This is a genomic window from Bacillus rugosus (assembly GCF_023238245.1).
Classification (GTDB): domain Bacteria; phylum Bacillota; class Bacilli; order Bacillales; family Bacillaceae; genus Bacillus; species Bacillus rugosus.
This window is the reverse complement of record NZ_CP096590.1, coordinates 3,859,899-4,090,584: the sequence shown is the minus strand read 5'-3', so window position 1 is coordinate 4,090,584 and position 230,686 is coordinate 3,859,899. Positions and strand designations below refer to the sequence as shown.

Sequence of the window (230,686 nt, the reverse complement as noted above, 5' to 3'; positions counted from 1 at the left end):
GGATCTTCCTGAAAAGGACGTCTTCAGAACGCTTTATCGCTGTACTTAATGAACACATCTTAACTGAACTCGAAAATTCGAAGTTTTCGATTCTTGATGAGGTGCGGGAAAAAACCTCATTTGACGGTGTAGCGCTGACGTTAAGCGTCGGTGTCGGGGCCTCAGTCTCCTCGCTGAAAGAACTTGGCGATTTGGCGCAATCCAGCTTGGACTTAGCGCTGGGGCGCGGGGGAGACCAAGTAGCGATTAAGCTGCCGAACGGCAAGGTAAAGTTTTACGGCGGTAAAACAAACCCGATGGAGAAACGAACAAGGGTGCGGGCCCGCGTTATTTCTCATGCCTTAAAGGAAATCGTCTCTGAAAGCAGCAATGTGATTATCATGGGGCATAAATTTCCCGACATGGATTCTATCGGCGCGGCGATCGGGATTTTAAAGGTAGCTCAGGCAAATAACAAAGATGGTTTTATCGTCATTGATCCAAATCAAATCGGATCAAGTGTGCAGCGTTTGATTGAGGAAATCAAAAAATATGAAGAGCTGTGGTCAAGATTTATTACGCCTGAAGAAGCGATGGAAATCTCCAATGATGACACGCTGCTTGTAATTGTTGATACACATAAGCCGTCACTTGTTATGGAGGAACGACTCGTCAATAAAATTGAACATATTGTGGTCATCGACCATCACCGCAGGGGTGAGGAGTTTATCAGAGACCCGTTGCTCGTTTATATGGAGCCGTACGCTTCTTCGACAGCGGAATTGGTGACAGAGCTGCTTGAATATCAGCCGAAGCGCTTAAAAATCAATATGATTGAAGCAACAGCCTTATTAGCTGGTATAATAGTGGATACAAAGAGCTTTTCTCTCCGTACTGGCTCGCGGACTTTTGATGCGGCTTCTTATTTAAGGGCAAAAGGCGCCGATACGGTGCTTGTGCAGAAGTTCCTGAAAGAAACCGTTGATTCCTATATTAAACGGGCGAAGCTGATCCAGCATACGGCCCTCTATAAAGAGAACATTGCAATCGCTTCTCTTCCTGAAAATGAAGAGGAATACTTCGACCAAGTGCTGATTGCACAGGCGGCCGATTCGCTGCTGTCGATGAGTGAGGTTGAGGCTTCATTTGCGGTGGCGAGACGGGATGAACAAACCGTTTGTATCAGTGCGAGGTCGCTTGGCGAAGTCAATGTTCAGATCATCATGGAGGCGCTGGAAGGCGGAGGGCATTTAACAAATGCGGCGACTCAGTTGTCCGGCATCTCAGTTTCTGAAGCGCTGGAACGGCTGAAGCACGCCATAGATGAGTATTTTGAGGGAGGCGTACAGAGATGAAGGTTATTTTCTTACAAGATGTAAAAGGAAAAGGAAAAAAAGGCGAAGTCAAAAACGTAGCAGACGGTTATGCGCATAACTTTCTGATTAAAAAAGGCCTCGCGGTTGAAGCGAACGCGTCAAACATCAGCGCGTTAAACGGACAAAAGCAGAAAGAGAAAAAAGAAGCCATTGCCGAGCTTGAGCAGGCAAAGAGCTTAAAAGAGACATTAGAAAAACTGACTGTTGAGCTCAGCGCGAAATCAGGTGAAGGCGGCCGTTTATTTGGTTCTGTGACAAGCAAGCAAATTACTGAACAGCTCCAAAAAGACCATAAGATTAAAGTAGATAAGCGGAAGCTTGACCTGCCGGATGGCATCCGTGCGTTAGGATATACAAACGTGCCTGTGAAACTGCATCCTGAAGTGCAGGCTGTGTTAAAGGTACATGTGAAAGAAGAAGTTTAATAGAAAAGAGGCTTGGGTTGCTCCAAGCCTCTCAGCGTGTCGAGAAACCCTCGCATTCGTTGTCAGTCCTGCGCGTTGGTGCTCACGAATTGCTACATTCGCTGTGCCCCAATGTTCGTTCTACCTAGACTTCAAGGGTTTTCAATCACGCTGAAAAAAGATGACAAAATCCTAAATAAAACCGTTTTAGGATTTTGTCTACAAACTTAGGCTTGGATAACTCCAAGCCTCTTTTTTATTCCACGAGATAAAGAGTTTGCTGGCTTTCTCGGCCAGGTCCTCCTTTCATGCCTTGCTGGCTGCTGTTTGTGCTGCTGGAGGAAGTGCTGTACTCGTCAGATGATATCTCTTTTCCGTTTTTCTTAATCCAGGAAACAAGCTCGCTGTTGCCTGAGTTATTTCCTGATAGAAGGAAGTACTTCACTTTGCCTTCTTTGACCAGATTTTTCAGTTCTGACACAGTCAGAATTGGATCTGTGCCGTTAAATCCGCCCATTGCCATAACAGATTCATTTTCATTAATAATGTATGGTGCAGCCGTTACGGTTGTCAAAGTAGCAAATAGATACTCCTCGCCGGTTTGATGCTTCCTCAGATAAGACAGGAGTCCGGTGTCGACCTCAGAGGAGAACATGCTCCCGCCGTTTGCTGAGCTTTTGAGCTGCGGACCGGATTCAGGAAGAACGCTGTTGCCTCCGTAAAGAAGCGGCGTTGCTGACCAGTAGACCGGTGCGAGCAGCAGAACGCATAAACTGATGATGGTCAGTTGTTTGCTGAACGGGTGACTGCGTTTAAGCAGCAGAAGCGCAAGGGTGATGCCGAGTCCTAAGAGTCCCAGTACATACATCCATACACTGCCGATTTGGCTTGTATAAGCGCTTAGAATATAAACCTGGAATGCAGCTGTGATCAGAACGGCTGCCGGCAGCAGGAAGCTGGCCCAGTCTTTATTGTTTGTGTATAAGCGGTACATCGTATACCATCCGATACCAGAAAGTGCGGCAATCGGCGGTGCCAGCATAATCAAGTAATACTGGTGGAAGAATCCTGCGACACTGAAAAAACTAGCGACAGGAACGAGCCAAGCCGCCCAGAATATTGTTTCTTTCATTTCAGCTGCCTGCCCGCGGCGATCACGGTACCAGCTGACGATTCCGCTCAGCAATCCGATCAATGCGAATGGAAGCATCCAGCTGATTTGGCCGGAAAGTGCCGATTGGAAGAGACGAAGCGGTCCTGCATCGCCGGTGCCGAACATATTCATACTTTTTCCGCCACCACCGCCGGGCCCGCCGTTTCCATGCCCATTACCGCCTGTTGGAGGTGTGCCGATGCCTCCATTGGAGGTGCCGTTTTGTCCGCTAGGCGGCTGAGGCGCCTGTGAATTGTTTCCGAATGATTGATTGCCGTTTTGATTGGAGGTACTTCCGTCAGGATTGCTGGTTCCATCCTGAGAGGAAGATGATCCGTTGCCGTTTATCGGTTGCATGGTGCTATTACTCTGCATGTTCCCGCCGCCAGCGGCATTCAAATCACCCCTTGCAAGGCCAGTGGTTTGTCCAAGCAGCCGCTCTGTGCCGTTGTAGCCGAAGGCCAGCTCTAACACTGAGTTGGTCTGGCTGCTTCCTACATAAGGCCGGCTGGAGGATGAGGTTGAATCCACCACAACCGCCCATGAGAGCGAAAGGCCTGTCAGAAGGACGAGAGACAGAAACAGAGACCCGATTTTCTTCTTCAGAGAAACCCGGGATGCAATCAGGTAGAATAACACAAATGCAGGCAATACCATAAACGCTTGCATCATTTTCATATTAAAAGCGAGCCCAATCAGAGCAAATGCCGTCAGCAGCCAAACCAGTTTGCCTTGTTTAACCGCCCGAAGCAGGCAAGCTGAACCGAGCAATAAGGTAAAGACAAGCATGCTGTCAATATTGTTTGTCCGGCTGACGGCTACTGCGATAGGCGTCAGTGCCATGACAAGTGCGGCAATGCGGGCCGCTCCAATTCCAAAGGTCGGTTTGATCATTCTGTAGAGAAGGAATACAGATCCAACTCCAGCAAGAGCCTGAGGAATGATCACACTCCACGTGTGAACGCCGAAAATCAGTGCGAAAATCGTTTGAATCCATAACACAACAGGCGGCTTATCCACTGTTACAAATCCGGAAGGGTCAAATGACGCATAGAAGAAATTGTGGAAGCTTTGCGTCATGCTTTTTACAGCCGCCAAATAGTATTGGTTCGCTGTGTCATCCTGCCAAATGTTATACGCATTCAAAAAAGCCGCTGCAAGCAAAATAAGAATAAGGACTACGTCGAATACTTTGGTTTTCATCGTTTTTCACCTCTTATGGTTTCTAATTGTAAAAAACAAATATGAAAAACTTATGAATAAACCATAAATATTCAAAGAATTCATAGAAAAAAGCGGAGATAGCTCCCCCGCTTTTACGCTGAATTTCTTTGTTTTTCTGTTTGAAGAATGTATTGATCCCGTCCGGCTCCCGATCCGGCTGCTCCCATTACGACCAGGGCAGCAATGAGAAGCACAATCGGCATTGTCCATGAATGTGTCTGGTCAAAGAGATAGCCGACAAAAATTGGACCGACGGCTGCAAGCAGATAGCCAAATGACTGAGACATGCCTGACAGCGCAGCCGCCTGCTGGGCATTTTCACTGCGGAGACCAATCAAAGTGAGCGCCAGACTAATACTGGAGCCTTGTCCGATACCGATAATCACCATCCAAATGGCGAGTGTTGTGTGGCTGCCGCCTGCTAATAATCCGCATAGACCGATCAGATAGACTGCGGTCAGTGCCGCAACGATACCGCGCTGGTGTTTCACACGGTCAGCTAAAACCGGTGTCAGAAAGGTGGAAGGCAGACTCGCAAATTGCATGAGTGACACCATCCATCCGGCTGTTGACGTATCAATTCCATGTGAACGGAGAATTTCAGGAAACCAGGTGATACTGCTGTAAAATAAAAATGATTGCAGACCCATAAAGATGGTGACAAACCATGCTATTTTGGAAGTCCAAATCGGACTGGTTTGAAGCTTCACCGCCTTGTTTGCTGTATCCCTGTGGCGCAGCTGAGGTATCCAGATCATCAATGCAAGGAAAGCCAGCCCGCCCCATAAGAGAAAGGCCTGCTTCCATCCGCCCCCCATTTGTGCTGCCAGAGGTACGCTGACACCTGATGCTAAGGCAGCGAATATATTCATTGATGTCGTATACAGACTGATCATGATTCCTGATTTTTCAGGGTATTTATGTTTGATTAAGCTTGGCAAAAGAACGTTCCCGATTGCAATTCCGACTCCGATGAGTGCCGTTCCGAAAAACAAAGCGGCAGTATAGCCGGTAGAACGAATCAAAACGCCGATAAACAGTATCAGGAGACCAAGCCATAAGGTTCGCTCATTTCCGAGGCGCTGTCCGAGCTTAGGCGCAATCGGAGAAAGAACTGCAAATGAAAGCAGCGGCAGTGCGGTCAAAAACCCGACTGCCCCATTGGACATGTGCAGCTCTGCCCGGATAGAGCTGACGACCGGACCGACTGAAGTAATCGCGGGCCGTAAGTTAAACGCGATAAAGATAATGCCGGCGATCAGCCAAAACGATTGGATTTTTTTATTCTGTGGATGTGGCAAAGCAGTTACTCCTTCTTTCTAACATATACTAAATATAATTCCGTAAGATGAAAGCAAGTATGCGAACGAATGCTATGATTGTTTTTCTTCTTTCTGCAATTCAGCCATTTTGGCAAGCAGTATATGCTGAGGCATATGCATGATCTGTTCTAGCGGCAGGTTCAAGGACTCTGCAAGCTTTTGGGCAGTTTCAGCAGAAATTTGCAAAGGTCTCACAAAAGATCCCTCCTCTCTTCTGTCCATTGTACAAGAATCAGGTGTGAAACGTAAGAAGATGTCACAAAGGAATGGAGCAATCTGTTAATGCCCGTTATAAAAGAGGGAAGGAGGGTTCTTATGCACGCACCGTTGTCATTATTAAAACAAATGCTGACTGAGCATCAGAAAGAAACTGAGAAAGCTGTCACCTTTGAAGAATATATAGCTATGAGGCGGAAGCTTCAGGAGCTGATGGGGAAATTTGCTTCGTTCGAAGAATGGGATTTGTATCAAAAAGCGGCGGATCTGATGATGCATACAGGCTTCCAATGGATGAAATAAGCTGATCCACGAAAAAACCCCCGCTGCAGCGAAGGGTTTCATTCGTTAAAATGAGTATTCTTCTTCCACATGTTTAAACTGGTCATAAATCACAAGCTTTGCTGGACTGTTTTCTTTTGCCACCTGTTTGGCTTTTTCAATTGCGGCGTCTTTAGATGTATACAAAGCTGTCGGCGCCACATTCTCCACCTTAATAAACCAGCCGTCCGCATCAACATTGGGTGTAACCGAATATTTTTTCATTTCTTTCATTCCTCCCTCAAGTTTTATTGCATTTTTCCCGCCTAGTTACTGTCCGAAACGATCCAATCGGCTAGCTGAAAAAAATAGGAAACAGAGAATTTTTCTATTTTTTTTCTGTAGAAATGGTAGAATGGAGTTTGGAGATTTTTTAATGAGAGGACGGTGCTTAGCATGACAGACCTTCTAAATGATCGGCTTCCCCCGCAAAATATAGAAGCCGAACAAGCCGTGTTAGGCGCTATTTTTTTACAGCCGTCTGCTTTAACACTGGCTTCAGAAGTATTGATTCCAGATGATTTCTATAGAATGTCCCACCAAAAAATCTATAATGCGATGCTGGTGCTCGGTGACCGAGGTGAACCGGTTGATCTGGTGACGGTAACGTCAGAGCTTGCGAATACAGACCTGCTGGAAGAAGTGGGTGGCATTTCTTATCTGACAGATATCGCAAACTCGGTGCCGACAGCGGCTAACATAGAATATTACGCGAAAATCGTTGAGGAAAAATCAATTCTTCGCCGATTAATCAGAACAGCGACAACCATCGCTCAAGACGGGTATACCCGTGAGGATGAGGTCGAGGATTTACTCAGTGAAGCGGAAAAAACGATTATGGAAGTGGCGCAGCGCAAAAACACGAGTGCCTTCCAAAATATTAAGGACGTCCTTGTCCAAACATATGACAATATCGAACAGCTTCACAATCGAAAAGGCGATATTACGGGAATTCCGACAGGGTTTACTGAGCTTGACCGGATGACTGCCGGGTTCCAGCGCAACGACTTGATCATTGTGGCTGCCCGTCCGTCAGTGGGGAAAACGGCCTTTGCCCTAAACATCGCACAAAACGTGGCGACCAAGACCGACGAAAGCGTAGCCATTTTCAGTCTTGAGATGGGTGCAGAGCAGCTCGTTATGCGTATGCTCTGTGCCGAAGGAAACATCAATGCGCAAAATCTTCGTACCGGTAACCTGACGGAAGAGGATTGGGGCAAGCTGACGATGGCGATGGGAAGCCTTTCGAACAGCGGGATTTACATCGATGATACTCCGGGTATCCGCGTGAGTGAAATCCGGGCCAAGTGCCGCCGCTTGAAGCAGGAAAGCGGACTCGGAATGATTTTGATTGACTACTTGCAATTGATTCAGGGAAGCGGACGTTCAAAGGATAACCGTCAGCAGGAAGTATCTGAAATTTCCCGTGAACTGAAGTCGATTGCCAGGGAGCTGCAAGTCCCTGTAATCGCGCTTTCTCAGCTTTCCCGGGGCGTTGAGCAGCGTCAGGATAAACGTCCGATGATGTCTGATATCCGGGAATCAGGAAGTATCGAGCAGGACGCGGATATTGTCGCGTTCCTTTATCGTGATGACTACTATGACAAAGAAACCGAGAATAAAAATATTATTGAAATCATTATTGCCAAACAGCGTAACGGCCCGGTAGGAACCGTGTCTCTTGCGTTCGTAAAAGAATACAACAAATTCGTCAACCTGGAACGGCGTTTTGATGACGCAGGTGTTCCGCCTGGCGCATAAACCCCAAGAGCTGATCTTGGGGTTTTTTCATTCGAAAGATGGAAGAAATACCGTTCGCTCAGCGGATGTAGATTTGAAAGCGTTTTAATAAAATGGTGAAAAAAGGAGATGGTAACATGGGAAACCCTTTTTCATATTTTCACGCAGCACAGATCCGGATTGCGCGGCCTACGGGCCAGCTTGATGAGATCATTCGTTTTTACGAAGAGGGACTGGGCTTGAAACGAATTGCAGAATTTTCGCAGCATAACGGGTATGACGGTGTCATGTTCGGCCTCCCTTATGCCGATTATCATTTGGAATTCACCCAGTATGAGGGGGAAAGCAATGCTCCCGTTCCCCATCCCGACAGCCTCCTCGTTTTTTATGTACCGAACGCAGATGAACTGACAGCAATCACTTCAAGGCTAAAATACATGGGCTATCAAGAGGTTGAATCAGAGAACCCGTACTGGAGCCATGGAGGCGTGACGATAGAGGATCCGGACGGCTGGCGAGTCGTTTTTATGAATACAAATGGGATATCAGGTAAGTAACTCTTTTTCGTGCTAAAGTATGAAAGTTTCACGAGCTTTTTTGGACAATGCGGTGAGAAAACGCTTATAAATTGAATGAAAGCGAACGAATATAGATTTTCAATAATTTAATGTTCGGATTTACAATTGACTTTCTGTTTCTTCACTGATAAACTTGATTTGTTTGAATAGAATCGTTTTGAAAGGTTAACGGAGGTGCACGGACATGTCTTCAGTAGTTGTAGTAGGTACGCAATGGGGCGATGAAGGAAAAGGTAAAATTACAGATTTCCTTTCAGAAAATGCAGAAGTGATCGCCCGTTATCAAGGCGGAAATAACGCAGGGCATACAATCAAGTTTGACGGAGTCACATACAAGCTTCACTTAATTCCGTCTGGAATTTTCTATAAGGATAAAACGTGTGTGATCGGAAACGGAATGGTTGTAGATCCGAAAGCATTAGTCACAGAGCTTGCGTATCTTCATGATCGCAACGTTAGTACAGACAACCTGAGAATCAGCAACAGAGCTCACGTCATTCTGCCGTATCATTTGAAATTGGATGAAGTGGAAGAAGAGCGAAAAGGGGCTAATAAGATCGGCACAACGAAAAAAGGAATCGGCCCTGCTTACATGGACAAAGCAGCCCGCATCGGAATTCGCATCGCGGATCTGTTAGACCGTGACGCGTTTGCGGAGAAGCTTGAACGCAATCTTGAAGAAAAAAACCGTCTGCTTGAGAAAATGTACGAGACAGATGGGTTTAAAATTGAGGATATCTTAGACGAATATTATGAATACGGCCAGCAGATTAAAAAATATGTCTGCGATACATCTGTTGTCTTAAATGATGCTCTTGATGAAGGGCGCCGTGTATTGTTTGAAGGCGCGCAAGGGGTTATGCTCGATATCGACCAAGGAACATACCCGTTTGTTACATCATCTAACCCGGTTGCCGGCGGTGTCACGATCGGTTCCGGTGTCGGCCCGACCAAAATTCAGCACGTTGTCGGTGTATCAAAAGCATATACGACTCGTGTCGGCGACGGTCCTTTCCCGACTGAGCTGAAAGATGAAATCGGCGATCAAATCCGTGAAGTCGGCCGCGAGTATGGAACAACAACAGGCCGTCCGCGCCGTGTCGGCTGGTTTGACAGCGTCGTTGTCCGCCACGCCCGCCGTGTGAGCGGAATTACAGATCTTTCTTTGAACTCAATTGACGTTTTAACAGGAATTGAAACGCTGAAAATCTGTGTAGCATACCGCTACAAAGGCGAAATCATTGAAGAATTCCCAGCAAGCCTTAAAGCACTTGCTGAGTGTGAGCCGGTATATGAAGAAATGCCGGGATGGACTGAGGATATTACAGGTGCGAAAAGCTTAAGCGAGCTTCCTGAAAACGCGCGTCACTACCTTGAGCGCGTGTCTCAGCTGACAGGCATTCCGCTTTCTATTTTCTCTGTCGGCCCAGACCGTTCACAGACAAATGTCCTTCGCAGCGTGTACCGTGCGAACTAAATAGATTTTGCTAACAAGCCCCTAATATGGGGCTTGTTTTTTGTTTGAAAGCCGCATATAAGTTGGTCTGAGAAAAAAATATGAAAAAAAACCAAAAAAGTTATTGCCACTTCTATTTGTTCGTGATATTATAAATCTCGTTGTTACGGAAACTGCTTCAATAGAGTACAAGATAGAACTTGATCCAAGTCGTTTGCTCTATGGAAATTCCGACATCTTAAGAGCCATTAGCTCAGTTGGTAGAGCATCTGACTTTTAATCAGAGGGTCGAAGGTTCGAGTCCTTCATGGCTCACCATTTCGTGAAGGCCCGTTGGTCAAGCGGTTAAGACACCGCCCTTTCACGGCGGTAACACGGGTTCGAATCCCGTACGGGTCATTGATTTACTTTAGCGTTATTGCTAAATTCCTTATTTGTCTGCGAGGGTTGACACGACAGCTCTCGCGGCAAATTACTGTAAGGTCCGGTAGTTCAGTTGGTTAGAATGCCTGCCTGTCACGCAGGAGGTCGCGGGTTCGAGTCCCGTCCGGACCGCCATTTTACTTTACTTAGTAGAGAAAAATAAAACATTTGGCTCGGTAGCTCAGTTGGTAGAGCAACGGACTGAAAATCCGTGTGTCGGCGGTTCGATTCCGTCCCGAGCCACTTACCAAACGCATCTGCAATCGTAGGTGCGTTTTTTCTTTTAGGAAAAAGGCAAACATGAGGAGTGTTATAATAGAAGAAAAAGGGAGAACCGGCCCTGGGGCCGGCTCAAAGAAGAAGACGTCATTGATAAAGACGCACTCCGGTGAGGGGAGGTTTCAGTAAAGTTATCTATTTTAAAAAAAGTTGACCAGCATGACAAAAGATAAACAATTGGCGGATAAAGGTGAAACATGTGTTTTTTTCTAAACCTTTATTTTTTTTATCTTTTGACCTTAAACCGTTATAATAGACAAGGACCCATTGTTTACATGGGCCATAATTGATGAAATGAATGTTATATAGATGAAATGAAGTTATTCGGCAGGAGGAAAATCAAAATGATGGATAAAAAGATCCTTGTAGTAGATGATGAAAAACCGATTGCAGATATATTGGAATTTAACTTAAGAAAAGAAGGCTATGAAGTGCACTGTGCCCACGACGGGAACGAAGCCGTTGAAATGGTAGAAGAGCTTCAGCCTGATTTAATTCTTTTAGATATTATGCTTCCTAATAAAGACGGCGTTGAAGTATGCCGCGAAGTCAGAAAGAAGCACGATATGCCAATCATTATGCTGACCGCTAAGGATTCAGAAATTGACAAGGTTATTGGGCTTGAAATTGGTGCTGATGACTATGTCACAAAACCATTTAGCACACGCGAGCTCCTGGCACGTGTAAAGGCCAACCTGCGCCGCCAGCTGACAACAGCGCCTGCGGAGGAAGAGCCGTCCTCTAATGAGATTCATATCGGCTCTCTCGTCATCTTCCCTGACGCGTACGTCGTATCAAAACGAGATGAAACAATCGAATTGACTCATCGTGAGTTCGAACTGCTTCATTATTTAGCAAAACATATCGGACAAGTGATGACCCGTGAACATTTGCTTCAAACCGTTTGGGGCTATGATTACTTCGGCGATGTCAGAACGGTTGACGTAACGGTCCGCCGGCTTCGTGAAAAAATCGAAGACAACCCGAGCCATCCAAATTGGATTGTCACACGCCGCGGCGTAGGTTATTACTTGAGAAACCCAGAACAGGACTAATGCCCTTATGAATAAGGTTGGTTTTTTTCGGTCGATCCAATTTAAGATTACCTTGATTTATGTGCTTTTGATTATCATTGCAATGCAAATCATTGGTGTGTATTTTGTCAATCAGGTAGAGAAGTCGCTGATCAGTTCCTATGAACAATCGCTGAATCAGCGAATCGACAACCTTTCTTACTATATTGAACAAGAATATAAAAGCGATAACGACAGTACCGTCATCAAGGATGACGTCAGCCGTATTTTGAATGACTTCACGAAAAGTGATGAGGTCCGGGAAATTAGTTTTGTAGATAAAAGCTATGAAGTGGTTGGTTCTTCAAAGCCGTATGGTGAGGAAGTAGCAGGGAAACAAACGACCGATCTGATCTTTAAAAGAATTTTTTCTACTAAACAATCTTATTTAAGAAAGTACTATGACCCGAAAAGCAAAATCAGAGTTCTCATTTCCGCGAAGCCTGTCATGACTGAAAACCAAGAGGTTGTCGGCGCGATCTATGTTGTCGCGAGCATGGAAGAGGTCTTTAACCAAATGAAGACTATCAACACGATACTGGCTTCCGGCACAGGTTTGGCGCTTGTTTTGACGGCGCTTCTCGGTATTTTTCTGGCAAGAACCATTACCCATCCGCTTTCGGATATGAGAAAGCAGGCGATGGAGCTTGCGAAAGGGAATTTCTCGAGGAAGGTTAAAAAGTACGGGCATGATGAAATTGGGCAGCTCGCCACCACGTTTAATCACTTAACGAGAGAGCTTGAAGATGCCCAGGCGATGACAGAAGGAGAGCGCAGAAAGCTTGCTTCTGTTATTGCCTATATGACAGACGGCGTTATCGCTACAAATCGAAACGGAGCGATTATTCTCTTAAACAGCCCGGCGCTGGAGCTATTGAACGTTTCACGTGAAACAGCCTTAGAAATGCCGATTACGAGCTTGCTGGGGATTCAAGAGAATTATACGTTTGAAGATTTAGTCGAGCAGCAGGATTCTATGCTGCTTGAAATTGAGCGGGATGATGAATTAACGGTGCTTCGCGTGAATTTCTCTGTGATCCAAAGGGAACATGGCAAAATCGATGGTTTAATCGCTGTCATTTACGATGTAACCGAGCAAGAGAAAATGGATCAGGAACGCAGAGAGTTCGTTGCGAATGTTTCACACGAGCTGCGGACGCCGCTCACGACAATGCGCAGTTATTTAGAGGCATTAGCGGAAGGTGCGTGGGAAAATAAAGAAATTGCCCCGCGTTTCTTAATGGTGACGCAAAATGAAACAGAGCGTATGATCCGGCTTGTTAATGATCTGCTTCAGCTCTCGAAATTTGACAGCAAGGATTATCAATTTAACCGGGAATGGATTCAGATTGTCCGGTTTATGTCGCTTATTATTGACCGTTTTGAAATGACAAAAGAACAGCATGTGGAATTTATCCGAAATCTGCCGGACAGAGATCTGTACGTCGAGATTGACCAGGATAAAATTACACAGGTGCTCGATAATATTATTTCTAACGCTTTAAAATACTCACCGGAAGGCGGTCATGTCACATTCACGATTGATGTAAATGAAGAGGAAGAACTTCTTTATATCAGTGTCAAGGATGAAGGGATCGGAATTCCGAAAAAAGATGTCGAAAAGGTCTTTGACCGCTTCTACAGGGTTGATAAAGCGAGAACGAGAAAGCTCGGCGGCACCGGTCTGGGATTGGCGATTGCCAGGGAAATGGTTCAGGCGCACGGCGGAGATATTTGGGCGGACAGCGTAGAAGGAAAAGGCACGACGATTACATTTACTCTTCCATATAAAGAGGAGCAAGAGGATGATTGGGATGAAGCGTGAAAATATAAAAACGATATTACTTACGGTACTCGTCATCATCAGTCTTGTGTTTACGTGGGGGATATGGACGTTCCAGCCAAACTTTTCTGAAGGCTCATCATCAACAGAGTCTACTGTGCGTGAGAAACATAAAATCGAAAAAAACACCCAAAAGCTGTCTGAAACGGTAAGGCCGAGGGACATGTTTATCCATGATGACGGCGCTCATTACAGAGTCGATAATGAAGCCTATGAAGAAGTCTGGTCTGACTTGCCGCATTGGGATGTAAAAGGAATCAAAGATATTTCTGATCAGTATGACAAAGTTGGATTCAAGAGCTGGTTTTATGGAATAGGCGGTTTTGAAGCGAAGCTTGACTTGCAATTCAACGACACAATTCCGATTGATATTTTCCAAACGCTGTTTAAATGGTCCAATCAGTCATTTGAATACAGTTCGTTTGATCATATTCTGATCCCGTTCAACGAAACGAAAGCGAATAAAAAGATCTATTTGGTGTCTTACAGCAAGCAGCTCATTCTGGAAGTGACCGTTGAATCGGCAAACTACCGGAACATTATGAATGACTTGAACAGCAGGAAATCAAGCATGCCGGCGTTCAGTTTGTTCTCCATTGGTTCAAAGAAAGAGTTCCTGCTGCCGAACAAAACGCTTACGATGGACAAGAAAGAATTTGTCACAGAATCAATTAAAACAAATACCTTTAAGCAGGCCTTGTTCAGCGACCCGAGCATTGTAAGGGAAGATTCAAATTACAACAACAGAAATGTGCTGACAGATGGCATCAGCCGTTTAGATGTGAATCTAAGCCAGCGCCAAGTGCAATTCCAGCAGCGCAATTTGGTGCAGAGTACATCTTATCAAACAGGTGAATTAATCAAAAAGAGCCACAAATACCTTGAGGATACGGGAAGCTGGACGGATCACTATCAATTTTTCAATATCAATGACAGCCAGCAGTTGAGCTTCTATATCTTTATGGATCAGATGCCGGTCATTAACAGCACCGTTAAACCGTTCGGAGCGACATCAGCAATTACGTTGCAGTGGGCGAACGATGATATTCTCAGCTATAAGCGGCCGAATTACAGTCTCGGAACGAATCCGATCAAAACAAGTGAGACAGAGCTGATGAGCGGCAGCGAAGTGAAGATGCTGCTTTCTAAACAAACCAAATATGATACGGACAAAATTGACCAGATCTTCCTTGCTTATCAATTGGTATCAACATCAACCAATGATGACCCTCTAGTTGAATTGGAACCGGTTTGGGCAATGAAAATCAATGGAAAAATTGTGCCGATTACAAAGGACTTATTGACGAAGGAGGGGGCAAACAGTGGAGTGGAATAAGACAAAATCAATCTTCATCGTTGCCTTCCTCATTTTAGATATTTTCTTAGGCTATCAGTTTTTTCAAAAATGGCAGGCTACCAGCAAAGAATATGAAGTCATTAAAAATGATGTCGAACATGACATGAAGGCTGACCATATCACGTACGAAGGCCTGAATAAGGAAGCAACAGAAGGCTACCGGATCACAGCAAATCAAAAGGCCTTTACTAAGGAGGAAATTGAGGCGCTTAAGGATCAAAAGCCTTTAATGGACATGCCTAGTGATGATCATAAAGTAACAAGCCTGAAAATGAAGTTTACGAATCCGATCGCCCTATCAAAGAAAAATATTGAGGACGATGCACAGGCACTTGTTTCTTCAAAAATCCAAGATGGTGAAAAATATAATTTTTGGAAGGTTGATAAATCGAAGAAAGAAATTATTTTCTTCCAAACGTATGAAGGCCATTATATTTACCAGAAGACGGACAATTCCTCTAATATGATCGGGCAAGTGGTGTTGCACTTAAACGCTAAAAATGAGGTTGAGTCGTACGACCAGACAACGCTTGAGACCTTCAAGCAAATTCAGAAAGAAAGCTTGATCACTGAAATGGATGCGGTTGAGCTATTGTACTATCAAAATCAATTAAAAGAATACAGCACTGTGAAGAGCTGTAAATTCGGCTACGTAGCACAATATCCGCTGACAAGTACGCAGGTGCTGGCGCCGGTATGGAGAATTACGGTCGAGTACGATAAAAAAGTGAACGGCGAGAAAAAGACAGTACAAGAGTATTTCACTGTAAATGCTTTGGAGAGTACGATTTTAGATACAGATCAATGAAAATAATGGAGTGAGACAAACATGAGCTTGCAATTTAGCGTACTTGCGAGCGGGAGTACGGGAAATGCGTTTTATCTCGAAACAGAGGATCACGCATTTTTGGTGGACGCCGGTTTGAGCGGGAAAGCCATGGATGGGCTAATGGCGCAAATTGGGCGTAAGCTGGATGATGTAGACGGCATTTTTGTGACGCATGAGCATAGTGACCATATTAAGGGCCTCGGCGTAGTCGCCAGAAAGTACAAGCTTCCGATCTATGCGAATGAGAAGACTTGGAAAGCGATGGAGAACCAGATCGGCAAAATAGACACCGATCAAAAGTTTGTCTTTCCGATGGAGACGGTGAAGTCGTTTGGCGGACTTGATGTCGAATCGTTTGGCGTCTCCCACGACGCGGCGGAACCGATGTTTTATGTATTCCATTATAACGGCCGAAAGCTCGCATTAATGACAGATACGGGATACGTCAGCGACCGGATGAAAGGGATTATCCGCTCAGCGAATGTGTTTGTGTTTGAAAGCAACCACGATGTCGGCATGCTGCAAATGGGAAGATACCCATGGAGCATTAAGCGGCGGATTTTAAGTGACGTCGGGCACGTTTCAAATGAAGATGCTGCCTTGGCGATGACTGATGTCATTGGCGACGAGACGTCACGTATTTACCTGGCGCATTTGAGTCAGGATAACAATATGAAGGAGCTGGCGAGAATGTCTGTGCAGCAGACATTGGCTACTAAAGGATTTGTGACGGGTGAGACATTTGATTTGTATGACACCGATCCGAAGAAGGCGACTCCGCTTTGCGCTGTATAATTTTTCTATGTAAATCATGACTATTATAGGAGCTTCTAACCCACAATATAACCATATTAACGTTCTTGGAAAGGATGGAATATGGTGGATTACGATCGTGAGGAAGAACATACTACTCCTGAACAGCCAAAGAGAAGCAAAAAAGGATATTTTCTTTCCAGTCTGATTGGCGTGATTGTCGGTGCCATATTAATGGCGTTTCTCATGCCGTACTTTTCAAATGAAGGGTTAGATACGGGTGCCTTAGATCAGCAGCAGAACAACAATAGCCGGGAATCAATCAGGACGGTGAATGTCAGTGTCAACAATGCAGTCACCAAGATTGTCAGCAATGTGTCGCCTGCCGTTGTCGGTGTTGTGAACATCCAAAAATCAGATATTTGGGGAGAGAGCGGCGAGGCTGGGAGCGGCTCTGGCGTGATCTATAAGAAAAATGACAACTCCGCTTATGTCGTGACCAACCATCATGTCATCGAGGGCGCTTCCCAAATTGAAATCAGCCTAAAAGACGGCTCACGTGTATCAGCTGAACTTGTCGGCAGCGACCAGCTGATGGACCTTGCTGTTTTACGGGTGAAAAGCGACAAGATCAAAGCTGTCGCTGACTTCGGAAACTCAGATAAAGTCAAATCTGGTGAGCCGGTTATCGCAATCGGAAACCCATTAGGCCTTGAGTTTGCAGGCTCTGTCACACAGGGCGTCATCTCAGGTACAGAGAGGGCAATTCCTGTGGATTCAAACGATGACGGGCAGCCTGACTGGAACGCAGAAGTCCTGCAAACAGATGCGGCCATTAACCCTGGGAACAGCGGAGGCGCTTTGTTAAATATGGATGGGAAAGTCATTGGCATCAATTCAATGAAAATTGCTGAATCGGCGGTTGAAGGGATTGGTCTGTCGATTCCGTCTAAGCTTGTGATCCCTGTGATAGAGGATTTAGAGAAATACGGCAAAGTCAAACGCCCGTTCCTTGGCATTGAGATGAAATCGCTTAGCGACATCGCAAGCTATCATTGGGATGAAACATTGAAGCTTCCTAAGAATGTCACCAATGGAGCGGTTGTGATGGGGGTAGATGCCTTCTCACCTGCCGGAAAAGCAGGGCTGAAGGAACTGGATGTCATTACGGAGTTTGACGGATACAAAGTAAATGATATTGTTGATCTGCGAAAGCGGCTGTATCAGAAAAAAGTCGGTGACCGGGTGAAGGTAAAGTTTTACCGGGGCGGAAAAGAAAAATCCGTTGACATTAAGCTGTCCTCCGCAGACCAATTAGGAAGTTAATAAAAACAGTCTGGCACCGTTGCCAGTCTGTTTTTTTATGCAAAAAAACTGAACGAGGGTCACGCCCGTTCAGTTGAAAAAGGATATATCGAATTTGAAGAAAAATACAAGATGGGTGTTACACGTGAAACAGCAGGCAATGCCTGTTAGCTGCAAATCCTTCCATTTTCAGCATTGACTTTAATGGTTTGTTCCGTGTGGTTGCTGGCTGTAATTTTAATGACGTACACATAGATGCCGTTTTCTTTCTTCAATGCAGAAGATTTGACTGTACCTTTGCATTTGTTCAGTGCAATGCTTTGTGCTTTTGCTTTTGTGACTGTTGCTTGTTTGTTGTCAACGTGATGCTTGACGACTTTTCCGCTGCTGCAGTTGATGTTGAAGGTGTGAACTTTTCCGTCTTCGCCGAGCACCTTAATAACATAGACGTAAACATCGTTTACTTTCTTCATTTGAGCTGATTGAACTGCGCCGTTGCAGTTGTGTAATGCAATCGTTTTCGCTTTAGAAAGTGTAATAGAAGTCTGCTGCTTTGTTTGGACTTTAGCAGTGTCCTCTTTATGCAGAACAGCCGCGTGTGCGGAAGATAAAGAACTGATTGAGATGACGGCGCCTAAGGCAGCTGCAGATAATATTTTTACATTCATTAGTATTCCTCCTTAGTGAGATGATGTAAAAAGAACTGAACGCGGGTCACACACGTTCAGTTTAAAAGAGTATTTAGAAAAAGGTAGACATGAACTTAGAACTTCGTGTTAAAACAAGACTGGTGTTACACGTTGAATCGGGCAGTTGTTTCACTGCTGGCAAGTATCAATTTTTTATTTGCAAATGCTTCCGTTTTCAGCGTTCACTTTCACTGTTTGCTCAGTGTGGTTTTGGGCAGTGATTTTAATGACGTAAACGTATTTACCGTTTTCTTTCTTCAATGCAGAAGATTTCACTGTGCCTTTGCATTTGTTTAGCGCGATTTTATGCGCTTTTGTTTTCGTAATGGCTGCGTTTTTCTTTTGCACTTCTTGTTTTAAGATTTTACCGCTGTCACAGTTGACATGGATTGTGTGAGTGCTGCCATCTTCGCCCAGCACTTTTACAACGTAGATGTAAACGCCGTTTTCTTTCTTCAGTTCAGAAGATTGAACTGCGCCTTTGTATTTGTTCAGTGCAATGTGATGCGCTTTTGTTTTTGAAATATGTGCTTGTTTCTTTTGCTCGTGTTTTGCGACTTTGCCGTTTTCTCCATTGATATGGAACGTGTGAAGGCTGCCGTCTTCACCCATTACTTTCACGACATAAACGTAAACACCGTTTTCTTTCTTCAGCTCAGATGATTGAACCGCACCTTTGCAGTTTTTCAAAGCAATAGAATGAGCTTTTGATTTGCTAATATAGCTTTGTTTCTTTTGAACGTCATGTTTCACAACTTTTCCGCTGTCGCAGTTGACGTTCATCGTATGCTGTTTTCCGTCCTCACCGAGAACTTTGACAACATAAACGTAAGTGCCGTTCACTTTCTTCATTTGGGCTGATTGAACAGTACCCTTGCATTTGTTCAAAGCAACTTGTTTTGCTTTTGCTATTGTGATGGAAGCCTGCTGCTTCGTCTCGACCTTCGCTGATGTGTCATCCTTTTGAATGACAGCGGCATGGGCAGAAGTTAAAGAACTGATTGAGAGAATCGTTCCCAGCGCGGCTCCTGATAAAACTTTGGTGATATTCATATGATGTTCCTCCTTTGATTTCATTGTTGGCTGAACCAACTAAGGCTATTGTATAGGCCGAAGCTGAAAATCAAATGAGGGCTTGCTGAAAACTTGCTGAATTCAGCTGATTTTTAGGGAGGATTCAGTTGGTTTTCAGATAAAAACGAATAATAGGAGGGGAAGGGAAAAAACTAATCAGAGGTTTATGCCAACTAAGGAGAGAGCACAGCATGAATAGGATGAAAGGCATCAAGATTTTGCTCGTTGACGATGAACCGGCTATATTAGATTTTTTGACAATGGGTCTTGAAAATGAAGGCTTTGAGGTTCAGACAGCGGATGACGGAATGACAGCGATGAACATCGCAAAGACATTTCAGCCGCATGTGGCCATCCTGGATGTGATGATGCCCGGAATGGATGGGCTGGAAGTATCGAAAATGATGAAAAAAACCGGCCATACCGCCGTTATTATGCTCACGGCAAAGGATGAGGTGGGGGTCCGGGTAAAAGCGCTGACAGAGGGCGCTGATGACTATATGATCAAACCGTTCAGCTTTGAAGAGCTGCTGGCGCGTATCTATGCAAGAATTCGGGATCACTTCCCTAACCTGTTCGAAGAAGTCACGCTCGGCCCGTTTCGGATTGATGACCGGCGCAGAGAAATCCGTTATCAGGAAGAAGTGCTGAAGCTTTCGGCAACGGAATACGAGCTGCTGAAATTGTTGGTGCTGAATCATGGCCTTGTGCTCAGTAAAGCAAGGATTCTGGATAAAGTATGGGGCTATGACTTTTACGGGGAAGAAAATATTGTCGAAGTGTACATCCGTTCCTTGCGGGAAAAATTGAATGACAAAAAGCATGAAGTGATCCGTACTGTACGGGGCGCGGGCTATCGGATGGATATTGAATGAAAAAACGATTCAAAACGCTGCGTTTTCAGCTTTTATTCCGCTCGTTATGCATACTCGTTCTTCTATTGGTTTTTGTCGGCGCCATGCAATATGTGTTTGGAAAACGCCTCTTATATGAAAACCGAGCTGTCAGCATTCAGAGTTATATCAACTCGACGGAGCCGACCATATGGAAAAACATTGAAAGATACAAAAGCAATCCCGACAGCCCGGACAAGTCAGATGGTGCTGTCCGTCCCGCCTTTATTTATCCAGGTGTGACAATTGTTTTTATTGATAAAAAAACAAAAGCCAGCACGGTATTGTCGACGGACCCATATGCGGGAGCACCGCCAACATTTAAAAAAAGTGTATATGATGAGGCGTTGAAAGATACGATGGCCTTGCATTACAGAATCACGAAAAATGAAGCAGGCGAGGAAGCGCTGGTTGTGTTTCAGGCTATTAATATTGATGGAAAAGAAGCAGGCGTGATCCAAATGAGCACTTTAACCGCACCGCTGAAGGACGTGCTGCTTCGGCAAATCAGCATTTACTCCACGCTCTCGCTTGTTGCGCTCCTGCTCGGGCTTTTTACATTCTTGCCCGTGGTCCGGCATACGCTTAAACCGTTATCACAAATGGTACATATGATGGGGCATATCAATGCGGGAAATTTAAATAAAAGGCTTCCTGTTTATCGAAAACAAATGGAAATCGATGCGCTTGCCATTTCGTTTAATCGCATGCTGGAGCGGATTGAAACGTCATTCAAAGCAGAAAAAGAAGCGAAGGAGCGCATCCGGCAATTTGTATCAGATGCTTCGCATGAGCTGAGAACGCCTTTAACGTCCATACATGGCTTTATCGAAGTGCTGCTGCGGGGCGCCGCGCTTCAGCCGGAGCAGAGAGATAGGGCGCTGAATAGTATGTATGAAGAATCGAAGAGAGCCACCCGGCTGATAGAGGATCTGCTGTTTCTTGCAAAAATCGATCGGGTGCCGAGCTTTGAAATGAAGATAGGTGATCTAGATTCGCTCATAAGGGAAATGGAGCTGCAGCTCAGTCTGCTTGCGAAGGAAAGAAAACTGCAGCTGCTGCTTGATGATCACGCTGAAACGGTGTATGACAGGGATAAAATGAAACAGGTCATTCTGAATTTGGTTTACAACGCAGTACAGTACACAGATGAGAAAACCGGTGCCATCACCATCTCGCTGCAAAAAGACAATGACGGCGTCATGCTAATGATAGCGGACAACGGCACAGGTATCGCGCCGGAGCATTTGCCGCATTTATTTGACCGGTTTTACAGGGCAGACCCATCCCGCTCCCGAAAATATGGAGGGTCGGGACTGGGGCTTGCCATTACGAAATCGATTATCGACAGCCATAATGGGACGATTGAAGTAAAAAGTGAAATCGGCAGAGGCACCGTTTTTCTGATCAGGCTTCCTGCGCCGGAATAGGGCTGTTACTCGGCAGGCGGGTGAGAAAATTTCTTCAGCCTGTATTGGAGGCTTTGTCTGCTGATGCCAAGTTCCTGAGCAGCTTGTGAGATGTTATGGCCGTGTTTTCTTAACACATTTTCAATCACATATTTTTCGAAGCTCTCCATTTTTTCTTTTAAGTCCGCCGCCGGCTGGTGTCGTGGTGTTTCAGGCTCTGGGATGTCTGCCGGCTTGATTTTCATGCGGTATTGATAGGGCAGATGGGATGCCGTAATCGTTTGCTCGTCCGTCATGAAATTCATGGCGCCTTCGATCATATGCTCAAGCTCACGAATATTTCCCGGCCAGTCATAAGATAGGAAAAATTGCTTCACGTCTTCGCTGATATGTTCGACATTCATTTGAAACAGGTGGTTGTTTTTCTGGATGAACTCCGACGCGAGAAGCAAAATGTCTTCTTTTCGTTCTCGAAGCGGCGGGATAATCAGCGTCACAACGCTCAGCCTGTAATACAAGTCCTTCCGCATCCGTTCGCCCGCAATCGCATCAATCGGGTCTTCATTCATCGTGGCAATAATACGCACGTCAATCGGCGTATCCTTAGTCGAACCGATACGCCTGATTTTCCGTTCCTGAAGGGCGCGCAGCAGCTTTGCCTGAAGGCTGAGGTTCAGCGAGTTGATTTCATCTAACAGCAGCGTGCCGCCATGGGCTTGTTCAAACAGGCCGGGCTGGTCTACAGCGCCGGTAAACGCACCTTTCTTTGTTCCAAACAAAATGCTTTCCACAAGGCTGTCTGGCAGCGCTGCACAGTTTTGCGAAATAAACGGTCCGCCTGAACGGTCGCTGCCGTTATGGATACTTTGCGCGAACAGCTCCTTTCCCGTGCCGGTTTCGCCTGCGAGAAGGACAGATGACGACGTGCGCGTTGCCCGCTTGGCATTTTCGATGACGTCTTGAATGGCCGGGCTGGTGCCGAGAATGCTGTCAAACGTATAGGTTGTGCTGCCTTTTTTGTTCATATTCTCCCTGATCAGCCGTTCAAGCTTAGTCACATCCTTGGCAATTTCGACTGCGCCCCTGATCTTGCCGTCCTTGACGATGGGATATGTATGATTGATCGTTGTGATTTCCTGGCCTTTATTATTGAAATAGCTCTGTTTGACGTTTTTAATCGTTTTGCCTTCCTGAAGGGCCTGTACAAGTGTGCTGTCCTGCTGCTTTGAAAACATAAACACATCCATCAGATTTTTATTCATGACATCATGCTTCTCCATATCTTCAATCTGCATCATTTTATTGTTATAAACGATCGTGTTTCCGTGCTCGTCTACCACGTGCAGGCCAACATCGATTTCATCCAAAATGCTCTGAAAAACCAATGTGAGGAATTCGCTGTCTTTGACCACTGTATGAACCTCCCTCAATTATTTTCTTAATATTGCTTCTATTTTATAAAAGAATGTAGAGGATATGCAAAAGAATTTTGCACTTGCTGAAATTTTTGCTCGAAATATCTGAATGTTTTTGCACCTTGTCCACGAAATTTGTAGAAAACACACGAAATCTTGATTTGGCACAGAACTTGCATTTATATAAAGGGAAAGCAGGATAACATGTTGAAACAGAAAACAAGGGGGAATTCAAATATGCCAGCTTTATCTAAATCCAAAGAAATTATTGATCAGACGTCTCATTATGGAGCAAACAATTACCACCCGCTCCCAATTGTCATTTCTGAAGCGCTGGGTGCTTGGGTAAAGGACCCGGAAGGCAATGAATATATGGATATGCTGAGTGCTTATTCTGCGGTAAACCAGGGTCATAGACACCCGAAAATTATTCAGGCATTGAAGGATCAAGCTGATAAAATCACCCTCACATCACGCGCATTTCACAACGATCAGCTTGGGCCATTTTATGAAAAAACAGCTAAGCTGACAGGCAAAGAGATGATTTTGCCGATGAATACAGGAGCTGAAGCGGTTGAATCTGCGGTGAAAGCGGCGAGACGCTGGGCTTATGAAGTGAAGGGCGTAGCCGACAATCAAGCGGAAATTATCGCATGTGTCGGAAACTTCCACGGCCGGACGATGCTGGCGGTGTCTCTTTCTTCTGAAGAGGAATATAAAAGAGGATTCGGCCCGATGCTTCCGGGAATCAAATTAATTCCATACGGAGATGCGGAAGCGCTTCGTCAGGCCATTACGCCGAATACAGCGGCATTCTTGTTCGAACCGATTCAAGGCGAAGCGGGCATTGTCATTCCGCCTGAAGGGTTTTTGCAGGAAGCAGCGGCGATTTGTAAGGAAGAGAATGTCTTGTTTATTGCGGATGAAATTCAGACGGGACTTGGACGTACAGGCAAGACGTTTGCTTGTGACTGGGACGGCATTGTTCCGGATATGTACATCTTGGGCAAAGCGCTTGGCGGCGGTGTGTTCCCGATCTCCTGCATTGCGGCGGACCGCGAGATCTTAGGCGTGTTTAACCCCGGCTCACACGGCTCCACATTTGGCGGAAACCCGCTTGCCTGTGCAGTGTCTATCGCCTCATTGGAAGTGCTGGAGGATGAAAAGCTGGCGGATCGTTCTCTTGAGCTTGGCGAATACTTTAAAAGCGAGCTTGAGAGCATTGACAACCCTGTCATTAAAGAAGTCCGCGGCAGAGGGCTGTTTATTGGTGTGGAATTGACGGAAGCCGCACGCCCTTATTGTGAGCGTTTGAAGGAAGAAGGGCTTCTATGCAAGGAAACGCATGATACAGTGATTCGTTTTGCACCGCCATTAATCATATCCAAAAAGGATTTGGATTGGGCGATAGAAAAAATTAAGCACGTGCTGCAAAACGCATAAATCCGCACCATGGCGGGATATTCACTTCGCTTGTATAAATTTACAACAGAAAAATCAGCACTCCCTATTTGCTCAGCTACAGTATTTTAGTATAATGTATCTTTATGAGAAGAAGTGAATTTTATATTAAATAGATAGAGACTCTTTGGACAGCAAACTGGGATACGCACCATGTAGATGTTCCAGCTTAGATCCAATACAAGTTGCTGAAGGGGTGCAGAATGTGAATACAAACCAAGATAACGGAAATCAGCTCCAGCGGACAATGAAATCACGCCACTTGTTCATGATTTCATTGGGCGGAGTGATCGGAACCGGTTTCTTCCTTGGAACCGGGTTTACCATAAACCAGGCGGGACCGCTCGGCGCGGTTCTGTCCTATTTAGTGGGCGGCTTTATCATGTTTTTGACCATGCTTTGCTTAGGGGAGCTGGCGGTCGCCTTTCCTGTGTCGGGGTCCTTCCAGACCTATGCGACAAAATTTATCAGCCCGGCCTTCGGGTTTGCGTTCGGCTGGCTGTACTGGCTCGGCTGGGCGGTTACATGCGCCATTGAATTTTTATCAGCGGGACAGCTGATGCAGCGCTGGTTTCCGCATGTGGAGGTCTGGATTTGGTGTCTGGTATTTGCAGCACTGATGTTTTTACTAAATGCGATAACCGCGAAAGCCTTTGCAGAATCTGAATTTTGGTTTTCCGGGATTAAAATCTTGATTATCCTTTTATTTATTATTCTCGGCGGAGCTGCCATGTTTGGCCTGATTGACCTGAAAGGCGGAGAGCAGGCGCCGTTTCTGACACATTTTTATGAAGACGGGTTATTTCCGAACGGCATAAAGGCAATGCTGATTACGATGATTACCGTGAACTTTGCGTTTCAGGGAACTGAGCTGATCGGGGTTGCAGCGGGAGAAAGTGAAGACCCTGAAAAAACAATTCCGCGGTCGATCAGACAGACAGTATGGAGAACGCTTGTCTTCTTTGTTCTTTCCATCGTTGTCATTGCCGGCATGATTCCGTGGAAGCAGGCTGGAGTCGTGGAAAGTCCGTTTGTTGTCGTATTTGAGCAAATCGGAATCCCGTATGCAGCTGATATCATGAACTTTGTTATATTGATTGCGCTGTTATCTGTTGCGAACTCAGGTTTATACGCATCGACACGTATCCTGTACGCGATGGCGAATGAAGGACAGGCCTTCAAAGCGCTGGGAAAAACAAATCAACGCGGTGTGCCGATGTACTCGTTAATCGTAACGATGGCTGTTGCCTGCCTGTCACTTCTGACAAAATTTGCGCAGGCTGAAACCGTATATATGGTGCTATTATCATTGGCGGGCATGAGCGCACAGGTCGGCTGGATTACGATTTCGCTTTCCCAAATCATGTTTAGACGCAAATATATCCGTGAAGGCGGCAAGATAGAAGATTTAAAATTCAAAACACCGCTATATCCGGTGCTGCCGATTCTCGGCCTGACGTTAAATACGGTCGTTCTTATCAGCCTTGCATTTGATCCGGAGCAGCGTATTGCGCTGTATTGCGGCATACCATTTATGGTCATTTGCTACATCATTTATCATGTCGTCATTAAAAAACGCCAGCAGGCAAATCGTCAGCTAGAGCTTTAAAAACATTGTCCGCAAGTCATCTTTGTTATAACCCGCATAGGACATTATCTTATATGTTGAGGTGGAATCACAGATGGATAAAACGATTTCGGTTATTGGAATGCCAATGGATTTAGGACAAGCACGACGCGGAGTGGACATGGGCCCGAGTGCCATCCGGTACGCCCATCTGATCGAAAGGCTGTCAGACATGGGGTATACGGTTGAAGATCTCGGTGACATTCCGATCAACCGCGAAAAGATCAACAATGACGAGGAACTGAAGAACCTGAATTCAGTTTTGGCAGGAAATGAAAAACTCGCTCAAAAGGTCAACAAAGTCATCGAAGAGAAAAAATTCCCGCTTGTCCTGGGAGGCGACCACAGTATTGCGATCGGTACGCTGGCAGGCACAGCAAAGCATTACGATAATCTCGGCGTCATCTGGTATGACGCGCACGGCGACTTGAATACACTTGAAACATCACCATCAGGCAATATTCACGGCATGCCGCTTGCTGTCAGCCTCGGCATCGGCCACGAGTCACTGGTTAAGCTTGAAGGCTACGCGCCTAAAATCAAACCGGAAAACGTCGTCATCATCGGCGCCCGGTCACTTGATGAAGGGGAGCGCAAGTATATTAAGGAAAGCGGCATGAAGGTGTACACGATGCACGAAATCGACCGTCTCGGCATGACAAAGGTAATTGAAGAAACCCTTGATTATTTATCAGCATGTGACGGCGTCCATCTCAGCCTTGATCTGGACGGACTTGATCCGAACGACGCACCGGGTGTCGGAACCCCTGTCGTCGGCGGCATTAGCTACCGGGAGAGCCATCTGGCTATGGAAATGCTGTATGACGCAGGCATCATCACCTCAGCTGAATTCGTTGAGGTCAACCCGATTCTTGATCACGAAAACAAGACTGGCCAAACAGCAGTAGAGCTCGTAGAATCCCTGCTAGGGAAGAAATTGCTGTAATAAGAAAACCCCCGCACCCGCGGGGGTTTCAGCGTGTCGACAAACCCTTGCATTCGTTGTCAGGCCTGCGCGTTGGTGCTCACGAATTCCAAACATTCGCTGCGCTCCAATGCTCGTCCTTCCTAGACTTCAAGGGTTTTCAATCACGCTGAAAATATGAAAGAATCCTAAAACTACAAACCGTTTTAGGATTCTTTCGTTAAATTGAACCCCCGCATCCCGCGGGGGTTTTTCATTTATCCAATCATTTTCTCAGCGACTTTCATCTCCTGTGAATGGGTTTGATGGTCCGCAATAAACCAACCTGATAAAATCACTGCTGCAACGCCTGCACCAATCAGAAATGTTTTCATTTATATAACCTCCGTTCGTTTGATGAGTTCTTCAATTTGTAATGCCTCATAAAAAAAGTGGGCAGCTTCTTTGTAAAGCTCAAGCTCCCTATACCGTTCGCCAGCCAAAATGGAAAGTTCTCTTACACTGTCATACTCTTTCTTGGACACCAAATCATCCATATGTTGTTTGCATAAGTGAAACGTTTCCGCATGACCTCCTTCTGCATAAATAGCATATAAAATGTCTATTTTTGCCTCACATATTCTATTCGGCTCTGCATTCAATTTTTCCTTCGTTTCTTGGTAATAAGATAAGGCCTGATCTATCTTTTTGAGCTTAAACAGCTCTCGAATCAGCAAGTAAACAGAATGAGAGTAATAGGAGGAGCATGCGTATTCTTCGTTTTGTAAGGCCTCTTCTAATTTGGAGACCGCCTCTTCTGACTTGCCGCTTTGCGCATGAAGAAGTCCGAAGTTATGCAAAAGCTGGGCTTCAAAAAAATGATCCTCTAATTCTCTCGTGATCCGAATCGCTTCGTCCAAATACGTTTCGGCTTCTTCAAACTGTCCCATCTCGGTAAAGTTGCCTGACATGGTGATCAGCGCCGAGGCCAGTTTCTTTTTATAGTCTGTCTCTTCCCTGAACGTTTTGACCGCTTGGCGTGTATGATTGAGAGACACAATATTTTGTCCCAGTTTATAATAGAGCTTACCGACCTTCAGGTGAAATTCGGCTTTTTCAATCGGGTCGGGAATGTTGCCGAGATACTGCTCGGCCTCTTTGTACAGTCCAATGGCAATATCGTAATTATTTTTATAGGCCTCATACATGCCTTCAAACAGAAAAAAGTAATATTTCAGCAGGTCTGACGTAGCATTCATATGAGCAGGCTCTTCATGCTGAAAACCCTGTCCTCTCGCCTCATGAAGCAAAACCTTATGGCGCAGTTCCAATAAGGAGAAGTAGGCCAGCACCTCCTGATCCTCTTCCATGTCATCCAATAAAGGCTTTACTTCTTCAAAACAACGGGCGGACTCTTCAACTTCATGTTTCTTGATCGCAAGGTACCAATCGTTGAGCATGTTAGCGATTTCTGCGGGTGCAATTTTATTCATTTGAAACTCCTTTCTCTAGTGACTTATCAATCTCAGTTGCTTATTCTGATAGTAACACCTCTTTCTATTTTATGTAAAATCCTCTAGTCAATATGTTGAAGGAGAGATGATATGACAATCATGCTGACCCCTATGCAGACAGAAGAATTTCGGTCTTATCTTACGTACACAGCAAAGCATTACGCGGAAGAAAAGGTAAAGGCGGGGACATGGCTGCCTGAAGATGCACAGCTTTTGTCTAGGCAGACCTTTTCAAATTTGCTTCCGAAAGGGCTGGAAACACCACATCATCATTTATGGAGCCTTGAGCTAAATGAAAAGGAAATCGTTGGCTGGCTCTGGATACATGCTGAACCGGAGCATCCGCAGCAGGAAGCGTTTATTTACGATTTCGGGTTGTATGAACCGTACCGGGGCAAGGGTTATGCAAAGCAAGCATTAATAACTTTAGAACAGACCGCACGAAGCATGGGAATTCGGAAGCTTTCTCTCCATGTATTTGCCCATAATCAGACGGCGCGAAAGCTATATGAGCGGACCGGATTTCAAGAGACGGACGTGGTGATGAGTAAGAAGCTTTAGGGCCTGGTAAAGGCCTTTTTTATGGACAGCCTTCTGTAAATAATTTCTAAAAATTCTGTAAATGGACTAGTTCTCTTCCATATTTTCCTAATATAATAGAGGAGAGGGAATATACTTTTCCTACATTTAAATGAAAAGAGGAGATGTAATGAGAATGAAGAAAAGGGTATCAATATTTATGGTGGCGCTTACAATGTGCTGCGGCCTGTTTGTTTCTCCCGCCAAAGCCGTAAAGACCACAAATTATGCTGAAGAAATAGCCGCACTGCAGCCAGGTACAACAGCAGAGGAAATCATGAAGTCCGCCAGCCAGATTGCCAAACAGCAGCACGTAAAGCAAGAAGTCATTCTGAAACAGTTCTATGAGGAAATCACTGCTGATAAAGCAGAAGGCGACAGGCTCGCCAAGGAAAGCGGCATGTCTATCATGGGCGGCTCGTCCGGCACGAAAAAACTCCCGACAAGCGCGAAAGGGAATATCTATTACACCAACTCCTACACAGCCTACTACAATCACGGCCACGTCGGCATGTACTCCGCCGCTGACAAAATTGTTGAATCTGTCCCGAGCGACGGCGTCAGGCAGATCGCTTACAATGCCAGAGACGTGGAAAACAACTCCATCGTGCAAACAGTCAGCGTAACTTCATCTCAAAAAACATCTGCTGCCGACTGGGCGGTATCAAGAGTCGGAGACCCATACTCATTTAACTTCGTCAATAACAGAAATACCGGCCATGACGGTGCCAAAAACTGTTCAAAGCTCCTATGGTCTGCATTTTTGCTGAAAGCAGGCATTGATATAGACGGCAATGGAGGCTTAGGCGTATACCCGCGTGACATCACAAGCTCTTCCTACACAACAACCATCATGACCATTTATTAAGGAGAAGGAAATGAAAAAGTGGATGATCACCATTGCCATGCTGATTCTCGCAGGAATCGCACTATTTGTCTTCGTTTCTCCTCTCAAAAGCCATAAAGCCGTGAGTCAGCAGGATCTCCGAGACGCCGATTTTCTGGATGACAAAGAAGTCCTGCTGTATCTCTCAACCTCTGCGGATCAAGACGCATTTGGCGGCGGGAAAAGCTACGCCCTGTTTATCAGCCAGGACGGGTCGCTGTCTTCCTTTAAGATGAAGGGCCTTGAGCTGGGCTCAGCCAAGGTTCACGGCGACAGTGTGATGCTGGAGGACAAAAACACGATTTACACGATCAAAAACGGCCTGCGCTCCCATAAAAGAACCTACCAGCACACCGGAGACAGCGCGGGCTTTCTGCAAAACACGGACGGTTTTTATACCTTATACAACTCCGGCTACGACAAAAAGAGAGACGGATACCGCTCAGAGCTGTACCGCCAGATGGACGGAGAGTGGAAAAAAGACGTCATCCCATACTACATTCGGGCCTCCGGTTTTCATAACGGTGCCATTTACGCACTCGTTCCGACAGCTGACGAAAAAGGCTATCAGCTCCTTCAGATTCAAGTAGATCAAAGGAAGCTCACTTATCACAAGATAACGGAATGGCAGTACCGGGAAGGAGCCTCAGTCGAATCCCAGCTTGCCATGGACGACCAAGCTGTTTTTGTTATGGTTCGCGGCCAAAAAGCCCGCAATCTTTATCAAATGGTCAAGATCAACAAAAAAAGCGGCAAAGTAGAGCTGCACGACATCGCCGAATACAAAAACGACGAACAAACGATATACAGCTCCATGCCCTTCAGCTTTAAAAACAGCTTTTTCCCTTATGACGGGTACCTGTATTTCATTGACGGCTTCGGAAAGGTATACAAAATCAATGCCAAGACAGGAAAAACAAGCATCGCCTTCACCCTTTCACCAGAAAAAATGAAAGCCGATTTCAAAGAAATCACCCGAAAAGGCAGCAATCTCTATTTCTTCACATACACGTACAAACAGCCCGCATACATTGAACAATACAGCCTGAAAACCGGGAAGAAAGTGAAGGAAAAAGAGATCAGGAAGGTAAAGGAGATTGTGACGCCGAAGAGTCATTTGAAGCTGTATGATTTTGAGGTGATGAAGGAGTTTTAAGGCTGAAGGAGGTTAGTATGGGAGCCATCGCTGTGTTATTTATCGTTTTTGGCTTTCCGATCATTGCAGGTGTATTTGGTATAGCGGGTTATTTTTTATTTAAGAGATTTTGGGTGGCGCCTCTGATTGTCCTTATCGCGAGTTTGATATTGTTATTTACGTTAGCTTCCGGTAATAGTTCATTCATGTTTTGGGTTGTGCTCTATACTGCAATTGCGTTAGTAACCAGTGTTGTCACATTATTTCTCAGGAAATTTTTTAATTGATCTCTAATTATGAAGAGACTGGTGTGAAGTCTCTTTTTTTTGTTGAACCGAAGTTTGCAGAGGATTTTGGGTATGGTTTAGAAACGAATCTAAAGGAGGAGTTACATGCAGACCAAACGGGTTATTCTTCTGGCAGTTATGATCTGCCTGGTTTCGGCTATTACTGTGTTCTTGTTAAATGGATGTAAAGTCGACTTCTTAGACATCGGCGGAACCATTATTGGCTGCTTTCTTGTCATATTTGTTGTTGTAAGAATACAGAAAAAACAGTCGTGAAAAAGGGAAAGAGTCATGCCGAACCGAAGTCATGATCAAGGACGCAAAGTCCAAACACATGCATGGGAGGAATGACGTTGACAGGAAACAAAGCGGTTGTGTACAAAGGCAATGGGACTGTAGCGGTGGAGGATATCGGTTATCCGGAGTTAATCTTGAAGGACGGGCCCGGCGTTCCGAAGGCGAATGTGAATCGAAAATGTGAGCATGGGGTTATTCTCAAAGTCATTACAACTAACATTTGTGGAAGCGACCAGCATATGGTCAGAGGCCGCACAACAGCGCCTGAAGGCTTGGTGCTTGGACATGAAATTACGGGAGAAGTCATTGAAACGGGGCGGGACGTAGAATTTATCAAAAAAGGCGATATCGTATCCGTTCCTTTCAATATTGCCTGCGGACGCTGTGTGATGTGCAAAACGCAGAAAACGCATGTGTGCCTGAATGTCAATCCGGACCGGCCGGGATCGGCTTACGGCTACGTCGATATGGGCGGCTGGGTCGGCGGACAGTCGGAATACGTCATGGTGCCGTACGCTGATTTTCAGCTTTTGGTATTCCCTGATAAAGAACAGGCGTTAGAAAAGATTCTCGATTTGACCATGCTGTCCGATATTTTTCCGACCGGCTTCCACGGGGCATACACAGCGGGCGTGCAAACAGGTTCTACCGTTTATATCGCAGGAGCGGGGCCTGTCGGCTTAGCAGCTGCACACTCCGCCCAGCTCCTCGGTGCTTCGACGGTGATTGTCGGCGATCTGAACGAAGACAGACTGGCACAGGCGAGAAGCTTCGGCTGTGAAACGGTCAACGTGCAAAAACACGACCGCCTCGGCGAGCAAATTGAACAAATACTAGGTGAACCAACCGTTGATGCCGCAGTGGACTGTGTCGGCTTTGAAGCATCCGGACACGGCAATCAAGGAGAAGCGCCTGCCGCCGTGCTGAACTCAATCATGGACGTCACCCAGGTCGGAGGCAGCCTTGGCATTCCAGGCTTATACGTGACCGAAGATCCCGGCGCAAAGGATGCGGACGCCAAAACAGGCTCACTAAAAATCCGCTTCGGTCTCGGCTGGGCCAAAGCCCACACCTTCGTCACCGGACAAACACCCGCCATGACATACAACCGCAATTTGATGAAAGCGATCCTGAGCGGCAGAGCGCAGATCGCAAAAGCCGTCAATGCCACCGTTATTTCTCTGGACGACGCGCCAAAAGGCTACAGCGACTTCGACAAAGGCGCAGCCAAAAAATTCGTCATCGACCCGCATGGGACATTGAAGTAAAAGAAAAAGCCGGACGTTCTCAGAACGCCGGCTTTATTGCTGGTAATCCGTTTCTTCAAAGCGATCTCCTGTTTCGTCTTGAACAATTAAATCCCCTTCAATTTTGTCCAGTCCAATCAAAATAAAAGGGTTTTTCTCATTTGCCGTAGGAGCAGGTTTTCGCTCCACAGTTACAATCGTTTCTTTAGATGAGAATTTGACGTCCGACACTTCAAGCTTCTTATCTTTCTCGCTGCTTCCGAGAGACACGACGACCATTTTTTTGCCTTCTGATATGGTGAAGACTTGATATCCTTTCACGTCATCATGCATTTGGAGATAATTAGCGTATATTTCTAAGTCTGGACTGCCTTCACCGATTCGATCCTTCTCCAACACCCAATAAGACGGCTGACACCCAGCAAGCAGCAGCATGATCACAAAAAGCCAAATCCATCTAAAGCGCAAATACAGACCTCCCCACACATGTGTTACATCCAAACTAACACACGTGCGAAATAGAGTCATCAACAGCTTGTTTGTCGAATTGTGGATAAAACTCAGCCCGAAGCACTACTAACATGTGAATAAATAGGTTATATTGAGAAGAGAACAATTGTAAAAATGGAAGAAAACATCGGAGGATTTGAACATGAAACAAGCGTATTATTCCTGTGAAGAACACATCGAAACGGTACTGGATATGTACATAGACGACCACGAGCTGCCGCCCGAAATCAGAAAAATCGAACATACTAACAGTTTATCCACAACCTGTGAATTATGTGGGGACCCCGCAGTATATATAGTGGGGAACGAATGATCTTACACAAAATACAGAAAAGATATCCACAATTGTGGACAACATATATGAATAACTTGTTTTTAAAGTGGGGATGACCTGTGAATATCAATATTGTGACAATCGGAAAACTAAAAGAAAAATACCTCAAGCAAGGCATTGAAGAATATACCAAACGACTTTCGGCCTACGCAAAAATCGACATCATCGAACTCCCGGACGAAAAAGCGCCGGAAAACCTAAGCGACCAGGACATGAAAATCATAAAAGACAAAGAAGGCGACCGCATCCTAGCAAAAATCAGCCCCGACGCCCACGTGATTGCTCTCGCCATCGAAGGAAAAATGAAAACATCCGAAGAACTAGCCGATACAATAGATAAGCTGGCTACTTATGGAAAAAGCAAAGTCACCTTCGTCATTGGCGGATCACTCGGATTGAGTGACGCAGTGATGAAGCGAGCGGATGACAAGCTGTCGTTTTCAAAAATGACGTTTCCTCATCAGTTGATGCGGTTGATTTTGGTAGAGCAGATTTATCGGGCTTTTCGGATTAATCGTGGGGAGCCGTATCATAAGTAAATGAGGTTTTTGGGGAAAAGAATTTATTTGCTAATAGGAACAGAATAATGACGTAAAAAGAACCCTCCCAATTCGACTTTGAAAATCAAAAGAGAAGGCAACGTAGGAGTTTGTCAAAGAATATTAATATTAAAGAAAGGAGAGGAAAGCATGGTGAAAGAAGGATATAGAGGTGTAGAGTACTACAAAGGGCCAGATTTGGCAAAAGGATATATGCTAGATAAGGCTAAAGAAGTTTATGAAGAGTTGGCGATTGGGCATGTAATAGAGAATATCAATGAAGCTATAGAATTATATAATATCATCAAGTATGTTAAGGACGATACGTTTCTATTATATCTTGGTGAAGATAAAGAGGAATGGATTAAAGAAAAAAGTAGTATAGCTAACTCGTTAGTAGGTAAATATATTAATCAGCATTCAGACATCTTAGCCGAATATGAAGAGGTAGATTTCAGATATAAGGAATATTTTTGGGAAATAGTAGAAAAAAGAAAGTTGAGTGATATTACAGAAAGCAGATTTAAGATGTTTCTTGATGAACTTGATGTATTTGCATGGCAAATATTTAAGCTACATAAACTTGTGATGAAATATGATGTGGAATTAAGAGAATACATGCTTAATAATTCAGAAGGTAGTACAAATTTACTTTTGGATAAATTTTTATTGAAAAATAGGAGCGAACGACAGGAATCTTATTTGCCACAATCATTAACTATAGAAGACAAGGAGCAGATTATTAGCACCTATCTAGATTTAGACAAGCCTAATTTAAATTACACCAGGCTTCTTAGTAATGTACAGAATACGAAAGAGTTTGCTTTGGATACTAGAGTTAAATTGAAAGCAAAAAGAGTAAGCGAGAGACTTGAGAGTGGACTCTTTAAAGATGGTAGTGGGATTGGAACGGATATAGTAGTTGAGTTCAAAGAAAATGTAGAGGGTACTGTGAAGCAGCATTACTCATTAAATAAAGTAGGAACAGAGGTTGATAAAGAATGGTTAGAATCTAATCTTGATAATCCAACATTATTGAACAACTTTATATACATATTCGAGTTCGTAAATAAAGATATGGTTTCTAAATTCCCATATAATGAAATATATGCAAGTGTCTTTGATAGATTTGGTTTTGCTCATGAAAAAGAATACAAGACCGGTACAGAGTTCTCAATAAGAGAATCTTTATCCTTAGCACAAATGCATCTATATTATTCATTCTTAAAGAGTAAAAACAAAGATTTAGAAGCAATAATTGAATGGTTCTTTAATGTTTATCTAAAAGAGGAATTCTATATTGAAGACTTCAACATTAAGCTACCGCCTATAGATAATCCAAATTTTGAAAAGTGCAAATCTATATTTCCAACTATTGAAAGTATAATCAAGAAGTATAAGTTTTATTTAGAGGATGGTTACATTGATGAAGAGCTTGTACAAATGGAAAGTAAGCCTTTGCTATTTTCTGAATGCCCAAGCATGACAAATAACAGATACGTGTATATAGCGCCAAATAATGATGAGGCTAGAATATTGAGAAATATTATGTTCTCTGACCAAAGTAACCTTACTTATTTCCCGAATTATGGTGATAGTCAATATAATACGCTTATTGAAAGGTTGGATACTGATAAGCTGTATTTACATGACATAGAGGATTATCAAAAATCGTCTTTAGATTGGCTTGTTGAAAATGATTATGTAACGGTAAACGACGATAATGAAGTAGTGTTGGTCAATAGGAATATAACACTTATATATTATTATATCCATATAAACGGTGTAGTCGTAACTAGTAAGCTATCTAATGCTCTAAAGAAAGAAGTTGATAAGTTATTAAATGAAAGAGCTTTAGTTTCCGAAAATACACTATTAACAAGGCAAGAATCCGATTATATAGATTACTATCTGAATAAAAGAAATTTTATCAATGGATATGACTTGAGGAACAAGTATTTACATGGTACATCTTCTGGGTATGAGAATGAAAATGAGCATTATGTGAATTATCTGCATGCTCTTAGATTATTAATAACGATTATGATAAAGATAAATGATGATCTTTGCACAGCGAAGGTTGTGGGTGATTAATATTAGGAAGAAACGAACCAGGCCCTTGTGGCAGGAGTAAAAATTGTAAGCATCAAGTTAAATTGGGTTCTTTTCAAAAGTAGTTGTTAATTCTTTCTAGGGATGTTCAGGGGAAAAAGAAGAAGTGGAGACCATGAATTAATTGATTCAGCTTCTCGACTAAATTTGGAATATAATTCTCATGAATTAACAAATCATTTTTGTGACAATTCATCTATCGTCAAACCGTCCTGAAGTTTCCTTCCCCTATTGTAGGGTGAGTTTGTCCAACGTTACTCTACCTATCCGAAAATATTCCCGTATTTTCCATTAAGAAGAAACAAGGCCATGATCCACTTGAACAATCGGAAATTTTTTATGGGAATCCAACTTTATCCAGAACGTTTTGTGTGTATCGAAGACAACGCAAGAGAACGAAACGATTGGAAAAAGAAATTCTAGTTGTAGCAACTTACTGCAGTTCTGTGATGGCTTCGAAAGTCTTGAGCAGAAGCATGTCCGATATCAGTAAAAGTATCCTATTAAATAAAAATCAATTAATAAAAACCTTATTTAGATATGTCACGGTAAACTTTATCATAAATAATTTGAATTATAAATGAGGTGATCTTTATTTCAATTGTTAATCGAATAGATGCTTTTAAAGCACTTATTAAAATAGGGAAAAGTTTAATAGATATAAATATACCCCCCACTACTTTAAGAGCATTTTATGGAGAAACATTATTAAATAAAGCAATTTTAAATGCAAATAGTTATATGAGTTTAATTCCTAAAGAAAAAAAAGATTTAAGATTTCTGGATGTAGGTACGCTTGTAAGTATCTCAAGAAATATTATAGAAACTCATAACGTATATAATTATTTGTGTGAAATAGGTATTAGTAGTTCAGAATTGTCTTTTAGAATGGAACTGTTGGCATATTACCAAAGTAAATGCACAGTTAACATTCTAAAGAAATTAGGTTTCGATGAACATGATTCGATGATGCAGCTACATAGTAATTTTGTAACCAATCCAGAGAATCTAAGTGCAGATTACCCAGAGTTTGATAGTTTAGATAAAACTACAAAGAGGCAAATTATAAGGGGTAAAAAACCTTATTTAAATTATCGCATTAAAAGAAAAATGAGTACTGTAAATGAGGATGTAGAGAAAGGTATATATAATTTATTTTCTAATAGTGTCCATTCCTTTCCTTTAGGTATGAGTAATTATGACCGTTTTAAAAGAAGTAACCATCTAGATAATAATCAACTTTTAATCATTTCTTTAGAGGTTAATATTATATATCTAGCTTCAATTATCAAGTCATATATAACACTTAGAAAAAGTTTGGGTAGAAAATTGAAACAACATGAAAAACTACTTGTCAGAAAGTTAGTCAGTGATGAGAACTTAAAAAAATGGTTAGAGAACCGAAAAAGAGAAGGTAAAAAGTTTAACATTTTCAATCTTAATAATTAAGGAATTCTCTATTCTATAAACTGAAGTAATTTGACTTTTTCTTTGGATATCTAGTATTTTACAATATTGAAGATTTGTTGTTAATAACATGTTTGTTCTTTTCACAGTTAATTGTAAATGAAATAATTAGGAAAAGGTAATCAACGTAGATTACCTTTTCCAATTATTTTCCTATTGGTGAATTCGCTTTGTAATTCATAATGGATTATTTCAACCAGTTGGTCAATAAAACTAATTACATCTGCAGTTTGAGTAGGATTGAGTTTCTCTTTTTCAAGATAAAATGATGGGTAGTCACTTTGATGGACTATTTGGTTACGCCTTTGAGCAATAAGGTTTAACTTCTTAGTAAGAGTTTTTTTTTCCATCCCCATTTTAATTGAAATAGTCTGCCACTTATGTGGTTCTGTCCAGATTAATGACAACCCTTCATTAATTTTTTCTGCAGTTTGATATGAATTAAAAGCCAATTTTTTAACTATGAATTGTTCAAATGCATGTGAAACAAGTGATGAATCTTCAATAATTGAAATCGGTATAGAGAAACTATTAAAACTATTGGTAGGAGTTATTTCTTTATTAAATGTTTTAATGAGTCCAATTTTTATTATATCATGTATATATTTATCTAAAGCTGAGACAGCTTGAGTCCATTGCCACCTTAGTAAGTCATCTAAAATCGATACATTAAAATGCTCATAAACAGTTGTCATCTGCTGTGTATCTTTGATTATTAATTTAAACTGATTAAGTGCTAAATTCATTTTACTGTCTTAATAATCGCGTTTGTTAATTTCTCAAAAATGGTATTTAGCTCTTTCTGTTTCTCTAACATCTGAGCCTTAACGGGACCGGTTGTTCCCATTTGTTCTTCACTCAATGCAAAAATTGGCACACCATGTTCATGAGATCTTTGATTTAAAGCACCAAACTCAGGAATCTGAGCTAAACAATACGAATCAATATAATTAGCTGTTTTAGCTTCTGTAATATCATATACCATATCAACAGGTTTTAAAATGGATAGGAAATTGTTTTCAATAAAATTCTGAATTTCAGTAATCTTATCATTATAAGCAGCTGCAGGTTTTTTATTACGTAAATTGAATCTTTGAATAATCTCACCAGCAAACTTAGGGCTTCTTTGTGGGAGTGGGTATGTTGCGCTAGAAAAAACAGGAGCATAGTTATTAGCCCATTGTCTCCATCTCGGTAAGATTTTACTCATTGTTTTTAAGGCCATTATAGAGAATGGATCCGGGTTTGTTGGAATTATAAATGCGTCCGAAGAAATAAAAAATGTTTGGTTTATAGCACTTAATCCAGGATTCATATCTATTAGCACATAGTCAATTGAATATTTGTCGACACAAAGCTTTATTAGTTCATAAAAAGAACCTGGTAAGTTTTGTAGAGTAGTAATTGCATTATTGCTATTTAGTGCCAAGCTTAAAGCTGGGTCATATTCTGACAAGTCCATGTGTCCTGGTATCAAGTAAAGATTTTGATTTTCTGAAGGTGAATAGCAGTCAATAGCTTTAATAGGTTGAGGTGCCCCTTCAAATGCAGGGCGAACAGCATCTTTTATATTATTATAGCTATGCTCTCCCATATAGTAATCTTCGAAATCCTCTTTTAAAAGTAAACCTGTAAGATTGCATTGTGGATCTCCATCTACTAATAAAACTTTATATCCTTTGTCCGCCAATTTCCAACCAATATTGTAAGTTGTAGTTGTTTTGCTTACACCACCTTTGTGGTTAAAAACAGATATGATTTTAAATTCATCCAATTTATGATTCAAAAAATTCCACCCTTTCTAGATAATAGATATATTTTATCATAATTTTAAAGAAGAGGTAAATGTATTAGTGAGTATTGAGAACTGTATTTTAGTTTGATTACAAGCAACCATAATAAAAATGAAGGAATTTAAAGATGTATATTCAGAACTTTTCTTCAGGTCTCAGCTCTTGTTTAATCCTTTCTGTGAATTCTCGTTTCTTCATAAAAAAATTTCTTCCTCTCCCGCTATCTTTTAACACTTTATGACCATTATGAAGTCCAGATCATTTGTTCAGCAGGGATTTACTTGAAATTTGATATTTTCTCATGATATCCTCTCAGAGAAGTCTTTCACGGCAGCTTGTTTCAGTTCCTGCAGCGTAGAACTTATAGTGTTTAGCGCATTCCGGGCTCTTAACGCCAGTATATTATGTCGTGCATCCATTTATTTTAAATGCCATATTCTAACCCCTTCACCGAAAATATCTCCCTGATCACATTCTGAAAGTATGTTTATTTTTTACTTATTTTGAGTGCCGTTTTCCAGACATAGAGAAACTCCCCAAGTAAAATAGAAATTTCATTCCATCGTCTACCTTAGGGGGAGCCTGTCATCTTCTCTGAACTCTAAATTTCCTCACTTCATATACCGATACTCCCGCAAACTCTCCAAAATCGCAACTTCCTGCAGCAGTTCCTCACCCACATTCGTTTCCTTCACTTTCTTACGCTCGAGCTCTTTGTCCACTAATCGCTTCACCGTTAAGACGTCGGTTCCGGTGCTTAGGACTTCTGCCTTGGAGTTGAAGTGTTTGTGGGCGACGAGCTGCATGCCGTAGGAGTTGTATAGCAGCGTGTAGCCGGCGATGCCTGTTGTGGATTGGTAGGCTTTGGAGAAGCCGCCGTCGATGACGATCATTTTTCCGTTTGCTTTGATTGGGTCTTCTCCTTCGATTTCTTTTACTGGTGTGTGGCCGTTGATGATATGGCCATGATCTGGATTGAGGCCGAATTCTGCCAGGATGTTTCGGCAGGTTGCCTCGTCTTCACGTAAATAGTAATACGGGTTTTTCTTCTCTTTATGCGTTTCCTTCTCTTTGATGAAATACCGCTCAAATGTTGTCATGGCGCGTTTTCCGAAGAGGGAGGAGTACTCGCCTGTCCATAAATACCAGGCCATATCTGTCGCCAGATCATCGGTTTCTTCGGGATGGGCAAACGCTTCCCGTAAGAACCGTTCAAATACATCGAGCAGCTCACGGCCCGCATAGGCTTTATCCTCAATCATCATCGTTTCCATATTGCCGTTTTCATCGACAGGAATACAGCCGTGAATTAACAGGTTGCCGTTATATTTTAAATAAAGGCTGCCTTTTTTCATCATAAAATTCATATGGCGGCCCAGTTTTTCGGAATGCTGGACAGAGAATAGCAGCTTGTCTATGACTTCTGCTTCTTCCTCTAATAGCTGATCTGGCTGTTCCGGATTGATTGTCGCAAAGCAGGTGTTTTCCAGCTGATATGTTTTTCCGTGCAGCGTGATTTCGTTTTTGTCATAATCTATTTTCTCTAATAACAGCCGTTCCTCCATATTAAAGTTCGGCCGTCTCTTGATAATCGGGCTCTCAAGCTTGAATTGGATCATGGCAATCGCTTGATGGATTTTTGTGATTTGCTTAATCTCTTCCTCCGGTCTGTTTTCGTCTGCTTTTGGGCGAAACGCTGGATTATCGTCATAATATTTTTCGGCCAGGTTCAGCAGCGGTCTCAGGTTGATGCCGTACACGTCTTCAATAATATCCAGGTTGTCATAGCGGGCACAGATGCGGATAATATTGGCCAGGCACACTTTGGAACCGGAATAGGCACCGATCCAAAGGACATCGTGATTTCCCCACTGAATATCGACAGAATGATAATTGATCAGTTCTTCCATAATTCTATCCGGCTGCGGTCCGCGGTCGTAAATATCGCCGACCACATGCAGATGGTCGACCACCAATCGCTGAACGCTGTAAGCAAGACCGGTGATCAGCTTATCGGCTTGGCCAAGCTCAATGATCTGATCAATGATTTCGGAGTAATATTGCTCCTTGTTGCCAGCTTGTTCTGTTTTGTATAGCAGCTCCTCCGTAATATAAGCAAACTGGGCTGGCAGTGCTTTGCGCAGTTTGGAGCGGGTATACTTGGAGGAACAATATGAAACGAGCTTAATCATTCGATTAATCGTTTCTTTATACCACTCGTTTAATGCTGGTTTCGCATCAAAGTCATGTTTGATTAACTTCAGTTTGTCTTCCGGATAATAGACCAATGCTGCTAATTCATCGATTTCTCTATCGTAAATGACACCGCTGAAGATGTCGCGTATCTTCTCTTTGACTCGTCCTGAACCATTACGCAGCACGTGCTGGAATGCCTGGTACTCCCCGTGCAAATCACTGACAAAATGCTCAGTGCCTTTTGGCAGGTTCAGTATCGCTTTCAAATTGATGATTTCTGTTACAACTTTTTCTTCACAATCGTATTTTTGTGCGAGTAGATCTAAGTACTTGCTTTCCAAAATCGTCCATCCCCTTTTTAGAATAAACCCCTATATATGAGCATGTGCATGATAAGGTGAATTTAAAAGTATGACATTATTTTTCATCATTAGACCTTTATATGATAGTACCGCATAACTGCTTTTAGAGACAATTGAAACGAGTGAATAAGGTAAAACACAAAAAACCAGATGTTTAATCTGGTTTTCTATAGCCGTTCGTTGTTTTTCTTTCACCATCTTTATAAATAGAAAGAAGATAATGAATACAATAAAGTAGTTCATTGGATTCTTAACGATGCTCATCTCCAGTGAAATCTGTAAGAGTATCCAGAGCATGAAGATGACTAGAATTGCAGGAATGATGATTTTGTACATGTCGACACCTTCCGTAGCGAAGCAGCCCTATAATAAAAAACTATTAGCCTGCACCACAAACTGCGACTGCTCATAATTATAAGAAATCTTCGAGTAATCAAACGGGACCCCATTCGTCAGGTGAAAAATACTCTCTATATACAGCTTCGGCTGTCCAGCCTCCAACTCCAAATACTCCGCTTCCTCCTCATTAAGCTGGCCCACGTGAAGAAACAAATCAGAAAAACCAATCTTCAATCCCAGTCCCTCCCGGATGTAATGGAAGATGGAGTGGGAGACGATTTCGTTGTTTAAATACGTCACGATGGATTTGTTGTAATAGGATTCTTCGTAGCATAGGGTTTGGCCGTTGATGTAGCGGACCCTTTTAACAAAGTAGATGTCCTCGTCAATTCCAATGTTCAGGTTTTCTGCCGCTTCCGGTGTCGGCTTTCTCACATCCAGTTCAATGACTTTTGAGGTGACGTTGAAATCCTCGAGATCTTTTTTAAATCCCTGATTCGACAGGAGGCTGATATAGCCTTTTCGTTTATGCTTTCTGACGAAGATGCCGCTTCCTCTGAGCTGAAAGATCGCGCCTTTTTGCTCTAATAGATCCAGGGACTTTGTGATTGTGCTTTTGCTGACTTCAAACTGGGCCATGAGGGTTTCTAGCACTGGCAGTTTGTCTCCCTGTTTGAGCTGGTGTTCTTCTATATATGTTTCAATTTCCGCTGCGATTTGCTGGTACTTTAACATACGCATTCCTCATTTATTCGTTTAGTTTCACTTGTCAAAATTATAGCATAAACCGCTTACAATAATAGTTAGTGTACAAATATTTTGTTTGAGTATTGATAAATTATACCGGTACAATTATAATGAAAGCGTAACCAAAACAAAGGGGTGGGTGAGAATGTCGGGGAAAGTGAGAGATTATGCAAGACTAGCAAAAGACATTTTGGAGGCCGTAGGCGGGGAAGAGAATGTGATTGGAGCTTCTCGCTGCGCAACCAGGCTTCGCTTGGTGCTGAAGCGGTCTAACCCTAAAGCGAAGGATATCGTAAAGTCGATGCCTGGCGTCATTACGGTTGTAGAGAACAGCGGTCAATTCCAGGTTGTCATTGGACAGCATGTAGGGGAAGTCTTCGAGGAATTTTCTAAGCTGGTCAATATTGATCTTTCCGGCGAACAGAGCGAGAATAAAGGAACGATGTTGAACCGGATTATTGCGACGATGTCAGCTGTGTTTGCGCCGTTTGTGTACATTCTGGCCGCTGCTGGTATTTTGCAAGGGGCATTAATTATCAATAACTTATTGTTTTCTGGTTTTGAGAAAACAGGAGTTTATCAGGTTTTCAGTTTCATATCTTGGGCGCCGTTTACGTTTTTGCCTATTTTTATCGCGATTACGGCATCAAAGCATTTTAAAACGAACACGTATATCGCTGTAGCGTGCTGTGCCGCGTTAGTCAGTCCGACATGGGCGGAGATGGCGGCTCAAATTGCAGACGGAAAGAGCATTTCTTTCTTAGGGATTGCTTTATCGCAAACGACATACACGTCTTCCGTGCTGCCGCCATTATTTTTAGTGTGGATTTTGTCTTATGTTGAACGATTCTTGAATAAGAGAATGAACGAAGTGGTCAGACCGTTGTTTGTTCCGTTTCTATGCATGGTGATCATGGTGCCGTTAACGATTGTTCTCATTGGCCCTGTGACAACATTAGGCGCAAATGGAATTGCAAACGGTTACAACTTCTTGGCGGAAAACGTGCCGGCTTTGGCTGGAGCGATCATCGGCGCATTCTGGCAGGTCATCGTCATCTTTGGTGTACATTGGGGCATCACACCTATGGTATTGGCGAACTATGATTTATACGGACGTGATTCATTCCAGGCGTATCAAACGATTGCAGTCATTGCGCAGGTTGGGGCCGTGCTTGGCGTCATTTTGAAAGCAAGAAACAAGGAAACGAGAAAAGTCAGCGTTTCGGCTGGGGTCACAGGACTGTTTGGCATTACAGAGCCGGCGATCTATGGTGTGACCTTGAGATTTAAGAAGCCGTTTATCTTTGGATGTATTTCCGGCGCGGTTGGCGCAGTCGCAGCAAGCTTTTTTAATCCGTATTACTTTGCCTACGCGGGCCTTCCGGGACCTCTGACAATCGTGAATGGCATCAATGAACAATTCCCTACATCCATCTGGGGCATTTTAGTCGGTGCTGCGATTGCGATTATTCTCCCTGTTGTGCTGATTCAGATCTTTGGCTACGGTGAAGATACTGCTGCACAGACGGAAAAGGGTAATCTTCAAGCGGAACAGGCAAATGAAGAGACAGTATATGCTCCATTTAGCGGCAAGGTCATCCCGCTTTCTAAGGTGCCTGATGAGGTATTCAGTTCAGGTGCAATGGGACAAGGTTTGGCAATTGAGCCATCTGATAACAAGCTCTATGCCCCATTTGACGGAACCGTCGTCATGGTCGCGCCTACAAAGCATGCGATCGGCCTTCGTTCAGCGACTGGCGTCGAATTGCTAGTGCACATCGGACTGGATACGGTGACATTAGACGGCACTCCTTTTTCCTTGAAGGTGAGAGATGGCGATACAGTCAAAAAAGGCGAAGTGCTTGTTGAATTTGATAAAGCTTTCATTGAAGAGAAAGGGTTAACAACGATTACGCCAGTCATCATCACGAATTCACATGCGTATCAGGAAATTCTCATCGAGGATCTTGAAGAAAGTACGTTGGAGCAAAAATTATTTACAGTCGTAAGCTGAGGAGGAATAAAACATGGGAAACATGCCGAAGGATTTTTTATGGGGCGGCGCTTTAGCAGCCCACCAATTTGAAGGCGGATGGAATCAAGGCGGTAAAGGGCCAAGTGTCGTCGATGTGATGACAGCGGGTGCACACGGCGTCCCGAGAAAAATCACGGATACCATTGAAGAGAACGAATTTTATCCGAACCATGAAGCCATTGATTTCTATCACCGATACAAGGAAGATATCGCATTGTTTGCAGAAATGGGATTAAAATGCTTGCGGACGTCTATCGGCTGGAGCCGGATTTTCCCGAAAGGCGATGAGGCAGAACCGAACGAAGCGGGCTTGCAGTTCTATGATGATGTGTTTGATGAATTGCTGAAGCATGGAATCGAGCCGGTCATTACGCTGTCTCACTTTGAAATGCCGCTGCACCTGGCAAGGGAATACGGCGGCTTTAGAAACCGGAAAGTCGTCGACTTCTTCGTCAATTTCGCAGAGGCTTGCTTCAACCGTTACAAAGATAAAGTGAAGTACTGGATGACATTTAATGAGATCAACAACCAAATGGATGTGAACAATCCGCTGTTCCTATGGACGAATTCAGGTGTTGTGGTCGGCGATAATGAAAACGCCAAGGAAGTGATGTACCAAACGGCGCACCATGAATTAGTGGCGAGCGCGTTAGCGGTGTCAAAAGGAAAAGATATCAACCCAGAGTTCCAAATTGGGGCCATGGTGTCACACGTGCCGATTTATCCTTTCTCCTCCAATCCTGAAGACGTCATGCTGGCTGAGGAAGAAATGAGACAGCGCTACTTCTTCCCGGATGTACAGGTTCGCGGTTACTACCCAAGCTACGCGTTGAAGGAATTTGAACGAGAAGGCTATCACATCATATTCGAAGACGGCGATGATGAGATTTTAAAAAACGGAACCGTTGATTACTTAGGCTTCAGCTATTACATGTCAACAACTGTGAAAAGCGATGTGGAAAATGATAATACGGGCGATATCGTCAACGGGGGATTGCCGAATGGTGTCGAAAATCCGTACATCACATCCAGTGATTGGGGCTGGGCGATTGATCCAACCGGACTGAGATATACGTTAAACCGTTTTTATGACCGCTACCAAATCCCGTTATTTATCGTTGAAAACGGCTTTGGCGCAATAGATACGCTGGAAGAAGACGGCACGATTCATGATCCGGAACGGATTCAATATTTAAAGTCACATATTGAAGCATTGGAAAAGGCGGTCACTTACGACGGTGTAGATTTAATCGGCTACACGCCATGGGGGATTATTGATATCGTCTCCTTTACAACAGGCGAAATGAAAAAACGCTACGGCATGATCTATGTAGATCGTGATAATGAAGGAAACGGTTCCATGAAACGATATAAAAAAGATTCATTTGAGTGGTACAAAAACGTCATTCGAACGAACGGCGAGGAATTATAAGCAGCTGGCCCGAATCGAGCATTTTACTGAAGTGCCTGGTTCGGGTTTTTTGGTGTGATGTGAACTGACATCCAGTGATGGGAATAGATTACTAGTGCTGATCGTTATGTTATGATTTCACCTGTAAGATCCTTTTTTGTATAATTTAATATTAGAATGGAAGAAAGGGAGAGAGTTTGTGAGTAAAAAGGGATGAAAGCGGGTGTTTGACAGAAATATTTAAGATCATGATAGAGTTCCCTAAGCAAATCTCCTGAAAAAATTAGGTGAGGAAGGGGTAACATCACATTGAAAAACATTTTAATAAGATCTGGCATATCACCATTTGATACATTCAATGCAGCTGAAATGATTGTTCGCAACTCCATTGGCGGCAACGTGGGAAACTTAGTATATGCCTACAGTGTGTTTCGTACGCTGATGACAGAAGGAACGACGATTACTCCAGATTATTATCGGATTCATCCGGCAGATGCTGAACAAATTAATAAAAAATATGATATGTATATTATTCCGCTGGCAGATGCATTCCGCGAGGATTTCGTGCCTTCTTTACGGAAATATACCCAATTAATTAAGAAACTAACCATTCCGGTTGTTGTGATCGGTGTTGGTTTGCGGGCTCCGTTTGAACCAAAATTAAATGAGGGTTTTCCTTTTGATCAAGATGTGAAGGCGTTTGTGAGTGCCGTGCTGGAGAGATCAAATATGATTGGTGTCCGCGGTGAGATTACAGCGAAATACCTTTCCAGATTAGGATTCCGTGAAGGCATTGACCATACGGTAATTGGCTGTCCATCTATGTATGCGTTTGGAAGAGAACTGAAGATTAGAGAAACCGATATCACACCAGATTCAATGGTGACGGTTAACTCATCAAGGCTGTCCCCTAAGCATGTACTGGACTTCATTACGAGAAGCATGAAAGAGTTCCCAAATCATTACTTTATCCCGCAATGGCGAAAAGAAATGATTCTGACGTATGCAGGTGCACCTGCGATAGCGAAGCCTGCCGTTAATTATCCGGTCAGCATGGAAGACCCAGCTTATCAGAATGATAGAGTCCGGTTCTTTTTAAATGTGCCGACTTGGCTGGATTTCCTGAGACAAGCTGATTTAAGCTTTGGCGCAAGGCTGCATGGTAATATTGCAGCGACAATTGCCGGAACACCGAGCCTGTTGCTTCCGAAAGATGCCAGAATGCGGGAATTAGCTGAGTACCATCAGTTAACACATGTCATGGCAAATGAAATAACAGAGCAAACAAAACTATCAGAATTAATTGAAACCCTTGATTTTCATCAGCCTGAGAAACGGCAAGCACAAAACTTTGACCATTTCATCAGCTTCCTGAATCAAAATGAGTTGGATCATATTTATAAAGAGAAAGCGATTCCTGATACCGTTCCTTTTGACGAAAAACTATCTAACACGAAGCTTCTTCCACCTGTCACTACAGTTAGCGGCTGCAGTTCCACAGAAACAGCGAAACGCTGGGAAGCACTTATGGCATTAGAAAATGCCAAAAAGGAAAAAACCATTAAAGATCTGAAGAAAAAGGTCAAAAAGTATCAGGGCACTTTAAATAGGAAATCAGTGCGGATCGCTTTAAAAACAGCAAATATGCTGAGTGTGAAGTGACCATTCACTAACATTACAACTATATTACAATTGTATAAAACATGCAATATTTTTGGAATAAAAAAGAAAGCCGCAATGCTGCCAATCTGGCAATATTGCGGCTTTCTTGTATTAGTTACGGATAAGGTAATCAAACGCGCCGAGAGCGGCAGTTGCACCTGATCCCATAGAAATAATGATTTGGTTGTATGCACTGTCTGTACAGTCACCCGCAGCGAATAAGCCTGGGACGCTTGTCGCGCCGTGTTTGTCGACGATGATTTCGCCGATGCGGTTGCGTTCAACCGTTCCTTCTAACCATTCTGTGTTTGGCACGAGACCGATTTGGACGAATACACCTTGGAGTTCAACGTGTTTTTCTTCGCCTGTTTCGCGGTCTACGTATGTGATGCCGTTTACGCTTTGATCGCCTGTGATTTCTTTCGTTTGTGCGTTCTTTACGACAGTGACGTTAGGCAGGCTGTAAAGACGTTTTTGCAGCACTTCGTCTGCTTTCAGATCCGGCGCGAACTCAAGCACAGTAACGTGTTTAACGATGCCTGCGAGATCGATCGCAGCCTCGATTCCAGAGTTTCCGCCGCCGATAACTGCTACGTCTTTGCCTTCAAACAACGGTCCATCACAGTGCGGGCAATATGCGACACCTTTGTTTTTGAACTCTTGTTCGCCAGGTACGTTGACATTGCGCCAGCGGGCACCTGTTGAAAGGATCACTGTTTTACTTTTCAGGACAGCGCCGTTTTCAAGTTCAAGTTCGAACAGATCTTTCTTCTCAAGGCGTTTTGCGCGCTGAAGGTTCATGACATCAATATCATATTCCTTCACGTGCTCTTCAAGACTTGCAGCAAGCTTCGGTCCTTCAGTCGCTTTGACGCTGATGAAGTTTTCGATGCTCATTGTGTCGAGAACCTGTCCGCCGAAGCGCTCAGCGACAACACCAGTGCGGATGCCTTTACGCGCAGTGTAGATAGCTGCACTTGCGCCAGCAGGTCCGCCTCCGACAACAAGAACGTCAAACGGCTCTTTGTCGGCAAACTCAGATGCATCTGCGCCGCTGCCCATTTTCGCAAGAATTTCTTCAAGCGTCATACGGCCGCTTCCGAAGGATTCGCCATTCAGGTAAACGGTCGGCACTGCCATGATGTTTTTGCTTTCAACTTCTGATTTGTATGCTGCACCGTCGATCATCGTGTGCGTAATGTTCGGGTTCAGCACGCTCATCATGTTTAAAGCTTGTACAACGTCAGGGCAGTTGTGGCATGTCAGGCTGATATAAGATTCAAAGTGGTATTCACCGCTGATCTTCTTCACCTGATCAATGACTTTTTGGTCTACCTTAGGCGGTCTGCCGCTCACTTGGAGCAGCGCCAAGACTAATGATGTAAATTCGTGGCCCAGAGGGATACCGGCGAATGTAACGCCAGTGTCTTCTCCGACACGATTGACACTGAAGCTTGGCGTTCTGTTTAATTCAGCTTTTTCAACTGAAATGTTAGATGACATGGAAGCCAGCTCATCTACAAGAGCCAGCATGTCCTTAGAAGTGTCATCTTCGCCTGCGCTAACTTTGAGAACAATGTCATTCTCAATTAGCTGCATGTATTGATTTAATTGTGCTTTGATATTTGCATCAAGTACCAATGGAATGCACTCCTTAGATTTTACCTACTAGATCAAGGCTAGGTGTAAGAGTTTCGCCGCCTTCTTCCCATTTAGCCGGGCAAACTTCACCTGGGTTTTGACGAACGTATTGTGCAGCTTTTACTTTGCTGATCAGGTTGCTTGCGTCACGGCCGATACCGCCTGCATTGATTTCTACAGTTTGGATGACGCCATCTGGATCGATGATGAATGTTCCGCGGTCAGCAAGACCAGATTCTTCGTCAAGAACATCGAAGTTGCGAGAGATCGTTTGAGAAGGGTCACCGATCATTGCGTAAGTGATTTTGCCGATTTTTTCAGAGCTGTCATGCCAGCCTTTGTGTACGAAGTGAGTATCTGTAGAGATAGAGTATACTTCAACACCTAATTCTTTAAGTGCAGCGTATTGGTTTTGAAGATCTTCAAGCTCAGTTGGGCATACGAAAGAGAAATCTGCTGGGTAGAAGCAGAATACGCTCCATTGGCCTTTCAGAGATTCGTTTGTTACATCGATGAATTCACCGTTTTTGAATGCTTTTGCTTCGAATGGAAGTACTTCTTTACCGATTAAAGACATAATGTATATTCCTCCTAAAAATGTATTAGAAAGCATATTCGCTTTCAATAATAATTCTAATTATATATGAATTATTAATTAATATATATTTTTTGTCAAGCCAAAACCCATGAATAACTTACTTTTTTTCGTCTTGTTTAAGGAGTGATAGGAAGGATTTAGGCATTTCTCTTGTAGCAGTTGAGAATATGAAAACGGCTTGATTCTCAATTAGACAAGGTTTTTCGTTACTTTTGTAAATCAGAATGTCAGTCCGTTTCAGGCATTTGAACATTTTATGACACAATGAGCAAGGGGCAGGGCGATGTATGTGAACGTATACCTTTAGTTCTCCCTCATATAAAAGTAAAAATAGAACGGAGCAACAAGCATGCTGATTTTTACTTTATTATCTTGGGGGTTGTTTCTAGCTATTATTGTATCACTGTTTATGATATTTAAAACATTACTTATGTCTCCTGTTGTTTGGGTGATTCTTTTATTGCTGGTTCTCTTTTTTAGAGGGAAGAAGAAATAATAGATAAAAAAACACGGTTCAGTTGAAACTGACCGTGTTTTTTTATGACTGTTACTCAGACCAATTCGTATGGAAAATGCCGTCCATATCTGTCCGTTCGTACGTATGGGCGCCGAAGTAATCACGCTGCGCCTGCAAGAGGTTCGCATTGGAACGTCCTGTGCGATAGCCGTCGTAATAAGAGAGCGCGGTGGTTAAGCATGGGAATGAGATTCCTGTGCTGATGCCCTCGCAAACGACTTTTCGCAGGCCTGTTTGATAGGCTTGAAGCTTATCTGTGAAATAAGGCGCGATCAGCAGGTTTGCCAGGTTTGGCTGTTCGCTGAATGCTTCGCTGATCACATTTAGGAAATCAGCGCGGATGATGCAGCCGCCTCGGAAAATCAAGGCGATGTCTTTTAGCGGCAGATTCCATCCGTAAAGCTCAGATGACATTTTGTATTGGGCAAAGCCTTGTGCATAGGCGCATACTTTACCCATATAAAGAGCCTGTCTGACGTATTCAATCCAAGTGTCTTTATCCAAGTGTTTTTCTTCGGCTTCTGGGCCTGCTAACACGTCTTGAGCTGCCATCCGTTCTTCTTTTAAGGATGACAAATAGCGGGCGAACAAGGACTCTGTGATGATTGTGGACGGGATGCCGTTATCAATCGCCTGCATGCTCGTCCATTTTCCGGTGCCTTTTTGGCCGGTTTTATCAAGGATGACATCAATCAAAGGCTGTCCTGTTTTTTCATCTTTTTTACGTAAAATCTCAGCTGTAATCTCTATTAAATAGCTTTTCAGCTCACCTTGGTTCCATGTTTCAAAAATAGATGCAATTTCATCTAGCGGCAGACGCAGCGTTTCTCTCAGAAACGTATACGCTTCTGCAATCAGCTGCATGTCGGCATACTCAATGCCGTTGTGCACCATTTTTGTAAAGTGCCCTGCCCCTTTTGGACCAATGTAGACACAGCACGGATCTTCTCCAACTTGAGCTGCAATTTTCGTCAGGATAGGAGCGGCTTTGTCATAGACGTCGCGATCTCCGCCGGGCATGATGGAAGGCCCTGTTAATGCGCCGACTTCACCGCCGGAAATGCCGACTCCCAGATAGCCGATGCCCTTTTCCTTCAGCTCGTCATATCTTCTTTGGGTGTCTTCATAGTGGGAGTTGCCTCCGTCCATGATGACGTCGCCTTCTTCAAGCAAAGGCATTAATGATTGGATGACGGAATCTACGGGTTTTCCCGCTGTGACCATCAGAAAGATTTTTCTTGGTTTCTCTAACGATTGAACAAAATCCTGAAGCTCGTAGTACGGGCTGAGAGATTGTCCATCCAGCTTTTGGACAAGCTGGTCCGTTAAATCTCTGGTGTAATTATAGACGGCGACGTTTTCACCTTTGTTTGCCATGTTTAAGGCGATATTGCTTCCCATTACGCCTAAGCCTATGACACCAATCGTATTGAACATGTGTTACAGCTCCTTCATCAATTTCATACAACTAAACTTAACAATAATATGAATCCCAGTCCAGCAACGGAAATAATCGTTTCCAACAATGTCCATGTGGCAAATGTTTCTTTCATGCTTAATCCGAAGTATTCCTTGAACATCCAGAAGCCGGCATCATTGACGTGTGAAGCGATGACACTTCCGGCGCCTGTTGCGAGCACGACTAATGCCAGGTTGACGTCAGAATGTCCCAATAACGGAATGACGAGCCCTGTTGTGCTTAGCGCGGCAACCGTGGCTGACCCTAGAGAAATACGCAGGATCGCCGCGATGAGCCATGCGAGGACGATTGGCGATAATGCCGTACCTTTGAATAAGTCTGCCACATAATCGCCGACACCGCCGTTGATCAGCACTTGTTTGAAGGCGCCGCCTCCCCCGATGATCAGAAGCATCATGCCGATTTGTGAAATGGCTGTTGAACAAGAGTCCATCACGGTTTTGATTGGAATGTTGCGTTTGATGCCCATTGTATAGACTGCGACTAATAACGAAATAATCATAGCAGTCGATGCGTTTCCAATCAATCGGATAAAAGCTAAAACGCCGTTATCCGCAAATCCGATTGTTTCTTGAAGCAGGTCGATAATCGTTGCGACTGACATGATGATAATTGGAAGCATTGCAGTAAAGACGCTGACTCCGAAGCCAGGTGTTTCCTCAAGCTTGAACGTTTTTTGCGTACCGAGTGATGCAATATTGCCGTTTTTCGCAAAAGATGCAGGAACGATTTTTTTCGCGAACTTTGTAAACAAAGGCCCTGCGATGAGCACTGTCGGAACAGCAACGATAAAGCCATACAGCAGCACTTCCCCAATGTTTGCACCGTACTCACCGGCAATCGCCGTAGGTCCCGGATGCGGCGGCAGGAAACCGTGCGTGACGGATAGCGCTGCGACCATCGGAATTCCGAGATATAAAATAGAAATCTTCAATTCTCTTGAAATCGCAAATACAATCGGGATTAATAGAACCAACCCTACTTCAAAAAATAACGCAATACCAATAATGAATGAGGCAATGACAACGGCCCATTGAATGTTTTTCTCACCGAATTTGTTGACGAGCGTCATCGCAATGCGCTGTGCCCCTCCTGAATCGGCGATCAGCTTGCCCAGCATCGCACCGAGTCCGAAGATGAGTGCGATGTGGCCAAGAGTTCCCCCTATTCCTTCCTCAATGGAGCTGACAACTTTATCGAACGGCATCCCGAGTGCCAATGCCACGCCGAACGACACGACCAGTAAGGAAATAAATGTGTTTAATTTTAAGCCCATAATCAAAAGTAGTAAAGCAAGGATCCCAAGTGCAACGATGATTAACGGCATGGTAATGCCCTCCCCTTCATGTCATGTACTAGTTGTGTGTGATTAAATCCCTCTGATAATTTGCGATTTGTGTATATTGATTTTCTAATGATCTTGATAGGTTAATGAAAATCGGCATTAATTTTCTGTATTCTTTGGCTGAGTCTTCGATCGGCGTGTGTCTGTGCGTGCTGCCGACCATGTCGGACACGGCATCGAATGAATCAATTTTTCCTGTTGCATACAGGCCTAAGATGCAGGCACCGAGACATGAGCTTTCATAGCTTTCCGGAACGACAACCTCTGATTCAAAGATATCCGACATCATTTGGCGCCAAACCTCTGACCTTGCAAATCCCCCTGTCGCCTGGATGCGGGTTACCGGTCCGTCCATGCATTCTGTTAACGCCAGGAACACCGTGTACAGGTTGTAAATGACGCCCTCTAATGCCGCCCGTATCATATGCTCTTTCTTATGCGACATGGTCAGGCCGAAAAATGAGCCGCGTACATCCGGATTCCACAACGGAGCGCGTTCTCCGGCGAGGTACGGGTGGAATAGCAGGCCGTCAGAACCAGGTCTGACGCGTTCGGCGATTTTTGTCAGCACGTCATATGGATCAATGCCCAGCCGTGTCGCTGTCTCGATTTCGGAAGAGGCAAACTCGTCTCTGATCCAGCGAAGGACGATGCCCCCATTGTTCACCGGACCGCCGATGACCCAATGCTTGTCCGTTAAGGCGTAGCAGAAAATTCTTCCCTTTTCATCGGTTTGCGGCTGGTCAATAATCGTGCGGATGGCACCGCTTGTCCCGATGGTGACGGCGATTTCGCCCTTTTTAATGGCGTTGACGCCGAGATTGGATAGCACGCCGTCGCTGGCGCCGATGACAAAAGGTGTTTCCGAATCAATTCCCATCTGTATCGCTAATTCCGGGTTGCAGTGTTGAAAGATCTCGGTTGTCGGCACAAGTTTTGATAAGTGATCAGGTGTGATGCCTGCGATGCGCAGTGCTTTCTCGTCCCAATCCAAGCTTTTCAGGTTCATCATGCCTGTCGCTGAAGCCAAGGAGTAATCGATTACATACTCATTGAACAGCTGTTTAAAAATGTACTCTTTGATGCCGATATATTTTTTCGCTTTGGAAGCGATTTCTTTTCGTTCACTCGTAATCCAGGCAATTTTGCTTAACGGTGACATCGGATGGATCGGTGTTCCTGTCCGTTTGTACACCTCATGCCCGTTCAATTCATCTTTGATCTTATGTGCCCAGCCTTCGCTCCGGTTGTCGGCCCATGTGATGCATGGCGTCAGCGGCTGGTCATTTTCGTCGATTGCGATGACGCTGTGCATGGCGCTGCTGAATGAAATGAATGAGATCTGTTTTTCCGGATGCTGTTTTGTAATTCTCGCTGTTGTTTGGATGACTGCCTGAAAAATCTCTTCCGGGTTTTGTTCAGCTGTTGAAATGTCCGGTGTATGGAGCGGGTAGCCGATGCTTTCTTTCTGTACCACGTCTCCGTTTTCACTGAACAACACAGCCTTTGTGCTTGTCGTGCCGATATCAATTCCTAACATATAACTAGTCATTGTTGTATTCAGCTCCTTTTGCCAGCATTTGTTGTGAGAGCCACAGGTCTTCTACCTTTTCTTGCACATCATCAAAGTTTTGGTGAAGAGACTGAATCATCAGCGCCCTATCCTTTGCTTTAATGGCCTGAATATAAAGCTCATGGTTATCTAAAATCCTTGTGAAGTCCTCGTATTTTTCTTGTAACCGTACCCGCATTGATAAAAGAATAAAGCTTTCCATTACGGGTTTTAGATTGTTCCAGATCATGTGAATGTATGAATGATCGATGGCTCGAATAATCGTTTCATGGAACAGCACGTCTTGAAATGAAAATTCGTCTGCATCCTCGTATTTGATGGAGACTTTCATCATTTCAAGTATTTTGCTGAGATCCTTGACTAAAGGCTCAATGTCGATTTTGACAAGCCGTTCAAAGACAAATGTTTCTAATAGTAAACGCACATCATAAATTTCTGCGATTTCCTTTTCAGTTAACCCAATAACTACCGCTCCCATTCGTTCTAAGCGGATGATTTTTTCGGATGCGAGTATTTTTAACGCTTCGCGAACCGGTGAACGGCTTACTGAAAACTCGGCGGCGATCGTATTTTCTGATAAAATGGTACCGCTTTCAATCATGCCTGAAATGATCCGCATTCTCAGCTCGTATGCGACACGAACACCGGTTGACGCTTTTGAGAGCCATTTTGCGGGATACAACAGGTCCTTGGAGTCTAGCATACACTCACCTTCCTCACTCAAGGAGTATACTTGTATACAAGTATGATAACGTGAATGTTTCATTTATGCAAACACTTTCATTTCTAATTTTTAATAAAATTTTTTCCATAATAGGTGGTATGTATTTCCAAACGGGATATGGTACATTGGAGATAGATAGGTGAAGTGAATCATGTTTTGAAAGAGGCGATTTAGTTGAAAATCATCATTGCACCTGATTCTTTTAAGGAAAGCTTATCAGCTCTGGACGCCGCTGATGCAATAGAAAGAGGTTTCAAATCAGTTTTTCCGGGTGCTGATTACAGGAAACTGCCGATGGCGGACGGCGGTGAAGGTACCGTTCAGTCTCTGGTTGATGCCACAAATGGATGGATCAAAGAGCAGGTTGTCACCGGGCCGCTGGGGGAACCGGTGAAAGCGTTTTTGGGCATGATGGGGGATGGGAAAACAGCTGTGATTGAAATGGCTGCCGCCTCAGGGCTGCATCTCGTGCCCGTTGACAAGCGAAATCCTTTGGTCACTACAACAAGAGGAACGGGAGAATTAATCACAGCGGCTCTTGATGCGGGTGCCGAGCATTTGATCATCGGGATCGGCGGAAGCGCCACGAATGACGGAGGAGCCGGGATGGTTCAAGCTTTGGGCGGAAGGCTTCTTGATGACTCAGGCCATGAGATCGGGTCCGGGGGCGGCGCGTTATCTCAGCTCGCCTCAATAGATGTAAGCGGACTTGATCCCAGATTGCTGAATGCCAAACTGGAGGTCGCCTGTGATGTGGATAATCCATTAACAGGGCCAAGAGGGGCTTCGGCTGTTTTCGGTCCGCAAAAAGGCGCGACGGCCGACATGGTGGGTGCACTGGATCAGCACTTGACCCATTTTGCAGATGTGGCAGAAAAAGCGCTCGGAGCAGCCTGCAGAGAAACAGCGGGTGCAGGCGCAGCGGGCGGTCTCGGGTGGAGTCTCCTGGCTTTTCTTCATGCTGATCTGAAAAGAGGCATTGATATTGTCCTTGAAGCGGTTGATTTTGAAGATGAAGTTCAGGATGCAGACCTTGTGATTACAGGTGAGGGGCGAATTGACAGTCAAACCATCTATGGCAAAACACCGATCGGCGTGGCCAAAGCGGCTAAATCATATGATGTGCCTGTCATTGGCATTGCTGGATCAATATCACGGGGCAGTGATGCCGTCTATCAACACGGAATCGATGCGCTTTTCAGCATCGTTCCCGGAGCCGTGCCTCTTGAAGACGCGATTGAACATGCCGCAGAATATATGGAAAGAACAGCTCGGGACATTGCGGCATCCATCAAACTGGCAAAAGCGATGTTTCTGATATAGCCTGTGCACATGCCAATGCATAGCCATCCTCCTTTTTGGGTAGAGACAGGTAACCACACAATGAGGCATTCATCCCAGAAGGAGGACGACGACATGACTGTACAAGAAATCAAAGGCAAAAAACTAGTAAAAGGCATTGCGCCAAATGTAGAGCCAGAAGCCCTGTTAAATGATAAACGAAAAGTATTTTTGTTTGGTTCCCCGAGTTACACAAACATTGGTGACCAAGCGATTGCGTATGCGGAAGAGAAATTTATAAAAAACCATTTTCCGTATTACGAATATATTGAGATTATGGATTATGCGACGGATGAGGGCATTGAACTGGTGAAGGAGATCATCCGTGAAGACGATATTGTCTGCTTTACAGGCGGAGGGAATTTAGGAAACCTTTATCTCGATATTGAGGAAGACAGAAGAAAGGTCTTCTCGGCGTTTAAAGACTACAAATCGATTTCTCTGCCGCAATCCGTTTATTTTGAAAATACAGAGCAAGGAAGTAAAGAAAAGAAGAAAACACAGGATGCGTACCATGAAAATCCTAATTTAACGATTGCTGCGCGTGAAACGCAGACGCTGGATGTTGTAAAAAAGACCTTCAACTCTAATGTGATTTTCACACCGGATATGGTGCTCTCCTTGGATATTGTGCCGAAAGAGCTTGAGCGGGACGGTGTTCTCTTTATTTTAAGAGCGGATAAGGAGAAAGTGACCGACGAAGATTTCATTTCACAGATGATGAAATGGGCAGAAAAAACAACCTATACGGAGCGTACTGATACGGTGCTGGATACGGTCGACACCATTGATTACGCCGATCGTGAAAAACACTTTATAGAGATGCTTGACCGCATCGGTTCAAGTAAATTGGTCATCACCGACCGCCTTCACGCGATGATTTTCTCGATTATCACCAAAACACCTTGCCTTGTCTTTGGAAACAGCTACGGCAAAGCTAAACATTCATACCGGGATTGGCTCGAAAGCTTAAACTTTATTGAATATACAGATCAAAATGATATTGAGGAACTGGAGCGTATGATTGACCGCCTGCTTCAAGCAGAACCCAATGACGTTGATTTATCAAAGGATTTTCAGCCGCTGGTTGATTTTTTCAAATCATAAAAGAAAAAGCAGACTGATGACAGTCTGCTTTTTTGTGTTAGTGATCGTTTTCCAAGCTTACAATTTCATCAATGATCCGTGCTTGCTCTTGCTCAGCCACTTCGTTTGAGATGATATCTTCCTTTGATAAGTTCTCAATCGCTTGGTATTGGGCGTATAAGGAATGTTTTTTTAAGATGATTTGCTGTTTGTTTTTGAGTTCCGGGTATGCTTCGAATAATTTGTTTGTTTGCTGATGCAGCTGGCTGACCTCTTCTTTGTACTGGTCTGTCAGTTCACTGGAGACAGCTTCATGTATAAGCAAATTGTGTTTGACTTGCTGGACTTCTTTAATGGCGGTTTCTAAGCGATGTCCTTTTGCGAGCAATTCCTCGTATTCCTGATTGCCTTCTTCTTTTTGATTCACGCCTAACCGTTCCAGCAGCGGCTTGATGGTGAGCCCCTGAACAACAAGGGAAAACAGAACGACACTGAAGGCGAAAACCAGAATGTCTTCACGCCCAGGGAAGTCTCTCGGCAGGCTCAGCACGAGTGCAATGGACAGAGAGCCCTTCAGCCCGCCCCAATTGATGGTATGCTTCCATGTAGACGGGAATTTCTTGATAAAGGCCAAACTGATGTAGACGGCGGCACTTCGGGCGATGAGCACAATTACAATCGCCATAATCGCCAAACCCCATTTGTCAGTCAGGTCAATTCTCGTGATCTCAAGTCCAACCATTAAAAAGACAAGGGAGTTCGCGAGCAAGGCGGCGACGTCCCAAAAGTTATTGATATTCAGCTTTGTCGTCGGACTCATGCCAATTTTTGCGCCATAATTTCCGAAAATAAGCGCGGCGACAACGACGGCGATTACCCCGGAGGCACCTGCCATTTCTGCCAAAAGGAATGAACTGTAAAACAGAATGATACTAAAAATAATTTCTAAAGGATAATCATCAAAATACTTGGTGAGCTGGGAAAAGACATATCCAAGAACGCCTCCGATGATAAGGCCGAGAGAAATGACTTTGACAAACTCCCACAAGCCTAAACCGGCGCCTTGGATACCAAGATCCAAATATGTCATCAAGTAAAAAGCGGAAATGTTGAACAGCACAACCGCCAGCCCGTCATTGAACAGGCTTTCTCCTTCAACGACGATCGAAAGCTTTTTCGGTGCGCCGACACTCTTGAAAATGGACAGCACACTGACAGGATCTGTCGCACTCATCAGCGCGGCAAAGACAAACGCTGCCGGAATGGCCAAATGCATAAGCCACATGGAAGAAAAGCCGACGATCAGAAACGAGATGAGCGTACCGCCGAAAGCAAGTGCCAGGACGGGCCGTTTGTTTTCTCTCAAGTGGGAAAAAGGAAGCTTCAGCGCTGCTTCTCCTAATAAAGCCGGCAAGAACAGCGTAATGATGACAAAGTTAAAGACTTCCCCCTCTGTAATAAAGTCTTTCAGAGGTTCGAAGAGCGGAATATGTACAAGGCCAATGATCGTTCCGACAATCACAAGCGCGATGGGATAAGGCTGCCTGCACTTTTTGGCAATCGCGGTGATTCCGGCTGCGATCATGACTAACAAAAAACCTAGTTCGAATATATGATGCAAGTCTAAGTGTTCCATTGAGACCTCCTTTTGTTAATCGTGCAACGAAGAATTACCCTTATTTTGTGATTTGTAATCATATCATATGTAAGTCAGCCCTTTGTCAGTCTGCAGAAAGCAAAAAAGCAGGCAATTAGCCGGCTTTTGGTGAGTTGTAGCTTGGAACGTACTCTTTATGTTATGTTATGCAGAATATTTTATAAGCCAATGGAATTCACTACACTCGACACATGAGAACGAACTTTATCAAATGAAAGATGGTCTTTTATTTTATCAGTGACACTGTCTATCGCTTTTCCTGACATATGATGGTCAAGAATTTCCCGTTTTGTCTTGATCGCCTGCTCTGCATCTGTAATGTGATCAAGGAGCGAAGACAAATTCTTACGGTCTTCCTGAAAAGCATAGCTTAGTTGTTTTTTCATTGAATTCATCAGTGCCAATTTTTGTTCTTGTCTTTTCTTCTCTTTGAACGCCGCCAATTGTTCTGGTGTCATTTCAGATGTATCTATATGGGCATTTGAAAAAAGCGAGGTGCTTGAATGCTGGCTCGTCACTCTTTGCATAAAACGGTCTGCATCTGTTGGTTTTTTATTCATAAAATCCATGTCTCTTTCTCTCCTTATGAAATCCCCATCCGGCTTGCTGCTGCCAGATCTGCATCATGGTAAGCATGTCCCATATGTCCAAGGTCATCTGCAATCATCTGAAGCAAGTGCTGCAAATGAAGCGCTGCATCTACAGCCTGATCATATTTTTCTTTTGAGTAAAAAAGGTGATGAGGTTTGTTCATTTTGATCTTGTTGATCAGATCATCGACATCAGAGATTGATAATTCATCATATGTGCCAAAACCAACCATTCGTGTATGCATGTTCCTGACATCTTCAATAGAATCCTTTACTTTGTCATCAATTCTTTCAATTTGGCGTATAATTCTAGACCATTCCGATTCAGCGATATGTCTTAACTGCGTGCTAGTATTCATCAATACATGCGACTTAATGAGGATCGAAACACCTGTATTGGCTTTCACATTGGTTGATTTCATTTGCTTAAGCATCGCTAATGCAAAGTCAGGATTGTTTTTTAACACATCATCAACAGTTTGGACAGAGCCATCTGAATTGAAGTTATATCGGTCCAGATTGTGACTTCCCATCAAGGCTTCGACAAATAGTGATACATCAAGAGATTGATTGTTGTAACGTTTAAACGCAAGGCCCAACATCTTTACTGCATCAGGAAGGCGATTATTTTGTACACCGTTCGGCAAAGCCTCGTCATACATCACTTTCACATTACCTATTTCAGCAGCATCCCGATTCAACAAAGATAATCCATCATTTAAATTAATATATTCTGTTAAACGGCTGCGGAAATCCCCTTTTAATGCTCGGGCTTTCACATCCTCAGGCAGGTTTTCATATATGTTAGGATTTTCGAAAGTAACGCCGCGTTTGATAAAGTCATTCATCACGACTGCATAGCTTGCATTAGAACCGCCTAATGAGTGACCGGTGACTTGAATGTCAGCATTTTTAAAGTCTTTATGTATTTTTTTTGCATATTGATCTGCCTGAATGGCTTGGTTCTCCGTCCCGTCATCGAATGGTTTTTTGCCAACCAAATAACTGGTATCCATATGGAGCCAATCCTGCAAAATCTCATTTGAATATTCAGGAACCCCTTGTGCGTAGTCATAGAAAGAGCCATCTTCATCTTCAGGAATGTTTATTCCCTTTTTCTCTACTTCTTTAATAAGCTGTTCCCGCTCATCACGATATTGTTTTATTGTATCTTGGAATTGGCCGGAGCCGATGGGTTCTGATCCGCGGTATGCGATGATGGCGTTTTGGATTTTTTCTGGGTGTTTGCCTTGATTAGAACGTTTATAATCTTCTTCAGTGACAAGCGTTAAAGCATTAAGTCCTTTTTTAGTTTTATTATAATCTACAACATACAAACTTTGACCATTGCTTACTTTTATTACTTCACCTATTTCATACTTGCTTATTTTGTAAGCGTTGTTGGAAAGCAAGTTGAAATCCTTATCAGATAATTTCAAAGAGTTATGATTTTGAGGCAAACTAATCACTCCTAAACTTTACATATCTAGTATAATAAAATAAAAAAGGATGAAATACCATGTTGTTTACCAAAAAAATACTGATTTGCGGGGTAATTGTATTAAGTATTGTAATAGGCATTTTGTATTTGAATCATAAGAACACTAATACAGTTGACCAATCATCGCAAAGGTCTGGGGGCAAGCAAAACGTGAACTTGGATGAAAAAAGCGAACAAGAAAAAGCTGAAGAGTACGTTGAAAAGATGAAGCCGAAAATAAAGGAAAAACTGAAAAAAGAGGATATTCATCATTTTATAAATGATATTAAGTTTAATGAGAAGGTAACAATCAGTCCAATGGGACTAATTGAAGTTACTGGTTACATCAATAATGAGCCGGAAAAGCTCTCATTTGATGCGTCTCTATATTATAAATCGAATGAAGTAGATTCAATTGGATATTCTCAAGAAGTGGGAGACCGTTTTACCGACTGGAGCAAATACAGCAAGAAAGAAAAAGAAGAATACATCAAAACCGCATACCCTGATAAAAAGGAACGAGAACAATATTTAAAAGACATAGGAGAATAAAAATAAACAGGCAAAACGCCTGTTTATTTTAGTGATCGGTTTACTTCCTCCTCTTCGCCATTCCCCAAGCCACCAGTCCGGCAACAACAGCCGCCGATACAATCGGGCGTTTCGTAGCGTTCGTGTAATAGCTTCTTGACCGCTTCCATCCTTTATTTGTGCCCCTGTCATGCATACCGTAGCCGGCTTCATAAAGCGCACTTTCTTCCCGCGGTTTGGACGGTCTTTCGGCGTGCTGGCTGAAGTACATGATTTTTTCCATCAGTCTGTCGGTCAGCCGGGGGAATAAAGCGCCCAGCATGGCGATGGCTTTTGCCTGTGAGCCGATGTACATATCACGTTTCGGGTGTTCGGCGGCAAACAGGATAGCTTCGGCGGCCGCTTCCGGCGGGTAGATCATGGAGCGGTAATGAGCCGGCTGTTTGTCTAGGTAGCTGCGCGCGTGTTCGTTGTATGGTGTGTCAATTCTGCCTGGATGAATGAGGGTAACCGAGACGGGTGCCTGTTCTTTTTCAAGCTCCATTCGGATGCTTTCCGTCCAGCCGTGAAGCGCAAATTTAGCTGAGGCGTATGTGGATTGAATGACGGTTCCCCTGTCTCCGAACAGGCTTCCTACATTGATAAGTGCGCCCGGAACGCCTCTGCTTGTGTAGTGTTTGACGGCCGCTCTTGTTCCGTAAACCGGTCCCCAGAAGTTTGTGTCAAACATGCGCTTCATGTCTTCGACGGTGACATCCATGGCGTGTCCGAAAATCGAGACAGCGGCATTATTGACCCATGTGTCAAAGCGGCCGAATGTGCTGATTGCGGTCTCTGCGATGCGGTTGACGTCTTCTTCTTTTCCGACATCTGCTTTCACCCATATGGCATCATGCCCTTTTTCCTTTAGTTCATCTGCGAGCTCCTTCAACGCGTCTTCATTTCGCGCTGCTGCCACGACCTTTGCGCCTTTTTCAGCAGCCATTCGTGCAGTGACAAGTCCAATTCCGCTTGAAGCGCCGGTAATGACGATCACTTGGTCCTTAAGTTGTTTCAGTTTAAGCTCCGTTTTCTTGCCCGGGTTCTGTTGTTCAAGCTTTTCTGTATTCGTGACTGAATAATCGTTTGTCATTGAGATCCCTCCCAGACGCTGTTTTTCTACATTTACCCCATCCGGAGAGTTCTTAGCCCTTTTGACAATCACAGGGTTCTTTTTTATATTATATAAGTCGCTCTACCATACCTAGGAGGGAATGTTTTAATGACTAGCAGAGGAGATTCACGTGAAAAAATCCTTCACACGGCGTCACGTCTGTTCCAGCTGCAAGGATATCACGCGACAGGTTTGAACCAGATTGTGAAAGAAAGCGGTGCTCCTAAGGGATCGCTTTATCACTTTTTTCCGAATGGCAAAGAAGAATTAGCAATTGAAGCGGTTACATATACAGGAAAGCTGATTGAACATCTGATACAGCAAAGCATGGATGAATCCTCTGATCCAATAGAAGCGATTCAGCAATTTATCAAGAAAACAGCCAGCCAGTTCGACAATACAGAAAGCATTCAAGGCATTCCCGTCGGTTTACTTGCGAGTGAGACAGCGTTAATCAGTGAACCGCTGCGGACGGTTTGCATGAAGGTGTTTAAAAGCTGGGAAGAGGTTTTTGCCCGAAAATTAATGGAAAATGGATGTGCAGAAGAAGAGGCACATCAGCTTGGAATGCTGATCAATTCGATGATTGAGGGCGGCATCATGCTTTCGTTAACGAATAAAGACAAAACGCCCCTTCTTCTCATTGCCGAAAAAATTCCAGTGCTTGTAAGAAAAAAAGGGTAGCATTTTGTTATCCTTTCTCCTACAATTATATAGAACGGTCTAGTCAGATACAATACATTATATAGACTGGTCTAAATTGGAGGAACGATAGATGAAAACATTATGTGAAAATTCATTGCCTAAAGAAAAAATGCCTTATTTGCTCCGCAGCGGAGAAGGTGAGCGCTATTTGTTCGGCAGACAGGTTGCCACGGTGATGGCGAATGGGAATAGCACCGGCGATCTGTTTGAAATCGTGCTGCTTGCCGGGGGAAAAGGAGATGCCTTTCCGCTTCATGTCCACAATGACACACATGAAGGGATTCTCGTTTTGGATGGGAAGCTTGAGCTGACACTTGACGGAGAACGCTATTTATTAGTATCAGGTGATTATGCGAACATTCCGGCCGGAACACCGCACAGCTACCGGATGCAGAGCCACAGAACAAGACTGGTGTCTTACACAATGAAAGGAAATATGGCGCATATGTACTCCGTTATTGGGAAGCCGTATGATCACGCAGAACATCCGCCGTACGCGAGTGACGAGGTGTCAAACGAGCGATTTGCAGAAGCTGCCGCTGTGGCGGACATTGCATTTCTGAATGAAGAAAAGCCTGCCGATGCAGCAAAACTAGCGGAACTTACAGAGCTGCCGGATGGAGCCGTTCCATACGTGCTTGAATCTGGAGAAGGAGACCGCCTATTGACGGGAGATCAGCTTCACCGCATTGTGGCAGCACAAAAAAATACAGACGGCCAGTTTATCGTCGTAGTATCGGACGGCCCTAAAGGCGACCGGATCGTTGATCACTACCATGAACACCATACAGAAACATTTTATTGCCTTGAAGGACAGATGACGATGTGGGCGGATGGCCAGGAAATTCGGCTGAACCCTGGGGATTTCCTGCATGTTCCTGCTCATACCGTTCACTCCTATCGTCTGGATTCTCATTATACAAAGATGGTGGGCGTATTGGTTCCAGGCTTATTTGAACCGTTTTTCCGGACGCTAGGTGAGCCGTATGAAGGCCACATCTTCCCAAATGAGCCTCAGGCCTTGCGCTTTGATCGCGTTTTGCAGAATATCGAAGCATTAGATTTAAAGGTGATGAAACCGTAAAGATGACAAGATTGTAAGGTTTCCATGCCTGCCTGACACCTAAATCGATGTTTCTGCGCTCCTTTTTTTCATACCCTTAAGGTACAGAAAAAAGGAGCGTGATGGATATGCCTTCATTACAGCCGACTTTGGCAAATGAGCGGATCGGCGTGCTTGATGTGCTAAGGGGAATGGCGATTTTCGGCATCTTGTTTGTCAATCTGGCACATTTCAGTTATCCGGATATGTATTTGTCTATGCTTGGAAAAGAGAACTTTTTTACAGAAAAGTGGTCTGAAGCAGATTTTGCAGCAGCAGCCATACTGAAATTCTTCATCCAAACAAAATGTATTTTATTGTTTTCCTTTTTATTTGGATTTGGCATGGTTGTCATGATGGAGAGAGCCGTAAACAAAGGGAAGCGGTTTGTTCCGTTATATGCGAGAAGGTTAGCGGCGCTCCTCTTGTTTGGAACGGTTCATGCTTTTTTGATTTGGGACGGGGATATTTTAACGGAATACGCCCTGCTCGGCTTTGTCCTGCTCTTATTTCGAAAAGCAAAGCCGAAAACACTGTTGATATGGGCGGTTTCTTTGTATCTTTTGTTTTGTATTCCGTTTATTTTGACCAGCTTTTATCAATCAAACGGACAGGAATGGGCACAAGCGGTAACTGAGCAGGCAAGGCAAGCGCTCCATGTTTACGGAAGCGGCAGCTTGAAGGATATTGCGGAACAGCGGATCCACGATCGTCTTGTTTACATGTCTTCGAATGGCATGCTTACGTATAACCCGCTCAACTTCTTCTTCGCATCCATTCCTTACTTCAGCATGTTTTTGCTGGGAGCTGCGGCGGCGAAGTCACGATATTTGCACGAACCTGGAAAGCATCGCAAAGGATTAAAACGAGTGTGGATGGCTGGGCTAGTCGTCGGCATCAGCGCCCAAGTGCTGTACAGTGTAACAGATAGGGAAGTCTTCTTGCTGGTTGGCGCGCCTTTCCTCATGTTTTTCTATGTCACAACGGTTGTCTATCTCTATCATAAAACAAGAGTGAAAACAGTGCTGCAATCTTTCTCCGCTGTTGGACGGATGGCATTTACCAATTATCTGATGCAGTCTATCGTGTGTACGTGGATATTTTATCATTACGGCTTGGGGTTGTACGGGAAAGTGTATCCTGCTGCCGGCGTGCTCATCACGATTGCTGTTTGTGCCGTTCAAATGGCCTTCAGCCACCTATGGCTTCGGGTCTTCCGGATGGGACCGTTTGAGTGGCTGTGGAGGAGTGCTACGTATTTGGCGTGGCAGCCTATTGTAAAGAAAACAAAAGTCTAGATGCCTATTGGCGTCTAGACTTTTTCTATTATTTATACACGACACGTGTCTTGCAAATGATGTCATGCAGGCCTTTTTTCTCTCCAAAGGCGATCATGATAAAACCGATATAAAAGATGATTCCAGATAAAATGTATGCAAAGTAACGGCCGATTCCCTGTCCAACAGAGACCCGTTCGCCTTGTTCATTGACCACTTTCAGGCCAAGAATTTTTTTGCCAAGTGTGCCCTGCATTTTAGAAGCCGTGAGCAGACCGTAATATAATACACTGATGACGAGCGTGATCAGCATGGTAGGCAAAAATGCAAGCGTCATGTATGTCACCATATACTCCTCTTGTGTCATGTAAGGGTCTGCTGCCACAGATCCAGCCACAAAAACAGTATTGATAATAAATAGAATAATATAACTAGGAACAGATACAATAATACCATCAATAAAATAAGCTAAAAAACGAATCCAAAATCCTGCCGGTTTTTCCATGTATTTTTCTCTCTCCTTTGAATTAATCTGGAATAGTATACTTTGAAAAAAAAGCATGTGCAATATGATATGGTGATAAAATCCTGATATGCCTGAAAAATGAGTCTTTTATCCTTATGTTTTTACTATATGAAACTACTAGTAGGTGATAAAAAAATGTCTTATACATTAAAAGAAATGATGGAGCATTGCCAAATGACCGAAGATGCCATCCGGTATTATGAGAAGATCGGCCTGATTCCGCCGGTTAAACGAAAGGCGAATGGGCATCGAGCGTTTAGTGAAAAAAGGCTTCTTTTTATCAGATGTCTGAAAAAAACGGGCATGTCTTTGGAGGAAATGAAGCCCTTTCTCAGCCTGCAAGAACAGACTGACAGATTAGATGACCATCAGCGTGTGCTGCTGAAAAACTATCAGGATAAGTTGAAACAGAAACAGAGTGAACTGCAAACAATTTGGGAGCTGATTGAAGAAAAGCTGGAGAGCGGAGATGGATTTGGGCCGCCGCATCAAAAAAATAAGTATTGACCTGGTGTCTACACCAGGTTTTAGCATAAAACACAACCCTGGCAGCAGGGAATTTCAAAGATAGGGGAGTGTTTTATACATGAAAAAGGTGAGGATTGGGAGCACCGGGCTGAACGCCTTTAACATTGGATTAGGCGCAGGGGTTGTCGGTAATGCGATGATGTATCCCAATGTTACGGAAGAGATGGGAAAAGATCTGATTCATGCTGCATTTGATGAAGGTATCAATTTTATTGATACAGCATACTTATATGGCTTGGGCAGGTCTGAGGAGCTGATCGGAGAGGCCGTTAAGCAACGCGGCAATCGGGAAAAAATGGTGATTTCGACGAAGGTTTCTCCTTCTCCCGAGTTTGTGAACGGAGCTGTGAAGACAGACATTCGACCGTCAGCGCTGCGCAAGGCTGCTGATGAAGCGCTTATTCGATTGCAAACCGATTATATTGATATTCTTTTTTTGCATTTTCCCGACAGCCGAACGCCATTAGGGGAAGCGGCGGATGCGCTGGCTCAGTTAAAGAGGGAAGGCAAAATTAGGGCTGTTGGCGCATCTAATCTAAACTTTCATCAGCTGCAGGAGTTTCATGCTGCAGGCCAGCTGGACGTATTTCAGACAGAGTATTCTTTGCTTGTACGGCATGCTGAAGAGGACATCCTGCCATACTGCAGAGAAAAGAGCATCTCTGTTATCCCGTTTTATCCTCTCGCTTCTGGATTGCTTGCCGGGCGTTACAAACCCGATGATGTTTTCACTGATGTATCAAGATCGAATCACCCGCTTTTTCAGCGTCAGGCATTTCTGGAGAACATTGAGAAAGTGGAGCAATTAAAGCTGTTTGCCGGACAAAAACAGGCGGAGCCGGCGCAAATTGCATTGGCTTGGCTGTTACACCAGCCGGGGATTGACTTGATTATTCCGGGTGCTACTCGGTCTGAGCAGCTGAGGGCTAATCTAAAAACAGCAGAAATTCATTTATCAGAAGATGACTTGAAACAAATGGATCAGATGTTTGGCTCATAACCATATCGCAGAGATATACCCAAATTGAAGAAAGGGGTATATCTTTTATTTTTTGATCGCTTTCCAGCTGTTTTTATTCTATGATAATAAAGGATAATTTTTCTATTTTAGGGGGTTCTGTTTATGTCTAGAAAAAACAGCGTGGCGATCGTAACAATCATTTCCGCGTTCCTTTTTTGTGCCATGATTGCTGCGGCTTCACTTTCGCCGCTGGCAGAAACGGGAGGGGCGGCCAATCAGTTTAACTCAGTCGGCATGTGGTCAGCTATCGGTATGATCCTTGTGTTGTATCTCATTCCTTTTCTCATTTACATGCTTGGAGTTGATGCAATGAGGTATGTAATGGCGGTACTTTGCGGCTTTGGTCTGGTGATCCATTTGTCTTCGGCGGGTTTTGTCTTGATGTTTAGTCTGTTCAGTGACCATCTGCTTTCTGAGGTGCTCCTTGTGATAGGGGTTTGTCTCGCTGCGGCTGCTGTAAACATCATTTGGTTTTTTGCAGCCTTTCGTTCAGCATCAAAAAAACCTGTTACAAGAAGTTTCAGAGTGTAGTGAAAAATAAAAGAGAACCTGCAAAATGATGCAGATTCTCTCCAATACGATTATTTAGCGGCTTGAATAAATACACCTTTCTCATGAGAGAACTCTTTAAATCCATATACCCCATGATAGGAACCAATTCCGCTTGTGTTGACGCCTCCAAATGGCAGGTTGACGTCACTGAAATGGACGACAACATCATTGATGGCGGCGTTGCCTGATGTCGTATGCTGAAGGACGTTGTCAATCAGGTCTTGGTTGTCGCTGAATACATAAAGCGCAAGCGGTTTATCGCGATCATTTACGTAATCGATGACCTCGTCGATGTCTTCATAGTTCATCATCGGCAGGATCGGTGCGAAGATTTCTTCCTGCATGATTTTCATGTCAGGCGTGACGTTTTTCAAAACAGTTGGCGAAATCGTGCGGTCGCTGGCATCAAACACGCCTCCGAATGCGACTTCCGCCCCTTTTTCGATGGCGTCATCGAACAGGTCTTTGACGCGGTTGAAGTTGCGGTCATTGACGATCTGCGTAAATTTGCTGCGGTCTGGGTTATGATCATCCTCCATAAATCCTGCGTTGACGATTGTTTGTAAAATGCCCGCGAACTTGTCCTGAACGTCTTCTTTAATGAACAGATAATCAGGTGCGATGCAGGTTTGGCCGGCATTTACAAATTTCCCGACGGCGATCTTTTTCGCTGCGTCCATGAGATCATATTCACTGTCAATGATCGTTGGGCTCTTGCCGCCAAGCTCAAGTGTGACAGATGCCAAATGTTTGGCCGCTGCTGTCATGACGATTTTTCCGACATTTGTGCTTCCAGTGAAGAAAATATGGTCAAACGGCTGATCCAGAAGCTCGGTTGCCACCTCAACCTCTCCTTCAAAAATCGCGACTTCTTTTTCGTCAAAAGCGTCTCGAATCACTTTAGCAGCAATGTTGCTTGTGTTCATCGTAAAATCGGACAGCTTTACAATCGCGCTGTTTCCGGCTGCGAGAGAAGCAGCAAGCGGCGCCATCGTCAGCATAAACGGATAGTTCCACGGACCGAGGATGAGCGTTACGCCTTTAGGTTCGTACATGAGAATTCCGTTTGCGTCAGGGCTTAAAGATGAACCTACTTCTTTAGGCGCCATCCATTGTTCCAGGTTGTTCATATTATCTCGAATCGCTTTTTTTGTTCCTTCGATTTCCGCTTTTTTGACCTCATGATACGGTTTGCGGACGTCTGCACGAATCGCTTCAATGATTTCTTCTTCATGGGCGATAACGGAATCTAAAAAGCGCTGAAGCTTCTCTCTTCGCTGTTCCGCTGTTGAGGCGCGCAGTGCTTTTTGCTGTTTTTTCTGAAGCTGAAAGACACGCTGAATGTCGTCTTTTACTTGCTGTTCCATTGTAAAATCCCCCTCATTTGCTTTCTTCTTTTCTCGGACCTATTATAAAGTGGTACCTTTTCTGTAAGAAAGACAACGGTGAACCATCTATACGTTACCGTACATATATCGAACATCTGTCTAATGATTGGGGGTGTCTTTTGTGCCGGAATCTGCTGAAGCTCAAGTGAAACAGGCGCTGCTGGCCTTATTGGAAGAAAGGGATATTCAACATATCACAATGAAAGAAATTGCTGAAAAGGCCAAAGTGAGCCGCGGGACGCTCTATCTTTATTATGAAGACAAGTTTTCCATTATTGAGGATGTAATAGAAGACATGAAGGAAGCGCTGGGCGAAGCGCTCTATGACGCCTTTAAGCACATGGACACACTCCATTTAAATAAAAAACGGCACACAGTGCATCCGACTCTGTCCTTTGTCCACGAGCATCGATCCTTTTTTGGCACGATGATGAACAGAGAACATTTTCATCGTTTTTTTAAGGATGTGTTTCAGCAGGATGTTTTGCTGGCTCCTGTCAATGTGAATCTGACGCCGATCGAACAGGAGATTTACGGACATTACCGGGCTTTGTACACGTACGCGATTACCCTGTATTGGCTGAATGAGGATGCAGACGCGTCTCCGGAAGCCATCAGCCAAAAGGTATGGGAGCTCGTTTCTCAAAAGCGGTTTTATTGGCTTTTTGGACAGGCTGCGTCAAAGGAGCGGCATGAGGACAAGCAAATCGACAGGCGTGTGGTTCGAACGAGAGAGGCGCTGCAGAAGGCTTTTCTGGACGTATTGGCAGAGAAAAAAGACTACGCGTCCATCACAATTTCAGACATTACCCGGAAAAGCAATATCCGCCGCGCGACCTTTTATGATCACTATGCCAGCAAAGAGGAATTGCTGCAAACCATGATTCAGCAATCATGTGAGGAGATCATAGATCACCTGACGATTGCCTCAAGTCCGAATGAGCTTTCCTTAGAGGAAGCGGAGGAAACACTCGCCAGCCTGCTTTCTGCTTTAGACCGCATGCCTGTTGTCCATTTGCTGAATCGAGATTGGGGTGTTCCTCATGTGATACCAGAGATGCTCAAAGCGCTGGAATCGTTTTACCTGCACCAGCAAGCTGATATTTCTGCGGAGAAAAAGCTTTATGCCTATTATGTATCCGCGATGGTTATCGGGCTGATTTTGTATCGGCTTGATGAAGGGAAGGCGCATGCGCCGGAAGTGCTGGCGAGGGAGTTTTTGCAGTTTTTGGATGTGAAGAAGTATAAGGTTGTATTGCTTTGAAGCGGCCCGGAGTGAAGAGCTAGGCTATGTTATGACATATCTTTTTTGTTTCGCTTTTCTTTCAAGATGAGATGCAAAAATAGGAGAGCGACAAGAAATTGGGCAATGTTCATCGTCCAAGGCATCCAGCTGGAGGTTGGTTCGAAAATCATATTATAGAGAAGATGAACTGTAAAGGAAAATGAAAAGAGTATAAATAATAGTTTATTTTGAGACTTAACAAGTGAACCTTTCTGTTTGTAGTACTGCTATTATAATAACAGAAATAGATTTAGTGGATGGTGTCTAACATGAAAAGAGGACGGCAGAGCGCCCTCTTTTTACGTTACTTCGTTTCTTCCTTCCACTTCTCATCAATCAGCATCTTCCCAGGCCATGTGTACGCCATGATGCCGCCGTCTGCGGTGATGTCTTCTCCTGTGACGTATGAGCTGTCATCAGATGCGAGGAACAGTGCCACTGTTGCCATTTCCTTCGGCTGGCCGAGGCGTCCGAGCGGCGTGACCCATTTGTTGGCTTCGCGGAATTTTTCGCCCTGTTCCTGTTCTTTGGTTCCTGCTAATTTGTCAATCAGCGGGGTTTCGATCGTTCCCGGAGAAATAGAATTGACGCGGATGCCGTTTCTTGTGTAATCGATCGCCATCGCTCTTGTCAGATTAGTAATACCGCCTTTTGCGGCATTGTAGCCAGAGCGGTCGAGGTCCGCGGCCCGGCCTGACATGGAGGAAGTATTGATGATGGAGCCTCCATTTTCGAGCATGAGCGGAATCAAGTATTTGCTGCAAAGGAATGTACCGCGCAGGTCGACGGCGATAATGCGGTCAAACAGGTCAACCGGATATTCGTGCACTTTTCCGCCTTCCTGATCAACCCCGGCGTTATTAAACAGAATATCTATCGTTCCGCAAGCATCCTTGATTTGATCAGCAAATGCTTTCACACTGTTTTCATCTGACACATCGAGGTGAAAGGCGTCCGCCTGTCCTCCGTTTTTTCTAATCTCTTCAACGGTTTCTTTCATTTGGTCTTCATCAATGTCTCCGATCACCACACGCGCACCCTCATTGGCAAAAACCTCTGCCGTCGCTTGTCCAATGCCTGTCGCGGCGCCTGTGATGACTGCGGTTTTGTTTTCAAGTCTTCCCATGGCACGAGTCCTCCTTTTTCTATTTGTCTTCCCGCTATGTGCAGAGGTAAACATGCGAGAAAAGAAATAACATATGTTAAGATGGACTAGAAATTTTTGGGGGGGGTGTGTATTTTGAAGGTACGGCATAAGAAGGAGCTCAAGTTTTATTGCTTCGTCACGATTCCGTCTGCGTTTGTTGTGCTGACAGTCATCTCTTTTTTATTGCGAGAGATTACGTTTCCGGTTACTGCAAGCGCATTTCTGAATGCTTCATGGCATAATCTACTGTTTCTGATACCGTTCGGGTTGTTTTTCTACCCGGTGCATATATGGATGAAGCGGGAGTTTGGCCGCTGGAATGATGCGGAAAAAAAGAGAGGGTGATGAATCCTCTCTTTTTTATCAGAATGACCTAGAAAAAATAGTGAAAACAAACCCAACTAATGTTAAATTTACATATATATGCATCTATCAATCTGATTGACAATTGTCACCGTATGTGATAAATAGATGCTGAAAAGGGTTTACATAACATAACAACATATCAAAAAGGGGCGATCTAGAGTGGCGAAAAAAGAGTTTAAAGCAGAGTCCAAACGACTGCTGGATATGATGATTAACTCCATTTATACCCAAAAAGAAATTTTCCTGCGTGAGTTAATCTCCAATTCCAGTGATGCGATTGACAAAATCTATTACAAAGCGCTGACGGACGATGCGCTTACATTTGATAAAGACAGTTACTACATAAAGGTTGCGGCTGACAAAGGTGCGAGAACATTAACGATCTCCGATACAGGAATCGGGATGACAAAGGACGAGCTTGAACAGCATCTCGGCACAATTGCGAAAAGCGGTTCCCTCGCGTTTAAAAAGGAAAACGAGCTGAAAGACGGACATGACATCATCGGGCAATTCGGTGTCGGTTTTTACGCAGCGTTTATGGTTGCCGATGTCGTGACTGTCATCAGTAAGGCGCTCGACAGCGAAGAGGCATATAAATGGGAGTCTGCGGGTGCAGACGGCTATACGATTGAGCCGTGTGAAAAGGATTCTGTCGGCACAGACATTATCCTGAAAATCAAAGAGAACACAGAAGATGACAGCTATGACGAGTTTTTAGAAGAATACCGTTTAAAAGCGATCATCAAAAAGTACTCCGACTTCATCCGCTACCCGATCAAAATGGATACAACCATTAATAAGCCGAAGGAAGGCAGCGAGAATGAATTTGAAGAGGTACAGGAAGAACAGACGGTCAACAGCATGGTGCCAATCTGGAGAAAAAACAAAAGCGAGCTGACAGATGAGGACTATGAAAAGTTCTATGCTGAAAAGCATTACGGGTTTGATAAACCGCTCACACATGTTCATATCAGTGTGGATGGTGCCGTTCGCTACAATGCGATTCTATTTATTCCTGAAAACATGCCGTTTGACTATTATTCCAAGGAATATGAGAAAGGCTTGGAGCTGTATTCCAATGGCGTGCTGATCATGAACAAATGCGCGGATCTGCTTCCGGACCACTTCAGCTTCGTGAAGGGGATGGTCGATTCTGAGGATCTATCACTGAACATTTCCAGAGAAATGCTCCAGCATGACCGCCAGCTGAAGCTGATCGCGAAAAATATCAGCAAGAAAATCAAAAGCGAGCTGCAAAGCCTGCTGAAAAAAGACCGAGAGAAATACGAGACGTTCTACAAGTCATTCGGCAGACAGTTGAAATTCGGCGTGTACAATGATTTTGGCGCGAATAAGGATCAATTGAAGGACCTCCTATTATTCTACTCTTCCAAAGAGAAAAAATTGGTCAGCTTAGACGAGTACGTATCCAGAATGCCTGAGGAGCAGAAATACATTTATTACGCGACCGGTGATTCATACGATCGCATTGAGAAACTGCCGCAAACAGAAATGGTAGCCGACAAAGGCTATGAAATTCTCTACTTTACCGAGGACATCGATGAGTTTGCGATTAAAATGCTGGCATCATATCAGGAAAAAGAGTTCAAATCCGTATCAAGCGGAGATCTTGGCATAGACACGGATGAGGATCAAAAGCAGTCCGAGGAAGAGGAAAGCAAGTACAAGGATCTGTTTGAGGAAATGAAAAACATTCTGTCAGATAAAGTGAAAAACGTCAGAATCTCAAAACGGCTCAAATCACATCCGGTCTGCCTTGCCGCTGACGGCGAAGTGACAATCGAGATGGAAAAAATCTTAAACGCGATGCCGGACAGCCAAAATGTAAAGGCGGATAAAGTGCTTGAAATCAACCCGAATCATGAGGTATTCCAAACACTGCAGGACGCATTTGAACAGGATAAAGGGAAGCTGAGCCTGTACACAAATCTTCTGTACAATCAGGCGCTTCTCATCGAAGGCTTGCCAATTCAAGACCCTGTTGAATTTACCAACAATATTTGCAAGGTTATGGTGTAATAGAAAAAAGGAATCGTCCCTTGGGACGATTCCTTTTTTTTATAATGTACGCTCATTCAGCACTTGGTTTTGGCTGCTTTTTTTCTTTTTAAACCGTCTTTTCAGGCTTGCTTCAATTTCCTCCAAGCTTTTCCCTTTGGTTTCAGGAACCATGTAGAGGGCGAAGAAAAATGAAAGCAGGCAGATTACTGAAAAAATTGTAAAGACCCATGCGATGCCCATTGCGCTGAGCATCAGCGGGAAGACAAGCGACACGATCAGGTTGGTTGCTGATAACACCAGAGTAGTAAAGCCTGTTGCGGCTCCGCGTACTTTGGATGGGAAGAGCTCAGGCATCAGAACCCATACAACTGGCCCCCATGTTGCCTGGTAAAATACGATATAGACGCCGAGGAAAACGACGGTCAGCCATGCTGTTGATGTAGAGAGCCCCAGTGTCAGGAGCACAGCTGCTAGTGCGGCCAAGCTCAGTGTAATGCCGACGCTTCCCCAAATTAGCAGTTTTTTGCGGCCGATGCGGTCAATTAAGATCATGGCAGTGATGCACATGATGACGTTGAGGACACCGATCCCCATTGTGCCGAGCGCAGAAGCAGACGTGCCGAGGCCGGCCTTTGTAAAAATGGTCGGCGCGTAGTAGATCACCGTGTTAATGCCGACAGCCTGCTGGAAAATGGCAAGACCGACGCCAATGAGAAGCATAGGACGAATCCATTTTGCTTTTAGCAAACCGAGTGTTGTTTCTTTTTTCCCAACTTCCGCTTCTTTCATATCTGCAAGTTCCTGCTCAATATTTTCTTGGTCATGAGTGATTTTCATAATGTCTTTCGCTTCATCTTCACGCCCGCGCTTTACGAGCCATCTTGGTGATTCAGGCATAAATGCGATTCCAATTAATAAGAGCACCGCAGGCACCGCAGCCAGCCCTACCATCCAGCGCCACGCTTCAAACGGCGTGAACAGATAGTTTACGATATATGCTAATAAAATACCGGTAACCACCATTAAGTTGTTCATCGTGCCGAGTGTCCCGCGGATTTTCGTCGGTGCCATTTCTGACAGGTACACGGGCACAAGTGCTGTTGAACCGCCGACGGCCAACCCGAGAATCACCCGAGATGCAATCAGCATGCCGACCGTTTGAGAAAACGCGCAAGCGAGCGCGCCGACAATGAAAATGATGGAAAGGACAAATACAACTTTTCTCCTGCCCCAACGGTCGGAGCATGTGCCGCTCAAAGCAGAACCGAAAATCGCACCAAGAAGCAGCATGCTGACAACCAATCCCTCTGTCAATGTGGTTAAAGGAATATCGTTGTTGATAAAAAGCAGCGCTCCAGAAATGACGCCCGTATCATAACCGTAAAGGAGCCCCCCTAAAGCGCCGAAAAAGTAGATCATATATTTCCTTGTGTTTGTCTTCACAAATGTTCCCCCTCAGTTGTTAGGCCAATGAGTATCTCTTATGTTTAACAAAGTTAATAGAGTAGTACCCTTTTCCTATCTCATTTGAAACATTTGTTTTGAAAAAAGGAAATGTTAAAGCCGAAACGCGGGGTGTTGGCGATTTTTGCGTAGGTGACAGATCCAATGAGTACGGGAAATACGAAGCAACTCCTAGAATAATCCCGGGGGAAAACATCATAAAAAACCTTACTCACGCGGAGTAAGGTTTTGATTAGGACATTCCCTCGTTGACGAAAACCAAGGCGGAGAACCCTTTTTTCTTATCAAATTGCAATTCTACAACTGTAACGTCTGGATTGAAGTTGTGGTATTCCTCTAAGAACTGAATAATGCCCTCTGAAATCTCGTCTGACATAAGCTGCTTGTGGTGCATGCCATATTTAGCTTCAGCGAAGAAACCTGTACGCTTGTTGTAAGACAGCTCTTTTACTTCAACATCCTCAGGGTACATATCTTCTTCATTAGAAATATACACACAAATCCCGTCTACAATTTCTTGCTCATTTAATACTAATTTCATTCCCTAAAAGCTCCTTCTGTACGTCTTCGGTGTTTTGAATGCGCGAATCAGTGCGATGACAATGAGTAAAATAATGATCAGAGCGATGACATCAACGATCCAAGCAATGGGCGAAGCGCCATACGAAACATAGCCTGGGCCCCCGACTGGATGGTAGGTGTAACCCCAAGGGTGCATCATGCTGATCATGAACATGCCCATTGTGAATCCGCTATAATATCCGAACCATCCTGATGGCGAGAATCCTGCATTGTAGTAATGATTGACTGAAACATAACGTCCGCCAACATAAGCTTTAGACGTTTTTCCGCTGTATGTCTTTCCGCTTACTTTTGAGGTGGCGCCAGAAAATGTGCCTGTCGATTTTTTAGCGCCTGATGAGCTCGATTTTTCCGAAGATTTCTTTTTCAGTGAGATCGATGATGATGAATCGTCAGACGTCTTAGAGTTTTTGCTTGACGAGCTTGATCCTGAACTATAGCTTGATTTTGGGCTGGATTTATAGCTTCCGCTGTATGATGAGCTTGAACTTCGGCTGCTGTAACTAGATGATGAGCGGCCGCTAAAACTTTTTGCATGAGAAACGGTTGATGGCAGCAGTACACCTAAAGCAACGGTTACTGCAACTAAAGCTTTTACATATGTGAGTTTCATTCTGTTTCCTCCATAGACCCGAAACGGCCCATTATTCTGAGCTGCAAATAAAAGTAGCTGTGCAGATTTTTTATACACATGAGTCTCTTATTTCTTGATGATACTAACGTTTCATATCTTGTTTTGCTTTTTCAATCACTTTCTTTCTGAGATAACTTACCTTTATTTTATTGGATTTATGGCTCTTTTTGTAAGTTTTTGCTCCAAAATCAGTAATTCACTGAAGCTATTACGATGTTTTCTCAACATGCAATCTTAGGAAGATAGAATAATGTTGCACAAATAAAAACAGCCTTCTCATTGGAGAAGGCTGTTTTCTACTTCTTATGAGAACAGCTTATCAATAAACGAAATATCCTCTTGAGAAAGCGTCACGTCAGCGGTTTTGATGTTATCAATTAACTGATCGGCGCGTTTTGCTCCAGGGATTAAAATATCAATTTCCGGTCTTGCCAAATACCAAGCCAATACGATGTGAGGGATGTCCACGTTGTGCTTTTCGGCAATCGGCGCAAGCTTGTTGACCTTTCTGATATTTTCTTTGAAACGCTCGCCCTTGAAGTTTTCCATTTCGTTTCGCAGGTCACCTTCAGGGAACGTTGTATCTTCTGTATACTTTCCTGCCAATAATCCTGATACGAGCGGGAAGTAAGGGATAAATGAAATATTATGCTCCTTCGTATAAGGGAAGAATGTATTTTCCGCATCTCGGTTTAACAGGTTGTATTCGCCTTGCAATACATCTACCAAGCCGTCTCTGTTTGCTTCTTTCAGTTGTTCTAAAGAGAAGTTGGATACACCGATGGAGCGGATTTTTCCGGCTTGCTTCATCTCATTCAGCGCGTTGACAGCTTCATCCTTAGGCGTTTGTTCGTCCGGGAAGTGAATGTAGAATAGATCGATATAATCCGTATTCAAACGCTTCAGGCTTTCATCAACTGATTTCTTAAGGAATTCTGGTGAATTATCAAAGACAAAGTCATTTCCTTGTTTTCTGTGCGCGGCTTTCGTCGCGATGACAACATCTTCACGATTGAATTCGCGCAGCACTTCGCCAATTAATTCTTCAGAACGGCCGATCCCATAAATATAAGCGGTATCTAACATTGTCACGCCATTACGGATCGCCTCGCGAACCAATTCTTTTCCGGTTTCTTCATTCAGGTTCGGGTAGAGGTTGTGTCCGCCGACAGCATTTGTTCCTAATCCGATAGGGAATACCTGCAAGTCTGATTTTCCGAGCGTAGCTTTTTTCATGATCTGCCTCCTAGAATAAAATGGATGAAAGACTCTCAACACTATTGTAACCGTTAGGCTAGATGAATGCCGATTTGGTGCTCATGGCAATACTGTGTGTACTCGTCATCTAATGGCTGGGATGTCACAATGCAATGCAGCCTGTCAAATGGCGCATACGTCAGTAGCGTTGATTTTCCGAATTTAGAATGGTCAGCCAATAAATACACTTCTTTTGCTTTTTCCGAAATCCTTTTTTTAATTTCGTACTCCAGCAGATCCGAATTGGTCAATCCGTGTGTCAGCGTCGTTCCGGTAGCGGACATAAAGGCTTTGTTGATATTGTACTTATCAAGCATAGCCGGATCGTCCATGCCGACAAAGGAGCGCGTTTTTCTTTTATAGTTGTTTCCGATAATGATTAAGTTGATATTCTTCAAAGCTGAAGCCGCATTGATAATGTCTAAACTGTTGGTTAAAATGGTGACATTTTTGGCCGGATCAAGCGTATCGAGAATAGACTTTGTTGTTGTTCCTGAATCAATGAAGATTAAATCATGATCTTCAATAAAACGGGAAGCATAATGGGCAATTTTTGTTTTTTCATCTTGGTGCTGAATGGTGCGATTCTCAAAAGGAACTAATGCGGTTTTCTCAATAGATGTTACGCCGCCGTATACTTTTTCAATCGCACCCTTTTCTGTTAGCTTGTTGATATCACGTCTGACTGTGTTTTTGGAGACATTGAACACCTGGCACAGCTCATCTAAGGAAACAGTGCCATGCGATAAAATGTACTCCTCCATTTCCTGAATCCGCATCAGTTTCATATAAATAAACTCCTTCTTGAATCTTTACCTAACATAAATATATAATAAAACCCAAGAGTTGATCAATAGTTGCTTAAAAAATGATAACATTGGTGTATATCTTTTGCAAGATTCGACGGACTTCTCGCTACTCTCTTAATAAGTTAAAAGATTAGTATAATAAAAATAATGAAAAAATTTAGTGTTTATGATTGACTTATGGGTATTATGCGATTAGAATATAACCAAGAAATGACCAAAAAGTAACCTGATGTGCATGAAATGGTTGCTTGTATCTAAAATTGCATCACCATTTATTTTTTTTGTTTTTTTGAAAGCGTTTAATTCTTGGCTTACTGAAACAGTGGATATTGATATGAATCTATCCTGAACCACCCATACAAGTGTATGTGTTTACTAATGAAGGAGGCAATAAGAATGGCAGAAATCAGAAAATTAAAAAACTATATCAACGGTGAATGGGTTGAAAGCAAAACAGATAAATATGAAGACGTTGTGAATCCGGCGACGAAAGAAGTACTGTGCCAAGTGCCGATTTCAACAAAAGAGGATATTGATTACGCTGCGCAAAAAGCGGCTGAGGCATTTACAACATGGTCAAAAGTGGCGGTTCCGCGCCGTGCCAGAATTCTATTTAACTTCCAGCAGCTGCTTTCTCAGCATAAAGAAGAACTTGCTCATCTGATTACCATTGAAAATGGAAAAAACACTAAAGAAGCTCTTGGAGAAGTGGGACGCGGAATTGAAAACGTAGAATTCGCAGCTGGAGCGCCTTCCCTGATGATGGGTGACTCACTTGCTTCCATCGCAACAGATGTTGAAGCGGCCAACTACCGCTACCCAATCGGAGTTGTCGGCGGAATCGCGCCATTCAACTTCCCGATGATGGTTCCTTGCTGGATGTTCCCGATGGCAATCGCTCTCGGCAACACATTTATTTTAAAACCATCTGAGCGTACACCGTTGTTAACAGAGAAATTGGTTGAGCTTTTTGAAAAAGCGGGCCTTCCGAAAGGGGTATTCAACGTCGTATACGGTGCGCATGACGTAGTGAACGGCATCCTTGAGCATCCTGAAATTAAAGCAATTTCATTCGTAGGCTCCAAGCCGGTCGGCGAATACGTCTACAAAAAAGGAAGCGAAAACTTAAAACGCGTTCAATCTCTGACTGGCGCGAAAAACCATACGATTGTCCTGAACGATGCGAATCTCGAAGACACAATCACAAACATTATTGGAGCAGCCTTCGGTTCTGCCGGTGAACGCTGCATGGCTTGTGCGGTGGTGACGGTTGAAGAAGGAATCGCTGATGAGTTTATGGCGAAGCTGCAGGAAAAAGTGGCTGATATTAAAATCGGTAACGGCCTTGATGACGGTGTGTTCTTAGGCCCGGTTATTCGCGAAGACAACAAGAAGCGCACGCTCAGCTATATTGAAAAAGGGCTGGAAGAAGGCGCAAGACTCGTATGTGACGGACGTGAAAATGTGTCTGACGACGGCTACTTTGTCGGCCCTACGATCTTTGACAATGTCACGACAGAGATGACGATCTGGAAAGATGAAATTTTTGCTCCGGTCTTGTCAGTCATCCGCGTGAAAAACCTGAAGGAAGCAATTGAAATTGCCAATAAGTCAGAGTTTGCGAACGGTGCTTGCCTGTTCACATCCAACTCAAATGCAATCCGCTACTTCCGTGAAAACATTGATGCGGGTATGCTCGGCATCAACCTGGGTGTACCGGCTCCGATGGCGTTCTTCCCATTCTCTGGCTGGAAGTCATCATTCTTTGGAACGCTGCATGCGAACGGAAAAGACAGCGTCGACTTCTATACACGTAAAAAAGTGGTTACGGCAAGATATCCGGCACCTGATTTCAACTAAACGACGAACAGCCGAACGGCGCCCATGTGCGCTGTTCGGACTCATTCTTACAATAGAAAGAGGAGGGCTTCACTATGAGTTATTTGTTGCGTAAGCCGCAGTCGAATGAAATATCTAATGGGGTTAAACTGGTGCACGAAGTAACGAAATCCAACTCTGATCTCACCTATGTAGAGTTTAAAGTGTTAGATCTCGCTTCCGGTTCCAGCTATGCAGAAGAATTGAAAAAACAAGAAATCTGTATTGTGGCGGTAACGGGAAACATTACAGTAACCGATCATGAGTCGACTTTTGAGAATATCGGCACGCGTGAAAGCGTATTCGAACGAAAACCGACAGACAGTGTCTATATTTCAAATGATCGTGCATTTGAGATCACAGCTGTCAGCGATGCAAGAGTGGCGCTTTGCTATTCTCCATCTGAAAAACAGCTTCCGACAAAGCTGATCAAAGCGGAAGACAATGGAATTGAGCATCGCGGGAAGTTTTCAAACAAACGTACTGTTCACAACATTCTTCCGGATTCAGACCCTTCAGCTAACAGCCTGTTAGTAGTTGAAGTCTATACAGACAGCGGAAACTGGTCCAGCTACCCGCCTCATAAACACGATCAAGACAACTTGCCGGAAGAATCTTTCTTAGAAGAAACGTACTACCATGAATTAGACCCGGGACAGGGCTTTGTGTTTCAGCGTGTATACACAGATGACCGCTCTATTGACGAGACAATGACTGTAGAAAATGAAAACGTTGTCATTGTTCCTGCTGGATACCACCCGGTAGGCGTTCCGGATGGATACACATCCTACTATTTAAATGTCATGGCAGGGCCGACGCGGAAATGGAAGTTTCATAATGACCCGGCGCATGAGTGGATTTTAGAACGCTAACAAGTGAGGAGTGGCTGTTTACGATGAAGTATACATTTAATGAAGAGAAGGCTTTTGATATTGTTGCCATCGGCCGGGCATGTATTGATCTGAACGCAGTCGAATACAACCGCCCAATGGAAGAAACAATGACATTTTCGAAATACGTCGGCGGTTCACCTGCAAATATCGCGATTGGCAGCGCGAAGCTTGGCTTAAAAGCGGGCTTCATCGGCAAAATTCCAGATGACCAGCATGGAAGATTCATAGAGTCCTATATGAGAAATACCGGCGTTGATACAACGCAGATGATTGTAGATCAAGATGGACACAAAGCTGGCCTTGCATTTACGGAAATTCTGAGCCCTGAAGAATGCAGCATCTTAATGTATCGAGATGATGTGGCGGATCTTTATCTTGAGCCTTCAGAGGTAAGCGAGGACTATATCGCAAATGCGAAAATGCTGCTTGTTTCCGGGACAGCACTTGCTAAAAGCCCATCAAGGGAAGCGGTGTTAAAAGCTGTTCAATACGCGAAAAAGCATCAGGTCAAAGTGGTGTTCGAACTGGATTACCGCCCGTATACGTGGCAGTCAGCGGATGAAACAGCCGTTTACTATTCTTTGGTCGCCGAGCAGTCTGATATCGTGATCGGCACACGCGATGAATTTGATGTGATGGAAAATCTCACAGGCGGAAGCAATGAAGAATCGGTCAATCATTTATTTAGCCATTCAGCCGACCTCGTTGTCATCAAACACGGCGTCGAAGGCTCTTACGCATACAGCAAATCTGGTGAGGTATACCGAGCGCAAGCGTACAAGACAAAAGTGCTGAAAACCTTTGGAGCCGGTGACTCCTATGCGTCAGCCTTTATCTATGGCCTTGTCAGCGGAAAAGACATCGAAACGGCATTGAAATACGGCAGCGCGTCAGCCTCCATTGTGGTGAGCAAGCACAGTTCGTCAGAAGCAATGCCGACTGCGGATGAAATCGTACAGCTTATTGAAGCACAGTCATAATTGAAAAAGATCGAGTAAAGGTGGGATCGTTTGTGGGTAGGAAAATTCGCTTAACAACAGCACAAGCGCTGATTAAATTCTTAAACCAGCAGTACATCCATGTAGATGGAAAGGAAGAGCCTTTCGTTGAAGGGATTTTCACGATTTTCGGTCATGGAAACGTATTAGGGATTGGCCAGGCGCTTGAGCAGGATGCAGGCCATTTGAAAGTCTATCAAGGGAAAAATGAACAAGGAATGGCGCATGCCGCAATGGCGTACAGCAAACAAATGCTGAGAAGAAAAATATATGCGGTCTCTACATCCGTCGGACCGGGAGCGGCTAACTTAGTGGCGGCAGCCGGCACTGCATTGGCAAACAATATCCCGGTTCTCTTGATTCCGGCAGATACATTTGCGACAAGACAGCCAGATCCCGTACTGCAGCAGATGGAGCAAGAATACAGTGCGGCGATTACAACAAACGATGCATTGAAACCTGTATCGAGATACTGGGACCGCATTACGCGTCCTGAGCAGCTTATGAGCAGTTTGCTGCGCGCGTTTGAAGTCATGACCGATCCGGCAAAAGCAGGTCCGGCAACGATTTGTATTTCTCAGGATGTCGAAGGAGAAGCATACGACTTTGATGAAAGTTTCTTCGTCAAACGGGTTCACTATATTGATCGCTTACAGCCGAGCGAGCGCGAGCTTCAAGGTGCGGCGGAGCTGATTAAAGCCAGCAAAAATCCTGTGATCCTCGTCGGCGGAGGCGCAAAATACTCCGGTGCGCGCGATGAATTGGTTGCCATTTCTGAAGCGTATCACATTCCGTTAGTTGAAACGCAGGCAGGAAAGTCGACAGTTGAAGCTGATTTTGCGAACAACCTCGGCGGAATGGGCATCACAGGTACACTTGCGGCAAATAAAGCGGCCCGCCAAGCTGATTTGATTATCGGTATCGGCACAAGATATACGGATTTTGCGACATCCTCTAAGACCGCTTTTGATTTTGATAAAGCGAAGTTTCTGAACATCAATGTCAGCCGAATGCAGGCGTATAAACTCGATGCGTTCCAAGTGGTAGCAGATGCGAAAGTGACGCTTGGCAAACTGCACGGCTTGCTTGAAGGCTATAAGAGTGAATTCGGTTCAACGATCAAGGAGCTGAAGGACGAATGGCTCGCTGAACGCGAACGCCTCAGCAAAGTGACGTTTAAACGGGAAGCATTTGATCCGGAAATCAAAAATCATTTCTCTCAAGAGGTTCTAAATGAATACGCTGACGCGTTGAATACTGAGCTTCCGCAAACAACGGCATTGCTGACAATCAACGAGACCATTCCTGAAGACAGCGTAATCATCTGTTCAGCAGGTTCCCTTCCAGGAGATTTGCAGCGTCTGTGGCATTCAAATGTTCCGAATACGTATCACCTGGAGTACGGGTATTCCTGCATGGGCTATGAAGTGTCCGGGACACTGGGTCTTAAACTGGCCCATCCTGACAGAGAAGTATATTCCATTGTCGGAGACGGCAGCTTCCTGATGCTTCACTCCGAGCTGATTACGGCGATTCAGTACAACAAGAAAATCAATGTGCTGCTCTTTGATAACTCTGGTTTTGGATGTATCAACAACTTACAAATGGATCACGGCAGCGGCAGCTACTATTGTGAGTTCCGCACAGATGACAATCAAATTTTAAATGTCGATTATGCAAAAGTTGCTGAGGGATACGGCGCGAAAACCTACCGTGCTAACACGATAGAAGAGTTAAAAGCGGCGTTAGAGGATGCGAAGAAACAAGACGTATCAACGTTAATTGAGATGAAGGTTCTGCCAAAAACAATGACGGACGGCTATGACAGCTGGTGGCATGTCGGCGTAGCAGAGGTATCTGAACAGGAGAGCGTTCAGAAGGCATACGAAGCAAAAGAAAAAATGCTGGAATCTGCGAAGCAGTATTAGAGGGGAGGCTCATAGATGGGCAAAGATAAAATCCTGTGGGGCATTGCTCCAATAGGGTGGCGGAATGATGATATTCCTGAAATCGGAGCGGGAAACACACTTCAGCATTTGTTGAGTGATATCGTTGTCGCACGTTTTCAAGGTACGGAAGTCGGGGGATTTTTCCCCGAACCGGCCATCCTGAACAAAGAGCTGAAACTTCGAAATTTAAGAATCGCGGGAAAATGGTTCAGCAGCTTTATCCTGCGTGACGGACTCGGTGAAGCGGCAAAGGCATTTACCCTGCATTGTGAGTATTTGCAACAAGTAAACGCGGATGTCGCAGTTGTCTCTGAACAAACACACAGTGTGCAAAGCTTGGAGAAAAATGTGTTCACAGAGAAGCCGCACTTTACGGATGATGAATGGGAACGGCTTTGCGAAGGATTGAATCACCTTGGCAAAATTGCTGATCAGCATGGCTTAAAGCTTGTGTATCATCACCATCTTGGCACTGGCGTCCAAACCGCGGAAGAAGTGGACCGCCTGATGGCTGGAACAGACCCCGCGCATGTACACCTCCTCTATGATACAGGGCATGCGTATATTTCTGACGGTGACTATATGGGAATGCTTGAGAAGCATATCGGCCGCATTAAGCATGTGCACTTTAAAGATGCCCGCCTGAATGTCATGGAACAATGCAGGCTTGGAGGGGAATCGTTTCGACAAGCATTTTTAAAAGGCATGTTCACGGTTCCCGGTGATGGATGCATTGATTTTAGAGAAGTATATCAGCTGCTGTTGAAGCATGATTATTCCGGATGGATTGTCGTTGAAGCTGAACAGGACCCTGATGTTGCAAACCCGCTTGAGTATGCATTGATCGCGAGAAACTATATTGATGAGCAGTTGTTGGATCTGGCTTAATGGGGACTGAATATATGGGCAATACCAATGGGGATTCGGCTTTCAATAAACGGACAATCGCGGCAGCATTGGCCAACTACATTGATGCCGGTTCAATTGTGGCGGGCTCTGCTGGTTTATCGTTATGGGTCAGTTACCTAAAGCTATCTGATACGCAAATCGGGCTGCTCGGCGCGCTAAGCGCAAATGCAATTTCTGCCGCTGTCGGAGCACTGCTTGGCGGGTATCTAGCTGATAAAGTCGGGCGGAAGGCTGTTTATACCAATAGCATGCTGGTTTATGCAATAGGGATTTGTTTGGTTCTGTTCGGGGTTAATTTCCCCATGTTGTTAAGCGGTTACATGATCATCGGTTTATCAGTAGGAGCTGACATTACCGCATCATGGACCATTATTGCAGAAAATGCACCAAAGAAAAATCGGGCCCGCCATTGCGGCGTGGCACAAGTCGCCTGGGCCGCGGGGGCAGTTGTTGTTCTGCTTCTCTCCGTACTGGTCGGAGATTTAGGAATCCTAGGTAATAAAATCGTTTTTGGCCATCTGCTTGTCATTGCGCTGATTACGTACATCCTGAGAATCAGGCTTCCGGAGTCAGACGCCTGGCAGCCAAAAAAACAGCCGGGAGATTCGCAGGCAGGGATGCCGGCCGTACTCAACAAAACATCGTATTTTGATTTGCTCAAGCCTATGTATCTAAAAAACATACTGTTTTTAATGGGCGTGTTTCTGGTTTGGAATTTAGCAGCTGGCGTAATGGGGTTCTTTATGCCATACATTTATCAGCAGGTCGGCGGTGTATCGGCCACTACGGCAAACCTTTTGCAAATGGGACTGTTTATCTTCACAGGATTGGGGGTCGCTCTGATCTTCATGCCCTTTGCCGACAAATATAGAAAAACCGTGTTTGGAATCGCCGCTTTTATGGCAGTGATCGGATGGACGCTGTTTCTGCTGCCGGTTGAAGGACTGCCGGTTCTGCTCCTGTTTATTGTCATGATCGGGATCAACAACGGAGCCGGGCAGCAAGCCAACTATCAGTTATGGGCCAGTGAAATCTTTCCTACGCAATATCGTGCTTCTGCACAAGGACTGATGTTTTTCCTCGTCCGTATTTCAATAGGGATTTGGAGTCTGTTTGTCCCAATGATTATTACGAATTTCGGCATTGGAACGATGGCTGCAATTCTCCTCGGATGTGTGACGGCCAGTATGATCATCGGGCTTCTCTTTGCGCCTAATACGTCTGGCAAGTCGCTTGAACAAATTCAAGAGGAACTCTACGGATCTCCTCAGAGCCAAGTAAAGCAAGGAACAGAAAGTAAAATCATGTAACCAACAGAAGGAGTGGCTGTCAATGAGTTTACGTATTGGCGTAATTGGAACTGGAGCAATCGGAAAAGAACATATTAACCGCATCACGAATAAGCTGTCCGGCGCAGAAATTGTCGCTGTAACGGATGTCAATCAAGAAGCCGCACAAAAGGTCGTTGAGCAATACCAATTAAACGCGACGGTTTATCCGAATGATGACAGCCTGCTTGCAGACGAAAATGTAGACGCTGTCTTAGTGACAAGCTGGGGACCTGCCCATGAATCGAGCGTGCTGAAAGCGATTAAAGCCCAGAAATATGTGTTCTGTGAAAAACCGCTCGCGACAACGGCTGAAGGATGCATGCGCATCGTCGAAGAGGAAATCAAAGTGGGCAAACGCCTAGTTCAAGTCGGCTTCATGCGCCGTTATGACAGCGGTTACGTACAGCTGAAGGAAGCACTCGATAATCATGTTATTGGCGAGCCGCTTATGATTCACTGCGCGCACCGCAACCCGACTGTGGGAGATAATTACACAACAGATATGGCTGTAGTCGACACGCTTGTTCATGAAATCGATGTGCTGCACTGGCTCGTCAATGATGACTACGAGTCTGTTCAAGTCATCTATCCGAAAAAATCGAAAAATGCGCTTCCGCATTTAAAAGATCCACAAATCGTATTGATTGAAACAAAAGGCGGCATTGTCATCAATGCTGAAATCTATGTGAACTGTAAATACGGCTATGACATTCAATGTGAAATCGTCGGAGAAGACGGGGTCATCAAACTTCCTGAACCATCAAGCATCAGCATGAGAAAAGAAGGCAAATTCAGCACAGATATTCTGATGGATTGGCAGAGACGCTTTGTGGCTGCGTATGACGTAGAAATTCAAGACTTCATTGATTCCATCCAGAAAAAAGGCGAAGTCAGCGGACCAACGGCATGGGACGGCTATATTGCCGCTGTTACGACTGACGCGTGTGTAAAAGCCCAGGAATCTGGACAAAAAGAAAAGGTTGAATTGAAGGAAAAACCGGAATTCTATCAATCGTTTACAACAGTTGAAAACTAAAAAATAGAGGAGTGAAATTATGAAATTAGCATTGGATCCTTCGATGTATCGTGATGATTTAACTTTGGAGGAAATGGTTTATAAAACAGCGGAGCTTGGCTATGAATATATTGAGCTATCGCCGCGCGAGGATTTTTGTCCATTCTATAAATATCCGAAAGTCGATTCAGCAAAAATCAAACAATTAAAGCGCCTATTAAAGGATACAGGTGTTAAGCTTTCATCCCTCCTTCCTCTTTACCACTGGGCGGGTCCTGATGAAGACCGCCGCCAGGCAGCGGTGCGCAACTGGAAAAGGGCGATCGAAATTGCGGTTGAACTTGAAGTGGATTTGATGAACAGTGAATTCAGCGGTTCAAAATATGATCCTTTAACAAGTGAAGAAAAATTTATCAAATCCATGGATGAGCTTCTCCCAGTCTTTGAAAAAGAAGGCATTAAACTCAACCTTCAAGCCCATCCATACGATTTTATCGAAACGCACAAAGGTGCGATGGATATGATCCGTGCGCTTGACAAGGATTGGATTAATCTTGTCTACTCAACTGCGCATACGTTCTTCTATGATGACGGCAAAGGCGACATCGAGACAATGTTTGACGAAGCCGGCGACCGCCTCACACACGTTTTATTTGCAGATACCTTTAATCATAAAGCGGCTCATGGCTTGCGCTACATCGTCAATCCGCCTGACGCGAAAGTAACCGTTCACCAGCATTTGGACATTGGCCAAGGTGAGGTTGATTTTGAAACGATTTTCAGAAAGTTGAGAGAGATGAAGTTCGACGGAATTGCGACGAATGCCGTTTTTGCTTGGGTCGACGAAAGAGCGGATGAATCAAGCCGATTTATGCTTCGGAAAATGAAAGAAGAATTAGGTCTGGCATAAGCTGAGCATGGAGTTCGGCGGGATATGGCGAATAGCCATCCTGCCGAACTCCCTTCATATCTAAAACGCAGATGGGGGAGTCTGACATGAAACTTTGCTTTAATGAAGCAACAACATTGGAAAACTCAAATCTTAAAAAGGATTTAGAACTATGCGAAAAGCACGGCTATGATTATATTGAAATCCGCACAATGGATAAGCTGCCGGAGTACTTAAAAGACCATTCTTTGGATGATCTTGCGGAATATTTTCAAACCCATCACATCAAGCCGCTTGCCTTAAATGCACTCGTATTCTTCAACAACCGTGATGAAAAGGGCCACAATGAGAACATCGCTGAATTTAAAGGCATGATGGAAACGTGCAAAACCCTCGGTGTGAAATATGTCGTGGCCGTCCCGCTTGTGACTGAGCAGAAGATTGTAAAAGAAGAGATCAAAAAGAGCAGTGTAGAGGTGCTGACTGAGCTTTCAGATATCGCGGAGCCGTACGGCGTAAAAATCGCACTTGAATTTGTCGGCCACCCGCAATGTACGGTCAATACGTTTGAACAGGCGTACGACATCGTAAACACAGTCGACCGGGACAATGTCGGGCTTGTCCTTGACAGTTTCCATTTCCATGCAATGGGTTCAAATATTGAAAGCTTAAAGCGGGCGGACGGAAAGAAAATTTTCATCTACCATATCGACGATACCGAAGATTTCCCAATCGGCTTTTTAACGGATGAGGATCGTGTATGGCCGGGCCAAGGGGCGATTGACTTAGATGCCCACTTATCAGCCCTTAAGGAAATCGGCTTCTCTGATGTTGTATCAGTTGAGCTCTTCCGGCCTGAATACTATAAGCTGAGTGCTGAGGAAGCCATTCAAACAGCGAAAAAAACAACGGTTGATGTCGTATCAAAATACTTCAACATGTAATGGATAAAGGAGGGGTGGACATGGCTTTTGTATCGATGAAAGAGCTTCTTGAAGATGCAAAGCGGGAGCAATACGCAATCGGCCAGTTTAATATCAATGGCCTGCAGTGGACGAAGGCGATTTTACAGGCTGCGGAAGAAGAACAGTCGCCTGTCATCGCGGCGGCTTCGGACCGGCTGATCGACTATTTGGGCGGATTCAAAACCGTAGCTGCGATGGTCAATGCGCTGATGGAAGAATTGTCAATCACCGTTCCCGTTGTCCTTCACCTTGATCACGGCAGCAGCGTGGAGCGCTGTAAACAAGCCATTGACGCAGGGTTTAGCTCGGTCATGATTGACGGATCACATTCACCGATTGATCAGAATATCGCCATGACGAAAGAGGTAGCAGACTATGCCAAGCTTCACGGTGTGTCAGTAGAGGCTGAAGTCGGTACGGTAGGCGGCATGGAGGACGGTCTTGTGGGCGGTGTAAAATACGCTGATCTTCATGAGTGCCAGCGTCTCGTGGAAGAAACCAATATTGATGCCCTGGCCGCTGCGCTCGGATCAGTTCATGGAAAGTATCAAGGTGAGCCTAAGCTCGGATTCAAAGAGATGGAGGAAATTGCTAAGACTACGAACATTCCCCTAGTTCTTCACGGTGCATCGGGAATTCCGGCTGATCAAATCGTAAGAACCATCCAGCTTGGCCACGCGAAGATCAACATCAATACAGAATGTATGGTGGCATGGGCAGAAAAAACGCGCGTCATGTTTGAAGAAAATCCTGACTTATATGAACCACGCGCTTATATGACGCCGGGAATTGACGCAGTAAAAGAAACAGTGAAAAGCAAAATGAGAGAATTCGGCTCAGCGGGAAAAGCCGCTAGACAGCAAGTCAGCTGAAGAAAAAGCACTCACGTCATCGTGAGTGCTTTTATCATGCCATTATTTTTGGTTTTCTTTCTCACGTTTCACCAGCATATCAGCAATCAAATCAACCTGTTTGCTGACGGAAATTGGATCGTACGGGTAGAATGTGTCAAAGTCGTTGATAAACACACGGTTATGTTTGACAGCGTCTAGGTTTTTCCAAATAGAGGATTCCTCCAGCTTATCGAGTGTTTTGCTTTCGCCCTTCGGATTGTAATCTGTAATGAACATATAGTCTGCGGCATACTCAGGAATGACCTCTTGAGAGAGCTGTTTCATCTCTCCTTTTTTGATGACATCTTGTTCAATTTTTTCAGGCGCTTTTAACCCAAGCGCATTGTATACAGCCTGGCCGCCGCGTCCGCCATTATCATTGAACACCCAGAATTCGCCCTTGTCCGTGTTTTCATAAATGCCGAAGGTTGCATCCTTGTCGATGACGCCGGCAATTTTCTTTTTGGCTGCTTCCGCTTTTTTGTTAAAGTCAGCCATAAATGATTTTGCTTCATCTTTCGCTCCGGCGATATCCCCGAACATGCTGACTGTGTCTTCTACGTTTTTCGCTGTGTTATAAGGAACGACAACAGTTGGAGCGATTTTCTTTAATTTATCTACATTCTCTTCATTCATGATAACAATTAAGTCGGGCTGCAGCTCCATCACTTTTTCCACGCTGATCGGATCACCGACATCCTTTACATCTTTCAGCTTTGATTTTAAAAACGGATTATCGAATGACCATGAGCCCGAGCCGACTACATTCGCCCCCACAGACAGCAATTCTCCAGCATAAAAATCAGTGACGATGCGTTTCGGATGTGCAGGAATTTTGACGTTCCCTTTTGTTGATTTGTATGTTCTCATTTCTGTCTTATCGGAAGCTGAATCACTTGAGCTTCCTTTCGAAGCTGTGCCGCTGCAAGCGCTGACAAACATAAGAAGCAGCACCAGCATGCCCACGAGCAATGTGTTCTTTTTCATCAAGAACCCCCCAATATGTATGTTGATTGATTAGTAATGATTATCATTATCAACTAATAATATAGCAAGAAACCTGTGCCCCGTCTATCACTATTTTAAGAGAACGTTTTTTTGTTTACAGGTGACGCGGTGTTCTTAATCTATTATTATAGGTAAATGGGAGGAGGAAAATATGGGAATTACTAAAAGAGGTGGCGCATGGGAGTTGCTGCATAGTTGGTGGATGCTGTTTATTTTCATGCCTTTTGCCATTGCCAGTTTTTTTGCCTTTTTATTTATTGGCATCAAGGTTAGAAATAGAAAGTGGATCATGTATGGAATCATTTATTTTTTCGTATTTGCGTTTGGTTTTGTGCTGCCGGATCTGCCCGGCGTTTTTATTGTGCTCCCGTTGTGGGCTGTGACGATAATTCATGGTTTTAAAGTGCGTCCGCTGTATCTGATTCAGCTGGATGTCTATAAAGATCATGTGGAGGCACGGGCTTTTGCAGAGGCAAGGAGTGAAGCCGAAAGCAGATTTCATGCTCCGAAACAGTCTATTCAAGATATACATATTCGAAAAGAACAGTAAGAAGCGGGTCTTTTATAAAGGCCCGCTTTCTCTTGTTGCGCAGAACCGATGAAAGCATTATGATGGGGGCATCAAAAAAGATGGCTCTGAAACGGCCTTATCCTTTTGGAGGATGGATTGCATGAATAAAATCATGATTGTCGAAGATAGTGAAGACATTCGGTCACTATTACAAAATTATTTAGAGAAGTACGGCTATGATACGGTGGTTACCACTGATTTTACGTCTGTATTGGATATGTTCTTGCGGGAAAAGCCTGATGTGGTGCTTCTTGATATCAATTTGCCGGCATATGACGGATTTTATTGGTGCCGGCAGATCCGCCAGCATTCGACCAGCCCGATCATCTTTATTTCTGCCAGAAGCGGCGAAATGGATCAAGTGATGGCAATTGAAAATGGCGGCGATGATTATATTGAAAAGCCGTTTTCTTATGACATTGTGCTCGCGAAAATCAAAAGCCAAATTCGCAGGGCGTATGGAGAGTATGCGGTGAAGCAGGGAGAAAGAATCGTGGAATTCGAGGGTGTGCAGCTGTATGTAGAGCGATTTGAACTGCGTTATCAAGAAGAAAAGTGCGAGCTGTCTAAGAAAGAGAGCAAGCTTCTTGAAGTGCTGTTGGAACGGGGAGAAAAGGTAACGGGAAGAGACCGGTTAATGGAAAAAACGTGGGATACTGATCTGTTCGTCGATGACAATACGCTGAATGTATATATCACCCGTTTGCGCAAAAAGCTTCGGGACTTAGAGGTTCCTTTTTCGATCGAATCTGTCCGCGGTGAAGGATATCAATTGAGGCCGCTGTCATGAAATTGTTTTTGCGGACTCATGTACTCTTAATATTGCTTTTTCTGATTCAAGGCATTTTTGTTTTTGCGTACTATTGGTTTGCGGGCCAGCGTTCTCTAGCCCATTTATTCTATATACTCGGCGTGCAGCTGCTGTTGTTAGCTGTGTATTTGATCTATCGCTGGTATCAAGACCGCGGTGTTTATCAGTGGCTCAGCTCCCATCAGGAGGATGCAGTCGTGCCTGATTTAGGCTCTTCTCTGTTTTGTGCTGAGCTTTATGAAAAACAGATGGAACTGAACCGCCTCTACAATCAAAAGCTTCACGAAACAGAAGCCAAGCTTGAAGACAGGGTGACCTATATGAACCAGTGGGTGCACCAAGTGAAAACGCCTCTTTCTGTCATTAATTTAATCATTCAGGAAGAGGATGAGCCTATTTTTGGGCAAATCAAAAAAGAAGTCCGGCAGATTGAATATGGACTGGAAACATTGCTGTATTCATCGAGGCTCGACCTGTTTGAGAGAGATTTCAAAATAGAAGCGGCTTCTTTAACCGACATTCTCCAAACCGTTATTCAAAGCTATAAACGGTACTTTATTGAGCATCGTGTATATCCGAAAACAAACATTCTCACTGACGCTACGATTTATACAGACCCAAAATGGCTGAAATTTGCGATCGGACAGGTCGTGACAAACGCAGTGAAGTATTCTGCGGGAGTGAGTGACCGGATTGAGCTGTCAATTTTTCAGCATGAGGATAAAACCGTGTTAGAAGTAAGAGATCATGGTGTGGGGATTCCCTCGCAGGATATAAAGCGTGTGTTTGATCCCTATTACACAGGTGAAAACGGCCGGCGTTTCCAAGAGTCAACAGGAATAGGGCTTCATCTGGTGAAAGAAATCACGGGAAAACTGAATCATGAAGTGGAGATCAGCTCTGCTTCGGGAAAGGGCACAGCGGTACAGTTTTTGTTTCTTACAAAAATGTAAGGAGCCATTAAGAAAACCGCATAGCACACTGTCATCCCTCTTGATAAGATTTGTTTATCAGCTTATCAGGAGGTTTTTTTTATGCTTTCCGCAAACACATGATAAGCCAATTTCTGATGAACAATACCAATAAGGAGGATTCTCATGGCAAATATGCTCGAGGTCAAACATATAAACAAAACCTACAAAGGACAAGTGTCCCAGCAGGCGTTAAAACAAATCTCTTTTTCAGTAGAGGAAGGGGAATTCACGGCTGTGATGGGGCCGTCGGGTTCCGGTAAAACAACGCTCTTAAATATCATTTCAACGATTGACCGTCCCGATTCCGGAGACGTCCTGATCAAAGGAGACAACCCTCACCAGCTGAAAAGAACAAAGCTGGCACAATTCAGGCGAAAACAGCTTGGTTTCGTGTTTCAGGACTTTAACCTGCTTGATACACTGACGCTTGGCGAAAATATCATGCTGCCGTTAACACTTGAAAAAGAATCTCCTTCAGTGATGGAAAGAAAGCTGCATGCCATCGCTGAAAAGCTCGGTATAGAGGACCTTTTACAAAAGCGCCCGTTTGAGGTTTCTGGCGGACAGCGCCAGCGGGCAGCCATTGCAAGAGCGGTGATTCATAAACCTTCTCTGATTCTGGCTGATGAACCGACGGGAAATCTCGATTCCAAAGCTTCAAAGGATGTTATGGAAACGATGCAAAGCCTGAACCAGAACGATCAGATTACTGCATTAATGGTTACCCATGATCCTGTGGCGGCAAGCTACTGCCAGCGTGTGATTTTTATTAAAGACGGAACACTGTTTAACGAAATTTACCGCGGAGATAACCGCCAAGTATTTTATGACCAAATCCTAGATGTACTTTCTATGCTGGGGGGAAACGCAAATGACCTTTCTTCAGTTCGCTTATAAAAATGTTACACGTAACAAACGGTCGTATTTGGCGTTCTTTTTGAGCAGTGCTTTTTCCGTATTGATTTTCTTTACCTTCGCTATGTTTATTTTTCATCCTGCTCTTACGGAAGGGTACTTGAATAACATTGCGAGAAAAGGCTTAACGGCAGCGGAGTGGATGATTTTTATCTTTTCAATTCTATTTGTTCTATATTCCGTTAACGCCTTTTTGAAATCCAGAAACAAAGAGTTTGGAATTCTGCTGATTCAGGGGATTACTCCCGCCCAGCTGCGAGTGCTGGTGACAGCTGAAAACATGATGATCGGCACCTTTTCGATTGTTGCCGGAATCATCGGCGGACTGATTTTTTCAAAAACATTTTTTACAATCGGCGTCTATATTTTAGAAATGGACGCTTTGCCGCTGTATATGCCTTGGAAGGCCCTGGGGATTACGATTTGCGGATTTTTGCTCTTATTTTTCCTTTTATCACAGTTTACGATCTTTTTTATTAAATCAAAAACCGTTATTTTACTGATTAAAGGCGCGGAAAACATGAAACCTGAGCCGAAGCCGTCTATCCTTCTGTCGATTTCTGGCGTGGCATGCCTTGTTATGGGATACGGAATGGTCGTAAAAGGCAATGTTCACTCTTATATGCCTTTTCTGATTTTGATCTTAACCATAGTTGGAACGTATTTTTTCTTCAGCCAGAGCAGCATTTGGATATTGAGGGCCGTGAAGAAGTGGAAGGGCTTTTACTTGCGCGGGAAAAATGTCATTTGGATTTCTGATTTAGTCTATCGCCTAAAAGATAATGCCCGACTGTTTTTTATCGTCAGTATTATTTCAGCAGTGGCTTTTACTGCTACAGGAGTGCTGGCCGTTTACAAATCAACTGTCGGGGCAATGGATTCAGCCTATGAAATGGAGTACTTATCATTTGAAGGCAATCTGAAAGAAAAACAACACCTGCATGATATTGAACATGAGCTGAAACAGAATCATTTCGCATTTACACGTTACGATATGTCAGTTTCATATGTGCGCTATAAGCGGGGAGATGAAGTGCCGCCTGTTATCTTAATGGATCAGGAAACATTTCAAAAGCACTTCAGCATGAGCATGAATGATCTGAAAAACGGGGAAAGCATCTATTTCCCAAGCACCTATGAAGTCAAGGATAAAACTGAATTTCCGAAACAATTAGATCTGCTGAACAAGAAAAATGAGCTGGCAAATCAGAAGCTCGAAGTGAAAGAAACAAAAAAACCGCTGATTTCTGTAAACAGCGTTCTTGTCGTAAATGAAACAACCTATAAAAAGCTTCATAAGCTTGGAGAAAGCACGAAGCTCATTGGTTACAAATTTAAGAATTGGAAAGACAGTTTAGGCATCAGCCAATCACTTACAAATAAATTGTATGGTGATTATTCTGACGTTCACTTTCAATTTGATGCGAAGGCCAGCACGCACTATATGACAGTGCAACTGCCAAGCTTAAGCTTATTTATTGGGCTTTTCATTGCCATTGTCTTCTTTACCGCGGCCGGAAGCTTTTTGTATTTCCGTTTGTTTACGGATTTAGAGGAAGATCAGAAGCGCTACCGTTCATTAGCGAAGATTGGATTTAGTGAAGAAGAAATGTCACAGAGCGTAACCATTCAATTAGCGATCTTGTTCTTCTTTCCCTTTGCGATGGCTGTTCTTCATACGGTTTTTGCCATTAGAGCTGGCGACTTTGTCAACGTAACCAAACCAGTGTTGCTGACAATCGGGGGATTTTTAGCTTTTCAGCTGCTGTTCTTCCTGATGGTGCGGTTTAGCTACTTGAAAAAAATAAAAAGCTTCTTAACGATGAAATAAGGGATGGTGAGTATGAAAAAAATTTTATCAATTATAGTGGGTGCAGGGGCTATCGCGGCCATTTGCGGCATTCTCTTCATTCATAACGAGATAACAGACAGAATCAATCCGCTAGTTCCCAGACAGGATCTGTATGTGCAGATTAATCGAGATGGCCAGCACCTTAAACCAGGCGGCACTGAATATACACTAGACGGATACAATCAGTCTGGTGAAAAGAGCGACGTCACATTCCTGGCCAGCGGTGATTTGCGAAAGAACGCCTATTTGAAAATCTACACAAAAGGCAAGTATGTAGAAACCTGGGAAGAAGTGCAATATAAAGATTTGCCAAAAGACGTTCAATCAACATTAAAACAATAAAGAGGAAAGCGGCATAGGGGGGAACTATGCCGCTTTTTTATGCTACTGCTGATAGGATTGCTGCTGGAATGGCGTGTTTTGGCCGAATGGAAGTGTAGACACATTCGTATTCATGACGCTGGATTGTCCAGTGAGTTCCTGCTGCATTTGGTTGCACATGTTGACAACCTGCTGGCATTTTTGAATTGCCATGTCGTGTCCGTGCAGTGCTTGTTGAATGGTATGTGCAGCCTGTTGTTCGTGGTTTAGAATCTGCTGCAGCATTTGGATGTTTTGCTGCTCTTGGTGAAGCATTTGGCGATATTGCTGGCTGCTTTGCTGTGTTTGCTGAATGAGCTGCTGAGCAGTTTGGCGAGCTTGGTTCAGCTGCTGCAAGCCGTGTTGTGTATTATGCATGAATGATCCCTCCATAATGATCAATTGACGTGAGTCGGTATTATCATGCAACCTGAATGAAAAGAAATTCTGCAAATGAGAAACTACAATTATTTTCCTTACCCCCCTCTATCTTTGAATGAAAACGATAAAGATTGTATACTTGTACAAACCCTTTTTATGTAAATGCTCCGCGTTAAAATCATAAGAAGTGCGGAAAACGAAACCCTGAAATCGGGAAAATCGTATTCCGCTTTTTTCTTTGCCTGCTTCAAAAACCGCCTTCGCCTGCAGTAAATGGGATATTCAGCCTGTTTTCTACTGTGCGGAGGCGCTGATTGAGCCGGTTTAAGCGGCGTGTATGGCGTTCAACAGCCTGGCTTAACTGATTAACCTGTTCGGCAATCCGTGCAATTTCCCGATTTTGACGGCGGTCTTCGTTTGTCAGACGGGTTAATTCTCTCGACTGCTGTTCATTTTGCCGTTCAAGTGCAGCGATTCTTCTTTCCAAGGCTGGCTGTCTGTCCATTTGGTATGGCTCGTATACATCCTGCTGCGGATAAGGATTGTATTCATATTGGCTATAGTAAGGTTCCTGCTGAGGCAGCTGCGGGCTGTAATACTGAAATGGATTCATGTAATCAATCTCCTTAAAAATAAAATGTGGGTGAATTCCTTATAACTTATGTAGTCATTGGCACAGTGCCACGGCACTCGCCCAAAAAGAGGAGGAAAGGATGGTGAACTCCTTGAGAAATAAATGCGGCATTTTGCTTTTAGCTGCTGTATGCATCATGTTATCGGGATGCCAACAGCAAAAAGAGGAAACGCCGTTTTATTACGGAACGTGGGGTGAGGGGATTACCCCGGGACCCATGGACGGCGTGAAATTTACAAGAGTCACCTTTACCAAAGACGAGGTGGCAGAGACGGAAGTGATTGAAGGAAGAGGAGAGGTCCAGCTGCCCAGTATGGCATACAAGGTGATTTCTCAAAGCACTGACGGGTCTATCTCAAAGCACTGACGGGTCTATCGAGATTCAGTATCTCGGTTCTTATTATCCGCTCAAAAGCACGCTGAGAAGAGGAGAAAACGGGACGCTGATTTGGGAGCAAAATGGGCAGACAAAAACGATGACGAGAATCAAATCAAAGACCGGCAAGGAGGAGAAAGATGAGAAATAAAAAAGCTGAAAGACTGGTGTTAACAGGACTTATTTTACATATCATTCAGTGGATATTTATATTATGGGCTTTTCTCAAGATCAAACATTTATTTAGTGACTATACGATCTATAATCCTAATGTCATCAGCGGATCCATGCAGTCTTTATCGTTTATACAAATGATGCGCGCGATGATGTACTCAGGGGCAATCGTGAATTATGTGTTGTTTTTTGCGCTTGTATTGCTTATTTATTGTGTAGTGCTTCATGCCATCTTGATTGTTCTGGAAATGGCGGCTTACATCATGATTAGGCGGAATCCTGCATCTTCATGGGTATTCTTTTTGACGGCAGCGGGTGTGAAGCTCGCCATCTTGAATATAGTCGGCATTCCTTTTTTAGCTGCCGGCTTCCTGCTGATGAAACAGGGCAAAGCAGAAAACGATGGGATGGAGACAGAAAGAAAGCGGAAACCGCGCACGCGTTTCCGAAGACAAGGCCGGCGTTTAAACAGAATCCGGAGAAAATCATCTCTTCCGGTTGAATATCGAAAAGAAAAAAAGATATGATGGGACTATAGCCTGAAAACGACACGAAGGAGATGCAGGATGTACAAACTAATTGCAATTGATATGGACGGAACACTTTTAAATGATCATCATGAAGTAACAGAGGAGGTCCGCGACGCACTTCACGCTGCTAAAGCGGAGGGCGTCAAAATTGTGCTTTGCACCGGCCGGCCGATCGGGGGTGTGCGGAGATACTTAGATGAACTGAATTTAGTTGAAGAAGGCGACTATGTCATCGCGTATAATGGAGCGCTTGTTCAAAATACCCATACAAACGAAGTGGTCACAGAGCTGTCTCTCGGTTATGATGATTTGACTTCATTATATGACCTGAGCGTAGAGCTGAAGACGCCGATGCATTTCTTTGACTCATCTAATTTGTATACGCCTAACCGGGATATTAGCGAATTTACTGTATACGAATCCTATGTGACACAAGTGCCGCTTCATTTCCGCAAGATCGACGAGGTGCCAAAAGATATCCTCATCCCGAAAGTGATGTTTATAGATAAACCGGAGAACTTAAGCCATGTCATTACATCGATTCCAAAAGACGTGAGAGACAAATATACAATGGTCAGAAGCGCGCCTTTCTTTTATGAAATTCTGCATCCGGAAGCCAGCAAGGGAAATGCCGTACGCCAGCTGGCACAGCTGCTTGGAATTGACCAGGCGGAAGTCATGAGCATAGGTGACAACGGAAACGACCTGACAATGATTGAATGGTCGGGCTGCGGCGTTGCCATGGCAAACGCCATCCCAGAAGTATTAGAAGCCGCAAACTTTCAAACACGCTCCAATAATGAACACGGTGTTGCGCATGCGATTCACGAACTTGTTTTGGCGAAATAATGAAATCCAGCCTCTTAGAAGGCTGGATTTTTTGTTATGGCGGCTGTCCTGTCTGTAATCACCATCAGCCCTTCTTGCAGATATAAAACGTCAGTGATTGATCATGATCTTCAGTGGCCTGTAGAAATAAAAAGAAAGCAATCACCATAAACATCAGCATCGTACATTTTTTTCTCATGAACGAATCTTCTTGTTCATTCTTTGTTTTGGGATGGATTCCTCGTTTTGAAGTAATGGTAATCTTTTGACGAATCTATTTGACTTTCGTTATGCTGATAAAACAAGTTGTTCACAAAATGTATAATTTTAGCCTGAATTGAAAGGGGACTGAATCAGATGTGCACAAGTCTTACATTGGAAACTGCTGACCGGAATCATTTATTAGCGAGGACAATGGATTTTGCATTTCAGTTGGGGACGGAGGTCATTCTCTATCCGCGCCGTTACAGCTGGAAGAGTGAAGCTGACGGAAAGGTGCATCAAACACAGTACGCGTTTATTGGTATGGGGAGAAAACTTGGAAATATATTATTTGCCGACGGTGTTAATGAAAGCGGTTTATCTTGTGCCGCGCTTTATTTTATGGGATGTGCGGAATACGAAAAAACGATACGGGGAGACGGCGTTCATATTGCCCCGCATGAGTTTGTAACTTGGGCGCTGTCAGCCTGTAAGTCTTTGGAAGACGTAAAGGAAAAGATCCGCTCTTTAACGATTGTGGAGAAGAAATTAGAGCTATTGGATACAGTTTTACCTTTACACTGGATATTGTCAGACCGGACGGGACGCAGCCTGACGATAGAACCGAGAGCAGACGGCATCAAAATCTATGACAATCAACCAGGTGTAATGACGAACAGCCCCGACTTTCTATGGCATGTGAGCAATCTTCGGCAATATATAGGAATAAGGCCGAAACAATTCGAGAGCAAGGAGATGGGCGGATTGATGCTGTCCGCTTTTGGCCAAGGCTCGGGCACTGTGGGTCTGCCAGGAGATTATACACCGCCTTCACGGTTTGTCAGAGCTGTTTTTCTGAAAGAACATCTAGAGCCGGCGGCAGATGAAACAAGAGGTGTATCAGCAGCTTTTCAGCTTTTGTCAAACATGGCAATACCCAAGGGTGCTGTGATAACGGAAGATGACGAAATTGATTATACGCAATATACTTCTGTGATGTGCAGCGACACGGGAAACTACTACTTTCACCACTACGATAATCGGCAAATCCAAAAAGTAAGTTTATTTCATGAAGACCTTGACTGTCTGGAGCCTAAAGTGTTTTCTGCTAAAGCAGAAGAAAATATTCTAGAGCTTAATTAAGAATCAATCAGCTGATTCCGGTATAAATCCGGGGCCAGCTGATTTTTTTTGTACAATGTCTCAGCTTCTGAATGATTGGCAAAATGGATTGTGCTAAATCTACAATGAGCGTATGGGCGGATGCGCAGATAAGGCCAAGCTGCATTTATATAAAAAACTTCGGATCAAAACTGAGTCTCAGCATCACGAGACTCAGTTTTTTTGCGAGCATACAGGTTGCACTAATGCCGATCCATCATGATCCCGCGAGATTTTTATCATTTCAAAAAGAGAAAAAATTGATCTTAACTCATTGACAAACGTCCGAGACAAAGGTACATTTTGATTTATTCATATTAAACTACTAGGAATATAGGAGTTTATTTTTCGGATTTTTCAGCCTAAAACATGATAAAAGGAGTAACGTCATGACAAGCAAAAAGAAACAAATCAAATTAGGGGTATTTTTAGCAGGTACAGGCCATCATGTCGCGTCTTGGCGGCATCCGGACGCCTCAGCGGATGCGAGCATGAATTTGGATTATTTTAAAGAGCTTGCGAAAACAGCGGAGCGGGGCAAGCTGGATATGCTGTTTTTAGCGGATAGCCTGTCAATTGACAGCAAATCACATCCAAATGTGTTAACAAGGTTTGAGCCATTTACTTTGCTCTCTGCTTTGGCGCAGGTAACATCAAGAATCGGATTGACAGCAACAGCTTCTACTACTTACAGCGAGCCGTTTCACATTGCCAGACAGTTTGCGTCATTGGATCATCTGTCTAACGGCCGTGCCGGATGGAACGTCGTCACTTCATCTATTGAATCAACAGCGCTGAATTTCAGCGGTGAAAAGCACCTTGAACACCATTTGCGCTATCAGCGGGCAGAGGAATTTGTCGGGGTTGTAAAAGGACTTTGGGATTCATGGGAAGAGGACGCGTTTATCCGTAATAAAGAGACTGGTGATTTCTTTGAGAAAGAAAAAATGCACGAGCTGAACCACAAAGGAGAGTATTTCTCGGTTCGCGGACCTCTGAACGTTTCAAGAACGCCGCAGGGCCAGCCGGTCATTATCCAGGCAGGATCATCAGGGGACGGAAAAGCACTGGCTGCCAGAACAGCAGAAGTGATCTTCACAGCGCAAAACCACCTGGAATCAGCTCAGGAATTTTATCAATCGATTAAAGAGCAGGCTGCGGAATTCGGGCGTGACCCAGAAAAAATTGCAATCATGCCGGGTATTTTCCCGATCATTGCTGATACCGAAGAAGCAGCACAGGCCAAGTACAAGGAGCTTCAGGATCTGATTATTCCGTCCGTCGGTCTGCAAATTCTCCAAAATTATTTAGGCGGAATCGATTTGTCGGCGTATCCGCTTGACGGGCCGCTGCCGAAGCTTGACGCGGATGCTTCCAATGCGGTGAAGAGCCGATTCAAGCTTGTTCAAGAAATGGCTGCACGAGACAATATGACGATTCGCGAGCTGTATCAATATGTTGCAGGCTCCAGAGGCCATCATATCTTCGTTGGCACGCCGGAGCAGCTTGCTGACAAGATGCAGGAATGGGTGGATAAGAAAGCGTGTGACGGGTTTAACATCATGCCTCCGCTTCTTCCAGAAGGAATTGAAGTGTTTGTTGATAAAGTGGTTCCGATTTTACAGGAGAGCGGTGTGTTCAGAAAAGAATATGAAGGCACAACATTGAGAGACCACTTCGGTTTAGAAAAGCCGGTAAACCGTTATGCAAAGTAAGGAGGAACGCTAGATGAAAGCACGATATCGCCTTGCAGTTGAACGTGATGCCGAACAGCTTCTCGAGCTGACATTGCGGGCTTATGAACCGATTCGAAAAATCGGTATTCATTTTGCCGCCGCTCATGCGGATCTGGATTTGGTGTTACGTAACATCCGAAACAACGCCTGCTATGTCATGGAAGAGGACGGACTGATCATTGCGACCATCTCCTTAAGGATGCCGTGGGGGCAGCAGCCGGGACCGTTTGGCGTTCCGCATATCTGGTGGTTCGCCGTGGACCCTGACACCGGTCAAAAAGGTATCGGAACAAAGCTGCTTCAATGGCTTGAGGAAACGATCCTCCGCGATACGTTAAAGGTTCCGTTTGTCTCGCTCGGAACAGCGGACAAGCATCCGTGGCTGATTGAGATGTACGAACGAAAAGGGTATGTCCGCGCAGGTGAACAAGACCTTGGCAAAGGGCATATGACAGTCTATATGAAAAAACAATTGCGAAATGACCTATAAAAGAGAAAAGGCGGGAAATCAAATGAAAATGAAAAAATGGACTGTGCTGTTAGTTGCTGCATTATTAGCGGTGCTCTCAGCTTGCGGTAATGGAAGCAGCAGTAAAGAGGATGACAATGTGCTTCATGTCGGCGCAACCGGACAAAGCTACCCGTTTGCTTATAAAGAAGACGGAAAGTTGACAGGTTTTGATGTGGAAGTGATGGAAGCGGTCGCTAAGAAAATTGACATGAAGCTGGACTGGAAGCTGCTTGAATTCAGCGGGCTGATGGGGGAGCTTCAAACAGGAAAGCTTGACACTATTTCCAACCAGGTAGCGGTGACTGATGAACGTAAGGAAACGTATCACTTTACTGAACCATACGCTTATGCAGGAACACAGATTGTCGTCAAAAAAGACAATAATGACATCAAGTCAGTAAACGATTTAAAAGGGAAGACAGTTGCTGCCGTTCTCGGTTCAAATCACGCAAAAAACCTTGAAAGCAAAGATCCTGATAAAAAAATCAATATCAAAACATACGAAACACAAGAAGGCACGCTGAAGGACGTCGCTTACGGCCGTGTAGACGCTTATGTCAACAGCCGAACTGTGCTGATGGCGCAAATTAAGAAAACCGGCTTGCCGTTAAAGCTTGCAGGAGATCCGATTGTTTACGAACAAGTTGCATTCCCATTTGCCAAGGATGACGCACACGACAAGCTCCGCAAAAAAGTCAATAAAGCACTTGGTGAATTGCGTAAAGACGGAACACTGAAAAAGCTTTCCGAAAAATATTTTAATGAAGATATCACAGTAGAACAGAAGCATTAAGAAACGGCGGTGAATCACCAGAATGAACACGATTGATTGGGAATTTATGATATCAGCATTCCCGACTTTAATTCAGGCCCTTCCGATCACCTTGTTTATGGCTGTAGCGGCTATGATTTTTGCCATTATCGGAGGACTTATTCTCGCACTCATCACAAAAAACAAAATTCCAGTGCTTCATCAGCTGTCAAAGCTGTATATATCCTTTTTCCGGGGCGTACCGACACTTGTGCAGCTGTTTTTAATCTACTACGGGCTGCCGCAGCTGTTTCCAGAAATGAGCAAAATGACAGCTCTCACAGCTGCCATCATCGGGTTAAGCTTAAAAAACGCTGCTTATTTGGCAGAAATCTTCCGGGCCGCCCTCAATTCTGTTGATGATGGGCAGCTGGAGGCGTGCCTGTCTGTCGGCATGACAAAGCTCCAGGCATACAGACGGATTATTCTGCCGCAGGCTGTTCGAAATGCGATACCGGCAACGGGCAATACATTTATCGGACTACTCAAAGAAACGTCACTGGCCTTTACGTTAGGGGTCATGGAGATGTTCGCCCAAGGGAAGATGTATGCATCAGGAAACCTCAAATATTTTGAGACGTACTTGGCGGTTGCAATTGTTTACTGGGTTCTTACCATTATCTACAGCATTTTGCAGGACTTGTTTGAACGCGCCATGAGCAAGCCATACCGGACTTAGAGGTGAAATCAGTTGATAACAGTAAAAAATATTCACAAAGCGTTTAAAGATCTCGTCGTACTCGACGGAATCGATCTAGAAGTGAAACGCGGAGAAGTAGTGGCGATCATCGGTCCGTCCGGTTCCGGAAAATCAACGCTTCTCCGGTGCTTGAATCTATTAGAGCGTCCGGATCAAGGCCTTATTGAAATCGGAGAAGCCAAGCTGAACGCGGAAAAGTTTACACGCAAAGAAGCACATCGGCTTCGCCAGCAAACGGCCATGGTCTTTCAAAACTACAATCTGTTTAAAAATAAAACGGCTCTGCAAAACATTACAGAAGCTTTAATCGTGGCTCAACACAAATCACGCGACGAAGCAAAACGTATTGGAATGGATATTCTGAAACAGGTCGGTCTAGAGCATAAGGCTGACAGCTATCCGATCACAATGTCCGGCGGCCAGCAGCAGCGAATCGGCATCGCGCGGGCACTTGCGGTCAATCCGCATGCAATTTTGCTGGATGAACCAACTTCAGCACTTGACCCTGAGCTCGTCGCAGGGGTGCTTCAGGTCATCAAGTCCATTGCGGAAAAACAAACAACGATGATCATCGTTACACACGAAATGGCGTTTGCAAAAGAGGTCGCTGATAAAGTGATCTTTATGGCGGATGGCCATATTATCGAGCAGGGAACGCCAGAAGAACTGTTTGACCATCCGAAAAATGAACGGACGAAAAGATTTATCAAGCAGGTGGGAGAGCCTGCAGAGCTTATATAAGAAAGGGGGAAGAACAATGGCCGACAAAACGTTTCATACCCGTTTAATCAATATGCGGCGTGATCTTCATGAACATCCTGAACTGTCATTTCAAGAGATTGAAACGACGAAAAAAATCCGCCGCTGGCTTGAGGAAGAGCATATCGAGATCCTTGACGTTCCTCAATTGGAAACAGGCGTGATTGCGGAAATCAAAGGGCAGGAAGACGGACCCGTGATCGCGATACGAGCGGACATTGATGCGCTCCCGATCCAAGAACAGACGGATCTGCCGTTTGCATCAAAGATTGACGGCACGATGCATGCGTGCGGACACGATTTTCATACTGCTTCCATTATCGGCACGGCCATTTTGCTGAATCAAAGAAGAGCCGATCTGCAAGGTACTGTCCGGTTTATCTTTCAGCCAGCTGAAGAAATAGCCGCAGGAGCAAGAAAGGTAATAGAGGCTGGCGTAATTGATGACGTTTCTGCCATTTTTGGCATGCATAATAAGCCGGATCTGCCTGTCGGGACCATAGGTGTAAAAGAAGGTCCTCTCATGGCAAGTGTTGACCGATTTGAGATTGTCGTCAAAGGGAAAGGCGGACACGCCGGCATCCCAAATAACAGTATTGATCCAATCGCTGCTGCCGGACAAATCGTCAGCGGCCTGCAATCTGTGGTCAGCCGCAACATCAGCTCACTGCAAAACGCGGTCGTCAGTATTACAAGAGTACAGGCGGGCACTTCATGGAACGTCATTCCAGACCAGGCTGAAATGGAGGGGACGGTTCGAACCTTTCAAAAAGAAGCGAGACGGGCTGTTCCGGAACATATGAAACGAGTGGCTGAAGGAATTGCCGCGGGCTATGGAGCACAAGCAGAATTCAAGTGGTTTCCTTATTTGCCTTCCGTTCAGAATGACGGCGCATTTTTAAAAGCGGCATCTGAAGCCGCGGAACGGCTTGGCTGCCAAACTGTTCATGCTGAGCAGTCTCCGGGTGGAGAAGACTTCGCTCTGTATCAAGAGAAGATCCCGGGATTTTTTGTGTGGATGGGAACGAACGGTACAGAGGAGTGGCATCATCCGGCCTTTACATTGGATGAAGAAGCCCTGACAGTTGCCTCTCAATACTTTGCTGAGCTGGCTGTTATTGTGCTGGAGACCATCAAATGAGCAGACAAGGGCTGACAGCAGGTCTTGCAGAGGCTGTGAGAACGTCGCAGCCTGAGCATTCAATTGCCGCGATGTGTGAAGCAAAAAAAGGATTACTCGATTTCACAGCCGCTTCATTCGCAGGAAGAAAAGATAAAGGCATTCAAAAGCTCCTCCGCCTCATAGAGGATGAAGGAGGCACGCCCCTTGTCCCTATTATCGGCCAAGGGAAAAAAGCCGCGCCATTACAATCTGCAATGATCAATGGATTTATCGCCCATGCATTGGATTTTGATGATGTCCATTCTGATGTAAGAGGGCATCCCAGTGCAGTCATCGTGCCAGCTCTTATGGCTTCTGCCGCTCGCGGACATGACGAGCGGCTTCTTGGCGCTTATATTGTCGGTGTTGAAGTGATGGCAAGGCTGGGCGAATCAATTGGGAGCCGCCACTATGAAAAGGGCTGGCATAATACAGGAACAATTGGCGCGATCGCTGCTGCCTGCGCCGCAGGCTACGCAGAGGAACTGACTCAAGAAGAACTGGAAAAAGCCATTGGTTTTGCAGCTACACAATCTGCCGGGATGAGGGTGCAATTTGGGACGGAAATGAAACCGCTGCACGCCGGTCTGGCAGCTCAGGCTGGCTTGCTAGCCGTTAAGCTGGCCCAATCAGAATTTGGCGGGTCCTGCACGGCACTTGATGGAGAAGCTGGTTTCTTCGGTCTGTACGGCGATTTGGAAAAAGCACAAAACACTTTGCTAAACCGTTGGGGCGCACCATGGAGAATCGTGAAGCCGGGTCTATGGTTTAAAATTTACCCATTTTGCTCTGCGGCACACCATGCCGCAGATGCGGTACGAAAACTTGTCTCTGAAGAAGCCATTTCTGCTGCAAATACCGAGCGGATTGAAGTGATTTTTCCGCCAGGCGGAGATGCTGCATTGACGGAAAGATCGCCGAAGACTGGGGAGGAAGGCCGTTTTAGCGTTGAATATGTTATTGCCCTTGCTTTGCACGGACATGAGCTGACCGCTGAGCATTTCAACAGCCAGCCAATCCCAAGCGGCATTCAAAAGACAATAGGGCATTTTCAGCGAGTATATGACAATGCCATTCAGCCGGCTCCTCATGCTGTTCCAAAAGGGCGTTTCACGATTGTCAGAGCCCATTTATCAGACGGCCGCATGTGCGAAGTACGTGTCGACTGTCCAAAAGGAGCTCCGGGCAATGAACTGTCTGAAAAAGACATAAAAGAAAAATTGACATTAACGGTTCCGCATGAAAAAGCGCGGCGCATCATAACAGCCGTTGAGATAGCCGATATAAAAGAATTTTTAGTGCATATTGAATAAGATTCAGCTCTATTAACCGATTTCAGATGATATGATAAAACCAATCATACGTTTGAAAAAGGAGAAACCATGACGGTGAATGACGCGGTTGTATTCATTTTGGCTGCCTTTTTACTATTGGGGGCAGCGGATTATTGTTTGGGAAACAGATGGGGGCTTGGCGAGCGGTTTGCCGAAGGCTTCAAGGCTATGGGTCCGCTGGCGCTGTCGATGATCGGAATTGTGTCGCTGGCACCCGTGCTGGCAGCAATCCTGATTCCCATTGTCTCTCCGGTTTACACAGCGATTGGCGCCGATCCCTCATCTTTTGCGAACACTATCTTGGCCATTGATATGGGAGGATATGCGCTCGCTGGAGAAATGGCGAAAGATCCACAGGCCGGACTGTTTTCATGGGTGTTTTTAGGAACGATGATGGGTCCGGCAATCGTCTTTACGATTCCCGTTGCTCTAGGCATCATCGAACAAGAGGATCACCCGTACTTTGCAAAAGGCATATTAATCGGACTGTGTACAGTGCCGATCGGGTGCTTCATCGGCGGATTATGCGCCGGCTTTGACATTATCATGATAGGTAAAAACCTCCTGATCCCGAGTCTTTTGTCTGCTGTGATCGCTTTTGGGTTATGGCGGTACACCGACACCATCATTCGGTTATTTCATCTCTTCGGGAAGGCTGTCAGTATGGTTGCGATTATCGGGCTCGCAGCTGTCTCTGTTGAGACGATGACCGGCATCGTGCTGATTCCAGGAATGGAGAATGCCGAAACGGGGATACAAACGACAGGGACCGTCGCCATTGCCTTGGCAGGGGCTTTTCCGATGACCGCCTTTATCACAAAAGCCTTTAAAAAGCCTCTTCAGGCACTGGGGAGCAGTTTTCATTTAGATCAGACAGCAACAGCAGGATTGGTGACTTCTCTGGCTCATCATATTCCAATGCTGGCTTCACTAAAAGATATGACGCCGAGAGGAAAGGTCATCAATGTCGCATTTGCAGTCAGCGGAGCCTTTGTACTCGGCAGCCATCTCGGTTTCGTGGCCGGAATGAAAAAAGAAATGGCGGCTGCCATGATCATTGGAAAATTAGCTGGTGGAATTACAGCTGCGGCAGTGGCTGCCTGGGTGACGCCCGCACAATCATCTGATCAGCAGAAACATGCCTCAGCCGGCTATAACTGAGGCAGAAGCTGTTTCAACTTTATCCAATCGGGAATGTAACAGTAAGGATTCTGTGAAAGAGGGTTGGACACATGGCCGTGAGAGACCAGTGCATGTCAAAAATCAAACAGGAAACCAAGCCTTGGGTCAAGCGATTTGGGAGGCTTGGTTATTTTGCATTCGGCGGCGTTTTTATCCTGCTCGGGATTTTAGCATGTATGACGGCAGCCGGGGCTGGCGGGGCGAAGGATTCGAGCGGGGCTCTCCTAACGTTATCGCGCATGCCATACGGATCATTCTTGCTTTTTTTCATTGGTGTCGGTCTCATCGGTTATGTGATCTGGATGGTGCTGAGTGCTATCAAGGATACGGAGGGCCACGGAACAAGCAGGCGCGGCCTGTCGCGGAGAACAGGAAACTTTTTCAGCGCCGTCGTTTACGCATCCATTGCTTGGAATGCCTTGCGTTTTGTATTTGGCCAAGGAGACGCCAGCACTTCAGAACAGACGTGGTCCGCTTATGTATTGGCGCAGCCGTTCGGCCAATGGCTCACAGGGCTTACAGGTGCGGGCTTTGTCCTATTTGCGATTGTTCAATTTGTGAAGGGTGTCCGGGCTGCATTTATGAAAGAATTCGATACGTCAAAAATGAACAAACAGATGATATGCATCGCGAAAAACACCGGGCGCGCAGGCAATATTGCCCGCGCCATTATTTTCTCAGCTATCGGCTATTTTCTCATCAAGACTGCCATGACCGCTGATCCCGACGACACAAGAGGCTTTGACGGCGCGCTCGCCGAGCTCGCGCAGCAGCCGCATGGCAAAATGATTCTGTCTATTTTGGCGTTCGGGCTGATCTTATATGGATTGTATGCTATTATGAAAGGCATTTATCAGCATATGACATGGGAGAAGTAAGCTCTGGACAGATCCGCATCCAGGGCGTTTTTCAGTTTCTCAGAAATCAGGTGGATGAAAGCGGGCGTCAGCCTGTATAATAAAAGCAATCGAAAGCAGTTTCATCATGAACTGATCCAAAGGGAGGTGCGGAATGGATCGGGAAAAACAGCAATTAAGCATAGAAGCGGCAAGGCTTTACTATCAGTCTGACTACAGTCAGCAGCAAATTGCTGAGCAGCTCAACATTTCAAGGCCGACCGTTTCCCGGCTGCTGCAATATGCAAAAGCAAAAGGGTTTGTCCAAATTCGCGTCATGGACCCTTTTGAAGATTTGGATGCGCTCGGTTCCATGCTTGAAGAGAAATACGGGCTTCTCGAGGCGCATGTTGTGTTTTCCCCGACACCCGATTATGCAGGAATTACACATGACCTAAGCCGCTATGGTGCAGAATATATGCATGAAACGGTGAAAGATGGCGACATTGTCGGTGTCAGCTGGGGAACCACCATGTATCAGATCGCGCAAAACATGCAGCCGAAGCAGGTAAGAGGCGTTGAGGTCGTCCAGCTGAAAGGCGGCATCAGCCATTCTCGGGTAAACACGTATTCCGCTGAAACGATTCAGCTGTTTGCAGAGGCATTTCAAACGATGCCGCGCTATCTCCCGCTTCCCGTCGTGTTTGATAATGCTGATGTGAAGAAAATGGTGGAGAAAGACCGTCATATTGAGCGGATCATCGAGATGGGCAAGCAGGCGAATATCGCTCTCTTCACGGTGGGAACTGTCCGTGACGAAGCGCTGTTGTTCCGGCTCGGATACTTTAGCGAAGAAGAGAAAGCCCTGCTGAAAAAACAGGCCGTCGGGGATATCTGTTCACGCTTTTTTGATGCGAAAGGAAATATTTGCAGCAGAGCCATCAATGACCGGACCATCGGCGTTGAGCTTGAAGACCTTAGGCTGAAGGAACGCTCGATTTTAGTGGCCGGCGGGAGCAGAAAAGTGTCCTCCATACACGGTGCATTAACCGGAAAATATGCCAACGTTTTGATCATTGACCAGCATACTGCAAGGGCGCTTGTTAATGATTTGTGACACGTGTAAACCGTTCGTTGAACAAAATTTCAATTACCAATTTACATATGTTCAAAAGTCGGTTATGCTAAAAAATATCTTAACAAAAAAGGAAGTGTGCGAAGGATGTCATTAGCTAACATAATTGATCATACAGCTTTGAAACCGCATACACAAAAAGCGGAGATTCTAACATTAATTCAAGAAGCAAAAACATACAAATTTGCTTCAGTATGTGTCAATCCGACATGGGTGGAGCTTGCTGCAAAAGAGCTTGAGGGAACTGGAGTTGACGTCTGTACGGTCATCGGCTTCCCGCTCGGTGCCAACACAACTGAAACAAAAGCGTTCGAAACAAAAGACGCGATTTCAAAAGGCGCCACTGAAGTGGACATGGTTATTAACATTGCGGCGTTGAAAGACAAAGAAGACGATATAGTTGAAGCGGATATCCGCGGTGTGGTGGAAGCTGCAGCCGGAAAAGCGCTTGTCAAAGTCATTATCGAAACGTGCCTTCTGACTGATGAAGAAAAAGAACGCGCGTGCCGTTTAGCGGTTTCTGCGGGAGCGGATTTCGTGAAAACATCAACAGGATTCTCTACAGGCGGCGCAACGAAGGAAGATATCGCCTTAATGCGCAAAACGGTAGGCCCTGATATCGGCGTGAAAGCATCCGGCGGCATCAGAACAAAAGAAGATGTAGATACAATGGTCGAGGCGGGAGCGAGCAGGATCGGCGCAAGCGCAGGTGTTTCCATTGTAAAAGGCGAAAACACATCCGGCGGAGACAACTATTAAGAAGCTGACGGAAGGCACATTGCTTTCCGTTACTCATTCTTTCTTTTCTGGGGAAGCAGTTATTGTAAGCGAATACAAATAAAGGAGAAACACATATGAAGTATTTGATTGGGATAATCGGTTTGATCGTGTTTTTAGGGCTTGCGTGGATCGCAAGCAGCGGGAAAAAAAGAATTAAGATCCGCCCAATTGTTGTTATGCTCATTTTGCAATTTATTCTCGGCTACATTCTCCTCAATACCGGGGTAGGGAATTTCCTCGTAGGAGGATTTGCAAAAGGATTCGGTTACCTGCTTAATTACGCGGCAGAAGGAATCAATTTTGTGTTTGGCGGTTTGGTGAATGCGGATCAAACGACATTCTTTATGAACGTTCTCTTGCCAATCGTGTTTATTTCCGCCTTGATCGGTATTTTGCAAAAGTGGAAAGTCCTCCCGTTTATTATTAGATATATCGGCCTTGCCCTCAGCAAGGTAAACGGTATGGGAAGACTGGAATCGTACAACGCAGTTGCTTCAGCTATTTTAGGGCAGTCAGAAGTATTTATCTCCTTGAAGAAAGAACTCGGTCTTTTAAATCAGCAGCGCTTGTACACGCTTTGCGCTTCTGCGATGTCAACCGTATCAATGTCAATCGTCGGCGCGTATATGACGATGCTGAAACCGGAATATGTCGTAACGGCACTAGTCTTGAACTTATTTGGCGGTTTCATCATCGCTTCAATTATTAATCCTTATGATGTGAAAAAAGAAGAGGATATGCTTCGTGTCGAAGAAGAAGAAAAACAATCCTTCTTCGAGGTACTCGGAGAATACATCCTTGACGGTTTCAAAGTAGCAGTTGTCGTGGCTGCGATGCTGATCGGATTTGTTGCGATTATTGCCCTAATTAACGGCATTTTTAATGCAGTATTCGGTATTTCCTTCCAAGGTATTCTTGGATATGTGTTTGCTCCATTCGCTTTTCTTGTGGGTATCCCATGGAACGAAGCAGTTAATGCGGGTAGCATTATGGCAACAAAAATGGTATCAAATGAATTTGTCGCCATGACGTCGCTAACGCAAAACGGCTTCCATTTCAGCGGCCGTACCACAGCGATCGTATCGGTATTCCTTGTGTCATTTGCGAACTTCTCTTCAATCGGAATCATTGCCGGTGCCGTAAAAGGACTGAATGAAAAGCAAGGAAATGTTGTCGCTCGTTTCGGCTTGAAACTATTATATGGTGCTACGCTTGTCAGCTTTTTATCAGCGGCAATTGTGGGCTTGATTTACTGAACTTAATCGAAAAGGATCGGTGACTATAATGAGAATGGTAGATATCATCATCAAAAAACAGAACGGAAAAGAACTCACCACAGAAGAAATTCAATTTTTCGTAAAAGGCTATACGGATGGAAGCATTCCTGATTATCAGGCAAGCGCGCTTGCCATGGCGATTTTCTTCCAGGATATGAGTGACCGTGAACGTGCGGACTTGACGATGGCTATGGTGAACTCCGGTGAAACGATTGATCTTTCTGCCATTGAAGGGATTAAAGTGGATAAACACTCCACCGGTGGCGTCGGCGACACGACAACACTCGTTCTCGCCCCGCTAGTTGCGGCTCTTGATGTGCCGGTTGCGAAAATGTCCGGCCGCGGCCTCGGCCATACGGGCGGAACGATTGATAAATTAGAGGCAATCGACGGTTTCCATGTGGAGCTGACGAAGGACGAATTTATTAAGCTTGTGAACCGCGACAAGGTCGCTGTCATCGGCCAAAGCGGCAATTTGACGCCGGCTGATAAAAAACTGTACGCGCTTCGTGATGTAACGGGAACGGTCAATTCCATCCCGCTGATCGCAAGCTCGATTATGAGCAAAAAAATCGCTGCCGGGGCGGACGCTATCGTACTTGACGTAAAAACGGGAGCGGGCGCCTTCATGAAAACGGAAGAAGACGCGGCTGAACTCGCCAAAGCGATGGTTCGCATCGGAAATAACGTCGGCCGCCAAACCATGGCTGTTATTTCTGATATGTCCCAGCCGCTCGGTTTTGCGATCGGAAATGCGCTTGAAGTCAAAGAAGCGATCGACACGCTCAAAGGTGAGGGACCTGAGGATCTTCATGAGCTTGTCTTAACGCTCGGCAGCCAAATGGTTGTGCTTGCGAAAAAAGCCGACACATTGGACGAAGCGAGAGCGAAGCTGGAAGAAGTCATGAAAAACGGCAAAGCGCTTGAGAAGTTCAAGGATTTCCTGAAAAACCAAGGCGGCGACAGCACGATTGTTGATGATCCTTCTAAGCTTCCGCAAGCCGCATATCAAATTGATGTGCCTGCCAAAGAAGCGGGTGTCGTCTCCGAAATCGTCGCAGACGAAATCGGCGTCGCAGCGATGCTGTTAGGTGCCGGACGCGCCACAAAAGAAGATGAAATTGACTTAGCCGTCGGCATCATGCTCCGCAAAAAGGTCGGCGACAAGGTAGAAAAAGACGAACCGCTTGTCACGCTTTACGCCAACCGCGAAAACGTCGATGAAGTCATCGCGAAAGTCTATGACAACATCCGCATCGCAGCGGAAGCGAAGGCGCCGAAGCTGATTCATACGTTAATTACAGAATAAAACAAAAGCACATCCCATCCTGAGTGGGGTGTGCTGTTTTGATTAAAGGATATGATCGATCTGATATTCTTCTTGGCTGATTTTTTTTGCTTTCTCAAACTTTCTTTTGAAATAGAAGATGAGATAGCAAAGGATGATACAAGGAATTCCGCAGAATAGAGCGATTCTTTGATTGGGATCAAAAGCAAGACCGATACAAGAAGCTGAACATAATAAAAGAGCGGCTATAGGCATAAGAGGATAAAGCGGCGTGCGAAATGTCAGGTCTTTTACATCCCCCCCTGTTTTAAGAAATCTTTTTCGAAACAAGAGTTGAGACAAGGCTATACTCATCCAGACAACGACTCCTGCAAATCCAGCAATCGCTACCATCACCACATATACAGTTCCGGGCGCCACGATACTGGAAACGAGAGATAAACATGATACGGCCATACTGATCATTAAGGCATTTAAGGGAATGCCTTTCGATGTGACTTTCTTAAAACGCGAGCTGATCATGTTTTCATTTGCTAACGACCACATCATACGGGTTGAAGCGTATAGGCCCGAGTTGGCGACGGACAGCAAGGCAGTTAATATGACGAAATTCATAATATCAGCGGCGTAAGGGATTCCGATCTCCGCAAATACGGCTACAAACGGGCTTTCAATCACGCCTGCTTCTTTCCACGAAATCAGCCCGGATAATATGAAGACAGCGCCAATGAAAAAAATGACTGTCCTCCATGCGACATTACGGATGGATCGCGGAATATCCTTTTGAGGATTTGCTGATTCTCCAGCTGTAACTCCGATTAACTCTGTTCCGGAAAAGGCGAAACTGACAGATATCATGGCAATAAAAACGGCGAGAAAGCCATTCGGAAACAACCCGCCATGATCTGTGAAGTTTGACAGCATAGGAGCATCTGCCGTCCCGTTTAAAGAGATCAAGCCAAACATGGCGGCTCCTCCTAAAATGATAAATAAAATGATCGTAACAATCTTCACGCTGGAAAACCAAAATTCTGTTTCCGCAAATAGCTTGACTGAAAACGCGTTGCATACGAAAAGAAGAGCTGCGAAAACCGCACTCCACATCCATACGCTGCTATCAGGAAACCAGCGCTGCATGAGAATGCCTGATGCGGTAAACTCAGAACCTACCGTCACCACCCAATTCACCCAGTACATGATGCCGACCATAAAACCGGTAGATGGCCCGATGAATGTGGTAGCGTATTTTTGAAAAGAGCCGGTCACCGGCATGGCAACCGACAATTCGCCGAGACATTGCATGACGAGGCACATCATCAACCCGCCGATTACATAAGCGAGTATCGTACCGCCGGGTCCGGCTTGATGTAGCGTATAGCCTGTACTGAGGAAAAGTCCTGTGCCTATGACGCCTCCCAAAGAAATCATAAATAGGTGCCTGCTTTTCATTGTGCGTTTTAGCTGTTGGCTGCTGTTCTCCTGAAGATTCACTGTCTCGCCCTCCTTTTAGCTGCCATTCATTAGGCAGATGAGTTTCTTATACCCAAAATACAACCTGCCAGAAGATCACTTGAATGGGGAGAGTTTCATTCCTTTTAATGCGTGTAACAGAACATGAGCTGCAGCTCTGCTTGTCATATCTCGAAAATCGAGGGTAGGATCGACTTCAACAATTTCAATCCCGGCAACATTGGGCTGTTGTGCGATGTACTTGACTGCTTCAAGCAATTCGTCTGTATAGAGGCCGCCCGGGCCAATCGCTGGACAGCCGGGTGCATGGGACTGGTCTAAGACATCCATATCAACTGAAATAAAAATGGAGTCTGTCCTTGTTTGAATGGCAGGCAAAATCTCTTTTATCGTCGGGACTAGTCCTTTTTTACGAATCATGCCCATCGTGTGAATGTTCACGTTATGTTTTTTCGCATATGTTTCATATGCCAGGCTGTTGCTGAATTCTCTGATACCCAGCTGGATCAAATGTTGACCTTCAATGATCTCTTCATCCAAAAGGCGGCGGAAGGGGGTGCCGTTTGTCGGCCCCCCGTCCTCCGTATTGCGAACATCGTGATGGGCATCAAATTGAATCACCGCTGTCGTTCCTTTTGTTTGTGCTATCGCTTTTATTGTGGAGTAGCTGATAGAGTTATCTCCCCCAAGTATGAGCGGCACCCAATCCGGATGGTCCGAAAGTAGAGCGTGCATGGTTTGGAAAATGTGATGATGTGACTTTACGATATCAGTGACATGAATATCGATATCCCCCAGATCATATAGAAGCTCTGATACGACATGCTCTCCAAGCTCAGCAGAATAGGCTGATGAATGTTTTAGAGCCTGACGTATTGTTCCGGGTGCAAAGGAAGCGCCTGAATGACTGATGGAGGATTTTGATAGGGGGACACCTATCAACGCCGCTCCCTTAATGTCCTGGCCGTCCCATGTTGCGATCAGGTCGCTCATTTTTGTGACATCCCGGTCTTTAAACGAAGATCCGGCCTCTCTGAGAAAAGGGTATTTATCCATGAATGGCTCCCTCCCTGTTGACTACAATGGTTCCGTTTTTCATGACTTGATGTACATGGTTGACGCCGTAGTGATACGGAATATACATATAATTCGAGGCTTGCCAAATGACAAGATCAGCTGCTCGGCCGGCTTTGAGCTGACCGGCTTCCTCTCCTTTTCCTATGGCGTATGCAGCATTGACTGTGACCGCATGCCATATTTCTTCCGCAGTCATTCTCAGATGGAGCGCGGCAATGGACATGATCAGCTGGATATTTTCAGTCGGCGAGCTGCCGGGATTAAAGTCCGTTGCCAAGCTGACACGTACACCTTCATCAATCATGTCTCTTGCCCTGGCGTATGTGCTTTTGCCAAGGTAAAATGTCGTGCCCGGCAAGAGGACGGCGATCGTTCCTGCCTCAGCCAATTTCTTTATGCCTTCGTCTGAGGCACCTACTAAATGGTCGGCTGAGACAGCCTTTAGTTCACCTGCTAATTCAGCTCCTCCAAGCGGATCGATTTCATCTGCGTGTATTTTTAATCCGAACCCCGCCTCAGCCGCTTTTCTTAAATAGCGGCGGGATTGACTGACGGTAAAAACGCCTGTTTCTGTAAAAATATCTGCAAAGCTGGCGAGCTCTTGCTCTTTTATTTCCGGCAACAGATAAAGCATTTGATCCAGAAATTCATCTGGGTTGTGTTGATATTCGGGAGGAATTGCATGGGCTCCCATAAACGTGGAGACAAGGTCAACAGGCTGGTGCTCATGCAGTTGTTTTGCGACACGCAATTGCTTCAGCTCTGTTTCTTTTTCCAAGCCATAGCCGCTTTTCACTTCAGCCGTGGTCGTGCCGTAGGACAGCATTCTTTGCAGATGAAAATGGCCTTTTTGCAGCAGCTCTTCCTCTGAAGCCGCCCTGGTGTGTTTGACAGTAGACAGAATCCCGCCGCCCTGCGCCAGAATATCTAAATATGAGACGCCCTGAAGCTTGAGATTCATCTCCTTTTCCCGAGATCCGCCAAATACAAGATGGGTGTGCGGATCGACGAGGCCCGGTGTTACAAGCCGTCCCGAACAGTCAATAATCTCCTCTGCCTCATAACCGGCTTCAGCCCCTTTTTTTCCAGTGAACACAATTTTTTGTTCATGGATGCCGACAACAGCGTCTTCGATCACATGAAGATCCTGCATGCTTTTGCCTGCGCGGGGGCCGCTGCTTTCCATCGTCAAAAGCTGACCGATGTTGGTGAGAATCGTATCAATTTGTTTCGGCATGTCATCACTCCTTTATTTTTGCATTGGCACGATAATGTCTTGTTTTTTTGCTACTTCAACGGCACGTTCATAACCTGCATCCGCATGACGGATAATGCCCATTCCCGGATCGCTCGTTAAGACACGGGCAAGCCGCTCGTCAGCCAGCTCACTTCCATCGGCAACCGCGACCATGCCGGCATGCAGGGAATAGCCCATTCCGACACCGCCGCCATGGTGGAAGGAAACCCAGCTTGCACCCGCCGCCGTGTTGACAAGCGCATTTAACACAGCCCAATCGCCGACAGCGTCACTTCCGTCCTTCATCGCTTCTGTCTCCCGGTTTGGTGAGGCGACAGACCCGCAGTCCAAATGATCTCTCCCAATGACGACAGGCGCTTTTAGCTCCCCGTTTCTGACCAGCTCGTTAATGGCGAGGCCCATCTTTTTTCGTTCTCCATATCCAAGCCAGCAAATACGGGACGGCAAGCCTTGAAAAGTGACTTTTTCCTGTGCCATATCGATCCACCGGTGAAGCGCTTTATTTTCCGGGAACAGTTCTTTTAATAACGCATCCGTACGGTAAATATCTGCCGGATCACCGGAAAGCGCCGCCCAGCGGAACGGTCCTTTTCCTTCACAGAATAAGGGGCGAATGTAAGCAGGGACAAACCCCGGAAAATCGAAGGCATTCTCCAGCCCTTCATCATTTGCGACTTGCCGAATATTGTTGCCGTAGTCAAATACAACAGAGCCCTTTTGTTGAAAGGCCAGCATGGCTTCCACATGTTTTTTCATGCTTTGTTTCGAGAGGCGCACGTAAAGGTCTGGATTGTCTTGGCGCAAACGATCGGCTTCATCAAGTGAATAGCCCTCGGGAACATAACCAATTAATGGGTCATGGGCAGATGTCTGGTCAGTCACGATATCAATTTTGACGCCCCGGTTCAAAAGGGTGTGGTGAACCTCAGCCGCGTTTCCGAGAAGAGCAATGGATAAAGGTTTTCCGGCCAGCTTTGCCTCTTCAGCCCACGCTAATGCTTCCTCAATCGAGGCTGTTTTACGGTCGCAGTATTTTGTTTCGATGCGCTTGTCGATGCGTTTCTCGTCTACCTCGACGGCAATGACAACTCCTTCATTCATCGTGACAGACAGCGGCTGGGCGCCTCCCATTCCTCCGAGACCGGCTGTCAGCGTCAATGTTCCCTTTAGGCTTCCTCCAAAGTGCTGTCTCGCCAGCTCAGCAAAGGTTTCGTAGGTTCCTTGCAATATGCCCTGTGAGCCAATGTAAATCCAGCTGCCTGCCGTCATTTGTCCGTACATCATTAACCCTTTTTTCTCAAGCTCGTGGAAATGCTCCCAGTCCGCCCACTTCGGAACAAGAACAGAATTTGCTAGTAGTACGCGCGGTGCCTGCGGGTGAGTGCGGAACATGCCAACAGGCTTCCCGGATTGTACGAGCAATGTCTCATCATGTTTTAGTGTTTTCAAAGAATGTTCAATGGCGTGAAAAGCGTCCCAATTCCGTGCGGCTTTGCCAATCCCGCCGTATACGATGAGGTCCTCCGGCTTCTCGGCGACTTCCGGATCAAGGTTGTTTCGAAGCATCCTAAGCACCGCCTCTTGCTCCCACCCTAAGCATTCGAGCTCTGTTCCCCTGTTGGCGCGGATTGATTTTTTTACATCAGTCATATGTTCATCCCCCTCAGTTCTTCATTTTGATGATCAGGTAATAAAGATTCCTTCTTCAGCCAGTCAGTCAAGCGTTCAATGTCATAGGAAAAAACACGGTCCTGCTGAATGGAAGGCACGACTTTTCTCATTTCTTGAAAGAGCTGTTTGGTATAGGACGCTGCATGTTCTATGCCTCTGTATTCAACCGCCTGTAATGCGCAAATCGCTTCGATCGCAATGACTCTTCTTGTATTCGCAATCACCTGATAAGCATGCCGAGCGGCGATGGTTCCCATGCTGACATGGTCTTCTTGGTTCGCGGATGACGGAATAGAATCGACACTTGCAGGGTGGGCGAGTGTTTTATTTTCAGAAACAAGTGAAGCCGCGGCATACTGCATGATCATTGCACCGGATTGCAGACCGGGATGAGGGCTTAGGAACGGCGGCAGGTCATTCAGCTGTGGATTCACAAGTCTTTCGATCCGGCGCTCTGCGATATTCGCCAGTTCTGATATTGCGATTTTCAGAAAATCCATGGCAAAGGCAATCGGCTGTCCGTGAAAGTTTCCGCCAGAGATGACTTTGTCACCGTCATTGAAAATGAGAGGATTGTCTGTAGCTGCATTCATTTCAATCTCTAATTTTTCTTTGACATAGCCTAACGTCTGCCAAGTCGCACCGTGTACTTGCGGAATACAGCGCAATGAATATGCATCCTGAACCCGCAGTTCTCCCTGAGAGGTTGTCAGGCCGCTGTCAGATAGATAGAAGCGAATTCGTTCTGCGACATCGATCTGCTCCTGATAGCCGCGGGCTAAGTGAATATCCTCGTCAAACGCATCTATAATTCCCCGCAGCCCTTCAATCGTTAAGCTGGCAATGCGCTCAGTTTGATAGGCTAGTTTTTCAGCTTCAATGTATGAGACCACACCCATAGCAGTCATGGCCTGAGTCCCGTTAATCAAGGCAAGCCCTTCCTTGGATGTCAGCGATACCGGCTGTATCCCGGCTTTTTTCAATCCCGTCATTGCCAGCATCCTTTCACCCTCAAAAAAGACTTCTCCTTGGCCAATCAGCGCAAGTGCCAGATGAGAAAGCGGTGCCAGATCCCCGCTCGCGCCAAGTGATCCTTGCTGGGGGATGACAGGATGGACGCGTTTATTTAAAAGGGCAAGCAATTGTTCAATCAGCTCAGCACGTACACCGGAAAAACCCTTTAACAGCGCATTGGCGCGCAAAAGCAGCATTGCCCGGGAAACACACTCAGGAAAAGGGTCGCCGACTCCGCAGGCATGAGAAAGAATTAAATTCAGCTGCAGCGCCGCCGAGTCTTCTTTTTGAATCAGGACATCACTGAATTTGCCAAATCCGGTGTTGATGCCGTAGATTGTCCTTTCTTCGCGTACAATCCGTTCCACTGCCGCTCTGCTTTTTTTCACGCGCTCCATACTTTCTTCTGAAGCCGCTGCTACTTCAAAATCAAACAGCACACGCGCGACGTCGGCTGTTGTCAATGAAGAACCGTCTAAAATCACCATAAGCCCAACTCCTTTGTCTTTACTTTGATAAAGCGCCCATACAAAAAGGGGCTATGCTGTGAACATCTGATTTCACGCATAGCCCCCTATCGCCTATGATCTATGGGCTGTTTCATATGTGATTGATTCCAACTCCGAATGTCTCGTGCTCTAGGCCTTTAATCGGCGCCCCGATTGTTCCATAAAGCGAGACAGCGATCCAATCGCCTTCCGCTTCACTTTCATAAGGATTCCCCCTCAAAACGGCAAACCTCAAACCAACCGTCCGAAGCAGCGATCCAAGCAGCATTTCACCTCTGGTCACCCCATGCAAAGCCTCCATCGTCGCATGATAAAGCGCATGTGACTCGCGATAACCCTCAGATTGAATGACACCGCTCTTTTTGGAAGCGGTTTCAATTGCGGCTACCACTTTATGCGCGTCCATTGATCCTACCTTGCCGAGACAGACCTTCCAGCCGTCTCGCTCCAGCTCCCTGACCTGTTTGCTTTCTTCCGCTTCATTCAGCAGCAGAAGAACAGACAGTCGGCCGATCCGGCGCTCTTTGTGCAGTGTCATATGAATCACTCAATTCCTAAAAATTCTGATAACTATTAACTGAGTATTATATTAATTGTTCCCGAATCAGAAGTCAAAAGGTTTTTTACAGTCTTTAACAAGTTAGATTGCTATTGTAATAGCGTGATATAGAAAAAAAGGACGGGTTTTCTTTCAGCACATTCTACCCCATAGCCAGACAGGAGTGCGGGCGGCGGCTGTCGTACTCTAAATATAATTTTCAAATAGAAGAGGAGCGAAGTGCAGTGAAGAGCTTAAATTGGGGATTACTAGGCCTTGGCGCAATCGCCTCAGATTTCGCCAAAGCGCTGAAAGAAGTAAACGGAACGGTCTATGCCGCAGGGTCACGAAGCTTGGACAAAGCCAAGGCGTTCGCCAAGGAGCATCATGTCGAAAAAGCATACGGCAGCTATGAAGAACTGCTGCAAGATGAGAATGTCGATATTGTCTACATTGCCACTCCACATTCAAATCACTATGAATATATGACGAAATGCCTTCAGCATCACAAGCATGTTCTTTGTGAGAAGGCCATTACCGTCAATGCAAGACAGTTGAAGGAGATCAGCGGCTTGGCCAAAGAAAAACAGCTTGTTGTATCTGAGGCGATGACCATCTATCATATGCCGCTGTACAAACAACTCCGTGACATCGTGAAGTCGGGTCGCATCGGGCCTCTTAAAATGGTTCAAGTCTCCTTCGGAACGCGCAAACCATACGACGTCACAAACCGGTTCTTTAATAAAGAACTGGCTGGCGGCGCACTCTTAGATACAGGCGCCTATGCACTCTCTTTCGCGAGGTATTTTCTCACGAGCCAGCCGAATGAAATCCTCAGCACCGCCAAGCTGACTGACACAGGTGTAGACGAGCAATCAGGCATCATCTTAAAAAACGCTGACAATGAAATGGCTGTCATATCGCTGACAATGAGAGCCAAAATGCCAAAAAGAGGCGTAGTTGCCGGAGAAAATGGCTTTATCACAGTCGACGACTTTACAAGGCCAGACAAAGCACTTATTACGTACGCAAATGGAAAAACAGAGGTGATTGAAGAAGGAGAAACGGCAAAAGGGTTGAACTATGAAGTAGAGGATATGCAAGTAGCAGTCCTGCATCAAACAGGCAGCCAGACCATCAGTCTCTCCCTTGATGTCATGAGCATTATGGACAATGTCAGAGAACAGTGGGGAATCACCTACCCGTTTGAATATGAAAACATCCGCCTTTCATAACGGGCCGATGTTTCTTCATAGAAAATGTAAGCGCTTAAAAATTTAATAAAAAAGTGAGGCGAATTGTTTAGATGTTCAACCGATTGTTCCGTGTATGTTTTCTTGCAGCCCTTATCATGGCCTTCACCCTGCCAAACTCTGCTTATGCACAAAAGGCAGAAAAACCCGTATTTACAGAAGCCAGCGTCCATGACCCTTCCATCATTGAAACAAATGGCACCTTTTATGTTTTTGGATCTCATCTCGCTTCAGCAAAAACAAATGACCTCATGCAATGGCAGCAGCTGACCACCAGTGTAAGCAACGACAATCCTCTGATTCCGAATGTCTACGAAGAATTAAAAGACACCTTTGAATGGGCGCAATCCAATACCCTGTGGGCGGCTGACGTCACACAGCTGGCGGATGGCAAATACTATATGTACTACAACGCCTGCCGCGGCGATTCGCCAAGATCAGCTCTGGGTGTCGCCGTCGCTGATAACATCGAAGGCCCGTACAAAAACAAAGGCATCTTTTTGAAATCAGGCATGGAAGGCACAAGCAATGATGGAACACCATATGACGCAACCAAACATCCGAATGTCGTAGACCCGCATACCTTCTTTGATAAAAACGGCAAGCTATGGATGGTGTACGGATCATACTCAGGCGGCATTTTCATTCTGGAAATGAATCCGAAAACAGGCTTCCCGCTTCCTGGGCAGGGATACGGCAAAAAACTGCTCGGCGGCAACCACAGCAGAATCGAAGGCCCTTATGTTCTCTACAATCCAGACACCCAATACTACTACTTATACCTGTCATTTGGCGGCCTTGACGCAACAGGCGGCTACAACATCCGTGTGGCCCGCTCCAAAAAACCTGACGGCCCTTACTATGATGCAGAAGGAAACCCGATGCTTGACGTCCGCGGCAAAGAAGGCACATTCTTCGACGACCGCTCAATCGAACCTTATGGCGTCAAACTCATGGGCAGCTATTCATTTGAGACAGAACGAGAAAAAGGAACCGGGTACGTTTCACCAGGCCACAACTCAGCATACTATGATGAAAAAACCGGACGCTCCTATTTAATCTTCCACACCCGCTTCCCAGGGAGAGGTGAAGAACACGAAGTCAGAGTCCACCAAATGTTCATGAACAAGGACGGCTGGCCGGTAGCAGCGCCATATCGTTACGCAGGAGAAACACTGAAAAAAGTAAAACAAAAAGACGTCACAGGAACATACAAGCTCATTCAGCACGGAAAAGACATCTCAGCAGACATCAAAAAAACCATCAACATCCAGCTCAACAAAGACCACACCATTTCCGGGGAAATGGCGGGAACGTGGCAGAAAACCGGAAAAAATACAGCTGATATCACGTTAGCCGGCAAGAAGTATAGCGGAGTATTTTTAAAGCAGTGGGATTCGGTGAGAGAGAAGAACGTGATGACGTTTAGTGTGTTGAATGGCAGCGGTGAGGCTGTTTGGGGATCTAAATAAGATGGAGAAGCGCCTTCTAGAGAAGGCGCTTTTTTTATGAGCTTTATTGACTATAAGAAACGGTTGAGCGAGAGAAAAAACAGAAGCGACAATAGGTTTCAAGACCTGAACGAAAAGTCCCTATTATGATGATTCTCCTCTTATAAAGTCATCAAATCGAATTTTTAGCTATTTAGAACCGGGATAACATCCCTTAAGACAAACCTTTTTACCTATTTAGCCAATATGACCCATCATGTAATATGAAAATAGTCTGTATTGTCAAGAATTGACACAGTTTGATAGAAACACGAGGTGTTGCGGCATGCATAGTGAAATGTTGTTACATTCGGTAAAAGCCGACTTACATGAAAAACAGGAACAAATCCATCAGTTAAAACGAGTGCTGCACGAAATCAGGCAAATCAAACACGAATTTTCAGAGGCCCAGCATCTCATTCATCGGCCTCATCTTAACCGGGAGGCATGGAGAGGAACACATGCGGAGCGGTTTGAAGATATTCGTGAAGGAATGAACAAATCGTACGATCAAATCAAAAGCCAACAAGTCAGTGGAATTATCGAAAGTATAGAAGGAAAAATCCACTCATTAGAGGGAGACATATATTCTATTAGACGCCAAATCACGAGGATAGAGCATGAAATAGAGAAGGAAAAACATAAAAAGTGAGGTGAGCACAAATGGCACAGGAAATTAAAATGGTCTACGGCACAGTGAAGCAAGGGCTCTCTCAGCTTAAGAATTCAGCGGAACTCAAGTCCTCCTTGCCCGGCCATCTCTCAGGACGAAACCATTTGAATGTTGTGAAGTCGATCGAGCAATTAAATGAGGATATCAAGGAGCTCACTGAAGCATATGCGTCTGTTTTGGCCAAGCATATCGCACAAACGGAAACTGCTGTAAACGCGATGAAGGAAACGGACGAAAACATATCATCTTCCATGAAATAAAGCACGGGAGGACAAGGGATTGAAAACATTAGATGTCCACGCTCTTCACGAGGGCATTCAGCATACGATTGAGAAACTGGACAAGCAAAAACGGCAGCTGGAGAAGCTGGAAAAAAGCGTTGAGCATCTGGCAGGCATGAAGGATGCGCTAAAAGGAAAAGGCGGAGATGCCATCCGGACCTTTTACGAAGAATGCCACAAGCCTTTTCTCCTTTTCTTTGGCATGTTTATTGACGAATACAAAAAAGTGCTGAAACAAACACAGCATGCGATTGCCTCTGTAGAATCTGACTCCCACGGCATGATTGCAGAGGCTTTTCTCTCACACGATGCGAGACACGGGGTCAAACATGCACGAGAAGTAACAGAACAGCTCACTGACGCAGTGAATCGCCAGACATCAGCCATCGACCACATCGTCAGCCTGCCGACAGTCAATGATTCCATTTTTCGGATGGAAACAGAACAGGCTGAACGGCTGATTACAGACACCCTGCATAAGCTCTTTCAATTTGACGGCCAGCAAGCCCAAGCACTAGAAACCGCAAAATCAGATTTTCAAACAATGAAAAAATACATGGACCAGCTCGAAACCATGTACACCGGACCGAAAATTGAAATTACGGGCTATAAAAGCGGCTCGATCTTGAAATCGCAGGAAGAAGAAAACATCAACCAAACATTTGGCGCCATCAATCCGCAAATGAAACAGCAGGATGATTCACCGATGGAGATGATCTTGAAGAAATTAGCCGAGAAAGAAAAGTCTAAAGTCGATTCAGTCGTCAAAACGCCTCATTCTAAAAAGGTAAATAAAAATATTATTGTTATCAATGGTAAAGTGTATAATACGAGTGAACATATAGATCATATCAAAACGGATTTCTCAAATGCAGAGGTTAAGCAAGTCGTTTATAATGATACACTTTACAATGTATATATATCAGGTAATGACATGAAGCTTGAACCTGTCGTCTCGCTCTCGGACATTAAAGTGGATGAGAGCGGATATGTGAAAATTTTAGAGACAGCTGTAGAGTTTTCAGGTATAAATGATCTGTTTAGAGCTGCTACAGGCAGAGATCCTATAACAGGCGAAAAAGTCTCGAGTAAAGATCGCATTATTGCAACTGTTCACGCGGTACCAATTTCGAAAATAGCTAAGTTAGAAAAGTTAATAAATATTAATAAACTTATTGATGATGGAAAAAAGGCAAAGAAGACTACGAAAGCTAAAAACGTTGCTAAGGATACGGGTAATGGTGTACCTTCTTATGGAAAGAAGTCAGTACCTAAAGGGCCGTATCGTGAAGTAAATGGATATCCTGTTAAAATAAAGCCGGGTGCCCAAGAGAAACATATTCCCAATACTCCTAACTACAAGCAAGAAATAGCAAATGGGAAAAACAAAAGTATTTTTTATGGAGATAATAAAAAAGCGCAGGAATTGCTTGATAAGTATGCAGGGAAAGGTCAACTACTACCAAACGGTAAAAAAGAAAGAGTAGACTTTGGTAAACCAATTGGAAAATACTATGATCGTGATACTGGTGAATACCTTGAAACTACTAGAGGAATGATTCATTACGGAAAAGACGGAGCGCATATAGTGCCTTCAGAACCTTTAAAGAAGTAATAAGAGGAGGATATACATGGAATATGATCCTTTAATAAAAGCGATAAAAGAGTATAAAGATAGTGACTTGATAATAGAGTGGGATAGTGGATTAAAGATTATTGGTGAACCAGACACACTCTTTGAAACAGACAATGGGTTGGATGACGATGATGTGAATTATACCGAATATTATGCAGTTACATTTCAAGTAAATGATATTTTAGCCCATCCTACTAGTGAAGAAAGTAGTTTATATAATTGGTTAATACAAAAGAAAGGTTCATTAGTTGAAATTTCACTTTATGATGATCCGCCAAGTGCAGTTTTTTTAACTGACGGAGAAAGTGTATGGAAAAGGGATAGTCAAAAATAAAAACGTTACTTTAAACATATACCTTGAGGGGCTAAATTGCCTTTCAAGGTTTTTTATATTAAGTCAGCTGATATTTGCGAGAATTTTTAGTAAAAGAAAAACAAAATATACAAAATGGCTTACCGCCATAAACAAAATAGTCCTTATTAAGTAATTCTCTTAGTCAATACCAAAAATGAAAGCGTTGACATCCCATAATTCTAGTGCTAAAGTATACCTACAAACAAATATAGCGACCCGTCAGGATTGTTACTGCGAAAGCAGGCAAAACCTAAATGGTACAGGTGCAGGAGGAGACTCTCGCATTCTGTGTCATTTAGGTTTTTTTTATTCTCATTTAGGAGGTGATGCGGCATTTGATACAAAAAAAGCTGGTGAAAGGCGGCCACCTTTCATCCAGCAGTCCCCCATAAAAAGGAGGTATACACATGGATTATGATAAATTATCGAAAGACATATTACAACTCGTAGGCGGTGAAGAAAACGTTCAGCGCGTGATTCATTGCATGACGAGGCTGCGTTTTAATCTTTATGACAACTCGAAGGCGGACCGCAGTCAGCTGGAGCAGCTGCCGGGTGTGATGGGCACCAATATCAGCGGCGAGCAGTTTCAAATTATTATCGGGAACGATGTGCCGAAGGTGTATCAGGCGATGCTGAAGCACAGCAATCTCAGTGATGAAAAGAGCGCTGGTTCATCATCTCAGAAAAAGAATGTGCTGAGTGCGGTTTTTGATGTGATTTCCGGTGTGTTTACCCCGATTCTGCCGGCGATTGCGGGAGCGGGGATGATCAAAGGGCTTGTTGCACTAGCGGTTACGTTTGGCTGGATGGCGGAGAAGAGCCAGGTTCATGTCACTTTGACGGCTGTCGGTGACGGCGCGTTCTACTTCCTGCCACTCCTGCTAGCGATGAGTGCGGCGAGAAAATTCGGAAGCAATCCATACGTAGCGGCAGCCATTGCAGCGGCGATACTGCATCCGGATTTGACGGCACTGCTTGGTTCGGGGAAACCGATTTCCTTTATCGGGCTTCCTGTAACCGCTGCGACTTATTCTTCAACCGTTATTCCGATTTTGCTGGCGATTTGGATTGCTTCGTACGTAGAAAAGTGGATTGACCGTTTCACACATTCGTCTCTCAAATTGATAGTGGTTCCGACATTGACGTTATTGATTGTCGTGCCGCTGACACTGATAACAGTTGGACCGCTTGGTGCTATTTTAGGCGAATACTTGTCTACTGGCGTTAATTATTTGTTTGATCATGCAGGACTTTTGGCGATGATTTTGCTTGCCGGAACGTTCTCTTTAATCATTATGACAGGTATGCACTATGCTCTTGTGCCGATCATGATCAACAACATTGTCCAGAATGGGCACGACTATTTGCTGCCAGCGATGTTTTTGGCGAATATGGGGCAGGCGGGGGCATCATTTGCCGTTTTCCTTCGCTCCAGAAACAAAAAGTTTAAATCACTTGCGCTTACTACGAGCATTACGGCACTAATGGGAATTACAGAACCGGCGATGTACGGCGTAAATATGCGATTGAAAAAACCGTTCGCGGCCGCTTTACTTGGCGGTGCAGCCGGCGGCGCTTTCTACGGAATGACGGGTGTTGCTTCCTATATCGTCGGAGGGAATGCAGGTCTGCCGAGCATCCCTGTCTTTATCGGCCCGACGTTTATTTACGCGTTGATCGGTCTTGTGATTGCTTTCGCGGCGGGAACAGCCGCTGCGTATTTGATTGGATTCGAGGATGTACCGTCTGACGGCAGCCGGCAGACGACGGCAGGAAAAAGCTATGAGGGCAGCGGAGAAATCATTCACAGCCCGATTAAAGGAGAAGTGAAAGCATTAAGCGAAGTCAATGACGGGGTATTTTCTGCCGGAATTATGGGAAAAGGATTTGCCATTGAGCCTGAAGAAGGAGAAGTTGTTTCGCCTGTTCGTGGAAGCGTTACCACCATTTTTAAAACAAAACACGCAATTGGCATTACGAGTGATCAGGGAGCTGAAATCCTCATACACATTGGATTGGACACGGTGAAACTCGAGGGACAATGGTTCACGGCTCACGTCAAAGAAGGCGACAAGGTCACACCGGGAGATCCGCTCGTGTCCTTTGATTTGGAACAAATAAGAGCCGCGGGATATGACGTCATTACCCCGGTGATCGTGACCAATACAGATCAATATTCGTTTTCGCCGGTGAAAGAAATCGGCAAAGTGCAGACAAAAGAAGCGCTGCTTGCTTTATCTTAAAAAACTGATGGGGTGATCAATATGAGTTCAAATACAAAACGGTTTCCAGAAGGATTTTTATGGGGCGGCGCAGTTGCTGCCAACCAAGTGGAGGGTGCTTATAACGAGGGCGGAAAGGGGCTTTCGACAGCTGATGTATCACCGAACGGCATCATGTCTCCATTTGATGAATCAATGACTTCTTTGAATCTGTATCACACCGGAATTGATTTTTACCATCGTTATAAAGAGGACATTGCCTTGTTTGCAGAAATGGGATTTAAGGCGTTCCGCACATCAATAGCGTGGACAAGAATTTTTCCGAATGGCGATGAAGAGAAGCCAAATGAAGAAGGGCTCAAATTTTATGATGATCTGTTTGATGAGCTGTTAAAGCATCATATTGAGCCTGTCGTCACCATCTCTCATTATGAAATGCCGCTAGGTTTAGTGAAGAATTACGGCGGCTGGAAGAATCGCAAGGTCATAGAGTTTTACGAACGCTATGCCAAAACCGTTTTCAAGCGCTATCAACACAAAGTGAAGTATTGGATGACGTTCAATGAAATTAACGTAGTGCTCCATGCGCCGTTTACTGGCGGCGGCCTTGTCTTTGAAGAAGGAGAAAACAAATTAAACGCGATGTACCAGGCGGCACACCACCAATTTGTGGCCAGTGCTCTTGCCGTCAAAGCGGGTCACGAGATCATCCCTGATTCGAAAATCGGCTGTATGATTGCAGCTACGACAACCTACCCGATGACATCTAAGCCGGAGGACGTCTTCGCGGCACTGGAGAATGAGCGCAAAACACTTTTCTTCTCGGATGTGCAGGCAAGAGGCGCGTACCCGGGATATATGAAACGCTATCTGGCAGAAAACAATATTACGATTGAAATGGCTGAAGGCGATGAAGTGCTCTTGAAAGACCATACGGTAGATTACATTGGATTCAGCTACTACATGTCGATGGCGGCAAGCACTGATCCTAAAGATCTTGCAAAATCAGGGGGCAACCTGCTGGGCGGAGTCAAAAACCCTTATTTGAAATCATCGGAATGGGGCTGGCAGATTGACCCGAAAGGCTTGCGAATCACGCTCAACACCTTATACGATCGCTATCAGAAGCCTCTGTTTATCGTGGAAAACGGCCTGGGCGCTGTCGACAAGGTTGAGGATGACGGCACGATTCAGGACGATTACAGAATCAACTATCTGCGTGATCATTTAATTGAAGTGCGCGAAGCCATTGCGGACGGCGTTGAATTAATCGGATACACATCATGGGGGCCAATTGACCTTGTCAGCGCATCTACTGCGGAAATGAAAAAACGCTACGGCTTCATTTATGTGGACCGGGACAATGAAGGAAACGGAACATTAAACCGCATTAAGAAAAAAAGCTTCAGCTGGTATCAGCAGGTCATCGCTACAAACGGAGAAAGTCTCTGACAACTTTTTGAAAACGCATGCGCTTCAATTGACAATAAGAGGAAGCAGGCGGACAATAAAAGAGAAAGATGAACCACCCACAGTCCGAAAGGCGGGAAGAGCATGTTTAACAAAATGTTAGTTGCGATTGACGGATCAGACATGAGTGCAAAAGCGCTTGATGCCGCAGTGCATATGGCCAAAGAACAGCAGGCGGAACTAAGCATCCTTCATGTGGGGAGAGAAGCCGTCGTCACGACTTCTTCTCTGACGGGAATTGTCTATGTGCCTGAGCGTTTTATTGATGAAATCAGGAACGAGGTTAAAAAAGAAGGCCTAAAAATCCTTGAGAACGCAAAAGAAAAAGCAGCTGAGAACGGTGTTCAAGCTGAAATCATTTATGCGAATGGAGAGCCGGCGCATGAGATTCTGAATACAGCAAAAGAGAAAGGCGTCAGCCTGATCGTAGTCGGCAGCCGGGGCATCAGCGGCTTAAAAGAAATGATGCTTGGAAGTGTCAGCCATAAAGTGTCTCAATTATCAACTTGTCCGGTTTTAATTGTTCGATAGATAAAAATTCATCTGATATAGCGAATGGCCAGCATCCGAGACTTACTGTATTTAAATAGCTAGAAGAGAGTTTGCTTATTCACAATTTCGTAAACTGTTCATTAAACACAACCTTTAAAAAATTTGTTTTTATTAAAACAACAATATCCAAAAGAGGCGCTCCCTTGATCAGTAAGGGATGACGCCTCTATCTTGTTTGGTTTCAATTAGTACTAATATGTTTAGATGCCCCAATATACTTTCCAGTTTTCTATTCATTGTTGCTTTATATATCTTTATTTCTTTGATGATTTATTGGCCGGCGCAAACCAACCGAATAAAGCAATGGCCACTAATACGCCATAGAAGATTAGCGTCCAGGTGGTGCTGTGTGGAAAGTGATGGTCCAGGATTCCAATATCCTCATGGGCAAGGGTAATGACCACCAGTTTGACACCGACCCAGGCCACAATGGCATATGCGGTTGTTTCCAGTGCAGGGCGCTGATTAAGAAGCTTTACAAACCAAGTTGCTGCAAACTTAATCAGGATAAGGCCGGCAATCCCGCCTAGGACAACAACAATAAATTGTCCTCCATCCATGCCGCCGAAATCATCAAGCGGTGAATCCGGAAGCCCGAGAGCTAAAGCAACCGCAGCCAGAATCGAATCAATGGCAAAAGCGAGGTCCGCTAAAGCAATTTTCCCGACTGTGGGCCAGAAACCTTTCCCGGCAGTCTCCTCTTTGGCCTCCTCATGAATATTCTCACTTTTTTTCCCGAAACGGGCCTTAATCACATGCTTTAAGCCCAGGTATAGAAGATACGCTGCTCCTATCGCCTGAATCTGCCAGACATTTGCGATAAACGAAATGGCAAAAAGCGCCGCAAACCGGAAGGCAAATGCCATTATGATTCCATAATTTATCGCTTTTTTTTTCTGATCATTGGGTAAATGCTTGGCGATAACTGCCAATACAAGGGCATTGTCAGCCGATAGCAGTCCTTCTAATCCGATTAAGATTAACAATGTCCAGGCATATTCCAGCCAGATAGACTCCATTAACATCTTTCCTTTCTAAAACGTAAAGTGTGCCGTAAAAGTTTTGATATCAACAGTATTACCCTTCTCATTTATAGTTAACTCTATTGAGTAGGTTGGTATTTCTTGGGTTGCTTTTTTTTGCTAACAAAAAAATTACCCTGGAACAAAATGGGATACGAGTCTTTTTTGAACAGATATAGATGTAAAAAATCATCTGATCATTTCATCGTGCACCTGCAGCTTGAACCATAATGATCTCTCTCCTTAAAAAGCAAATGAGTTTTTGGGTCATTTCCTGTATGATAAAAATATGGAAAATGGAGGATGGGACGTAATGCTGAATTATATGAACAAACTATAGTATACAAGATTATGTAAAATTACCAAAATAAAAAAAGCAGAAATGTAAAATGGTGAAAAAATATAATGATTACTGGGGCAAATAGCGGAACGGCAATCAACTTTTCGGCAGTAAAATAATTTTTAGCGGACGGTTTTCGGGTCGTTGGAGTAGATATACGAATAATTGTCAGAATCTATAGTAAACAGTGAATGTCACATGGAAAAAGCAGACTTGTCTGATGTCCAGCAGGCAGAATCTTTGATACCAAAGCTTGAACAAAGCCAATTGATTCCGGACATCTTAATCAAAGCAGCAGAAATAAGGGAAATCACCCCTGTCCTAGAATGATCAGCCGAATCATTCAAATAGTCATATACATTAATCTCACAGCAGCCTTTATTCTTTCCCGGGACGCGGCAAAGCTGTGGTCTAAGCTAGGGAAACAAGGGTGTATAATCAACATCGCCTCTGTGTCCGGGCTGATGACAGAGCCTGCGCGGGCTGCCTATGTGTCTTCCAAGCATGCGGTCATCGGACTGACGAAGCAGCTCGCTATGGAATTCGGATCAAAGGGGATCAGGGTGAATAGCATTTCACCGGGCGTGATCCAAACAGAATTAACGAAAGAGTATTTTCAAGACGATGAAATGGTTCAGCTAATCAAAGATAACCTTGCCCTTCATACGTGGGGGCAGCCGAGTGATATTGTTTCCTGTATGAAGTATTTGGCTTCTGATGAGGCGCACTTTATTATAGGTTCAAACTTTGTCATAGACGGCGGCTGGACGGCCGGCAAGAAACTATAAAAAAGGGAAAAGCACCTTGCAGTTGGGGTGCTTTTCTCCCTATACATAACTGGAGGTAGAATACGCTTGATGCAGCAAGATCTCTCAATCACACCAAAACAAAAATCAACAGCCGTAATCAAAATGGTCATCTCTATGGTCATTTTCGGCTCCATTGGCTTTTTCTCAGAGCATACCAATCTCCCCTCATTTGAATTGGTATTTGTCCGCTGCCTATGCGCGACGCTATTTTTAAGCTTTTGCTGGCTGGCGTCCGGCCAGTATAAAACCGAAAAGTGGAGAAAGAGAGACGTGCTGCAAACATTGGCGTGCGGTTTCTTTCTTGTATTTAACTGGGTGTTCTTATTTAAGTCTTTTGAAGAAACGTCTGTCACGATTGCCATCTCCGTTTATCACCTAGCACCGGTGCTTGTTCTTCTCCTGGGGAGCATTATCTACAGAGAGAGATTGAATGTCATCTCCGTCAGCTCCATTATCATCTGCTTTCTGGGAACTGCGCTGATTTCCGGGATTAACGGCAGCACTTCATTGACACAGCTGATGGGATCAGGGATCATTTGGGCCGTTCTCGCCGCACTGTTTTATGCGTTCACCACTTTATTGGGGAAAGGCATACAAAACCTCAGCCCTTACACGACCACGTTCTTGCAAACTGGTTTGGGGGTCATCATCCTGATTCCGTTTATTCACTTCGGCGCTTTTGCCGACCTGTCTCAAGGGAACTGGATCATGGTGGTGTCTACCGGTATCATCCATACGGGTATTGTCTATTTGCTTTTTTTTGACAGTTTGCGATTTTTATCAACGAAATTTATTTCAATTATTGTTTTCCTCGACCCAGCTGTTGCGATCGTGCTCGATACCGTCTTCACAGGTTTCCGTCCAGACCTCTATCAAACTCTAGGCATCGCGATGATCTTTGCGGGCATGGCCTTGACGCTTGTCAGGAGGCAGGGAAAGGCGGATGTGGTGGCTGAGGGTAAGGATATGGAACAAATTCAATAATGATAGAAAGAATGCAAAAAGGCCTAATTGGCCTTTTTTTTGATTTAGGTCAATTGACTCTCGCTATTCCTTAAAATAACATAAACTTTCTAGAAAAATATTGTAATAATATTTCGGTGTAGTTAAGATTATTTAGTGAATATTACTTTTGTTACAAAAGGAGAGAGGAAATGAAAAAAAGAAAGAGGCGGACCTTTAAAAGGTTCATTGCAGCATTTTTAGTGTTGGCTCTTATGATTTCATTATTGCCAGCAGATGTAGTGGCAAAAACGTCAGAAGAAGAGGCGAAAAATCGTGTCGCGGCTCCTGACCCAGAAGAAACTCTTCGGAATGAACAAACTGAGGAAGCCGTACCTTTTGATCCGAAAGATATAAACAAAGAGGGAGAGATCACCTCAGAAAGAACTGAAAATACAAAGCTTTATTATGAAGGCGACGGTGTTTATAAACAGGAAGTATATCTTGACCCTATTCATACAAAGGAAACACCGAATGCTGACTGGGAAGACATTTCCCCTGAGTTAAAAGAGTCAACAAGCAAACAAGTCGAGACAGAGAATGCCATTTTGAATTCAGATTTTCAAAAGCAAATGAGGAACGGGCTTTATGCGACTTTTGAGCACAATGACCAAAAGGTTACATATTCACTTGTAGAAGCGAAAGGCCCAAACAAAACTTCACTTACTCCGAAAGATACCTCAGCAGATTATAAGACTGATAGTAATGAGATTGTATATCCGGATGTGTTTCCGAATATTGATCTTCAGACTTTCACATTCAATGAAAACATAAAAGAAGATTTAGTCCTTCATCAGTATGATGGATACAACACATTTACATTTCAGGTAAAAACCGATTTGCAGGCTAAAGAACAAGAGGATGGATCCATTGATTTTTCTGACGAAAAAGGCAAAGTTGTTTTTTCTGTGCCTAAGCCTTTTATGACGGATTCAAAGTTAGATGAGCTTTCCGGCGAGGTTGAAAGGTCGGATAAAGTCAGCTATAAGCTGGAAAAGAATGAAGAAGGGTATTTGCTTCACCTCACAGCAGACGAGAACTGGCTGAAGGACCCGGAACGCGTATATCCAGTATCTATCGACCCGTCAACATCTTTATCTGTTTCATCAGATACGTTTGTCATGAGTGCCTATCCGACAACGAACTATTCGGTGTCCTCGCAAAAATGGGATGCAAATTTAAAGTCTTATGTGCTGAAAACGGGCTACTATGACAAAACAACAGGCACAAACTATGCGTTCATGAAATTTAACAACCTAAAACCGATTCAAAATATGACTGTCACCAAAGCGACATTAAAAACATACGTCGCCCATTCCTATTATGGAACAAAGGCAACCGGTCTTTGGCTGGATACAGTCAACAGCAATTATGATAATGCAAAAGTGACATGGAATACAAAACCGGCATCTAAAAATATCGGAAAAGCCGACGTCCATAAAGGACAGTGGGCGAGTTATGACGTGACTGCTGCTGTAAAGTCATGGAACTCCGGCGGGGCCAACTATGGGTTTAAGCTTCATACAAACGGAAACGGCAAGGAATATTGGAAAAAACTGATTTCCTCAGCGAACTCCGCCAATAAACCGTATATTGAAGTGACGTATACCATACCAAAGGGAAACACACCTACAATTAAGGCCTATCATAATGGCGATTCCACTGGTTATTTTGATATCAGCTGGAAAAAGGTTGAAGGCGCAAAAGGATATAAGGTATGGATTTACAATGGTAAAGAATATCAAGCGATTTCTGCAGGCAACGTCACGTCGTGGAGCACTAAAGGAAAAAAGATCTGGCCTACGAGCGCAGAAATTGCTTCCAAGCGATATAAACTGCATGTGGACGGCAAGGACGGGGCTGAATTGGCACTAGACCCATCCCCGGTCTATAAGAATTCCGGCGGAAGCTATCCCACAAGCAAAAACTATTGGATTGGCGTCAGTGCGATATTTGATCAGGGAGAAGGAGCGATGTCCGCACCGGCAAAGCCCGTTATCCCTAATGTAGGAAAAGCACAAGCACCATCAACAAAGGGCTACAATAATGGGAATGCCACAGGATACTTTGATCTTTCTTGGAAAGCTGTATCAGGTGCATCCGGCTATAAAGTTCAGGTGTTCAATGGGAAAGGCTTTGAGACACTTGATCTGGGAAATCAGACGTCTTGGACAACCAAGGGGAAAAAGATTTGGCCGACAAGTGCTGAAATGAAAGCGGGAAAATATGCTCTTCATCTAAAGGATGGAAACGGAGCAGAGCTGCCGATCAATCCTGGCCCAACTTATAAAAACGCTGGGGGAGACGGAGCCAAAAAAAATTACTCGTTTAAATTGATCGCATACAACAAAGACGGAGAAGCCATTGCATCACCGGCTGCCAACCCGACACTTCCTGATATCGCTAAGCCAAAGAATTTAACTGGCTATTTGTATACAAACACAAAGTCGAGTCAAACGGGATATGTGAATTTGATATGGGAAAAGGTTCAAAATGCGAAAGGCTATAAAGTTAACATCTACAACGGTAAAGAATATCAGTCCTTTGATGTGGGTGATGCGGATCATTGGACAACCCAAAATAAAAACATCTGGCCGACTTCTGAGGAAATCAAAGCTGGAAGCTATAAGCTGCATACCGATGGAAAAGGCGGGGAATTAGCCCTCGATCCATCACCTGTCTATAACAATGCAAATGGGAATTACAAAGGGAAGAAGAATTATTCTTTCACGCTTGTCGCTTATGATGCGAATGGTGAAACGATTCCGACAGCGCCCTTTAACCCAACGTTCCATGAAGGCGCAGAATTCCTTGGGACAGAAGAATACTGGTCTATCATTGATATCCCAAGCGGCCAGTTAAATGGTGCGACAGGCAATGTGATTGTGAATGAAGAAGACCAATCAATTGACGGGCGCGGACCGGGACTTGGCTTATCGAGAACCTACAACAGTCTTGACAGCTCTGATCACTTATTTGGACAAGGCTGGTATGCTGATGCAGAAACATCTGTCATCTCAACGGATGGCGGGGCAATGTATATCGATGAAGACGCTACGACACATCGATTTACTAAAAAAGCCGATGGCACGTATCAGCCGCCTACCGGTGTATATCTTGAATTAACAGAAACAGCTGATCAGTTCATTTTAAAAACAAAGGATCAAACAAACGCTTATTTCAATAAAAAAGGCGGCAAGCTTCAAAAGGTAGTAGATGGCCACAACAATGCAACCGTCTACACTTACAATGACAAGAATCAACTGACAGCCATTACAGATGCATCGGGCCGCAAGCTCACATTCACATATGATGAAAATGGCCATGTGACTTCCATCACCGGACCTAAGAATAAGAAAGTCACCTACTCATATGAGAATGATTTGCTGAAGAAAGTCACGGATACAGATGGGACTGTCACAAGCTATGACTATGATGGCGAAGGGCGTCTTGTCAAACAATATTCAGCCAACAGTACCGAAGCAAAGCCTGTCTTTACCGAATATCAGTATAGCGGACACCGTCTCGAAAAAGCGATCAACGCTAAAAAAGAAACATATGTCTATAGCTATGATGCTGATAAAAAGACGCTTCTCATGACACAGCCGAATGGCCGGAAGGTACAGTACGGCTATAATGAAGCGGGAAATCCGATTCAGGTGATTGATGATGCGGAAGGGCTAAAAATTACAACGAATACAAAGTATGAAGGCAACAATGTCGTAGAAGATGTAGATCCAAACGACGTCGGAACAGGAAAAGCAACGGAAAGCTATCAATATGACAAAGATGGCAACGTTACGTCTGTTAAAGACGCATATGGAACTGAGACATACGAATACAACAAAAACAACGATGTAACAAAGATGAAGGATACCGAGGGCAATGTCACGAATATTGCCTATGACGGACTAGATGCTGTATCCGAAACCGATCAGAGCGGAAAATCATCTTCAGCAGCCGTTTATGATAAATACGGAAATCAGATTCAATCCAGCAAAGAGTTATCAGCCTCAACCAATATCCTGAAAGATGGAAGCTTTGAAGCGCAAAAATCGGGCTGGAATCTGACCGCATCTAAAGACAGCGGCAAAATCTCAGTCATCGCCGATAAAAGCGGAGTTCTTTCTGGATCAAAGGCTTTGGAAGTCTTGAGTCAATCAACGTCTGCCGGAACAGATCATGGGTATTCGTCAGCAACACAAACAGTTGAGCTGGAGCCGAATACAACCTATACATTAAGCGGGAAAATCAAAACAGATCTAGCGAAATCAAGAGCCTACTTTAACATTGATTTGCGAGACAAAGATCAAAAACGAATTCAATGGATTCACAATGAATACAGTGCATTAGCCGGAAAAAATGACTGGACAAAACGGCAAATCACTTTTACGACTCCTGCGAATGCAGGAAAAGCTGTTGTGTATATGGAAGTGGATCATAAAGATAAAGATGGCAAAGGGAAAGCATGGTTTGATGAAGTTCAGCTGGAAAAAGGCGAAGTATCGTCAAGCTATAACCCAGTTCAGAACAGCAGTTTCACAGCAGCAACGGAAAACTGGAGCGCAAGCGGGGCATCCGTTGATTCTGAAGAAGGCTTTAATGATGATGTATCATTAAAAGCTGCCCGGACCAGTGCGTCCCAAGCCGGATCAGTCACAAAACAAACCGTTGTCTTAGGGCAAAGCGCAAATGACAAACCGGTTTATCTCACACTGACAGGCATGTCGAAAGCAAGCAGTGTCAAGTTCACAGATGAAAAAGACTATTCTCTGCAGGCTAATGTCACTTACTCGGACGGCAGCACAGGCGTATACAATGCGAAATTCCCTTCTGGAACACAGGAATGGAACCGCGCAGCTGTTGTTATACCAAAAACAAAGCCGATCAATAAAGTCGATATCAGCATACTGTTCCAAAAGAGCGCAACAGGAACCGCGTGGTTTGATGATATCCGCCTGATTGAAGGGAGCCTTCTGACAAAAAGCACGTATGACAGTAATGGTAACTATGTGACCAAGGAAGAGGACGAACTAGGTTACGCCACTTCAACTGATTACGATGAAACTGGTAAGAAAACAGCTGAAACGGATGCAAAAGGTGAAAAAACAACCTATACGTATGATCAGGCAGACCAACTGACAAACATGACGCTCTCCAACGGCACTTCTATCCTTCACAGCTATGATAAGGAAGGCAATGAGGTAAGCAAAACCATCCGGGCGGGAGCAGATCAAACCTATAAATACGAATATGATGTGATGGGCAAGCTTGTCAAAACAACTGACCCTCTGGGCAATGTGCTAGCAAGCGAATATGATGCCAACAGCAACCTGACCAAAACCATTTCACCGAATGGCAACGAAGTGTCTCTTTCCTATGATGGAACAGACCGGGTGAAATCAAAGTCGTATAACGGTACAGAAAAGTACAATTTCACGTATGACAAAAATGGAAATGAAACATCGGTCGTCAATAAAGAGCAGAACACCACAAAGAAACGGACATTTGACAACAAAAACCGTTTAACCGAATTGACCGACCGCGGCGGCAGCCAAACTTGGACATATCCTAGTGACTCCGATAAGCTGAAAACCTTCTCGTGGAGCCATGGGGATCAAAAAGGAACGAATCAATTTACGTATAACAAACTGGATCAAATGATTGAGATGAAAGACAGTACATCTTCATATTCATTTGATTATGATGAAAATGGCAACGTCCAAACCTTTATTACAGGCAACGGCGGCGGAACAAGTTTTTCTTATGACGAAAGAAACCTTGTAAGCTCGCTGCATATCGGTGACAAAAACGGCGGAAGCATTCTGACGGAAAGCTATGAATATGATGCCAACGGCAATCGCACCACGATAAACAGCTCTGCAAGCGGCAAGGTGCAATACGAGTATGGAAAGCTGAATCAGCTCGTCAAAGAAACCCATGAAGACGGTACTGTCATTGAATACACATACGATGGATTCGGGAACCGGAAAACCGTTACAACTGTAAAAGCCGGTTCAAGCAAAACGGTGAACGCTTCCTTCAACATCATGAACCAGCTGACAAAAGTCAATGATGAAAGCATCTCTTACGATAAAAACGGCAACCGCACATCTGACGGAAAATTCACATATACGTGGGATGCAGAAGATAACCTGACCGCCGTTACAAAAAAAGGCGAAGACAAGCCATTCGCAACATATAAGTATGATGAAAAAGGAAACAGAATCCAAAAAACCGTCAACGGAAAAGTCACGAACTATTTCTACGATGGAGACAGCCTTAACGTCTTGTATGAAACAGACGCAGACAACAAAGTCACAAAATCGTACACATACGGTGACAGCGGCCAGCTGTTATCCTACACGGAGAATGGCAAGAAATATTTCTATCATTACAACGCACACGGAGACGTCATCGCGATCTCAGACAGCAGTGGAAAAACTGTTGCCACATATCAGTACGACGCATGGGGATATCCAACAAAAACCGAAGCAAGCGAAGAAGTAAAGGACAACCGCTACCGCTACGCAGGCTACCAATACGACGAAGAAACCGGCCTGTACTATCTCATGGCCCGCTACTACGAGCCAAGAAACGGCGTGTTTTTATCGCTCGACCCAGACCCGGGCAGTGACGGTGATTCATTGGATCAGAATGGGTATGCTTATGGAAATAATAACCCGGTGATGAATGTTGATCCGGATGGGCATTGGGTTTGGCTTGTGGTAAATGCCGGATTTGCAGCCTATGATGGATATAAGGCATATAAATCAGGTAAAGGGTGGAAAGGTGCTGCTTGGGCAGCTGCTTCTAACTTTGGGCCTGGGAAGATATTTAAGGGTGCTAAGAGGGTTTATAGTTTTGCAAAAATTGCAGGCAGACAAGGAAAACAAGCTAAGTTAAAATCTTTATTAAAGGATCCTAAACAACCTAGGCATGTTAGAGGGTGGATAAAAAATGAAATCAGGCATAAAAAATACAAAAATAGGAAATCTATACGTGTCCCAAAAGGATATGAACTAGCTCACAAAAGAGGGTATGAGGCAAGAAAAGGTTCGAGCTATAAGCATTCTAATTTACAAGTAATAAGAAATCATAGGTTGCAGCATTTTCATGATGGTTACGGTAAAGGTAGAAAAAATAAAAGTACTCGATGGAAATATAGAAGATAATAAGGAGAATAAAAAATGAATGAAAAAGAACTTGAAATGACGTTAAGGTTAGATCCTAATAAAAGATATCGCTATTTTATTAAGAAAGTTGTTGATTATGAAGAAGTCTGGTCATTAAGTAATGAGAAAGGATGGGTTACATCTGAAGACGATAATGGAAAAATACAACTTCATTTTTGGCCAACAAAAGAGCATGCCAAATATTGTGCAATTGAGAATTGGAAAGATACAAACCCGGAATCAATAAGTTTAGAGGATTTTGTAGAGAACTGGCTTCCTGGTATGCTTGAAGATAAAGTCGGCATTTCTATTTTTTTTAATAATAATGATTCAATTTCAATACCAATTCCTCAAGTTCACTCTGATATCGAGGATGAATTAGAAAACTATTAATTAAACACTTTTTAAGACAGACAATCTTCGCTCTCTCTTAATTTAATTAACTGTGAAAGGAGTTTTTCTATCAATAACTAAAAAAGGTAGTGTTTTATGAAAAAATATCTGAAAAACTAAATGGATATCATAAAAAGTATATTAAAAAAGATAAGGCAAGAGGTTTTGCCTACCAATTCGCTGATGTAGGGCAAAGCCGCGATTTGTTGGAAGCAGTCTTATCAAATTCTATTGAATGTATATTGCGCGAAAATTCACGGTGAATAGCAAAAAGGAAACTGAACAGTTATTAAAAGAAACCATTTTTATCTGGGGTTTTAGAGCATAAATGATATTGTCTATCTATTTCATACACATAGTGTTGAAGTGGGAGCTATCAAGAGTACCCTGAAAGAAATTGCGCATCTAGACTGTTTATTAATTTTATTGAATTTGAAGGTCAATTACTTTCTATTAGCTTTATTTTGCAAGGACCATCCTCTTAGTAACTTTGAATACGTGGTGATCAATTTAACCGCGATAAAGCTAATAGAATGCATAATTAAAATCAAAAGCGAGATTGATTTTAAGGACTCTCATGTACTTATTTGTTTTCAACAGATGATTTAATGATTGGATAAAAGGTATATACTTTTTCGGCTTGATGAGAATTTATGATTATCATCAAGCCCCTTTTATATACGGATTTGTTGGTATATAAACAGAGATTAGTCAGGAGAGGAAGAATGTACAAAACAATTGAACAATGGATAGATTATATTGACGGGGGTTGCAATGTTTTAAAGGTCGATTATCAGTTCTTTAAAAAAGAACTCTTACTTGAGATTCAGGTTGTTCAAAATAAAGCTGAATATACACATAATATTATATTTCAAAATGTAGCTTCTGTTTATTTTAATGGAGGTGATGGGGATATTCGATTGGAAAGGGCTATTCCGGAGGAGTTCAATTGGCAAATTTTCGAGATTAGTTATCATCCGGAAGGAATCGGAAACCTATCAAATCCTGTAATTCCAGAGTATCAATCAAATGCAAATTTTCTCATTGACATAAACAGAAGATTGATAGCTGTAGAGGCTGAGTCTGTTTCTTTTGATTCAAAACAATTTTATGCGTATAAGGTTAACGAGTAAGAAAACATATCTCACCCTTTCTAATCTGGGAGCATAACCAATGAAAAAATTAAAAATGAATAAAATCATCAACACGGACACCCAAGGTTGTTTTTTCCATGCTGATACACAGGGGCGTGTCTACATTGGAAAAGGTGAGAAAGGTGATATCACTGTTTCAATCTATGATCCTTCCGGTGATGTTCGGGATTTTAAAGTGAAAGAGCAGATTGCATATAGCGATATTCAGCTCTTCCAACAATGTGCAGATGGCTATGTCTTCGTTTATTATGAATCGTACGTGCCGAAGGTAAAGGTTTTTTCAGAAGAGGGAAGAGTGAAAAGTGCTTTTCACTTGCCTTCAGGGGTTTCCTGCTGTCTTTTGGATGAGAAACAAAACCTTTGGGTCGGTTTAAATGATGAAGGGATTTATCAAGATGAAAATCCTGACGGGCATAGTGTTTGGTGTTTTACTTTGGATGGTAAGCAGAAGGAAATACACATAGATAGAAAGCTTGAAGAAATGGAAGCGCCGGGTGTAGTTGATTGTTATGGACTTGCAGAAAAAGACGGATTGATTTATTTGCTGTATTACGGAGATGCAGTCATCGCCGCATTTGATGAAACGGATGTGAGACGGGTGTGGATTCTGTCGGATGAAGCACCTAAATCAGAAGCATTTGATCAGCTTACAGTGTCTAAAGAAGGTTTTTGGATCGGGACGGTCAACTGTTACAGGACAGACCTTAAGCCGTCTCTATATTTGATTTCTACCGATGTGAGTCAAGAGATGGAAGAGATAACATGCTGTGACTCGAACGGTGAAGCTCTAGACGTTCAACAGCTGAAACTGACAAGTAACGCTGTTTACGCAGTGAACTCTTCTGGTATTTATAAGAAGGATATCCAATAAGGTGTTGATGAGATTATGATGAATTGGCGCGCTTTAAGTCAGACAAAACTAGACCGCATCTGGTCAGAAGTGAATCAGCTCATAAAATGGAAGCCCGGAAGCAGATGTCATCACATCATCCCGCCTGATCCATATCGAGTGTTAGCGCGATGAGCAGTAAAGCCAGTAATGATGATGTGGTCAGAGGGCTGAATGATTTAGGAAACTTCGATTTTAAAAGCATTTCAATCATGTACTGGAAAACACGATATGATGTACGCATTAGACTGGCAGCATGACAGATATATCTTTAGCCCTCATCAGTCAATGCCTAAGGATGAATTTGGCGAATGGCCTGTTCCGGTATTTCCAAACGGAGACTATTATTTCTTCTTTCATCAGGACATCTCTTGGGAGACCCGTGGAAACGTACAATCACTGTATTTGGTGAAGAGCGGTTGGAGGCGATAGATAACTATCCGCCTATCCTGTTTCAAAATAGATGAGTTTGTCATTGAACATGTGTCTTTCATAATGTAAGTGAGTATGAAGCATAGGGAAGCCATCAACGGAGGAATCGAAATTGGCAGATGAGTCGAGTATTTCAGGAGCTACTCCTATTTTGTTTCAGCATATTAAGAAATGGCGTTTTTATCGGGAAACAGATAACGTTCTTGGTGCCATTTATACGATTGAGTTAGCAGCTGTTTATCATTCACGTACGATTGTTGTCATATTCAAAGACGTTTCAGCCGTTACGATACGAGAAATCGAAACCCTATCGGATCTATCAGATGGACTTCTCCATATTGAAACGCAGCCGCAAGGTATGTATCTTGTGGAAGAATGGGAAGAGCAGACATTCCGCTTTTATTGCCGGCAATATGAGGTGAGGGAAGTTGAACAGGGTGAGGAGAGGATCAACGTGCTTCAAAAGCTGAGAAAGAGGCAGCAAGAGCTTGAAGAAAAGCCGTACCCTGATGAATTGTATGGCTTTGAAGCGGAAATCTATGAGTTTTTTATGCTTGTTGCTGGCAGTTTGGGTTATGTGCTGGCGAATAAAAGGATGCCCCAGCATCAGCGGCGTTCGTTGGAGAAAAGTTTTTTTGAGCTGTATCCTGTCATCCCGCCGGATATGATCAAAAACGATACTGATTTGTATCATCACATTCTCTTGTATGAGCAAGTCAGACAAGAGATTTGCGCTGCGCTATCCAACTGATAAGGAGAATTTTATGGAAAAAACCTCTATAAGCAGTATTGGCAATTTGGACATGATCGAGCTTAAGCCTGACCAAACCGTTATGTCATGCGAACTTGAAGATGCTGAGTCTTTTAATCGTTTTTGGCAAGGGCTTGCCTGTGAGCGAATCATGATACAGGTGATAACGGGTGGTTCATTTATAGAAGACCTGTCAGAGTTTTTCAAAGGCTATGCTTATAAAGTGACGAAGCTGGCGAAAAGGCAATTTCATTTCCAATGCGTAGTACATGAAACAGGCCGGGGCATTGCAGATTTTCTCTTTCTGCTAGCTTCCATCAATGATGATGTTTTTCTGATCACTGATCCTCAACCGGATAAAAACTATTTTTCCGAAGGCAAACTCCAGTGCCTAACGGACTCAGGCGAACGGATCATGTGGTTTGAATACGATGCTGCGGAGATCTATATGGTTGGAGGTAACTAATAATAGGGGGAATTCACTTGAATATCATACAATACGAGAAATTGAAACAGCATCTTTCTGATGCGGATACAGGTCCATTTACATTAAACGAGTTTTCTTTCTATATGAAAGCAGATGATCGTTATATTCATATTCCTGTGTTTGAATTAAAACTATCAGCTCAAACCTGTGACATTCATTTGCGGTTTGAAAACATTAGTGCATCAAAGCTGGATGACCTTGAATCCATCGATGCGGTTGAGTTGGAGATTGAACCGACTGACGATCAATGGGAAAGACTCCGTTATTATGTGTATGATCAAGAAGGCCAGATGAGTTTCTATTGCGGAGGGTGGGATCTAATCAAGTGTGACAAGAAGTCACACTGATTTTCCCCACTTTCCAAGCGTTCTTGCTTTTGTTGCCGCATATGTCACGAGAAACGGGATAGTCACAATCAGAAAAAACAAAGGCACCCAATTTGATAATCCGGTTACATAATGGAGTGTAATGGACAAGAGAGTCAGGAAACTCAAGGTGCAGGTGACGTTTCGAACGTCTTTTTCGCTTCTTTTATATTTCTCTCTCATGGTAGATTGATCACTGTATATCGGTGAAGTCCCGGGCTCAGCCGAAAAGATATGCATACCTTGTGAAGAGCAAACACGCTCCCATCCGGCCGCTTCAAACATCTCAGTGTATTCCGCCAAACTTTCTTCCTCAATATCATGATAATCAATACTGTAGATCAATTTCCGCGGCTCAGCTTTTCTAAGCTTATACCCCATAACCGCAAATGAATCGAGCAACCAGCCTTTGCTGGCCATATCACTGAGTTTCTTCATATCTTTTTCTTCTGAAAAAGCCAAGCCTTCGGACATCATATATTTTTTCTGTTTCATGATGAATCCCCTTTCAATTGCTGAAAAGCGCGTTCGCCGTGTTCAGCCATCACTATTCTGCGCTGAATTTCTTTTTTGAGTAGTTCTTGGCCGTGCAAGGTGGTTTGGTACACTTTGCGGCGCGGGTTGTCATTGTTGACTAGCTCAATGATCTCTTCTTGCAGTAATTTCTTTAACAATGTATATAAGGTAGCCGGACCGATCGTAAAGGAGTCATCGGTCATGTCCTCAATCTCCTGCATGATCGAATATCCGTGTTTTGGCTCCAGCAAGGTTAAGACAATATAATAGGCTGGATCGGTAAGCTGATCCATTTCCTGCGGACGCTGCTTTGGCAAGCGGTCACCTCATTTCTTATATCAACTAATGGTATATCACTTATTGATATAATAAAATCTTCCTTTTTGTTTGTCAACGCAATTTTTTTCTCCCTTCAGTCATCATAAAGAAACAATCACCGAGTATGCATTAATGTATACGTTTTCATAGAGGGGGAGTCTTGATGAAAAAATGGATGGCAGCGGTTTTTATGATGATGTTAATGATGTGTTTTGGCGGGATTGAGAGTGTGAAGGCGTCAGAGCCGAAGGTATATCAGTTTGACTTTGGAAGCGGTTCAATGGAGCCTGATTATATTGGCGTCAGGGCGTCTGATCGGTATGACCGGTCAAAGGGCTACGGTTTTCAGACACCGGAGAATATGAAGGATGTGGCGGCGTCCGGGACTGGTGTGAAAAGTGATGCGGTTCAGTTTTTGGCGTATGGGACGAAAAGCGACAACACGTTTAACGTGGATCTTCCGAAGGGTCTTTATGAGGTGAAGGTGACGCTTGGCAATACGGCGAGGGCAAGTGTGGCGGCGGAGGGGGTGTTTCAGGTCATCAATATGACGGGAGACGGTGCGGAGGATACGTTTCAAATTCCTGTCACCGACGGGCAGCTGAATCTGCTGGTGACAGAAGGCAAGGCGGGTACCGCTTTTACGCTCAGCGCCCTGAAGATCAAGAAGTTGTCTGATCAGCCGGTGACGAACCGAACCATTTATGTCGGCGGCGATTCGACGGTGTGCAATTATTATCCGCTCAACAGCAGCAAGCAGGCGGGCTGGGGGCAGATGCTGCCTCACTATATTGACAAACACACCTTTCAAGTGAGAAACATGGCGTCTGGCGGGCAGATCGCGAGAGGGTTTCGAAATGACGGTCAGCTCGAGGCGATCTTGAAGTACATCAAACCGGGTGATTATTTTATCTTGCAGCTGGGCATTAATGACACAAATCCGAAGCATAATGAATCTGAAGCGGAATTTAAGGAGATTATGCGTGATATGATCCGCCAGGTGAAAGCAAAGGGTGCGGAGGTCATCCTATCAACACCTCAGGGCCGGGCGACCGACTTTACATCTGAAGGCATCCATTCGTCTGTAAACCGATGGTACAGGGCTTCTATTTTGGCTTTGGCCGAAGAGGAGAAAACGCACCTCATTGACTTAAATGTCCTCAGCTCGGCTTACTTTACATCAATCGGCCCTGAAAAAACACTGGCGCTATATATGGATGGAGATACGCTGCATCCAAACCGCGCGGGGGCTGACGCACTGGCGCGGTTAGCCGTTCAGGAGTTGAAACGTCAGGGAATTGAAGGATTTTAATACGTCATTTTTCGACAAAACACATATGCCTGCGTGAATTAGCGTATAATGAGAACATCTGCAAGAGACAGGAGTTTATACATGAGTCATTTTAAAAACTATCAAATCAGTCATGACATTTTACGAGCATTAGAAGGACTGGGATATACAGAACCGACCAAGGTGCAGCAGAGCGTGATCCCTGCTGCCCTTGAACGAAAGGATCTTGTCGTCAAATCACAGACGGGAAGCGGGAAAACGGCTTCGTTTGGGATTCCTCTCTGTGAGCTGGCGGATTGGGATGAAAACAAGCCGCAGGCGCTTATTTTAACTCCGACCCGTGAGCTTGCGGTGCAAGTAAAAGAGGATATCACGAACATCGGACGATTTAAACGAATCAAAGCGACAGCCGTGTTTGGAAAATCATCTTTTGATAAACAAAAAGCCGAGCTGAAGCAAAAAAGCCATATCGTTGTCGGTACGCCAGGCCGCGTTCTGGATCATATCGAAAAGGGCACGCTGCCGTTAGACCGTCTTTCCTATTTAATCATTGATGAGGCGGATGAGATGCTGAATATGGGCTTTATCGAGCAGGTGGAGGCGATTATCAAGCATCTTCCGGTTGAGCGCACGACGATGCTGTTTTCAGCGACGCTGCCGGAGGATATTGAGAAATTGAGCCGTCAATATATGCAAAACCCGGAGCATATCGAAATCAAAGCGGCCGGCCTCACCACAAGGAATATTGAACATGCGGTGATTCAAGTAAGAGAAGAGAATAAGTTTTCTTTGCTGAAAGATGTGCTGATAACCGAGAATCCCGACAGCTGCATCATTTTCTGCCGAACGAAAGAGCACGTCAATCAGCTGACCGATGAATTGGATGACTTAGGATATCCATGCGATAAAATTCACGGCGGAATGATTCAGGAAGACCGCTTCGACGTCATGAATGAATTTAAACGAGGCGAGTACCGGTACCTAGTCGCGACAGATGTCGCCGCGCGCGGGATTGATATTGAAAATATCTCCCTTGTCATTAACTATGATCTGCCGCTTGAAAAGGAAAGCTACGTCCACCGCACGGGCCGGACGGGGCGCGCAGGGAACAAAGGAAAGGCCATTTCGTTTGTCACAGCCTTCGAAAAAAGGTTTTTAGCTGACATTGAAGAATATATCGGGTTTGAGATTCAAAACATAGAAGCCCCTTCTCAAGAAGAAGTGGAAAAGAAGAAACCTGAATTTCTATCTAAATTGAATGACCGTCCGGAATTCAAAAAGGACAAAAGCGAAGAGCTGAATAAAGACATTATGAAACTGTATTTTAACGGCGGAAAGAAAAAGAAAATCAGAGCCGTTGATTTTGTAGGGACGATTGCCAAAATTGATGGTGTGTCAGCTGATGACATCGGCATTATCACGATCATGGACAACGCCTCTTACGTGGAAATTTTAAACGGAAAAGGCCCTCATGTTCTCAAAGCAATGAAGAATACAACCGTCAAAGGGAAAAAACTCAAGGTGAATAAAGCGAATAAATGATGAAATGACCTGCTCCCGGTTAAAGGGGCAGGTCATTTTGATGCTGGCTGACATCGGCACAGTTCTCTTCCGGCACAAAGGCGAGGATGACGATTCCGATCACAAACAAAATGATCAGGCTGAACACCGCAGTCGAGGATTTCCCTGTCAGCTGGGCAGTAACGGCGATGAGCAGCGGCCCCATAATCGAGGCGAATTTCCCGAAAATGTTGTAGAAGCCGAAGAATTCATTGGCGTGGCGCTTTGGCACCAGCTTGGCGAAATATGAACGGCTGAGGGCTTGAATGCCGCCCTGCGAGGTGGCGACAAGCATGGCCAGTATCCAGAAATCAAGCGTTGTCTCCAGAAAATAGGCGTACACGCAGACAATCATATAAATAACAATCCCAACGTACAGCATTGTTTTTCCCGTAAAGCGTTCTGCCAGTTTTCCGTATACAATGGAAAACGGCGCGGCGACGACCTGGGTGACAAACAAGATGATCAGGAGGCTTGTGGGGCTGATCCCTAAATCAGATCCATAGGATGTCGACATCGTAATAATCGTGCCGACTCCATCGATATAAAAGAAATACGCAAGCAAAAAGAGGAACAGCGCCCGGTATTGCCTAATCCGTTTCATCGTTTGGCCAAGCCGCTTAAAGCTGTTGATGACAATATGAGGTTCTCTTTTGATGTAATAGCGCTGATGGACATGTTTCAGCATCGGGATGGTAAACAGCCCCCACCAGGCAGCCGTTATGAAAAAGGACAGCTGGCTTGCGGCCGATACAGACATCGGAATCGTTTCTGCTTGTGCAAGCAGGATGACAGCAATGCTGATGATAAATGGAATCGTGCTTCCTATGTAGCCTAAGCCAAAACCCCGTGCAGAGACGATATTCATCCGTTTTTCTGAAGTGACGTCAACGAGAAAGGCATCATAAAACACGTTGGCGCCGGAAAAACCGATAGCCGATATCGTATAAATCAGCAACAAAAGCAGCCAATGTTCACTCGGGATAAAGGCGAGCATCGCGGTGCTGGCGACACCGGCTGACACAAAGAAACCGAAGAACTTTTTCTTGCATCCTTCATAGTCGGCGATCGTGCCTAAAATCGGCCCGAGCATGGCGAGAATAAACGTTGAAATCGCAATGGTATAACCCAAATAGGCAGTCGATTGGGCAGCGCTGACACCGCTTTCTGCAACTGCTGATTTATAAAATAACGGAAACACCGCGGTGGTTACGACAATCGAGTAAGCAGAATTTGCCCAGTCATATAACACCCAGCTGTTTTCTTGTTTCGTAAAACGTTTCATCATCAGCGCCCTCCTCCGGTAACGATACTTCTATTGTACGAGAAATAGGCCTGAAAAGAATGGGATCAACGTCAATTTTTACAAAATGTTTATGTTTTTTTGCTGCGAATCATACTTTTGATTTATTGCTAGGTATGGGTGTATCTGGTACCATTTATCTATATTTTGACGAATTTTCCAGTAGAGGTGCAGCAGAGAGGAGACAGAGCATGAGGCGAATAGGCTTATGTATAAGCCTGCTGGTCACAGTTCTCGCGATGAGCGCATGCGAAAGTGAAACTCAGACATTTGCAGACCGTGATCAAAAGACGGTAAAACAAACCGCAGCCAAACCGATGAGCAATAAGAAAAAGCAGGACTTTCGGACCCTTCCAAGCGATATGCAGCTGGCCATTGTTTTCAGCTCCATGATGCGTGTAAGCGAAGTATTTGATTATGGAATCGGCAATCCTGAATACTTCGTACGGAGCAGCATGACTGAAGAAGAAGCAGACATTGCGAAGGAGAACCTTGAATCGATTCAATTTGAAAATAAACAGCTCAAAAAACAAAACAGCGAGGCATTCGCTTTGCTTCAAAAAACCCGCAATCAAGAAATGAGCCGCAATGAAATGCAGCAGCTTAAAGAAAATAGAGCCGCTTTTTTTGAGGTCACAGAACGTATGATCAAACTCATCAGCCGAGTCACACCAAAAAACGCAAATAAGACAAGACAGCAGCTGGATCAGTTGAAAAAACAATATACACAATACAGCGCCGAAAGCGTCAAAATCATGAACAGCATTGTCAAAAAGCAGAAAGTTGACAAGGCATCATTTGAACGCCATCTGGAGGCGCTGCTTCAAAAACAGCCCGGGCAGCCGGTGCTGAGTGAATTGAATTGACCTGTTCCCGTCTTTCCCTGATGATATTGACCTAGTACAAAAAGAATGTACAATCAAGGTATAGTCTGTTCTTAGTTGATTGGAGGGACATGTCATGAAAATTGCGAAGGTGATCAACAATAATGTGATCAGCGTGGTCAATGAGCAGGGAAAAGAATTGGTCATCATGGGCAGGGGGCTCGCGTTCCAGAAAAAGTCTGGAGATGATGTCGATGAAGCTCGCATTGAAAAGGTGTTCACGCTCGATAACAAGGATGTATCTGAAAAATTCAAAACCCTTTTGTATGATATACCGATCGAGTGTATGGAAGTATCTGAAGAGATTATCAGCTATGCGAAATTACAGCTCGGCAAAAAGCTCAACGACAGCATCTATGTGTCACTGACCGATCATATTAACTTTGCCATCCAGCGCAATCAGAAAGGGCTTGATATCAAAAACGCCTTGCTGTGGGAAACAAAGCGGCTGTACAAAGACGAATTTGAAATCGGCAAAGAAGCGCTGCACATGGTGAAAAACAAGACTGGCGTGTCTCTGCCGGAGGATGAAGCAGGCTTTATAGCCCTGCATATCGTAAATGCCGAGCTAAACGAAGAGATGCCTAATATCATCAACATTACAAAAGTCATGCAAGAGATTTTGAGTATCGTAAAATACCATTTTAAGATTGAATTCAACGAAGAATCGCTTCACTATTATCGGTTCGTCACTCATTTAAAGTTTTTTGCGCAGCGTCTATTTAACGGCACATACATGGAAAGCCAGGACGATTTTTTGCTGGATACGGTGAAAGGAAAGTACCATCGCGCGTATGAATGCACGAAGAAAATCCAAACATACATTGAGCGGGAGTATGATCACAAGCTCACCAGTGACGAGTTGCTGTATTTAACGATTCACATAGAAAGGGTCGTCAAACAAACATAATGAAAGCGTTGACATTTTCATTTTCTTGTGTTAGTTTTTTCTTACATTCACATATGATGATGTTAGGATTGTTACTGATAAGCAGGCAAAACCTAAATTACAATGAGTGCGGAAGATCTCTGTCTGTGCTGATGGTAATTTAGGTTTTTATTTTTTTCAGAGGGATGGTGATGGTGGCGTTTTACAGAAAAAACGAATGATGGCGTTTCATAGGATTGTTACTGGCCAGGCAGGCAAAACCTAAACTACTTGTTCCTATTGCGATAGGGGTAGTTTAGGTTTTTTATTTTTTAGCAGAAGGGATGAGAGGAAAATGGGGATTCAAGCGGCGGCAAAAAATATACTACAGCTGGTTGGCGGGGAAGAAAATGTGCGTTCCCTTGTACATTGTGCGACACGCCTGCGTTTTACGCTGAACGACCGGTCGAAAGCAAATAAAGATAAAATCGAAGCTTTGGATGATGTCGTAACTGTAGTGGAAAGCGGCGGGCAGTTTCAAGTTGTGGTCGGCAATCACATTTCAGAGGTGTATCAAGAGATTGGAAAAATGTCTAATTTGCTGAATGATGACCGTGATGAACGTTCTGCCCAGAAAGGGAATCTGTTCGGACGGCTGGTTGATATCGTATCGAGCATTTTTACACCTTTGCTTGGCGTGATGGCGGGCGCGGGAATTTTAAAGGGCCTGCTGATGATATGTACAAATGCCGGCTGGCTCAAAACAGAGGAAACCACTTATACGATACTGTATGCCGCTGCGGACAGCCTGTTTTACTTTTTGCCGCTCTTGCTGGCCATTACCGCTGCCCGGAAATTTGGCGCGAATCTATTTGTTTCTGTCACAGTTGCGGGTGCGCTTATCTATCCAACGATCATTGAGTTGAAGAATGGAAATGCGGAAACAGACTTTTTCGGTATTCCAGTCGTGTTAATGAACTATACGTCAACTGTGATACCGATCATTCTGGCGATCTTAATGATGAGTTATGTTGAGAAGTCTTTGAACCGGATGATTCATGATAGTGTGAAAACCTTCATTACCCCGCTGATTTGTCTGGTAACCATTGTGCCGCTCACATTAATTGTATTCGGCCCGGTTGGCGTAAACGCGGGAAATGCCATCGCGTCTGCGATTCTGGCCATCTTCAGCTTTAACCCAATGCTGGCCGGCGCTGTGATCGCGGCACTCTGGCAGATTCTTGTCATCTTCGGCATTCACTGGGGGATTGTGCCGGTCATTTTAAATAACATTGCGGTCAATGGGCAGGATTCGATCAAACCGGCTACAGCGGCAGCAGTGTTTGCACAAACGGGAGCTGCTGTGGGTGTCATGCTGAAAACGAAAAACAAAAAATTAAAGGCGCTTGCCGGTTCCGCCGCTGTCACAGGGATTTTCGGCATTACAGAACCGGCCGTGTACGGCGTGACGCTCAGGCTGAAAAAACCTTTTGTATGCGGCGTCATTAGTGCTGCTGTTGGCGGTGCGATTATCGGACAGGCTCACAGCGTGGCCATCGCATCTGGCGCACCCGGACTATTGACGATCCCGATTTTCTACGGACAGGGCTTTGCCGGTTTTATCTTGGGAATCTCGGTATCTTTTATTCTATCAATCATCCTCACGTATATTGTCGGGTTTGAAGACCCCGCGGAACAAACAGAAATCAAAGCCGAAACACCTGCACCCTCAGTCCGCCGGGAAGAGATCAGCAGCCCGTTAGAAGGAAAAGTGGTTCCGCTAACAGAAGTGAAGGATAAAGTGTTTGCATCTGAGACACTCGGAAAAGGGATAGCGATTTTACCGGAAAAAGGCAGACTCGTTGCACCAGCGGATGGCGTAATATCAACCGTTTTCCCGACGGGCCATGCATTCGGCATGGTTACCGATCAGGAAACGGAAATCCTCATTCACCTCGGATTTGATACGGTGAAGCTGGAGGGTAAGCACTTTTATCCTAAAGTAGTGCAGGGACAAGCGGTTAAACAAGGTGATTTGCTTGCTGAATTTGACCTGGATGACTTACTAAAAGCGGGGTTTGATATGAATACGCCAATCGTCATCACAAACACAGATCAATATACTGACGTCATTCAAACAGACCAAAAGCAAGTCAAAATAGAGGAAAGAATCTTTTCTTTAATCTAAAACCATGGGAGGAACAAACAATGAACTATAAAACACTTGCAGCATTTCCAGAAAATTTTTTGTGGGGCGCATCTACTTCTGCCTATCAAGTTGAGGGCGCGTGGAACGAGGACGGAAAAGGCCCGTCAGTGATTGACGCACGCGACAGCTATCCTGAAGGAACGACTGATTTTAAAGTCGCCAGCGACCATTACCATCGCTATAAAGTAGACGTTGCCTTGTTTGCTGAAATGGGCTTTAAAGCGTACCGGTTTTCCATCGCATGGACGCGGATTATTCCTGACGGCGACGGAGACATCAACCACAAGGGAATTGAATTTTACAGCAACCTGATTGATGAGCTGCTCAAATACAAGATTGAACCAATCGTTACGATGTATCACTTTGATCTGCCGAATGCCTTGCAGAAAAAAGGCGGCTGGTCGCAGAGAGCGACAATCGATGCGTTTGAACGGTATGCCAAGGTGTTGTTTGAGCACTTCGGTGACCGCGTCAAGTACTGGCTGACCATCAACGAACAAAACATGATGATCCTTCATGGCAGCGCTTTAGGCACACTTGACCCGAATCTCAAAAACCCGAAAAAAGAGCTGTATCAGCAAAATCATCACATGCTGGTGGCGCAGGCAAAAGCCATGAACCTCTGCCACGACATGCTGCCGGACGCAAAGATCGGTCCTGCTCCGAATATCGCGCTTATCTATCCGGCGTCTTCAAAACCGGAGGATATTGTGGCGGCTTTCAACTATAATGCGATTCGGAACTGGCTCTATTTAGACATGGCAGTTCATGGGCGCTACAATACGACGGCGTGGGCTTATATGAAAGAAAAAGGCTATACGCCAATCATTGAAGATGGTGACATGGAGATTCTGCAATCCGCGAAACCTGATTTTATCGCCTTTAACTACTATACCTCTCAAACAGCAGCAGCGAGCAAAGGCGATGGATCGGACGAAGTGGCACGGGGAGGAGACCAGCACTTAAAAACGGGAGAAGACGGTGTCTACCGCGGCAGCAGCAACCCGCATTTGAAGAAAAATGACTTCGGCTGGGAGATTGATCCGGTCGGTTTCCGCTCCACGCTTAGAGAAATCTATGACCGTTATCAGCTGCCATTGATCATCACAGAAAACGGGCTTGGCGCTTTCGATCAATTAGAAGAAAATGATACGGTCAATGATGATTACCGCATTGATTATCTAAAACAGCACATCGAACAAATTCAGTGGGCCATCACAGACGGCGTCGATGTGTTTGGCTACTCTCCATGGTCAGCCATTGACTTGATTTCTACACACCAAGGCTGCTCGAAACGCTATGGCTTCATTTACGTCAACCGTGATGAATTTGATCTGAAGGATCTGCGCCGGATCCGCAAGAAAAGTTTTTATTGGTATAAAGAGCTGATTGCTTCAAATGGCGAAGTGTTGAAAGGGTAGTTAAAAATATACAAATTAAGAACATTGAGTAATAAATGTAAACCAGTTAAAGCTTCCTGCCGATATGTAAAGTATAAAATCTGGAAGGAGTTTGTATATGAAGAACAAAAAAATATTTTCATTACCCCTATTGTGTGCTGTCTTGATTGTGGCCTTTAGCTTTTGTCTGAATTCAAATACTGCCGCGGCGCAAAGCGTGCCAAAAGAGAAAGCAATCATGAAACAGCAGGAAACATTGAAAAACCATAAGGAAATTGAGGATGTTTCTTTAAAGCAAGCAGATGCAGGAAGCCTTAAAAAGGATAAAAAAGCAGAACCCATTAAAGTAAAGAAGCCTGCAGATGAGAATGTTTTTAATACAACTTCCATGTACAACTCCGAAGACCAAGTATTCGATACTTCATCTGTTCTTAACGAAAATAACCCAGACGATATGTATTTTTTCAGCACTTCGTCAGATCGAACTCTAATCACACGGATTTTGTCTGCTAACAGTCAGTATTATGTAAAATTGTATGTTGTCAATTGGGACACGGGTGAAGCACAGCCGACTAATATTGTAATGGATGCGGGGAACTTAGTTCTTTTAAAAGAGCTTCCGGCCGGCGATTATATGATCCGGGTTTATTCTGAAGGAACGCTGGGAGATTCATACAACATTCAGTTAAACGCAAAAAACCCTTCAAATTACACAAGTGTGAAGTCGATCACCTCTAATTTGCAAACTTTTGTTGCTGAGTACGCAGACGGCTCTGTCTATGCAAACGGAACATTGTTGTATAATACCAATACAAAAACATCTTCATTAAGCTGGGAAAGAGAATATTACTTTTCGTATGGCGGCGGGTATAATCAGCGCACCCATTCTATTTCCGATGTGAAGGTGAAAAGCGTTTCTGATCCTGTTACTTATCGTGCTAGTTATGCGAGCTCAAATTCGGCAGTGATGGTTTACTTAGATACAGGGACTCTGTTTATGCATCATGTATCAGCGTATCAATCAGGGGTAGGTTACGAAGACTCTTTTCTTGATACGTTAGGAAAAAAAACACCTAGAAGACTTGATGCAGATGATCAAAACTATGGTGATCATATTTTAATCGTTGATGTAAAAACCGGCAAAGCAATCGACTTTTTCAGTGTTTTAAATTACTACTACGCATCAGGCGTTGAAAGCTTGCCAGTCATTTCGTATATTCAATAAGAATTCACTTGGGCTATTTCATTACAATGAAATAGCCTTTATTTTAATTTGCCAGCGGAATGATTAGTGTTTTTTAACTCCTCAAAAATGTTATCTTGCTTATCAGGTTCAGGCTGATTCATTGTATTTGCAGCAGGAACATTCATCATTTTCTTAAAATCACCCATGGTTAGCGGCTTCTTGTCATCATGCAATTCAAATCCTAATTGGCCGTTCGCTTCGATCGTTGCATTCTTAATGTCCTTTATGCTGGTGATTCCGTGAAGCCTCATTCGCATTTCAAGCTGGTCAACTGTCAGCCTCAATTTTTTCATATTTTCTATATTGAGTTTACCATCTTCAACGACTAATTTTGCTTTGCCGGTTATGAACTTTTCCATCCAATTGGCCTTCACCTGGAACCATTCCATGAGTATTAGCGCCACAGTAAAAATACTGGCTGCCACAAGGGTTTTCCATAAACTTGTCTCTATAATCGGCTGGACAATAATTGTTCCAATTGAAATCATAACCACAGTTTGTGCTAACGTCATTTGAGAGATTGACTTTCTCCCTGATATTCTGAGCAATATGATCCCGGATATAATTAAAATGAGTGCTTCCCAAGCAAAATTCATGCAATCACCTTTTTGTGTTGGTTTTTCCATAGTATGATCTAGGCTTTTCGGATTATACAGAACAAAGGGATTTCCGCTAGCGGAAATCCCTTCTCGTTAAAACGAAATAATCCCAATCAAAAGCGCTGCAATCGTCATGACAATCGTTGTCCCCACGGCCAATTTAATGGTGAATTTTTGATGGTCACCAAAGCTGACGCCTGCCATTCCGACCAATAGATAGGTGGAGGGCACAAGCGGGCTGAGCAGGTGCACCGGCTGGCCCAGCAAGGAGGCTCTTCCGATTTCAGCGGCATCTATTCCGTAAGCGGAAGCGGCTTCTGCGATGATGGGAAGGACACCGAAGTAAAAGGCGTCATTTGACATGAAAAAGGTGAATGGCATGCTGACGATGGCTGTGATCAACGGCAGGTGCGGACCCATGGCGTCAGGGATAAGTGAAACGAGAGAATGTGCCATCGCATCCACCATTTTTGTGCCAGAGAGAATGCCTGTGAAAATGCCTGCCGCAAACACCATCGAGACAACGTTTAACGCATTTCCTGCATGCGCCGAGATCCGTTTCTGCTGCTCTTTGACATTTGGATAGTTTACCATTAAGGCGATGGCGAATGCGGTCATAAAAAGAACAGCTAGCGGCAGCAGGCTGGTGATCAGAGCGGCCATCAGAGCCACAGTCAGCAGCAGATTAAACCATTGGAGGGCGGGACGCTTGAGCGGCGCAACATCCGGATCGGAAGACGGTGCGTGTTCAATCGAAATGACGCCGAGACGCTTCCGCTCTTTTTTTCCGAGGATATAAGCAACGGCGATCACCCAGAGAATGCCGGCGACCATAGCGGGAATCAGCGGCGTGAATACCTCTGACGTGTCCAATTTTAAGGAAGCCAAAACCCTCGCCGTCGGCCCGCCCCACGGAATAATGTTCATCACCCCAGAACCGAGCATCGCAATTCCCGCTAACACCAAACGATTCATGCCGAGCCTTTTGTACAGAGGTAGCATCGCCGCAATGGTAATCATATAGGTTGTTGTCCCATCTCCGTCCAGCGAAATGGTCATCGTCAGAACTGCTGTACCGACGGCGATTTTTAACGGATCTCCTTTGACAAGTGATAAAATTTTGGCAATGAGAGGATCAAACAAACCTGAGTCAATCATAATGCCGAAGTACAAAATGGCGAATAACAGCATGATACCGGTAGGAGCGAGGTCTGTAACGCCCTGAATCATCATCTCGCCAAGATCTTTGCCAAATCCGCTGATCAGGGCAAACACAACAGGAACAACAATCAAGGCAATAAGAGCAGAAAGCCGGTTAGACATAATAAGGTACATAAAGACAATAATCATCACAAAACCGAGTATGGCAAGCACAATATGACCTCCCCTATTCAACAGTGCATTCTAGGTAAGCGCTCCCACTTTTTCTTTCTGAGTAGAAGGCTTATTTCAAATATGTATGTCCTCATCTTGATATGTAGACCTAAAATCCTATTAAGCGGATTAGCAGTTTATATGAAGAATGCTAAGGGTAAATGTGCTGTAGAATGTTTCGTTTTAAAAAGGGGGAACAGACATGAGTGATGATCAAAACAAACGTGTAAATGAACACTCAAAGGACGAGCAGCTTGAGCAGTACAGGGCCGATAACAGTGGGAAGAAAATGACGACAAACCAAGGCGTGCGAGTATCGGAAGATGAACACTCTTTAAAAGCCGGAGTTCGCGGCCCGACGCTGATGGAGGATTTTCACTTCCGGGAGAAAATGACGCACTTTGACCATGAGAGGATTCCGGAGCGTGTTGTGCATGCGCGCGGATATGGCGTGCATGGCTTTTTTCAGGTTTACGAGCCGATGACCGAGTATACACGGGCCAAATTTCTTCAGGACCCTTCAGTGAAGACGCCGGTATTTGTCCGTTTTTCGACAGTCGCGGGTTCTAAAGGCTCCGCAGACACGGTGAGGGATGCCAGAGGCTTTGCGACAAAGTTTTATACTGAAGAGGGAAACTATGATCTTGTGGGAAATAACATCCCGGTATTTTTCATTCAGGACGCGATCAAATTCCCGGATCTGGTTCACGCGTTTAAGCCTGAACCTCACAATGAAATGCCTCAGGCCGCGACCGCTCATGATACGTTTTGGGATTTTGTCGCCAATAATCCTGAGTCGGCACATATGGTGATGTGGACGATGTCGGACAGAGGCATCCCGCGCAGCTATAGAATGATGGAGGGCTTCGGTGTTCACACGTTTCGTTTTGTGAATGAACAAGGTAAGGCGCGTTTTGTGAAATTCCACTGGAAGCCGGTGCTTGGCGTGCATTCTCTCGTATGGGATGAAGCGCAGAAAATTGCCGGGAAAGATCCTGATTTCCACCGCCGCGACCTGTGGGAAACGATTGAAAACGGCGGCACGGTCGAATATGAGCTCGGCGTACAGATGATTGATGAAGAAGATGAATTCAAATTTGATTTTGATATTCTTGATCCGACCAAGCTGTGGCCGGAAGAGCTTGTACCGGTGAAAATCATTGGGAAAATGACGCTGAATCGCAACCAGGATAATGTATTTGCTGAAACGGAACAAGTCGCATTCCATCCGGGAAATGTCGTGCCGGGCATCGATTTTACAAATGATCCGCTGTTGCAGGGACGGCTTTTTTCTTATACAGACACACAGCTCATTCGTCTTGGAGGACCGAACTTCCATGAGATTCCGATTAACCGGCCGGTATGTCCGTTCCATAACAACCAATACGACGGCTATCACCGGATGACCATCAATAAGGGGCCGGTCGCCTATCATAAAAATTCTCTGCAGAACAATGACCCGTCGCCTGCGACAGCTGAAGAAGGCGGCTACGTCCACTATCAGGAGAAAGTCGAGGGCAAAAAAATCCGTCAGCGGAGCGACAGCTTCAACGATTATTACTCACAGGCGAAGCTTTTCTGGAACAGCATGTCTCCTGTCGAAAAACAGCACATCATTTCTGCCTTCTGCTTCGAGGTCGGAAAGGTCAAAAACAAGGACGTACAGCGGCAGGTCGTTGACGTTTTCAGTAATGTGGATGCAGGCTTAGCGGAAGAAATCGCCAAGGGAGTAGGTGTGGCGCCGCCGGCGAAACGAAAAGCATCAAAAGAAATTCTTGCCTCACCTGCGTTAAGCCAGGCCCGTACAGTGAAAACAGCGTCAACGAGAAAAGTCGCTGTTCTCGCCGGAAACGGATTTGATGAAAAAGAGCTGCAAACAGTGCTGGACGCCTTAAAGCATGAAGAGATCACAGCGGATATCATCAGCCCAACGCTGGGGTACATCACTAGCGGCACAGGACAGCAGCTTGAGGCCGGCGGCACGTTCCTGACGGCAGATTCTGTTCTGTATGATGCCGTCTATGCCGCAGGAGGACCAGAGGTAAAGGACAACAAACAAGCGATGGCATTTATCAGAGAAGCATACAATCACTATAAGGCGATCGGCGCGGCAAATGAAGGAATTGATCTTCTTCAAGCAGCTGTCGGAACAACAGAGGGTCCGGGCATCGTGACTGCTAAAGATGAAGCTGACTATACCGCCTTCAGCAAGGCGTTTATCGAGGCGGTCGCCGCTCACCGCCATTGGGATAGACGAATTTGATCCGCTCCTGTATCTTAAAGGAAGATACTTTTCATAAGGAGCATGACAAATGAACGAAAAACAGCTCGCTGAAGCTTACGAACGCGATGAAAATATGATGATTTTGGTGTTTGCCCAATGGTGCGTGAACCATGACCTTGATCCGCTGGAGCTGTACGCCAAAGCGTATCCGCAGCAAAAGCTCAATGAAAGTTTGAAAAAAACCATGGATGAACTGGTCGTGCCGAAACACGAATCAGAGCACATTCCGGACCAGACCGTCATTGCGGTATTAGAGATGTTTGGAAATATAGATTTGGCTCAAGCAGTTCACGAAGCCATTGCTGCACGTAAACAATAAAAAGGAGACATATGTTGTCTCTTTTTTTAATGGGAAAATCGAGCTGTTAGACCTAGAAACTTCTATTGATTTTATCAGTCTATAAAAGTGTGTATTGCTTAAAAAAGGGAATGATAAACAACGATATCAAAGGAGGAGATCGTATGAAGTGGAATCACATGCTGAAAGCCGCGGGGATTGCAGTTTTGCTTTTTTCTGTATTGGCATACGCGGCCCCATCTTTAAAAGCGGTTCAAGGAAAATCACCGACTGTCAGCAGCCATACGTACAAAAAAATCAAGGAATTAAGGTATCCACAGGTGCATGACATCGGAAATGCCGCGTTTGAAAAGAAAATCAATCAAGAGCTGAAAGCCTACATTGAACAATCGTATCAGGAATACCTGAAAAACAAAAAAGCAGGCGAACAGCAGGGATTCAAAGCGGAATATCAAACATCCTTCAGCGTCAAATACAATGCGGTGGGCAAGCTCAGCATTCAAACACTCAATTATATCTATTCAGGCGGCGCCCATGGTTTAACGTCTGTTCAGTCCTTCAACTATGACTTGAAAACACAAAAGCGGGTGACACTGAATCAGATTCTGAATACCAAAACAAAAGTCAGCAAAACGAAAGATTACCTATACAGCTATATCAAAAAACATGACACGCTGTTTTTTCCGGACGTAAAGAAAGAGGATATTACCCTTAACCAAGACACAACGTTTTACTTTACGAAAAACGGAATCGCCATCGTCTTCGGCCAGTATGACTTGGGACCTTATGCAGCCGGAATCCGGGATGTGCAGGTGCCTTCCTCTATTTATCAATAATCAAAAGAGCCATATCCGCAAAGGGATATGGCTCAATGTTTCTACCATACAAACAGGCCGACAATCGCAGCACTTAGTAAAGAGACTGCAATTCCGCTGACAAGCAATTTCCAAACGTTTTTCCCGATAACCGTTGACTTTTCGCCGTCAAGGATCGAGTTGTACGTACCGTAAATCATGCCGACTGTACTGAAGTTGGCAAATGATGTCAGGAATGTCGTCGCCACCGCAACTGTGTGAGGCGGAAGTGATTTGAGATTTTCTTTCAAGTCAAGCATCGCAACAAACTCGTTCGTTGCCAATTTCATTCCCATCAGCTGAGCGACATACATCGCATCATGTACCGGCAGCCCAAGCAGGAATGCGAACGGACTGAAGAGATAAGCAAAAATTGTCTGGATGGTCAGTCCGTGTACGAAAACGCCAAGAATGCCATTGACTGCTGACGTTAATGCAACATATCCGATCACCATTGCCAAAATAACGATAACCATGTTCATGCCGACAAGCATACTGTTAGAAATCGTAGAGAAAAAGTCTTTCTTTTCTTCTTTAGGCGGTGTATAGATGATATCTTCATCCTCCGGCACATGAACAGGGTTCAGCAGGTTTGCGATAATCAGCGCGTTTAAGCAGTTCAAAGGAATCGCTGTAAACACGTATGTCGCCGGCACCATTGACAGGTAAGATCCAATAATGGATCCGCTGATGCTGCTCATGCTCATTAAGCCGAATGTAAGCAAGCGGTTGTTATTTAATACCGTAAGCTGCTGGCGGATGACCGCAAGTGCTTCAGTATTCCCCAGGAACATCATTTGAATAGAGAAAAAGCTTTCTAATTTCGGCAAGCGGGAAGCCTTTGAAATCACCCAGCCGATTTTATCAATCAGCCAAGGCAAAATGCCGAAATATGTTAAAATATCAAAGAATGTGACGATAAAGATAATTGGAAGAAGTGCACTAAAGAAAAAGTCTACAGTTTCATTCGCCATCACTGATGGGAAAGCAAAGGCGATACCGTCACTGGCGCAAGCAATCAGCCAAGTGAAGAAATCACCGATTTTACCGATGGCCCAGCTCCCGACTTTTGTTCCCAGCATAAACCAAGTAATCAGCAATTCCAGAACAATTAACGTAATGATCGGGCGCCACTTGATTTTCTTTTTCTGCGGAGAACATAGGAATACAACTGCCATAATCACAATGAGACCAACAAGGTTTAATAAAAAGTACATGATAGCAACTCCTATGAGGTTTATTATGGAAACAAAAAAAGCTCTTATCCTTCACAAATTCTGGAAGTGCAGAAAGTGTGAAAAATAAGAGCAAACAGAAAAGAACTTGTCCTTTTCAACTCGTTCAAATTTATTCAAACTTTCTTGTAGTCTAGTTTTTTACGGTTACTAGGTAGAAACAATCAGACCATATTACTGATCATATACAAGAATGTCTATTTCTAAGATGATAGCAGTATTTTATCCTTTCACTTTTTGAAAATCAACCTTTTTAACTATTTTCACAATAATAAAATTTATATTTTGAATTTGAGAAAATAAAGGAAAAACATGTTGGATTGCTATGTTGATATGATTTTGATAGCGCTTTTTTTCTTTTATATATGGTTTCCGCTCCTTGAGGTTTGTTGTATGATGTAAATGGGGAAACCCATACAGCAAAAAGGGAGTTTTTTTTCATGATTATCCAATTCATTCGTTATAGATAATGACAGGTATAGACAATCTGCCAGGCCTGGCCAATTTTTGAGATGGGCCCAGGTTTATTTGTCTATGCCTTTTTCATTTATCTAAAAATGAATGAATGAGGTGTTTTTTATCATGAAACGAACAGCTGATGTCAGCATGTTTCGATGCCCGCTATGCGGTTCTTCCATAGATGCTGCTTTGGGAAAAAGCTTGATTTGTACAGAACGAGGCCACACATTTGATATATCTCGGCACGGATACGTGAACTTCCTGGCGAAGCCGGCCAAAACTGGGTACGATGCCGGACTTTTTGAGGCGAGGAGCAGGCTAATTGGGGAATGCCGGTTTTTTGAACCGCTCCATAATGCGATTGCAGATCTCATCAGATATCTTAAATCTGGTCAAGAGTCATTCACCATCTTGGATAGCGGGTGCGGTGAGGGTTCTCATTTGAATGCGCTTTGCGGGTTTGATTATGCAGGAAGAACAGCGACGGGAGCCGGCATCGATCTTTCGAAGGATGGGATTGTAAAAGCTTCTAAGACATTCAAAGACCAGATGTGGGCGGTTGCCGATGTGGCGCGTGCTCCCTTTCATGACCGCCAATTCGATGTTGTCCTGTCGATTTTTTCTCCGTCCAATTACGCAGAGTTTCATAGGCTGCTGAAGGATGATGGCATGCTCATAAAAGTAGTGCCGAGAAAAGATTATTTAATAGAATTAAGGCAATTTTTATATACTGCTTCACCAAGGCGTACGTATTCCAATACGGCAGCTGTTGAGCGTTTTACAGCGAATGTTGAACACAGCCGTCATATGAGGCTGCGCTATGTCAAAACGCTTGACCGGCAAGCGATACATTGGCTCCTTAAGATGACGCCGCTCGCCTGGTCTGCGCCGGAAGACAGAGTCAGCCTGCTGAAAGAGATGAAATCAGCTGATATTACCGTTGATGTCGATATCCTAATAGGAATGAAATGAATGGCAGAGGAAAGCTCCGAAAAAGGGGGGCTTTCCTTTTTTTAATCGGAATAGTTGGCCCACGTTTCTCGTACATATGGAAAAGGGGAAGGAACCGGCCGATGAGGAGAGTCTTTTGTAAACGCTTTCCCATCCGTGGAAATGGAGGATGTGTGTGGAACTGATCATTATTCTATTGGCGTTAGGCTTGCTGATGTTTACGGCGTATCGGGGATTTTCTGTCATATTATTTGCGCCGATTTGCGCGTTATTCGCGGTGCTGCTGACCGATCCAAGCCATGTGCTTCCTTTTTTCTCATCAATTTTTATGGAGAAGATGGCGGGTTTTATTAAGCTGTATTTTCCGGTCTTTTTGCTCGGTGCGATTTTTGGAAAGGTCGTTGAAATGTCCGGGCTTGCGGCATCCATTGCGAAAACGATTGTCAGGCTTGTCGGGGCAAAAAGAGCGATACTTGCAATCGTGCTGATGGGCGCTATCTTGACGTACAGCGGCGTCAGCCTGTTTGTTGTCGTATTTGCCGTATATCCGTTTGCGAAAAACCTGTTTCGAGAAGCAAACATACCGAAACGCCTCATCCCGGGCACGATTGCTTTAGGGGCTTTTACGTTTACGATGGACGCACTTCCGGGGACGCCGCAAATTCAAAATGTCATCCCGACGACGTTCTTCAAAACAGACATTTATGCTGCTCCTTGGCTTGGCTTGTTCGGCGCAGTGATTGTGCTGGCAGCGGGCATGCTCTATTTGGAATCGAGGCGGAAAAAAGCCCAGGCATCCGGGGAAGGCTACGGCGGTTTTGATTCGGAGAATTCTGCTGCTCTTGAATCGTCTGAGCCCGCGGCCGAACGGGACAAAAACCTGATGCAGCATGCGCTTGCCTTTGTCCCGCTAATACTCGTAGGTGCAATGAATAAATGTTTCACCATATACCTCCCCAAGTGGTATCCGAATGGATTTGATTTTTCATCGATAGGATTAAAGGAGTTCGGCAAGCTTGATATTTCTTCAGCAGCTGCCATTTGGTCGGTGGAGCTCGCTCTGGTAATTGGCATCATCACAACGATTTTATTTGATTGGAGAAGAGTGTTTGCCCGAATGAAGGAAGGGCTGAATGAAGGGATCGGCGGCGCCTTGCTGGCATCTATGAATACGGGTGCCGAGTATGGTTTCGGCGGCGTTATCGCCGCGCTGCCGGGATTTCACAAGCTGAGCAGCGGAATTTCGCACACCTTTACCGATCCGCTTGTAAAAGGGGCCGTCACGACAACTGCGCTGGCAGGGATCACAGGGTCGGCTTCAGGAGGTATGGGCATTGCGTTAAGCGCGATGTCGGATCAATACTTGCAGGCGATTCAGGCTTACAACATTCCGCCGGAAGTGATGCATCGGGTCATTTCGATGGCATCAGGAGGCATGGATACGCTGCCGCATAATGGCGCTGTCATCACGCTTCTGGCCGTGACGGGACTGACTCACCGGCAATCGTATCGGGATATTTTTGCGATCACACTTATCAAAACGGCAGCCGTATTTGCCGTGATCGCGATTTACAGCCTGACGGGTCTAGTGTAGGAGAAAACGAAAGGGGTATCAATATGGGAAAAGTGTTGTCATCAAGTAAGGAAGCTGCGGAACTGATTCATGATGGAGATACGCTGATCGCAGGAGGATTCGGGCTATGTGGCATTCCTGAACAGCTCATTTTGGCGATAAGAGATCAGGGAGCAAAGGATTTAACCGTTGTCAGCAACAATTGCGGAGTCGATGACTGGGGGCTCGGTTTGCTTTTGGCTAATAGGCAAATCAAGAAAATGATTGCATCTTATGTCGGCGAAAATAAAATTTTTGAGGGGCAGTTTTTAAGCGGAGAGCTTGAGGTCGAGCTTGTTCCCCAAGGAACACTGGCTGAGAGAATTCGTGCAGGCGGCGCGGGCATACCGGGATTTTACACGGCGACAGGCGTTGGCACTTCAATAGCCGAGGGAAAAGAACATAAAACATTCGGCGGCCGGACGTATGTGCTGGAGAGAGGCATTGCCGGCGATGTGGCGATCGTCAAAGCGTGGAAAGCGGATACTATGGGGAATTTGGTCTTTCGGAAAACGGCGAGAAATTTCAACCCTGTTGCCGCCATGGCAGGCAAGATCACGATTGCTGAGGCGGAAGAAATCGTGGAAGCGGGAGAGCTCGATCCAGATCACATCCACACACCGGGAATTTACGTACAGCATGTGGTGCTTGGCGCGAGCCATGAAAAACGGATTGAAAAGCGAACCGTTCAGCAAGCGGCGGGAAAGGGTGGTGCGAAATGAAGGAAGCGAGAAAACGAATGGTCAAACGGGCTGTACTAGAAATCAAGGATGGCATGAACGTCAATCTTGGGATTGGAATGCCGACGCTTGTCGCAAATGAGATACCCGATGGCGTTCACGTCATGCTTCAGTCAGAAAACGGCTTGCTCGGGATCGGCCCGTATCCTCTGGAAGGAACGGAAGACGCGGATTTGATCAATGCAGGAAAGGAAACAATCACTGAAGTGACGGGCGCTTCCTATTTTGACAGCGCTGAGTCATTCGCAATGATAAGAGGCGGGCATATCGATTTGGCTATCCTTGGCGGCATGGAGGTTTCGGAGCAGGGTGATTTGGCCAATTGGATGATCCCCGGAAAGATGGTAAAAGGGATGGGCGGCGCCATGGATCTCGTCAACGGGGCGAAACGGATCGTTGTCATCATGGAGCATGTCAATAAGCATGGCGAGTCGAAGGTGAAAAAAACATGCTCCCTTCCGCTGACAGGCCAGAAAGTCGTGCACAGGCTGATTACGGATTTGGCTGTTTTTGATTTTGATAACGGCCGCATGACACTGACTGAGCTTCAGGAAGGTGTCACAATTGAAGAGGTTTATGAAAAAACAGAAGCCGATTTCGCTGTCAGCCAGTCTGTGATCAAACAAAATTCTTAATGGGAAGGAGTTTGACATGAAAAAACAAGTCGCCTTGGTGACAGGAGCAGCTGGCGGAATCGGGTTCGAAATCGCGAGGGAATTCGCCCGTGAAGGCGCTAGCGTCATCGTTTCGGACCTTCATCAGGAAGCGTGCGAAAAGGCCGCTTCCAAGCTTACAGAAGAAGGCTTTGACGCAGCAGCCATTCCGTGTGATGTGACAAAGGAAGCGCAAGTCGCTGATACGGTGAACACCATCCAAAAACGATATGGCCGCTTGGATATTTTGGTGAACAATGCCGGTATTCAGCACGTCGCTCCGATTGAGGAGTTTCCGACAGAAACCTTTGAACAGCTGATCAAGGTCATGCTGACGGCGCCCTTCATCGCGATGAAGCATGTTTTTCCGATCATGAAAAAACAGCAGTTTGGCAGAATCATTAATATTGCATCTGTTAATGGTTTAGTCGGCTTTGCGGGGAAATCCGCTTATAATAGCGCCAAGCACGGCGTCATTGGGCTGACTAAGGTCGGGGCGCTGGAGGGCGCGCCCCACGGCATTACAGTCAACGCGCTCTGTCCGGGTTATGTCGATACACAGCTTGTCCGCAATCAGCTGAGCGATCTTTCGAAAACAAGAAATGTCCCTTACGACTCCGTGCTTGAACAGGTCATTTTTCCGCTTGTGCCGCAAAAACGATTGCTTTCCGTAAAGGAAATTGCGGATTATGCAATTTTTTTGGCAAGCGAGAAAGCGAAGGGTGTCACCGGGCAGGCTGTTGTCCTTGATGGGGGCTACACCGCTCAATAACATAAAAAACACACTTGCTCCGCCAGGGAATCAAGTGTGTTTTTTCTTTGCTTATTTCCAAACATCGTTAGCGATTTCAACTACATGGCGCAGCTTCGCCCATTGCTGTTCTTCAGTCAGCTTGTTGCCTTCCTCAGTTGAAGCGAATCCGCATTGAGGACTGAGGCAAAGCTGATCTAAGCTCACATAACGGGATGCTTCTTCGATACGGCGTTTTACATCGTCCGGATGTTCAAGCTCACCGAATTTAGATGTCACTAATCCAAGGACAAGCTGAAGATCAGAGCGCTTCACATAACGGAGCGGCTCAAATCCGCCTGAGCGTGAATCATCATACTCCAGGAAAAGCCCGTCCAGGTTCAAACCGTCAAAAATGGTTTCGGCTGCTGCGTCATAGCCGCCTTCCGCTGTCCAAGTGGACTGGAAGTTGCCGCGGCAAATATGCATTGTTACGGTCAAGTCATCCGGACGGTCGGCAATCGCGTCGTTAATCGATTTCGCAAACAGCTGGCGAAGCTCATCAGGCGTTGTTCCGAACGCTTCGATTTGTTTTAATCCTTTTTCAGATAAGAAAACAGCCCAAGCTGTATCATCAAGCTGAAGGTAGCGGCAGCCTCTGTCGTAAAACGCTTGAATCGCTTTTTTATATGCTTTGGATACATCGTGCTGGAAAAGATGATAGTCGTTTTTGTATGCATCCTTTTCCAGTTTTCCGCGGAAAAACAGCATATTCGGGCTTGGGATCGTCATCTTTGGCGTCGCGTCACCGGCAATGCTATGGAGAAATGAGTAATCTTCAAGCATTGGGTGAGTTGAAAAGTCGATATCACCTGTGACTTTAATGCCGCGTGCTTTTGTCTGTACGTTATGAAATTGAATGCCCTGCTCAGGAGTAAACGGCTCAACGCCATCCAGGTTTTCCAGAAAATCAAAATGCCACCATGCTCTGCGGAATTCACCGTCTGTCACCACGTTCAGGCCGGTTTCCTTCTGTTTTTCCACAATGCGGATGATTTCATCGTTTTCGATTTGGCGAAGCTGCTCAGCTGTAATCTCGCCTGCCGCTTTTTGCAGCCGTGCTTTTTTGACGGGCTCAGACCTCAGCAGGCTTCCGACTTGATCCGCGCGAAACGGCGGTTTTTTTCTTTGAAGTGATTTTTGTTCTGCGGGTGTTGTTTGTTGTGACATGTTGTTCATTCCTTCTTTCCATTCGAATATAAAAAAGCTCTTCCTTTGGATAAGGAAGAGCTTGTGTGACAATCTCAACCTTATCTTCAAGAGCAATCATTGCTCTAAAGGATTTAGCACCATTCTGTTAAACAGCGGTTGCCGGGTATCGCAGGGCCAGTCCCTCCACCTCTCTTGATAAGGAAAACCTTTTTATGAAATTTTCTGATAGTATCTATTATTCACACATTTTCTGTTTCTGTCAATGATAGATTATCTCCACACATCGTTGGCGATGTCGATGACATGGCGCAGCTTCGCCCATTGCTGCTCCTCTGTCAAAAGATTGCCTTCTTCAGTAGAGGCGAAACCGCACTGCGGGCTGAGGCACAGCTGATCCAGGCTCACAAAGCGCGCCGCTTCATTGATTCGGCGTTTCACATCCTCAGGATTTTCAAGCTCTCCATTTTTCGATGTGATCAAGCCGAGTACAATCTGGAGATCCTTGCGTTTCACGAAACGGAGCGGATCAAAATTTCCGGAGCGGTCATCATCGTATTCTAAGAACAGCCCGTCCAAATGTAAGCCATCCAAAATCGTTTCAGCTACAGCATCATAGCCTCCTGATGCCGCCCATGTTGAACGGAAGTTGCCGCGGCAAATGTGCATCGTGATTGCTAAATCATCAGGCCGGTCTGCTACTGCATCGTTAATCGTTTTGGCGAACAAGGCAGGCAATGTTTCTGGATCGCCGCCAAGCGCCCGAACAACCTCTCTGCCTTTTTCCTCAAAGAAGAGAGACCATGACGTATCATCAAGCTGAAGATAGCGGCATCCAGCATCATAGAAAGCTCTGATTGCTTTTTTATACGCTTGGGCCAGATCATGAAAGTATTCCTCTTGGTCGTCATAAAACCCTTTATCCGCCTTTTCACCGAAAAACAGCATATTCGGGCTCGGAATCGTCAATTTTGGGGTCGCGTCGCCGGCAATCTCATGTAAAAATTGATAATCGACAAGCGCTGGGTGGCTCGTAAAATCGAGTTTTCCCGTCACTTTGATGCTGCGTGCTTTTGTTTTCGCATTATGGAACTGAATCCCTTCAGACGGGATGAACGGTTCCACACCATCAAGCCCTTCCAGGAAATCATAATGCCACCAAGATCGGCGGAATTCCCCATCTGTTACCACATCGAGACCGATTTCTTTTTGTTTTTCTACAATGCGGGTGATTTCTTGATTTTCGATATCACGAAGCTGATCAGCGGTGATCTCGCCGGCCGCTTTTTTCTGCCGGGCTTCTTTTATCGGAGCAGATCGCAGTAAACTGCCGACATGATCGGCACGGAAAGGAGCTTTGTGTTGTTTTTCTGTTTTTTGTCCTGCAACATTTGTTTGTTGAGCCATGTCATTCGCCTCTTTTCTGTAATGTGTTGAGCATAAAAAAAGCTCTTCCTTTGAGTAAGGAAGAGCTTGAATGGTCAAATCTCCGCCTCATCTGCAAGAACGCAATGTTCTAAAGGATTTAGCACCATTCTGTTTGAAACAGCGGTTGCCGGGTATCATAGGGCCAGTCCCTCCACCTCTCTTGATAAGGTAATCTTCATATTCAGATTTCAATTATCTTAATATTATTACTTTTGGCTCAATTGTCAATGCCTTTTTAGAAAATACTTTCATCTTCATCGTCATATAATACCATATCAAGCACGATAGCGATGGCTGTGCAGATCAGCACATCTTCCTCATTTGCAATCTGCAGATGATACGAATCACCCCAGCTCAGCCACTTCTTGCTCACCGACATCCGGACATTCTTTCCATCTGTCAGCTGGAATTCATCCTTCCACAAGTCACCATCAATTTCCCAGTTGAGCTTAGAAATTTCAAATTTTGGATTGAAAAACGTCAGTTTCTTCGTGACCTCACAAACTGTTTCCCCGCCAATTGAAATCACATATCGCGGCAATAAAGACATTACTTTTTGTTCTATGGAAACGAGTGTTTTTCCGGTTGAGTCTGTCATTTGTAGCGAGTCCCCTAACGAAAAGAACCGGCCCTCGACCTTGAATGTCTCTTGTTCATCCCGGTCATAAATGTGAAATGCATCTTTAAACGAGAACATCTTTTGTTTCATAAATAATTCGATCATTGCTGAAGTCTCCTTTTGATTTGCCTTATAAGAGATTACGGCCAGGGGGCAAAAAGGTTTCAAGTTTCCAATCTAGTGACCAGAAACGCGCTGACCGTTTTTTACGAGTAATTAATGTTTCTAAATTAAAAAAGGCTGCATCGTTCAGCAGCCTTTCTTTTGAAATATAGTATTAGGAAAGATGCATCCGGCGTTTTTGGCGGATCGCGTCAAGGTCGATTAGGTTGTTGTGATGAGGTGCGGCTGCTGGAAGAGGGCTTGTCTTTTGCGGTTTGCGGCGATTGTCCTTGCTGAAAGAAAAAAGAAGATAGCCGCATAATGCGATGATAATAAAAAGGATCATTATACATTCCTCCCAAAAAAAGTTTTGGTATTCTCTATTGTACGGATAAAACGTCAAAAAGTATTCAAAAAATTCCAAATTGGTTAAAAATAAATAGCTGCCCCTCAAAAACAGTCTAACCTGATAACCTGAAAATAGTCTTGCAAATTGGTGATTGCTCATGTGGTGATTGGTTCTATAGTTACTATCGACGATAAAATAAATTCCTTTATACAACTTTTAACCTAAATTTACATAATTCTATTTTTCTGTTTTTGGGTGCTGTTTTCTTGCTTGTTAGGTTTATACCCTATTTTTCGGAATCAAACACAAAAAACCCAAATTACGGAGCATTTGGGCGGTACGGGGGAATGCAGATTGTAGTTTTGGGGATTAGGATGACTGATCAGAAGAAGCGTTTGAACATTTTTCTGATTTTTTGAAATGGGCTCGATTTCTTTTGCATTTTAAGCGGCCTGGTCATAATCCATTTTTTCAATAGACTCTTTGTAGCGATAGCATGTTTTGTCATTGTTTTTCCTCCTCATGTGTTGATACTTGTTTTACGGAGAATGGATTAAAAATGTTTCATATTTACGCAAAAAAACCAGCCCTTTTTGGACTGGCTTTTGGTATTACGCCTGTTCTTCAAACAGTTTTGCAATCTCAACGATGACATTTACGGCTTTCACCATGTTATCGGCTGAGATGTATTCAAATTTGCCGTGGAAGTTTTCCCCGCCGGTGAAGATATTTGGTGTCGGGAGTCCCATGTAGGACAACTGGGATCCGTCTGTGCCGCCGCGAATTGGAGAAATCTTCGGTTCGATGCCGAGGTTTTCCATTGCTTGCTTGGCAATGTTGACAATTTCAATGACAGGTTCAATTTTCTCTCTCATGTTGTAGTATTGGTTGTTCATATCAAGCTGAATCCGGTCATGGCCGTATTCGTTTTGAAGTTCTTCAACAACACGCTTCATTGTTTCTTTTCTGCTTTGGAAGTGATCTTTGTCAAAGTCTCTGATAATGTAGTGGAGTTTTGTGTCCTCTACATCCCCTTGAATCGACAGCAGGTGGTAGAAGCCTTCGTAGCCTTCTGTATATTCAGGCGCTTCGTCTGCCGGCAGCAGGCTGTTGAGCTTCATTGCGATTTTCGCAGAGTTGATCATTTTCCCTTTTGCCGTTCCGGGATGTACGTTGTTGCCTTTGATGGTGATTTTTGCGGCAGCGGCATTGAAGCTTTCGTATTCAAGCTCACCGAGCGGGCCGCCGTCAACTGTGTAGGCAAAGGACGCATTAAATCGTTTTACATCAAACTTGTGCGGGCCTCTGCCGATTTCTTCATCAGGCGTAAAGGCGACTCTGATTGTGCCGTGCTTGATTTCAGGGTGTTTGATGAGGTAATCCATAGCTGTCATGATTTCAGCGATACCGGCCTTATTGTCTGCGCCAAGAAGGGTTGTGCCGTCTGTAGTGATGAGTGTATGGCCTTTATAGCCGGGCAGTTCTGGGAATTGATCAGGCGACAGAATGACCTGCAGCTGTTCATTAAGAACGATGTCTTTTCCATCGTAGCTTTCAATGATTTGCGGATTCACGTTTTTGCCGGTAAAGTCTGTGGCGGTGTCGACGTGAGCGAGAAAGCCGATTGTCGGCACATCTTTTTCAGTATTGGAGGGAAGAGTCGCCATGACATAGCCGTTTTCATCAATGGCTGCATCCTGCATGCCAATGGACTTCAATTCATCAACGAGCATGTTTCCTAAAGTCAATTGGCCGGGTGTGGAAGGGCAGGTATCAACGGATTCATCGGACTGTGTATCGACTTTTACGTATGTAGTAAACCGTTCAATGATTTCTTCTTTCATTTCCAATCATCTCCTTTGTCTTATTTTATCATGGCGGGATGAGAGATTTCTATTGCACAATACCGTTTCGAATGGCAAAAACAACTGCCTGTGTCCGGTCTTGAGCGTTGCATTTTTGCAGGATGCGGTGCACATGGGTTTTCACAGTGCTTTCGCTGACGAAAAGCTTTTCAGCAATCTCTTCATTTCTCAACCCATAGGCCATTTGCTGAAGAACCTCGAGCTCTCTTTTGGTAAATGGCTCTGCCAATTCTTCAGCATGAGGCTGTTGTTTCGCGCGGAATGTCTCACTAATAATTTTAGCGGCTGTGACTGTGCGGAAAATCGCTTCGCCTCTGGCCGCGGCGCGAATGGCGTCAATCAATTCTTCAGGAAGCGTATCCTTCAGCAGATAGCCGACTGCGCCCGCGCGGATGCCTTCAAATACATACTCCTCGGTATCAAAGGTTGTTAAAATGACAATCTTTGTATCTGGATGTGCGGACATAATGTCTTTCGCCGCTTCAATGCCCGAGCAATGTGGCATTTGGACATCCATGAGGATGACGTCGGGTTTTGTTTGCTTTGCCAGTGCAATGATTCCGTGACCGTCGCCGGCCTCACCGGAAACCGTCATATCCGGCTGTGCGTTGATGACATAGCGGAAGCCTTCACGCACAAGCGGCTGATCATCGGCAAGTGCGACGCGTATTTTATCTTTGTTCATCTTTTTGCTCCTTATTCGTTGTCGTGAGCGGCAGTGACAACTCAATTTGCAGGCCGCTCGGCTGTATGGCACTGAGAGACAGGGAACCGCCTGCTTTTTCAGCGCGCTCTTTCATTCCTGTCAGCCCAAATCCATAAGTAAGATTGCCGGTGAATTGTCCGTCATCGGTGATTGTGACATAAAGATTGGTCTCGTCGTTAGAAATGACGGCAGCCGCATGGGTAGCATTAGCGTGACGGATGATATTGGTCAGCGCTTCCTGCAAGATACGGTAGATCGTCTCGCTTACATGTTGAGACCAAAACTCTTCCGACAGGCCGGCAGTGTTTAAAGAAACGTGTAAGCCGCTCCGTTCCTCCACTTGATGGATGAGCCCCCGCAAAGCAGTAAGACCCACCATTGATTCACTTTGGCTCATTTGGTGAACGACAGACCGTACTTCTTGAAGGCATTCTCTGGCGACTGCCAGTACATTTTGAATGACTTTTTCTGAATCTTCCTTACTGCTTTTGAGGATATAGGGAAGAGATTGAAGCTGAACAATCACAGAAGTCAGCTCATGGCCGATGCTGTCATGAATGTCACGGGCGATTCTTGTACGCTCCTCAAGGACCGCGTACCTTAAAGAAAGAACAGAAGCCTCCTGCAGCTCTGCGTGCGCTTTCTGGAGTTCTTCATGCGCCTGCTCCAGCTGCCAGTGCATTTTCGCTAATTCAGCATGATTCCGTTCAGCCTCTTTTCTCGCTTCTCGCCTGAAACGCATGGAGGAGAAGAAGACGTACAGTCCAATCATGATCGAGATGTGACTGATGATATCGTCCCAGTTGCTGTCAAAAACGGAGTACAGAAAGAAAACGTTGCCTCCAATTAGGCATACTGTAAAAATCAAGGACAGCCGTGCAGGAAGCTTTAGGGCCGCATAAACCATTAAAAATACGATTAAGAAAAAGGCGGCTCCCTGCTCTTGGCCGGAAACAGCCCAAAGAAAAAAGGTCAGGAGCCAAAGCCCGATGAAGATGCTCAAATTGACAGCAGCGGATGTCACATAGGGAATGATCCAAATGAATGCTAAGTACACTGCAAACACAAACACTAATAAAATGGGATTAGCTTTGGCAGGGGGAGATAAAAATTGTATACAATTCAATATGAGAATGAGGCTCGGCACAAGCTTTTTATAGTGCCGAGCCGGAGATTGTCGGTTCATGCTGGTCCTTCTTTCAGTTATTGAATGGATACTTTGCCAGCGGTCAGCCGTCTGTATGCTTTGTATAGCATGATGTTTCGGGCTGTGATGGTGCCGAGGGGAATGAAGAACATAGAGTGAATAATGGCAATAAAAATTGCATTGCTCTCAGGCAGCCATGTTCTCGCAGCCATTCGTAAAGAAAGTATCACTAGAATGAGGATAACACTTCCAAGGGAGCCGCGTGAAGTGACCTTTCCGGTTTCCGGGTGAATCCGCACGTTTACCATCTTTCCAATGCCAAACCCGCAGGCCAGCCCGATCAGTAATAAAATGCCGCTCATTGCCACGTGTAAAGCAGAATGAAAATATGCCGGCTGAAATGATGCTGATACGCCCCATAAGAGCAGCAACGGAATGATCAGCAATTTCACGGGCTTTACCGTTCTTTCTCGATACATCGATAACATAATAAGAATAAATACAATAAAAATGTAGGGGCTCATCGCCATGTCATCAAATCCTTTCTGCGTAAAGCATAGCGAATATTGGAAAAAAAAACGTCAACCGGCAGATTGATTTTTCAGTTCCTATACTTGTTCGCGCTGCATAAAGTCATGTAATATGGCGTGAAAATGCAGAATGTCCTCTATAGAAAACTGCAAAAATGAAGAAATCATTAATAAACTATTAAACTTCTTGAAAATGGATGTAGACCAGTTCTAAACACTATATAATGATATCAGGTCATTTTTTAGGAGGGTTTACATCATGGCAATACTTGTTACAGGTGGCGCGGGGTACATCGGAAGTCATACATGTGTGGAGTTATTGAACAGCGGCTATGAGATTGTCGTTCTTGATAATCTGTCCAACAGTTCGGCTGAGGCGCTGAACCGCGTCAAGGAGATTACGGGAAAAGATTTAACGTTCTATGAAGCGGATCTATTGGATCGGAAAGCGGTAGATTCGGTTTTTGCGGAAAATGAGATTGAAGCTGTGATTCATTTTGCGGGGTTAAAAGCAGTCGGTGAATCTGTTGCGATTCCGCTCAAATATTATCATAACAACCTAACGGGAACGTTTATTTTATGTGAGGTCATGGAGAAATACGGGGTTAAGAAAATCGTGTTCAGTTCATCTGCGACAGTATACGGCGTTCCGGAAACATCACCGATTACGGAGGACTTTCCATTAGGCGCGACAAATCCTTATGGGCAGACGAAGCTCATGCTAGAGCAAATATTGCGTGATTTGCATACAGCCGACAATGAGTGGAGCGTTGCGCTGCTTCGTTACTTTAATCCGTTCGGCGCGCATCCAAGCGGACGAATCGGTGAAGACCCGAACGGCATTCCCAATAACCTCATGCCGTATGTGGCACAGGTAGCTGTCGGCAAGCTTGAGCAATTAAGCGTATTCGGCAATGACTATCCGACAAAAGACGGGACAGGCGTACGCGATTATATTCATGTCGTTGATCTCGCAGAAGGCCACGTCAAAGCGCTTGAAAAAGTATTGAACTCCACTGGAGCAGATGCATACAACCTCGGAACAGGCACAGGCTACAGCGTGCTTGAAATGGTTAAAGCCTTTGAAAAAGTGTCAGGGAAAGAGGTTCCGTACCGTTTTGCGGACCGCCGTCCGGGGGACATCGCCACATGCTTTGCAGATCCTGCAAAAGCCAAGCGGGAACTGGGCTGGGAAGCAAAACGAGGCCTTGAGGAAATGTGTGCAGATTCCTGGAGATGGCAGTCTTCTAATGTGAATGGATATAAGAGTATAAAATCATAAACAAAAGGGCTGAGGGGTTTCCCCAGCCCTTCTATTATTGATCCAAGTTTACTTCAAATGTAAATGGATTAATTGTAATATCGTAGTTTTCGGAAGAACCTTCTAAAATAACATTTGCTGTTTTGCTTTCGATTTTAGGGAAGACAATAACTCCTTCAGTTTTAACTCCAGGTAAGATTTCACTTTGAATTTCAGGGTACTCCGAAAGGTCGGATTTAGGCTCAATCTGTTTATTATCAGCTGTAATTTTGGCATTGAAATCATAAAAGCTGATTTCATCTTGTGATTTGTTTTCTATCTTTACATATAGGCGAGTTTCTTTTTCAGCAAGTTCAACTTTTTGAAGCGTGAGTGCAAAACCGTGCTGGTTCTGAGTTTTATCCACGTTAATTGTTTTTTGAGCTGGGGCAAAAGCTGTTGCATAGTCGCTTTTTTCAATGGAATCGGCAATGATTCTCGGCGCAGAAACAGATCCGCCCAATGCGTTTTCACCATCATATTTGTCTTTCACCGTACCGACTACATGAATAATGTCGTCATCTTTAATATCTAAATCAGAATCGTCGCTTATAATAATTGTATTTTTGCTTAACTTTTCTGGATTATTATAGCCTTGAAGATATGTACCATCATCGTCTTGTTCAACTCCAAAAACTTTTACATATAGATCAACTTTATAATTTTTAAATTGGTTGGCATTAGTATATAGTTTTTCCATATCAGCCTTTTGCACTGTTTTTGTCGACTTTTTAGAATCGGAGCTGGTTGTTGTAGTAGAAGCTTGAGAATCTCCGCTATTTCCGAGGTTCGCAATAATGATAATGACAACTATCGCTAGAATAAACGTAATGATTTTATGTCTCATAAAAAAGTTACGTTGGTCTTTACCGCAATTCGGACATTTTTTTACACCTTTTGCAATCTCTTGACCGCAAGTTTTACAGTGTTGCATCTTTCCTGACATTATATTTCCTCCTATGTAATTAAATGTTTTAAATATATGTTCTATTTTGCCTATATATTTTTGTATAGTCAATAATAAATTGATAGTGAAGTTTTAATTTATATTTTCATTAAAAGGTACTTTGTATCATATCGGCCTGATCTTTCATTTATTAACAGCTGATGCCCTTTTTTATTTCTCTTAATGTATTGAACAAATCTCCGCAAATACCCCTTGAACCAATTCACACCGTCCCTTATAATGCTAATATTGGAAAGTAAAAATGATATGATAAAAACAGTGGTTTTCTAGGGTTCCGCAATGCAAATTGGACTGTGACCGAGAGAAAACACATAGCGGCTTGGCTGTTATGACACGGTGGGATAAAAGCCCAGGAGTTTCTGCTCTTTTGCGAGAGCGTACTCCTGGGTTTTTTTGTTGATACTATCTGGAGAAGGAGTGTTTGTGATGAAAAAGATAATGCTTGATGTGCTGATGCTTGTGATTGGCGCTTTTTTCTTCGCGCTTGCAGTGAATTTGTTTGCGATTCCCAATGACCTGGGGGAAGGCGGGGTCACTGGGATTACGCTGATTTTGTATTATGTGTTTCAATGGTCTCCTGGGGTAACGAACTTTATCTTAAATGCATTTCTGCTTTTAATCGGCTACAAGTTTCTGGACGGTAAAACGACTGTCTATACAATCATTGCCGTAGCGGCGAATTCGCTTTTCCTCCATCTGACACACGGGTGGAGCGTCCCGTCTGATGAATTGATCATTAATACGATTTTCGCGGGTGTATTTGCGGGAGTCGGTATTGGCATGATTATTCGTGTCGGCGGAACGACAGCCGGTTCTGCGATTCTGGCCAGAATTGCTAATAAATATTTAGACTGGAATATCAGCTACGCGCTCTTGTTTTTTGATTTAATCGTAGTATTTTGCTCTTATTTTATTATTGGTGCGGAAAAAATGATGTTTACGATCGTGATGCTGTATATCGGAACGAAAGTGATGGACTTCATTATTGAAGGCCTGAATACGAAAAAAGCGATTACGGTGATTTCGGAAAATAAGGGTGAGATTGCCGAGCAGGTAAATACCTTGATGGATCGGGGTGTGACGATTTTATCAGGGAAGGGAAACTATACGGGCCAGTCTAAAGAGATTTTGTATATCGTCATTAACAAACAGGAACTGTCCATGCTGAAGAAAATCATCAGAAGCTGTGACAAGAAAGCGTTTGTGATCGTTCATGATGTACGCGATGTGTTTGGCGAAGGCTTTGTCGACATATCTAAATAAAAAAATCCCTCTGCACTTGAAGCAGAGGGATTCGTTCGTTTAGAACGGATATTTGCGGTATTGCTTCTGTATCGAAATCCATTTTGTTACGGTAAATTCCTCAACCACCCATGGATTTCCGAAGCGTCCGACACCGCTTGCTTTGTTGCCGCCAAAGGCGATATTCGGCGAATCATTGACGGACTGGTCGTTGACATGGGTCATGCCGCTGTCGATTTGCAGGGCGAATTTTTCACCTTTTTCTAAGTCAGAAGTGAAAACCGCCGAGCTGAGGCCGTATTCGGTGTCATTTGCCATATCAATCGCTTCCTGATCGCTGGAGGCTTTGATAATGGTGGCAATCGGGGCAAACAGCTCCATTTGGGCAATTTTGCTGTTGTTGTCTGCACCGATAAAGACATACGGTGTGAGCACGTTTCCGACGCGTTTTCCTTCAACCGCAAGCTCGATGCCGTCTGCCTTTGCCTGCTCAATGATCTCCAGCGCTTTTTCAATTTGGCGCTCGTTGATCAGCGGGCCGACAACGGTTTTCGGATCGGTTTGATCGCCGTATGGAAGCTGTTTGACACGGGCGGTGAATTTTTCAACAAACTCATCGTACACATCTTGATGAACGATGATCCTGTTGATAATCATACAGATTTGTCCCTGGTGAATAAATTTCCCGAAAATGGCGGCGTCTACAGCACGATCGACATCCGCGTCTGAAAGGACGGCAAATGGATTGTTGCCTCCGAGCTCCAGAGCCATTCGCTTAAAGTCACGTCCGGCGATTTCACCGATGTGGCGTCCGACTGCGGTTGATCCCGTAAAACTGATTAACCTAGGGATTGGATTTGTCAGCATATCGTCTCCGATTTCCTCCAAATCCGTTAACATGACGTTAAGGACACCCGCAGGAAGACCAGCGTGTTCAAACGCTTTGGCAATGATGGTTCCGCCGGAAAGAGCGGTCTGGATATCAGGTTTGTGAACAACACTGTTTCCCAACGCAATCGCAGGCGCAATTGTTCTCATTGATAAGTTCATCGGAAAATTGAATGGAGAAATCGATGAAATCACGCCCAGCGGAAGGCGGTAAATCTTATTGATTTTCCCTTCAATGTTGGATGGAACCTCTTTGATGCCGCCTAATTCGCCAGTATACGTTATGGCTTCATCTAAAATTGCAATTGTTTGTTCAAGCTCGAGCGTGGCTTTAATGATCGTTCCGCCGGTTTCGCGGGAGATCATCATGATGATGTCATCACGGTTTTCCTGTAAATAGCCGCGCGCTTTTTGCAGAACTGCTTTTCGGTCTTCTGCCGTGCTCTTGGCCCACTTCTTTTGTGCCCGTTGTGCAATGTCAAACGCATCCTCCAGCTGTTTGCTTGTTGCCAACGATGCTGTTGTAATCACAGACTGGTCATACGGATTCAAAATGTCTTCCGTACGCCCGCTTTCCCCTTCGGTCCACTTTCCGTTGATAAAACTTTTGTTTAACGCTTCTAAACCCATTAATGATCATCCTCCTTTGGTCCTGCTATCCTCTTCTATTTCCGTTGAAGCCAATATGTAAACGAATGATGTTTCCCTTTCAGTTTCCCGTCCATCTATGCCGAATATACTCTTTTTTATTGGAGAACAAATGCGTTTCGCCTTATACTGGATATACAGATCCTTACATAAGAGAGGAGACCTTATGAAATCGCTGCTGGCTATTTATCCCGGTTTGATTGTGTCTGAGGAGCTTTGCGTAAAGGAAGACTGTCTATGCTTTTTTGATGAGAACAGCCAGAGATATATCTCCATTCCGAAAACGGAGATCAGCGAAAAAGAGACGTTGCTGCTGCAATCATTTTTGACGCCTGCGGATGAGGCCAATCAAATGTCCTTGAAGTCGCCGGAAGAAAACAAGTGGTTTGCGTTTCTTTTTTCTGGAGGGGAAGTGCCGGCGAACATAAAGAAGCGGACGAGATTTGTTCATTTTCATTTGCTCGGTAAAATAGAGCGTGCGTCTTTTGCAGAAGCGGTTCGCCATTTTTGGCCGGTGCCTTTTGTGATTGTGTGGATGCATGAGGACAGAGGCGTGATTGTCGAGCAGGAAAGTGAAGCAGCGGCGGGGAAGGACGAGCTGGAATCCCTTGCTAAGGTTCTTGAGAGTGATTTCTACTTCAGTGTCCGTTTTTACGCCGGGAGATTTTACGAGCCCGATGAAAGTCTGCGAACGCATTACGCCCGTGAACAGACGTATTTCCTCTTTGCTGAAAAACGGCTGCCTCAGGTACAGAGTGTGACCTTTGAGATGATCTTTCCTTTTTTATTATTAGAAGCAGAAAAAGAAAAGCTGGAAACGCTGCTCTCAGAAGAAGCTGAGCTTTTATTCGGAGATGAATCTGAGCTGAGGAAAACGATCAAGCTCTTTATTGAAAACAACTCAAATGTGACGTTAACGGCGAAAAAGCTGCATCTGCACCGCAACAGCCTGCAATATCGAATTGATAAATTTATTGAGCGGTCAGGAATAGACATTAAAACGTATAAAGGCGCGCTGCTCGCCTATTTTATCTGCCTGCAAAGCGAAGTTTCAGAATAAATTGGAAATATGCACGAAAAATGGCTGGTTGATTTTATGAATGCTGCCCATTTCAGCGACAGGGAAATGCTGTTACACTCAATTTAAGAAAGCGTTTACAATAACAAAGGGGGATATTACATGGCTGAATTGCGGATGGAGCACATTTATAAATATTATGATCAGAAGGAAGCGGCTGTTGATGATTTTAACCTTCACATTGACGATAAGGAATTTATCGTATTCGTCGGCCCGTCTGGCTGCGGGAAATCTACGACGCTTCGGATGGTCGCAGGACTTGAAGAAATTTCGAAGGGCGATTTTTATATTGAAGGAAAACGGGTAAATGATGTAGCGCCAAAGGACAGGGATATCGCGATGGTGTTTCAAAACTACGCGCTCTATCCGCATATGACGGTCTACGATAATATCGCATTCGGGCTGAAGCTTCGGAAAATGCCAAAGCCTGAAATCAAAAAAAGAGTAGAGGAAGCCGCAAAAATTCTCGGACTGGAGGAATATTTGCACCGCAAACCGAAAGCGCTGTCAGGCGGGCAGAGACAGCGGGTCGCGCTAGGACGTGCGATCGTGCGGGATGCAAAGGTGTTCTTGATGGATGAGCCTTTGTCAAACCTGGACGCGAAGCTGAGGGTGCAAATGCGGGCGGAAATTATTAAGCTCCATCAGAGACTGCAAACCACTACGATTTACGTGACGCATGACCAGACAGAAGCGCTGACGATGGCGACACGGATCGTGGTCATGAAAGACGGGAAAATCCAGCAGATCGGGACGCCGAAGGATGTATACGAATTTCCTGAAAACGTCTTTGTCGGTGGTTTTATCGGCTCACCGGCGATGAATTTTTTCAAAGGAAAGCTGACAGACGGTCTCATCAAAATCGGTTCTGTGGCATTAACCGTGCCGGAAGGAAAAATGAAGGTGCTGCGTGAAAAGGGCTACATTGGCAAAGAAGTCATCTTCGGCATCCGTCCTGAGGATATTCATGATGAATTGATTGTCGTGGAGTCGTATAAGAATTCTTCGATTAAAGCGAAAATCAATGTCGCAGAGCTGCTCGGTTCTGAAATCATGATTTATTCGCAGATTGATAATCAAGACTTTATTGCACGGATTGACGCCCGCCTCGATATTCAATCAGGTGATGAGCTGACGGTTGCGTTTGATATGAATAAAGGCCATTTCTTTGATAGTGAGACAGAAGTGAGAATTCGATAAGTTCTAAAGCCGGACATGGAGACATGCCCGGCTCTTTTGTGTTCTCTAAAAGGTTTACAGAAAAAACCGCAGGGGGTAGTGGTTGGTAAGAAAGGGGAGATAGAGATGTGGCATGCGGCAATGTGGGGCGGGATTTCAGGTTCTGCTGTATTGCTGGGCGCGCTGGCGTCCATGTTTTTTTCGATTCGCAAGCAGATCATCGGCTATATTATGGCTTTTGGCACAGGCGTATTAATCGGCGCTGCCACTTACGAACTTCTCGGAGATGCAGTGGCAGAAGGCGGAATTGTAGCGACAGGCGCCGGATTTATTGCAGGAGCTGTCGTATTTACGGTTTTTGATTACGCGGTTTCCAAAAGAGGTGCGGCACAAAGAAAAAGGTCGGGACAAGCAGCTGCCGGCGGAGGAGGATTAGCCATTTTTATCGGCACCATCATGGATGCTGTTCCGGAATCAATTATGATTGGCGCCAGTCTTCTCGAAGAACAATCGGTCAGCTTCCTTTTGGTGGTCGCTATTTTTATCAGCAATATACCTGAAGGGCTGTCCAGTACAGCAGGGATGAAAAACAGCGGGTATTCCAGGATGAAAATTATGCTGCTTTGGATCGCGGTACTCGCCATTTCAATTCTCGCTTCATGGTCGGGATATTTCTTTCTCAATGGTGCTTCTGAACAAGTAATGGCAGCAATCGCGGCGTTTGCGGGCGGGGGGATCATTGCGATGATTGCGTCGACGATGATGCCCGAGGCGTACGAAGACAGCGGTCCGATGACAGGGTTAATCGCTGCCCTTGGCCTGTTAACCTCGCTTGTTTTGAATCAGTTTTCTTAAGTTGTTTTTATTAAATGTATTAAAAAGAGAGCGGCTTACCCACTCTCTTTTTATTCGCATTATTGATAAACTGAAACACTTAATTGCCCATAAAGTGAACCGTTTTTATAAACAGTAAGTTTTCCCTGACCTACACTTTGACCTGTTACGATCCCATTAGCATCTACAGTAAAAACAGCTTTGTTGTCACTATGATATGAAAATCCTGATCCTAATAAATGGCTTGGAACTGGTTTTGCATGACCCACCTGTACGTTAAAGTCGGCTAATTTCGCCTCAATAGGAGCGAGTGATGCTGGAACAGTTTGACTTTCTGGAACCATTACAGCATTCTGAGTTGCCTCTTTAGCAGAAGCTTGACCTCCGATTGATAAAACAACAGCAGAAACAGAAAGTAAGGAAACAATTGTTTTCTTCATTTTCATATCAATTCCTCCCAGTATCATATTTTTGTTACAAGTAAACTATTCAATTTACATAATTAATTGTCCTTGTAAATATATGTAAAATATTTGTGAACATTAGGAGGTGTTTTTTGGGCACTTGAAAATCCTACAAATCAACCGATGAAAAAGGAGGAAGAAATAGACAGAAAGCAGGAGTAAAATGAAACGATTTATCCTAAGCATTTTTCTTTTAGGCAGCTGCTTAGCTCTCGCGGCTTGCGCTGATCAAGAGGCAAACGCGGAGCAGCAGATGCCGAAAGCGGAACATAAGAAAACAGAAGAGAAGACAGTACATATTCAGAAAAAAGAAGACGATACATCCGCATGGATCAAAACAGAGAAACCGGCAAAGCTGCCGATTTTGATGTACCACAGCATTTCCTCTGGAAACAGCCTCCGTGTCCCGAAGGAAGAATTCGAAGCGCATATGAAGTGGCTGCACGAAAACGGCTACCAGACATTAACACCGAAAGAGGCGTATCTCATGCTGACGCAGGATAAAAAGCCGAGTGAAAAATGTGTGCTGATCACGTTTGATGACGGATACACCGACAATTATCAAGACGCGTATCCGGTGCTAAAAAAGTACGGGATGAAGGCGACGATTTTTATGATCGGCAAATCGATCGGACATAAACATCATCTGACAGAGGACCAAATGAAAGAAATGGCGAAGCATGGCATAGCGATTGAAAGCCATACGATTGACCACCTTGAGCTGAATGGATTAACGCCTGAACAGCAGCACAGTGAGATGGCTGATTCGAAAAAGCTGTTTGACAACATGTTTCATCAACAAACCTCCATTATTAGCTATCCGGTGGGGCGCTACAATGAGGAGACGCTGAAGGCCGCCGAAGAAACGGGCTATCAAATGGGCGTAACGACAGAACCAGGCGCGGCAACGAGAGACCAGGGAATGTACGCCCTCCATCGCGTGCGTGTGTCCCCGGGTATGTCAGGTGCGGCTTTTGGCGCGTATATCGAGTCGCTGAAATAAAAAAGGAGGCGCTCAATCGCCTCCGCCGCCACAGCCGGAATCGCTGAAACCTCCGTCACTGCCGCATCCATCATGGTGTGAGCCATGATTTGAATAACCGAAAAACCCGCTGTCCGCCTGCTGGCGGCTTTTGTTTTCCGAGGGCTGCGGCTGAATGACTGAAAGAAAAACAATAATAGATATAATCAATAAGATAATCACAATCACTTTGGTCACTCCCTTTTTTCACCATATCTGTTATACGGGTGAAACACAGATCGGTTTCACTTCAAAGAGATCGATTCTTTCAGGCGGTCTTTGAGCCAGCGCTTCAACACCCCGTGTCCTTTATTTGACAATAAAGTGCTGACACGCCAATACATAGGTGGATGAGGTGCGAACTGAAAATCAATGAATCTGAAAAGCCAGCTTTTATCGCGGGTGAGAGAGTCGATATGAAGCTCGTCCTCATCTGCTTCAGAGCTGTAGGCGCTTTGTTTCTGTATGTCCTCATCCTGCCGAAACGCCAAGATCCTCAAGGCATCGGCCATTTGTTTGTACCCGCCTTCCAGCAGCGATGCGCCAAGGTTGTCAGCGCGCACCTCCATCCATTGTGAACAAAAGGATTGATAGAGCTGAAACAGAAGGATGATGGCCATAATGAAAGCCCAAAGCGCAATTTTGTGGGCCGCGGGATGGGCAATATGCTGCTCAAATAAGAGGATGATCCCAACGACAGCTCCAAGATATAGAAAACGCAAAAACTGTGATGACAGAACGTCACGTTTTTTAATATGAATCGCCTCGTGAGCCAGAATGCCTTCAATGACACGCAGCGGAAGTGTTAGTGTGGCGCTTGTCAGAATGACCATTGACCTTCCGACATTCATGCCGACTGCCATTCCATTGTAATCATCACTCTCCGTTTCGTATATGCGGACATGGGAAATGCCGGCCCTGCGGAAAATCCTGTCGGCCGCTGCCTGTACATCCGGATGATGACATGGCTTGGCATCCATTGCCGCCCGTAAAACACGGTCTGACAGATACATGTTGAGTATCCAGTACAGCATCACGGCAACGGCCATGACCCATGGAGAGGCATGTAATGCATATAACACGAGCACCAATAAGGCGTAAGCTGATACGCCTTTTACGCTGGCGGCAAAATATAGCTTCCCAAGCAGCCGCTTCACATTTTTTCTATGATAAAACGGCAAAACAGAAATCACACTGTCTTCGTTGTTTTCCGAATCTGTGTATTCACGGAGGATCGCTTTCCATCTTTGCGGTTCCTTCACCGTTAGAAACATCGTTTCACCGGGAAGAGACAGTTTGATAACTTGCTGAAAGCTTGTTGTCAGATCTAAACGGGATGAATACATGGTCAGCAGCGGATGAAGCTTCAAGAGATCAGCTGTTGATTCAAGCTGAATGTCTCTCAAATCGGAAAGCGGGTATGTACGGGTTTCATAACGTGAGCTGATGTGCAATTTTTCCAAGGATGCTGAATACAAAACGTTCACACTGAAAACATTCAATATTCGTTTCACCAGTGCCCCTCCGCCGGAGACCATGCCCAAAAGGATGACATATTTGAGAGGGCTTGGGTCAGGTCCATAGATGAAAAAAATAACGGCGCCTGCAAACACAACGGCAGTCAGCGTGATGTCAGACAGGAGGCGTGTATTGTTTCTGGCAAGCTCGATTTCCTGCCAGTCTCCCGAAGGTATTTCCGCACGTTCGGAGGCAATGAGATCCATTGCGGTCCAATAGCAGTAGAACATTGTCGCGATCGAGACAATGCCGTCCATGAATGATAGATGAGAGAAGATGTAAAAAGCAGCGCCGACCCAAAGAACAATATCAATCCAGAAGTCTATAGCCGGAATGAGTTTTGCCGCCAGGGCTGATATCAAATAAAGTACCAGCCCGAGAATCATAAAAAGAAATAGATGTGTTCCCATAGGTATGCTAGAGTCCTTTCTATCTAGTATTTCCAACTATTACTATAGCATGAGGCGGGAACTTGCAAAAATAGGAACATGCAAAAAAGCAAGCTCTTTCGTTTTACGAAGAGCTTGCTTGCGATGTATCAATAAAACTGGTGCAGCAGCAATAAGGTTAAGGACACTGTGATCGCTCCCCCGATTCGGGTAGACACCTGGGCGAATGGCATCAGCTCAAGTCTTTCTGCGGCACTTAAAATGGCGACGTCCCCGGTGCCGCCTTGTCCTGAATGGCACGCATTGATAATAGCTGTCTCAATCGGATACATGTTCAGCCATTTTCCGGTGAAAAAGCCGACGGCCATCATGGTCACAACGACAGACAGAATCGTAATGATATTGCTGAGGTTGAAGGCAGCGACAAGCTTGTCCCACGGCGTCATGGACACCCCGATCGCAAAGAGAAGCGGGTAGGTCACAGCGGTTGAAAAGAAGCGGGACACCCCAAACGCGCCATTTTCAATTGAGGCAGGCACCAATCTGAACAGCTTAATCAGAACAGCCAGCAACAGCATGGCAACGGGAGCCGGAAATCCAAAAAAGTCGTGAGCGAGCATGCCGACTAAATATAAAGAAACGGCAAGGATACCGCCTGACGCAAATAAGTAAAGGTTGAACATTTGCTGGCCGCTTTGTGATTCCTCCAGCGCAGGGGACACTTCTTCAGATCGGTCCACTTTGCCGTTGCCTGTCCATTCCGGTTTTTTCTTTCCAATTCTGTTCAGCAATCCCGCTAGAATGATCGCGCACAGGCTGCCCAGCATGATCGACGGCAGAACAAGTGCAAACGCTTCCCCTTGAGACATGGGCATGATATCAGAATAACCGATGGATAGCGGAATAGCGCCTTCTCCGACTCCTCCTGCCATAATAGGAATGACAATGTACAGCAGTGTATGCTGAAATCCGAGGCCGAGCAATGTGCCGACAGCCAGTCCGACAATAGCAGCCGCGACAGAACCGGCAATAAGCGGAATAAAGATTTTCATGAATGCTTTTACGAGAGTTTCTCTTTTCATGCCGAGGATGCTTCCAACGACAATCCCGGCGATAAATAAGTATAGAAAGTTTGAGTTTTCTGTAAATTCTGTGGTGGATTTGACGATATCATTAGGCAGCAGGTGATAGTAGACGACAGCGGACGGAATAAAAGTAGCTAAGATGGCCGGGCCGCCGATAGAACGAACAATCGGTATCGATTTGCCGATTTGGGCAAAGGTGAACCCGAAAAACGCCATGACGGCAATGGATGTCAAGATGTCACTTTTTACATCGTGTTGCATAACAAAAACAGTGATTAATATAAACAGCAAGGCATACACAGGAAGCGGTATGATGCCTACTTTTATATTCATGGCTCTTGCAAACCAATTCTCTTTTCGAACCCCTTCGTGAATTGTATCCGCTTGCAATCGCATTTGTGTTTGAAGCTCTCCCATTGAAAAACCTCCCCTATTCTTGATGCAGTGAAATTGTTCACTATGTTAAGGATACTAAAAAATTGAAATTATTAATATATTAAAAATTTACTATTCAGCTTATCGAATCTTCCCGGTTCGAATGAAAAGAGGCATTCTGACTAAAAACGGTCTATGACGGAATGCTGAGAAACGAGTGCTGGGGCCGGACAAGCATTTTATTCGCAAGGAACGATATGTTGATGTACGATAATAAAGGGTCATTCATCCTAGAGACCGTCATCAATCAGCAACAAAATAGACAATAATCCGTCACATAGTGCAGGACTTTTTAGGTATTTTAGGCTTTATTTTTGAAAAGAATCGTTGTAAAGTACTTAATATGAACCAGTCAGAGAATGTGTCATTTGGTCAATCTGGCAATCTAGCATCATATTGAACAACTTATTGACACATTTGTGAAATATTGAACAATATTTTTTTTGTCTATTTTGTGAATTACTGATCAAAGTCTCGGTTCTATTTGTGAAGTGGTGAGCAAACTAACAGTTTTAACCGGAAATGGAGGAGAAAGCATGAGTGAATTGGTATTAGCCCGCATACAATTTGCATCAACAACGTTGTTTCACTTCTTGTTTGTGCCGATGTCCATCGGGCTTGTGTTTATGGTTGCTTTGATGGAGACTCTTTATCTTGTGAAGAAAAATGAGCTGTACCTCAAAATGGCAAAGTTTTGGGGACACTTATTCTTAATAAATTTCGCAGTCGGTGTTGTAACGGGGATTTTGCAAGAATTCCAGTTTGGACTGAACTGGTCTGATTACTCCCGTTTTGTCGGAGATGTATTTGGCGCTCCGCTTGCGATTGAAGCATTATTGGCGTTTTTCATGGAATCTATCTTTATCGGATTATGGATTTTCGGCTGGGACCGCCTGCCGAAAAAAATTCACGCTCTCTGCATTTGGCTCGTGTCATTCGGAACGATTATGTCGTCTTTCTGGATTTTAACAGCGAACTCCTTTATGCAGGAGCCGGTCGGCTTTACGATCAAAAACGGCCGCGCGGAAATGAACGACTTTGCCGCGCTGATTACAAACCCTCAGCTTTGGGTTGAATTCCCGCACGTCATTTTTGGTGCGCTTGCCACAGGGGCATTCTTTATCGCTGGAGTGAGTGCTTTTAAACTATTGAAGAAAAAAGAAGTGCCGTTCTTTAAACAATCTTTTAAACTCGCAATGATCGTCGGCCTGTGTGCCGGTCTTGGCGTCGGCCTTAGCGGACATATGCAGGCTGAGCACTTGATGGAATCACAGCCGATGAAAATGGCTGCCAGTGAAGGCCTTTGGGAAGACAGCGGTAACCCTGCTGCTTGGACGGCTTTTGCCACGATTGATACAAAAAATGAGAAAAGCTCAAATGAAATCAAAATTCCTTATGCTTTGAGCTACTTGGCGTATCAGAAATTCAGCGGAAGTGTCAAAGGGATGAAAACACTTCAGGCTGAGTACGAAAAAATATACGGAAAAGGCGACTACATTCCACCTGTAAAAACGACATTCTGGAGCTTCCGCATCATGGTTGGCGCAGGTGTTGTCATGATTCTTGCTGCGTTAGGGGGCCTTTGGTTAAACCGCCGCAAAAAGCTTGAAAACAGCAAATGGTATTTGCGCATTATGATCGCATTGATTTCCTTCCCGTTTATTGCGAACTCCGCGGGTTGGATTATGACAGAGATCGGGCGTCAGCCGTGGACGGTCATGGGCTTGATGACAACAGCTCAATCCGTGTCGCCTAACGTAACAGCGGGCTCCCTGTTATTCTCAATCATCGCATTTGGTGTGATGTACATGATTCTGGGTGCACTGCTTGTCTTCTTGTTCATCCGTGAGATTAAAAAAGGTGCGGAGCATGGTGATCATCATGATGTGCCTGTATCAACAGATCCTTTTAGTCAGGAGGTATACCATGGCATCTCTTCATGATCTTTGGTTTATACTCGTTGCTGTATTGTTTGTAGGATTCTTCTTTTTGGAAGGCTTTGATTTCGGAGTCGGCATGGCGACCCGTTTTCTTGGCCATAATGAGTTAGAGCGCAGAGTGCTGATCAACACGATCGGGCCGTTTTGGGACGCGAATGAAGTATGGCTTTTGACTGGTGCAGGCGCCATTTTCGCTGCGTTTCCGAACTGGTATGCAACGATGCTGAGCGGTTATTACATTCCGTTTGTCATTGTGCTGCTTGCGTTAATGGGCCGCGGGGTCGCGTTTGAGTTCCGGGGCAAGGTTGATCATGTAAAATGGGTAAAGGTTTGGGACTGGGTCGTTTTCTTCGGCAGTCTGATTCCTCCGTTTGTGCTTGGTGTGCTGTTCACGACATTATTCCGCGGGATGCCGATTGATGCCGATATGAACATTCACGCGCATGTATCTGATTATATCAATGTATATTCTGTACTTGGCGGTGTGACTGTAACACTTCTTTGCTTCCAGCATGGATTAATGTTTATCACGCTGCGTACGATTGGTGATTTGCAAAACCGCGCCCGGAAAATGGCGCAAAAGATAATGGGTGTTGTTTTTGTGGCGGTTCTTGCCTTCGCGGCCCTTTCTGCCTATCAGACAGACATGTTTACGCGCCGCGGCGAGATTACCATTCCGCTCGTTGTTTTGATTGTCATCTGCTTTATGCTTGCTGCTGTATTTATTCGTAAGAAAAAAGACGGCTGGACATTTGGGATGACAGGCGCGGGGCTGGCGCTGACTGTAGGGATGATCTTTATTTCATTATTCCCTCGGGTGATGGTCAGCTCGATTCAAAGCGCGTACGATTTAACAGTAGCTAACGCTTCTTCCGGTGATTATTCGCTTAAAGTCATGTCAATTGCAGCATTAACCCTATTGCCATTTGTAATCGGCAGCCAGATCTGGAGCTATTATGTCTTCCGGAAGCGCGTCAGCCATAAGGAGCCTATGACTTATTAATGGGAAGAGACCTGTTTCGATATAAAGGAATGAAGCGGATTTTCACCGTGATTACTTGTTTAACGCTGATTCAGACAGCCGCTATTATTATGCAGGCAGAGTGGCTGAGTGAAGCCGTAACCGGACTGTTCAACGGGAAGAGCATTGCCTCCCTGTTTCCGGTGATCGGCTTTTTCCTCATCGCTTTTGTCGCCCGGCACGGGGTGACCGTGGCGCGCCAGAAAATCGTTTATCAATATGCCGCTCGGACAGGAGCTGATTTGAGAAAAAGTTTTCTTGATCAGCTGTTCCGGTTAGGTCCCCGCTTTGCAAAGAAAGAGGGAACAGGGCAAATGGTGACGCTGGCGATGGAAGGCATCAGCCAGTTCCGCCGCTACCTGGAGCTTTTTCTTCCGAAAATGGTCAGCATGGCGATTGTGCCTGCGGCGGTTGTTATTTATGTGTTTTTTCAGGATCGTACCTCAGCCATCATTTTAGTTGCTGCTATGCCGATTCTGATTATCTTTATGATTCTTCTCGGCCTTGTCGCACAGAGAAAAGCGGATCGTCAGTGGAAATCCTATCAGAGACTTTCTAATCATTTTGTAGATTCTCTTCGCGGGCTGGAGACATTGCGTTTCTTAGGTTTGAGCAAGTCGCACAGCAAAAATATTTTCTACGTTAGTGAGCGGTATCGAAAAGCGACGATGAGCACGCTTCGGGTGGCATTTTTATCTTCATTCGCCCTCGATTTTTTCACGATGCTGTCGGTGGCGACTGTCGCAGTGTTTTTGGGCCTGCGCCTTATCGACGGTGATATTTTGCTTGGTCCCGCTTTAACGGCGCTTATTCTCGCACCTGAGTATTTTCTGCCAGTACGGGAAGTGGGAAATGATTATCATGCGACGCTGAACGGACAGGAAGCAGGCAAAACCATTCAAGAGATTTTGTCGCAGCCTGGTTTTAAAGAAGAGATGCCGCTTCAGCTCGAGGCTTGGTCCGATCAGGATGAGCTGAAGCTGTCAGGCGTGTCAGTCGGCCGTTCGGTGTCTGATATTCATCTCTCATTCAAAGGCAAGAAAAAAATCGGCATTATCGGTGCAAGCGGTGCCGGAAAATCAACATTAATTGATATCCTCGGCGGATTTTTGGAGCCGGATGGCGGCATGATCGAGGTCAATGGTTCAGGGCGGTCCCATTTGCAGGACGGCAGCTGGCAGAAAAACCTCCTTTATATCCCACAGCATCCGTACATTTTTGATGATACACTGGCGAACAACATTCGCTTTTATCATCCAAGCGCTTCGGACGAGGATACAGCCCGGGCAGCTGCCTCGGCTGGTCTGACAGAGCTGGTGGACAAGCTTCCTGGCGGATTAGAGGGACGGATCGGGGAAGGCGGCCGGGCGCTCAGCGGCGGCCAAGCTCAGCGTGTTGCGCTGGCCCGCGCCTTTTTGGGAAACCGCACGATCCTGTTGCTGGATGAGCCGACCGCCCATCTTGATATCGAAACAGAATATGAAATAAAAGAAACGATGCTGGACTTATTTGAGGATAAGCTCGTCTTTCTCGCGACTCACCGGCTCCACTGGATGCTTGATATGGACGAAATTATCGTGCTGGATGGGGGCAGGGTTGCGGAAATCGGGACTCACGATGAATTGCTGGCGAAAAACGGTGTGTACACCAAACTCGTGGAGGCACAACTGGGGGAGAGAGCATGAAGAAAGAAGAATGGATTCTGCCGTATATCAAGCAAAATGCCCGCCTGTTCGTTCTGGTCATCTTTTTGGGTGCGGTGACAATTTTTTCTGCTGCTTTTCTCATGTTCACCTCAGGGTTTTTGATCTCTAAGGCAGCGACAAGACCCGAAAACATCCTGCTCATTTATGTCCCGATCGTCGCTGTGCGCACCTTTGGGATTGCACGGTCTGTGTCACGATATGTGGAACGCCTCGTCGGCCATCACATCATTTTGAAAATTGTATCCGACATGCGCGTCCGCCTTTACAACATGCTTGAACCGGGTGCCTTGATGCTGCGTTCCCGTTTTCGCACGGGGGATATGCTCGGCATTTTGTCTGAGGATATTGAGCATTTGCAGGATGCCTTCTTAAAAACGATTTTTCCTGCGATCTCAGCTTTGCTCTTGTATGCTGTTTCAGTGATTGCGCTCGGCTTCTTCTCTTGGCCGTTTGCCATATTGCTTGCGCTTTATTTGTTTGTTCTTGTTGTACTGTTTCCGGTTGTGTCTTTGCTAGTGACGAGAGCGAAGAATGCGAAGCTGAAAAGCGGGCGGAATGTGCTGTACAGCCGTCTGACAGATGCTGTGATGGGTGTCAGCGATTGGATGTTCAGCGGACGCAGGCATGCGTTCATTGATTCCTATGAAAAAGAGGAACATGATTGGTTTGAGCTTGAACGGAAAAAACAACGCTTTATGAGATGGCGGGACTTTGCCGCGCAATGCCTTGTCGCCGGCCTTATTTTGCTGATGCTGTTTTGGACGGCGGGGCACCATGCAGACGGGGAGCTCGCCAAAACGATGATTGCAGCTTTTGTGCTTGTGGTGTTCCCGTTGACGGAAGCCTTTCTGCCGCTTTCAGATGCTTTGGGCGAACTGCCCGGCTATCAGGATTCCATCAAACGCATGAACAAGGTGGCTCCTCAGCCGGAGGCGGCACAAACAGAATCAGCAGCTAAAACACTTGATCTCCAAGATGTCACACTGTCATTTCGTGATGTGACGTTTTCTTATGACAATACCAGCCAAGTACTGCACAACTTTTCCTTTACGCTGCGTCAAGGAGAAAAAATGGCGCTGCTTGGCCGGAGCGGGTCCGGGAAATCAACATCACTCGCATTAATTGAAGGCGCCTTGAAACCGGACTTAGGATCTGTGACGTTAAACGGAGTGGAGACATCGCTGTTAAAGGATCAGATTGCTGATGCGGTGGCCGTGTTAAACCAAAAACCGCACCTGTTTGACACAAGCATCCTGAATAACATCAGGCTTGGAAACGGAGAGGCAAGCGACGAGGATGTGCGCCGCGCCGCAAAGCAGGTGAAGCTGCATGACTACATTGAGTCACTGCCTGACGGATATTATACTTCTGTTCAGGAAACCGGCATCCGCTTTTCTGGAGGAGAGCGCCAGCGGATCGCACTCGCGCGGATTTTGCTGCAGGATACGCCGATCATCATCCTTGATGAGCCGACAGTCGGCCTTGACCCCATCACTGAGCGTGAATTGATGGAAACGGTGTTTGAGGTGTTAAAAGGAAAAACGATTCTATGGATTACGCACCATCTCGCGGGAGTGGAAGCGGCCGATAAAATCGTGTTTCTCGAAAACGGAAAAACGGAAATGGAAGGAACGCATGAGGAACTGCTGGCGTCAAACGAACGATATCGCCGCCTGTATCATCTTGATGTTCCTGTAAAATAGAAGACAGCCATTCAGGCTGTCTTTTTTGTTTGAAAAAGAAAAGGTGCAGGAAAAATAGGTAGAGAACGAAGAGGAGGGATAGAGATGAATGTTCCAATTTGGACGGAAGAGCATGTGAGGGCTTCGCTCCCTGAAAGAGATGCAGAAAGCCATAAAGGCACGTACGGTACAGCTTTGCTGCTGGCGGGCAGCGACGATATGCCGGGAGCGGCGCTTCTTTCGGGGCTCGGGGCCATGCGAAGCGGACTGGGGAAGCTTGTCATCGGGACGTCTGAAAGCGTGATCCCGCTGATTGTTCCTGTTCTGCCCGAGGCGACCTATTGGCGTAACGGCTGGCAAAAAGCGGCGGACGCTCAGCTTGAAGAGAGGTACCGGGCCATTGCCATCGGACCGGGGCTGCCGCAAACCGAAAGCGTACGGCAGGCAGTTGATCATGTGCTTGCGGCGGATTGCCCCGTAATTTTGGATGCCGGAGCGCTGGCGAAGGCCACGTATCCGAAACGGGAGGCGCCCGTCATCCTCACGCCGCACCCGGGCGAGTTTTCCCGTATGACAGGGGTGCCGGTGAACGAATTGCAAAACAAAAGAGCGGAATATGCAAAGGAATGGGCGGCTCAGCTGCAGGCTGTCATTGTGTTAAAAGGAAATCAAACCGTTATCGCCTTCCCTGATGGCGACTGCTGGTGCAACCCAACCGGAAACGGGGCGCTCGCCAAGGGTGGAACCGGTGACACGCTGACGGGCATGATATTGGGCATGCTTTGCTGCCACGAAGACCCGAAGCACGCCATATTAAACGCAGTCTATCTGCACGGTGCGTGCGCCGAGCTCTGGACGGACGAGCACTCCGCTCATACGCTGCTCGCTCACGAGCTTTCTGATGTGCTGCCTCGTGTGTGGAAACGATTTGAATGATAAAAAGCTGTCTTCATAGAGAAGACAGCTTTTCTTGATAACCCGCCCGTTTTTTCAGACGCGGTTTCATCAATACATAATAAAGAATAGAAGGCACGGCCAAGCCGACAATCCAGGCGATATCTCCGCCTCCAAACATTTTGGCCAGCGGTCCAATGTAAAAGGACGTATTGATAAATGGGATTTCAAGCAAGATGGACAGGACGAACGCAATCGTAGTAATCCAATTGACTTTTCCATATGGGCCGTTCACATCAAACATGGCTTTGACTTGATAGTTTCCGTGGCGGACGAAGTAGTAATCGACTAAGTTGATTGCCGTCCACGGAATTAAGAAATAACTGATGAAAAAGATAAAATTCAAAAACAGCTCCATAAAATTGCTTTGCCCGAGAAGGCTTAAGACTGTGCCGACAAGCGTGACGCCGAGGATCATGATGATTCTTACTTTCGGCGTGACTTTTAACTTCAGAAACGGCTCAAGCGTTGTTGTTGTAGACATGAAAGCCCCATACAGATTAAAAACATTGATTGCCATTTGCCCAAATAATACAATGATCAGCATAATGAACGAGAAGGGGCCAAACAATTGGACAATCTGGCTGCCTGAGTTTGCCGTAAAGTCAGGAAGTGCTGTTGTCAGCAAAGCACCGAGCAGCATCATCCAGATGGAGCTGACAGATGTACCTGCATAGCTGTACCAAAATGTTTGAGAAGCCGGTGTTTTAACTGGCAGATATCTTGAATAGTCGGCAACATACGGTGCGTATGCAAGCTGCCACGTCGCGACTGCGCTGACCGCCACCAAGAAAATCGGCAGATCAACCGCTCCGGGAATCCAGCTGCCTGCCGGAATCGGCAATTGAAAAATGAGTATCGTTGCAGCAAAAAATACAGCAAAAGAGGTCCAAGAAAGGATTTTTTGCATTTTGTGAATCAAATCATGGCCGAAAATGGTGAGTAAAAAACATACGGCGCTTAAGCCTATAATGCTCCATGATCCCGGGATGGGAACAAAGCTGCTTAAGGTTCCAGCCGCCAGAATCGTGCTGCTTGCGAAGAAACCAAGGTAGATAAACATAACTAAGAAGAGGGGAAGAATCGCTCCGATTACGCCGAATTGGGCACGGCTTTGAATCATTTGCGGGATGCCAAGCTGAGGGCCTTGCGCGGAATGAGACGCCATAAATATGGCACCGATTAATGTTCCGCAAATAATAGCGGCAACACTCCAAAATAGATTAAGTCCCATTGCAACGGGAATCGTGCCGGTCACTAACGTGGTGATATGCATATTAGCCCCGAACCATACGGGAAATAAATCTTTCGCTTTACCATGTCTTTCTTCATTCGGAATATATTCAATCGTTCGCCTTTCTACTTTCAATGCATCGTCCTCCATATTGGATGTTATTTAAAATCGACATAAAGTCATAGCTTAACAGACTGTGCGGGGGTTTACAAATGCGGATGTGCAGCCATACGGCCGGGAAGCCTGATCTGTCAATGGCTGAAAAGAATTGTAAAAAAAGATGAACGCTTTTAAATCCGGTGTCGTCTCATAAGGCAGAAAAACAAAAAAGGGGGGATCGCGGCCATTGGATACACACGAAGAACAGCAGCTGATACAACAGGCGAAAGAGGGAGACGACGAAGCGTTTACAGCTCTTTTCCACTATCATTATTCTTTTTTATATAAATATTTGCTAAAACTTTCTCTTCATCCTGACCTCAGTGAGGAGCTCGTTCAGGAAACCTTTTTGAAAGGTTACATTCATTTAAGAAGCTTCCAAGGCCGTTCCAAATTCTCCACGTGGCTGATTTCTATTGCATCCAGGCTCTACCTCGATCACCAGAAAAAGAGAAAGAGAGAATGGAAACGGAATCAGACAGTTACGGAGGAAGCAATCCGCAAGATCAAGTGGGACGTGTCAGTGAAAGGGGCAGAATGGAGCGAGACGCTTGATCTGTTTTCAAAGCTGGACCCTAAACTGCGCACGCCTGTTTTATTAAGGCATTACTACGGCTATACCTACGCCGAAATCGGGCTGATGCTGCAGATCAAGGAAGGCACGGTGAAGTCCAGAGTTCATAAAGGGCTCCAGCAAATCAGAAAGGAGTGGGACGATGAATAAAGAAAAGCGATCTCTTCATTTAAAATCAGAATTGCAGAAAATTGATGAAACAGCCAATCCCTCTATACCGGATCAAAAAGAACTGCTTTACCAGCTGTCACAAATGAAAGCTGAACGCAGAAGAAAACTGCTGAAAGAGATCATCTTATTTGTATTCTGCGCGCTGATGGTTGTGAGTGCGGCGATCCTGGCATTCACTCAAGCTCCCGCTGTGTTTATTGTACTTCAGGTTTGTGTGCTTGCTACCCTGCCGATTTTGATTGTGGCCGAGAAAAAAAGACAGCTCGGGGAATGCGAGGTGGAGCGCCGATGACACAAACAGAAATGATCATAACGGCTGCGGCTTATCTCATCGTATTGGCGCAGGGAATCTTTTTATTTATTGATGCGAAAAAACGAGATCGCATGGCATGGGTTTGGGGGATTGTCGGACTGATTCAAGCACCGATGCCTCTGATTTGCTATTACTTTTTTGTTATTAAGCCGGACCGGAAGAAAAGGGGGATCAAGCCATGAATATTTCTTGGGAAATGATTTTGCCGCTGATTGTATTACAGTTGGTTTTAGCGGTGTTTGCCCTTATCAGCTGTATAAAAGAAGAACGGACGAACGGGCCAAAGTGGATGTGGGCCGCAATCATCGTATGTATCAATATTATCGGGCCGATTTTGTTTTTTACCGTCGGCAGAAAGCAAAGGTAAGCGGATATGCTGTCTATTGAATCATTATGCAAATCGTACCGGCATCATGAAGCTGTAAAGAATGTCAGTTTTCACGTGAATGAAAACGAGTGTGTCGCATTATTAGGCCCTAATGGAGCCGGTAAAACCACAACACTGCAAATGCTGGCCGGACTGCTTTCGCCAACCTCTGGAACCATCAAGCTGTTAGGGGAGAAAAAGCCGGACCGGCGTTTGATCGGGTACCTCCCGCAGTATCCTGCTTTTTATTCGTGGATGACTGCAAACGAGTTTTTAACATTTGCCGGGAGACTGTCCGGTCTTTCAAAGAAAAAATGCCAAGAGGAAATCGGCGAGATGCTGGAATTTGTCGGCTTGCAGGAATCCGCACACAAAAGAATCGGCGGCTATTCAGGCGGCATGAAGCAAAGACTCGGTCTGGCACAGGCGCTGCTCCATAAACCGAAGCTGTTGATATTGGATGAACCAGTGTCCGCTCTTGATCCGTCAGGACGGTACGAGGTGCTGGACATGATGTTGGAGCTGAAGAAGCATATGGCTGTTCTGTTTTCCACACACGTTTTGCACGATGCAGAACAGGTTTGTGATCAGGTGGTGATCATGAAAAACGGGGAGGTTTCATGGAAAGGCGAATTACAGCAGCTAAAAAAACTGCATCAAACGAACGTTTTCATCCTTACAGTGAAAGAGAAGCTGAAGGGCTGGCTTGAAGAGAAGCCTTACGTATCAGGTATTGTCTATATGAATCCGTCCCAAGCTGTTTTCGAGCTTCCAGATATACATGCAGGCCTGACATTGCTGAGTGATTGTATCCGAACGGGATTGACCGTCACTCATTTTGAACAGAAAACGGAGTCGCTTGAAGACGTCTATCTAAAGGTGGTGCACGTATGATGGTGATGATGACGCTAGTGGAGAAGGAATGGCTGGAAGGGTGGAAAAGCGGCAAGCTGATCTGGCTGCCGATCGCGATGATGATCGTGGGATTGACACAGCCGCTAACCATTTATTATATGCCAGAAATCATTGAACACGGAGGAAACCTTCCTGATGGCATGAAAATCAGTTTTACGATGCCTTCCGGGTCTGAAGTGATGGTCAGCACGCTTTCTCAATTCAACACGCTTGGCATGGCTCTGGTCATCTTCAGCGTTATGGGCAGCGTGGCGAATGAAAGAAATCAAGGCGTAACGTCTCTGATCATGTCGAGGCCTGTGACGGCAGCCCATTATATCGTGAGCAAATGGCTCACCCAAAGCGTGATCGGCATTGCGTCGTTTGCAGCAGGATACGGGCTTGCTTATTATTACGTCCGGCTGCTGTTTGAGGACACATCCTTCAGCCGTTTTGCCGTAAGCCTTGGCCTCTACGCTCTTTGGATTATGTTTATTGTGACTGCCGGCCTTGCCGGAAGTACGATGTTTCGGTCTCTCGGAGCAGCCGCGGCTTCTGGGATCGGGCTGACAGCCGCAGTTTCCTTTGCTGTATCGCTATTTCCCGATGATGCGAAATGGCTTCCGGCTGAGCTATGTAAGCAGGCGGAGCATATCCTGCTTCATGGAGAGCGGGCGGATTTTTTCGGATGGTCGCTCACATTCTCCGTTTTGTGCATCGTGCTTCTGGCCATATTTTCAGTGTGGCGCTTCCGGCGGTATGAAAGCTATTAATTAATCATGTTACGCTTTTGCGTGAGCATCACAAGAAAGGCGGCAAATGCCAGTGCCCCGGCTCCATAAAAAACCTCGGCAAGTCCGAAAAGCTGTGCGATTTTTCCGGCAAAAAGTGGCCCGAGGAAGATACCCAGCGCATAAAACGATTGATAAAATCCCATAACCGACATTTTCAAACGGGCAGAACTGATGTCGACAACCCGGCTTAGCAGCAGAGGAAATACGAAACCGAGTGCCAGCCCGATGCAGGCATGTGTGATGCAAACCGTGATCAATGTAGCTGAAAAAGGAACGAATAGCAAACAGACTCCGGTGACAGCAAAACTGATCAGCATCACGGAGTAAGCGATGCGGCTTGTAAAGCGCAGAAACACAAAGCTTAATGTGGCGGCTGCGTGAGGGAGGAAAAAGGCGCTCATCACCCAAAGCAGCTCCGCGTCGCCCATTCCGAGCTGATTAATGAAAAGCGGCGTAAATCCAAACACTGTCATAAATAACACCGCATGGGCCGTCATAGACAGGATGGTGAAAAGCTTCAGCCTCGGCAGCCGCAATGTGTCTTGGATGTATTGCGTCACACGGATGGTGTCGCGGTTTGCGGGAGAGGCCGACGGGTCTTTAATAAAGCAGCATATCACGAGGCCGGCGGCTGAGGCAGCGAGCGCCATCCAAAATGGAACCTGCCTGCCTAAGTGGGCTGCCGCAAGCCCGCAGAACACAATGCTGACAAATTGAGGCATGACGGTGAAAAACTGCATAATGCCCATCGCTTTTGACGCATTGCCATTGTTGAAATAATGCGCGTATAAAATGGTCGCCATCACCCACATAGAGGCGGTTATCCCTGCAAACAGCCGGGCGGCCAGCACGAAGAAGAAAGAATCAAACATCAGAAACAGCAGGCTGCTGAGGACGGAAAACCCAAACCCGGCAATTAACAATTGCTTGCGCAGAGAAAAAAGGATGTCTGACAGAAGGCCGAGCGGGAAGCGCAAAAGGATTTGCGTAACCCCGTAGCTGCCGAGAATGATGCCGATTGTGCCATATGAAAAGTGCAGATCCTCCAAATAAAGACTGAATACAGGCACATAAATATAGCCTGAAAACCAAAAGCAAAATACCATGCTTAAAAAAACGGCGTGATCTAAAGCGCCGATTGTTTTTTTCTGAGGAATCATGTCCTGCTGTAATTCCATCGTTTTTCTCCACCCCTTTCCTTCCAGTACAACACAATTGCTGAAAGCGTTTCAATAGGAAAATAAAAAACAGGACTTCTAAAAAGCCCTGTTCGTTGTTTTTAATACGGATCAGACGGATGGCTTTCCTGTTCAGCCTGCTTTGCAGCCTGTTCAGTCTCTGTTGTGCCGATCGGTCCGTTGCTGTTATTTTCGGAGACCTTTTTCAGTCCTTCCGCCACGCGTTTTCCGTAGTCCGGATCAGCTTTTGTGAAATTTTTAATCATCTGATCCTGGATTTCTTTTCGGCATGTAGAAAGTGTATTAACTAGGTTCGTGATCAATTCGTTCCGTTCAAATTCAGTAAATCTTCGGTACGTTTCTCCGGCCTGTCCGAAGTTGTTCGTTCTGTCGATCGCTTCACGCTTTACATCACCTTCGACATGCGGCGTATGATCTTTTCCATCCTGTTTCGCTTCCTTCAGCCCGCCCATAATCGATGGCTCATAGTTGACGTGCGGGTTTTGGCCTTCTGCTCTATCGACCCGATATTGCATTTGCCCGCCTTCTTGGTTGGTGGCGACATGCTTTTTCGGGGAGTTGATCGGAAGCTGCAGGTAATTTGCGCCTACACGGTAGCGCTGTGTATCAGAATAGGCAAACGTCCGCCCCTGAAGCAGCTTGTCATCTGAGAAATCGAGTCCGTCAACAAGCACTCCTGTTCCGAATGAAGCTTGTTCCACTTCCGCATGGTAGTTTTCCGGATTTTTGTTAAGTACCAATTTGCCGATCGGCTTCCATGGGAAATCGTCTTTATACCACAGCTTTGTCGGATCGAGCGGATCAAAGTCCAATTCAGGATGCTCATCATCACTCATGATTTGGGCATACACTTCCCACTCCGGATAATCTCCATTTTCAATTGCTTCATACAAATCCTGTGTTGCATGGTTAAAGTTTTTCCCTTGAATCTCTTCCGCTTCCTTCTGTGTCAGGTTGCGGATGCCTTGCTTCGGTTCGAAATGATATTTCACGAGGACGGCCTTGCCTTCCTCATTCACCCATTTATAGGCGTGTACGCCTGAACCCTGCATTTGCCGGTAGTTGGCTGGGATTCCCCAAGGCGAAAACAAGAAGGTGATCATATGTGTCGCTTCAGGAGATTGAGAAATGAAGTCGAAAATACGTTCACCATCTTGGATGTTGGTCACTGGATCAGGCTGAAATGCGTGCACAAGATCCGGAAATTTCAGCGGGTCGCGGATAAAAAAGATTTTCAGGTTGTTCCCGACCAAATCCCAGTTTCCGTCTTCAGTATAAAGCTTAACGGCAAAACCGCGCGGGTCTCTCAATGTTTCAGGTGAGTGTTTTCCATGGTTCACCGTAGAAAAACGGACAAATGCCGGCGTTTTCTTGCCTTTTTCCTGAAAGAGCTTGGCTCGGGTGTACTTTGAAATCGGCTCGTCTCCAAAGCTCCCATACGCTTCAAAATATCCATGTGCACCCGCTCCTCTGGCATGAACAACCCGCTCAGGAATGCGTTCACGGTCAAAGTGGCTGATTTTTTCAAGGAAATCGTAGTTCTCAAGTGTTGTAGGCCCTCTGTTCCCGACAGTTCTCACATTTTGGTTGTCAGTGACAGGGTGCCCTTGTCTGTTCGTTAAGGTATCCTCTGACTCGTTTTCCCCAGATGTCTTATGAGAAAGCACATCCTCGCTGCTTTGGGCATTTGTTCCGTGATGTTTGTTTTGATGATCTTCTTTCATTGGTTGACCCTCCTTTTTTGAACGGTAACAATATTCCCTTATTGGACAGATTTTAAAACAGCCGTTTTTTCTCGCCAGCTTCGGGAATGGTACAGTGTACAAACATCTGTAAAAGGAGAGGTCGATTCGTGACGAGAGAAAAAAATTCGCTGCCCATTACGTTTTATCAAAAAACCGCTCTTGAGCTTGCCCCGGCGCTTCTCGGCTGCCTTCTGGTAAAAGAAACAGACGAAGGCACAGCGTCAGGCTATATTGTGGAAACAGAGGCCTATATGGGTGCCGGAGACAGAGCGGCCCACAGCTTTAACAACCGCCGGACGAAGCGGACGGAGATTATGTTTGCTGAAGCTGGGCGGGTGTATACATACGTGATGCACACCCATACATTGCTGAATGTCGTTGCCGCAGAAGCAGATGTCCCGCAAGCAGTATTAATTAGGGCGATTGAGCCTCATGAAGGCCAACTGTTAATGGAGGAGAGAAGACAGGGCCGGCATCCGAGGGAATGGACAAACGGGCCCGGAAAGCTTACGAAGGCCCTTGGCGTCACGATGAATGACTATGGACGCTGGATCACGGAACAGCCGCTTTACATCGAAAGCGGGTATATACCAGAAGACATTTCAACCGGCCCGCGTATCGGCATCGATAACAGCGGAGAGGCGCGCGATTATCCGTGGCGTTTCTGGGTGACGGGAAACAGGTACGTGTCGCGTTAGCATGTTTAAGCAAAAGGCAATCAGGGGAATGGTTGAGAAAAAGAAGGGAGAATCGGAGCTTTGAAAAAAATGATCAAAACCGTTATCAAATGGGCGCCAGTCATTTACCCGATTGTTCGAAAAATCATGAAGGATCGCAAGGCGTCTAAACAAAAGAATATGTCCGCTTCCCGAACAGCCGGCTGAACCCGGCTGTTTTTTATGGGTCGGTTTTCCCTCTAGTCCTCCTGATGTTCATTGACTTGCCATTCTTCCCATTATAGAATTTATATACATTTCGCATTCCTTCATCATCCTTTCTGCCTATTCACTTTATCCCTGCATCTACTTGATAGGAGGTTTTTCTCATGCTTCATGGGCGACTTCGTGATATTCTGCGCTTGCTGATGGCGGCTGAAACCCCGGTGACAAGCTCGTTTTTTGCCGCGCAATTAAATGTGACGACGCGGACGGTCCGCAATGATATAAAGGAACTGCAAGGTGTGCTCAGCGGCCATGGCGCCTTTGTCCAATCGGTAAGAGGCTCCGGTTACAAACTCTGCATTCATGACGAGCAGACATTTAGAGCGCTGCTGCAAGATGTGTTTCAGCAAAAAAAGGGCCTGCCGGTATTGCCGGAGGAGAGAATGGCTTATCTCATGAAACGCCTGCTGCTGGCGGAGCATTACCTCAAGCTCGATGAACTGGCTGAAGAACTATTTATCTCAAAATCTACACTCCAAACAGATTTAAAAGAAGTAAAGAAATTGCTGCTGCCTTACCGCATCGTTATGGAAACACGACCAAATTACGGCTTCAAGCTGCGTGGGGACGAGGTGCAGATGAGGTACTGTATGGCGGAGTACATTGTCGATGAAAGAGAAACGGAGATTGATGTTCTGAATGAAAAGGCTGATATTTTGCCAAATGAAGAAATTGAGATTATCCGTTCCGCCATCCTGAAAAAAATGAAAGACGACCGCATCCCTCTGTCCAACTTGGGACTGAATAACCTCATCATCCATATTGCTATCGCCTGTAAACGGATCAGAACGGAAAACTATGTATCGCTTTTCCCGGCAGATATGGATCATATCCTGCATCAAAAAGAATATCAGGCTGCCGAAGCCATCGTGAAAGAGCTGGAATCAGCGCTTGCCGTTACATTTCCGAAAGACGAGACGGCCTATATCGCCATGCATCTCCTCGGCACAAAACGAATGACACAACAACAATGTGGGGAAGACACATTTTCAATAGACGAAGAAACCGATCAGCTGACATTTGCGATGATTGAAGCCGTTGATCGTGAACTGAAGCTCGGCATCCTGCATGACAAAGAGCTGAAAATTGGCTTGGCGTTGCATATGAAGCCGGCGATCAGCCGCAACCGATACGGCATGAACCTGCGAAATCCGATGCTGGCAGCAATCAAGGAACATTATCCTCTCGCCTTTGAAGCTGGGATCATTTCGGGGATGGTTATAAAGGAACAAACGGGCATCGATATTCATGAAAACGAAATTGGGTATCTGGCTCTCCATTTTGGCGCCGCGATTGAACGGAAAAAAACAGAAAGCCCGCCGAAACGCTGTATCATTGTGTGCGCATCGGGTGCCGGAAGCGCCCAGCTTCTGCGCGAAAAACTCCGTTCCCATTTCGGCAAGCGGCTCGATATTTTTGGAACTGCTGAGTATTACAGCCTTGACCAGATGTCCTATGAATCCATTGATTTTGTCATCAGTACTATCCCGATCAAAAAAGAGCTCCCTGTACCAGTGTTGAAGGTCAATACACTCCTGGGAGGAACCGACTTTACAAAAATCGAATCCATTCTGAGTGATGAAAAAGAAAAAGCGGCCCGCTACCTAAAAAAAGAACTCGTTTTCTTCCTTGAGGATCTGCGCTCAAAAGAAGAAGTGATTCAATTTTTAGGGCAGAAAGCGGTTGATTGCGGCTATGCCGATAAAGAGATCATAGATTCCATTTTTGAAAGAGAAGACATGTCGCCAACGTGCTTTGGCAATCTTGTTGCCATCCCGCACCCGCTCGTTCCGCAGACAAAAACAACGTTTTGGGCCGTCTGTACGCTCAAAAAACCGATAGATTGGGAGAATCAGCGTGTTCAATTTGTCTGTTTGCTTTGTGTCGAAAAGGAGAACAAAGCGGATTTGCAAAGCATGTATAAACTGCTCGGCAGTATTTTGGATGACCCGGCAGCAGTGAACCAGCTGATCAAATGCCGTTCGTATCAAGAGCTTTCGGATGTGTTTGACCAAAAAATGCTGAGCTGACAGCCTGTATATACCTTTTTTCCGTTTCCTGCGGAAAAACCTTGAGTGTTTATGAAAGCGATTTCATAATATGATGTTATCAACAGCAGGACATTACAAAATTGATCAAACTCTAGGGGGTCTTTTACATGAATATATTACTCGTTTGTGCAGCAGGCATGTCTACTAGCTTATTGGTGAGCAAGATGGAAAAAAGTGCGCAGGAACAAGGAAAAGACTATACCATTTGGGCAGTTTCAGGTGATTCTGTACAAAATCATATTGATAAAGCGGATGTATTGCTTCTAGGCCCGCAAGTCCGTTATATGCTTCCGCAGCTGAAAAAATTAGGAGAGTCAAAGGGGGTTCCGGTCGACGTCATTAATACCGTCCATTATGGCACATGCAACGGAGCAGAAGTGCTAAAATCAGCTGAACAGCTTGGACATGTGTCATAGAGAGGGGCGGGCTATGTGAATAAAGTCAATCAGATCCTAGAAGAAAAGGTCATGCCTATAGCGGGAAGAATTGCGGGGCAGCGTCATTTGCAGGCGCTGCGTGACGGTATCATCCTCACGATGCCGCTGATTATCATCGGTTCCTTTTTCCTCATCATCGGCAACCTCCCGATCCCGGGATACGCAGAGTTTATGGCAAAAACGTTTGGCAGCTCCTGGTCTGAAAAACTGGCCTACCCAGTTGACGCCACCTTTGAAATTATGGGTCTTGTCGCCGCGTTCGGCATCGCCTACCGGCTCGCCGAGAAATATGGCGTTGATGCCTTGTCGGCCGGAGCCATTTCACTTGCGGCCTTTTTGTTAGCAACACCGTATCAAGTGCCGTTCACGCCTGATGGTTCGACGAAAGAGATAATGGTCGGCGGCGGAATTCCGCTTTCACTGATGGGAAGCAAAGGCCTGTTTGTCGCGATGATTATCGCGATGGTGTCAACAGAGATTTACCGTTTCATTATCCAGCGCAATTTGGTCTTCAAAATGCCGGATGGTGTTCCGCCGGCAGTCAGCAAGTCATTTGTCGCGTTAATCCCCGGTTTCGCTGTCATCTTCCTGATTTGGGCAGCCCGGCTGATTGTTGAAGCAACGCCGTTTGAAAGCCTTCATAATATTGTAAGCGTTTTATTGGGAACGCCGCTATCCATTCTTGGCGGAAGTCTCGGGGGGAGCCTTGTTGCAGAAGCCGTGAAAATGCTTTTATGGGCTTGCGGTCTTCACGGCGCCAACATTGTCGGCGGCGTCATGGCACCGATTTGGTATGGCGCCATGGATGCCAACCGGATCGCCTTCCAAGCTGGTGAGGCACTGCCAAACATTTTCACCCAGCAATTTTTCGAAATCTGGATCAATATCGGCGGAAGCGGCGCTACTTTGGCACTGGTTGTCACGATGTTCCTGCGCGCCCGAAGCAAACAAATGAAGCAGCTTGGAAAGCTTGCGATCGGCCCGGCCATCTTCAATATTAACGAACCGATTATTTTCGGAATGCCGATTGTTATGAACCCGATGCTTTTACTTCCGTTTATCATCACGCCGCTTATCACACTGACAATCACTTACATCGGAATGAGCACAGGCCTTGTCGCCAGACCGGCGGGGATCGCAGTGCCGTGGACCATGCCGCCGATCTTTTCAGGCTACTTGGCGACAGGGGGGAAAGTTTCAGGCGCGGTCATGCAAGCCATTAATATCGCCGTATCCTTTGTTGTCTATTATCCGTTCTTCAGAATGTGGGATAAACAGAAGCTGAAAGAAGAAAATGATTTGGAGCTGGTCCAAACGCCTGCAGCATCAGATAACAAAGAAGCGGCTCTGTAGAGAAAGGAAGTGAATCGCGTGAATGAGAAAATGGAGCAAATCATTTTTCAAATTATCCTTCACGGAGGAAACGGAAGGAGCTCCGCAATGGAGGCCATTGCCGCTGCAAAAAGCGGGGACGCTGAAGAAGCGCAGAAAAAGCTTCAAGATGCCGCAAAAGAATTATCAAAAGCCCATCATTATCAGACAGAGCTGATCCAAAATGAAGCGGGCGGAGAAAAAACGGAAATGACGCTTCTGATGGTGCATGCACAGGATCATTTAATGAATGCAATGACAGTGAAGGATCTGGCGGCGGAGATCATTGAGTTATATGAAAAAATCACCGAGCAAAGGGGAGCAAGCATATGACAAAAGGATTGAAGATTGTAACGATTGGCGGAGGTTCAAGCTATACGCCAGAGCTAGTAGAAGGGTTGATTAAACGGTATGAGGAGCTGCCTGTTCGTGAATTATGGCTCGTCGATATCCCTGAGGGCGAAGAAAAGCTGAATATTGTCGGCACGCTCGCCAAACGGATGGTTGAAAAAGCTGGCGTCCCGATCGACATTCACCTGACGCTCGACCGGAGAAAAGCGCTGAAAGACGCAGATTTTGTCACAACTCAATTCCGCGTAGGGCTTCTGCAGGCAAGAGCCAAAGATGAACGCATCCCATTAAAATACGGTGTGATCGGCCAAGAAACAAACGGCCCGGGAGGCCTGTTTAAAGGATTACGCACAATTCCGGTCATCCTTGAGATCGCAAAGGACATAGAAGAGCTCTGCCCGAACGCTTGGCTCGTTAACTTCACAAACCCTGCCGGCATGGTAACAGAAGCTTTGCTTCGCTACTCCAACCTGAAGAAAGTCGTCGGTCTCTGTAACGTTCCAATCGGCATCAAAATGGGCGTAGCCAAAGCGCTTGGCGTAGATGTGAACCGCGTAGAAGTCCAATTCGCCGGACTGAATCATATGGTGTTCGGGCTGGATGTTTTCCTGGACGGCGTCAGTGTGAAGGATCAAGTCATCGAAGCGATGGGTGACCCGAAAAACGCGATGACAATGAAAAACATCTCAGGCGCAGAATGGGAGCCGGAGTTTTTAAAAGCGCTCGGCATCATCCCTTGTGGCTACCATCGTTACTATTTCAAAACAAAAGAGATGCTGGAGCACGAACTGGAAGCATCACAAACGGAAGGCACCCGCGCTGAAGTTGTGCAGAAGGTTGAAAAAGAACTCTTCGAACTTTACAAAGATCCGAACCTCGCGATCAAACCGCCGCAGCTGGAAAAACGGGGCGGTGCTTACTACAGCGATGCAGCGTGTAATTTAATCAGCTCCATTTACAATGATAAACACGACATTCAGCCGGTGAACACAATTAATAATGGGGCAATAGCCAGCATCCCAGACGATTCCGCAGTTGAAGTGAACTGTGTCATGACGAAAAACGGACCTATGCCAATTGCTGTCGGCGACTTGCCGGTGTCTGTCCGGGGTCTCGTCCAGCAAATCAAATCCTTTGAACGTGTCGCGGCAGAAGCAGCGGTCACAGGCGACTATCAAACAGCGCTCCTCGCCATGACAATTAACCCGCTCGTTCCATCCGACACTGTGGCTAAACAGATTTTAGACGAAATGCTGGAGGCGCACAAAGCGTATCTGCCGAAGTTCTTTTGAGAGCCAATACGATATAAATTTGTTCAAATGGATTATATAAATCTTTCTAAATGAAAGACAGATAGTTGCAAAAAGAGGCTTGGAATTAAAATCTCCATGCCTCTTTTTGATGATTTTGTTTAATTTGGGCTGGGTAAATCCCCGTAACATAAAGAAGAAATTGTAGTTAATACTTTTTATTTCGGATTCATGCCATGTGATTATAGATCATAATTAGTTTCTTTACTTGTATATAATTTGCGATTTTTTAGATTACCTCTATTGAAGTTCATAGCTGGATTTTATTTCTGTTTCCTGATTGGGAGATGATTTCATTTATTTACTCCTAACAACAATCTGAGCTGGAGCACGAATATAGCTAGTTAAAACATAATAAACAAAATATATGTTTAAAGAAAAAAACTTAAACTTGTTAGCATATAAAAATCAACCAAGTATAGCGATGATACCTTGGTGAAAAACTAGAGATTATCTTAGTGGAATCTTAGAAAATATTATTTATAAAAAGTTATATATGTTCTACAGCTTTTGTTCTTTTCAACGAACACCTTAAGTCTATATTTATCCATATTTAAGATTTAACCAAAGACTAATACCCTCGTTATACCTTATCTATTTAACCTATCTACTCCCTCCTTCATCAATAACTTTTCTTACTAGTTGGCCTTTTCTATATGGAAATGGTTTCAAAAACAAAATTTTCAAAAATATAATTTAAGTAGCAAATATTTAACATTATAATCTGAATTTGTTTTTTGAATTTCTTTCTAATAAAAACTTTAGGCTAAACTAAAGATTTGTAAGAGGACAATCCTATAGATATTTAATAACCTAATAAATAACAATTGAGAGTTTTTATAAACAAAAAAATCTAAAATTAGACATTTAAAATTGGGATTTTAAAAAGATTTTTAATTCAGCATTTATAATTATATAGCTATAAAAATACAAATAGAAAAAGGGGTAAAACAGGATGGATGTAATAGTATACACGTGTAATAGTTATCTAATATCTTTATTCAAGTCTGTTATAAAGAATGATGAAATAAAAGTAATAGGTACTGATAATAGGGATTTAATAGTGGAAAAAGTAAAAAAAAAAGAAAATTTGGCTGTGATATTGGATTTTCCTCATCCAAATCAGGAGGATTTTGAATTTTGGATGAATATTCTAAAAATTACTTCAATTCCGATCTTCGTTTTAAATTCTAACGAAAATGATATTGAGAAAGTACTTTTAAGAGAACGTGCTGTAATTCAACTTGTCTCCCCTTTAACTGATATTTTTCAGAGTTTACAGTTAGATCGGGTTAATCAAAAGCTACCAGACATTATATATATTACAGATGATGTCTTCTTTGATCTTGCTGGTCATTGTATTCGTAAAAGAAATGAGTGTTATCACTTATCTAGTACGGAGTTCAAAATACTGTATATATTATCAATCAATGTAGGATCTGCTCTAACTGCAAATCAATTAATAGATTTTGTTGATTTGTCAGGTTTATCGACGTTATATGTACATATACAAAAACTTAGAGAAAAGATAGAAGAAGACCCACGAAACCCCCGTATTCTAACTAACAAAAGAGGAGAAGGGTATAAACTAAATGTAGCTATTAAACAAAAATAAGAAAGCTTATTATATTAAAAATTGTATTTTATTTGCTTAATTATCTAATATAAAATTTAGATTAGTCTAAAGTAAAATATGAAGACAAGATGGAATATTTGAAATACTATAATAACAAATAGGCCTATTAAATAAAACGGGGGTGATTGGAATTTATAATAATAAAATTATTGTTGAAGATAGTACATTAAGAGAAGGGGAGCAAACTCCTGGAGTTGCTTTTTCAGAGTATCAAAAAAGGGAAATTCTTGATGGTTTGGTTAGGGCTAATATCCAGTTTGCTGAAATTGGTATTCCGGTGATGGGTTCTGTAGAATTCCAAGCAATTCAGTCTATTGCAAAGGATAATAATTTTCCAACTTTAATTGGATGGAATCGAGGTTTAAAAACTGATATAGATAAAACGTTTGAAGCTGGATTAAATTCTTTGCATATCGGTTTACCATCATCAGACATCCATATTCGAGATAAGTTTAAAAAGGATTATAACTGGGTTATTGAAACAGCGGTTGAGCTGGTTGATTATGCAAAATCTCAAGGAGCTAAGTTTATATCTGTTAGCGCTGAAGATATGGGAAGAGCAAATTTAGATTTTCTTAAAAAATATGCAAAATCATTGGAAGAAGCCGGTGCATCAAGAATGAGGCTCTCCGATACTGTAGGTTGTTTAACTCCAGCAAAAACTAAAAACATTGTTCAATCACTAAAACAGGAGGTAAATCATCTTGATTTTCAATTACACATGCACAATGATATGAATTTGGCAATTGCAAATGTTATGGCTGGAATAGAAGCAGGTGCTACACAAGTACATGCTACTATCAATGGGTTAGGTGACAGAGCTGGTATTACAGCGTTACATCAAATAGCAACAGTATTAAAAGTTCTTACCAATTATGAAACGGATATTAATATGTCTGAAATTTATAAATTATCAAAAATGATTGAGGAATTCACCGGTTTATCCATAGCACATAACGAACCAGTAATAGGGGAGTTAGTTTTTGCACATGAATCAGGGATTCATGTAGATGGGATGTTAAAAGCGAAAAACAGTTTTGAAAGCTTTTCTCCAGAGATAGTAGGTAGAGAACATACATTTATTATTGGTAAGCATACAGGATCTCGTGCTATTCAACATGTTTTACAGGAACAGGGATTAGATATTAGTCGAGAAAAAGCACAAGAATTATTGCCTATTATACGAGAGCTTTCAACTCGTTTACATTCAAGTATTGACCCGGAACTTCTTTGTGTAATTGCACAATTTATAGCAAAAAAATAAATTGGAGGGATCTTAAAATGGATCGTTATTCTCATATTGCTTTAGCTGAAGGGTTATTAAAAGTTTGTGATGAAAATACCAATATGGCCTATCTCTCAGTTATACCTTTAATTGATGGGGAACCAAGTTTTTTGCATAGACTGCATTGTCATCCTTTAGTTAAAGGTAAATTATTAATGGACTGTGCTTTAAATGTATTTGGAGCGAAAAATTGTATCCCCCCTAAAGTATCAGAAGATACTTATGAATTTAAACGTCTTAATCAAGAAAAAGAAGACTTAACTAACACTTTTGTTGCTGCGACTAATAAAAATCCTAAAGAAATGGCTTTTCAAGCAGGTTATGGAGCCCTTTTGTCAATTATTTCGCACTCTTATTTTGACACCTATAATAATGCAGTTCAAGCATTCGCTCCTTACGAAAGTTATTGTGCGGGTCAATATGATATGTGGAGTAAAGTAGACTACTTTAATTACCGTATCAAATGGTACGAGCAAACTGCACCAGAAGTACGTAAAAAAGTATTGGCTGAGGATTTCTGGAATGTGAAGTTCACAGCTGAAGAGATGGTTAAAGGGTTAATTCACCGTATCGCTGCATTAACACAACCACAAGTTAAAGAAGAATCAATTAAAGAAGTTGAAAAAGTATTAGGAGTAAATAATATTCCTTTCAATAAAGAAGTTGAGAGATTTTATATTCAATTAGAAAACGCTGTTCAAAAATATTTAGTTGAGTCTGTTCAGTAATATAAACCTTAAAAGGAGGAAATGAAATGATCGAAATAAATACAGAGGTTATTGAAAAATGGGTAGAGTTAAGGAAGATGATTCCACAAATTGAGTTTGAAAATTTAAAAGTAAAGGATGGAAAAGTTCTATTTACTTATGAAGAATTAAAATATTTTTGTGAGAAATTAAATATAAAACCAGAAAATTTATTAAAAGAAAATTTTAAACTTGATTTAACCAATGGTATTAAAGTAAGCCGAAGTAATAATAGTTTTAAAAGAACAAGTGAGAGAAATGGAAAAAAATATTACACGTATAATCATTTAGTTACTACAAATGCTTATCCTACATTAATGCCATTGCGTGTGGAACTCCACTGTAATGATAATCAAGATGTTGTCTTAAATGGTGGACATGATTCAACGGAGATAGTTTATATTACTAAGGGTGCTGTAAGAATGCATTGGGATTATGAAGATATTAGAAATGAAGTAGATTTGTATGTGGGTGATTCAGCTTTTATTCAACCAGGAGTATCTCACAGTTTTATGGCTTTGAATGACAAAGAAGCTGAATTAATTGCAGTAAACTGGTAGTAGAAATAAGAGGGAATAAATATTCATGTATATACTCAAAATTGGTGGTAGTTTAATTACAGATAAAAATGCTTATTGTGTTCCTCGTAAAGAGGAAATTAAAAGATTTGCAAAAATGATTAAAAGCAGATGGTTCGATTTACAGGGGAAATTAGTAGTAGTAATCGGTGGGGGTTCTTATGGAAATGGGGTACCCCTCCGTTACAATCTTTTAGATTCTGAGAAGAGGAAAAAAGAAGATCTATTAATGATGACTGTAAAAATGTTTGAATGGATAAATGAAGTAGCAATGATTTTTAGGAATGAAGGGTTACCAGTATATCCATTTCAAACTAGCAGTTATTGTACAACTAATGAGGGAAATTACGATTTTTGTTTTATGAATCCTATCAAAATGTCTCTGCAATTAGGATTGTTACCAATTACATCTGGTGATTTTACATTTGATAAGAAAAAAAATTTCACTATCTACTCTAGTGACAACGTACCTGAATTGTTTGTAGATCATTTTGATGTACAACGAGTAGTAATTTTGACAGATGTACCAGGGATTTTTGAATCAGATAAGACTAAAAAAATCATTAAAAGAGTTAATCAGTACAATTATAAGAAAATTATTGAAAATACTGGTTCTTCTAATAAGCAAGATGTTACCGGAGGTATGAATAACAAATTAAAAGCTTTGATAAGAGTTGCTCAGAAAAATACTAATAGTATTGTCTGTGACGGTAGTAAACATAATTTAATCAAAGCGTTATTTAGTGAAAATCCACCAGGTACTATTATTGAAGCATGGAAAAAAGGAGACCTATTATGATAATAGCTTTTGCGGGTTGCGATGGAGCAGGGAAAAGTACGCAGATAAAAAGATCCCATAATTGGTTATTATCACTAGGGTATGAAGTTGAAATAATTGACAAATGGGATATTCTTGATCATCAAAAATTCAATGAATGCATGTTTATCAATACTAGTTTAGAAGATTTACGACTATGTATTTCACGAATGAAGGGTATTAGTCGTGCTATGTTTCTGTTTTGGTCTATATCACTCACCTTAACTAGAGATAATATACATTCTAATAACAAGATATTCCTTCTTGATGGTTATTGGATGAAGCATGCAGCATCCGAAATAATATATGGTTGTTCAGAGGATTGGGTTTTAAAAACAGTAGAGTTACTTCCGATTCCGGATATAGTTGTGTATTTAGATGTACCACCAGAAATAGCTTTATCAAGAAAATCAAGTTTAACACCATATGAATGTGGCCGAAAAGAAATCTTTGAAAAAAAAGACTTTCTAAATCATCAGGCATCTTTACGTTCTTTACTACTGTCATGGTCAAGAAAGAGAAACTGGAAAAATATCGATTCTTCTCTTTCGAATGAAGACGTCTTCCACCAAATTCAGAGTGCAATTCAAGGCGTTTTGGAGGAAAAACGAAAATGAAAATAGGTTGGATTGGTGCTGGGATCTTAGGAAGTGCAGTTTTAAAAAAAATATCAAATGAGTTAGAAGTTTACTGTTGGAATAGATCAATAGCCAAAGTTGACGATTTAACTCATTATGGGGTTTCAAAAGTCGATTCATTAGAAGAATTGGCAACTAAAAGTAACATAATTTTTCTGTGTATCAAAGGAGAAGACTCATATAAAGATATCCTTTTTAATGATAAAAAAGGCATTGCTAACTTTTTAAGTGAAAACACAATAATTGTAGATCTGAGTACAATCTCTCCAAAAAAATCTATGTATCTTAAACAAAAGTTGAGTGAATATAACCTTAAATATGTAGAATGCCCAGTCTCGGGTGGACCTGAAAAAGCAATACAAGGTAATCTTACTGCAATTATGAGTGGCGATCCAGTAGATATAAATATCGCAAAAATGGTGGTGGGAAAATTTTGTTCTCAAATACATTATGTTGGTGATATTGGAAAAGGACAACTTATAAAGTTAATAAATAATTTAGCCGAAAGCATTAATCTATTAGCAGCGGCAGAAGTCATAAATATCGGTCTATACTGTGGCATTGACCTTAAAACTTTAAATAAAGTTCTTCCAACTACTAGAGGATACTCCGTATATATGGGAGTTTTACTTGATCGATTAATAAACCCATCTGAAAATATCTCTGCATCACTTGATGTTCGCCTAAAAGATATTGAACTAGCAAATCAACTAGCAAAAGATAATAACTTATCAGCTCCCTTAGGTACCTTAACTCAAAAGCTTTTTGAGTTTGCTCAAGAAACCTATGGACCAAACCGAGATCAAACTGAGTGTATGAAACTATATAATGTGAATTTTAAAGGTGATTAAATGGTTAATAAGGCAACTATACTCAAAAACAAAATCATAGAAAACAAAACAATAGAAATAATGGGAGCTCATAATGGGCTTAGTGCCAAAATGGTTGAAAAACATGGATTTGATGGTATTTGGGCCAGCGGATTTGAAATCTCTGCTTCTTATGGTAAGCCAGATGCAAATATATTGACAATGTCTGAATTTGTACATGCTGCGAAACAGATTACCGAAGCTTCCTCTCTACCTGTTATAGCTGATTGTGATACAGGATTTGGCGATCTTAATAATGTAAATAGAATGATTAACGAGTATGAACAAATTGGTGTAGCAGGTGTGTGTATTGAAGATAAAGTATTTCCAAAGACAAATAGTTATATACCAGGAAGACAAAAATTGGAAAACATAGACTTGTTCTGCGAAAAACTATATGCTGCTCAGAACGCAAAAAAGAATCCAGACTTTATGGTGATTGCAAGAACTGAAGCCTTAATTGCTGGTCAGGGAATTGATGAAGCCTTAAAAAGAGCGCATGCTTATATTAAATGTGGTGCAGACATGATTCTAATTCACTCAAAACAAGAAACGCCGGATGAGATATTTGATTTTTGTAAGTTGTGGAACTCCAGTGCCCCAATTGCAGTTGTACCAACTTCTTATCCAACTGTAACTATAAAAGACTTAGAACGAAATAATATTAACATGGTTATTTATGCAAACCAAGGTCTTAGAGCTGCAATACAAGCAGTCGATAATACTTTAAGACAACTAAAACAAAGTCGATGTTTAGAAAGTATTATACCACAATTAACTTCTATGAAAGAAATTTTTGAATTACAAGGTATGAACGAAATGATTTCTCTTGAAAGTAAGATAAAAGACGAAGTTAGTTCTATTAGACTAACAATGAAATAACCAATTTTAAGAATAGCCTTTATATAACTAAAAAATATTTGTTTTATGAAAGGGGGTGAAATAATTGGTTATTCGTTCTAAAAGAATTCGTCGTGTAAGTCCAACCCTATAACATGTCTCTTCTTAATGAAAGGGGGTGAAATAATTGGTTATTCGTTCTAAAAGAATTCGTCGTGTAAGTCCAACCCTATAACATGTCTCTTCTTAATGAAAGGGGGTGAAATAATTGGTTATTCGCTCTAAAAGAATTCGTCGTGTAAGTCCAACTTTGTAAGGTAAGTAGAAGAGCTAATAAACTGCATTGTTTTTAAAACAATGCAGTTTATAGCCAAATCAGAAAGGGGGATTTTTTGTGAAACACGAATTATATTTTGAAAAACCTAAATTAAGAAAAAAAGTGCGAATTGAAGAAAAAGATGAATATCTTCAAATTTCATATCATGGATTTTCATTAGAAATCTTTCCTAATGAAAAAGTTTCCTTAAATGTTATAAAAGATTTACTAAATCTTCTTGATGGAAAACACTCCCTTGAACAAATCTGTGAGAAGGTTAGTTTATTTAGTAAAGAAGAAATAATCAATTATATTAATGAATTAGATGAGCATTGGTTGTTAACTGAGGGAACGGAAAATAAAATAGAAGGAAAAAGTGGTTTAGATTTTATTTTTTATTTAGAGGATTTGTACGCTGAATGGCAAAATAATATTAAAGAAACTGAGTTGACACAGCTTATCTTAAATAAAGGTGCTTCTAAAAATTTAATTGTAGGCTTTGCAGTTGAATATTATCACGTAACACGTAGATGTCATGAATGTATTTCACCAGCAGTAGCTAAGTCACAGGGGAGAATTAGAGAAAAGGTTTTAGATTTTTTTATGGAAGAGTATCGTCATGATAAACTTCTCATGAAATCACTTTTATCTTTTGATTTTGATAGAAAAGAGATAGAAAACTCTGTACCGCTTCCATATACCCAAGCGATCATGAATATGCTGTCAAAATGGGCACATACAGACTTACTTTCTTTTATGGCAGGTATATTTCTATTTGAAGGTACAGATTACGATGGCATGGAATATAAAGAAGCGCTTTCTTCATATAACTTGCCGAAAGATTTTGTGAAATACCAAAATACACATGGAGATATAAACATTAAAGGAGAACATGGACAAGTAACAAGGGATTTTTATCGTGAACTAGATTATATTAGTCCTGAAGATCAAATAAGGGTAGTAAATAATATTCGCATGCTTAATGAACTGCATATTAGAATGCACCAGAATACTATTGATTACTATAACCAAATAAATACAGTGGTTCCTCGCAATTTGGATAAATTAATGAACTTTAATTAAAAAGGGGGGAGTTAAATGAAAACAGATTTTTATAATGTACTAGTTGAAGTTGATAAATTAAATAAGTTATTCAATTGGGAAAAAGCATACAATAAATTTTGGGTTAATATATCTGAAGAAACGCATGATTCAGAAATTACTGAACAACTTCTGAAAGATATAGGCTATTTTTATTCTAGGTATATTGAATTCACTTCTTGTATTTTACATCATAATCTTAGACCAGATGTTATGTTTGGTCTTTCATCCGATTATATTAAAATACTGGAATTAGAATTAGAAAAAACTCCAGATGTAAGTTCAGAAGTACTTCCGGGTATCGAATCTATCTGTAATCATTTGTTAATGACTGCAGAAACTGATTATCTTAGTTTTTTTGTTTCATTGTATACCTTAAATCAAGTAATTTTTAAAAGAGATGAGTTAAAAAACTTTTTATCAGGTAAACAGAGGGAGGAATTTGTGGAGTTTATTGAATTGTTAAACAAATGGCCATATACTCTTAAGCATATGAGTAAGTCATTTCACTTAATAGATAAAATCGATCTACAAAGAATATTAAATAATAATTATGCCTTATGTGAAACAATAGATTACTGGTTTGAAGAGTTATTGGAAAAGTACCAAAAAAAAATGATTACAGCTCCTCGTTATTTAATTTGAAAGATAGTTAATATTAGAGAATTGCCTATCAAGGATTTCTTGATAGGCTATGGCAATTGATATTTTCGTTTTATAGGAGTTGTTTTTTATGTCAAAAGAATATATTCATTTGAAAAAGAAAATCAAAAATAGTGCTTGGATGAATAAAAATTTTATAATTTTATTTTTATCGACAGTGTTAATCACTTTTGGCAGTAAAGTCTATGAATTAGTTATTCCTCTTTTAGTATATAATTTAACCCATTCTTCGATAGTGATGGGATTAACATCTGCAATAGAATATGTTCCAAATATGTTGTTAGCTGTTTTTATAGGAGCATTAATTGATAGGGTTACAAATAAAAAAAAATTTATGATAATCACAGTAATATGTCAGGCCATATTGCTGATCCTATTTTATTTAGTAGTGCAGCATAGTAAATCCCCTCTAGTTTTCATATATTTCTATGTGTTCTTAATAATGACATTTAACTATAGTTACTTAAATGTAAGATTCGGAATAGTAAAAATAACCTTACCAGAAACCCTATATACAAAAGCTACAGCTAATTTTGCATTTATAACTCAATTTTTTACAGTTCTTGGCCCTGCTATTGCTGCAGGTATCATATTATTTTCTGACTTGAATAATAGTTTACTAATAACAAGTTTATTACTTATAGTAGCAGCTATACTTTCTGTTTTTTTGGATTCAGATACTAGCCGAAATATAAATACACAACAAAGAAAAGATTCTCTGCTAAAAAGTGTAAAGGAAGCATGGACAGAGTTTAGAAAATTAAGAGAGTTATGGTTGCTTACTTGGTTTGTCGTTGTTACAAATTCCTCCTATGGGATGTTTAATGTTATGCTTGTTTACTTTAGCAAAGAAACTTTGTCACTAACTGATGCAAGAGTGGGTATTTTATTAACCTCATTAGGAGTTGGAGGAGTATTAGGAAGTTTGTTAACGGAATCATTCAAAAACTATTTTGGAATTGGAAAAGTAATGGGATGCTGTATTTTCCTTACTGGATTACTCTTTTTTAGTTTGTCTTTAGTTAATAGCTATATTTTTGTTTATATAGTTTTAACTTTCATTGGCTTTTTCTCAACATTATTTTCAGTTAATGTTCATGTATATAGACAATATGTTACCCCTATCCAGTACTTTAGTAGTATTGTTGGTATAACTGGATCACTTTTTAAAATCGCAATGCCGATATTCATTTTCGGTTCCGGATGGATTACTGAAATATTAAATGTACGCTCAGTATTTATTTTGGCGGCTTTATTAAATATTATTTTGTTTAAATTCTATATTTTTACACCTTTATGGAAACTGAAATAGGAAAGTAGGTATAATGAATGCATACAATAGAAGAAGTTATATATAAAATTTGTCTTAATGAAAAAGTTGATATTTCCATGTATGATATAGATGAATATATTCAAGTGGCATCAGAAAATAAAGTATTTCCTGTAGTATTTGAATATCTTAAAAAGAGAGGATATATTTCAGAAATAAAGCATGAGGAGAAATATCGAGAATTTTTGTTGACAAGAGAGGAGCTATTAAAGATTGCTGAACAAATTTTATTTAAAAAAAGTGATCAGACTGAATGTTTATTTTTAAAAGGTTTTGGTATAGAAAATTATTATGATTTTGAAATGAAAAGACAATTTTTTGATCTTGATTTGTGTGTGAAAAATAACGAGGGTTTTTGGGATATAGGCAATATTCTAATAGAGTTAAATTTAGATTTGTATTCCACAATGAACTTATACAATGATTGTAGTAAAAACCTATTTGGAAGTGGAGTGTTTGAGGCTTCCTCAGGAAATTCCACTTTTCAAGGAATAGAAGTACAAATAAACCATTTTCCGATTAGTTACCGTACCTTTATTAATTGGGAAACCCAAGCGTATAAAAAAAGGAAAATCGAATTTGAAAACATAAAATTTACTGTACCAGGCCCGGAATCTTCTTTTATTTTAATGCTTGGGGAGTTAATAACTAGACCTAAAAAAGTACTAATCAGGGATTTAATTGATGTGAAATTCATTTTAGAAAAAAAAGATTACGTATATGATCTTAATTTTATTATAAAAAAAATAAACGAGTTAAAGTTGTACCCTGCTTTATTTTATTTAGAGAAATATTTTATAAAAATTAATGCAGATGTTCCAAAATTATTAAAAGTATTCATATCAAATTTACCTATTAAAAAGACAAGTAGTATCCTATTCAATCATGTAATTCCATTTTGCTTAGATAATTCATCAAGACCATTTCGAGATATTATCTTTTATTCATTAAGATATATTACCAATAAACTGAATGACAAGGATAAATGTCTAATCTTCTTGAAGAAAACAGATGTTATTATTGGGCCTAAATGGTTTTTTAATAACAGAGTCTATATTTATCTAATGAAGATAAGTGATGTGTCAGGGAATTTCAAGTGGTTTAAAGTAGATAAATATCACTTATTGACAACTCCTATAGGAACTTTTGTCGGGTGTATGCACGCATTATATTCAGATATGGAATTAGATAATTTGAAAAATGAATTGGATAAGAAACGATTAGAAAATAATCTCTAAAACAAGTCATAAGTTATAACTCAAGACTAGTTTTAGAGATGGTAATAGAAGCATTATGTTGAACTAATTATTAGATTTCTATTAAACTTTCAAATACAATATTATCTAATTTTGGGTTTAATTCGCATTACGAACTTCGGTTGTCCATCCGAATTCATCTGCAACAGCGCCTTTTTGAATGCCTGTAATCGTGTCATATAGTTTTTTGGCGATTTCACCTGTTTCACCGTTGTTGATCGCCAGTGTTTCATCTTGCCAGATCAGTTCGCCGACTGGAGAAATAACAGCTGCTGTACCTGTTCCGAAGGCTTCTTCGAGGATGCCGTCTTTATGGGCTTGGATGACCTCATCGATTGTAATTTTCCGTTCTGAAACTGGAAGGCCCCAATGCTTAAGCAAGGCGATGACGGAATTGCGCGTAATGCCTTCCAAAATGCTTCCGTTCAGCATAGGCGTTACAATTTCACCGTTGATTTTGAAGAAGATATTCATGCTTCCGACTTCTTCAATGTACTTCTTCTCAATGCCGTCCAGCCAGAGTACTTGAGAAAATCCTTTCTCTTCAGCCACCTGCTGCGCTTTTAAGCTTGAAGCATAGTTCCCTGCGGTTTTGGCATTTCCCGTTCCGCCTTTTACCGCACGCACAAATTCACTTTCAACAGCGATTTTGACCGGCTTGATGCCTTCTTTGTAATAAGAGCCGACCGGAGAAAGAATGATAAAGAGCTTATACGTATGAGATGCCGCAACACCGAGGAAAGGTTCAGTTGCGATGATGAACGGACGGATATAAAGGGACGTGCCTTCCGCATTCGGAATCCAGTCTTTATCGATCGCGACAAGCTGTTTTAAGCCTTCAAGAACCAGTTCTTCATCAATTTGCGGGATGCAGAGACGGTCGTTTGATTGATTCAGTCGCTCCATATTTTTTTCCGGTCTGAAAAGCAGGACATGGTCATCCTCTGACACGTAAGCCTTTAACCCTTCAAATACGGTTTGGCCGTAGTGATATACCATTGCGGCCGGGTCCATTGAAAAGGGTTGATAAGGAATGATTCTTGGATCGTACCAACCTTTATCCGCCGCGTAGTCCATTACAAAAATGTGGTCTGTAAACACTCTTCCGAACGAAAGCTGATTTGGGTCTGGTTTCGGTTTTTTGGTTGATGTCAATTCAACACGAATCGTTTGTTTAGTCATGGTCAATCTCCCTGCTGTTAAATTGTTTATATTATCAAACTTATTTGAAAATAATTTATATTCTATTGTATACCTTCAACAAATATTCGCAATAGGTTTGCTCAAATTTGTAAGAAATTCATAAGAAAAAAGCAGGAGAAATTAATTCTCCTGCGTGTTCATTTGTTCGAATACCCTGTCATAATCGGCGCGAGTGGCATCCCGAAGACCTTCAACACGTTCATTTGTAATCTCTTGTTTGCCTTCTTTCAAGCCGTCCAAGAAATATTGAACATATTCTTCAGCTGAAATGCCCCGGTATGTCAGGCCTTGTTTATTGCGTGATTTTTGGTTTAATCCCGTGTCCACCATAGGGGGCGCCATTTCAATCACTTCTACGCTCGTATCGAGAAGCTGGTGTCTGAGTGTAAGCGAAAACGAGTGAAGCGCCGCTTTTGTTGCGCAGTACACCGGATACACAGCTAACGGGTTAAACGCAAGTCCCGACGTGATCTGAACGATTGCCGCCTCGGGCTGCTTCATCAAATGAGGTGTGAAAAGGGCTGATAAATGGACAGGCGCTTGGAAATTAAGCTCAATTTCATCTCCGTCCACAAAAAGCTCCTCTGTTCCTTTTTTAAAGTCGATTTCCTTTTGAATGCCTGCGTTGTTGACGAGAACATTCAGGTTCGGAAATTCCTTTAGAGCCCACTCAAACAATGCGTCCCGCTGCGAACGGTCTGCAACATCACATTGCTTTGTATGGATGTTTGGGAGCTGCTTCTTTGCTTCTGAAAGACGCGCTTCGCTGCGTCCGCAAATAATGACTTCATTGCCGAGTTCCAGCAGCCGTTTGGCCAGTTCAAGCCCGATGCCCGCGGAACCGCCTGTGATTAACACCGTATTGCCTGTCAACTTCATTGATGTAACACCTCTTATTCAGTCGGCTGTGATTCCCTTACTATTTCAAATCTTAGCAGGAAATATGCAGCCGCGTCCTATAAGATGCTCACGATGAAGTGACTTTTCCGGTTTTATAGAATTCGTCAATTGCTTTATCGACGTACACCCAGCCTTTCCAGCCGATGTGGATGGTGTCTTTCATGAAGTACGGATCATATTCATGTCCAGAGAAATCAGCAACCTGGAAGCCCTTGGCTCTGATCTGTTTATTCACTTTTTTGTAATAGTCAGTGCGGCCCTTTTTCGGGAAGCCTGTGTAGTCGTACCATTTTCCATTGACAGGGATGGTGACAAACATAGGCTCTGCACCCGCATCCTTCAGGATATCAAGCATCATTTCAAAGTCGCCGTATTCCGGTGACACCGCATACGATCTTCCTTTGTTTTTACCTTTTAGCTTAGGCACTTTCGGCTTCAGCTTTTTATACACAGGATTGTCAATGTGAAAATCGTTAGATCCGGAATGGCGTTTGCCTGATTGATCTGCGAGTTTATTTAATTCAGGCCATGACTTATCCTTTACTGACTGCGAGATATAACGCTTTGGCCCGGATGATTCCGTCGCTGAATAATACAGGTCTTTCTTTTCCAGCATGCTGTAATATACTTTTGCCGCCGGCTTAAGCGCGTTCACTTTCCACGTCTGTCCGTTTACGATTGCTTTGTACAGCTCGGAAAGAATCGCGTCGTTTTGCACGGCCTTAAAGCGCAGCATACGCTTCATCATTTTCTTTTTCACATCAGGGTCGATCTGTTCGTTAAATGCCAAATCAAGTCCTTGCAGCGCGGAATAGTTTGGCGCGAAATGCTGTTCATCAGACCCGCGCTTAATAAACCACTGCGGAGACACGATGAATACGATTTTTTTGCCCTTCAGCTGATCCATATGGGCAGCAAAGTTTAAGGAATGAATCAATGACTGGGACCCGCCTTTGCCGACAAGGTATGGCGTGAACCCCTCATTGTTTACTTGAAAATAATTAGATGGGTGGAACTCGTCCAGCCGGGAAAGCTCAGAAGACCCGTAAATCGGAAGATATGCCGGATCTTTGAGCATTTGATCTTGTAAATAAAGCCCTTGAAACATACTCGGATTCAAGGCTGTTGCTGACTCTTTCACCCGCTTATCGGTGATGAAGCCTGTCAGCCATGAAGATGGAATTGCGATGGCGCCTGCGAATAGAATAAACGCCAAAATAATTGGACCGAAAAAACGCTTTTTCATTATTTCAACTCAGACAGCTGATTTACAATGTTGTTAGGCGTATTCCAAACATCCCGGTCAAATTCAGTGATCGGCACTAAAATATCAAAACGGTTTTCAATCGCAAGCAGCAATTCTACTGTTCCAAAAGAATCAAGCAAACCTTCTTCAAAAATTTCAATATCAGGATTCTCCTTTACGATGTCATCCTGGCAAACCTCTGCTAAAACGTCTAATACCTCTTGTTTAAAATCCATAGCTTTCTAATCTCCTTTAATGGTGGTGATGAAATAGTTTTCCTGAGAAAATATAAAACCCGAAGCAAACGAAGTGGAACGTGATCACAATCGCAAGAATGGTTGTCCAGCGGTTGGACGGAAGCCATTTGTATTTCTTATTCCACTTCTCGAAAAAGTTGTAACACGTCATCAGCACGGCGTGATAGAGG

Annotated in this window: 214 protein-coding genes, 4 tRNA genes, 6 pseudogenes and 4 riboswitches (2 of these 228 only partly in view); of the genes and pseudogenes, 152 read left to right on the top strand and 72 right to left on the bottom strand. The window is 44.1% G+C overall.

The genetic code is table 11. The annotated features are described in order from the left end of the window. Nucleotides 1–1,334 carry the 3' portion of a cyclic-di-AMP phosphodiesterase GdpP gene (gdpP, locus tag M0696_RS20665; protein ID WP_061187125.1) on the top strand. Its footprint begins 646 nt before the window's first position, so 1,334 of the gene's 1,980 nt are visible here — the last part of the coding sequence; its start codon lies beyond the left edge, outside the window; its stop codon occupies nucleotides 1,332–1,334. Further along, nucleotides 1,331–1,780 (top strand): 50S ribosomal protein L9, encoded by a 450-nt coding sequence (gene rplI / locus M0696_RS20660; RefSeq protein ID WP_166846215.1) that lies wholly within the window; start codon nucleotides 1,331–1,333, stop codon nucleotides 1,778–1,780. Before gdpP ends, rplI begins: the two co-directional genes overlap by 4 nt. Before the next feature lie 235 nt (nucleotides 1,781–2,015). Here the strand turns inward: rplI and M0696_RS20655 are convergent, their stop codons facing one another. The 3 genes from M0696_RS20655 to M0696_RS20645 all read right to left on the bottom strand — a co-directional run bounded on the left by M0696_RS20655 (nucleotide 2,016) and on the right by M0696_RS20645 (nucleotide 5,653). Then, entirely contained in the window at nucleotides 2,016–4,115 is a 2,100-nt protein-coding gene (locus M0696_RS20655) for an ArnT family glycosyltransferase (protein WP_222142421.1), read from the bottom strand. A gap of 113 nt (nucleotides 4,116–4,228) precedes the next feature. After that, entirely contained in the window at nucleotides 4,229–5,437 is a 1,209-nt protein-coding gene (locus M0696_RS20650) for a CynX/NimT family MFS transporter (RefSeq protein ID WP_222142420.1), read from the bottom strand. 72 nt (nucleotides 5,438–5,509) lie between these two features. After that, complete coding sequence (locus M0696_RS20645) at nucleotides 5,510–5,653, bottom strand: YycC family protein (RefSeq protein WP_003236536.1); 144 nt, start codon at nucleotides 5,651–5,653, stop codon at nucleotides 5,510–5,512. 120 nt (nucleotides 5,654–5,773) lie between these two features. On the opposite strand from M0696_RS20645, the gene M0696_RS20640 reads away from it, so the two are divergent. Continuing rightward, nucleotides 5,774–5,977 carry a hypothetical protein gene (locus M0696_RS20640; RefSeq protein WP_222142419.1) on the top strand — a complete coding sequence of 68 codons (204 nt, stop codon included), beginning with the start codon at nucleotides 5,774–5,776 and terminating at the stop codon, nucleotides 5,975–5,977. 45 nt (nucleotides 5,978–6,022) lie between these two features. On the opposite strand, the gene M0696_RS20635 is transcribed toward M0696_RS20640, so the two are convergent. Further along, entirely contained in the window at nucleotides 6,023–6,220 is a 198-nt protein-coding gene (locus M0696_RS20635) for a DUF2188 domain-containing protein (RefSeq protein WP_222142418.1), read from the bottom strand. Nucleotides 6,221–6,391: 171 nt separating this feature from the next. Here M0696_RS20635 and dnaB point away from each other — a divergent pair, with 171 nt between their 5' ends. The 14 genes and pseudogenes from dnaB (at nucleotide 6,392) to M0696_RS20565 (ending at nucleotide 17,802) form a co-directional block, all read left to right on the top strand. Continuing rightward, nucleotides 6,392–7,756, top strand: a complete 1,365-nt coding sequence (gene dnaB, locus M0696_RS20630) for a replicative DNA helicase (RefSeq protein WP_003226923.1) — start codon at nucleotides 6,392–6,394, stop codon at nucleotides 7,754–7,756. A 116-nt stretch (nucleotides 7,757–7,872) separates the two neighbouring features. Then, nucleotides 7,873–8,292: a VOC family protein gene (locus M0696_RS20625; RefSeq protein ID WP_222142417.1), complete on the top strand. Its 420-nt coding sequence runs from the start codon at nucleotides 7,873–7,875 to the stop codon at nucleotides 8,290–8,292. Between the two features lie 205 nt (nucleotides 8,293–8,497). Next, a complete protein-coding gene (purA, locus tag M0696_RS20620) occupies nucleotides 8,498–9,790 on the top strand; it encodes an adenylosuccinate synthase (RefSeq protein ID WP_222142416.1) in 1,293 nt (430 codons plus the stop codon). Between the two features lie 221 nt (nucleotides 9,791–10,011). Continuing rightward, a tRNA-Lys gene (locus M0696_RS20615) sits at nucleotides 10,012–10,087 on the top strand. Nucleotides 10,088–10,096: 9 nt separating this feature from the next. Then, nucleotides 10,097–10,168, top strand: a tRNA-Glu gene (locus M0696_RS20610). 82 nt (nucleotides 10,169–10,250) lie between these two features. Then, nucleotides 10,251–10,327: transfer RNA gene (locus M0696_RS20605), tRNA-Asp, on the top strand. Nucleotides 10,328–10,362: 35 nt separating this feature from the next. Continuing rightward, nucleotides 10,363–10,435 (top strand) — tRNA-Phe (locus M0696_RS20600). 383 nt (nucleotides 10,436–10,818) lie between these two features. After that, nucleotides 10,819–11,526, top strand: a complete 708-nt coding sequence (gene walR / locus M0696_RS20595) for a cell wall metabolism DNA-binding response regulator WalR (protein ID WP_166854561.1) — start codon at nucleotides 10,819–10,821, stop codon at nucleotides 11,524–11,526. 7 nt (nucleotides 11,527–11,533) lie between these two features. Beyond that, nucleotides 11,534–13,369 (top strand): cell wall metabolism sensor histidine kinase WalK, encoded by a 1,836-nt coding sequence (gene walK / locus M0696_RS20590; RefSeq protein WP_166846250.1) that lies wholly within the window; start codon nucleotides 11,534–11,536, stop codon nucleotides 13,367–13,369. After that, nucleotides 13,359–14,723, top strand: a complete 1,365-nt coding sequence (walH, locus tag M0696_RS20585; RefSeq protein ID WP_248602792.1) for a WalRK two-component regulatory system regulator WalH — start codon at nucleotides 13,359–13,361, stop codon at nucleotides 14,721–14,723. Before walK ends, walH begins: the two co-directional genes overlap by 11 nt. Then, nucleotides 14,710–15,552, top strand: a complete 843-nt coding sequence (gene walI, locus M0696_RS20580) for a WalRK two-component regulatory system regulator WalI (RefSeq protein WP_166846253.1) — start codon at nucleotides 14,710–14,712, stop codon at nucleotides 15,550–15,552. The genes walH and walI overlap by 14 nt, the downstream gene beginning before the upstream one ends. Nucleotides 15,553–15,573: 21 nt before the next feature. Continuing rightward, nucleotides 15,574–16,368: an MBL fold metallo-hydrolase gene (locus M0696_RS20575; protein ID WP_014115842.1), complete on the top strand. Its 795-nt coding sequence runs from the start codon at nucleotides 15,574–15,576 to the stop codon at nucleotides 16,366–16,368. An 81-nt stretch (nucleotides 16,369–16,449) separates the two neighbouring features. Then, the gene (htrC, locus tag M0696_RS20570) at nucleotides 16,450–17,652 is read left to right on the top strand and encodes a serine protease HtrC (RefSeq protein WP_222142415.1); all 1,203 of its coding nucleotides are present in this window, start codon (nucleotides 16,450–16,452) and stop codon (nucleotides 17,650–17,652) included. A 19-nt stretch (nucleotides 17,653–17,671) separates the two neighbouring features. Next, nucleotides 17,672–17,802: pseudogene (locus tag M0696_RS20565) on the top strand (hypothetical protein). On the opposite strand, the gene M0696_RS20560 reads toward M0696_RS20565, so the two are convergent. Beyond that, complete coding sequence (locus M0696_RS20560; RefSeq protein WP_222142414.1) at nucleotides 17,799–18,299, bottom strand: PepSY domain-containing protein; 501 nt, start codon at nucleotides 18,297–18,299, stop codon at nucleotides 17,799–17,801. The pseudogene M0696_RS20565 and the gene M0696_RS20560 sit on opposite strands and share 4 nt — an antisense overlap. A 174-nt stretch (nucleotides 18,300–18,473) precedes the next feature. After that, nucleotides 18,474–19,373, bottom strand: a complete 900-nt coding sequence (locus tag M0696_RS20555) for a PepSY domain-containing protein (RefSeq protein ID WP_222142413.1) — start codon at nucleotides 19,371–19,373, stop codon at nucleotides 18,474–18,476. Nucleotides 19,374–19,585: 212 nt separating this feature from the next. Between M0696_RS20555 and M0696_RS20550 the strand changes: the two genes are divergently transcribed. Together M0696_RS20550 and M0696_RS20545 are read left to right on the top strand one after the other, a co-directional pair. Then, nucleotides 19,586–20,269, top strand: a complete 684-nt coding sequence (locus tag M0696_RS20550; RefSeq protein WP_222142412.1) for a response regulator transcription factor — start codon at nucleotides 19,586–19,588, stop codon at nucleotides 20,267–20,269. Then, complete coding sequence (locus M0696_RS20545; protein ID WP_248602353.1) at nucleotides 20,266–21,717, top strand: sensor histidine kinase; 1,452 nt, start codon at nucleotides 20,266–20,268, stop codon at nucleotides 21,715–21,717. The genes M0696_RS20550 and M0696_RS20545 overlap by 4 nt, the downstream gene beginning before the upstream one ends. A gap of 5 nt (nucleotides 21,718–21,722) precedes the next feature. Here M0696_RS20545 and rocR read toward each other — a convergent pair whose 3' ends face one another. Further along, the gene (gene rocR / locus M0696_RS20540; protein WP_248602352.1) at nucleotides 21,723–23,108 is read right to left on the bottom strand and encodes an arginine utilization regulatory protein RocR; all 1,386 of its coding nucleotides are present in this window, start codon (nucleotides 23,106–23,108) and stop codon (nucleotides 21,723–21,725) included. Between the two features lie 240 nt (nucleotides 23,109–23,348). On the opposite strand from rocR, the gene rocD reads away from it, so the two are divergent. From rocD to rocF, 3 genes are all read left to right on the top strand, one after another. Next, entirely contained in the window at nucleotides 23,349–24,554 is a 1,206-nt protein-coding gene (rocD, locus tag M0696_RS20535; RefSeq protein WP_075747219.1) for an ornithine aminotransferase, read from the top strand. Between the two features lie 223 nt (nucleotides 24,555–24,777). Then, on the top strand, nucleotides 24,778–26,181 hold the full coding sequence (locus tag M0696_RS20530; protein WP_166846275.1) for an amino acid permease: 1,404 nt from the start codon (nucleotides 24,778–24,780) through the stop codon (nucleotides 26,179–26,181). Between the two features lie 73 nt (nucleotides 26,182–26,254). After that, nucleotides 26,255–27,145, top strand: coding sequence for an arginase (rocF, locus tag M0696_RS20525; RefSeq protein ID WP_166846278.1), 891 nt, complete (start codon nucleotides 26,255–26,257; stop codon nucleotides 27,143–27,145). Between the two features lie 236 nt (nucleotides 27,146–27,381). Here the strand turns inward: rocF and M0696_RS20520 are convergent, their stop codons facing one another. Both M0696_RS20520 and rapG read right to left on the bottom strand, forming a co-directional pair. Next, nucleotides 27,382–27,498: a phosphatase gene (locus M0696_RS20520; protein WP_222142408.1), complete on the bottom strand. Its 117-nt coding sequence runs from the start codon at nucleotides 27,496–27,498 to the stop codon at nucleotides 27,382–27,384. Then, nucleotides 27,499–28,596, bottom strand: a complete 1,098-nt coding sequence (rapG, locus tag M0696_RS20515) for a response regulator aspartate phosphatase RapG (RefSeq protein ID WP_222142407.1) — start codon at nucleotides 28,594–28,596, stop codon at nucleotides 27,499–27,501. Nucleotides 28,597–28,707: 111 nt separating this feature from the next. On the opposite strand from rapG, the gene M0696_RS20510 reads away from it, so the two are divergent. The 6 genes from M0696_RS20510 to fdhA all read left to right on the top strand — a co-directional run bounded on the left by M0696_RS20510 (nucleotide 28,708) and on the right by fdhA (nucleotide 33,069). Beyond that, nucleotides 28,708–29,178 carry a GNAT family N-acetyltransferase gene (locus M0696_RS20510; RefSeq protein ID WP_222142406.1) on the top strand — a complete coding sequence of 157 codons (471 nt, stop codon included), beginning with the start codon at nucleotides 28,708–28,710 and terminating at the stop codon, nucleotides 29,176–29,178. A gap of 148 nt (nucleotides 29,179–29,326) precedes the next feature. Beyond that, on the top strand, nucleotides 29,327–30,064 hold the full coding sequence (locus M0696_RS20505; protein WP_222142405.1) for a YiiX/YebB-like N1pC/P60 family cysteine hydrolase: 738 nt from the start codon (nucleotides 29,327–29,329) through the stop codon (nucleotides 30,062–30,064). 10 nt (nucleotides 30,065–30,074) lie between these two features. Then, the gene (locus M0696_RS20500) at nucleotides 30,075–31,238 is read left to right on the top strand and encodes a hypothetical protein (RefSeq protein WP_248602351.1); all 1,164 of its coding nucleotides are present in this window, start codon (nucleotides 30,075–30,077) and stop codon (nucleotides 31,236–31,238) included. A 17-nt stretch (nucleotides 31,239–31,255) separates the two neighbouring features. Further along, on the top strand, nucleotides 31,256–31,504 hold the full coding sequence (locus tag M0696_RS20495; protein ID WP_222142403.1) for a DUF2651 family protein: 249 nt from the start codon (nucleotides 31,256–31,258) through the stop codon (nucleotides 31,502–31,504). Nucleotides 31,505–31,609: 105 nt separating this feature from the next. Continuing rightward, nucleotides 31,610–31,780: a hypothetical protein gene (locus M0696_RS20490; RefSeq protein WP_063335895.1), complete on the top strand. Its 171-nt coding sequence runs from the start codon at nucleotides 31,610–31,612 to the stop codon at nucleotides 31,778–31,780. 62 nt (nucleotides 31,781–31,842) lie between these two features. Beyond that, a complete protein-coding gene (gene fdhA, locus M0696_RS20485) occupies nucleotides 31,843–33,069 on the top strand; it encodes a formaldehyde dehydrogenase, glutathione-independent (protein ID WP_222142402.1) in 1,227 nt (408 codons plus the stop codon). Between the two features lie 33 nt (nucleotides 33,070–33,102). On the opposite strand, the gene M0696_RS20480 is transcribed toward fdhA, so the two are convergent. Beyond that, nucleotides 33,103–33,516, bottom strand: coding sequence for a hypothetical protein (locus M0696_RS20480; RefSeq protein ID WP_222142401.1), 414 nt, complete (start codon nucleotides 33,514–33,516; stop codon nucleotides 33,103–33,105). Nucleotides 33,517–33,700: 184 nt separating this feature from the next. On the opposite strand from M0696_RS20480, the gene M0696_RS20475 reads away from it, so the two are divergent. The 4 genes from M0696_RS20475 to M0696_RS20460 all read left to right on the top strand — a co-directional run bounded on the left by M0696_RS20475 (nucleotide 33,701) and on the right by M0696_RS20460 (nucleotide 37,992). After that, the gene (locus M0696_RS20475; protein WP_065423456.1) at nucleotides 33,701–33,871 is read left to right on the top strand and encodes a CxxH/CxxC protein; all 171 of its coding nucleotides are present in this window, start codon (nucleotides 33,701–33,703) and stop codon (nucleotides 33,869–33,871) included. A gap of 80 nt (nucleotides 33,872–33,951) precedes the next feature. Beyond that, nucleotides 33,952–34,431, top strand: a complete 480-nt coding sequence (rlmH, locus tag M0696_RS20470) for a 23S rRNA (pseudouridine(1915)-N(3))-methyltransferase RlmH (protein WP_222142400.1) — start codon at nucleotides 33,952–33,954, stop codon at nucleotides 34,429–34,431. 150 nt (nucleotides 34,432–34,581) lie between these two features. Beyond that, on the top strand, nucleotides 34,582–36,525 hold the full coding sequence (locus tag M0696_RS20465; RefSeq protein ID WP_222142399.1) for a hypothetical protein: 1,944 nt from the start codon (nucleotides 34,582–34,584) through the stop codon (nucleotides 36,523–36,525). 603 nt (nucleotides 36,526–37,128) lie between these two features. Next, the gene (locus M0696_RS20460; RefSeq protein WP_222142398.1) at nucleotides 37,129–37,992 is read left to right on the top strand and encodes a hypothetical protein; all 864 of its coding nucleotides are present in this window, start codon (nucleotides 37,129–37,131) and stop codon (nucleotides 37,990–37,992) included. A 140-nt stretch (nucleotides 37,993–38,132) separates the two neighbouring features. Here M0696_RS20460 and M0696_RS20455 read toward each other — a convergent pair whose 3' ends face one another. The 5 genes and pseudogenes from M0696_RS20455 to M0696_RS20435 form a co-directional block, all read right to left on the bottom strand. Next, on the bottom strand, nucleotides 38,133–38,756 hold the full coding sequence (locus tag M0696_RS20455) for a HEPN domain-containing protein (RefSeq protein WP_248602350.1): 624 nt from the start codon (nucleotides 38,754–38,756) through the stop codon (nucleotides 38,133–38,135). Next, nucleotides 38,753–39,796 (bottom strand): ParA family protein, encoded by a 1,044-nt coding sequence (locus M0696_RS20450; RefSeq protein ID WP_222142396.1) that lies wholly within the window; start codon nucleotides 39,794–39,796, stop codon nucleotides 38,753–38,755. The genes M0696_RS20455 and M0696_RS20450 overlap by 4 nt, the downstream gene beginning before the upstream one ends. A 618-nt stretch (nucleotides 39,797–40,414) precedes the next feature. Next, nucleotides 40,415–42,340 carry a fructose-1,6-bisphosphatase gene (fbp, locus tag M0696_RS20445; protein WP_248602349.1) on the bottom strand — a complete coding sequence of 642 codons (1,926 nt, stop codon included), beginning with the start codon at nucleotides 42,338–42,340 and terminating at the stop codon, nucleotides 40,415–40,417. A gap of 201 nt (nucleotides 42,341–42,541) precedes the next feature. Further along, nucleotides 42,542–42,697, bottom strand: a pseudogene (locus M0696_RS20440) (hypothetical protein); the annotation flags it as partial. A 27-nt stretch (nucleotides 42,698–42,724) separates the two neighbouring features. After that, nucleotides 42,725–43,435 carry a GntR family transcriptional regulator gene (locus M0696_RS20435; RefSeq protein WP_222142394.1) on the bottom strand — a complete coding sequence of 237 codons (711 nt, stop codon included), beginning with the start codon at nucleotides 43,433–43,435 and terminating at the stop codon, nucleotides 42,725–42,727. 157 nt (nucleotides 43,436–43,592) lie between these two features. On the opposite strand from M0696_RS20435, the gene M0696_RS20430 reads away from it, so the two are divergent. From M0696_RS20430 to M0696_RS20420, 3 genes are all read left to right on the top strand, one after another. Beyond that, entirely contained in the window at nucleotides 43,593–45,461 is a 1,869-nt protein-coding gene (locus M0696_RS20430; RefSeq protein ID WP_222142393.1) for a beta-glucoside-specific PTS transporter subunit IIABC, read from the top strand. A 13-nt stretch (nucleotides 45,462–45,474) separates the two neighbouring features. Next, on the top strand, nucleotides 45,475–46,914 hold the full coding sequence (gene bglA / locus M0696_RS20425; RefSeq protein WP_248602348.1) for a 6-phospho-beta-glucosidase BglA: 1,440 nt from the start codon (nucleotides 45,475–45,477) through the stop codon (nucleotides 46,912–46,914). A 288-nt stretch (nucleotides 46,915–47,202) separates the two neighbouring features. After that, entirely contained in the window at nucleotides 47,203–48,555 is a 1,353-nt protein-coding gene (locus M0696_RS20420) for a polysaccharide pyruvyl transferase family protein (RefSeq protein ID WP_222142391.1), read from the top strand. A 111-nt stretch (nucleotides 48,556–48,666) separates the two neighbouring features. Here the strand turns inward: M0696_RS20420 and ahpF are convergent, their stop codons facing one another. From ahpF to gntR, 6 genes are all read right to left on the bottom strand, one after another. Beyond that, nucleotides 48,667–50,196: an alkyl hydroperoxide reductase subunit F gene (gene ahpF, locus M0696_RS20415; RefSeq protein WP_222142390.1), complete on the bottom strand. Its 1,530-nt coding sequence runs from the start codon at nucleotides 50,194–50,196 to the stop codon at nucleotides 48,667–48,669. A 13-nt stretch (nucleotides 50,197–50,209) separates the two neighbouring features. Then, the gene (gene ahpC / locus M0696_RS20410; protein WP_064815472.1) at nucleotides 50,210–50,773 is read right to left on the bottom strand and encodes an alkyl hydroperoxide reductase subunit C; all 564 of its coding nucleotides are present in this window, start codon (nucleotides 50,771–50,773) and stop codon (nucleotides 50,210–50,212) included. A 568-nt stretch (nucleotides 50,774–51,341) separates the two neighbouring features. Then, nucleotides 51,342–52,748 carry a decarboxylating NADP(+)-dependent phosphogluconate dehydrogenase gene (gnd, locus tag M0696_RS20405; protein ID WP_222142389.1) on the bottom strand — a complete coding sequence of 469 codons (1,407 nt, stop codon included), beginning with the start codon at nucleotides 52,746–52,748 and terminating at the stop codon, nucleotides 51,342–51,344. A 23-nt stretch (nucleotides 52,749–52,771) separates the two neighbouring features. After that, nucleotides 52,772–54,118 (bottom strand): gluconate permease GntP, encoded by a 1,347-nt coding sequence (gene gntP / locus M0696_RS20400; protein WP_166846346.1) that lies wholly within the window; start codon nucleotides 54,116–54,118, stop codon nucleotides 52,772–52,774. Nucleotides 54,119–54,146: 28 nt separating this feature from the next. After that, complete coding sequence (gene gntK / locus M0696_RS20395; protein ID WP_222142388.1) at nucleotides 54,147–55,688, bottom strand: gluconokinase; 1,542 nt, start codon at nucleotides 55,686–55,688, stop codon at nucleotides 54,147–54,149. Then, on the bottom strand, nucleotides 55,681–56,412 hold the full coding sequence (gntR, locus tag M0696_RS20390) for a gluconate operon transcriptional repressor GntR (RefSeq protein ID WP_166846351.1): 732 nt from the start codon (nucleotides 56,410–56,412) through the stop codon (nucleotides 55,681–55,683). The genes gntK and gntR overlap by 8 nt, the downstream gene beginning before the upstream one ends. Nucleotides 56,413–56,607: 195 nt before the next feature. On the opposite strand from gntR, the gene M0696_RS20385 reads away from it, so the two are divergent. Both M0696_RS20385 and M0696_RS20380 read left to right on the top strand, forming a co-directional pair. Beyond that, complete coding sequence (locus M0696_RS20385; RefSeq protein ID WP_222142387.1) at nucleotides 56,608–57,756, top strand: glycerate kinase; 1,149 nt, start codon at nucleotides 56,608–56,610, stop codon at nucleotides 57,754–57,756. Nucleotides 57,757–57,849: 93 nt separating this feature from the next. Continuing rightward, entirely contained in the window at nucleotides 57,850–58,881 is a 1,032-nt protein-coding gene (locus tag M0696_RS20380) for a polysaccharide pyruvyl transferase family protein (protein ID WP_222142386.1), read from the top strand. A gap of 37 nt (nucleotides 58,882–58,918) precedes the next feature. On the opposite strand, the gene M0696_RS20375 is transcribed toward M0696_RS20380, so the two are convergent. The 3 genes from M0696_RS20375 to M0696_RS20365 form a co-directional block, all read right to left on the bottom strand. Next, complete coding sequence (locus M0696_RS20375; RefSeq protein ID WP_222142385.1) at nucleotides 58,919–60,496, bottom strand: Na+/H+ antiporter; 1,578 nt, start codon at nucleotides 60,494–60,496, stop codon at nucleotides 58,919–58,921. Nucleotides 60,497–60,675: 179 nt separating this feature from the next. Beyond that, entirely contained in the window at nucleotides 60,676–61,086 is a 411-nt protein-coding gene (locus M0696_RS20370; protein WP_222142384.1) for a hypothetical protein, read from the bottom strand. Between the two features lie 14 nt (nucleotides 61,087–61,100). Next, nucleotides 61,101–62,567: a lipase gene (locus M0696_RS20365; RefSeq protein WP_345945938.1), complete on the bottom strand. Its 1,467-nt coding sequence runs from the start codon at nucleotides 62,565–62,567 to the stop codon at nucleotides 61,101–61,103. A 59-nt stretch (nucleotides 62,568–62,626) separates the two neighbouring features. On the opposite strand from M0696_RS20365, the gene M0696_RS20360 reads away from it, so the two are divergent. Then, nucleotides 62,627–63,139, top strand: a complete 513-nt coding sequence (locus M0696_RS20360; RefSeq protein ID WP_222142382.1) for a DUF1433 domain-containing protein — start codon at nucleotides 62,627–62,629, stop codon at nucleotides 63,137–63,139. Nucleotides 63,140–63,179: 40 nt separating this feature from the next. On the opposite strand, the gene M0696_RS20355 is transcribed toward M0696_RS20360, so the two are convergent. Continuing rightward, a complete protein-coding gene (locus M0696_RS20355) occupies nucleotides 63,180–64,250 on the bottom strand; it encodes an SDR family oxidoreductase (RefSeq protein WP_222142381.1) in 1,071 nt (356 codons plus the stop codon). Nucleotides 64,251–64,379: 129 nt separating this feature from the next. On the opposite strand from M0696_RS20355, the gene yxaF reads away from it, so the two are divergent. The 3 genes from yxaF (at nucleotide 64,380) to M0696_RS20340 (ending at nucleotide 67,376) form a co-directional block, all read left to right on the top strand. After that, nucleotides 64,380–64,955: a transcriptional regulator YxaF gene (gene yxaF / locus M0696_RS20350; protein ID WP_248602346.1), complete on the top strand. Its 576-nt coding sequence runs from the start codon at nucleotides 64,380–64,382 to the stop codon at nucleotides 64,953–64,955. A 91-nt stretch (nucleotides 64,956–65,046) separates the two neighbouring features. Continuing rightward, nucleotides 65,047–66,060 carry a quercetin 2,3-dioxygenase gene (locus M0696_RS20345; protein WP_248602345.1) on the top strand — a complete coding sequence of 338 codons (1,014 nt, stop codon included), beginning with the start codon at nucleotides 65,047–65,049 and terminating at the stop codon, nucleotides 66,058–66,060. A 107-nt stretch (nucleotides 66,061–66,167) separates the two neighbouring features. Next, complete coding sequence (locus M0696_RS20340) at nucleotides 66,168–67,376, top strand: DUF418 domain-containing protein (protein WP_166846381.1); 1,209 nt, start codon at nucleotides 66,168–66,170, stop codon at nucleotides 67,374–67,376. 28 nt (nucleotides 67,377–67,404) lie between these two features. On the opposite strand, the gene M0696_RS20335 is transcribed toward M0696_RS20340, so the two are convergent. Further along, on the bottom strand, nucleotides 67,405–67,860 hold the full coding sequence (locus M0696_RS20335) for an RDD family protein (protein WP_014115790.1): 456 nt from the start codon (nucleotides 67,858–67,860) through the stop codon (nucleotides 67,405–67,407). Between the two features lie 156 nt (nucleotides 67,861–68,016). On the opposite strand from M0696_RS20335, the gene M0696_RS20330 reads away from it, so the two are divergent. The 3 genes from M0696_RS20330 (at nucleotide 68,017) to M0696_RS20320 (ending at nucleotide 69,961) form a co-directional block, all read left to right on the top strand. Continuing rightward, nucleotides 68,017–68,388: a MerR family transcriptional regulator gene (locus tag M0696_RS20330; RefSeq protein WP_248602344.1), complete on the top strand. Its 372-nt coding sequence runs from the start codon at nucleotides 68,017–68,019 to the stop codon at nucleotides 68,386–68,388. 79 nt (nucleotides 68,389–68,467) lie between these two features. Beyond that, nucleotides 68,468–69,409, top strand: a complete 942-nt coding sequence (locus M0696_RS20325) for an aldo/keto reductase (RefSeq protein ID WP_248602343.1) — start codon at nucleotides 68,468–68,470, stop codon at nucleotides 69,407–69,409. Between the two features lie 123 nt (nucleotides 69,410–69,532). Beyond that, nucleotides 69,533–69,961 carry a DUF5391 family protein gene (locus M0696_RS20320; protein WP_166846388.1) on the top strand — a complete coding sequence of 143 codons (429 nt, stop codon included), beginning with the start codon at nucleotides 69,533–69,535 and terminating at the stop codon, nucleotides 69,959–69,961. A 50-nt stretch (nucleotides 69,962–70,011) separates the two neighbouring features. On the opposite strand, the gene M0696_RS20315 is transcribed toward M0696_RS20320, so the two are convergent. Continuing rightward, nucleotides 70,012–71,349 carry an aldehyde dehydrogenase family protein gene (locus tag M0696_RS20315; RefSeq protein WP_166846390.1) on the bottom strand — a complete coding sequence of 446 codons (1,338 nt, stop codon included), beginning with the start codon at nucleotides 71,347–71,349 and terminating at the stop codon, nucleotides 70,012–70,014. A gap of 142 nt (nucleotides 71,350–71,491) precedes the next feature. Between M0696_RS20315 and M0696_RS20310 the strand changes: the two genes are divergently transcribed. After that, nucleotides 71,492–72,634, top strand: coding sequence for a TetR/AcrR family transcriptional regulator (locus M0696_RS20310; protein ID WP_248602342.1), 1,143 nt, complete (start codon nucleotides 71,492–71,494; stop codon nucleotides 72,632–72,634). A 325-nt stretch (nucleotides 72,635–72,959) separates the two neighbouring features. On the opposite strand, the gene M0696_RS20305 is transcribed toward M0696_RS20310, so the two are convergent. Further along, the gene (locus M0696_RS20305) at nucleotides 72,960–73,781 is read right to left on the bottom strand and encodes an SDR family oxidoreductase (RefSeq protein ID WP_248602341.1); all 822 of its coding nucleotides are present in this window, start codon (nucleotides 73,779–73,781) and stop codon (nucleotides 72,960–72,962) included. A gap of 114 nt (nucleotides 73,782–73,895) precedes the next feature. Between M0696_RS20305 and M0696_RS20300 the strand changes: the two genes are divergently transcribed. Next, on the top strand, nucleotides 73,896–74,147 hold the full coding sequence (locus M0696_RS20300) for a hypothetical protein (RefSeq protein WP_102702907.1): 252 nt from the start codon (nucleotides 73,896–73,898) through the stop codon (nucleotides 74,145–74,147). Nucleotides 74,148–74,327: 180 nt separating this feature from the next. Further along, nucleotides 74,328–76,208 (top strand): molecular chaperone HtpG, encoded by a 1,881-nt coding sequence (gene htpG / locus M0696_RS20295; RefSeq protein WP_248602340.1) that lies wholly within the window; start codon nucleotides 74,328–74,330, stop codon nucleotides 76,206–76,208. A 39-nt stretch (nucleotides 76,209–76,247) separates the two neighbouring features. Here the strand turns inward: htpG and M0696_RS20290 are convergent, their stop codons facing one another. The 5 genes from M0696_RS20290 to iolR form a co-directional block, all read right to left on the bottom strand. After that, complete coding sequence (locus M0696_RS20290; protein ID WP_222142374.1) at nucleotides 76,248–77,633, bottom strand: sugar porter family MFS transporter; 1,386 nt, start codon at nucleotides 77,631–77,633, stop codon at nucleotides 76,248–76,250. Between the two features lie 253 nt (nucleotides 77,634–77,886). Beyond that, entirely contained in the window at nucleotides 77,887–78,195 is a 309-nt protein-coding gene (locus tag M0696_RS20285) for a DUF2653 family protein (RefSeq protein WP_248602339.1), read from the bottom strand. A gap of 3 nt (nucleotides 78,196–78,198) precedes the next feature. Beyond that, nucleotides 78,199–78,849: a hypothetical protein gene (locus tag M0696_RS20280; protein ID WP_166846405.1), complete on the bottom strand. Its 651-nt coding sequence runs from the start codon at nucleotides 78,847–78,849 to the stop codon at nucleotides 78,199–78,201. 324 nt (nucleotides 78,850–79,173) lie between these two features. Continuing rightward, entirely contained in the window at nucleotides 79,174–80,106 is a 933-nt protein-coding gene (locus tag M0696_RS20275; RefSeq protein WP_248602338.1) for an aldo/keto reductase, read from the bottom strand. A 53-nt stretch (nucleotides 80,107–80,159) separates the two neighbouring features. Further along, nucleotides 80,160–80,915 carry a myo-inositol utilization transcriptional regulator IolR gene (gene iolR, locus M0696_RS20270; protein WP_166846428.1) on the bottom strand — a complete coding sequence of 252 codons (756 nt, stop codon included), beginning with the start codon at nucleotides 80,913–80,915 and terminating at the stop codon, nucleotides 80,160–80,162. 417 nt (nucleotides 80,916–81,332) lie between these two features. Between iolR and iolA the strand changes: the two genes are divergently transcribed. The 10 genes from iolA (at nucleotide 81,333) to fba (ending at nucleotide 92,635) form a co-directional block, all read left to right on the top strand. Then, entirely contained in the window at nucleotides 81,333–82,796 is a 1,464-nt protein-coding gene (gene iolA / locus M0696_RS20265) for a methylmalonate-semialdehyde dehydrogenase (RefSeq protein ID WP_166846431.1), read from the top strand. 74 nt (nucleotides 82,797–82,870) lie between these two features. Continuing rightward, nucleotides 82,871–83,686, top strand: coding sequence for a 5-deoxy-glucuronate isomerase (iolB, locus tag M0696_RS20260; protein ID WP_166846434.1), 816 nt, complete (start codon nucleotides 82,871–82,873; stop codon nucleotides 83,684–83,686). A gap of 23 nt (nucleotides 83,687–83,709) precedes the next feature. Further along, nucleotides 83,710–84,687: a 5-dehydro-2-deoxygluconokinase gene (iolC, locus tag M0696_RS20255; RefSeq protein WP_248602337.1), complete on the top strand. Its 978-nt coding sequence runs from the start codon at nucleotides 83,710–83,712 to the stop codon at nucleotides 84,685–84,687. Between the two features lie 32 nt (nucleotides 84,688–84,719). Beyond that, nucleotides 84,720–86,633: a 3D-(3,5/4)-trihydroxycyclohexane-1,2-dione acylhydrolase (decyclizing) gene (iolD, locus tag M0696_RS20250; RefSeq protein ID WP_222142369.1), complete on the top strand. Its 1,914-nt coding sequence runs from the start codon at nucleotides 84,720–84,722 to the stop codon at nucleotides 86,631–86,633. A 15-nt stretch (nucleotides 86,634–86,648) separates the two neighbouring features. After that, the gene (gene iolE / locus M0696_RS20245) at nucleotides 86,649–87,542 is read left to right on the top strand and encodes a myo-inosose-2 dehydratase (protein ID WP_166846443.1); all 894 of its coding nucleotides are present in this window, start codon (nucleotides 86,649–86,651) and stop codon (nucleotides 87,540–87,542) included. Between the two features lie 14 nt (nucleotides 87,543–87,556). Then, a complete protein-coding gene (gene iolF, locus M0696_RS20240) occupies nucleotides 87,557–88,873 on the top strand; it encodes a myo-inositol transporter IolF (protein ID WP_166846447.1) in 1,317 nt (438 codons plus the stop codon). A 22-nt stretch (nucleotides 88,874–88,895) separates the two neighbouring features. Further along, the gene (gene iolG / locus M0696_RS20235) at nucleotides 88,896–89,930 is read left to right on the top strand and encodes a bifunctional inositol 2-dehydrogenase/D-chiro-inositol 1-dehydrogenase (protein ID WP_124043864.1); all 1,035 of its coding nucleotides are present in this window, start codon (nucleotides 88,896–88,898) and stop codon (nucleotides 89,928–89,930) included. Between the two features lie 19 nt (nucleotides 89,931–89,949). Further along, on the top strand, nucleotides 89,950–90,819 hold the full coding sequence (locus M0696_RS20230; protein WP_119914520.1) for a sugar phosphate isomerase/epimerase family protein: 870 nt from the start codon (nucleotides 89,950–89,952) through the stop codon (nucleotides 90,817–90,819). Between the two features lie 86 nt (nucleotides 90,820–90,905). Next, nucleotides 90,906–91,742, top strand: coding sequence for a 2-keto-myo-inositol isomerase (iolI, locus tag M0696_RS20225; RefSeq protein WP_222142368.1), 837 nt, complete (start codon nucleotides 90,906–90,908; stop codon nucleotides 91,740–91,742). Nucleotides 91,743–91,762: 20 nt separating this feature from the next. After that, nucleotides 91,763–92,635 carry a class II fructose-1,6-bisphosphate aldolase gene (gene fba / locus M0696_RS20220; RefSeq protein ID WP_166846453.1) on the top strand — a complete coding sequence of 291 codons (873 nt, stop codon included), beginning with the start codon at nucleotides 91,763–91,765 and terminating at the stop codon, nucleotides 92,633–92,635. A 42-nt stretch (nucleotides 92,636–92,677) separates the two neighbouring features. On the opposite strand, the gene M0696_RS20215 is transcribed toward fba, so the two are convergent. After that, the gene (locus M0696_RS20215) at nucleotides 92,678–93,643 is read right to left on the bottom strand and encodes an iron-hydroxamate ABC transporter substrate-binding protein (protein WP_222142367.1); all 966 of its coding nucleotides are present in this window, start codon (nucleotides 93,641–93,643) and stop codon (nucleotides 92,678–92,680) included. Nucleotides 93,644–93,815: 172 nt separating this feature from the next. Between M0696_RS20215 and M0696_RS20210 the strand changes: the two genes are divergently transcribed. The 6 genes from M0696_RS20210 to M0696_RS20185 all read left to right on the top strand — a co-directional run bounded on the left by M0696_RS20210 (nucleotide 93,816) and on the right by M0696_RS20185 (nucleotide 99,129). After that, nucleotides 93,816–94,214 (top strand): hypothetical protein, encoded by a 399-nt coding sequence (locus tag M0696_RS20210; protein ID WP_222142366.1) that lies wholly within the window; start codon nucleotides 93,816–93,818, stop codon nucleotides 94,212–94,214. 121 nt (nucleotides 94,215–94,335) lie between these two features. Continuing rightward, the gene (locus M0696_RS20205; protein ID WP_166846462.1) at nucleotides 94,336–95,025 is read left to right on the top strand and encodes a response regulator transcription factor; all 690 of its coding nucleotides are present in this window, start codon (nucleotides 94,336–94,338) and stop codon (nucleotides 95,023–95,025) included. Beyond that, a complete protein-coding gene (locus tag M0696_RS20200) occupies nucleotides 95,022–95,999 on the top strand; it encodes a sensor histidine kinase (RefSeq protein ID WP_166846465.1) in 978 nt (325 codons plus the stop codon). Before M0696_RS20205 ends, M0696_RS20200 begins: the two co-directional genes overlap by 4 nt. A gap of 144 nt (nucleotides 96,000–96,143) precedes the next feature. Next, a complete protein-coding gene (locus M0696_RS20195) occupies nucleotides 96,144–96,917 on the top strand; it encodes an ABC transporter ATP-binding protein (protein WP_166846468.1) in 774 nt (257 codons plus the stop codon). Next, nucleotides 96,892–98,766 (top strand): FtsX-like permease family protein, encoded by a 1,875-nt coding sequence (locus tag M0696_RS20190; RefSeq protein ID WP_222142365.1) that lies wholly within the window; start codon nucleotides 96,892–96,894, stop codon nucleotides 98,764–98,766. The genes M0696_RS20195 and M0696_RS20190 overlap by 26 nt, the downstream gene beginning before the upstream one ends. A gap of 12 nt (nucleotides 98,767–98,778) precedes the next feature. Next, a complete protein-coding gene (locus M0696_RS20185; protein ID WP_166846473.1) occupies nucleotides 98,779–99,129 on the top strand; it encodes a YxeA family protein in 351 nt (116 codons plus the stop codon). A 42-nt stretch (nucleotides 99,130–99,171) separates the two neighbouring features. On the opposite strand, the gene M0696_RS20180 is transcribed toward M0696_RS20185, so the two are convergent. Next, the gene (locus M0696_RS20180; RefSeq protein ID WP_166846476.1) at nucleotides 99,172–99,525 is read right to left on the bottom strand and encodes a hypothetical protein; all 354 of its coding nucleotides are present in this window, start codon (nucleotides 99,523–99,525) and stop codon (nucleotides 99,172–99,174) included. Between the two features lie 250 nt (nucleotides 99,526–99,775). Then, nucleotides 99,776–100,141 (bottom strand): inner spore coat protein CotNE, encoded by a 366-nt coding sequence (gene cotNE, locus M0696_RS20175; protein WP_222142364.1) that lies wholly within the window; start codon nucleotides 100,139–100,141, stop codon nucleotides 99,776–99,778. A 100-nt stretch (nucleotides 100,142–100,241) separates the two neighbouring features. Between cotNE and M0696_RS20170 the strand changes: the two are divergent. From M0696_RS20170 to M0696_RS20090, 17 genes and pseudogenes are all read left to right on the top strand, one after another. Continuing rightward, a pseudogene (locus tag M0696_RS20170) lies at nucleotides 100,242–100,689 on the top strand (DUF3255 family protein). Then, the gene (locus M0696_RS20165; RefSeq protein ID WP_248602336.1) at nucleotides 100,679–101,239 is read left to right on the top strand and encodes a hypothetical protein; all 561 of its coding nucleotides are present in this window, start codon (nucleotides 100,679–100,681) and stop codon (nucleotides 101,237–101,239) included. Before M0696_RS20170 ends, M0696_RS20165 begins: the two are co-directional and overlap by 11 nt. Before the next feature lie 39 nt (nucleotides 101,240–101,278). Then, nucleotides 101,279–102,091, top strand: coding sequence for a sugar-phosphatase (yidA, locus tag M0696_RS20160; protein WP_222142361.1), 813 nt, complete (start codon nucleotides 101,279–101,281; stop codon nucleotides 102,089–102,091). Between the two features lie 336 nt (nucleotides 102,092–102,427). Beyond that, nucleotides 102,428–103,414, top strand: a complete 987-nt coding sequence (locus tag M0696_RS20155; protein ID WP_222142360.1) for a choloylglycine hydrolase family protein — start codon at nucleotides 102,428–102,430, stop codon at nucleotides 103,412–103,414. Between the two features lie 407 nt (nucleotides 103,415–103,821). Then, nucleotides 103,822–105,147: an LLM class flavin-dependent oxidoreductase gene (locus tag M0696_RS20150; RefSeq protein ID WP_222142359.1), complete on the top strand. Its 1,326-nt coding sequence runs from the start codon at nucleotides 103,822–103,824 to the stop codon at nucleotides 105,145–105,147. Nucleotides 105,148–105,160: 13 nt separating this feature from the next. After that, complete coding sequence (locus M0696_RS20145) at nucleotides 105,161–105,658, top strand: GNAT family N-acetyltransferase (protein ID WP_166846498.1); 498 nt, start codon at nucleotides 105,161–105,163, stop codon at nucleotides 105,656–105,658. Nucleotides 105,659–105,680: 22 nt separating this feature from the next. Continuing rightward, entirely contained in the window at nucleotides 105,681–106,472 is a 792-nt protein-coding gene (locus tag M0696_RS20140; RefSeq protein WP_222142358.1) for an amino acid ABC transporter substrate-binding protein, read from the top strand. A gap of 22 nt (nucleotides 106,473–106,494) precedes the next feature. Next, nucleotides 106,495–107,169: an amino acid ABC transporter permease gene (locus M0696_RS20135; protein WP_003236334.1), complete on the top strand. Its 675-nt coding sequence runs from the start codon at nucleotides 106,495–106,497 to the stop codon at nucleotides 107,167–107,169. A 12-nt stretch (nucleotides 107,170–107,181) separates the two neighbouring features. Beyond that, the gene (locus M0696_RS20130; protein ID WP_166846504.1) at nucleotides 107,182–107,931 is read left to right on the top strand and encodes an amino acid ABC transporter ATP-binding protein; all 750 of its coding nucleotides are present in this window, start codon (nucleotides 107,182–107,184) and stop codon (nucleotides 107,929–107,931) included. 16 nt (nucleotides 107,932–107,947) lie between these two features. Next, nucleotides 107,948–109,090 carry an N-acetyl-sulfur-metabolite deacetylase SndB gene (gene sndB, locus M0696_RS20125; protein WP_222142357.1) on the top strand — a complete coding sequence of 381 codons (1,143 nt, stop codon included), beginning with the start codon at nucleotides 107,948–107,950 and terminating at the stop codon, nucleotides 109,088–109,090. Beyond that, nucleotides 109,087–110,424, top strand: coding sequence for an MmgE/PrpD family protein (locus M0696_RS20120; protein ID WP_222142356.1), 1,338 nt, complete (start codon nucleotides 109,087–109,089; stop codon nucleotides 110,422–110,424). Before sndB ends, M0696_RS20120 begins: the two co-directional genes overlap by 4 nt. Before the next feature lie 69 nt (nucleotides 110,425–110,493). Then, entirely contained in the window at nucleotides 110,494–111,606 is a 1,113-nt protein-coding gene (gene eutH / locus M0696_RS20115) for an ethanolamine utilization protein EutH (protein ID WP_222142355.1), read from the top strand. A gap of 71 nt (nucleotides 111,607–111,677) precedes the next feature. Further along, complete coding sequence (locus tag M0696_RS20110; RefSeq protein ID WP_222142354.1) at nucleotides 111,678–112,505, top strand: DUF1206 domain-containing protein; 828 nt, start codon at nucleotides 111,678–111,680, stop codon at nucleotides 112,503–112,505. Between the two features lie 133 nt (nucleotides 112,506–112,638). Next, nucleotides 112,639–113,580, top strand: a complete 942-nt coding sequence (gene deoR / locus M0696_RS20105) for a DNA-binding transcriptional repressor DeoR (RefSeq protein ID WP_222142353.1) — start codon at nucleotides 112,639–112,641, stop codon at nucleotides 113,578–113,580. A gap of 105 nt (nucleotides 113,581–113,685) precedes the next feature. Further along, on the top strand, nucleotides 113,686–114,357 hold the full coding sequence (gene deoC / locus M0696_RS20100; RefSeq protein WP_222142352.1) for a deoxyribose-phosphate aldolase: 672 nt from the start codon (nucleotides 113,686–113,688) through the stop codon (nucleotides 114,355–114,357). A 95-nt stretch (nucleotides 114,358–114,452) separates the two neighbouring features. Further along, entirely contained in the window at nucleotides 114,453–115,634 is a 1,182-nt protein-coding gene (gene nupC, locus M0696_RS20095; RefSeq protein WP_222142351.1) for a nucleoside permease NupC, read from the top strand. 28 nt (nucleotides 115,635–115,662) lie between these two features. Beyond that, entirely contained in the window at nucleotides 115,663–116,964 is a 1,302-nt protein-coding gene (locus M0696_RS20090) for a pyrimidine-nucleoside phosphorylase (protein WP_166846562.1), read from the top strand. Nucleotides 116,965–117,006: 42 nt separating this feature from the next. On the opposite strand, the gene M0696_RS20085 is transcribed toward M0696_RS20090, so the two are convergent. From M0696_RS20085 to hutP, 6 genes are all read right to left on the bottom strand, one after another. Then, entirely contained in the window at nucleotides 117,007–118,434 is a 1,428-nt protein-coding gene (locus tag M0696_RS20085) for an amino acid permease (protein ID WP_248602335.1), read from the bottom strand. 75 nt (nucleotides 118,435–118,509) lie between these two features. Then, nucleotides 118,510–119,469 carry a formimidoylglutamase gene (gene hutG, locus M0696_RS20080; protein WP_222142349.1) on the bottom strand — a complete coding sequence of 320 codons (960 nt, stop codon included), beginning with the start codon at nucleotides 119,467–119,469 and terminating at the stop codon, nucleotides 118,510–118,512. Next, nucleotides 119,462–120,727 carry an imidazolonepropionase gene (gene hutI / locus M0696_RS20075; protein WP_222142348.1) on the bottom strand — a complete coding sequence of 422 codons (1,266 nt, stop codon included), beginning with the start codon at nucleotides 120,725–120,727 and terminating at the stop codon, nucleotides 119,462–119,464. The genes hutG and hutI overlap by 8 nt, the downstream gene beginning before the upstream one ends. A gap of 12 nt (nucleotides 120,728–120,739) precedes the next feature. Then, nucleotides 120,740–122,398: a urocanate hydratase gene (gene hutU / locus M0696_RS20070; protein ID WP_222142347.1), complete on the bottom strand. Its 1,659-nt coding sequence runs from the start codon at nucleotides 122,396–122,398 to the stop codon at nucleotides 120,740–120,742. Next, nucleotides 122,395–123,921, bottom strand: coding sequence for a histidine ammonia-lyase (gene hutH / locus M0696_RS20065; protein ID WP_222142346.1), 1,527 nt, complete (start codon nucleotides 123,919–123,921; stop codon nucleotides 122,395–122,397). The genes hutU and hutH overlap by 4 nt, the downstream gene beginning before the upstream one ends. Nucleotides 123,922–124,033: 112 nt before the next feature. Beyond that, nucleotides 124,034–124,480 (bottom strand): histidine utilization transcription antiterminator HutP, encoded by a 447-nt coding sequence (hutP, locus tag M0696_RS20060; RefSeq protein WP_166846580.1) that lies wholly within the window; start codon nucleotides 124,478–124,480, stop codon nucleotides 124,034–124,036. Between the two features lie 245 nt (nucleotides 124,481–124,725). Here hutP and M0696_RS20055 point away from each other — a divergent pair, with 245 nt between their 5' ends. From M0696_RS20055 to M0696_RS20015, 9 genes are all read left to right on the top strand, one after another. Then, the gene (locus tag M0696_RS20055) at nucleotides 124,726–125,715 is read left to right on the top strand and encodes a Gfo/Idh/MocA family protein (RefSeq protein ID WP_222142345.1); all 990 of its coding nucleotides are present in this window, start codon (nucleotides 124,726–124,728) and stop codon (nucleotides 125,713–125,715) included. Between the two features lie 71 nt (nucleotides 125,716–125,786). Further along, on the top strand, nucleotides 125,787–127,205 hold the full coding sequence (gene abnB / locus M0696_RS20050) for an arabinan endo-1,5-alpha-L-arabinosidase AbnB (RefSeq protein ID WP_222142344.1): 1,419 nt from the start codon (nucleotides 125,787–125,789) through the stop codon (nucleotides 127,203–127,205). Between the two features lie 304 nt (nucleotides 127,206–127,509). Then, nucleotides 127,510–127,875 carry a YwqH-like family protein gene (locus M0696_RS20045; RefSeq protein ID WP_222142343.1) on the top strand — a complete coding sequence of 122 codons (366 nt, stop codon included), beginning with the start codon at nucleotides 127,510–127,512 and terminating at the stop codon, nucleotides 127,873–127,875. Between the two features lie 11 nt (nucleotides 127,876–127,886). Next, on the top strand, nucleotides 127,887–128,156 hold the full coding sequence (locus M0696_RS20040; RefSeq protein ID WP_248602334.1) for a YwqI/YxiC family protein: 270 nt from the start codon (nucleotides 127,887–127,889) through the stop codon (nucleotides 128,154–128,156). Between the two features lie 19 nt (nucleotides 128,157–128,175). Continuing rightward, nucleotides 128,176–129,792, top strand: a complete 1,617-nt coding sequence (locus tag M0696_RS20035; protein WP_222142342.1) for a T7SS effector LXG polymorphic toxin — start codon at nucleotides 128,176–128,178, stop codon at nucleotides 129,790–129,792. Nucleotides 129,793–129,808: 16 nt separating this feature from the next. Beyond that, nucleotides 129,809–130,147 (top strand): hypothetical protein, encoded by a 339-nt coding sequence (locus tag M0696_RS20030; protein WP_222142341.1) that lies wholly within the window; start codon nucleotides 129,809–129,811, stop codon nucleotides 130,145–130,147. A 428-nt stretch (nucleotides 130,148–130,575) separates the two neighbouring features. Then, nucleotides 130,576–132,414 carry a PTS beta-glucoside transporter subunit IIABC gene (gene bglP / locus M0696_RS20025; RefSeq protein WP_222142340.1) on the top strand — a complete coding sequence of 613 codons (1,839 nt, stop codon included), beginning with the start codon at nucleotides 130,576–130,578 and terminating at the stop codon, nucleotides 132,412–132,414. Nucleotides 132,415–132,435: 21 nt separating this feature from the next. Then, entirely contained in the window at nucleotides 132,436–133,845 is a 1,410-nt protein-coding gene (gene bglH / locus M0696_RS20020; protein WP_222142339.1) for an aryl-phospho-beta-d-glucosidase, read from the top strand. Between the two features lie 102 nt (nucleotides 133,846–133,947). Continuing rightward, a complete protein-coding gene (locus M0696_RS20015) occupies nucleotides 133,948–134,394 on the top strand; it encodes a universal stress protein (RefSeq protein WP_222142338.1) in 447 nt (148 codons plus the stop codon). A gap of 275 nt (nucleotides 134,395–134,669) precedes the next feature. Here M0696_RS20015 and M0696_RS20010 read toward each other — a convergent pair whose 3' ends face one another. Next, nucleotides 134,670–135,434, bottom strand: a complete 765-nt coding sequence (locus M0696_RS20010; protein ID WP_222142337.1) for a TerC family protein — start codon at nucleotides 135,432–135,434, stop codon at nucleotides 134,670–134,672. 541 nt (nucleotides 135,435–135,975) lie between these two features. Between M0696_RS20010 and M0696_RS21030 the strand changes: the two genes are divergently transcribed. The 12 genes and pseudogenes from M0696_RS21030 to M0696_RS19955 all read left to right on the top strand — a co-directional run. Next, a complete protein-coding gene (locus M0696_RS21030) occupies nucleotides 135,976–136,107 on the top strand; it encodes a hypothetical protein (RefSeq protein ID WP_282707821.1) in 132 nt (43 codons plus the stop codon). Next, nucleotides 136,104–136,565 carry an SDR family NAD(P)-dependent oxidoreductase gene (locus M0696_RS20005; RefSeq protein ID WP_248602333.1) on the top strand — a complete coding sequence of 154 codons (462 nt, stop codon included), beginning with the start codon at nucleotides 136,104–136,106 and terminating at the stop codon, nucleotides 136,563–136,565. Before M0696_RS21030 ends, M0696_RS20005 begins: the two co-directional genes overlap by 4 nt. Before the next feature lie 69 nt (nucleotides 136,566–136,634). Next, a complete protein-coding gene (locus M0696_RS20000; RefSeq protein ID WP_222142467.1) occupies nucleotides 136,635–137,570 on the top strand; it encodes a DMT family transporter in 936 nt (311 codons plus the stop codon). A 170-nt stretch (nucleotides 137,571–137,740) separates the two neighbouring features. Further along, nucleotides 137,741–144,763 carry a DNRLRE domain-containing protein gene (locus M0696_RS19995; protein WP_248602332.1) on the top strand — a complete coding sequence of 2,341 codons (7,023 nt, stop codon included), beginning with the start codon at nucleotides 137,741–137,743 and terminating at the stop codon, nucleotides 144,761–144,763. Nucleotides 144,764–144,778: 15 nt separating this feature from the next. Further along, entirely contained in the window at nucleotides 144,779–145,156 is a 378-nt protein-coding gene (locus tag M0696_RS19990; RefSeq protein ID WP_248602331.1) for a DUF2750 domain-containing protein, read from the top strand. A 725-nt stretch (nucleotides 145,157–145,881) separates the two neighbouring features. Then, a complete protein-coding gene (locus M0696_RS19985) occupies nucleotides 145,882–146,289 on the top strand; it encodes a YxiG family protein (protein ID WP_088884222.1) in 408 nt (135 codons plus the stop codon). Nucleotides 146,290–146,329: 40 nt separating this feature from the next. After that, a pseudogene (locus tag M0696_RS19980) lies at nucleotides 146,330–146,656 on the top strand (DNA-binding protein); the annotation flags it as partial. Nucleotides 146,657–146,695: 39 nt separating this feature from the next. Further along, entirely contained in the window at nucleotides 146,696–147,181 is a 486-nt protein-coding gene (locus M0696_RS19975; protein ID WP_248602791.1) for a hypothetical protein, read from the top strand. 15 nt (nucleotides 147,182–147,196) lie between these two features. Beyond that, nucleotides 147,197–147,666 (top strand): annotated as a pseudogene (locus M0696_RS19970) (DUF2716 domain-containing protein). Between the two features lie 419 nt (nucleotides 147,667–148,085). Then, entirely contained in the window at nucleotides 148,086–148,382 is a 297-nt protein-coding gene (locus tag M0696_RS19965; RefSeq protein WP_166854565.1) for a YxiJ family protein, read from the top strand. Between the two features lie 13 nt (nucleotides 148,383–148,395). Next, nucleotides 148,396–148,848, top strand: coding sequence for a hypothetical protein (locus M0696_RS19960; RefSeq protein ID WP_166846639.1), 453 nt, complete (start codon nucleotides 148,396–148,398; stop codon nucleotides 148,846–148,848). Nucleotides 148,849–148,865: 17 nt separating this feature from the next. Further along, nucleotides 148,866–148,994: pseudogene (locus M0696_RS19955) on the top strand (hypothetical protein); the annotation flags it as partial. A 213-nt stretch (nucleotides 148,995–149,207) separates the two neighbouring features. Here the strand turns inward: M0696_RS19955 and M0696_RS19950 are convergent. Further along, nucleotides 149,208–149,729, bottom strand: coding sequence for a DUF2812 domain-containing protein (locus M0696_RS19950; RefSeq protein ID WP_222142327.1), 522 nt, complete (start codon nucleotides 149,727–149,729; stop codon nucleotides 149,208–149,210). Continuing rightward, nucleotides 149,726–150,067: a helix-turn-helix transcriptional regulator gene (locus M0696_RS19945; RefSeq protein ID WP_222142326.1), complete on the bottom strand. Its 342-nt coding sequence runs from the start codon at nucleotides 150,065–150,067 to the stop codon at nucleotides 149,726–149,728. Before M0696_RS19945 ends, M0696_RS19950 begins: the two co-directional genes overlap by 4 nt. Nucleotides 150,068–150,231: 164 nt before the next feature. Here M0696_RS19945 and M0696_RS19940 point away from each other — a divergent pair, with 164 nt between their 5' ends. Continuing rightward, complete coding sequence (locus M0696_RS19940; RefSeq protein WP_222142325.1) at nucleotides 150,232–151,380, top strand: rhamnogalacturonan acetylesterase; 1,149 nt, start codon at nucleotides 150,232–150,234, stop codon at nucleotides 151,378–151,380. Between the two features lie 81 nt (nucleotides 151,381–151,461). Further along, nucleotides 151,462–152,901 (top strand): ATP-dependent RNA helicase DbpA, encoded by a 1,440-nt coding sequence (gene dbpA, locus M0696_RS19935; RefSeq protein WP_222142324.1) that lies wholly within the window; start codon nucleotides 151,462–151,464, stop codon nucleotides 152,899–152,901. A gap of 19 nt (nucleotides 152,902–152,920) precedes the next feature. On the opposite strand, the gene M0696_RS19930 is transcribed toward dbpA, so the two are convergent. After that, a complete protein-coding gene (locus tag M0696_RS19930) occupies nucleotides 152,921–154,207 on the bottom strand; it encodes an MFS transporter (RefSeq protein ID WP_166846668.1) in 1,287 nt (428 codons plus the stop codon). Nucleotides 154,208–154,413: 206 nt separating this feature from the next. Here M0696_RS19930 and M0696_RS19925 point away from each other — a divergent pair, with 206 nt between their 5' ends. From M0696_RS19925 to M0696_RS19905, 5 genes are all read left to right on the top strand, one after another. Then, entirely contained in the window at nucleotides 154,414–155,088 is a 675-nt protein-coding gene (locus M0696_RS19925) for a hypothetical protein (RefSeq protein WP_166846671.1), read from the top strand. Between the two features lie 94 nt (nucleotides 155,089–155,182). Next, entirely contained in the window at nucleotides 155,183–156,016 is an 834-nt protein-coding gene (licT, locus tag M0696_RS19920; RefSeq protein ID WP_166846689.1) for a transcriptional antiterminator LicT, read from the top strand. A 313-nt stretch (nucleotides 156,017–156,329) separates the two neighbouring features. Then, the gene (locus M0696_RS19915) at nucleotides 156,330–158,162 is read left to right on the top strand and encodes a beta-glucoside-specific PTS transporter subunit IIABC (protein WP_248602330.1); all 1,833 of its coding nucleotides are present in this window, start codon (nucleotides 156,330–156,332) and stop codon (nucleotides 158,160–158,162) included. Nucleotides 158,163–158,182: 20 nt separating this feature from the next. Beyond that, a complete protein-coding gene (locus tag M0696_RS19910) occupies nucleotides 158,183–159,604 on the top strand; it encodes a glycoside hydrolase family 1 protein (RefSeq protein WP_222142322.1) in 1,422 nt (473 codons plus the stop codon). A gap of 97 nt (nucleotides 159,605–159,701) precedes the next feature. Next, nucleotides 159,702–160,808 carry a hypothetical protein gene (locus tag M0696_RS19905; protein ID WP_248602329.1) on the top strand — a complete coding sequence of 369 codons (1,107 nt, stop codon included), beginning with the start codon at nucleotides 159,702–159,704 and terminating at the stop codon, nucleotides 160,806–160,808. Between the two features lie 38 nt (nucleotides 160,809–160,846). Here the strand turns inward: M0696_RS19905 and M0696_RS19900 are convergent, their stop codons facing one another. Continuing rightward, nucleotides 160,847–161,425: a DUF421 domain-containing protein gene (locus tag M0696_RS19900; protein WP_166846702.1), complete on the bottom strand. Its 579-nt coding sequence runs from the start codon at nucleotides 161,423–161,425 to the stop codon at nucleotides 160,847–160,849. A 96-nt stretch (nucleotides 161,426–161,521) separates the two neighbouring features. Beyond that, nucleotides 161,522–162,802: a citrate transporter CitH gene (citH, locus tag M0696_RS19895; protein ID WP_222142320.1), complete on the bottom strand. Its 1,281-nt coding sequence runs from the start codon at nucleotides 162,800–162,802 to the stop codon at nucleotides 161,522–161,524. 202 nt (nucleotides 162,803–163,004) lie between these two features. Here citH and M0696_RS19890 point away from each other — a divergent pair, with 202 nt between their 5' ends. From M0696_RS19890 to M0696_RS19880, 3 genes are all read left to right on the top strand, one after another. Beyond that, nucleotides 163,005–165,065, top strand: a complete 2,061-nt coding sequence (locus tag M0696_RS19890) for a catalase (protein WP_166846708.1) — start codon at nucleotides 163,005–163,007, stop codon at nucleotides 165,063–165,065. A gap of 49 nt (nucleotides 165,066–165,114) precedes the next feature. Continuing rightward, nucleotides 165,115–165,405 (top strand): hypothetical protein, encoded by a 291-nt coding sequence (locus M0696_RS19885; RefSeq protein ID WP_222142319.1) that lies wholly within the window; start codon nucleotides 165,115–165,117, stop codon nucleotides 165,403–165,405. A 143-nt stretch (nucleotides 165,406–165,548) separates the two neighbouring features. Continuing rightward, nucleotides 165,549–166,220, top strand: coding sequence for a DUF3298 and DUF4163 domain-containing protein (locus tag M0696_RS19880; RefSeq protein ID WP_248602328.1), 672 nt, complete (start codon nucleotides 165,549–165,551; stop codon nucleotides 166,218–166,220). 41 nt (nucleotides 166,221–166,261) lie between these two features. On the opposite strand, the gene M0696_RS19875 is transcribed toward M0696_RS19880, so the two are convergent. Continuing rightward, complete coding sequence (locus M0696_RS19875; RefSeq protein ID WP_003236213.1) at nucleotides 166,262–167,455, bottom strand: NupC/NupG family nucleoside CNT transporter; 1,194 nt, start codon at nucleotides 167,453–167,455, stop codon at nucleotides 166,262–166,264. Between the two features lie 127 nt (nucleotides 167,456–167,582). Continuing rightward, nucleotides 167,583–167,684: riboswitch (purine riboswitch) on the bottom strand. A 371-nt stretch (nucleotides 167,685–168,055) separates the two neighbouring features. On the opposite strand from M0696_RS19875, the gene M0696_RS19870 reads away from it, so the two are divergent. The 5 genes from M0696_RS19870 (at nucleotide 168,056) to M0696_RS19850 (ending at nucleotide 172,660) form a co-directional block, all read left to right on the top strand. After that, complete coding sequence (locus M0696_RS19870; protein WP_222142317.1) at nucleotides 168,056–168,904, top strand: methyltransferase domain-containing protein; 849 nt, start codon at nucleotides 168,056–168,058, stop codon at nucleotides 168,902–168,904. A 154-nt stretch (nucleotides 168,905–169,058) separates the two neighbouring features. Further along, on the top strand, nucleotides 169,059–170,477 hold the full coding sequence (locus M0696_RS19865) for a GntP family permease (RefSeq protein ID WP_248602327.1): 1,419 nt from the start codon (nucleotides 169,059–169,061) through the stop codon (nucleotides 170,475–170,477). 23 nt (nucleotides 170,478–170,500) lie between these two features. Further along, nucleotides 170,501–171,217 (top strand): CoA transferase subunit A, encoded by a 717-nt coding sequence (locus tag M0696_RS19860; RefSeq protein WP_222142315.1) that lies wholly within the window; start codon nucleotides 170,501–170,503, stop codon nucleotides 171,215–171,217. After that, nucleotides 171,214–171,870 carry a 3-oxoacid CoA-transferase subunit B gene (locus M0696_RS19855; RefSeq protein ID WP_166846724.1) on the top strand — a complete coding sequence of 219 codons (657 nt, stop codon included), beginning with the start codon at nucleotides 171,214–171,216 and terminating at the stop codon, nucleotides 171,868–171,870. The genes M0696_RS19860 and M0696_RS19855 overlap by 4 nt, the downstream gene beginning before the upstream one ends. Nucleotides 171,871–171,886: 16 nt before the next feature. Continuing rightward, complete coding sequence (locus M0696_RS19850; RefSeq protein WP_222142314.1) at nucleotides 171,887–172,660, top strand: 3-hydroxybutyrate dehydrogenase; 774 nt, start codon at nucleotides 171,887–171,889, stop codon at nucleotides 172,658–172,660. Nucleotides 172,661–172,711: 51 nt separating this feature from the next. On the opposite strand, the gene M0696_RS19845 is transcribed toward M0696_RS19850, so the two are convergent. The 9 genes from M0696_RS19845 to M0696_RS19810 form a co-directional block, all read right to left on the bottom strand. Continuing rightward, nucleotides 172,712–173,848, bottom strand: coding sequence for a 5-methyltetrahydropteroyltriglutamate--homocysteine S-methyltransferase (locus M0696_RS19845; protein WP_248602326.1), 1,137 nt, complete (start codon nucleotides 173,846–173,848; stop codon nucleotides 172,712–172,714). A 77-nt stretch (nucleotides 173,849–173,925) separates the two neighbouring features. After that, nucleotides 173,926–174,032, bottom strand: a riboswitch (SAM riboswitch). 68 nt (nucleotides 174,033–174,100) lie between these two features. Beyond that, on the bottom strand, nucleotides 174,101–175,234 hold the full coding sequence (locus M0696_RS19840; protein ID WP_248602325.1) for a 5-methyltetrahydropteroyltriglutamate--homocysteine S-methyltransferase: 1,134 nt from the start codon (nucleotides 175,232–175,234) through the stop codon (nucleotides 174,101–174,103). Nucleotides 175,235–175,318: 84 nt separating this feature from the next. Then, nucleotides 175,319–175,425, bottom strand: a riboswitch (SAM riboswitch). Between the two features lie 65 nt (nucleotides 175,426–175,490). Continuing rightward, nucleotides 175,491–175,979: an LURP-one-related/scramblase family protein gene (locus tag M0696_RS19835; protein WP_222142311.1), complete on the bottom strand. Its 489-nt coding sequence runs from the start codon at nucleotides 175,977–175,979 to the stop codon at nucleotides 175,491–175,493. Between the two features lie 172 nt (nucleotides 175,980–176,151). Beyond that, nucleotides 176,152–176,430, bottom strand: a complete 279-nt coding sequence (locus tag M0696_RS19830; RefSeq protein ID WP_166846739.1) for a hypothetical protein — start codon at nucleotides 176,428–176,430, stop codon at nucleotides 176,152–176,154. A gap of 277 nt (nucleotides 176,431–176,707) precedes the next feature. Further along, nucleotides 176,708–176,833, bottom strand: a complete 126-nt coding sequence (locus tag M0696_RS21025; RefSeq protein ID WP_261311241.1) for a hypothetical protein — start codon at nucleotides 176,831–176,833, stop codon at nucleotides 176,708–176,710. Between the two features lie 103 nt (nucleotides 176,834–176,936). After that, on the bottom strand, nucleotides 176,937–178,169 hold the full coding sequence (pepT, locus tag M0696_RS19825; protein ID WP_248602324.1) for a peptidase T: 1,233 nt from the start codon (nucleotides 178,167–178,169) through the stop codon (nucleotides 176,937–176,939). Nucleotides 178,170–178,218: 49 nt separating this feature from the next. Beyond that, on the bottom strand, nucleotides 178,219–178,875 hold the full coding sequence (gene yxjL / locus M0696_RS19820; RefSeq protein ID WP_166846746.1) for a two-component system response regulator YxJL: 657 nt from the start codon (nucleotides 178,873–178,875) through the stop codon (nucleotides 178,219–178,221). Next, nucleotides 178,862–180,082, bottom strand: coding sequence for a sensor histidine kinase (locus tag M0696_RS19815; protein ID WP_248602323.1), 1,221 nt, complete (start codon nucleotides 180,080–180,082; stop codon nucleotides 178,862–178,864). The genes yxjL and M0696_RS19815 overlap by 14 nt, the downstream gene beginning before the upstream one ends. Before the next feature lie 17 nt (nucleotides 180,083–180,099). Next, nucleotides 180,100–180,573, bottom strand: a complete 474-nt coding sequence (locus tag M0696_RS19810; RefSeq protein ID WP_166846752.1) for a DUF1453 family protein — start codon at nucleotides 180,571–180,573, stop codon at nucleotides 180,100–180,102. A 259-nt stretch (nucleotides 180,574–180,832) separates the two neighbouring features. Between M0696_RS19810 and galE the strand changes: the two genes are divergently transcribed. Next, nucleotides 180,833–181,855 carry a UDP-glucose 4-epimerase GalE gene (gene galE / locus M0696_RS19805; RefSeq protein WP_222142309.1) on the top strand — a complete coding sequence of 341 codons (1,023 nt, stop codon included), beginning with the start codon at nucleotides 180,833–180,835 and terminating at the stop codon, nucleotides 181,853–181,855. A 34-nt stretch (nucleotides 181,856–181,889) separates the two neighbouring features. Here the strand turns inward: galE and M0696_RS21180 are convergent, their stop codons facing one another. After that, nucleotides 181,890–182,819, bottom strand: coding sequence for a DUF4352 domain-containing protein (locus M0696_RS21180; protein WP_222142308.1), 930 nt, complete (start codon nucleotides 182,817–182,819; stop codon nucleotides 181,890–181,892). Between the two features lie 276 nt (nucleotides 182,820–183,095). Then, nucleotides 183,096–183,198, top strand: a riboswitch (guanidine-I (ykkC/yxkD leader). A gap of 68 nt (nucleotides 183,199–183,266) precedes the next feature. On the opposite strand from M0696_RS21180, the gene M0696_RS19795 reads away from it, so the two are divergent. Then, complete coding sequence (locus M0696_RS19795; protein ID WP_248602322.1) at nucleotides 183,267–184,103, top strand: YitT family protein; 837 nt, start codon at nucleotides 183,267–183,269, stop codon at nucleotides 184,101–184,103. Between the two features lie 39 nt (nucleotides 184,104–184,142). On the opposite strand, the gene M0696_RS19790 is transcribed toward M0696_RS19795, so the two are convergent. Beyond that, the gene (locus M0696_RS19790; protein ID WP_248602321.1) at nucleotides 184,143–185,600 is read right to left on the bottom strand and encodes an aldehyde dehydrogenase family protein; all 1,458 of its coding nucleotides are present in this window, start codon (nucleotides 185,598–185,600) and stop codon (nucleotides 184,143–184,145) included. Between the two features lie 184 nt (nucleotides 185,601–185,784). Here M0696_RS19790 and M0696_RS19785 point away from each other — a divergent pair, with 184 nt between their 5' ends. The 3 genes from M0696_RS19785 (at nucleotide 185,785) to M0696_RS19775 (ending at nucleotide 188,730) form a co-directional block, all read left to right on the top strand. Further along, a complete protein-coding gene (locus M0696_RS19785; RefSeq protein WP_222142306.1) occupies nucleotides 185,785–186,678 on the top strand; it encodes a PucR family transcriptional regulator in 894 nt (297 codons plus the stop codon). 120 nt (nucleotides 186,679–186,798) lie between these two features. Further along, a complete protein-coding gene (gene msmX, locus M0696_RS19780; protein WP_248602320.1) occupies nucleotides 186,799–187,896 on the top strand; it encodes a maltodextrin ABC transporter ATP-binding protein MsmX in 1,098 nt (365 codons plus the stop codon). A 105-nt stretch (nucleotides 187,897–188,001) separates the two neighbouring features. Beyond that, nucleotides 188,002–188,730: a ZIP family metal transporter gene (locus M0696_RS19775; protein WP_248602319.1), complete on the top strand. Its 729-nt coding sequence runs from the start codon at nucleotides 188,002–188,004 to the stop codon at nucleotides 188,728–188,730. A gap of 59 nt (nucleotides 188,731–188,789) precedes the next feature. Here the strand turns inward: M0696_RS19775 and M0696_RS19770 are convergent, their stop codons facing one another. After that, nucleotides 188,790–189,155 (bottom strand): hypothetical protein, encoded by a 366-nt coding sequence (locus M0696_RS19770; RefSeq protein WP_166846766.1) that lies wholly within the window; start codon nucleotides 189,153–189,155, stop codon nucleotides 188,790–188,792. A gap of 181 nt (nucleotides 189,156–189,336) precedes the next feature. Here M0696_RS19770 and M0696_RS19765 point away from each other — a divergent pair, with 181 nt between their 5' ends. Beyond that, nucleotides 189,337–190,176 carry a polysaccharide deacetylase family protein gene (locus tag M0696_RS19765; protein ID WP_222142303.1) on the top strand — a complete coding sequence of 280 codons (840 nt, stop codon included), beginning with the start codon at nucleotides 189,337–189,339 and terminating at the stop codon, nucleotides 190,174–190,176. Nucleotides 190,177–190,188: 12 nt separating this feature from the next. On the opposite strand, the gene M0696_RS19760 is transcribed toward M0696_RS19765, so the two are convergent. The 3 genes from M0696_RS19760 to cimH form a co-directional block, all read right to left on the bottom strand. Next, on the bottom strand, nucleotides 190,189–190,383 hold the full coding sequence (locus M0696_RS19760) for a hypothetical protein (protein ID WP_166846772.1): 195 nt from the start codon (nucleotides 190,381–190,383) through the stop codon (nucleotides 190,189–190,191). Between the two features lie 56 nt (nucleotides 190,384–190,439). After that, nucleotides 190,440–192,128 carry a M56 family metallopeptidase gene (locus tag M0696_RS19755; protein ID WP_222142465.1) on the bottom strand — a complete coding sequence of 563 codons (1,689 nt, stop codon included), beginning with the start codon at nucleotides 192,126–192,128 and terminating at the stop codon, nucleotides 190,440–190,442. Nucleotides 192,129–192,250: 122 nt separating this feature from the next. After that, nucleotides 192,251–193,603 (bottom strand): citrate/malate transporter CimH, encoded by a 1,353-nt coding sequence (cimH, locus tag M0696_RS19750; protein WP_222142302.1) that lies wholly within the window; start codon nucleotides 193,601–193,603, stop codon nucleotides 192,251–192,253. Nucleotides 193,604–194,157: 554 nt separating this feature from the next. Between cimH and cydA the strand changes: the two genes are divergently transcribed. The 5 genes from cydA (at nucleotide 194,158) to M0696_RS19725 (ending at nucleotide 200,906) form a co-directional block, all read left to right on the top strand. Then, complete coding sequence (gene cydA / locus M0696_RS19745) at nucleotides 194,158–195,564, top strand: cytochrome ubiquinol oxidase subunit I (RefSeq protein WP_222142301.1); 1,407 nt, start codon at nucleotides 194,158–194,160, stop codon at nucleotides 195,562–195,564. Next, nucleotides 195,548–196,564 carry a cytochrome d ubiquinol oxidase subunit II gene (gene cydB, locus M0696_RS19740; RefSeq protein ID WP_222142300.1) on the top strand — a complete coding sequence of 339 codons (1,017 nt, stop codon included), beginning with the start codon at nucleotides 195,548–195,550 and terminating at the stop codon, nucleotides 196,562–196,564. The genes cydA and cydB overlap by 17 nt, the downstream gene beginning before the upstream one ends. Then, the gene (cydD, locus tag M0696_RS19735) at nucleotides 196,564–198,267 is read left to right on the top strand and encodes a thiol reductant ABC exporter subunit CydD (RefSeq protein ID WP_222142299.1); all 1,704 of its coding nucleotides are present in this window, start codon (nucleotides 196,564–196,566) and stop codon (nucleotides 198,265–198,267) included. The genes cydB and cydD overlap by 1 nt, the downstream gene beginning before the upstream one ends. Then, nucleotides 198,264–199,991, top strand: a complete 1,728-nt coding sequence (gene cydC / locus M0696_RS19730) for a thiol reductant ABC exporter subunit CydC (RefSeq protein WP_222142298.1) — start codon at nucleotides 198,264–198,266, stop codon at nucleotides 199,989–199,991. The genes cydD and cydC overlap by 4 nt, the downstream gene beginning before the upstream one ends. Before the next feature lie 84 nt (nucleotides 199,992–200,075). Then, on the top strand, nucleotides 200,076–200,906 hold the full coding sequence (locus M0696_RS19725; RefSeq protein ID WP_222142297.1) for an NAD(P)H-hydrate dehydratase: 831 nt from the start codon (nucleotides 200,076–200,078) through the stop codon (nucleotides 200,904–200,906). 13 nt (nucleotides 200,907–200,919) lie between these two features. Here M0696_RS19725 and M0696_RS19720 read toward each other — a convergent pair whose 3' ends face one another. Continuing rightward, nucleotides 200,920–202,293, bottom strand: coding sequence for a cytosine permease (locus M0696_RS19720; protein WP_166846789.1), 1,374 nt, complete (start codon nucleotides 202,291–202,293; stop codon nucleotides 200,920–200,922). Nucleotides 202,294–202,504: 211 nt separating this feature from the next. Here M0696_RS19720 and sigY point away from each other — a divergent pair, with 211 nt between their 5' ends. From sigY to M0696_RS19690, 6 genes are read left to right on the top strand one after another with little or no spacing between them, the layout of a single operon-like run. Next, nucleotides 202,505–203,041 (top strand): RNA polymerase sigma factor SigY, encoded by a 537-nt coding sequence (gene sigY / locus M0696_RS19715; RefSeq protein ID WP_222142296.1) that lies wholly within the window; start codon nucleotides 202,505–202,507, stop codon nucleotides 203,039–203,041. Next, nucleotides 203,034–203,354: a YxlC family protein gene (locus M0696_RS19710; protein ID WP_166846793.1), complete on the top strand. Its 321-nt coding sequence runs from the start codon at nucleotides 203,034–203,036 to the stop codon at nucleotides 203,352–203,354. The genes sigY and M0696_RS19710 overlap by 8 nt, the downstream gene beginning before the upstream one ends. Next, nucleotides 203,351–203,557: a sigma Y negative regulator YxlD gene (gene yxlD, locus M0696_RS19705; RefSeq protein ID WP_222142295.1), complete on the top strand. Its 207-nt coding sequence runs from the start codon at nucleotides 203,351–203,353 to the stop codon at nucleotides 203,555–203,557. Before M0696_RS19710 ends, yxlD begins: the two co-directional genes overlap by 4 nt. Continuing rightward, nucleotides 203,554–203,742, top strand: a complete 189-nt coding sequence (gene yxlE / locus M0696_RS19700) for a sigma Y negative regulator YxlE (RefSeq protein WP_003218770.1) — start codon at nucleotides 203,554–203,556, stop codon at nucleotides 203,740–203,742. The genes yxlD and yxlE overlap by 4 nt, the downstream gene beginning before the upstream one ends. Nucleotides 203,743–203,748: 6 nt before the next feature. Continuing rightward, a complete protein-coding gene (locus M0696_RS19695) occupies nucleotides 203,749–204,636 on the top strand; it encodes an ABC transporter ATP-binding protein (RefSeq protein WP_222142294.1) in 888 nt (295 codons plus the stop codon). Next, a complete protein-coding gene (locus M0696_RS19690; protein WP_248602318.1) occupies nucleotides 204,633–205,409 on the top strand; it encodes an ABC transporter permease in 777 nt (258 codons plus the stop codon). The genes M0696_RS19695 and M0696_RS19690 overlap by 4 nt, the downstream gene beginning before the upstream one ends. Here the strand turns inward: M0696_RS19690 and M0696_RS19685 are convergent. Together M0696_RS19685 and katX are read right to left on the bottom strand one after the other, a co-directional pair. Then, the gene (locus tag M0696_RS19685; RefSeq protein ID WP_248602317.1) at nucleotides 205,406–206,608 is read right to left on the bottom strand and encodes an MFS transporter; all 1,203 of its coding nucleotides are present in this window, start codon (nucleotides 206,606–206,608) and stop codon (nucleotides 205,406–205,408) included. The genes M0696_RS19690 and M0696_RS19685 overlap by 4 nt on opposite strands. Nucleotides 206,609–206,709: 101 nt before the next feature. Continuing rightward, nucleotides 206,710–208,353, bottom strand: a complete 1,644-nt coding sequence (gene katX / locus M0696_RS19680) for a catalase KatX (protein WP_248602316.1) — start codon at nucleotides 208,351–208,353, stop codon at nucleotides 206,710–206,712. Between the two features lie 128 nt (nucleotides 208,354–208,481). Between katX and M0696_RS19675 the strand changes: the two genes are divergently transcribed. The 19 genes from M0696_RS19675 (at nucleotide 208,482) to M0696_RS19585 (ending at nucleotide 226,892) form a co-directional block, all read left to right on the top strand. Next, on the top strand, nucleotides 208,482–209,072 hold the full coding sequence (locus M0696_RS19675; protein WP_248602315.1) for a DNA-3-methyladenine glycosylase: 591 nt from the start codon (nucleotides 208,482–208,484) through the stop codon (nucleotides 209,070–209,072). A 69-nt stretch (nucleotides 209,073–209,141) separates the two neighbouring features. Beyond that, nucleotides 209,142–209,258 (top strand): hypothetical protein, encoded by a 117-nt coding sequence (locus tag M0696_RS19670; RefSeq protein WP_109571642.1) that lies wholly within the window; start codon nucleotides 209,142–209,144, stop codon nucleotides 209,256–209,258. Between the two features lie 161 nt (nucleotides 209,259–209,419). Then, nucleotides 209,420–211,345, top strand: a complete 1,926-nt coding sequence (gene licR / locus M0696_RS19665; RefSeq protein WP_166846813.1) for a transcriptional regulator LicR — start codon at nucleotides 209,420–209,422, stop codon at nucleotides 211,343–211,345. Between the two features lie 128 nt (nucleotides 211,346–211,473). Continuing rightward, on the top strand, nucleotides 211,474–211,782 hold the full coding sequence (licB, locus tag M0696_RS19660) for a PTS lichenan transporter subunit IIB (RefSeq protein WP_003218755.1): 309 nt from the start codon (nucleotides 211,474–211,476) through the stop codon (nucleotides 211,780–211,782). Between the two features lie 15 nt (nucleotides 211,783–211,797). Continuing rightward, nucleotides 211,798–213,156, top strand: a complete 1,359-nt coding sequence (gene licC, locus M0696_RS19655; RefSeq protein WP_248602314.1) for a PTS lichenan transporter subunit IIC — start codon at nucleotides 211,798–211,800, stop codon at nucleotides 213,154–213,156. Nucleotides 213,157–213,174: 18 nt separating this feature from the next. Next, on the top strand, nucleotides 213,175–213,507 hold the full coding sequence (licA, locus tag M0696_RS19650) for a PTS lichenan transporter subunit IIA (protein WP_248602313.1): 333 nt from the start codon (nucleotides 213,175–213,177) through the stop codon (nucleotides 213,505–213,507). Next, the gene (gene licH, locus M0696_RS19645) at nucleotides 213,504–214,817 is read left to right on the top strand and encodes a 6-phospho-beta-glucosidase LicH (protein WP_248602312.1); all 1,314 of its coding nucleotides are present in this window, start codon (nucleotides 213,504–213,506) and stop codon (nucleotides 214,815–214,817) included. The genes licA and licH overlap by 4 nt, the downstream gene beginning before the upstream one ends. A gap of 973 nt (nucleotides 214,818–215,790) precedes the next feature. Beyond that, nucleotides 215,791–216,450, top strand: coding sequence for a winged helix-turn-helix domain-containing protein (locus M0696_RS19640; protein ID WP_222142288.1), 660 nt, complete (start codon nucleotides 215,791–215,793; stop codon nucleotides 216,448–216,450). A gap of 142 nt (nucleotides 216,451–216,592) precedes the next feature. After that, nucleotides 216,593–217,735, top strand: a complete 1,143-nt coding sequence (locus tag M0696_RS19635; RefSeq protein ID WP_222142287.1) for a LeuA family protein — start codon at nucleotides 216,593–216,595, stop codon at nucleotides 217,733–217,735. A 17-nt stretch (nucleotides 217,736–217,752) separates the two neighbouring features. Then, complete coding sequence (locus M0696_RS19630) at nucleotides 217,753–218,484, top strand: hypothetical protein (RefSeq protein WP_222142286.1); 732 nt, start codon at nucleotides 217,753–217,755, stop codon at nucleotides 218,482–218,484. Between the two features lie 26 nt (nucleotides 218,485–218,510). Beyond that, nucleotides 218,511–219,062 carry a cupin domain-containing protein gene (locus tag M0696_RS19625; RefSeq protein WP_222142285.1) on the top strand — a complete coding sequence of 184 codons (552 nt, stop codon included), beginning with the start codon at nucleotides 218,511–218,513 and terminating at the stop codon, nucleotides 219,060–219,062. A 25-nt stretch (nucleotides 219,063–219,087) separates the two neighbouring features. Further along, nucleotides 219,088–219,879 (top strand): isopentenyl phosphate kinase, encoded by a 792-nt coding sequence (locus M0696_RS19620; RefSeq protein ID WP_248602311.1) that lies wholly within the window; start codon nucleotides 219,088–219,090, stop codon nucleotides 219,877–219,879. Beyond that, complete coding sequence (locus tag M0696_RS19615) at nucleotides 219,876–220,514, top strand: dTMP kinase (RefSeq protein WP_222142283.1); 639 nt, start codon at nucleotides 219,876–219,878, stop codon at nucleotides 220,512–220,514. The genes M0696_RS19620 and M0696_RS19615 overlap by 4 nt, the downstream gene beginning before the upstream one ends. Then, nucleotides 220,511–221,386 (top strand): NAD(P)-dependent oxidoreductase, encoded by an 876-nt coding sequence (locus tag M0696_RS19610; protein ID WP_222142282.1) that lies wholly within the window; start codon nucleotides 220,511–220,513, stop codon nucleotides 221,384–221,386. The genes M0696_RS19615 and M0696_RS19610 overlap by 4 nt, the downstream gene beginning before the upstream one ends. Then, a complete protein-coding gene (aepX, locus tag M0696_RS19605) occupies nucleotides 221,387–222,286 on the top strand; it encodes a phosphoenolpyruvate mutase (protein WP_222142281.1) in 900 nt (299 codons plus the stop codon). A 352-nt stretch (nucleotides 222,287–222,638) separates the two neighbouring features. Further along, nucleotides 222,639–223,643: an iron-containing redox enzyme family protein gene (locus M0696_RS19600; protein ID WP_222142280.1), complete on the top strand. Its 1,005-nt coding sequence runs from the start codon at nucleotides 222,639–222,641 to the stop codon at nucleotides 223,641–223,643. Nucleotides 223,644–223,658: 15 nt separating this feature from the next. After that, a complete protein-coding gene (locus M0696_RS19595; protein WP_222142279.1) occupies nucleotides 223,659–224,306 on the top strand; it encodes a hypothetical protein in 648 nt (215 codons plus the stop codon). A gap of 88 nt (nucleotides 224,307–224,394) precedes the next feature. Beyond that, complete coding sequence (locus M0696_RS19590; protein WP_248602310.1) at nucleotides 224,395–225,636, top strand: MFS transporter; 1,242 nt, start codon at nucleotides 224,395–224,397, stop codon at nucleotides 225,634–225,636. 17 nt (nucleotides 225,637–225,653) lie between these two features. Next, nucleotides 225,654–226,892 carry a nucleotidyltransferase family protein gene (locus tag M0696_RS19585; RefSeq protein ID WP_222142277.1) on the top strand — a complete coding sequence of 413 codons (1,239 nt, stop codon included), beginning with the start codon at nucleotides 225,654–225,656 and terminating at the stop codon, nucleotides 226,890–226,892. Nucleotides 226,893–227,009: 117 nt separating this feature from the next. On the opposite strand, the gene M0696_RS19580 is transcribed toward M0696_RS19585, so the two are convergent. The 5 genes from M0696_RS19580 to dltB form a co-directional block, all read right to left on the bottom strand. Then, nucleotides 227,010–228,092, bottom strand: a complete 1,083-nt coding sequence (locus M0696_RS19580; RefSeq protein ID WP_248602309.1) for a branched-chain amino acid aminotransferase — start codon at nucleotides 228,090–228,092, stop codon at nucleotides 227,010–227,012. Between the two features lie 141 nt (nucleotides 228,093–228,233). After that, the gene (locus M0696_RS19575; protein ID WP_166846826.1) at nucleotides 228,234–228,992 is read right to left on the bottom strand and encodes an SDR family oxidoreductase; all 759 of its coding nucleotides are present in this window, start codon (nucleotides 228,990–228,992) and stop codon (nucleotides 228,234–228,236) included. Nucleotides 228,993–229,080: 88 nt separating this feature from the next. Then, nucleotides 229,081–230,259: a D-alanyl-lipoteichoic acid biosynthesis protein DltD gene (gene dltD, locus M0696_RS19570; RefSeq protein ID WP_166846828.1), complete on the bottom strand. Its 1,179-nt coding sequence runs from the start codon at nucleotides 230,257–230,259 to the stop codon at nucleotides 229,081–229,083. Next, the gene (dltC, locus tag M0696_RS19565; RefSeq protein WP_003227325.1) at nucleotides 230,259–230,495 is read right to left on the bottom strand and encodes a D-alanine--poly(phosphoribitol) ligase subunit DltC; all 237 of its coding nucleotides are present in this window, start codon (nucleotides 230,493–230,495) and stop codon (nucleotides 230,259–230,261) included. Before dltC ends, dltD begins: the two co-directional genes overlap by 1 nt. Before the next feature lie 16 nt (nucleotides 230,496–230,511). Further along, nucleotides 230,512–230,686 carry the final stretch of a D-alanyl-lipoteichoic acid biosynthesis protein DltB gene (gene dltB / locus M0696_RS19560; RefSeq protein WP_166846831.1) on the bottom strand. The gene runs 1,013 nt beyond the window's last position, so the window shows 175 of its 1,188 coding nt (coding positions 1,014–1,188); its start codon lies off the right edge, out of view; its stop codon occupies nucleotides 230,512–230,514.

What these genes read in the sequence shown, in the direction of transcription:
- rplI (WP_166846215.1), top strand. Translation starts at nt 1,331, where the DNA reads ATGAAGGTTATTTTCTTACAAGATGTAAAAGGAAAAGGAAAAAAAGGC.
- M0696_RS20655 (WP_222142421.1), bottom strand. Translation starts at nt 4,115, where the DNA reads ATGAAAACCAAAGTATTCGACGTAGTCCTTATTCTTATTTTGCTTGCA.
- M0696_RS20640 (WP_222142419.1), top strand. Translation starts at nt 5,774, where the DNA reads ATGCACGCACCGTTGTCATTATTAAAACAAATGCTGACTGAGCATCAG.
- M0696_RS20635 (WP_222142418.1), bottom strand. Translation starts at nt 6,220, where the DNA reads ATGAAAAAATATTCGGTTACACCCAATGTTGATGCGGACGGCTGGTTT.
- dnaB (WP_003226923.1), top strand. Translation starts at nt 6,392, where the DNA reads ATGACAGACCTTCTAAATGATCGGCTTCCCCCGCAAAATATAGAAGCC.
- M0696_RS20625 (WP_222142417.1), top strand. Translation starts at nt 7,873, where the DNA reads ATGGGAAACCCTTTTTCATATTTTCACGCAGCACAGATCCGGATTGCG.
- purA (WP_222142416.1), top strand. Translation starts at nt 8,498, where the DNA reads ATGTCTTCAGTAGTTGTAGTAGGTACGCAATGGGGCGATGAAGGAAAA.
- walR (WP_166854561.1), top strand. Translation starts at nt 10,819, where the DNA reads ATGGATAAAAAGATCCTTGTAGTAGATGATGAAAAACCGATTGCAGAT.
- walK (WP_166846250.1), top strand. Translation starts at nt 11,534, where the DNA reads ATGAATAAGGTTGGTTTTTTTCGGTCGATCCAATTTAAGATTACCTTG.
- walH (WP_248602792.1), top strand. Translation starts at nt 13,359, where the DNA reads ATGAAGCGTGAAAATATAAAAACGATATTACTTACGGTACTCGTCATC.
- M0696_RS20575 (WP_014115842.1), top strand. Translation starts at nt 15,574, where the DNA reads ATGAGCTTGCAATTTAGCGTACTTGCGAGCGGGAGTACGGGAAATGCG.
- htrC (WP_222142415.1), top strand. Translation starts at nt 16,450, where the DNA reads ATGGTGGATTACGATCGTGAGGAAGAACATACTACTCCTGAACAGCCA.
- M0696_RS20560 (WP_222142414.1), bottom strand. Translation starts at nt 18,299, where the DNA reads ATGAATGTAAAAATATTATCTGCAGCTGCCTTAGGCGCCGTCATCTCA.
- M0696_RS20555 (WP_222142413.1), bottom strand. Translation starts at nt 19,373, where the DNA reads ATGAATATCACCAAAGTTTTATCAGGAGCCGCGCTGGGAACGATTCTC.
- M0696_RS20550 (WP_222142412.1), top strand. Translation starts at nt 19,586, where the DNA reads ATGAATAGGATGAAAGGCATCAAGATTTTGCTCGTTGACGATGAACCG.
- M0696_RS20545 (WP_248602353.1), top strand. Translation starts at nt 20,266, where the DNA reads ATGAAAAAACGATTCAAAACGCTGCGTTTTCAGCTTTTATTCCGCTCG.
- rocD (WP_075747219.1), top strand. Translation starts at nt 23,349, where the DNA reads ATGCCAGCTTTATCTAAATCCAAAGAAATTATTGATCAGACGTCTCAT.
- rocF (WP_166846278.1), top strand. Translation starts at nt 26,255, where the DNA reads ATGGATAAAACGATTTCGGTTATTGGAATGCCAATGGATTTAGGACAA.
- M0696_RS20520 (WP_222142408.1), bottom strand. Translation starts at nt 27,498, where the DNA reads ATGAAAACATTTCTGATTGGTGCAGGCGTTGCAGCAGTGATTTTATCA.
- rapG (WP_222142407.1), bottom strand. Translation starts at nt 28,596, where the DNA reads ATGAATAAAATTGCACCCGCAGAAATCGCTAACATGCTCAACGATTGG.
- M0696_RS20510 (WP_222142406.1), top strand. Translation starts at nt 28,708, where the DNA reads ATGACAATCATGCTGACCCCTATGCAGACAGAAGAATTTCGGTCTTAT.
- M0696_RS20505 (WP_222142405.1), top strand. Translation starts at nt 29,327, where the DNA reads ATGAGAATGAAGAAAAGGGTATCAATATTTATGGTGGCGCTTACAATG.
- M0696_RS20500 (WP_248602351.1), top strand. Translation starts at nt 30,075, where the DNA reads ATGAAAAAGTGGATGATCACCATTGCCATGCTGATTCTCGCAGGAATC.
- M0696_RS20495 (WP_222142403.1), top strand. Translation starts at nt 31,256, where the DNA reads ATGGGAGCCATCGCTGTGTTATTTATCGTTTTTGGCTTTCCGATCATT.
- M0696_RS20490 (WP_063335895.1), top strand. Translation starts at nt 31,610, where the DNA reads ATGCAGACCAAACGGGTTATTCTTCTGGCAGTTATGATCTGCCTGGTT.
- fdhA (WP_222142402.1), top strand. Translation starts at nt 31,843, where the DNA reads ATGGGAGGAATGACGTTGACAGGAAACAAAGCGGTTGTGTACAAAGGC.
- M0696_RS20475 (WP_065423456.1), top strand. Translation starts at nt 33,701, where the DNA reads ATGAAACAAGCGTATTATTCCTGTGAAGAACACATCGAAACGGTACTG.
- M0696_RS20465 (WP_222142399.1), top strand. Translation starts at nt 34,582, where the DNA reads ATGGTGAAAGAAGGATATAGAGGTGTAGAGTACTACAAAGGGCCAGAT.
- M0696_RS20455 (WP_248602350.1), bottom strand. Translation starts at nt 38,756, where the DNA reads ATGAATTTAGCACTTAATCAGTTTAAATTAATAATCAAAGATACACAG.
- M0696_RS20435 (WP_222142394.1), bottom strand. Translation starts at nt 43,435, where the DNA reads ATGTTAAAGTACCAGCAAATCGCAGCGGAAATTGAAACATATATAGAA.
- M0696_RS20430 (WP_222142393.1), top strand. Translation starts at nt 43,593, where the DNA reads ATGTCGGGGAAAGTGAGAGATTATGCAAGACTAGCAAAAGACATTTTG.
- bglA (WP_248602348.1), top strand. Translation starts at nt 45,475, where the DNA reads ATGGGAAACATGCCGAAGGATTTTTTATGGGGCGGCGCTTTAGCAGCC.
- ahpC (WP_064815472.1), bottom strand. Translation starts at nt 50,773, where the DNA reads ATGTCTTTAATCGGTAAAGAAGTACTTCCATTCGAAGCAAAAGCATTC.
- gnd (WP_222142389.1), bottom strand. Translation starts at nt 52,748, where the DNA reads ATGTTCAATACGATTGGTGTCATAGGCTTAGGCGTAATGGGAAGCAAT.
- gntP (WP_166846346.1), bottom strand. Translation starts at nt 54,118, where the DNA reads ATGCCGTTAATCATCGTTGCACTTGGGATCCTTGCTTTACTACTTTTG.
- gntK (WP_222142388.1), bottom strand. Translation starts at nt 55,688, where the DNA reads ATGACTAGTTATATGTTAGGAATTGATATCGGCACGACAAGCACAAAG.
- gntR (WP_166846351.1), bottom strand. Translation starts at nt 56,412, where the DNA reads ATGCTAGACTCCAAGGACCTGTTGTATCCCGCAAAATGGCTCTCAAAA.
- M0696_RS20380 (WP_222142386.1), top strand. Translation starts at nt 57,850, where the DNA reads ATGACTGTACAAGAAATCAAAGGCAAAAAACTAGTAAAAGGCATTGCG.
- M0696_RS20375 (WP_222142385.1), bottom strand. Translation starts at nt 60,496, where the DNA reads ATGGAACACTTAGACTTGCATCATATATTCGAACTAGGTTTTTTGTTA.
- M0696_RS20370 (WP_222142384.1), bottom strand. Translation starts at nt 61,086, where the DNA reads ATGGATTTTATGAATAAAAAACCAACAGATGCAGACCGTTTTATGCAA.
- M0696_RS20360 (WP_222142382.1), top strand. Translation starts at nt 62,627, where the DNA reads ATGTTGTTTACCAAAAAAATACTGATTTGCGGGGTAATTGTATTAAGT.
- M0696_RS20355 (WP_222142381.1), bottom strand. Translation starts at nt 64,250, where the DNA reads ATGACAAACGATTATTCAGTCACGAATACAGAAAAGCTTGAACAACAG.
- yxaF (WP_248602346.1), top strand. Translation starts at nt 64,380, where the DNA reads ATGACTAGCAGAGGAGATTCACGTGAAAAAATCCTTCACACGGCGTCA.
- M0696_RS20345 (WP_248602345.1), top strand. Translation starts at nt 65,047, where the DNA reads ATGAAAACATTATGTGAAAATTCATTGCCTAAAGAAAAAATGCCTTAT.
- M0696_RS20340 (WP_166846381.1), top strand. Translation starts at nt 66,168, where the DNA reads ATGCCTTCATTACAGCCGACTTTGGCAAATGAGCGGATCGGCGTGCTT.
- M0696_RS20335 (WP_014115790.1), bottom strand. Translation starts at nt 67,860, where the DNA reads ATGGAAAAACCGGCAGGATTTTGGATTCGTTTTTTAGCTTATTTTATT.
- M0696_RS20330 (WP_248602344.1), top strand. Translation starts at nt 68,017, where the DNA reads ATGTCTTATACATTAAAAGAAATGATGGAGCATTGCCAAATGACCGAA.
- M0696_RS20325 (WP_248602343.1), top strand. Translation starts at nt 68,468, where the DNA reads ATGAAAAAGGTGAGGATTGGGAGCACCGGGCTGAACGCCTTTAACATT.
- M0696_RS20320 (WP_166846388.1), top strand. Translation starts at nt 69,533, where the DNA reads ATGTCTAGAAAAAACAGCGTGGCGATCGTAACAATCATTTCCGCGTTC.
- M0696_RS20315 (WP_166846390.1), bottom strand. Translation starts at nt 71,349, where the DNA reads ATGGAACAGCAAGTAAAAGACGACATTCAGCGTGTCTTTCAGCTTCAG.
- M0696_RS20305 (WP_248602341.1), bottom strand. Translation starts at nt 73,781, where the DNA reads ATGGGAAGACTTGAAAACAAAACCGCAGTCATCACAGGCGCCGCGACA.
- M0696_RS20285 (WP_248602339.1), bottom strand. Translation starts at nt 78,195, where the DNA reads ATGAAATTAGTATTAAATGAGCAAGAAATTGTAGACGGGATTTGTGTG.
- M0696_RS20280 (WP_166846405.1), bottom strand. Translation starts at nt 78,849, where the DNA reads ATGAAACTCACATATGTAAAAGCTTTAGTTGCAGTAACCGTTGCTTTA.
- M0696_RS20275 (WP_248602338.1), bottom strand. Translation starts at nt 80,106, where the DNA reads ATGAAAAAAGCTACGCTCGGAAAATCAGACTTGCAGGTATTCCCTATC.
- iolR (WP_166846428.1), bottom strand. Translation starts at nt 80,915, where the DNA reads ATGAAACTGATGCGGATTCAGGAAATGGAGGAGTACATTTTATCGCAT.
- iolA (WP_166846431.1), top strand. Translation starts at nt 81,333, where the DNA reads ATGGCAGAAATCAGAAAATTAAAAAACTATATCAACGGTGAATGGGTT.
- iolB (WP_166846434.1), top strand. Translation starts at nt 82,871, where the DNA reads ATGAGTTATTTGTTGCGTAAGCCGCAGTCGAATGAAATATCTAATGGG.
- iolC (WP_248602337.1), top strand. Translation starts at nt 83,710, where the DNA reads ATGAAGTATACATTTAATGAAGAGAAGGCTTTTGATATTGTTGCCATC.
- iolE (WP_166846443.1), top strand. Translation starts at nt 86,649, where the DNA reads ATGGGCAAAGATAAAATCCTGTGGGGCATTGCTCCAATAGGGTGGCGG.
- iolF (WP_166846447.1), top strand. Translation starts at nt 87,557, where the DNA reads ATGGGCAATACCAATGGGGATTCGGCTTTCAATAAACGGACAATCGCG.
- iolG (WP_124043864.1), top strand. Translation starts at nt 88,896, where the DNA reads ATGAGTTTACGTATTGGCGTAATTGGAACTGGAGCAATCGGAAAAGAA.
- M0696_RS20230 (WP_119914520.1), top strand. Translation starts at nt 89,950, where the DNA reads ATGAAATTAGCATTGGATCCTTCGATGTATCGTGATGATTTAACTTTG.
- iolI (WP_222142368.1), top strand. Translation starts at nt 90,906, where the DNA reads ATGAAACTTTGCTTTAATGAAGCAACAACATTGGAAAACTCAAATCTT.
- fba (WP_166846453.1), top strand. Translation starts at nt 91,763, where the DNA reads ATGGCTTTTGTATCGATGAAAGAGCTTCTTGAAGATGCAAAGCGGGAG.
- M0696_RS20215 (WP_222142367.1), bottom strand. Translation starts at nt 93,643, where the DNA reads ATGAAAAAGAACACATTGCTCGTGGGCATGCTGGTGCTGCTTCTTATG.
- M0696_RS20210 (WP_222142366.1), top strand. Translation starts at nt 93,816, where the DNA reads ATGGGAATTACTAAAAGAGGTGGCGCATGGGAGTTGCTGCATAGTTGG.
- M0696_RS20205 (WP_166846462.1), top strand. Translation starts at nt 94,336, where the DNA reads ATGAATAAAATCATGATTGTCGAAGATAGTGAAGACATTCGGTCACTA.
- M0696_RS20200 (WP_166846465.1), top strand. Translation starts at nt 95,022, where the DNA reads ATGAAATTGTTTTTGCGGACTCATGTACTCTTAATATTGCTTTTTCTG.
- M0696_RS20195 (WP_166846468.1), top strand. Translation starts at nt 96,144, where the DNA reads ATGGCAAATATGCTCGAGGTCAAACATATAAACAAAACCTACAAAGGA.
- M0696_RS20190 (WP_222142365.1), top strand. Translation starts at nt 96,892, where the DNA reads ATGACCTTTCTTCAGTTCGCTTATAAAAATGTTACACGTAACAAACGG.
- M0696_RS20185 (WP_166846473.1), top strand. Translation starts at nt 98,779, where the DNA reads ATGAAAAAAATTTTATCAATTATAGTGGGTGCAGGGGCTATCGCGGCC.
- M0696_RS20180 (WP_166846476.1), bottom strand. Translation starts at nt 99,525, where the DNA reads ATGCATAATACACAACACGGCTTGCAGCAGCTGAACCAAGCTCGCCAA.
- cotNE (WP_222142364.1), bottom strand. Translation starts at nt 100,141, where the DNA reads ATGAATCCATTTCAGTATTACAGCCCGCAGCTGCCTCAGCAGGAACCT.
- M0696_RS20165 (WP_248602336.1), top strand. Translation starts at nt 100,679, where the DNA reads ATGAGAAATAAAAAAGCTGAAAGACTGGTGTTAACAGGACTTATTTTA.
- yidA (WP_222142361.1), top strand. Translation starts at nt 101,279, where the DNA reads ATGTACAAACTAATTGCAATTGATATGGACGGAACACTTTTAAATGAT.
- M0696_RS20155 (WP_222142360.1), top strand. Translation starts at nt 102,428, where the DNA reads ATGTGCACAAGTCTTACATTGGAAACTGCTGACCGGAATCATTTATTA.
- M0696_RS20150 (WP_222142359.1), top strand. Translation starts at nt 103,822, where the DNA reads ATGACAAGCAAAAAGAAACAAATCAAATTAGGGGTATTTTTAGCAGGT.
- M0696_RS20145 (WP_166846498.1), top strand. Translation starts at nt 105,161, where the DNA reads ATGAAAGCACGATATCGCCTTGCAGTTGAACGTGATGCCGAACAGCTT.
- M0696_RS20140 (WP_222142358.1), top strand. Translation starts at nt 105,681, where the DNA reads ATGAAAATGAAAAAATGGACTGTGCTGTTAGTTGCTGCATTATTAGCG.
- M0696_RS20135 (WP_003236334.1), top strand. Translation starts at nt 106,495, where the DNA reads ATGAACACGATTGATTGGGAATTTATGATATCAGCATTCCCGACTTTA.
- sndB (WP_222142357.1), top strand. Translation starts at nt 107,948, where the DNA reads ATGGCCGACAAAACGTTTCATACCCGTTTAATCAATATGCGGCGTGAT.
- M0696_RS20120 (WP_222142356.1), top strand. Translation starts at nt 109,087, where the DNA reads ATGAGCAGACAAGGGCTGACAGCAGGTCTTGCAGAGGCTGTGAGAACG.
- eutH (WP_222142355.1), top strand. Translation starts at nt 110,494, where the DNA reads ATGACGGTGAATGACGCGGTTGTATTCATTTTGGCTGCCTTTTTACTA.
- M0696_RS20110 (WP_222142354.1), top strand. Translation starts at nt 111,678, where the DNA reads ATGGCCGTGAGAGACCAGTGCATGTCAAAAATCAAACAGGAAACCAAG.
- deoR (WP_222142353.1), top strand. Translation starts at nt 112,639, where the DNA reads ATGGATCGGGAAAAACAGCAATTAAGCATAGAAGCGGCAAGGCTTTAC.
- deoC (WP_222142352.1), top strand. Translation starts at nt 113,686, where the DNA reads ATGTCATTAGCTAACATAATTGATCATACAGCTTTGAAACCGCATACA.
- nupC (WP_222142351.1), top strand. Translation starts at nt 114,453, where the DNA reads ATGAAGTATTTGATTGGGATAATCGGTTTGATCGTGTTTTTAGGGCTT.
- M0696_RS20090 (WP_166846562.1), top strand. Translation starts at nt 115,663, where the DNA reads ATGAGAATGGTAGATATCATCATCAAAAAACAGAACGGAAAAGAACTC.
- hutG (WP_222142349.1), bottom strand. Translation starts at nt 119,469, where the DNA reads ATGGATAAATACCCTTTTCTCAGAGAGGCCGGATCTTCGTTTAAAGAC.
- hutI (WP_222142348.1), bottom strand. Translation starts at nt 120,727, where the DNA reads ATGCCGAAACAAATTGATACGATTCTCACCAACATCGGTCAGCTTTTG.
- hutU (WP_222142347.1), bottom strand. Translation starts at nt 122,398, where the DNA reads ATGACTGATGTAAAAAAATCAATCCGCGCCAACAGGGGAACAGAGCTC.
- hutH (WP_222142346.1), bottom strand. Translation starts at nt 123,921, where the DNA reads ATGGTGATTTTAGACGGTTCTTCATTGACAACAGCCGACGTCGCGCGT.
- hutP (WP_166846580.1), bottom strand. Translation starts at nt 124,480, where the DNA reads ATGACACTGCACAAAGAGCGCCGGATCGGCCGACTGTCTGTTCTTCTG.
- abnB (WP_222142344.1), top strand. Translation starts at nt 125,787, where the DNA reads ATGTTCAACCGATTGTTCCGTGTATGTTTTCTTGCAGCCCTTATCATG.
- M0696_RS20045 (WP_222142343.1), top strand. Translation starts at nt 127,510, where the DNA reads ATGCATAGTGAAATGTTGTTACATTCGGTAAAAGCCGACTTACATGAA.
- M0696_RS20040 (WP_248602334.1), top strand. Translation starts at nt 127,887, where the DNA reads ATGGCACAGGAAATTAAAATGGTCTACGGCACAGTGAAGCAAGGGCTC.
- M0696_RS20030 (WP_222142341.1), top strand. Translation starts at nt 129,809, where the DNA reads ATGGAATATGATCCTTTAATAAAAGCGATAAAAGAGTATAAAGATAGT.
- bglP (WP_222142340.1), top strand. Translation starts at nt 130,576, where the DNA reads ATGGATTATGATAAATTATCGAAAGACATATTACAACTCGTAGGCGGT.
- bglH (WP_222142339.1), top strand. Translation starts at nt 132,436, where the DNA reads ATGAGTTCAAATACAAAACGGTTTCCAGAAGGATTTTTATGGGGCGGC.
- M0696_RS20015 (WP_222142338.1), top strand. Translation starts at nt 133,948, where the DNA reads ATGTTTAACAAAATGTTAGTTGCGATTGACGGATCAGACATGAGTGCA.
- M0696_RS20010 (WP_222142337.1), bottom strand. Translation starts at nt 135,434, where the DNA reads ATGGAGTCTATCTGGCTGGAATATGCCTGGACATTGTTAATCTTAATC.
- M0696_RS21030 (WP_282707821.1), top strand. Translation starts at nt 135,976, where the DNA reads ATGGAAAAAGCAGACTTGTCTGATGTCCAGCAGGCAGAATCTTTGATA.
- M0696_RS20005 (WP_248602333.1), top strand. Translation starts at nt 136,104, where the DNA reads ATGATCAGCCGAATCATTCAAATAGTCATATACATTAATCTCACAGCA.
- M0696_RS20000 (WP_222142467.1), top strand. Translation starts at nt 136,635, where the DNA reads ATGCAGCAAGATCTCTCAATCACACCAAAACAAAAATCAACAGCCGTA.
- M0696_RS19995 (WP_248602332.1), top strand. Translation starts at nt 137,741, where the DNA reads ATGAAAAAAAGAAAGAGGCGGACCTTTAAAAGGTTCATTGCAGCATTT.
- M0696_RS19990 (WP_248602331.1), top strand. Translation starts at nt 144,779, where the DNA reads ATGAATGAAAAAGAACTTGAAATGACGTTAAGGTTAGATCCTAATAAA.
- M0696_RS19985 (WP_088884222.1), top strand. Translation starts at nt 145,882, where the DNA reads ATGTACAAAACAATTGAACAATGGATAGATTATATTGACGGGGGTTGC.
- M0696_RS19960 (WP_166846639.1), top strand. Translation starts at nt 148,396, where the DNA reads ATGGAAAAAACCTCTATAAGCAGTATTGGCAATTTGGACATGATCGAG.
- M0696_RS19950 (WP_222142327.1), bottom strand. Translation starts at nt 149,729, where the DNA reads ATGAAACAGAAAAAATATATGATGTCCGAAGGCTTGGCTTTTTCAGAA.
- M0696_RS19940 (WP_222142325.1), top strand. Translation starts at nt 150,232, where the DNA reads ATGAAAAAATGGATGGCAGCGGTTTTTATGATGATGTTAATGATGTGT.
- dbpA (WP_222142324.1), top strand. Translation starts at nt 151,462, where the DNA reads ATGAGTCATTTTAAAAACTATCAAATCAGTCATGACATTTTACGAGCA.
- M0696_RS19930 (WP_166846668.1), bottom strand. Translation starts at nt 154,207, where the DNA reads ATGATGAAACGTTTTACGAAACAAGAAAACAGCTGGGTGTTATATGAC.
- M0696_RS19925 (WP_166846671.1), top strand. Translation starts at nt 154,414, where the DNA reads ATGAGGCGAATAGGCTTATGTATAAGCCTGCTGGTCACAGTTCTCGCG.
- licT (WP_166846689.1), top strand. Translation starts at nt 155,183, where the DNA reads ATGAAAATTGCGAAGGTGATCAACAATAATGTGATCAGCGTGGTCAAT.
- M0696_RS19915 (WP_248602330.1), top strand. Translation starts at nt 156,330, where the DNA reads ATGGGGATTCAAGCGGCGGCAAAAAATATACTACAGCTGGTTGGCGGG.
- M0696_RS19910 (WP_222142322.1), top strand. Translation starts at nt 158,183, where the DNA reads ATGAACTATAAAACACTTGCAGCATTTCCAGAAAATTTTTTGTGGGGC.
- M0696_RS19905 (WP_248602329.1), top strand. Translation starts at nt 159,702, where the DNA reads ATGAAGAACAAAAAAATATTTTCATTACCCCTATTGTGTGCTGTCTTG.
- M0696_RS19900 (WP_166846702.1), bottom strand. Translation starts at nt 161,425, where the DNA reads ATGAATTTTGCTTGGGAAGCACTCATTTTAATTATATCCGGGATCATA.
- M0696_RS19890 (WP_166846708.1), top strand. Translation starts at nt 163,005, where the DNA reads ATGAGTGATGATCAAAACAAACGTGTAAATGAACACTCAAAGGACGAG.
- M0696_RS19885 (WP_222142319.1), top strand. Translation starts at nt 165,115, where the DNA reads ATGAACGAAAAACAGCTCGCTGAAGCTTACGAACGCGATGAAAATATG.
- M0696_RS19880 (WP_248602328.1), top strand. Translation starts at nt 165,549, where the DNA reads ATGAAGTGGAATCACATGCTGAAAGCCGCGGGGATTGCAGTTTTGCTT.
- M0696_RS19875 (WP_003236213.1), bottom strand. Translation starts at nt 167,455, where the DNA reads ATGTACTTTTTATTAAACCTTGTTGGTCTCATTGTGATTATGGCAGTT.
- M0696_RS19870 (WP_222142317.1), top strand. Translation starts at nt 168,056, where the DNA reads ATGAAACGAACAGCTGATGTCAGCATGTTTCGATGCCCGCTATGCGGT.
- M0696_RS19860 (WP_222142315.1), top strand. Translation starts at nt 170,501, where the DNA reads ATGGGAAAAGTGTTGTCATCAAGTAAGGAAGCTGCGGAACTGATTCAT.
- M0696_RS19855 (WP_166846724.1), top strand. Translation starts at nt 171,214, where the DNA reads ATGAAGGAAGCGAGAAAACGAATGGTCAAACGGGCTGTACTAGAAATC.
- M0696_RS19850 (WP_222142314.1), top strand. Translation starts at nt 171,887, where the DNA reads ATGAAAAAACAAGTCGCCTTGGTGACAGGAGCAGCTGGCGGAATCGGG.
- M0696_RS19845 (WP_248602326.1), bottom strand. Translation starts at nt 173,848, where the DNA reads ATGTCACAACAAACAACACCCGCAGAACAAAAATCACTTCAAAGAAAA.
- M0696_RS19840 (WP_248602325.1), bottom strand. Translation starts at nt 175,234, where the DNA reads ATGGCTCAACAAACAAATGTTGCAGGACAAAAAACAGAAAAACAACAC.
- M0696_RS19835 (WP_222142311.1), bottom strand. Translation starts at nt 175,979, where the DNA reads ATGATCGAATTATTTATGAAACAAAAGATGTTCTCGTTTAAAGATGCA.
- M0696_RS21025 (WP_261311241.1), bottom strand. Translation starts at nt 176,833, where the DNA reads ATGACAAAACATGCTATCGCTACAAAGAGTCTATTGAAAAAATGGATT.
- pepT (WP_248602324.1), bottom strand. Translation starts at nt 178,169, where the DNA reads ATGAAAGAAGAAATCATTGAACGGTTTACTACATACGTAAAAGTCGAT.
- yxjL (WP_166846746.1), bottom strand. Translation starts at nt 178,875, where the DNA reads ATGAACAAAGATAAAATACGCGTCGCACTTGCCGATGATCAGCCGCTT.
- M0696_RS19815 (WP_248602323.1), bottom strand. Translation starts at nt 180,082, where the DNA reads ATGAACCGACAATCTCCGGCTCGGCACTATAAAAAGCTTGTGCCGAGC.
- M0696_RS19810 (WP_166846752.1), bottom strand. Translation starts at nt 180,573, where the DNA reads ATGGCGATGAGCCCCTACATTTTTATTGTATTTATTCTTATTATGTTA.
- galE (WP_222142309.1), top strand. Translation starts at nt 180,833, where the DNA reads ATGGCAATACTTGTTACAGGTGGCGCGGGGTACATCGGAAGTCATACA.
- M0696_RS21180 (WP_222142308.1), bottom strand. Translation starts at nt 182,819, where the DNA reads ATGTCAGGAAAGATGCAACACTGTAAAACTTGCGGTCAAGAGATTGCA.
- M0696_RS19795 (WP_248602322.1), top strand. Translation starts at nt 183,267, where the DNA reads ATGAAAAAGATAATGCTTGATGTGCTGATGCTTGTGATTGGCGCTTTT.
- M0696_RS19790 (WP_248602321.1), bottom strand. Translation starts at nt 185,600, where the DNA reads ATGGGTTTAGAAGCGTTAAACAAAAGTTTTATCAACGGAAAGTGGACC.
- M0696_RS19785 (WP_222142306.1), top strand. Translation starts at nt 185,785, where the DNA reads ATGAAATCGCTGCTGGCTATTTATCCCGGTTTGATTGTGTCTGAGGAG.
- msmX (WP_248602320.1), top strand. Translation starts at nt 186,799, where the DNA reads ATGGCTGAATTGCGGATGGAGCACATTTATAAATATTATGATCAGAAG.
- M0696_RS19775 (WP_248602319.1), top strand. Translation starts at nt 188,002, where the DNA reads ATGTGGCATGCGGCAATGTGGGGCGGGATTTCAGGTTCTGCTGTATTG.
- M0696_RS19770 (WP_166846766.1), bottom strand. Translation starts at nt 189,155, where the DNA reads ATGAAAATGAAGAAAACAATTGTTTCCTTACTTTCTGTTTCTGCTGTT.
- M0696_RS19765 (WP_222142303.1), top strand. Translation starts at nt 189,337, where the DNA reads ATGAAACGATTTATCCTAAGCATTTTTCTTTTAGGCAGCTGCTTAGCT.
- cimH (WP_222142302.1), bottom strand. Translation starts at nt 193,603, where the DNA reads ATGGGAGAGCTTCAAACACAAATGCGATTGCAAGCGGATACAATTCAC.
- cydA (WP_222142301.1), top strand. Translation starts at nt 194,158, where the DNA reads ATGAGTGAATTGGTATTAGCCCGCATACAATTTGCATCAACAACGTTG.
- cydB (WP_222142300.1), top strand. Translation starts at nt 195,548, where the DNA reads ATGGCATCTCTTCATGATCTTTGGTTTATACTCGTTGCTGTATTGTTT.
- cydD (WP_222142299.1), top strand. Translation starts at nt 196,564, where the DNA reads ATGGGAAGAGACCTGTTTCGATATAAAGGAATGAAGCGGATTTTCACC.
- cydC (WP_222142298.1), top strand. Translation starts at nt 198,264, where the DNA reads ATGAAGAAAGAAGAATGGATTCTGCCGTATATCAAGCAAAATGCCCGC.
- M0696_RS19725 (WP_222142297.1), top strand. Translation starts at nt 200,076, where the DNA reads ATGAATGTTCCAATTTGGACGGAAGAGCATGTGAGGGCTTCGCTCCCT.
- M0696_RS19710 (WP_166846793.1), top strand. Translation starts at nt 203,034, where the DNA reads ATGAATAAAGAAAAGCGATCTCTTCATTTAAAATCAGAATTGCAGAAA.
- yxlD (WP_222142295.1), top strand. Translation starts at nt 203,351, where the DNA reads ATGACACAAACAGAAATGATCATAACGGCTGCGGCTTATCTCATCGTA.
- yxlE (WP_003218770.1), top strand. Translation starts at nt 203,554, where the DNA reads ATGAATATTTCTTGGGAAATGATTTTGCCGCTGATTGTATTACAGTTG.
- M0696_RS19695 (WP_222142294.1), top strand. Translation starts at nt 203,749, where the DNA reads ATGCTGTCTATTGAATCATTATGCAAATCGTACCGGCATCATGAAGCT.
- M0696_RS19690 (WP_248602318.1), top strand. Translation starts at nt 204,633, where the DNA reads ATGATGGTGATGATGACGCTAGTGGAGAAGGAATGGCTGGAAGGGTGG.
- M0696_RS19685 (WP_248602317.1), bottom strand. Translation starts at nt 206,608, where the DNA reads ATGGAATTACAGCAGGACATGATTCCTCAGAAAAAAACAATCGGCGCT.
- katX (WP_248602316.1), bottom strand. Translation starts at nt 208,353, where the DNA reads ATGAAAGAAGATCATCAAAACAAACATCACGGAACAAATGCCCAAAGC.
- M0696_RS19670 (WP_109571642.1), top strand. Translation starts at nt 209,142, where the DNA reads ATGATCAAAACCGTTATCAAATGGGCGCCAGTCATTTACCCGATTGTT.
- licR (WP_166846813.1), top strand. Translation starts at nt 209,420, where the DNA reads ATGCTTCATGGGCGACTTCGTGATATTCTGCGCTTGCTGATGGCGGCT.
- licB (WP_003218755.1), top strand. Translation starts at nt 211,474, where the DNA reads ATGAATATATTACTCGTTTGTGCAGCAGGCATGTCTACTAGCTTATTG.
- licH (WP_248602312.1), top strand. Translation starts at nt 213,504, where the DNA reads ATGACAAAAGGATTGAAGATTGTAACGATTGGCGGAGGTTCAAGCTAT.
- M0696_RS19640 (WP_222142288.1), top strand. Translation starts at nt 215,791, where the DNA reads ATGGATGTAATAGTATACACGTGTAATAGTTATCTAATATCTTTATTC.
- M0696_RS19630 (WP_222142286.1), top strand. Translation starts at nt 217,753, where the DNA reads ATGGATCGTTATTCTCATATTGCTTTAGCTGAAGGGTTATTAAAAGTT.
- M0696_RS19625 (WP_222142285.1), top strand. Translation starts at nt 218,511, where the DNA reads ATGATCGAAATAAATACAGAGGTTATTGAAAAATGGGTAGAGTTAAGG.
- M0696_RS19620 (WP_248602311.1), top strand. Translation starts at nt 219,088, where the DNA reads ATGTATATACTCAAAATTGGTGGTAGTTTAATTACAGATAAAAATGCT.
- M0696_RS19615 (WP_222142283.1), top strand. Translation starts at nt 219,876, where the DNA reads ATGATAATAGCTTTTGCGGGTTGCGATGGAGCAGGGAAAAGTACGCAG.
- M0696_RS19610 (WP_222142282.1), top strand. Translation starts at nt 220,511, where the DNA reads ATGAAAATAGGTTGGATTGGTGCTGGGATCTTAGGAAGTGCAGTTTTA.
- aepX (WP_222142281.1), top strand. Translation starts at nt 221,387, where the DNA reads ATGGTTAATAAGGCAACTATACTCAAAAACAAAATCATAGAAAACAAA.
- M0696_RS19595 (WP_222142279.1), top strand. Translation starts at nt 223,659, where the DNA reads ATGAAAACAGATTTTTATAATGTACTAGTTGAAGTTGATAAATTAAAT.
- M0696_RS19590 (WP_248602310.1), top strand. Translation starts at nt 224,395, where the DNA reads ATGTCAAAAGAATATATTCATTTGAAAAAGAAAATCAAAAATAGTGCT.
- M0696_RS19585 (WP_222142277.1), top strand. Translation starts at nt 225,654, where the DNA reads ATGCATACAATAGAAGAAGTTATATATAAAATTTGTCTTAATGAAAAA.
- M0696_RS19580 (WP_248602309.1), bottom strand. Translation starts at nt 228,092, where the DNA reads ATGACTAAACAAACGATTCGTGTTGAATTGACATCAACCAAAAAACCG.
- M0696_RS19575 (WP_166846826.1), bottom strand. Translation starts at nt 228,992, where the DNA reads ATGAAGTTGACAGGCAATACGGTGTTAATCACAGGCGGTTCCGCGGGC.
- dltD (WP_166846828.1), bottom strand. Translation starts at nt 230,259, where the DNA reads ATGAAAAAGCGTTTTTTCGGTCCAATTATTTTGGCGTTTATTCTATTC.
- dltC (WP_003227325.1), bottom strand. Translation starts at nt 230,495, where the DNA reads ATGGATTTTAAACAAGAGGTATTAGACGTTTTAGCAGAGGTTTGCCAG.